This window comes from Noviherbaspirillum sedimenti (assembly GCF_003590835.1).
GTDB lineage: Bacteria > Pseudomonadota > Gammaproteobacteria > Burkholderiales > Burkholderiaceae_D > Paucimonas > Paucimonas sedimenti.
Genome location: NZ_QYUQ01000002.1, coordinates 115079 through 342696 on the forward strand (window position 1 = coordinate 115079; position 227618 = coordinate 342696).

221 protein-coding genes, 4 tRNA genes, 3 rRNA genes, 1 pseudogene and 1 riboswitch (2 of these 230 running past the window's edge) are annotated in these 227618 nt (G+C 58.8%); of the genes and pseudogenes, 131 read left to right on the forward strand and 98 right to left on the reverse strand.

Annotation, left to right across the window (positions count from 1 at the left end):
• On the reverse strand, positions 1-160 hold the 5' portion of the coding sequence (gene feoB, locus D3878_RS00590) for a ferrous iron transporter B (RefSeq protein ID WP_119783708.1). Its footprint begins 1739 nt before the window's first position; only the first 160 of its 1899 coding nucleotides appear in the window; it begins with the start codon at positions 158-160; its stop codon lies beyond the left edge, outside the window.
• Complete coding sequence (locus tag D3878_RS00595) at positions 157-432, reverse strand: FeoA family protein (protein ID WP_119783709.1); 276 nt, start codon at positions 430-432, stop codon at positions 157-159. The genes feoB and D3878_RS00595 overlap by 4 nt, the downstream gene beginning before the upstream one ends.
• Before the next feature lie 320 nt (positions 433-752).
• Between D3878_RS00595 and D3878_RS00600 the strand changes: the two genes are divergently transcribed.
• Positions 753-1079, forward strand: a complete 327-nt coding sequence (locus tag D3878_RS00600; RefSeq protein ID WP_119783710.1) for a hypothetical protein — start codon at positions 753-755, stop codon at positions 1077-1079.
• 50 nt (positions 1080-1129) lie between these two features.
• Here D3878_RS00600 and D3878_RS00605 read toward each other — a convergent pair whose 3' ends face one another.
• The gene (locus D3878_RS00605; protein WP_119783711.1) at positions 1130-1924 is read right to left on the reverse strand and encodes an inositol monophosphatase family protein; all 795 of its coding nucleotides are present in this window, start codon (positions 1922-1924) and stop codon (positions 1130-1132) included.
• 129 nt (positions 1925-2053) lie between these two features.
• Between D3878_RS00605 and D3878_RS00610 the strand changes: the two genes are divergently transcribed.
• On the forward strand, positions 2054-2827 hold the full coding sequence (locus D3878_RS00610) for an RNA methyltransferase (RefSeq protein WP_119783712.1): 774 nt from the start codon (positions 2054-2056) through the stop codon (positions 2825-2827).
• A gap of 177 nt (positions 2828-3004) precedes the next feature.
• Here D3878_RS00610 and lexA read toward each other — a convergent pair whose 3' ends face one another.
• Complete coding sequence (lexA, locus tag D3878_RS00615) at positions 3005-3667, reverse strand: transcriptional repressor LexA (RefSeq protein WP_119783713.1); 663 nt, start codon at positions 3665-3667, stop codon at positions 3005-3007.
• 237 nt (positions 3668-3904) lie between these two features.
• Between lexA and rpsF the strand changes: the two genes are divergently transcribed.
• The 6 genes from rpsF to D3878_RS00645 all read left to right on the forward strand — a co-directional run bounded on the left by rpsF (position 3905) and on the right by D3878_RS00645 (position 7687).
• Positions 3905-4273 (forward strand): 30S ribosomal protein S6, encoded by a 369-nt coding sequence (gene rpsF, locus D3878_RS00620; RefSeq protein ID WP_119783714.1) that lies wholly within the window; start codon positions 3905-3907, stop codon positions 4271-4273.
• Positions 4274-4290: 17 nt separating this feature from the next.
• A complete protein-coding gene (gene priB, locus D3878_RS00625) occupies positions 4291-4590 on the forward strand; it encodes a primosomal replication protein N (protein WP_119783715.1) in 300 nt (99 codons plus the stop codon).
• A gap of 102 nt (positions 4591-4692) precedes the next feature.
• Positions 4693-4977 (forward strand): 30S ribosomal protein S18, encoded by a 285-nt coding sequence (gene rpsR / locus D3878_RS00630; protein ID WP_119783716.1) that lies wholly within the window; start codon positions 4693-4695, stop codon positions 4975-4977.
• Between the two features lie 27 nt (positions 4978-5004).
• Entirely contained in the window at positions 5005-5457 is a 453-nt protein-coding gene (gene rplI / locus D3878_RS00635) for a 50S ribosomal protein L9 (protein ID WP_119783717.1), read from the forward strand.
• Between the two features lie 104 nt (positions 5458-5561).
• A complete protein-coding gene (locus D3878_RS00640) occupies positions 5562-7058 on the forward strand; it encodes a PAS domain-containing sensor histidine kinase (RefSeq protein WP_147383847.1) in 1497 nt (498 codons plus the stop codon).
• Positions 7055-7687: a response regulator gene (locus D3878_RS00645; RefSeq protein ID WP_119783719.1), complete on the forward strand. Its 633-nt coding sequence runs from the start codon at positions 7055-7057 to the stop codon at positions 7685-7687. The genes D3878_RS00640 and D3878_RS00645 overlap by 4 nt, the downstream gene beginning before the upstream one ends.
• Before the next feature lie 38 nt (positions 7688-7725).
• Here the strand turns inward: D3878_RS00645 and D3878_RS00650 are convergent, their stop codons facing one another.
• Positions 7726-7920 carry a hypothetical protein gene (locus D3878_RS00650; protein WP_119783720.1) on the reverse strand — a complete coding sequence of 65 codons (195 nt, stop codon included), beginning with the start codon at positions 7918-7920 and terminating at the stop codon, positions 7726-7728.
• A 292-nt stretch (positions 7921-8212) separates the two neighbouring features.
• Here D3878_RS00650 and D3878_RS00655 point away from each other — a divergent pair, with 292 nt between their 5' ends.
• The 6 genes from D3878_RS00655 to D3878_RS00680 all read left to right on the forward strand — a co-directional run bounded on the left by D3878_RS00655 (position 8213) and on the right by D3878_RS00680 (position 15642).
• A complete protein-coding gene (locus D3878_RS00655) occupies positions 8213-9856 on the forward strand; it encodes an acyl-CoA synthetase (protein ID WP_119783721.1) in 1644 nt (547 codons plus the stop codon).
• 38 nt (positions 9857-9894) lie between these two features.
• Positions 9895-11112, forward strand: coding sequence for an ABC transporter substrate-binding protein (locus D3878_RS00660; protein ID WP_119783722.1), 1218 nt, complete (start codon positions 9895-9897; stop codon positions 11110-11112).
• 50 nt (positions 11113-11162) lie between these two features.
• Complete coding sequence (locus D3878_RS00665; protein ID WP_158592137.1) at positions 11163-12326, forward strand: E22 family MetX-like putative esterase; 1164 nt, start codon at positions 11163-11165, stop codon at positions 12324-12326.
• A 210-nt stretch (positions 12327-12536) separates the two neighbouring features.
• Positions 12537-13925, forward strand: coding sequence for a replicative DNA helicase (locus D3878_RS00670; RefSeq protein ID WP_420799466.1), 1389 nt, complete (start codon positions 12537-12539; stop codon positions 13923-13925).
• Between the two features lie 66 nt (positions 13926-13991).
• Positions 13992-14618 (forward strand): DUF47 domain-containing protein, encoded by a 627-nt coding sequence (locus tag D3878_RS00675; protein ID WP_119783724.1) that lies wholly within the window; start codon positions 13992-13994, stop codon positions 14616-14618.
• 13 nt (positions 14619-14631) lie between these two features.
• The gene (locus tag D3878_RS00680) at positions 14632-15642 is read left to right on the forward strand and encodes an inorganic phosphate transporter (protein ID WP_119783725.1); all 1011 of its coding nucleotides are present in this window, start codon (positions 14632-14634) and stop codon (positions 15640-15642) included.
• 109 nt (positions 15643-15751) lie between these two features.
• On the opposite strand, the gene D3878_RS00685 is transcribed toward D3878_RS00680, so the two are convergent.
• The 3 genes from D3878_RS00685 to D3878_RS00695 form a co-directional block, all read right to left on the reverse strand.
• Entirely contained in the window at positions 15752-17479 is a 1728-nt protein-coding gene (locus D3878_RS00685) for a PhoH family protein (RefSeq protein WP_119783726.1), read from the reverse strand.
• Positions 17480-17670: 191 nt separating this feature from the next.
• Positions 17671-18147, reverse strand: a complete 477-nt coding sequence (locus D3878_RS00690) for a peroxiredoxin (protein ID WP_119783727.1) — start codon at positions 18145-18147, stop codon at positions 17671-17673.
• A gap of 124 nt (positions 18148-18271) precedes the next feature.
• Positions 18272-18667 (reverse strand): Mth938-like domain-containing protein, encoded by a 396-nt coding sequence (locus D3878_RS00695; RefSeq protein WP_119783728.1) that lies wholly within the window; start codon positions 18665-18667, stop codon positions 18272-18274.
• Positions 18668-18867: 200 nt separating this feature from the next.
• On the opposite strand from D3878_RS00695, the gene D3878_RS00700 reads away from it, so the two are divergent.
• The 18 genes from D3878_RS00700 to D3878_RS00780 all read left to right on the forward strand — a co-directional run bounded on the left by D3878_RS00700 (position 18868) and on the right by D3878_RS00780 (position 39793).
• A complete protein-coding gene (locus D3878_RS00700; RefSeq protein WP_119787624.1) occupies positions 18868-20097 on the forward strand; it encodes a pyridoxal phosphate-dependent aminotransferase in 1230 nt (409 codons plus the stop codon).
• Positions 20098-20129: 32 nt separating this feature from the next.
• Positions 20130-21440, forward strand: a complete 1311-nt coding sequence (locus tag D3878_RS00705; protein WP_119783729.1) for a homoserine dehydrogenase — start codon at positions 20130-20132, stop codon at positions 21438-21440.
• A 52-nt stretch (positions 21441-21492) separates the two neighbouring features.
• Positions 21493-22953, forward strand: a complete 1461-nt coding sequence (gene thrC / locus D3878_RS00710) for a threonine synthase (protein WP_119783730.1) — start codon at positions 21493-21495, stop codon at positions 22951-22953.
• A 21-nt stretch (positions 22954-22974) separates the two neighbouring features.
• Positions 22975-24255: a molybdopterin molybdotransferase MoeA gene (locus D3878_RS00715; protein ID WP_233556185.1), complete on the forward strand. Its 1281-nt coding sequence runs from the start codon at positions 22975-22977 to the stop codon at positions 24253-24255.
• A gap of 10 nt (positions 24256-24265) precedes the next feature.
• Positions 24266-24523: a molybdopterin converting factor subunit 1 gene (moaD, locus tag D3878_RS00720; RefSeq protein WP_119783732.1), complete on the forward strand. Its 258-nt coding sequence runs from the start codon at positions 24266-24268 to the stop codon at positions 24521-24523.
• A gap of 2 nt (positions 24524-24525) precedes the next feature.
• Positions 24526-25032: a molybdopterin synthase catalytic subunit MoaE gene (gene moaE / locus D3878_RS00725; protein ID WP_119783733.1), complete on the forward strand. Its 507-nt coding sequence runs from the start codon at positions 24526-24528 to the stop codon at positions 25030-25032.
• A complete protein-coding gene (gene crcB, locus D3878_RS00730) occupies positions 25029-25403 on the forward strand; it encodes a fluoride efflux transporter CrcB (protein WP_119783734.1) in 375 nt (124 codons plus the stop codon). The genes moaE and crcB overlap by 4 nt, the downstream gene beginning before the upstream one ends.
• A gap of 96 nt (positions 25404-25499) precedes the next feature.
• Positions 25500-26045, forward strand: a complete 546-nt coding sequence (locus tag D3878_RS00735) for a Dps family protein (protein ID WP_119783735.1) — start codon at positions 25500-25502, stop codon at positions 26043-26045.
• Positions 26046-26173: 128 nt separating this feature from the next.
• Positions 26174-28768 carry an ATP-dependent chaperone ClpB gene (gene clpB / locus D3878_RS00740; RefSeq protein ID WP_119783736.1) on the forward strand — a complete coding sequence of 865 codons (2595 nt, stop codon included), beginning with the start codon at positions 26174-26176 and terminating at the stop codon, positions 28766-28768.
• A gap of 574 nt (positions 28769-29342) precedes the next feature.
• A complete protein-coding gene (locus D3878_RS00745; RefSeq protein ID WP_119783737.1) occupies positions 29343-30191 on the forward strand; it encodes a tyrosine-type recombinase/integrase in 849 nt (282 codons plus the stop codon).
• A 3-nt stretch (positions 30192-30194) separates the two neighbouring features.
• Positions 30195-31388 carry an IS91 family transposase gene (locus tag D3878_RS00750; protein WP_199688053.1) on the forward strand — a complete coding sequence of 398 codons (1194 nt, stop codon included), beginning with the start codon at positions 30195-30197 and terminating at the stop codon, positions 31386-31388.
• A gap of 19 nt (positions 31389-31407) precedes the next feature.
• Positions 31408-31704: a hypothetical protein gene (locus tag D3878_RS23350; RefSeq protein WP_147383848.1), complete on the forward strand. Its 297-nt coding sequence runs from the start codon at positions 31408-31410 to the stop codon at positions 31702-31704.
• A 447-nt stretch (positions 31705-32151) separates the two neighbouring features.
• A complete protein-coding gene (locus D3878_RS00755) occupies positions 32152-32583 on the forward strand; it encodes a hypothetical protein (protein ID WP_119783738.1) in 432 nt (143 codons plus the stop codon).
• 221 nt (positions 32584-32804) lie between these two features.
• Positions 32805-34133, forward strand: a complete 1329-nt coding sequence (locus tag D3878_RS00760) for an IS1182 family transposase (protein ID WP_119783739.1) — start codon at positions 32805-32807, stop codon at positions 34131-34133.
• A gap of 482 nt (positions 34134-34615) precedes the next feature.
• Positions 34616-35968 (forward strand): group II intron reverse transcriptase/maturase, encoded by a 1353-nt coding sequence (gene ltrA, locus D3878_RS00765; RefSeq protein WP_233556186.1) that lies wholly within the window; start codon positions 34616-34618, stop codon positions 35966-35968.
• 560 nt (positions 35969-36528) lie between these two features.
• Positions 36529-37875, forward strand: a complete 1347-nt coding sequence (gene ltrA / locus D3878_RS00770; protein ID WP_199688054.1) for a group II intron reverse transcriptase/maturase — start codon at positions 36529-36531, stop codon at positions 37873-37875.
• 206 nt (positions 37876-38081) lie between these two features.
• Positions 38082-38504: a hypothetical protein gene (locus D3878_RS00775; RefSeq protein ID WP_147383849.1), complete on the forward strand. Its 423-nt coding sequence runs from the start codon at positions 38082-38084 to the stop codon at positions 38502-38504.
• A gap of 119 nt (positions 38505-38623) precedes the next feature.
• Complete coding sequence (locus D3878_RS00780; protein WP_158592138.1) at positions 38624-39793, forward strand: restriction endonuclease; 1170 nt, start codon at positions 38624-38626, stop codon at positions 39791-39793.
• 276 nt (positions 39794-40069) lie between these two features.
• Here the strand turns inward: D3878_RS00780 and D3878_RS00785 are convergent, their stop codons facing one another.
• From D3878_RS00785 to yefM, 3 genes are all read right to left on the reverse strand, one after another.
• Positions 40070-41155, reverse strand: a complete 1086-nt coding sequence (locus tag D3878_RS00785) for an IS110 family RNA-guided transposase (protein ID WP_119783743.1) — start codon at positions 41153-41155, stop codon at positions 40070-40072.
• Positions 41156-41324: 169 nt separating this feature from the next.
• Positions 41325-41579, reverse strand: a complete 255-nt coding sequence (locus D3878_RS00790; protein WP_119783744.1) for a Txe/YoeB family addiction module toxin — start codon at positions 41577-41579, stop codon at positions 41325-41327.
• Positions 41576-41827: a YoeB-YefM toxin-antitoxin system antitoxin YefM gene (yefM, locus tag D3878_RS00795; RefSeq protein WP_119783745.1), complete on the reverse strand. Its 252-nt coding sequence runs from the start codon at positions 41825-41827 to the stop codon at positions 41576-41578. Before yefM ends, D3878_RS00790 begins: the two co-directional genes overlap by 4 nt.
• A 762-nt stretch (positions 41828-42589) precedes the next feature.
• Here yefM and adh (D3878_RS00800) point away from each other — a divergent pair.
• Both adh (D3878_RS00800) and D3878_RS00805 read left to right on the forward strand, forming a co-directional pair.
• Positions 42590-44110: an aldehyde dehydrogenase gene (adh, locus tag D3878_RS00800; RefSeq protein ID WP_119783746.1), complete on the forward strand. Its 1521-nt coding sequence runs from the start codon at positions 42590-42592 to the stop codon at positions 44108-44110.
• Between the two features lie 342 nt (positions 44111-44452).
• On the forward strand, positions 44453-46210 hold the full coding sequence (locus tag D3878_RS00805; RefSeq protein WP_119783747.1) for a PQQ-dependent methanol/ethanol family dehydrogenase: 1758 nt from the start codon (positions 44453-44455) through the stop codon (positions 46208-46210).
• Between the two features lie 190 nt (positions 46211-46400).
• On the opposite strand, the gene D3878_RS00810 is transcribed toward D3878_RS00805, so the two are convergent.
• The 6 genes from D3878_RS00810 to pqqA all read right to left on the reverse strand — a co-directional run bounded on the left by D3878_RS00810 (position 46401) and on the right by pqqA (position 50815).
• Entirely contained in the window at positions 46401-47363 is a 963-nt protein-coding gene (locus D3878_RS00810; protein ID WP_119783748.1) for a YVTN family beta-propeller repeat protein, read from the reverse strand.
• A gap of 76 nt (positions 47364-47439) precedes the next feature.
• Complete coding sequence (pqqE, locus tag D3878_RS00815) at positions 47440-48663, reverse strand: pyrroloquinoline quinone biosynthesis protein PqqE (RefSeq protein ID WP_119783749.1); 1224 nt, start codon at positions 48661-48663, stop codon at positions 47440-47442.
• Positions 48656-48919 carry a pyrroloquinoline quinone biosynthesis peptide chaperone PqqD gene (gene pqqD / locus D3878_RS00820; RefSeq protein WP_119787626.1) on the reverse strand — a complete coding sequence of 88 codons (264 nt, stop codon included), beginning with the start codon at positions 48917-48919 and terminating at the stop codon, positions 48656-48658. The genes pqqE and pqqD overlap by 8 nt, the downstream gene beginning before the upstream one ends.
• Positions 48920-48969: 50 nt before the next feature.
• Positions 48970-49686 carry a pyrroloquinoline-quinone synthase PqqC gene (pqqC, locus tag D3878_RS00825; RefSeq protein ID WP_119783750.1) on the reverse strand — a complete coding sequence of 239 codons (717 nt, stop codon included), beginning with the start codon at positions 49684-49686 and terminating at the stop codon, positions 48970-48972.
• Positions 49683-50609, reverse strand: a complete 927-nt coding sequence (gene pqqB, locus D3878_RS00830; protein ID WP_119787627.1) for a pyrroloquinoline quinone biosynthesis protein PqqB — start codon at positions 50607-50609, stop codon at positions 49683-49685. Before pqqB ends, pqqC begins: the two co-directional genes overlap by 4 nt.
• A gap of 131 nt (positions 50610-50740) precedes the next feature.
• On the reverse strand, positions 50741-50815 hold the full coding sequence (gene pqqA, locus D3878_RS00835; RefSeq protein WP_119787628.1) for a pyrroloquinoline quinone precursor peptide PqqA: 75 nt from the start codon (positions 50813-50815) through the stop codon (positions 50741-50743).
• A gap of 106 nt (positions 50816-50921) precedes the next feature.
• Here pqqA and D3878_RS00840 point away from each other — a divergent pair, with 106 nt between their 5' ends.
• Complete coding sequence (locus D3878_RS00840; RefSeq protein WP_158592139.1) at positions 50922-51902, forward strand: alpha/beta fold hydrolase; 981 nt, start codon at positions 50922-50924, stop codon at positions 51900-51902.
• Between the two features lie 23 nt (positions 51903-51925).
• Here D3878_RS00840 and D3878_RS00845 read toward each other — a convergent pair whose 3' ends face one another.
• The 3 genes from D3878_RS00845 to D3878_RS23355 all read right to left on the reverse strand — a co-directional run bounded on the left by D3878_RS00845 (position 51926) and on the right by D3878_RS23355 (position 56560).
• The gene (locus tag D3878_RS00845) at positions 51926-54319 is read right to left on the reverse strand and encodes a TonB-dependent receptor (RefSeq protein WP_119783752.1); all 2394 of its coding nucleotides are present in this window, start codon (positions 54317-54319) and stop codon (positions 51926-51928) included.
• Positions 54320-54357: 38 nt separating this feature from the next.
• Complete coding sequence (locus D3878_RS00850; RefSeq protein WP_119783753.1) at positions 54358-56262, reverse strand: sigma-54-dependent Fis family transcriptional regulator; 1905 nt, start codon at positions 56260-56262, stop codon at positions 54358-54360.
• A gap of 112 nt (positions 56263-56374) precedes the next feature.
• Positions 56375-56560, reverse strand: a complete 186-nt coding sequence (locus D3878_RS23355) for a hypothetical protein (protein ID WP_147383850.1) — start codon at positions 56558-56560, stop codon at positions 56375-56377.
• On the opposite strand from D3878_RS23355, the gene pedF reads away from it, so the two are divergent.
• The 9 genes from pedF (at position 56559) to D3878_RS00895 (ending at position 66877) form a co-directional block, all read left to right on the forward strand.
• Positions 56559-57032 carry a cytochrome c-550 PedF gene (pedF, locus tag D3878_RS00855; protein WP_119783754.1) on the forward strand — a complete coding sequence of 158 codons (474 nt, stop codon included), beginning with the start codon at positions 56559-56561 and terminating at the stop codon, positions 57030-57032. The genes D3878_RS23355 and pedF overlap by 2 nt on opposite strands.
• Before the next feature lie 75 nt (positions 57033-57107).
• Entirely contained in the window at positions 57108-57938 is an 831-nt protein-coding gene (locus D3878_RS00860) for a substrate-binding periplasmic protein (protein WP_233556187.1), read from the forward strand.
• A 361-nt stretch (positions 57939-58299) separates the two neighbouring features.
• Positions 58300-59820 (forward strand): aldehyde dehydrogenase, encoded by a 1521-nt coding sequence (gene adh / locus D3878_RS00870; protein ID WP_119783756.1) that lies wholly within the window; start codon positions 58300-58302, stop codon positions 59818-59820.
• Positions 59821-59947: 127 nt separating this feature from the next.
• On the forward strand, positions 59948-60340 hold the full coding sequence (locus tag D3878_RS00875) for a DUF779 domain-containing protein (protein WP_119787630.1): 393 nt from the start codon (positions 59948-59950) through the stop codon (positions 60338-60340).
• Between the two features lie 106 nt (positions 60341-60446).
• Positions 60447-62429 (forward strand): acetate--CoA ligase, encoded by a 1983-nt coding sequence (acs, locus tag D3878_RS00880; RefSeq protein ID WP_119783757.1) that lies wholly within the window; start codon positions 60447-60449, stop codon positions 62427-62429.
• Between the two features lie 174 nt (positions 62430-62603).
• Complete coding sequence (locus D3878_RS23360; RefSeq protein ID WP_147383851.1) at positions 62604-62825, forward strand: hypothetical protein; 222 nt, start codon at positions 62604-62606, stop codon at positions 62823-62825.
• Positions 62826-62854: 29 nt separating this feature from the next.
• Positions 62855-64213: a DUF3422 family protein gene (locus tag D3878_RS00885; protein ID WP_119783758.1), complete on the forward strand. Its 1359-nt coding sequence runs from the start codon at positions 62855-62857 to the stop codon at positions 64211-64213.
• An 18-nt stretch (positions 64214-64231) separates the two neighbouring features.
• A complete protein-coding gene (locus D3878_RS00890) occupies positions 64232-65734 on the forward strand; it encodes a methyl-accepting chemotaxis protein (RefSeq protein ID WP_119783759.1) in 1503 nt (500 codons plus the stop codon).
• A 315-nt stretch (positions 65735-66049) separates the two neighbouring features.
• Positions 66050-66877 (forward strand): EAL domain-containing protein, encoded by an 828-nt coding sequence (locus tag D3878_RS00895; RefSeq protein ID WP_158592140.1) that lies wholly within the window; start codon positions 66050-66052, stop codon positions 66875-66877.
• Here D3878_RS00895 and D3878_RS00900 read toward each other — a convergent pair.
• Together D3878_RS00900 and D3878_RS00905 are read right to left on the reverse strand one after the other, a co-directional pair.
• Positions 66849-68732, reverse strand: a complete 1884-nt coding sequence (locus D3878_RS00900) for a sigma-54-dependent Fis family transcriptional regulator (protein ID WP_233556441.1) — start codon at positions 68730-68732, stop codon at positions 66849-66851. The two genes, D3878_RS00895 and D3878_RS00900, sit on opposite strands and share 29 nt — an antisense overlap.
• A 251-nt stretch (positions 68733-68983) precedes the next feature.
• On the reverse strand, positions 68984-69775 hold the full coding sequence (locus D3878_RS00905; protein ID WP_119783762.1) for an AraC family transcriptional regulator: 792 nt from the start codon (positions 69773-69775) through the stop codon (positions 68984-68986).
• A gap of 103 nt (positions 69776-69878) precedes the next feature.
• Here D3878_RS00905 and D3878_RS00910 point away from each other — a divergent pair, with 103 nt between their 5' ends.
• Both D3878_RS00910 and rraA read left to right on the forward strand, forming a co-directional pair.
• Positions 69879-71120 carry an MFS transporter gene (locus D3878_RS00910; protein WP_119783763.1) on the forward strand — a complete coding sequence of 414 codons (1242 nt, stop codon included), beginning with the start codon at positions 69879-69881 and terminating at the stop codon, positions 71118-71120.
• A gap of 47 nt (positions 71121-71167) precedes the next feature.
• Positions 71168-71662, forward strand: coding sequence for a ribonuclease E activity regulator RraA (gene rraA, locus D3878_RS00915; RefSeq protein ID WP_119783764.1), 495 nt, complete (start codon positions 71168-71170; stop codon positions 71660-71662).
• 25 nt (positions 71663-71687) lie between these two features.
• On the opposite strand, the gene D3878_RS00920 is transcribed toward rraA, so the two are convergent.
• Entirely contained in the window at positions 71688-72404 is a 717-nt protein-coding gene (locus tag D3878_RS00920; RefSeq protein ID WP_119783765.1) for a Crp/Fnr family transcriptional regulator, read from the reverse strand.
• Between the two features lie 388 nt (positions 72405-72792).
• Here D3878_RS00920 and aceA point away from each other — a divergent pair, with 388 nt between their 5' ends.
• The 5 genes from aceA to greB all read left to right on the forward strand — a co-directional run bounded on the left by aceA (position 72793) and on the right by greB (position 77574).
• A complete protein-coding gene (gene aceA, locus D3878_RS00925) occupies positions 72793-74109 on the forward strand; it encodes an isocitrate lyase (protein WP_119783766.1) in 1317 nt (438 codons plus the stop codon).
• A gap of 145 nt (positions 74110-74254) precedes the next feature.
• Positions 74255-74530 (forward strand): hypothetical protein, encoded by a 276-nt coding sequence (locus D3878_RS00930; RefSeq protein ID WP_119783767.1) that lies wholly within the window; start codon positions 74255-74257, stop codon positions 74528-74530.
• Positions 74531-74600: 70 nt separating this feature from the next.
• Entirely contained in the window at positions 74601-75524 is a 924-nt protein-coding gene (locus tag D3878_RS00935) for a 23S rRNA (adenine(2030)-N(6))-methyltransferase RlmJ (RefSeq protein ID WP_119783768.1), read from the forward strand.
• Positions 75525-75701: 177 nt separating this feature from the next.
• The gene (locus D3878_RS00940) at positions 75702-76982 is read left to right on the forward strand and encodes an EAL and HDOD domain-containing protein (protein WP_119783769.1); all 1281 of its coding nucleotides are present in this window, start codon (positions 75702-75704) and stop codon (positions 76980-76982) included.
• A 34-nt stretch (positions 76983-77016) separates the two neighbouring features.
• The gene (greB, locus tag D3878_RS00945; RefSeq protein WP_119787631.1) at positions 77017-77574 is read left to right on the forward strand and encodes a transcription elongation factor GreB; all 558 of its coding nucleotides are present in this window, start codon (positions 77017-77019) and stop codon (positions 77572-77574) included.
• Between the two features lie 12 nt (positions 77575-77586).
• Here the strand turns inward: greB and D3878_RS00950 are convergent, their stop codons facing one another.
• The 4 genes from D3878_RS00950 to D3878_RS00965 are packed head-to-tail and all read right to left on the reverse strand — an operon-like array spanning position 77587 to position 81729.
• Positions 77587-79848 (reverse strand): RelA/SpoT family protein, encoded by a 2262-nt coding sequence (locus D3878_RS00950; protein ID WP_119783770.1) that lies wholly within the window; start codon positions 79846-79848, stop codon positions 77587-77589.
• Positions 79849-79896: 48 nt separating this feature from the next.
• Positions 79897-80100 (reverse strand): DNA-directed RNA polymerase subunit omega, encoded by a 204-nt coding sequence (gene rpoZ / locus D3878_RS00955; RefSeq protein WP_119783771.1) that lies wholly within the window; start codon positions 80098-80100, stop codon positions 79897-79899.
• 18 nt (positions 80101-80118) lie between these two features.
• Positions 80119-80763, reverse strand: a complete 645-nt coding sequence (gmk, locus tag D3878_RS00960) for a guanylate kinase (RefSeq protein ID WP_119783772.1) — start codon at positions 80761-80763, stop codon at positions 80119-80121.
• A 45-nt stretch (positions 80764-80808) separates the two neighbouring features.
• On the reverse strand, positions 80809-81729 hold the full coding sequence (locus D3878_RS00965) for a YicC/YloC family endoribonuclease (RefSeq protein ID WP_233556188.1): 921 nt from the start codon (positions 81727-81729) through the stop codon (positions 80809-80811).
• 176 nt (positions 81730-81905) lie between these two features.
• On the opposite strand from D3878_RS00965, the gene D3878_RS00970 reads away from it, so the two are divergent.
• The 8 genes from D3878_RS00970 to rdgB all read left to right on the forward strand — a co-directional run bounded on the left by D3878_RS00970 (position 81906) and on the right by rdgB (position 89782).
• Positions 81906-82916 (forward strand): serine/threonine protein kinase, encoded by a 1011-nt coding sequence (locus D3878_RS00970; protein WP_119783774.1) that lies wholly within the window; start codon positions 81906-81908, stop codon positions 82914-82916.
• Positions 82917-82919: 3 nt separating this feature from the next.
• Positions 82920-83849 carry a PP2C family protein-serine/threonine phosphatase gene (locus D3878_RS00975; protein ID WP_119783775.1) on the forward strand — a complete coding sequence of 310 codons (930 nt, stop codon included), beginning with the start codon at positions 82920-82922 and terminating at the stop codon, positions 83847-83849.
• 43 nt (positions 83850-83892) lie between these two features.
• Entirely contained in the window at positions 83893-84627 is a 735-nt protein-coding gene (rph, locus tag D3878_RS00980) for a ribonuclease PH (protein WP_119783776.1), read from the forward strand.
• A 71-nt stretch (positions 84628-84698) separates the two neighbouring features.
• Positions 84699-85091, forward strand: coding sequence for a DUF2946 domain-containing protein (locus tag D3878_RS00985; protein WP_119783777.1), 393 nt, complete (start codon positions 84699-84701; stop codon positions 85089-85091).
• Positions 85092-85327: 236 nt separating this feature from the next.
• Complete coding sequence (locus D3878_RS00990) at positions 85328-87409, forward strand: TonB-dependent receptor family protein (protein ID WP_119783778.1); 2082 nt, start codon at positions 85328-85330, stop codon at positions 87407-87409.
• 23 nt (positions 87410-87432) lie between these two features.
• Positions 87433-88674: a sialidase family protein gene (locus D3878_RS00995; RefSeq protein WP_147383852.1), complete on the forward strand. Its 1242-nt coding sequence runs from the start codon at positions 87433-87435 to the stop codon at positions 88672-88674.
• On the forward strand, positions 88671-89156 hold the full coding sequence (locus tag D3878_RS01000) for a thioredoxin domain-containing protein (protein WP_119783780.1): 486 nt from the start codon (positions 88671-88673) through the stop codon (positions 89154-89156). The genes D3878_RS00995 and D3878_RS01000 overlap by 4 nt, the downstream gene beginning before the upstream one ends.
• A 41-nt stretch (positions 89157-89197) precedes the next feature.
• Complete coding sequence (rdgB, locus tag D3878_RS01005) at positions 89198-89782, forward strand: RdgB/HAM1 family non-canonical purine NTP pyrophosphatase (RefSeq protein WP_119783781.1); 585 nt, start codon at positions 89198-89200, stop codon at positions 89780-89782.
• A gap of 13 nt (positions 89783-89795) precedes the next feature.
• On the opposite strand, the gene D3878_RS01010 is transcribed toward rdgB, so the two are convergent.
• On the reverse strand, positions 89796-90848 hold the full coding sequence (locus tag D3878_RS01010) for an RNA-guided endonuclease InsQ/TnpB family protein (RefSeq protein ID WP_119783782.1): 1053 nt from the start codon (positions 90846-90848) through the stop codon (positions 89796-89798).
• Between the two features lie 125 nt (positions 90849-90973).
• On the opposite strand from D3878_RS01010, the gene hemW reads away from it, so the two are divergent.
• From hemW to D3878_RS24190, 4 genes and pseudogenes are all read left to right on the forward strand, one after another.
• Complete coding sequence (gene hemW, locus D3878_RS01015) at positions 90974-92227, forward strand: radical SAM family heme chaperone HemW (protein WP_119783783.1); 1254 nt, start codon at positions 90974-90976, stop codon at positions 92225-92227.
• An 86-nt stretch (positions 92228-92313) separates the two neighbouring features.
• Positions 92314-92403, forward strand: a tRNA-Ser gene (locus tag D3878_RS01020).
• A gap of 169 nt (positions 92404-92572) precedes the next feature.
• Positions 92573-92752, forward strand: a pseudogene (locus D3878_RS24770) (DUF4124 domain-containing protein); the annotation flags it as partial.
• 24 nt (positions 92753-92776) lie between these two features.
• Complete coding sequence (locus D3878_RS24190; protein ID WP_233556189.1) at positions 92777-93076, forward strand: hypothetical protein; 300 nt, start codon at positions 92777-92779, stop codon at positions 93074-93076.
• An 8-nt stretch (positions 93077-93084) separates the two neighbouring features.
• Here the strand turns inward: D3878_RS24190 and D3878_RS01030 are convergent, their stop codons facing one another.
• The 3 genes from D3878_RS01030 to D3878_RS01040 form a co-directional block, all read right to left on the reverse strand.
• Positions 93085-93426: a hypothetical protein gene (locus tag D3878_RS01030; protein ID WP_119783785.1), complete on the reverse strand. Its 342-nt coding sequence runs from the start codon at positions 93424-93426 to the stop codon at positions 93085-93087.
• Between the two features lie 155 nt (positions 93427-93581).
• Complete coding sequence (locus D3878_RS01035; RefSeq protein ID WP_119783786.1) at positions 93582-93812, reverse strand: hypothetical protein; 231 nt, start codon at positions 93810-93812, stop codon at positions 93582-93584.
• Complete coding sequence (locus D3878_RS01040; RefSeq protein ID WP_147383853.1) at positions 93809-96040, reverse strand: hypothetical protein; 2232 nt, start codon at positions 96038-96040, stop codon at positions 93809-93811. The genes D3878_RS01035 and D3878_RS01040 overlap by 4 nt, the downstream gene beginning before the upstream one ends.
• Between D3878_RS01040 and D3878_RS01045 the strand changes: the two genes are divergently transcribed.
• Positions 95981-97060: an IS630 family transposase gene (locus tag D3878_RS01045; RefSeq protein WP_119783788.1), complete on the forward strand. Its 1080-nt coding sequence runs from the start codon at positions 95981-95983 to the stop codon at positions 97058-97060. The two genes, D3878_RS01040 and D3878_RS01045, sit on opposite strands and share 60 nt — an antisense overlap.
• On the opposite strand, the gene D3878_RS01050 is transcribed toward D3878_RS01045, so the two are convergent.
• The 10 genes from D3878_RS01050 to D3878_RS01095 form a co-directional block, all read right to left on the reverse strand.
• Positions 97055-98374 carry a tape measure protein gene (locus tag D3878_RS01050; RefSeq protein ID WP_119783789.1) on the reverse strand — a complete coding sequence of 440 codons (1320 nt, stop codon included), beginning with the start codon at positions 98372-98374 and terminating at the stop codon, positions 97055-97057. The two genes, D3878_RS01045 and D3878_RS01050, sit on opposite strands and share 6 nt — an antisense overlap.
• Positions 98358-98699, reverse strand: a complete 342-nt coding sequence (locus D3878_RS01055) for a hypothetical protein (protein ID WP_119783790.1) — start codon at positions 98697-98699, stop codon at positions 98358-98360. Before D3878_RS01055 ends, D3878_RS01050 begins: the two co-directional genes overlap by 17 nt.
• On the reverse strand, positions 98696-98980 hold the full coding sequence (locus D3878_RS01060) for a hypothetical protein (protein ID WP_119783791.1): 285 nt from the start codon (positions 98978-98980) through the stop codon (positions 98696-98698). The genes D3878_RS01055 and D3878_RS01060 overlap by 4 nt, the downstream gene beginning before the upstream one ends.
• Entirely contained in the window at positions 98977-99468 is a 492-nt protein-coding gene (locus D3878_RS01065; RefSeq protein WP_119783792.1) for a hypothetical protein, read from the reverse strand. The genes D3878_RS01060 and D3878_RS01065 overlap by 4 nt, the downstream gene beginning before the upstream one ends.
• Positions 99465-99848: a hypothetical protein gene (locus D3878_RS01070; RefSeq protein WP_119783793.1), complete on the reverse strand. Its 384-nt coding sequence runs from the start codon at positions 99846-99848 to the stop codon at positions 99465-99467. Before D3878_RS01070 ends, D3878_RS01065 begins: the two co-directional genes overlap by 4 nt.
• Entirely contained in the window at positions 99845-100228 is a 384-nt protein-coding gene (locus tag D3878_RS01075; RefSeq protein ID WP_119783794.1) for a hypothetical protein, read from the reverse strand. The genes D3878_RS01070 and D3878_RS01075 overlap by 4 nt, the downstream gene beginning before the upstream one ends.
• Position 100229: 1 nt before the next feature.
• Entirely contained in the window at positions 100230-101216 is a 987-nt protein-coding gene (locus D3878_RS01080; RefSeq protein ID WP_119783795.1) for a major capsid protein, read from the reverse strand.
• 14 nt (positions 101217-101230) lie between these two features.
• Entirely contained in the window at positions 101231-101542 is a 312-nt protein-coding gene (locus D3878_RS01085) for a hypothetical protein (RefSeq protein ID WP_119783796.1), read from the reverse strand.
• Positions 101543-102396: 854 nt separating this feature from the next.
• Positions 102397-104856, reverse strand: coding sequence for a phage/plasmid primase, P4 family (locus D3878_RS01090; protein ID WP_119783797.1), 2460 nt, complete (start codon positions 104854-104856; stop codon positions 102397-102399).
• Positions 104857-105357: 501 nt separating this feature from the next.
• Entirely contained in the window at positions 105358-106566 is a 1209-nt protein-coding gene (locus tag D3878_RS01095; protein WP_119783798.1) for a tyrosine-type recombinase/integrase, read from the reverse strand.
• Between the two features lie 276 nt (positions 106567-106842).
• Between D3878_RS01095 and D3878_RS01100 the strand changes: the two genes are divergently transcribed.
• The 12 genes from D3878_RS01100 (at position 106843) to D3878_RS01155 (ending at position 118690) form a co-directional block, all read left to right on the forward strand.
• On the forward strand, positions 106843-107208 hold the full coding sequence (locus D3878_RS01100) for a DUF1636 family protein (protein WP_119783799.1): 366 nt from the start codon (positions 106843-106845) through the stop codon (positions 107206-107208).
• Between the two features lie 49 nt (positions 107209-107257).
• A riboswitch (cobalamin riboswitch) is annotated at positions 107258-107498 on the forward strand.
• Between the two features lie 68 nt (positions 107499-107566).
• Positions 107567-109381 (forward strand): TonB-dependent receptor domain-containing protein, encoded by a 1815-nt coding sequence (locus D3878_RS01105; protein WP_119783800.1) that lies wholly within the window; start codon positions 107567-107569, stop codon positions 109379-109381.
• A 16-nt stretch (positions 109382-109397) separates the two neighbouring features.
• Positions 109398-110735: a cobyrinic acid a,c-diamide synthase CobB gene (locus D3878_RS01110; protein ID WP_119783801.1), complete on the forward strand. Its 1338-nt coding sequence runs from the start codon at positions 109398-109400 to the stop codon at positions 110733-110735.
• A complete protein-coding gene (locus D3878_RS01115) occupies positions 110732-111337 on the forward strand; it encodes a bifunctional adenosylcobinamide kinase/adenosylcobinamide-phosphate guanylyltransferase (RefSeq protein WP_119783802.1) in 606 nt (201 codons plus the stop codon). The genes D3878_RS01110 and D3878_RS01115 overlap by 4 nt, the downstream gene beginning before the upstream one ends.
• Positions 111334-112194, forward strand: coding sequence for an ABC transporter substrate-binding protein (locus tag D3878_RS01120; RefSeq protein ID WP_119783803.1), 861 nt, complete (start codon positions 111334-111336; stop codon positions 112192-112194). The genes D3878_RS01115 and D3878_RS01120 overlap by 4 nt, the downstream gene beginning before the upstream one ends.
• The gene (locus tag D3878_RS01125; protein WP_119783804.1) at positions 112191-113219 is read left to right on the forward strand and encodes a FecCD family ABC transporter permease; all 1029 of its coding nucleotides are present in this window, start codon (positions 112191-112193) and stop codon (positions 113217-113219) included. The genes D3878_RS01120 and D3878_RS01125 overlap by 4 nt, the downstream gene beginning before the upstream one ends.
• Positions 113207-113980, forward strand: coding sequence for an ABC transporter ATP-binding protein (locus D3878_RS01130; RefSeq protein ID WP_119783805.1), 774 nt, complete (start codon positions 113207-113209; stop codon positions 113978-113980). The genes D3878_RS01125 and D3878_RS01130 overlap by 13 nt, the downstream gene beginning before the upstream one ends.
• 8 nt (positions 113981-113988) lie before the next feature.
• Complete coding sequence (gene cobO, locus D3878_RS01135) at positions 113989-114558, forward strand: cob(I)yrinic acid a,c-diamide adenosyltransferase (RefSeq protein ID WP_119783806.1); 570 nt, start codon at positions 113989-113991, stop codon at positions 114556-114558.
• A gap of 13 nt (positions 114559-114571) precedes the next feature.
• Positions 114572-115273, forward strand: a complete 702-nt coding sequence (bluB, locus tag D3878_RS01140) for a 5,6-dimethylbenzimidazole synthase (RefSeq protein WP_119787632.1) — start codon at positions 114572-114574, stop codon at positions 115271-115273.
• A complete protein-coding gene (gene cbiB / locus D3878_RS01145) occupies positions 115270-116250 on the forward strand; it encodes an adenosylcobinamide-phosphate synthase CbiB (RefSeq protein WP_119783807.1) in 981 nt (326 codons plus the stop codon). Before bluB ends, cbiB begins: the two co-directional genes overlap by 4 nt.
• Positions 116247-117206, forward strand: coding sequence for an aminotransferase class I/II-fold pyridoxal phosphate-dependent enzyme (locus tag D3878_RS01150; RefSeq protein ID WP_119783808.1), 960 nt, complete (start codon positions 116247-116249; stop codon positions 117204-117206). Before cbiB ends, D3878_RS01150 begins: the two co-directional genes overlap by 4 nt.
• Positions 117207-117241: 35 nt before the next feature.
• Positions 117242-118690 carry a cobyric acid synthase gene (locus D3878_RS01155; RefSeq protein ID WP_119783809.1) on the forward strand — a complete coding sequence of 483 codons (1449 nt, stop codon included), beginning with the start codon at positions 117242-117244 and terminating at the stop codon, positions 118688-118690.
• 245 nt (positions 118691-118935) lie between these two features.
• Here the strand turns inward: D3878_RS01155 and D3878_RS01160 are convergent, their stop codons facing one another.
• The 3 genes from D3878_RS01160 to D3878_RS01170 form a co-directional block, all read right to left on the reverse strand.
• On the reverse strand, positions 118936-119184 hold the full coding sequence (locus tag D3878_RS01160) for a hypothetical protein (protein WP_147383854.1): 249 nt from the start codon (positions 119182-119184) through the stop codon (positions 118936-118938).
• A gap of 368 nt (positions 119185-119552) precedes the next feature.
• Positions 119553-119816 carry a hypothetical protein gene (locus D3878_RS01165; protein WP_119783811.1) on the reverse strand — a complete coding sequence of 88 codons (264 nt, stop codon included), beginning with the start codon at positions 119814-119816 and terminating at the stop codon, positions 119553-119555.
• Positions 119817-120199: 383 nt separating this feature from the next.
• A complete protein-coding gene (locus tag D3878_RS01170; protein ID WP_147383855.1) occupies positions 120200-120547 on the reverse strand; it encodes a hypothetical protein in 348 nt (115 codons plus the stop codon).
• A 197-nt stretch (positions 120548-120744) separates the two neighbouring features.
• Here D3878_RS01170 and D3878_RS01175 point away from each other — a divergent pair, with 197 nt between their 5' ends.
• Entirely contained in the window at positions 120745-121332 is a 588-nt protein-coding gene (locus D3878_RS01175; protein WP_119783813.1) for a hemerythrin domain-containing protein, read from the forward strand.
• 220 nt (positions 121333-121552) lie between these two features.
• Here D3878_RS01175 and D3878_RS01180 read toward each other — a convergent pair whose 3' ends face one another.
• The 5 genes from D3878_RS01180 to D3878_RS01200 form a co-directional block, all read right to left on the reverse strand.
• Complete coding sequence (locus tag D3878_RS01180) at positions 121553-121792, reverse strand: hypothetical protein (protein WP_119783814.1); 240 nt, start codon at positions 121790-121792, stop codon at positions 121553-121555.
• Positions 121789-122046: a hypothetical protein gene (locus D3878_RS23635; RefSeq protein WP_158592141.1), complete on the reverse strand. Its 258-nt coding sequence runs from the start codon at positions 122044-122046 to the stop codon at positions 121789-121791. Before D3878_RS23635 ends, D3878_RS01180 begins: the two co-directional genes overlap by 4 nt.
• Positions 122047-122191: 145 nt before the next feature.
• Positions 122192-123739, reverse strand: a complete 1548-nt coding sequence (locus D3878_RS01190) for a SpoVR family protein (RefSeq protein WP_119787633.1) — start codon at positions 123737-123739, stop codon at positions 122192-122194.
• Positions 123740-123760: 21 nt separating this feature from the next.
• Positions 123761-125029: a YeaH/YhbH family protein gene (locus D3878_RS01195; RefSeq protein WP_119783816.1), complete on the reverse strand. Its 1269-nt coding sequence runs from the start codon at positions 125027-125029 to the stop codon at positions 123761-123763.
• Between the two features lie 52 nt (positions 125030-125081).
• Positions 125082-127004 carry a PrkA family serine protein kinase gene (locus D3878_RS01200; RefSeq protein WP_119783817.1) on the reverse strand — a complete coding sequence of 641 codons (1923 nt, stop codon included), beginning with the start codon at positions 127002-127004 and terminating at the stop codon, positions 125082-125084.
• A 438-nt stretch (positions 127005-127442) separates the two neighbouring features.
• Here D3878_RS01200 and D3878_RS01205 point away from each other — a divergent pair, with 438 nt between their 5' ends.
• The 5 genes from D3878_RS01205 (at position 127443) to D3878_RS01220 (ending at position 131215) form a co-directional block, all read left to right on the forward strand.
• A complete protein-coding gene (locus tag D3878_RS01205; RefSeq protein WP_119783818.1) occupies positions 127443-128531 on the forward strand; it encodes a sigma-54 interaction domain-containing protein in 1089 nt (362 codons plus the stop codon).
• Positions 128528-128653 carry a hypothetical protein gene (locus D3878_RS24540; protein WP_274381890.1) on the forward strand — a complete coding sequence of 42 codons (126 nt, stop codon included), beginning with the start codon at positions 128528-128530 and terminating at the stop codon, positions 128651-128653. Before D3878_RS01205 ends, D3878_RS24540 begins: the two co-directional genes overlap by 4 nt.
• A gap of 124 nt (positions 128654-128777) precedes the next feature.
• Complete coding sequence (locus D3878_RS01210) at positions 128778-129542, forward strand: Crp/Fnr family transcriptional regulator (RefSeq protein WP_233556190.1); 765 nt, start codon at positions 128778-128780, stop codon at positions 129540-129542.
• A 287-nt stretch (positions 129543-129829) separates the two neighbouring features.
• Positions 129830-130021 (forward strand): CsbD family protein, encoded by a 192-nt coding sequence (locus tag D3878_RS01215; protein ID WP_119787635.1) that lies wholly within the window; start codon positions 129830-129832, stop codon positions 130019-130021.
• A gap of 582 nt (positions 130022-130603) precedes the next feature.
• A complete protein-coding gene (locus D3878_RS01220) occupies positions 130604-131215 on the forward strand; it encodes a CHRD domain-containing protein (protein ID WP_119783819.1) in 612 nt (203 codons plus the stop codon).
• 124 nt (positions 131216-131339) lie between these two features.
• Here the strand turns inward: D3878_RS01220 and D3878_RS01225 are convergent, their stop codons facing one another.
• Positions 131340-131762, reverse strand: a complete 423-nt coding sequence (locus D3878_RS01225; protein ID WP_158592142.1) for a thermonuclease family protein — start codon at positions 131760-131762, stop codon at positions 131340-131342.
• Positions 131763-131951: 189 nt separating this feature from the next.
• On the opposite strand from D3878_RS01225, the gene mobA reads away from it, so the two are divergent.
• Together mobA and moeA are read left to right on the forward strand one after the other, a co-directional pair.
• Positions 131952-132545 (forward strand): molybdenum cofactor guanylyltransferase MobA, encoded by a 594-nt coding sequence (gene mobA, locus D3878_RS01230; RefSeq protein WP_119783821.1) that lies wholly within the window; start codon positions 131952-131954, stop codon positions 132543-132545.
• A 52-nt stretch (positions 132546-132597) separates the two neighbouring features.
• A complete protein-coding gene (gene moeA / locus D3878_RS01235; protein WP_119783822.1) occupies positions 132598-133884 on the forward strand; it encodes a molybdopterin molybdotransferase MoeA in 1287 nt (428 codons plus the stop codon).
• A 22-nt stretch (positions 133885-133906) separates the two neighbouring features.
• On the opposite strand, the gene D3878_RS01240 is transcribed toward moeA, so the two are convergent.
• The gene (locus D3878_RS01240; RefSeq protein ID WP_147383857.1) at positions 133907-134305 is read right to left on the reverse strand and encodes a hypothetical protein; all 399 of its coding nucleotides are present in this window, start codon (positions 134303-134305) and stop codon (positions 133907-133909) included.
• 464 nt (positions 134306-134769) lie between these two features.
• Between D3878_RS01240 and infA the strand changes: the two genes are divergently transcribed.
• Complete coding sequence (gene infA / locus D3878_RS01250; protein WP_119783825.1) at positions 134770-135036, forward strand: translation initiation factor IF-1; 267 nt, start codon at positions 134770-134772, stop codon at positions 135034-135036.
• Between the two features lie 159 nt (positions 135037-135195).
• On the forward strand, positions 135196-135606 hold the full coding sequence (locus D3878_RS01255; RefSeq protein WP_274381935.1) for a DUF2721 domain-containing protein: 411 nt from the start codon (positions 135196-135198) through the stop codon (positions 135604-135606).
• Between the two features lie 35 nt (positions 135607-135641).
• On the opposite strand, the gene D3878_RS01260 is transcribed toward D3878_RS01255, so the two are convergent.
• A complete protein-coding gene (locus D3878_RS01260) occupies positions 135642-137210 on the reverse strand; it encodes a DUF7402 domain-containing protein (RefSeq protein ID WP_158592144.1) in 1569 nt (522 codons plus the stop codon).
• A 461-nt stretch (positions 137211-137671) separates the two neighbouring features.
• Between D3878_RS01260 and D3878_RS01265 the strand changes: the two genes are divergently transcribed.
• The gene (locus D3878_RS01265; RefSeq protein WP_119783828.1) at positions 137672-138814 is read left to right on the forward strand and encodes an acyltransferase family protein; all 1143 of its coding nucleotides are present in this window, start codon (positions 137672-137674) and stop codon (positions 138812-138814) included.
• Positions 138815-138818: 4 nt separating this feature from the next.
• Here D3878_RS01265 and D3878_RS01270 read toward each other — a convergent pair whose 3' ends face one another.
• Entirely contained in the window at positions 138819-139349 is a 531-nt protein-coding gene (locus tag D3878_RS01270; RefSeq protein ID WP_119783829.1) for a cation:proton antiporter family protein, read from the reverse strand.
• A gap of 121 nt (positions 139350-139470) precedes the next feature.
• On the opposite strand from D3878_RS01270, the gene D3878_RS01275 reads away from it, so the two are divergent.
• The 4 genes from D3878_RS01275 to D3878_RS01290 all read left to right on the forward strand — a co-directional run bounded on the left by D3878_RS01275 (position 139471) and on the right by D3878_RS01290 (position 145112).
• Positions 139471-140223 carry a peptidylprolyl isomerase gene (locus D3878_RS01275; RefSeq protein WP_119783830.1) on the forward strand — a complete coding sequence of 251 codons (753 nt, stop codon included), beginning with the start codon at positions 139471-139473 and terminating at the stop codon, positions 140221-140223.
• Entirely contained in the window at positions 140178-143297 is a 3120-nt protein-coding gene (locus tag D3878_RS01280; protein ID WP_119783831.1) for a peptidase domain-containing ABC transporter, read from the forward strand. Before D3878_RS01275 ends, D3878_RS01280 begins: the two co-directional genes overlap by 46 nt.
• A gap of 33 nt (positions 143298-143330) precedes the next feature.
• On the forward strand, positions 143331-144641 hold the full coding sequence (locus D3878_RS01285) for a sigma-54 interaction domain-containing protein (RefSeq protein ID WP_119783832.1): 1311 nt from the start codon (positions 143331-143333) through the stop codon (positions 144639-144641).
• A 63-nt stretch (positions 144642-144704) separates the two neighbouring features.
• Entirely contained in the window at positions 144705-145112 is a 408-nt protein-coding gene (locus D3878_RS01290) for a hypothetical protein (protein WP_119783833.1), read from the forward strand.
• A 31-nt stretch (positions 145113-145143) separates the two neighbouring features.
• Here D3878_RS01290 and D3878_RS23640 read toward each other — a convergent pair whose 3' ends face one another.
• Positions 145144-145290, reverse strand: coding sequence for a hypothetical protein (locus D3878_RS23640; protein ID WP_158592145.1), 147 nt, complete (start codon positions 145288-145290; stop codon positions 145144-145146).
• A 99-nt stretch (positions 145291-145389) separates the two neighbouring features.
• Between D3878_RS23640 and D3878_RS01295 the strand changes: the two genes are divergently transcribed.
• From D3878_RS01295 to D3878_RS01315, 5 genes are all read left to right on the forward strand, one after another.
• Positions 145390-146295: a LysR family transcriptional regulator gene (locus tag D3878_RS01295; RefSeq protein WP_119783834.1), complete on the forward strand. Its 906-nt coding sequence runs from the start codon at positions 145390-145392 to the stop codon at positions 146293-146295.
• 294 nt (positions 146296-146589) lie between these two features.
• Entirely contained in the window at positions 146590-147003 is a 414-nt protein-coding gene (locus D3878_RS01300) for an acyl-CoA thioesterase (RefSeq protein ID WP_119783835.1), read from the forward strand.
• Between the two features lie 90 nt (positions 147004-147093).
• Positions 147094-148014 carry a beta-keto acid cleavage family enzyme gene (locus tag D3878_RS01305; protein ID WP_119787636.1) on the forward strand — a complete coding sequence of 307 codons (921 nt, stop codon included), beginning with the start codon at positions 147094-147096 and terminating at the stop codon, positions 148012-148014.
• Positions 148015-148099: 85 nt separating this feature from the next.
• The gene (locus tag D3878_RS01310; RefSeq protein WP_119783836.1) at positions 148100-149314 is read left to right on the forward strand and encodes an ABC transporter substrate-binding protein; all 1215 of its coding nucleotides are present in this window, start codon (positions 148100-148102) and stop codon (positions 149312-149314) included.
• Positions 149315-149345: 31 nt separating this feature from the next.
• Positions 149346-150107, forward strand: a complete 762-nt coding sequence (locus tag D3878_RS01315) for an SDR family oxidoreductase (RefSeq protein WP_119787637.1) — start codon at positions 149346-149348, stop codon at positions 150105-150107.
• A gap of 85 nt (positions 150108-150192) precedes the next feature.
• Here D3878_RS01315 and D3878_RS01320 read toward each other — a convergent pair whose 3' ends face one another.
• The 11 genes from D3878_RS01320 to D3878_RS01370 all read right to left on the reverse strand — a co-directional run bounded on the left by D3878_RS01320 (position 150193) and on the right by D3878_RS01370 (position 160421).
• A complete protein-coding gene (locus tag D3878_RS01320) occupies positions 150193-150810 on the reverse strand; it encodes a V-type ATP synthase subunit D (RefSeq protein WP_119783837.1) in 618 nt (205 codons plus the stop codon).
• Entirely contained in the window at positions 150807-152189 is a 1383-nt protein-coding gene (locus D3878_RS01325; protein ID WP_119783838.1) for a V-type ATP synthase subunit B, read from the reverse strand. The genes D3878_RS01320 and D3878_RS01325 overlap by 4 nt, the downstream gene beginning before the upstream one ends.
• Positions 152167-153939 (reverse strand): V-type ATP synthase subunit A, encoded by a 1773-nt coding sequence (locus D3878_RS01330; protein WP_119783839.1) that lies wholly within the window; start codon positions 153937-153939, stop codon positions 152167-152169. The genes D3878_RS01325 and D3878_RS01330 overlap by 23 nt, the downstream gene beginning before the upstream one ends.
• Positions 153936-154547: a hypothetical protein gene (locus D3878_RS01335; protein WP_119783840.1), complete on the reverse strand. Its 612-nt coding sequence runs from the start codon at positions 154545-154547 to the stop codon at positions 153936-153938. The genes D3878_RS01330 and D3878_RS01335 overlap by 4 nt, the downstream gene beginning before the upstream one ends.
• Positions 154544-154834: a V-type ATP synthase subunit F gene (locus tag D3878_RS01340; RefSeq protein ID WP_119783841.1), complete on the reverse strand. Its 291-nt coding sequence runs from the start codon at positions 154832-154834 to the stop codon at positions 154544-154546. The genes D3878_RS01335 and D3878_RS01340 overlap by 4 nt, the downstream gene beginning before the upstream one ends.
• A gap of 3 nt (positions 154835-154837) precedes the next feature.
• Positions 154838-155176, reverse strand: a complete 339-nt coding sequence (locus D3878_RS01345; RefSeq protein ID WP_119783842.1) for an ATP synthase subunit C — start codon at positions 155174-155176, stop codon at positions 154838-154840.
• Positions 155173-156993 carry a V-type ATP synthase subunit I gene (locus D3878_RS01350; RefSeq protein WP_119783843.1) on the reverse strand — a complete coding sequence of 607 codons (1821 nt, stop codon included), beginning with the start codon at positions 156991-156993 and terminating at the stop codon, positions 155173-155175. Before D3878_RS01350 ends, D3878_RS01345 begins: the two co-directional genes overlap by 4 nt.
• Positions 156990-157760, reverse strand: coding sequence for a hypothetical protein (locus D3878_RS01355; RefSeq protein ID WP_119783844.1), 771 nt, complete (start codon positions 157758-157760; stop codon positions 156990-156992). The genes D3878_RS01350 and D3878_RS01355 overlap by 4 nt, the downstream gene beginning before the upstream one ends.
• Positions 157757-158107 carry a hypothetical protein gene (locus tag D3878_RS01360; protein ID WP_147383858.1) on the reverse strand — a complete coding sequence of 117 codons (351 nt, stop codon included), beginning with the start codon at positions 158105-158107 and terminating at the stop codon, positions 157757-157759. The genes D3878_RS01355 and D3878_RS01360 overlap by 4 nt, the downstream gene beginning before the upstream one ends.
• Before the next feature lie 234 nt (positions 158108-158341).
• Positions 158342-159286, reverse strand: a complete 945-nt coding sequence (locus D3878_RS01365) for a hypothetical protein (protein WP_147383859.1) — start codon at positions 159284-159286, stop codon at positions 158342-158344.
• Between the two features lie 79 nt (positions 159287-159365).
• The gene (locus D3878_RS01370; RefSeq protein ID WP_119783847.1) at positions 159366-160421 is read right to left on the reverse strand and encodes a 3-deoxy-7-phosphoheptulonate synthase; all 1056 of its coding nucleotides are present in this window, start codon (positions 160419-160421) and stop codon (positions 159366-159368) included.
• 242 nt (positions 160422-160663) lie between these two features.
• Here D3878_RS01370 and D3878_RS01375 point away from each other — a divergent pair, with 242 nt between their 5' ends.
• On the forward strand, positions 160664-160873 hold the full coding sequence (locus D3878_RS01375) for a cold-shock protein (RefSeq protein WP_119783848.1): 210 nt from the start codon (positions 160664-160666) through the stop codon (positions 160871-160873).
• A gap of 108 nt (positions 160874-160981) precedes the next feature.
• On the opposite strand, the gene D3878_RS01380 is transcribed toward D3878_RS01375, so the two are convergent.
• Complete coding sequence (locus D3878_RS01380) at positions 160982-161191, reverse strand: hypothetical protein (RefSeq protein WP_119783849.1); 210 nt, start codon at positions 161189-161191, stop codon at positions 160982-160984.
• 59 nt (positions 161192-161250) lie between these two features.
• On the reverse strand, positions 161251-161529 hold the full coding sequence (locus D3878_RS01385; protein ID WP_119783850.1) for a hypothetical protein: 279 nt from the start codon (positions 161527-161529) through the stop codon (positions 161251-161253).
• A gap of 310 nt (positions 161530-161839) precedes the next feature.
• On the opposite strand from D3878_RS01385, the gene D3878_RS01390 reads away from it, so the two are divergent.
• Positions 161840-162709, forward strand: coding sequence for a substrate-binding periplasmic protein (locus tag D3878_RS01390; protein WP_158592146.1), 870 nt, complete (start codon positions 161840-161842; stop codon positions 162707-162709).
• Here D3878_RS01390 and D3878_RS01395 read toward each other — a convergent pair whose 3' ends face one another.
• From D3878_RS01395 to D3878_RS01435, 8 genes are all read right to left on the reverse strand, one after another.
• Complete coding sequence (locus tag D3878_RS01395; protein ID WP_119783852.1) at positions 162710-165646, reverse strand: serine/threonine-protein kinase; 2937 nt, start codon at positions 165644-165646, stop codon at positions 162710-162712.
• Between the two features lie 246 nt (positions 165647-165892).
• Complete coding sequence (locus tag D3878_RS01405; protein ID WP_119783854.1) at positions 165893-166663, reverse strand: PP2C family protein-serine/threonine phosphatase; 771 nt, start codon at positions 166661-166663, stop codon at positions 165893-165895.
• A gap of 17 nt (positions 166664-166680) precedes the next feature.
• A complete protein-coding gene (locus D3878_RS01410; RefSeq protein WP_119783855.1) occupies positions 166681-166962 on the reverse strand; it encodes a hypothetical protein in 282 nt (93 codons plus the stop codon).
• Positions 166963-166990: 28 nt separating this feature from the next.
• Entirely contained in the window at positions 166991-167254 is a 264-nt protein-coding gene (locus D3878_RS01415; protein ID WP_119783856.1) for a hypothetical protein, read from the reverse strand.
• Between the two features lie 67 nt (positions 167255-167321).
• Entirely contained in the window at positions 167322-167597 is a 276-nt protein-coding gene (locus tag D3878_RS01420; RefSeq protein ID WP_119783857.1) for a hypothetical protein, read from the reverse strand.
• Positions 167598-168091: 494 nt separating this feature from the next.
• Positions 168092-168289 carry a hypothetical protein gene (locus tag D3878_RS01425; protein WP_119787638.1) on the reverse strand — a complete coding sequence of 66 codons (198 nt, stop codon included), beginning with the start codon at positions 168287-168289 and terminating at the stop codon, positions 168092-168094.
• A gap of 173 nt (positions 168290-168462) precedes the next feature.
• A complete protein-coding gene (locus tag D3878_RS01430; RefSeq protein ID WP_119783858.1) occupies positions 168463-168726 on the reverse strand; it encodes a hypothetical protein in 264 nt (87 codons plus the stop codon).
• Positions 168727-168753: 27 nt separating this feature from the next.
• A complete protein-coding gene (locus tag D3878_RS01435) occupies positions 168754-169029 on the reverse strand; it encodes a hypothetical protein (RefSeq protein ID WP_119783859.1) in 276 nt (91 codons plus the stop codon).
• Between the two features lie 551 nt (positions 169030-169580).
• On the opposite strand from D3878_RS01435, the gene D3878_RS01440 reads away from it, so the two are divergent.
• A complete protein-coding gene (locus tag D3878_RS01440) occupies positions 169581-171641 on the forward strand; it encodes a serine/threonine protein kinase (protein WP_119783860.1) in 2061 nt (686 codons plus the stop codon).
• Between the two features lie 56 nt (positions 171642-171697).
• On the opposite strand, the gene D3878_RS01445 is transcribed toward D3878_RS01440, so the two are convergent.
• A complete protein-coding gene (locus D3878_RS01445) occupies positions 171698-172846 on the reverse strand; it encodes a formylglycine-generating enzyme family protein (RefSeq protein WP_119783861.1) in 1149 nt (382 codons plus the stop codon).
• 267 nt (positions 172847-173113) lie between these two features.
• Here D3878_RS01445 and D3878_RS01450 point away from each other — a divergent pair, with 267 nt between their 5' ends.
• The 6 genes from D3878_RS01450 to D3878_RS01475 all read left to right on the forward strand — a co-directional run bounded on the left by D3878_RS01450 (position 173114) and on the right by D3878_RS01475 (position 180607).
• Entirely contained in the window at positions 173114-173548 is a 435-nt protein-coding gene (locus D3878_RS01450) for a DUF4399 domain-containing protein (protein ID WP_119783862.1), read from the forward strand.
• A 26-nt stretch (positions 173549-173574) separates the two neighbouring features.
• Entirely contained in the window at positions 173575-174006 is a 432-nt protein-coding gene (locus D3878_RS01455) for a DUF4399 domain-containing protein (RefSeq protein ID WP_119783863.1), read from the forward strand.
• A 145-nt stretch (positions 174007-174151) separates the two neighbouring features.
• On the forward strand, positions 174152-176089 hold the full coding sequence (locus D3878_RS01460) for an HD domain-containing phosphohydrolase (protein WP_119783864.1): 1938 nt from the start codon (positions 174152-174154) through the stop codon (positions 176087-176089).
• Positions 176086-177492, forward strand: coding sequence for an efflux transporter outer membrane subunit (locus tag D3878_RS01465; RefSeq protein WP_233556192.1), 1407 nt, complete (start codon positions 176086-176088; stop codon positions 177490-177492). The genes D3878_RS01460 and D3878_RS01465 overlap by 4 nt, the downstream gene beginning before the upstream one ends.
• 12 nt (positions 177493-177504) lie before the next feature.
• Positions 177505-179268, forward strand: a complete 1764-nt coding sequence (locus D3878_RS01470) for an FHA domain-containing protein (RefSeq protein ID WP_119787639.1) — start codon at positions 177505-177507, stop codon at positions 179266-179268.
• Positions 179231-180607 (forward strand): beta-barrel domain-containing protein, encoded by a 1377-nt coding sequence (locus D3878_RS01475; RefSeq protein ID WP_119783866.1) that lies wholly within the window; start codon positions 179231-179233, stop codon positions 180605-180607. The genes D3878_RS01470 and D3878_RS01475 overlap by 38 nt, the downstream gene beginning before the upstream one ends.
• 37 nt (positions 180608-180644) lie before the next feature.
• Here D3878_RS01475 and gstA read toward each other — a convergent pair whose 3' ends face one another.
• Positions 180645-181253 (reverse strand): glutathione transferase GstA, encoded by a 609-nt coding sequence (gstA, locus tag D3878_RS01480; RefSeq protein WP_119783867.1) that lies wholly within the window; start codon positions 181251-181253, stop codon positions 180645-180647.
• 62 nt (positions 181254-181315) lie between these two features.
• Between gstA and D3878_RS24545 the strand changes: the two genes are divergently transcribed.
• The 3 genes from D3878_RS24545 to D3878_RS01490 all read left to right on the forward strand — a co-directional run bounded on the left by D3878_RS24545 (position 181316) and on the right by D3878_RS01490 (position 182650).
• Entirely contained in the window at positions 181316-181441 is a 126-nt protein-coding gene (locus D3878_RS24545; protein WP_274381891.1) for a hypothetical protein, read from the forward strand.
• 313 nt (positions 181442-181754) lie between these two features.
• On the forward strand, positions 181755-182033 hold the full coding sequence (locus D3878_RS23645) for a hypothetical protein (protein ID WP_158592147.1): 279 nt from the start codon (positions 181755-181757) through the stop codon (positions 182031-182033).
• Between the two features lie 59 nt (positions 182034-182092).
• Complete coding sequence (locus tag D3878_RS01490) at positions 182093-182650, forward strand: ATP-dependent Clp protease proteolytic subunit (protein ID WP_119783868.1); 558 nt, start codon at positions 182093-182095, stop codon at positions 182648-182650.
• 18 nt (positions 182651-182668) lie between these two features.
• On the opposite strand, the gene D3878_RS01495 is transcribed toward D3878_RS01490, so the two are convergent.
• Both D3878_RS01495 and D3878_RS01500 read right to left on the reverse strand, forming a co-directional pair.
• Positions 182669-183205, reverse strand: a complete 537-nt coding sequence (locus tag D3878_RS01495; protein WP_233556193.1) for a hypothetical protein — start codon at positions 183203-183205, stop codon at positions 182669-182671.
• Positions 183206-183249: 44 nt separating this feature from the next.
• Entirely contained in the window at positions 183250-185577 is a 2328-nt protein-coding gene (locus tag D3878_RS01500) for a DEAD/DEAH box helicase (protein ID WP_119783869.1), read from the reverse strand.
• 349 nt (positions 185578-185926) lie between these two features.
• On the opposite strand from D3878_RS01500, the gene D3878_RS01505 reads away from it, so the two are divergent.
• From D3878_RS01505 to D3878_RS23960, 3 genes are all read left to right on the forward strand, one after another.
• Positions 185927-186247, forward strand: a complete 321-nt coding sequence (locus tag D3878_RS01505; protein ID WP_147383860.1) for a hypothetical protein — start codon at positions 185927-185929, stop codon at positions 186245-186247.
• A gap of 62 nt (positions 186248-186309) precedes the next feature.
• A complete protein-coding gene (locus tag D3878_RS23365) occupies positions 186310-186513 on the forward strand; it encodes a hypothetical protein (RefSeq protein WP_147383861.1) in 204 nt (67 codons plus the stop codon).
• Positions 186514-186571: 58 nt separating this feature from the next.
• The gene (locus D3878_RS23960) at positions 186572-186733 is read left to right on the forward strand and encodes a hypothetical protein (RefSeq protein ID WP_199688309.1); all 162 of its coding nucleotides are present in this window, start codon (positions 186572-186574) and stop codon (positions 186731-186733) included.
• Between the two features lie 269 nt (positions 186734-187002).
• Here the strand turns inward: D3878_RS23960 and D3878_RS01515 are convergent, their stop codons facing one another.
• Entirely contained in the window at positions 187003-188661 is a 1659-nt protein-coding gene (locus tag D3878_RS01515; protein ID WP_119783872.1) for a bifunctional diguanylate cyclase/phosphodiesterase, read from the reverse strand.
• Positions 188662-189377: 716 nt separating this feature from the next.
• Between D3878_RS01515 and D3878_RS23650 the strand changes: the two genes are divergently transcribed.
• The 9 genes from D3878_RS23650 (at position 189378) to D3878_RS01555 (ending at position 198248) form a co-directional block, all read left to right on the forward strand.
• A complete protein-coding gene (locus D3878_RS23650; protein WP_158592148.1) occupies positions 189378-189536 on the forward strand; it encodes a hypothetical protein in 159 nt (52 codons plus the stop codon).
• Positions 189537-189702: 166 nt separating this feature from the next.
• Positions 189703-191235, forward strand: a 16S ribosomal RNA gene (locus tag D3878_RS01520).
• Positions 191236-191341: 106 nt separating this feature from the next.
• Positions 191342-191418, forward strand: a tRNA-Ile gene (locus tag D3878_RS01525).
• A gap of 7 nt (positions 191419-191425) precedes the next feature.
• A tRNA-Ala gene (locus D3878_RS01530) sits at positions 191426-191501 on the forward strand.
• A 287-nt stretch (positions 191502-191788) separates the two neighbouring features.
• Positions 191789-194664, forward strand: a 23S ribosomal RNA gene (locus D3878_RS01535).
• A 165-nt stretch (positions 194665-194829) separates the two neighbouring features.
• Positions 194830-194942: ribosomal RNA gene (gene rrf, locus D3878_RS01540) — 5S ribosomal RNA — on the forward strand.
• The 16S, 23S and 5S rRNA genes sit together here with 2 tRNA genes alongside, the layout of an rRNA operon.
• Before the next feature lie 131 nt (positions 194943-195073).
• Complete coding sequence (locus D3878_RS01545) at positions 195074-196297, forward strand: efflux RND transporter periplasmic adaptor subunit (protein WP_119783873.1); 1224 nt, start codon at positions 195074-195076, stop codon at positions 196295-196297.
• Positions 196298-196333: 36 nt separating this feature from the next.
• Entirely contained in the window at positions 196334-197536 is a 1203-nt protein-coding gene (locus D3878_RS01550; RefSeq protein ID WP_119783874.1) for an ABC transporter permease, read from the forward strand.
• Positions 197529-198248 carry an ABC transporter ATP-binding protein gene (locus tag D3878_RS01555; protein ID WP_199688057.1) on the forward strand — a complete coding sequence of 240 codons (720 nt, stop codon included), beginning with the start codon at positions 197529-197531 and terminating at the stop codon, positions 198246-198248. Before D3878_RS01550 ends, D3878_RS01555 begins: the two co-directional genes overlap by 8 nt.
• An 18-nt stretch (positions 198249-198266) precedes the next feature.
• On the opposite strand, the gene D3878_RS01560 is transcribed toward D3878_RS01555, so the two are convergent.
• Together D3878_RS01560 and D3878_RS01565 are read right to left on the reverse strand one after the other, a co-directional pair.
• Positions 198267-200132, reverse strand: a complete 1866-nt coding sequence (locus tag D3878_RS01560) for a DUF4153 domain-containing protein (RefSeq protein ID WP_233556194.1) — start codon at positions 200130-200132, stop codon at positions 198267-198269.
• A 92-nt stretch (positions 200133-200224) separates the two neighbouring features.
• Positions 200225-200968 carry an N-acetylmuramoyl-L-alanine amidase gene (locus tag D3878_RS01565; RefSeq protein ID WP_119783877.1) on the reverse strand — a complete coding sequence of 248 codons (744 nt, stop codon included), beginning with the start codon at positions 200966-200968 and terminating at the stop codon, positions 200225-200227.
• Positions 200969-201294: 326 nt separating this feature from the next.
• Between D3878_RS01565 and D3878_RS01570 the strand changes: the two genes are divergently transcribed.
• From D3878_RS01570 to hfq, 4 genes are all read left to right on the forward strand, one after another.
• Positions 201295-201828: a PEP-CTERM sorting domain-containing protein gene (locus tag D3878_RS01570; protein WP_119783878.1), complete on the forward strand. Its 534-nt coding sequence runs from the start codon at positions 201295-201297 to the stop codon at positions 201826-201828.
• Between the two features lie 194 nt (positions 201829-202022).
• A complete protein-coding gene (locus D3878_RS01575) occupies positions 202023-202673 on the forward strand; it encodes a SagB/ThcOx family dehydrogenase (protein ID WP_119783879.1) in 651 nt (216 codons plus the stop codon).
• Between the two features lie 36 nt (positions 202674-202709).
• Positions 202710-202877, forward strand: coding sequence for a DUF5993 family protein (locus D3878_RS23655; protein WP_158592149.1), 168 nt, complete (start codon positions 202710-202712; stop codon positions 202875-202877).
• A 112-nt stretch (positions 202878-202989) separates the two neighbouring features.
• Positions 202990-203235, forward strand: coding sequence for an RNA chaperone Hfq (gene hfq, locus D3878_RS01580; RefSeq protein ID WP_119783880.1), 246 nt, complete (start codon positions 202990-202992; stop codon positions 203233-203235).
• 116 nt (positions 203236-203351) lie between these two features.
• Here hfq and D3878_RS01585 read toward each other — a convergent pair whose 3' ends face one another.
• Positions 203352-203642: an HU family DNA-binding protein gene (locus D3878_RS01585; protein ID WP_119783881.1), complete on the reverse strand. Its 291-nt coding sequence runs from the start codon at positions 203640-203642 to the stop codon at positions 203352-203354.
• Positions 203643-204009: 367 nt separating this feature from the next.
• Here D3878_RS01585 and D3878_RS01590 point away from each other — a divergent pair, with 367 nt between their 5' ends.
• Positions 204010-205254 (forward strand): hypothetical protein, encoded by a 1245-nt coding sequence (locus D3878_RS01590; protein WP_147383862.1) that lies wholly within the window; start codon positions 204010-204012, stop codon positions 205252-205254.
• A gap of 28 nt (positions 205255-205282) precedes the next feature.
• On the opposite strand, the gene D3878_RS01595 is transcribed toward D3878_RS01590, so the two are convergent.
• Both D3878_RS01595 and D3878_RS01600 read right to left on the reverse strand, forming a co-directional pair.
• Positions 205283-206194, reverse strand: coding sequence for a DMT family transporter (locus D3878_RS01595; protein WP_119783883.1), 912 nt, complete (start codon positions 206192-206194; stop codon positions 205283-205285).
• Positions 206195-206303: 109 nt separating this feature from the next.
• The gene (locus tag D3878_RS01600; protein ID WP_119783884.1) at positions 206304-207686 is read right to left on the reverse strand and encodes an aminotransferase-like domain-containing protein; all 1383 of its coding nucleotides are present in this window, start codon (positions 207684-207686) and stop codon (positions 206304-206306) included.
• 150 nt (positions 207687-207836) lie between these two features.
• Here D3878_RS01600 and D3878_RS01605 point away from each other — a divergent pair, with 150 nt between their 5' ends.
• From D3878_RS01605 to D3878_RS01620, 4 genes are all read left to right on the forward strand, one after another.
• Positions 207837-208583, forward strand: coding sequence for an SDR family NAD(P)-dependent oxidoreductase (locus tag D3878_RS01605; protein WP_119783885.1), 747 nt, complete (start codon positions 207837-207839; stop codon positions 208581-208583).
• 39 nt (positions 208584-208622) lie between these two features.
• A complete protein-coding gene (locus D3878_RS01610; RefSeq protein ID WP_119783886.1) occupies positions 208623-209555 on the forward strand; it encodes an isocitrate lyase/PEP mutase family protein in 933 nt (310 codons plus the stop codon).
• Between the two features lie 123 nt (positions 209556-209678).
• A complete protein-coding gene (locus D3878_RS01615) occupies positions 209679-210842 on the forward strand; it encodes an ABC transporter substrate-binding protein (protein WP_420799571.1) in 1164 nt (387 codons plus the stop codon).
• 76 nt (positions 210843-210918) lie between these two features.
• Positions 210919-211698 (forward strand): SDR family NAD(P)-dependent oxidoreductase, encoded by a 780-nt coding sequence (locus D3878_RS01620; protein WP_158592150.1) that lies wholly within the window; start codon positions 210919-210921, stop codon positions 211696-211698.
• Positions 211699-211919: 221 nt separating this feature from the next.
• Here D3878_RS01620 and D3878_RS01625 read toward each other — a convergent pair.
• The 10 genes from D3878_RS01625 to D3878_RS01670 all read right to left on the reverse strand — a co-directional run bounded on the left by D3878_RS01625 (position 211920) and on the right by D3878_RS01670 (position 220611).
• Positions 211920-211996, reverse strand: a tRNA-Pro gene (locus D3878_RS01625).
• Between the two features lie 93 nt (positions 211997-212089).
• Positions 212090-213502 carry a cytochrome c gene (locus D3878_RS01630; RefSeq protein WP_233556196.1) on the reverse strand — a complete coding sequence of 471 codons (1413 nt, stop codon included), beginning with the start codon at positions 213500-213502 and terminating at the stop codon, positions 212090-212092.
• Positions 213499-215109: a GMC family oxidoreductase gene (locus D3878_RS01635; RefSeq protein ID WP_119783889.1), complete on the reverse strand. Its 1611-nt coding sequence runs from the start codon at positions 215107-215109 to the stop codon at positions 213499-213501. The genes D3878_RS01630 and D3878_RS01635 overlap by 4 nt, the downstream gene beginning before the upstream one ends.
• A 10-nt stretch (positions 215110-215119) precedes the next feature.
• Positions 215120-215629, reverse strand: coding sequence for a sugar dehydrogenase complex small subunit (locus D3878_RS01640; RefSeq protein ID WP_119783890.1), 510 nt, complete (start codon positions 215627-215629; stop codon positions 215120-215122).
• Positions 215630-215645: 16 nt separating this feature from the next.
• Positions 215646-216815 (reverse strand): porin, encoded by a 1170-nt coding sequence (locus D3878_RS01645; protein WP_119783891.1) that lies wholly within the window; start codon positions 216813-216815, stop codon positions 215646-215648.
• Positions 216816-216876: 61 nt separating this feature from the next.
• Complete coding sequence (locus D3878_RS01650; RefSeq protein WP_119783892.1) at positions 216877-217428, reverse strand: NADPH-dependent FMN reductase; 552 nt, start codon at positions 217426-217428, stop codon at positions 216877-216879.
• 85 nt (positions 217429-217513) lie between these two features.
• A complete protein-coding gene (locus D3878_RS01655) occupies positions 217514-218446 on the reverse strand; it encodes a pirin family protein (protein WP_119783893.1) in 933 nt (310 codons plus the stop codon).
• Between the two features lie 2 nt (positions 218447-218448).
• Positions 218449-218832, reverse strand: a complete 384-nt coding sequence (locus D3878_RS01660) for an OsmC family protein (RefSeq protein WP_119783894.1) — start codon at positions 218830-218832, stop codon at positions 218449-218451.
• A 325-nt stretch (positions 218833-219157) separates the two neighbouring features.
• Positions 219158-219805, reverse strand: a complete 648-nt coding sequence (gene ribA / locus D3878_RS01665; protein WP_119783895.1) for a GTP cyclohydrolase II — start codon at positions 219803-219805, stop codon at positions 219158-219160.
• Positions 219806-219909: 104 nt separating this feature from the next.
• Entirely contained in the window at positions 219910-220611 is a 702-nt protein-coding gene (locus D3878_RS01670) for a pirin family protein (protein WP_119783896.1), read from the reverse strand.
• A 181-nt stretch (positions 220612-220792) separates the two neighbouring features.
• On the opposite strand from D3878_RS01670, the gene D3878_RS01675 reads away from it, so the two are divergent.
• Positions 220793-221722 carry a LysR substrate-binding domain-containing protein gene (locus tag D3878_RS01675; RefSeq protein ID WP_119783897.1) on the forward strand — a complete coding sequence of 310 codons (930 nt, stop codon included), beginning with the start codon at positions 220793-220795 and terminating at the stop codon, positions 221720-221722.
• Positions 221723-221734: 12 nt separating this feature from the next.
• On the opposite strand, the gene D3878_RS01680 is transcribed toward D3878_RS01675, so the two are convergent.
• Positions 221735-222283, reverse strand: coding sequence for an RICIN domain-containing protein (locus D3878_RS01680; RefSeq protein WP_199688058.1), 549 nt, complete (start codon positions 222281-222283; stop codon positions 221735-221737).
• Between the two features lie 180 nt (positions 222284-222463).
• Between D3878_RS01680 and D3878_RS01685 the strand changes: the two genes are divergently transcribed.
• Positions 222464-223600, forward strand: coding sequence for a M14 family metallopeptidase (locus D3878_RS01685; RefSeq protein ID WP_119783899.1), 1137 nt, complete (start codon positions 222464-222466; stop codon positions 223598-223600).
• Between the two features lie 12 nt (positions 223601-223612).
• On the opposite strand, the gene D3878_RS01690 is transcribed toward D3878_RS01685, so the two are convergent.
• Together D3878_RS01690 and acnA are read right to left on the reverse strand one after the other, a co-directional pair.
• Positions 223613-224836 (reverse strand): DUF2863 family protein, encoded by a 1224-nt coding sequence (locus D3878_RS01690; RefSeq protein ID WP_119783900.1) that lies wholly within the window; start codon positions 224834-224836, stop codon positions 223613-223615.
• Between the two features lie 184 nt (positions 224837-225020).
• Positions 225021-227618: the 3' portion of an aconitate hydratase AcnA gene (acnA, locus tag D3878_RS01695; RefSeq protein ID WP_119783901.1), read on the reverse strand. It continues 111 nt past the right edge of the window; the window shows 2598 of its 2709 coding nt (coding positions 112-2709); the start codon falls outside the window, past its right edge; its stop codon occupies positions 225021-225023.

Genomic DNA, 227618 nt, shown 5'->3' on the forward strand with positions numbered 1-227618 from the left:
GCCGGCCTTCCTTGCGTTCGACGGTGACGCCGGCATAGTTGGCCACTTTCTGGCGGCTGCCGGTGAGGCGGTTGAAGAGGGCGGTCTTGCCGCAGTTGGGGTTGCCTACCAAAGCCAGCAAGGGGCCGGCCGCATGGAAATGGATGAGCGCCTCTTTCATTGCGGCGTTCCCTGGCTTGCTACCAGTACGCGCACACAGGCCGCTTCGGCCCGGCGCAGTGCAAAAGTGGACGTGCCTACCCGTACCACCAGCGGATCGCTGCCCGGCACGCCGCGCGCCATCAGCATCACTTGTTCACCGGCAATGAAGCCGATTTCCTCCAGCCAGCGCAACCATTCTGGCGCATGGTCCGGTGCCTGCACCGTTTGTACTAGACATGACTGACGCAGCGGCATGTGTTCCAGCGTCAAGATGATATCCGTCTGTTTCATAGTCAATTCTTGCCTGCAATATGCTTCGATATTGCGATCAGCTCAGCTTTAAAAGTTCTATCATAACATCAAAATTAAATGAGACTTATTATCGTTTGTATGGCCATTGAATCGTTTCACGAGAGTGAGCAAATCAAAAAGTCACTTGCAATTCCCGCAGGATCGATGCAAAATCAAATGAGAATCATTCGCATTTGATTTTGCGAAGATGTGAATCCCGGCGGCCGCCTGCACCGGGTTGATCAACACCCTGCCAGCCAGCTATCCGCAATCGGCCTGATTCCGCGAAGCCAGCCAGTGCATTTCCCGAGGAGCATACGATGGCCCTGGTTCAAGAAAACGAAATTCTGCTCGATTCGAATCCATCCCCCTGCCAGCCGGAATTACTGGTGGCGGCCGTGCTGCACCTGATGTCCCACTACACCGCGCAACCGCCTGAAAATGGCGCTTGTCTGAAACTGGCCTCGGTGATTGAAAGGCATTTGCAAGCCCTGGCAAACTTGCCGGAGCTTGCCCCCGTGTTGCGTGCAACCTGCTGTCAGTTATCCGAGCAGTGGAGCGGGGTGGTCGAGCGGGCATTGCCCAAGCCGCAGAAACCGCAGAAACGCGGCATCCTGAATCGCATGATGCCGGCGCGGGCCGCCTGAGCCTGCCGGGTTTTCCGCGATGGCGGCCGGCAGGGGGCGATGAGAGGGGATCAGGCGTAGGGCGAGAGCGATGACACCAGTTGCCCGAAAACCTTGGGCGAGCCGGCCAGCACGTCGCCCTGATAGATGTACTCGGATTCGCCGCTGAAATTGCCGACGATGCCGCCGGCTTCGGTGATCAGCAGCGAACCTGCGGCGATGTCCCAGGGCTGCAAGCCCTTTTCAAAAAAGCCGTCGAGGTAGCCGCAGGCGACATACGCCAGGTCGAGCGCGGCGGCGCCCGGGCGGCGCAGGCCAGCGCATTTCTGCGACATGACGCGGAACATGTTGATGTACTCTTCCAGTCCTTCCATGTTGCCACGATAGGGGAATCCCGTACCGATCAGGGCGTCGGCGATCTTGTCGCGCTTGCCCACGCGGATGCGTTTTTCATTCAGGTAGGCGCCGGCGCCCTTGGTCGCGGTGAACAAGTCGTTGCGGACCGGATCGTACACCACGGCCTGGGTGATCAGGCCGCGATGCTGCAGGGCGATCGAGACGCAATACTGCGGGAAGCCGTGGATGAAGTTGGTGGTGCCGTCCAGTGGATCGATGATCCAGACATTCTCGTTTTCATCGTGCAGGTTGGCCGAGGGGCCGGATTCTTCCGCCAGGATCGCGTGATCCGGATAGGCGGTTTGCAGCACCTCGATGATCGCCTGCTCGGCGGCACGGTCGACTTCGGTAACGAAATCGTTTTGCTGTTTTTCGGTGACTTTGATGCGATCGATGTCGAAAGAGGCGCGGCTGATGACTGCGGCGCCGCGGCGGGCGGCCTTGATCGCCGTATTGAGCATGGGATGCATACAGGTTCCGTTAGAATGGCGGTTCCCTTGCAAACCGCAATGAGGGAACCTTGTAAATTGAAAGAATGAGCGATGCGGCAAATGGACGATGCGTTGTCTGTCCCTTGCCGCGTAATGGCGCTATTTTAAATGAACCTGCCCCAAACCGACACCACCCTCTTCAAACGCCTGCGTTTTATCCTTGTTGAAACTAGTCGAGCTGGCAACATCGGCGCAGCGGCGCGCGCCATGAAAACCATGGGTTTTTCCGAACTGGTGCTGGTCAATCCGCGTTGCCCGGAACCTGCGCGCGACGAGGAAGCAGTGGCGTTCGCCAGCGGCGCCCAGGATGTGCTGGAAGGCGCCCGCATCGTCGGCTCGATCGACGAGGCGCTTTCCGGTTGCAATTTCGCTGCGGCGGTGAGTGCGCGTCTGCGCGAATATTCGCCGCCGGTGGTGACGCCGCGCACGCTTGCCGAGCAACTGGCGGGCGACGCCGGTTTGCAGGCGGCACTCATGTTCGGCAACGAGCGCTTCGGTTTGCCCAATGAGGCGGTAGAAAAATGTAATGTCCTGATCAATATTCCTGCCAATCCGGATTACAGCTCGCTGAACCTGGCGCAGGCGGTGCAGGTGCTGGCCTATGAAGGCCGCATGGCCGCAACCGCGGGCAAGCTGGGTGACAGCGGCATTGGCTTCAAGGGCGAGGCCGCCAGCGTCGAGCAGGTCGAAGGCATGTATGCGCATCTGGAACAGGCACTGGTGGCGATCGATTTCCTCAATCCGGACAGTCCGAAAAAGCTCATGCCGCGCATCAAGCGGCTGTTTTCACGTACCGCGCTGGAGACGGAGGAAGTCAATATTCTGCGTGGCATGGCGCGCCAGATGCTGGCAATGGCAAAATCCGACAGGAAAGAGAAATAACCTGGAATAAAAATATGCCGTTCCGGTTTGGACGCCCGAAGCGCCCGCAAACACCCCGCGTTAAGTGAGAGGGGAAGCGCGAAATGCTTGCATCACCGGAACGGCACTGAAAACGATCCTCGATCAATACACCTTGGACAGTTGAATTTAATCAATAGTTCCTGGCTGGCCGGGATATCAATTCCAGCTGCGCAGCAAGCCGACCGCCAGGCCTTCCAGGGCAAAATCCTCCTGGTCCGGATTGACCCGGATCGGTTTGAAATCCGGGTTTTCCGGCAATAGTTCGATCACGGACCCCGACTTCTGGTAGCGCTTGACCGTCACATCGTCGCCCAGGCGGGCCACGATGATCTGGCCATTGCGGGCAGTATCGGTTTTTTTCACGGCCAGCAGATCACCATCGAGAATGCCGGCATCGCGCATTGACATGCCGCGCACCTTCAGCAGGAAATCCGGCTTGGCGGAAAACAGTGCGGGATCGACGTTATAGGTGCTTTCGATGTGTTCCTGTGCCAGGATCGGCGAGCCCGCTGCCACGCGTCCCACCAGTGGCAGGGCGAGTTGCATCAGCGCCGGGTGCGGCAGCGCCATTTGCGTATTGCGCCCGCGGCCCGGCGCGCCCGTCGTGCTTTCAATCAGGCGAATGCCGCGTGAGGTGCCGGGCGAGAGTTCGATGGCGCCCTTGCGCGCCAGCGCCTGCAGGTGTTCTTCGGCGGCGTTGGCCGAACGAAAACCCAGTTCGGCGGCGATTTCAGCGCGGGTTGGCGGAAAGCCCGTATTTTCAATGGCTTCGCGGATCAGATTGAGGATTTGTTCCTGGCGGGCGGTAAGTTTCAGCATGGGCGATCCGTGAGTAAGAGGCAGCGTTACGCTGTCTGGATAAACAGTCTGTAATTTTATACAGTATTGATGTGATTGCAAGCGCTATTTCCCGAAGATTCTGCCGTGAAATAGCGGTAAGCGTTTGAAAGCCTTGAGTTTTATTGAAATACAAGGCAAAATCTTGGGTTTTCCTCTTCCCACACTCGTCTTGACGCCGGGGTGGGCAATTTCTTAATCTGTCCAAAAGGAGATTACATGCGTCATTATGAAATCGTATTTATCGTGCATCCGGATCAAAGCGAGCAAGTGCCCGCAATGATCGAGCGCTACAAAGCCATCGTCACCACCCGCGGCGGCCAGATCCACCGCGTGGAAGACTGGGGCCGCCGTCAGATGGCTTACCAGATCGACAAACTGGCCAAGGCGCACTACGTCTGCCTGAACATCGAGTGCGACGCCGAGACCCTGGCTGAAATCGAAACCGGCTTCAAATTCAACGATGCTGTGCTGCGTCACCTGACCGTTCGTCTGAAGAAGGCTGAAACCACGCCGTCGCCGATGATGAAGGCTGTGCAGAAGGAAGACGCCGCCAAGAGCCATCGCAGCGAAGCGCCTGCCGCATAATTGACGAAACAAGGGGCGTGAACCGGTTCGAACTGCAGGCCTGCATTGCCGAGCGCGACGTCTTGCGCTACACACCGGCAGGCATCCCGATTGTGAATGGCAGATTGCTGCACACATCGAAGCAGGTGGAAGCAGGAGTGGAAAGGCTGGTCGAATTCGAAATTGCCGCGCTTGCCGCGGGCGAGATTTCGGGGCGATTCAGCCAGGCGGAATTGGGTACAAGTTACCAGTTCAACGGCTTCCTGGCTCGCAAGAACCGCAACAGTAAAAGCCTCGTGTTTCATATTATTGAAATTATTGCGGGAAAGAATCCTTGAGATTGGGGACAGAGTTAAACGAAGTGGTACTCTGTCCTCAACTGATTAAGGTGAAAGCGGTACTCTTTCCCAACATGACAAATACAGATTTAGGAGCCAAAAATGGCATTCGGTAAAAAATTCGACAAGAACAAGCTCAAGGAAAAACGCAAGCAGCAAAACCCGCTGTTCAAGCGCAAGAAATTCTGCCGCTTCACCGCAGCACACGTTGAACAGGTGGATTACAAGGACGTCGACACCCTGAAGGACTTCGTCCAGGAAAACGGCAAGATCATGCCGGCACGCCTGACCGGCACCAAGGCACACTACCAGCGCCAGGTGGATACCGCCATCAAGCGCGCGCGCTACCTCGCCTTGCTGCCGTACACCGATCTGCACAACGCGTAATCGACGACCGAGAACTAGGAGAAAAACATGCAAGTCATTCTGTTGGAAAAAGTCGTCAATCTCGGCAACCTCGGTGAAGTCGTCAAGGTCAAGGATGGTTACGCCCGTAACTTCCTGATCCCGCAACGCAAGGCCCGTCGCGCCACCCAGACCGCGATCGCCGAATTCGAAGCCAAGCGCGCCGAACTGGAAAAAGTCGCCGCCGAAAAACTGGCAGCAGCGCAAGCCCAGGGCGAGAAGCTGAACGGCCAGACCATCCAGGTTTCGCAAAAGTCCGGTGTTGATGGCCGTCTGTTCGGTTCCGTCACCAACCACGACATCGCTGAAGCCCTGACCAAGCAAGGTTTCGCGGTCGAGAAGTCGCAAGTCCGCCTGCCGCAAGGTCCGCTGAAAATCGCTGGCGAGCACGCTGTTGCAGTGGCCCTGCATACCGACGTCGTCGTCGATATCACGGTTGCCGTGATTGGTGAGCACGCCTGATCGCGCAGTTCAGCTGGTCTGAAGCAGGAAGCCGGGTTCGCCCGGCTTTTTTTACGCCCGTACAACGCCGGCATGGACGGCGCGGCGGCTTTTGGTTATCTTGATTGCATCTGCCAATTTCCTTGTTCGCCATGCCGCCGCCGACCAATTCGCCGCCATCCGAAGTGCAAGCCGAACTGCAGCGTCTGCGCGAGGAAAACGATATGCTCAGGTCACTGGTGCGCGATGCGCCGGTGGCCTTCGTCGCCCTCGACCTGCAGCGCCGCGTCCAGCTGTGGAACCATGCCGCCGAGCGCATTTTTGGCTGGCGCGAAGAGGAAGTGATCGGTAAGCCGCTGCCGCACGTGCCGGCGGCAAGCGAACAGAGCAGCCATGAACTGTACCGGCGTGCGGTCGCCGGCGATTCTGTGCGCGACATCGAGCTCGAACGCATGACCAAGGCTGGCCATGAGGTGCGGGTCAGCCTGTCGACTTCGCCGCTGCGCGACATCACCAACAACATCATCGGCATGGTCGGCGTCTATGACGACATTGACGACTGCACGGCGCCGGAAATCCCCTTTCGTGGCCTGGTCGAACAATCCCTGGTTGGCCTGTACATCATCCAGGATGGCATGTTTCAGTACGTAAATCCGCGATGGGCCGCGATGTTCGGCTATACGCAGCAGGAAATGGCGCCGAGGCTGGTGGCCGACTTTATTGCGCCGCAAGACCGCGCTACTGTCGTGGGCAACCTCGACAGGCGCATTTCCGGCGAAATCACCAGCATCTTCTATCCCTTCAAGGGTTTGCACAAGGATGGCCGCCTGGTTGACATCGAGGTGCAGGGCACGCGTTTCCAGTATCGGGGCCGGCCGGCGGTGATCGGCGTGGGGCTCGATGTTACCGAAGCCCGGCTGCGCGAGGAACAAATCGAGCGCTCGCAGGCGCGCCTGCGCGAGCTGTCGCAGCATCTGCTGACGGTGCGGGAAGAGCAGCGCGGCAAGATCGCACGCGAGCTGCATGACGTGCTGGGCGGCACCTTGACAGCGCTGAAGATGGATATCGGCTGGCTGAAGAAGCACACTACCGAGGCCAGGCTGGCCGCGCGCGCCGATACCATGATGGAACTGGTGCGCGACGCCATCGACACGGTGCGCAAGATATCGGCCGAGTTGCGTCCGGGCGTGCTCGACAATCTCGGCTTGCTGGATGCTATCGAATGGGAAACCGGTCGATTCCGCGAGCGCATGGGCATCGACTGCAAGCTCACGCTGCGGGCGGCGCCGGTGGAAATTGAAGAGGCGGCGGCCATTGCCATTTTCCGGATATTCCAGGAAGCACTGACCAATATCGCCCGTCATGCAGAAGCTACCCGGGTCGAGATCGATGCCGGCCAGGTTGATGGCGTGTTGCTGGTAACGGTGCAAGACAATGGCAAGGGCATTGACCTGCAAGCGGTCAGCAACCGCAAGTCGTACGGCTTGACCGGCATGGCAGAACGGGCGCGGCAATTCGGCGCCAATCTGGAGATTTCCGGTGCGCCTGGCGGCGGCACGCGCGTGCTGTTGCGTTATCCGTTGCCGGCAACGGCGGAAAGGCAAAGAGGGGAAGGGCAATGATCAAGGTGCTGATTGCTGACGACCACAAGATTTTCCGCGCCGGGGTCAAGCGGCTGATCGAGGAAAGTCCGGATATCGAGGTCGCCGGCGAGGCTTGCGACGGCTTCGATGCGATGGCCAAGCTGCGCCAGCAGGACTGGGATGTGGTACTGCTGGATATCAACATGCCCAACAAGAGCGGGCTGGATATCGTGCGGCAGATGAAACAGGAAAAGCCTCGGCTGCCGATCCTGATCCTGTCGATGTACCCGGAAGAGCAGTATGCTGTGCGTGCGCTGAAGGCGGGCGCGGCTGGCTATCTCACCAAGGATTGCGAATCGGACGAATTGATCGCGGCGATCCACAAGGTGGTCAAGGGCGGCCGTTATGCGACCCCCTCCCTGCTGGAAAAACTGCTGTTCGAACTCGATGGCGAACGCGATGCGCCGAAACATCACGCCTTGTCCGCCCGCGAGCACCAGATTTTTGAGCAAATCATCCAGGGCAAGTCATTGACGGAGATCGCCGAGGCGATGGCGATTTCCGTCAAGACGGTCAGCACCTACCGCAGCCGTGTGCTGGAGAAAATGCATATGGAGAACAATGCCGAATTGATCCATTATGCAATCCAGCAGGGTTTGAGCGACTGAGAACCGCAGGGCAGGCTTGTGCCCAGTGCGAAGATACTTCAAAGCACCGGAAGCCTGTGGTTTTTTCCTTTGACGAACAGGCCGCCGCGGGTTTTCAGTATCTTGATCTTGCCTTCGCCCTTGACGTCGATGCAGACTTCATCCGCACTGCTCAAGGCACCCGCCAGGCGCAGGTGCCCATACAGTACGCGATAATTACAGTCTTCGCGAACGATGATGATGCCGGAGTCCATTGCTTGCCCAGAATTGAAGTAAATGATGAAGCGTTCACCCGTCAGGATGTAACGTGATCTTTACATGGTAGGTCGAAATTGTTACCTCACCATGAATGTTTTGTGACATCTAGGTGAATTCCGATAGCTTGCCGCCATCGAACGCCTGTTGTGTAGGAAAAATCCTGCAAATCCTGCTGCGGCCTTCCTACAGGATCTTTAGACAGTTCCGATATTTTCCCGAACCGGTCTCCCGTATTCTGCCGTTCATCCGCACCAGTCCAGGTGCCATGACAATACCAAGGAGACCGCCATGCAGCGCGAAGACATCAACCCGTTCGAACTCGGCCTGGAGCGCAATCCAGCCAATCACGTGGCCTTGTCGCCATTGTCCTTCCTGCGCCGCGCCGCGCAGGTCTATCCGGAATATCCGTCCGTCATCGACGGCGCGCGCCGTTTTACCTGGCGCCAGACCTATGCGCGCTGCCGCCGACTGGCTTCGGCGCTGCGGCAGCTCGGCGTTGGCCAGGGCGACACGGTGGCGATCATGGCGCCGAACGTCACGGCGATGATGGAGGCGCATTTCGGCGTGCCGATGACCGGGGCCGTGCTGAATACGCTGAACGTGCGGCTGGATGCCGAGACTCTGGCCTTCATGCTGCGCCATGGCGAAGCCAGGGTGCTGATCACTGACCGCGAATTTTCTCCCGTGATATCCAGGGCGCTGGCGCTGCTGGATCACAAGCCGGTTGTCATCGATATCGACGACCCGGAATGCCAGGGCGGCGAATTGCTGGGACAGATGGATTATGAAGCGCTGCTCGCCACAGGCGATGCGCAATGCGCCTGGGAATTGCCGGCCGACGAATGGCAGGCAATCACCCTGAGCTATACCTCCGGCACCACCGGCAACCCGAAAGGGGTGGTGTACCACCATCGCGGCGCCTACCTGAATGCGCTCGGCAATGTGCTGGCCTGGAACATGGCGGCGCATCCGGTGTATCTGTGGACATTGCCGATGTTTCATTGCAATGGCTGGTGCTTTCCGTGGACGATTGCGGCGGTCGCCGGCACCCATGTCTGCCTGCGCCGGGTCGAGGCGAAGGCGATCTTTGCGGCAATCCGGGACCATGGCGTCAGCCATTTTTCCGGCGCACCGATCGTGTTGAACGCCATGATCAACGCGCCGGACGACATCAAGGTGCAGGTGACCGACCGTATCGTCGAGTGCACCACCGGCGGCGCTGCGCCGCCGCCGACTGTGATCGAGGGGCTGGAGTCGCTGGGGATGAATGTTACCCAGGTGTATGGCCTGACCGAAGTGTACGGCCCGACAGTCAGTTGCGCCTGGAACCGCGAATGGGATGCGCTGCCGGCAGTCGGGCGGGCGCAGATCAAGGCGCAGCAGGGCGTCTGCTATCACATCCAGGAAGACCTGATGGTGGCCAATCCCGATACCCTGACGCCTTGCCCGATGGATGGCCAGACCATCGGCGAAGTGTTCATGCGCGGCAACGCGGTAATGAAGGGCTATCTGAAAAACGCCGAGGCGACCGCCGAAGCGTTCGCCGGCGGCTGGTTCCACACCGGCGACCTGGGCGTGCTGCATCCGAACGGTTACCTGCAGATCAAGGACCGCTCCAAGGATATCGTGATTTCCGGCGGCGAGAATATTTCCACGATCGAAGTCGAGGATGTGCTGTACCGGCACCCGGCGGTGCTGGAAGCGGCAGTGGTGGCGCGCCCCGATGAAAAATGGGGCGAGACGCCGTGCGCCTTCGTGATGCTGCGGGCGGGCACTGACGCCAGCGAGGCGCAGTTGATTGCCTTTTGCCGGCAACACCTCGCGCACTTCAAGGCGCCCAAGGCGGTGGTGTTCGGCGCCTTGCCGAAGACTTCCACCGGCAAGGTGCAGAAATTCCTGCTGCGTGAACGCGCAAAAGACCTGAAGAAATAACAGCACGCACTTCCATTACTTAAACGAGGAGACATGACATGAAAATGAAAACACTGGCATCGGCGCTGTGCGCCGCACTTGGCGCGCTCGCCATGCAAACGGCCGGCGCCGCCGAGGCGATTTCCGACGGCGTCGTCAAGGTCGGCGTGATGACCGACATGTCCGGGCCGTACTCGGCGCTGGCGGGGCAGGGCAGCGTGCTGGCCGCCAGGATGGCGATCGAGGACATCGGCGGCAAACTGCTCGGCAAGCCGGTCGAGCTGATCTACACCGACCATTTGAACAAGCCGGATGTGGCGGCCAGCAAGGCGCGCGAATGGTTCGACAGCGACAAGGTCGACATGATCGCCGACCTGGTCACTTCGTCGGTCGGCCTGGCGGTGCAGCAGGTGGCGAAGGACAAGAACCGCATCACCATGAATTCCGGCGCGGCCAGCGCCGCCCTGACCAACAAGAACTGTTCGCCGACTGGCGTGCACTGGGTGTATGACACGTTCGCACTGGCCAACGGCACCGGCAATGCGATGGTCAAGGAAGGCAACGATACCTGGTACTTCGTCACCGCCGATTATGCCTTCGGTCATGCGCTCGAAGGCGATGTGTCGAGCGTCGTCAAGGCGGGCGGCGGCAAGGTGCTGGGCGCGGTGCGGCATCCGCTGGCGGCGTCCGACTTTTCTTCCTTCCTGATCTCGGCGCAAAGCTCGGGCGCCAAGGCGATCGGCCTGGCCAATGCCGGCACCGACCTGACCAATGCGATCAAGCAGGCGCGCGAATTCGGCATCAACAAGAAGCAGAAACTGGCTTCCCTGCTGATGTTTGTCACCGATGTGCACAGCCTCGGGCTGGATATGGCGCAGGGGCTGTACCTGACCGAAGGGTTCTACTGGGACCTGGATGACGAGACACGGGCGTGGTCCAAGCGCTTCTTCCTGCGCCACAAGAAAATGCCGACCATGGTGCAGGCGGGCGTGTATTCATCGATGATGCATTACTTCAAGGCGATCAAGGCAGCGGGGACCGACGAGGCGCCGGCAGTGATGGCCAAGATGCGCGAACTGCCGGTGAAGGACTTTTTCGCGAAGAACGGCAAGCTGCGCGCCGATGGCCGCATGGTGCATGACATGTACCTGATGCAGGTGAAGGCGCCGGCCGAATCGAAGTATCCCTGGGATTACTACAACGTTCGCCGCGTGATCCCCGCTGATGAGGCCTTCGCGCCGCTGGGCAAGAGCGAATGCCCGCTGCTGAAAAAATAATCAGGCAGGCCGGGCGCAGTACCGGCCGCCATCGTCGACAGGGAGAATGCATGGGCGGAAAAGACAATATCTTCGAAGTTCTGCAGGCGCAGGACGGTGTGGGGCTGGTGGAAAAGCAGGTGTTTACGATGCCGTCCTATACCACCATCGGCGGCAAAACCATCCGGGACGTGCGCATCGGCTATGAAACCTATGGCACGCTGAATGCCCGCGGCGACAACGCCATCCTGATCGCCCACTACTTTTCCGGGACATCCCATGCGGCCGGCCGCTATGCGACCACTGATACGGAGACCGGTTACTGGGATGCGATCATCGGGCCGGGCAAGGCGATCGACACCGACCGCTATTTCGTGGTCAGCGCCGACACGCTGGCCAATGTCAATGCCGGCGACAGGAACGCGGTCACGACCGGGCCCGCCAGCATTGATCCCGACACCGGCAAGCCTTACGGCATGCGCTTTCCGATCGTGACCATTCGCGATTTTGTCAATGTGCAAAAGGCCCTGGTCGATGCGCTCGGGATCCGCAAACTGCATGCAGTGGCCGGCCCTTCGATGGGATCGATGCAGGCAATCGAATGGGCGGTCGCGTTTCCCGACATGGTGGAGCGCGTCGCCGCCGTCATCCCCGCCGGGTTGGAGGCCGATCCCTACCTGGTCGCCACCCTGAATATCTGGATGGCGCCGATCATGCTCGATCCCGACTGGAACCAGGGCGATTATTACGGTGCCCAGGCGCCGGTCAAGGGACTGGCCGCGACCTTGAAGAACATTATGCTGAATGGCCTGCATCCCGGCTGGGCCAATGCCGCCTGCGGCCGCAAGCCGGCGTTGGCAGCCGACGACATGCTGCGGGATTTTGGCGGCCGATTTCTGATCGAGACAACACTCGAGCAGGTTGGGCTGATGCGCGCGGATATGCTGGATGCCAATTCACTGTTGTATACGGCCAAGGCATGCCAGCTGTTTTCGATCGCTCACCAGGGCACGTTGCAGGATGCGGCACGCGGCATCAAGGGCAAGGTCTTGCTGATGCCAGCGGTATCCGATTTGCTGATGTTGCCGGATTATGCAAGGAAGGCGGCAGAACTGCTGCGTGCTTGCGGCAAGCAGGTGGACTACGTCGAATTGCAAGGCGTTGGCGGTCATTTCGATGGCTTGCAGGCGATCGGGCAAGCCGGATCGGCATTGAGGCATTTCATCGACACATGAGCACGTGCCGCAAGGACGTCGTCAGCGGTCGCCAGGGCGGATGGAAAATTATTGCAATCGCAATTGTTTGCGTCGCGACAGGATTCTTGCACGCTTTTGCGGGAACGCCCCTGCCAATAAGTTGTCTTTGAAATAATTCTGTCACATGGGTGTCATTTTTCGTTGGGCCTGCGGATCGTGGCGACAGGCGAGCGCGGTATAATGCGCGCCATGAATAACCGTGCTGATCCGCAATTAGAAGCCCTTCGTGTCCCGCCCCATTCGATCGAGGCGGAGCAATCTGTTTTAGGTGGTTTGCTGCTTGATAACGCAGCCTATGACCGCATCGCCGACCTCGTCAGCGCCGAAGATTTTTACCGCTACGACCACCGCGTCATCTACCAGCATATTATCAAGCTGATCGCCGCCTCCAGGCCTGCCGACGTCATCACTGTCTATGAAGCGCTGAGCGTCACCGGCAAGGCCGAGGAAGTCGGTGGTCTGTCGTACCTGAACGCGCTGGCGCAAAATACGCCTTCGGCGGCGAACATCCGCCGCTATTCCGAGATCGTTCGCGACCGCGGCGTGCTGCGCAAGCTGATTACCGTGTCCGACGAGATCGCCAGCAGTGCTTTCAACCCGCAAGGCAAGGAAGTCAAGCAGATGCTGGACGAGGCCGAGTCCAAGATCTTCGCTATTGCAGAAGATGGCGCGCGCGGTGCCCAGGGCTTTCTGGAAATCCAGCCGCTGCTGACCCAGGTGGTGGAGCGCATTGACGAACTGTACAACCGCGACAATACCAGCGACGTCACCGGCGTGCCGACCGGCCTGATTGATCTCGACAAGATGACTTCCGGCCTGCAGCCGGGCGATCTGATCATCGTCGCCGGCCGTCCGTCGATGGGCAAGACGGCATTTTCGGTGAATATCGGCGAGAACGTCGCCATCGAAAGCGGTTTGCCGGTGGCGATCTTTTCGATGGAAATGGGCGGCGCCCAGCTGGCCATGCGTATGCTTGGGTCGGTCGGCAAGCTGGACCAGCACCGCCTGCGCACCGGCCGCCTGATCGACGAGGACTGGCCGCGCCTGACGCATGCCATCCAGAAGCTGAACGATGCGCAGATCTTCATCGACGAGACCCCGGCCCTGAATCCGATCGAGTTGCGCGCGCGCGCGCGCCGCCTGTCGCGCCAGTGCGGCAAGCTCGGCCTGATCATCATCGACTACATACAGCTGATGTCAGGCAATTCCCAGGGCGAGAACCGCGCCACCGAAATCTCGGAAATCTCGCGCAGCCTGAAAGGCCTGGCCAAGGAGCTGAATTGCCCGGTGATCGCACTGTCGCAGCTGAACCGCTCGCTGGAGCAGCGCCCCAACAAGCGTCCGATCATGTCCGATCTGCGCGAATCGGGCGCCATCGAACAGGATGCCGACGTGATCCTGTTCGTCTATCGCGACAAGGTCTACAACCCGGACACGCCCGACCAGGATGCCGCCGAGATCATCATCGGCAAGCAGCGTAACGGCCCGATCGGCACGGTGCGCCTGACCTTCCTCGGCCAGTACACCAAGTTCGACAATTACGCCGGCGGCGGCTCGGCGTTCATGGACAACGAATAATAAAAAACAAAGAATAATAATTAACCAATAATTTACAAAGCAGTTATTTCGGAAGAGAGAGTAAGCATGTTCGGACGATTGATGCCCACTGAAGGCAAATTCTTTGATTATTTCAACCAGCACGCGGAGCTTTGCGTCAAAGGCGCCGCCGAGATGGTGGCGATGATGACCAATTTCGATGATCTTGAAAACCGCGTGCACGCGATTGAAAGCATCGAAAAGCAGGCTGACAAGGTGACCCATGTCACCATCGAGATGCTGCACAAGACCTTCATCACGCCGCTCGACCGCGATGACATCCATAGCCTGATCGTGCGCATGGACGATATTCTCGATCTGCTGGAAGACGCTGCGCAAACCGTGTCGCTGTATGACATCAAGGACACCACGCCGGAAGCCAAGCGACTGGCCGAGCTGTGCCTGGCCTCGACGGAAAAAGTCAAGCTGGCGGTCGGCATGCTCCACAACATGGAAAATTCGCACAAGATCCTCGAGATCTGCACCGAGATCGATCGCCTCGAGGCCGATGCCGATCATGTCTTCCGCGCGGCCATGTCCAAGCTGTTCCGCGAAGAGCCTGATGTGCGCAACCTGATCAAGTACAAGGCGATCTACGAAATCCTCGAAACGGTCACCGACCGTTGCGAAGACGTCGCCAACATCCTCCAGGCCATCATCGTCGAAAACGCCTGAGGGTTCCGAGTTCATGCAAACCCTCCAAATCAGTATTTATGTACTGGGATTCCTGGTCCTGCTGGCGCTGCTGTTCGATTTCATGAACGGCTTCCACGATGCCGCGAATGCCATCGCCACGGTGGTCTCGACCGGCGTGCTCAAGCCGCAGAACGCCGTCATGATGGCGGCCTTCTTCAACTTCATCGCCATTTTCGTGTTCCATTTGAGTGTGGCGGCGACGGTCGGCAAGGGCACCATCGATCCGTCGGTGGTCGACCACTATGTGATTTTCGGCGCGCTGGTCGGGGCCATCGCCTGGAATGCGCTGACCTGGTACTACGGCATTCCTTCATCATCGTCGCATGCCCTGATCGGCGGCCTGGTGGGTGCCGCCGTGGCCAAGGCGGGCACCGGCTCGCTGGTGTCGGCCGGTCTGATCAAGATCATCGCCTTCATCGTGCTGTCGCCGTTGCTGGGATTCTTGTTCGGCACACTCATGATGGTGCTGGTGTCCTGGCTGTTCGTGCGCAGCACGCCGGGCAAGGTGGACAAATGGTTCCGCCGCCTGCAACTGGTATCGGCCTCGATGTACAGCCTGGGGCATGGCGGCAATGATGCGCAAAAGACCATGGGCATCATCTGGATGCTGCTGATCGCCGCCGGCGTTACTGCCGCCGACGATCCCATGCCGCCGCTATGGGTGATCGTCAGTTGTTACGCAGCCATCGGCCTTGGCACGCTGTTCGGCGGCTGGCGCATTGTCAAGACCATGGGGCAGAAGATCACCAAGCTCAAACCGGTGGGCGGCTTCTGCGCCGAGACCGGCGGCGCCATCACGCTGTTTCTGGCCACTGCGCTGGGCATTCCGGTGTCCACCACCCACACGATCACTGGCGCCATCGTCGGTGTCGGCTCGGCCAAAAAGACGTCGGCGGTGCGCTGGGGCGTCGCCGGCAACATCGTCTGGGCCTGGATTTTCACCATCCCGGCATCGGCCTTCATGGCAGCGATCGCCTGGTGGGTCGGCACCTTGTTCCTGTAACGCCGCGAAGGCTACGCAAGCCAGCCAGCGTCATAAAAAAAGCCTGCTCCACGTTCGCGGAGCAGGCTTTTTTGTGCCCGCTCGGGGCGGGCCTTACATTACCTTACATTTACAGCACGTCGCTGGCGTAATCAGCCAGGCGCGAGCGTTCGCCGCGCGCCAGGGTGATGTGGCCGCCGTGCTGCCAGCCCTTGAAGCGGTCCACCACATAGGTCAGGCCGCTCGACCCCTCGGTCAGGTAGGGCGTGTCGATCTGCGCGATATTGCCCAGGCAAACGATCTTGGTGCCGGGACCGGCCCGCGTGACCAGGGTCTTCATCTGCTTGGGCGTCAGGTTCTGCGCTTCATCGATGATCAGGAACTTGTTGACGAAGGTGCGTCCGCGCATGAAGTTGAGCGACTTGATCTTGATGCGCGAGCGGATCAGGTCTTGCGTGGCCGCGCGCCCCCATTCGCCGGCGTCGGAATCCGACTTGTTGAGCACTTCGAGGTTGTCGTCGAAGGCGCCCATCCATGGCGACATCTTTTCTTCCTCGGTGCCGGGCAGGAAGCCGATGTCTTCGCCCACCGGCACCGTCACGCGGGTGACGATGATCTCGTTGTAGAGCTTGGTTTCCAGTACTTGCGCCAGGCCCGCCGCCAGCGCCAGCAGGGTCTTGCCGGTGCCGGCCTGGCCGAGCAGGGTGACAAAGTCGCACTCCGGGTTCATCAGGATGTTGAGGGCGAAATTCTGCTCGCGGTTGCGCGCGGTGATGCCCCACACATTGTTCTTGGTGTGGCCGTAGTCGCGCAAGGTCTGGATGACCGCGGTCTTGCCATTGATTTGCCGGACCTGGCCGTAGAAGGATGCTTCGCCATTCTTCGGTTCGAGATAGACGAGCTGGTTGACCAGCATGGACGGCACCTGCGGCCCGGTCAGGCGGTAGAACGTGGCGCTGGCGCCCTGCTTGTTTTCCTGCCAGGATTCCATGCCCTTGCCATGCTTGTTCCAGAAGTCGTCCTGCAATTGCATGACGCCGGAATACAGCAGGTCGGTGTCTTCCAGCACATGGTCGTTGAAGTACTCTTCTGCCGGCAAGCCCAATGCGCGCGCCTTGATGCGCATGTTGATGTCTTTCGACACCAGCACGATCGGACGGCCCGGGTATTCAACTTCGAGGGCACGGATCACCGCGAGGATCTGGTTGTCGCCCTTGCCGATTGGTAGGCCTTCCGGCAATTCGCCGCCCTGCAGCTTGGTCTGGAAGAACAGGCAGCCTTTGGCATCCTTGTTGCCCAGCTTGGCGAGCGGAATGCCGTTCTCGATTTCGTGCTCGCTGGTGCCGCTGACCAGGCCATCCAGGTAGCGCGATACCTGGCGCGCATTGCGGGCGACTTCCGACATGCCTTTCTTGTGGTTGTCGAGCTCTTCCAGGGTGACCATCGGCAGGTAGACGTCATGCTCCTCGAAGCGGAACAGCGCGGTCGGGTCGTGCATCAGGACGTTGGTGTCGAGTACGAACAGCTTGGTCACGCCCAGCTTGTCGCCGACGCGGCTGGCAGCCGATTTGATGCGGGTATCGACGGACTTCTGTTGCGTTACGGCGCGAGGCTTTTCTGCCGGCGGCGTTATCTTGCCGCGAGCGCTCGGGCTTACTGCGGGCGGTGTTGCCGGTGCCGGTGCTGGCGCTGCCTGGACCAGCGCAGCTTTTAACGGTGCAGCTTTTGCCTGCGGCGCTTTTGCCTGTGGCACGGCTGCCAGGGTCAGGGGCTTGGCGGGTTTGCCTTTTTCCAGTTTCGGATAGTCTTTCGGGGAGAGCAGGCTTGCGGGTTTGGCCGGCAATTTTGGCAGGGGCATCAAGACCTCACTTTAAACGTTGGAAAATGACCACTTCGGGAATGGCGTGGCGCAAGCCATGCGGAAGAACAGCGGATAGTGCAGAAGATGAAATAAAAAAAGCCGTTTTGGAGGGCATGTGCCAGCTCCAGGAACGGCTTTCTGTAAGTAAGATTTTTTGGTTTCAAAGACTTAGCGAATCAGCATACGGATCAGGCAAGCGTCTTGACATATTCCAGCACTTCGTCAACGTGTCCGGGGACTTTCACTCCACGCCATTCTTTCACCAATTTGCCGGCGCCGTCAATCACAAATGTACTGCGCTCGATGCCGCGGACCTGTTTGCCATACATCATTTTCTGTTTCATGACGTTAAACTGGCCGCAAACCGCTTCATCCGCATCGGAAATCAGGTCGAACGGCATTTCCAGCTTGCCCTTGAAGTTTTCATGGGAGCGCAGGCTGTCGCGGCTGAGGCCGAAAATTTCCGTATTGGCAGCCTGGAATTCCGGGTACAGGTCGCGAAAGCGCATGCTTTCGGTGGTGCAGCCGGGGGTGTTGTCTTTTGGGTAGAAAAACAGCACCAGCGTCTTGCCGCGGTAATCGGCCAGGGTAAATGTCTGTTCGCCGGTCATCGGCGCGGAAAACTCGGGGACGGTCAGATTGAGTGCGGATAGGCTTTCTGCCACGGGGGATCTCCTGATGGTGGTCGTCTGTGGCCCACAAGGGGGTGAGGGCGAGGGAATGCTTTTATCCGTAGAAAAATGGGGTCGGATTTCCGCGTTTCAAGTCTTTCAATTGAAAAATCGGCACTCAAGCCTGGCTGGCATCCGGCGCATCCTCGAAAATCAGGGCCAACGCCACCCGACGGCCTTCCGCCATCAGGATATTGTAGGTACGACATGCCGCCTGGTTATCCATCGATTCCACGCCAACCCGGCGCCCGGTCAGGGCGGCGGTCAAGCGGGGATGGACGAAGCGCTGGCGGCGGCCGGTGCCGAGGATCACGACATCCGGGGCGGCCGCGTTAATTATTTCGAAATGATCGGTGGCGAGCGCCTCGAAAGATGTCACAGGCCAGGCTTGTGGCGTGGTTTCGGGCATCACGACCAGGCTGTGGCGGAAATACGTGGCATTGATTTCCACGCCGCTGTCATCATAGGCGGTGATGGTCTGGTATTGGCGGGTGTCGGTGGAATGGAGTTTCATGCCATTATTTTACCGCGTCTTCGCACGCCGGTATGGCAGCGCTTCCCATGCTGCCTGTTACGCGCTTTTCATTGATAAATACGGGTAATTTCGGCACAATGGATGCTTTTCGCGCCGCAACATGCGCGCCGATGCCAGCCGCGCCAAAAAAAGGACTGCATCGTACTTTCATGCTTCAGAATTCACAAGGAATGGCAGCTGTGCAACCGATTCGGAAATCGAAAAAACTGGATGAAGTCTGTTACGACATCCGCGGCCCGGTGCTGGAAAAAGCCCGGAAAATGGAAGATGAAGGGCAGAGGATCATCAAACTCAACATCGGCAATCTCGCCGCCTTCGGCTTCGATGCGCCCGACGAGATCGTCCAGGACATGATCCGCAACATGGCCAATTCGTCCGGTTATACGGATTCGAAGGGCCTGTTCGCGCCGCGCAAGTCGGTGATGCACTACACCCAGGAAAAGAAGATTGCCGGTGTCTCCATCGATGACATCTACCTGGGCAATGGCGCCTCCGAACTGATCGTCATGGCAGTCAATGCGCTGCTGAACAGCGGCGACCAGGTACTGGTGCCGGCGCCGGATTATCCGTTGTGGACGGCGGCGGTCAGCCTGTCCGGCGGCACCCCGGTGCACTATGTCTGCGACGAGCAGGCTGACTGGACGCCGGATATCGACGACATCAAGAAAAAGATCAACAGCAATACCAAGGCCATTGTCGTCATCAACCCCAACAACCCCACCGGCGCGCTGTATCCGGTCGAGGTGCTGGAACAGATCATCGAAGTGGCGCGCCAGCACCAGCTGATCGTGTTTGCCGACGAAATCTATGACAAGGTGCTATACGACGGCAATACGCATACCTCGCTGGCCTCGCTGGCCGACGATGTGCTGTGCATTACCTTCAATGGCCTGTCGAAGAATTACCGTTCCTGCGGCTTTCGTTCCGGCTGGATGGTGGTCTCGGGCGAGAAGAAGCATGCGCGCGACTATATCGAGGGCCTCAACATGCTGTCGTCGATGCGCCTGTGCGCCAACGTGCCGGGCCAGTATGCCATCCAGACCGCGCTGGGCGGCTACCAGAGCATCGATGACCTGGTGGCGCCGGGCGGACGCCTGGCGCGCCAGCGCGACCTCGCGCACAAGCTGCTGACCGATATCCCCGGCGTTACCTGCGTCAAGCCGAAATCGGCGCTGTATATGTTCCCGAAGCTGGATGCAAAAATGTACCCGATCGCCGACGACCAGCAATTCGCTTATGAGCTGCTGGCCGAGGAGCGGGTGCTGATCGTGCAGGGCACCGGCTTCAATTGCCCGACGCCGGATCACTTTCGCGTGGTGTTCCTGCCCAATATCGACGACCTCGGCGATGCGATGAATCGCATCGGCCGTTTCCTCGACGGCTACCGCCGGCGCCACGGCAAGTCCTGATTTCACCCATTTTCAATATTTGAACCATATCCATGAAACCAATCAAAGTAGGCTTGCTCGGCATCGGTACCGTTGGCTCGGGCACTTTCAACGTCCTCAAACGCAACCAGGAAGAAATCACCCGCCGCGCCGGCCGCGGCATTGAAATCGCCATGGTGGCCGACCTCAATACCGAGCGCGCGCGCGAACTCACCCATGGTGAAGTGGAAGTGGTTAGCGACGCCAACCTGGTGGTGAACAACCCCGAGATCGACATCGTCGTCGAACTGATCGGCGGCTACGGCATCGCCAAGGACCTGGTCTTGAAAGCCATTGCCAACGGCAAGCATGTAGTCACCGCCAACAAGGCGTTGCTGGCCATACACGGCACCGAGATTTTCAAGGCGGCGCAGGAAAAGAACGTGATGGTTGCGTTTGAAGCAGCGGTTGCCGGCGGCATCCCCATCATCAAGGCATTGCGCGAAGGCCTGACCGCCAACCGCATCCAGTGGATTGCCGGCATCATCAACGGCACCACCAACTTCATCCTCTCCGAGATGCGCGACAAGGGCCTGGACTTCGACGTCGCGCTGAAGGAAGCGCAAGCCCTCGGCTACGCCGAAGCCGACCCGACCTTCGACATCGAAGGCATCGACGCCGCCCACAAGGTCACGCTGATGGCTTCGATCGCCTTCGGTATCCCGGTGCAGTTCGACAAGGCGTATGTCGAAGGCATCACCAAGCTGCAGGGCATCGACATCCAGTATGCCGAGCAGCTCGGCTACCGCATCAAGCTGCTGGGCATCGCCCGCCGCACCTCCATGGGCATCGAACTGCGCGTGCACCCGACCCTGATTCCCGCCAAGCGCCTGATCGCCAACGTCGAAGGCGCCATGAATGCGGTGGTCGTGCACGGTGACGCCGTTGGCGCCACGCTGTACTACGGCAAGGGCGCCGGTGCAGAGCCGACCGCCTCGGCCGTGATTGCCGACCTGGTCGACATCACCCGCCTGGCGACGGCCGACCCGGAGCACCGGGTGCCGCACCTGGCCTTCCAGCCGGATGCCATGTCCGACCTGCCGATCCTGCCGATTGCGGAAGTCACCAGCAGCTACTACCTGCGTCTGAACGTGGCCGACCGCCCCGGCGTGCTGGCCGACGTGACGCGCATCCTGGCCGATGCCGGCATTTCCATCGACGCCATGCTGCAAAAGGAACCGGCAGAAGGCGAGACCCGCACCGACATCATCCTGCTGACGCATCAGACCCAGGAAAAGAATATCGATGCAGCGATTGCCCGCATCGAGGGGCTGCAGACGGTGACCGGCGGCATCACCCGAATCCGGCTCGAGGAACTGAACTGAGCTGAGCGCGGCTTTGCTTCACGCCATTCGATAACCAGATTATTCATAGCCCATGCAATACATATCCACCCGCGGCCAGGCCCCGGCACAATCCTTTTCCCACATCCTGCTGGGCGGCCTGGCGCCGGATGGTGGCCTGTACCTGCCGACGGAATACCCGCAAGTGTCGGGCGCCGAGCTCGACGCCTGGCGCAAGCTGTCTTACGCCGACCTGGCCTTCGAGGTCCTGAAGAAGTTCGCCACCGATATACCGGAAGCCGACCTCAAGGCGCTGGTGCACAAGACCTATACGGCCGAGGTGTACCGCAACGCCCGCCCGGGCGACGATGCCGCGCAGATCACGCCGCTGCATGTGCTGGAGCAAAGCGATGGCAATAAGCTGGTACTACAGGCCCTGTCGAACGGCCCGACGCTGGCCTTCAAGGACATGGCCATGCAATTGCTGGGCAACCTGTTCGAATACGCGCTGGACAAGCAACATGCCGAACTGAACATCTTTGGCGCCACTTCCGGTGACACCGGCAGCGCAGCAGAATACGCCATGCGCGGCAAGCGTGGCATCCGCGTTTTCATGCTGTCGCCGCACAAGAAGATGAGCGCGTTCCAGACTGCGCAGATGTTCAGCCTGCAAGACCCGAACATCTTCAATATCGCCGTCGAAGGCGTGTTCGACGATTGCCAGGACATGGTCAAGGCCGTTTCGAATGACCTGGAATTCAAGAATCGCCAGAAGATCGGCACGGTCAACTCGATCAACTGGGCGCGCGTGGTGGCGCAGGTGGTGTATTACTTCCGCGGCTACCTGGCGGCGACCACGAGCAACGAGCAGAAAGTGTCATTTACGGTCCCGTCCGGTAACTTCGGCAATATCTGTGCCGGCCATATCGCCCGCATGATGGGCTTGCCGATCGATAAGCTGGTGGCCGCCACCAATGAAAACGACGTGCTCGACGAATTCTTCCGCACCGGTGTCTACCGTGTGCGCAAGTCGGCCGAGACTTACCACACGTCCAGCCCGAGCATGGATATCAGCAAGGCCTCGAATTTCGAGCGTTTCGTGTTCGATTTGCTCGGCCGCGACAGCGCGCGCCTGGCGGCGCTGTTCAAAAAGGTCGAGACCGATGGCGGCTTCGACCTGTCCGGCAAGCCCGGCAGCGATGGCGACGAGTTCGCCAAGGTCGCGCAGTATGGTTTCCAGTCGGGTAAATCGGTGCATGCGGACCGCGTGGCAACCATTCGCGACGTCCATGAAAAACATGGCATCGCCATCGACACCCATACCGCAGACGGCGTCAAGGTCGCGCGCGAGCACCTGACCCCGGGCGTGACCATGATCGTGCTGGAAACCGCCTTGCCGGCCAAGTTCAATGAAACCATCCGCGAAGCGCTGGGCCGCGATGCCGAGCGTCCGGCCGGTTTCGAGAACATCGAAGCCTTGCCGCAGCGCTTCCACGTGATGAAGGCGGATGTGGCGCAAGTCAAGCAGTACATCGCCGCACACACGGGGCTGTAAGCGATGGCTGCGGCGGCACCGATGAGTGGAAAAGCACCGATGCTGGGCGTGGCGGAAGCGCTCGCGCGCATGCTCGCCGCCGCTCGCCCGCTCGGCGAGAGCGAAATCCTGCCGACCCTGCATGCCAATGGCCGCATTCTGGCTGCTGCACAAACCTCGGGCCTGGATGTGCCGCCGATGGACAATAGCCAGATGGATGGCTACGCGGTGTGCGCGGCCGACTGTGCCGGCGCGGCAGCCGGTGCTGCTGCACGCCTGAAAGTGGCGCAGCGCATTGCGGCAGGTCATGTCGGGCAGCCGCTGGAACCCGGCACGGCGGCGCGCATCTTTACCGGCGCCATGATTCCTGAGGGCGCCGATGCAGTGGTCATGCAGGAAATGTGCGAGACAGAGCAGCAGGGCGACGGCGACTGGGTCACGGTACGCCATGCGCCTGCCGACGGCGAGTGGATCCGCCGGCGCGGCGAGGACATTCAAGCTGGCAGCACCATCCTGGCCGCCGGCACCCGTCTGCGTGCGCAGGACCTGGGGCTGGCGGCCTCGGTCGGCTTGGCGAGTCTGCCGGTAGTGCGCCGCCTGCGGGTGGCGGTCTTTTTCACCGGCGACGAACTGGCAATGCCGGGCGAAGCCCTGAAGCCAGGCGCCATCTACAATTCCAACCGTTTTCTGTTGCGCGGGCTGCTGGAAAACCTCGGCTGCGACATCACCGACTACGGCATCGTGCCGGATTCCCTGCAAGCCACGCGCGATACCTTGCGCGCCGCGGCCGCCGGCCACGACCTGATCATTACCTCCGGCGGCGTCTCGGTTGGCGAGGAAGATCATGTGAAGCCGGCGGTGGAAGCGGAAGGGCGCCTGGACCTGTGGCAGATTGCCATGAAACCCGGCAAGCCGCTGGCCTTCGGTGAAGTCTTCCGCACCGGCTCTGCTGGCGGCAGCGCAGCGGGTGACAATACTGACGCGGCCTTTTTCCTCGGCTTGCCCGGCAACCCGGTATCGAGCTTCGTCACCTTCCTGTTGTTCGTGCGGCCTTTCGTGCTGCGCCTGCAGGGTATCGCCGACGTTGCACCGAAGGCTTGCGCCATGCGCGCCGACTTTGCCTGGAGCAAGGCCGACCGCCGCAACGAATTCCTGCGCGTCAAGCGCAATGCCGCCGGCGGCCTCGATCTTTTCCCCAACCAGGGTTCGGCCGTATTGACGTCGACGGTGTGGGGCGATGGCCTGGTGGACAATCCGCCGGGGCAGACCATTGCGCCGGGCGATACCGTGCGCTTCATTCCCTTTGCCGAATTGCTGTATTAAACTCCTTGCCATGCATATCCAGCTCCGCTTTTTCGCCAGCGTGCGCGAAGCCCTTGGCACTGCCGAGGAAAACCTCGTCCTGCCCGCCCATGTGCGTACCGTCGGCGACGTGCGCGATTTCCTGCGCCAGCGTGGCGGCGTGTGGGCGGAAGCGCTGGCCGAAGGCAGGGCCTTGCGCATGGCCTGCAACCACCAGATGACGGGCGCCGGGACGGCCATCTCCGAAGGTTGCGAAGTCGCCTTCTTCCCGCCTGTGACGGGAGGCTAGCCATGCCCATCCGCATCCAGACCGAAGATTTCGACCTGGGCGCGGAAGTCGCCCGCCTGCGCGCCAGCCAGCCGCAGGTCGGCGCCGTGGTGGTGTTTGTCGGCACCGTGCGCGACATGAACGAGGGCGCCAGCGTCGCCACCATGGAACTGGAACATTACCCCGGCATGACGGAAAAGGCGCTGCAGGCCATCGTCGGCCAGGCGCGCGCGCGCTGGGAACTGGTCGATGCCCTGGTGATCCACCGCGTTGGCCTCTTGCAGCCGCTGGAGCAGATCGTGCTGGTGGCAGTCACCTCGAAGCATCGCGGCGAGGCGTTTGCCGCCTGCGAATTCATCATGGATTACCTCAAGACCCAGGCGCCGTTCTGGAAAAAGGAACAGACCCCGCAAGGCGCACGCTGGGTCGATGCGCGCGTGGCGGATGACGAGGCGCTGGCGAAGTGGGGGCCGTTGGCGGCACTGCCAGGCCCCGCCGCAGCGCCGGCGCCGGGGGAGCCGCAGCCATGAGCTGGCTGGCGGTCGGTATCGGCGCCGCGTTGGGCGCCTGGTTGCGCTGGGGGCTGGCACTGCTGCTGCACGGCTGGCATAACCAATTGCCCTTAGGCACGGTGGCAGCCAATCTTGGCGGCGCCTACGTGATCGGCATTTCCCTGGCGTTTTTCCAGACGCACCCGCTGCTTTCGCCCGAGTGGCGCCTGCTGGTCGTGACCGGTTTCCTGGGCGGCCTGACGACGTTCTCGAGCTTTTCCGCCGAATCCATGATGCTGCTGCAGAATGGCGATTACCTGTGGGCACTGGTGCATACCGCCTTGCACGTCGGCGGGTCGCTGCTCCTTTGCATCGCTGGCTACGCCAGTTACCGGGCACTCCTCGCCTGAGCTGGAATATTGATTCGCGTCACCATAGGCTGATCCGCGAACGCGTCGCCTGCTTGCGCATCCAATCCTCAGTCCCCACAACCGAGGAGCCGTGCCATGAAAAAAAACGATGCCGCAACTGCCGGGGGCGAACGCCGCATGCGCCCCCCGCTTGCCACGCCCACCGACCTGAAGGCGGAGACGACCCGTGATATTGCCGCGGCGATGAACGGCATCCTGGCCGACGTATATGCGCTTTACCTGAAAACCAAGAATTTTCACTGGCACATGAGCGGGCCGCATTTTCGCGATTACCATTTGCTGCTGGACGAACAGGCCGTCGAACTGTTCGCCATGACCGACCCCATCGCCGAGCGCATCCGCAAGCTGGGCCAGGCGACGCTGAAATCGATTGGCCATATCGCCCGCACCCAGCGCGTGCTCGACAATGACGCCGCGTATGTCGAGCCGGGCGACATGCTGGCCGAGCTGGGGGACGACAACCGGCAACTGGTGTCCCGTCTGCGCGAGGCTCATAATGTCTGCGACGAGGGAGGGGATATCGCCAGCGCCAGCCTGATCGAAACCTGGATCGATGAATCCGAGCAGCGTGCCTGGTTCCTGTTCGAGGCTGGCCGCCGCGGCGATTCCACAGGACATTAATGCGGCCATTCCGGTGATGGTTTGCGGGCATGACCGCCAGGCATGACAAACTTTCGGGGCACTTCCTTGCTTGAAAAGTGGTTTTGTACCCCCAATTAACAAGCAACTAATATTCCGGGAGTGTAGCGATGCGCCTAGATAAACTGACAACCAAACTGCAGGAAGCCCTGGCCGATGCCCAAAGCCAGGCGGTGGGCAACGACAACCAGTACATCGAGCCGGTGCACCTGCTGGTGGCCTTGCTGAACCAGGACGACAGCAGCGCGCGTTCGCTTCTGCAGCGTGCCGGCGTCAATGTCGGTGGATTGTCGAATGCCCTGAAGGGCGCCCTGGCGCGTCTGGCGAAAGTTTCCGGCACCGGCGGCGAAGTGCAGGTTGGCCGCGAACTGGCTTCGCTGCTGAACCTGGCCGACAAGGAAGCGCAAAAGCGCGGCGACCAGTTCATCGCCAGCGAAATGATCCTGCTAGGCTTGACCGAAGACAAGTCCGATGCCGGCAAGCTGGCGCGCGAGAACGGCCTGACCCGCAAGGCGCTGGAAGCGGCGATCGACGCCGTGCGCGGCGGCGGCAACGTTAATTCGCAGGAAAGCGAAGGCCAGCGCGAATCGCTGAAGAAATACACCCTCGACCTGACCGAACGCGCCCGCCAGGGCAAGCTCGACCCGGTGATCGGCCGCGACGATGAAATCCGCCGCGCCATCCAGGTTTTGCAGCGCCGCACCAAGAACAATCCGGTGTTGATCGGCGAGCCGGGCGTGGGCAAGACCGCCATCGTCGAGGGCCTGGCGCAGCGCATCGTCAATGGCGAAGTGCCCGACAGCCTGAAATCCAAGCGGGTATTGTCGCTGGACATGGCGGCGCTGCTGGCTGGCGCCAAGTACCGCGGCGAATTCGAGGAACGCTTGAAATCGGTGCTGAAGGAACTCGCTCATGACGAGGGCCAGACCATCGTCTTTATCGACGAACTTCACACCATGGTCGGCGCCGGCAAGGCCGAAGGTGCGATGGACGCCGGCAACATGTTGAAGCCCGCATTGGCGCGCGGCGAGCTGCATTGCGTCGGCGCCACCACCCTGGACGAATACCGCAAATATATCGAGAAGGATGCCGCGCTGGAGCGCCGCTTCCAGAAAATCCTGGTGGACGAGCCGAGCGTGGAAGCAACGATTGCCATCCTGCGCGGCTTGCAGGAAAAATACGAGGTGCACCATGGCGTCGACATCACCGATCCGGCCATCGTTGCCGCCGCGGAGCTGTCGCATCGCTACATCACCGACCGCTTCCTGCCGGACAAGGCGATCGACCTGATCGACGAAGCCGCTTCCAAGATCAAGATCGAGATCGATTCCAAGCCCGAAGTGATGGACAAGCTTGACCGCCGCCTGATCCAGCTGAAGATCGAGCGTGAGGCGGTCAAGAAGGAAAAGGACGAGGCCTCGCAAAAGCGCCTGGCGCTGATCGAGGAAGAGATCGTCAAGCTCGAGCGCGAATACGCCGACCTGGAAGAGATTTGGAAGGCGGAAAAATCGGCGGTGCAGGGCAGTACCCACATCAAGGAAGAAATCGAGAAGGTGCGCCTGCAGATGGAAGAAGCCAAGCGCCGCGGCGACTGGCAAAAGATGTCCGAGCTACAGTACGGCAAGCTGCCTGAACTGGAAGCGCAGTTGAAGCAGGCCGACAGCGGCGAAGTCAAGCCGCAGGCCAACCGGCTCTTGCGCACCCAGGTCGGCGCCGAGGAAATCGCCGAAGTGGTGTCGCGCGCCACCGGCATTCCGGTCGCGAAGATGATGCAGGGCGAGCGCGACAAGCTGGTGCACATGGAAGATGAATTGCACAAGCGCGTGGTCGGCCAGCACGAAGCCATCGTCGTTGTGTCCGATGCCATTCGCCGTTCGCGCGCGGGCCTCGGCGACCCCAACCGTCCCTACGGCTCCTTCATGTTCCTGGGCCCCACCGGCGTGGGCAAGACCGAGTTGTGCAAGGCACTGGCCTCCTTCCTGTTCGACACGGAAGAGTCGCTGATCCGCATCGACATGAGCGAATTCATGGAAAAGCATTCGGTTGCGCGCCTGATCGGCGCGCCGCCCGGCTACGTCGGCTACGAAGAGGGCGGCTATCTGACGGAAGCGGTGCGACGCAAGCCCTACAGCGTGATCCTGCTCGACGAAATCGAGAAGGCGCATCCGGATGTCTTCAATGTGCTGCTGCAGGTGCTTGACGACGGCCGCATGACGGATGGCCAGGGCCGCACGGTGGACTTCAAGAACACGGTGGTGGTGATGACCTCCAACCTCGGTTCGCACAAGATCCAGTCGATGGAAGGCAGCGACCCACAACTCATCAAGCTGGCGGTGCTGGCTGAAGTGAAGGGGCATTTCAGGCCGGAGTTCATCAACCGCATCGACGAGATCGTGGTGTTCCACGCGCTCGACGAGAAGAACATTGGCGCCATCGCCAAGATCCAGCTGGCGATCCTGGAAAAACGCCTGGCGAAGATGGAGATGGGACTGGAGTTGACGGAGGCTGCGCTGCAGAAGATCGCCGAGGCCGGTTTCGATCCGGTGTATGGCGCGCGGCCGCTGAAACGGGCGATCCAGCAGGAGATCGAAAATCCGCTGTCGAAGATGCTCCTGGAAGGGCGCTTCGGGCCGAAGGACGTGATCCACGTCGATGTCAGGAATGGTGCACTGGCGTTCGAGAAGCAGGAGAGCCAGCAAGGCTGATCTTCACTGCAGCGCAGTTCAGCCATGCCGCCCGGTCCGACGACCGGGCTTTTTTTTCGGCTTTTGCTGCACAAACGCCGGAACGCTCCAGACTCCCATATTCATGGGATGGCGACGGGCAGGCAGTCAAGATAGTATCTTGAACATAGACATAAATTGCGATTTGGAACATACTTTGTTGTTGTTTAAAGGTTAATTTTCAGTGGGGTTTTTTACGGTGTAATTGTTTGGCAAGGGTTTTCTCACCAGCGACACTTTTCCGGAAACGCTGATGTTTTTCATCTTTAATTAGTACTGTAAATTTACACAGTGAAGCGTCGAAACACTGGTGGCTACTGCGTTTCCGCGAATCTGTTCTACGGGGTTAGGTGGCGCGCAGCCAGATTAGGCGGACGCCGAGTTTCAACAACAAGTAATGGATGTCAGTTTTTTCTGTTTAATTAGTACTGTATTTTTATGCAGTTGAACTAAACCGCTGCGCGGTGGAAAGAAGCGCGACGAGCAGCAGGTATTGAAGCAATTCGTTTCCTACGCTGTAACGGGGGATTTCCCCGGCACAGAGAAGGAAACGATCATGAGCCCACTGCGCAAACAGATGCAGGCCGACATGGTGCTGCGTGGCCTGGCGGCACGTACCCAGGAAGCCTACATTGCCGCGGTTGCCGGCCTTGCCGGCTATTACAACCGTTCTCCCGAACAACTGTCGCAGGAAGATGTCCAGCAATATCTGCTGCACTTGATCGAGGAGCACAAGCTGAGCTGGTCGACGACCAACCAGGCGGCCTGCGCGCTGCGCTTCCTGTTTCACATCACGCTCAAGCAGCCGGCCGCTGAATTCACGATCCCTAACCGCAAGGCGCCGGCCAGGCTGCCCGAGATCCTCTCGCGCGACGAAGTCCATCGCATCCTGGACGGCTGCAGCAACCTGCGGCATCGGGCCTTGCTGATGACGACCTATGCGGCCGGCTTGCGCGTGACGGAAACCTGCCGGCTGAAGGTTGGCGACATCGACAGCGAGCGCATGATGCTGCGTGTGGCCAACGGCAAGGGCGGCAAGGATCGCTATACGCTGCTGTCGCCCCTGCTACTGGACACCTTGCGGCAGTATTGGCGCACCCGGCCTTCGCAGGACTGGCTGTTCCCCCGCACGGACGGCAGCCAGCCGATTGGCATCTCGCAAGTGCAGAAGATGTACTATGCGGCCAAGCGCCGCGCCGGCGTCACCAAGGCCGGCGGCATCCACGGCCTGCGCCACGCCTTTGCGACGCACTTGCTCGAAGCCGGCGTGGATATCCATACCATCGGCCGGCTGATGGGACACGACAAGATCACCACCACCGCCCGCTACCTGCATCTGCAGGGACAAGTGGCCAGGACCGATTCGCCGCTGGACCTGCTGTCGTCGCTTTTGTCCAAACGTTAGGGCGTGGCCCATCGCGGCCGCATCGCGCTGGCCGACATCTTTCGTCAACACGGCAACGCCTATCTTGCCGCGCTTGCGCCTTCGCAGGCCAAAGCCTGGCGCGCCATCGTGTCGTGCCGCACCGCTGCGCTGGGCGGCCATGTCCTGCAATGTGCCGATTGCGGCGCCACCCGGCATGTGTATCACTCGTGTCGCAACCGTCACTGTCCGACATGCCAGAGCCGGGCCAGGGAGCAATGGATCGCCGCAAGGCAGCGCGAATTGCTGCCGGTGCCGTACACCCACCTGGTTTTTACCCTGCCGCATGCGTTGAATGGCATGGCCGGCAGCCACTTCCGGCTGATCAGCGACATGCTGTTCGAGGCGGCATCCGGCACGCTGGTCGCGTTCGGGGCCAACCCGCGCTGGCTGGGCGGCAGCCTGGCCTTCTCGCAGGTGCTGCATACGTGGTCGCAGAACCTGATGCGGCATTTGCATGTGCATGCGCTGGTGGCCAGCGGCGCGCTGACCAGCGAGGGTCAGTGGATTGCTAGCCGCCGCGGCTTCCTGTTTCCGGTCAAGGCGCTGTCGCAGGTGTTTCGCGAGAAGTTCATCGATGCCCTCAAGGCGGCACGTGGCGACGGGCGACTGCGGGATGCGGAAACGGACAGCGCCCACGGCTGGCGCACGCTGCTGCTGGCCCTGCGCCGGCATGACTGGGTGGTGTACGCGAAACAGCCGCTGGGCGGGCCTGCCCAGGTGCTGGATTACCTGGCGCGCTATACGCACCGGGTGGGCATTTCCAATGACCGGCTGGCCGCCCTGGACGACGGGGAAGTGACATTCCGGGTGCGCGACAATGCCAATCCGGGCAAGAAGCGCACCCTGCGCTTGCCGGCGGAGGCCTTCATTGGCCGCTTCCTGTTGCATGTGCTGCCGTCGGGATTCAAGCGCATCCGGCACTACGGCATCCTGGCCAACCGTCACAAAGAAGCAAAGCTGGCAGCCTGTCGTGCCGCACTGGCTGTGCCGCCGCCGGATGCGCAGGTCATCGAGAGCGTGGATGCCTTCATGCTGCGGGTGGCGCACATCGACATTGGCTGTTGCCGGCATTGTGCGCAAGGGCGACTGCGGGTGATCGAGGTGATTGCGCCGGTGCGCCTGCCATTTCTGCGCTGCCTGGCGACCGGCCCGCCAGGAGCCAGGGGTGCGGCATGAGAGGCGACGCAGTCAAGGCATGGCGAATCCCCTGGCCAGGCCGGCGTTCGCCGCCAGCGGCAAAATTCCCCTTCCGCAAAGGGGCTTCAGGGGGCATGGACGATTGCTGCTGGCGCCGCGCTGTTGCAGAACTGCCGTCAAGATGCAACACCACCGCCACATTCTTGCCAAAACAGCCATTCCCCGGCTTACAATCCCCATAACCACCGCCGGTGTGGCGGTTCAGTCCAACAGCGTTTATCTGCCGTTGCACGGCAGTCGCCCTTGGCTTGCGCTGTGGGAGCGGCAGATAAACTCTATTCGTTATGCCGAATGAGAACCAGTCTACGTTCGTTGGTTCACTGTGCGGTCGTTCGGTTTGAAGTTGGGGTAAGTGTTGGGTTTTGAGCGCGTTGCTGCGGCCCGGTCGGAGTGCGGCGTGCAAGTGGCTTAACGAGCAAGGCCCTGCAGTGGGATTGTCGTCCTGAGGGCTTGACGAGCTCCATCCTGCGGTGGCTTAGCTGACCTGCGGTCTTGGCAGAGAAACGGGGCTATCGGTTTTGGGTCGGTGATCGAGTGTGCGCGTTGCGGCGCTCCTTGGCCAGTGGCAGTGCGACGGGAAAGGGCTTGGCAGGCAGCTTGGCGCGTGGGGCGCTGAATTCCGTCCAAGGCATAACATTCCATTGGAGCCGGACCGGCGACGATTATATTAACGAGGTCAGCGTGAATGCGAACAGAGTCAGTATCGGTATCGCCGTCATCGCCGGCCGCTCAATGAAGCGTTATGGCTAATAGAATTGCATCGCTGATGGGATCAGCCTTAGTTTTCATCACGGCACTCTGGCCGCCTGCTGTCCTTGGACAGCCATCTGAGCCGGAGCTTGGTGAGCGGATTTTCGTGGAAGGAACTAATCGGTTTCGCGCAATCGATGGGCCGAGGGACGCTGCGAAGGGTTTGCAGTTGCTACTTGAGTCTGCCTCTCTCAAGTACCACTTAGCTCCCTTTGGGCTGTGTGTGGCGCTGAGCGCAGAGCCCGAGATTACGAATCTCGTAGAGGCCTACGCATGGTGTCAAGTAGCAGCACGAAAGCCAAACAAATATGCGGCACAAGCAGACTCCCGCGCAAAAGAAGTGTTGGGGAAATTGTTGGTTCATGAAGGCATGGAAGCCGTTTCTGCTGCCAAGCGGAGGGAAAAAGAATATGAAAGCAAGTAAGCTGGTGAGCCATAACTCGTCACTCAACCCAGACACGCAGCAAAGAATTTGCCGCTTCGCGGCATATGCTGCGCGCTGGTTAGTTCGGCGTGTGTGCCAGGCATGGCACGTAACTAGGTCGGTGGAAGTCCGACTGCCAGGTTTTCGTAGAGCCGAAGGCTAGGAGTCTGCGCGGCAGAACGCTGATGTCATCCGAATAGATTCGTAAACGTTGATTCGTGATGACATCGAGCTATCTTCCCTACGATCCGCAGCAGCAAATGCTGCTTCCCCCTGCATTGCAAGAGTGGCTACCAGATGGCCATCTTGCGTACTACATCAGCGATACGATCGATGCGCTTGATCTGAGCACCTTCCATGCGCGATATGCAGGTGGCGGGCCGCGCAATCAGCCCTTTCATCCGGCGATGATGGTCAAAGTGCTGGTTTATGGCTATGCGACCGGGGTGTTCTCGTCGCGCAAGCTGGCAAAGAAGCTGCATGAAGACGTTGCCTTCCGGGTACTTGCTGCTGGCAATTATCCCGCGCACCGCACGATCTGCGACTTCCGTGCTTTCCATCTGAAAGAGTTGTCCGACTTGTTCGTGCAAGTGGTGAAGTTGGCGCGCGAGTGCGGCCTGGTCAAGTTGGGAACCATCGCTGTGGATGGGACCAAGATTAAGGCCAACGCATCGCGCCACAAGGCCATGAGTTATGAGCGCATGAAGAAATCGGAGCTGGAATTGAAGGCGCAGATCGACGCGCTACTGGCCAAGGCCAAGGCAGCCGACCTGGCCGAGAAGAACGAGCCGGCACTGGACATTCCAGCTGAGATAAGCCGACGCGAGGACCGGCTTGCAGCCATTGGCGCGGCGCGCGCACGGCTGGAGGAACGCCAGCGTCAGGCAGATACCGAGCGTGGCCGCAGCGCTGACGACGACAATACGCCGCCAGACGGCGATGGTAAGGCGCTCAAGAAGTCGAAATACAAGTACAAGTTCGGTGAGCCCAAGCCCAAGGCCCAGGACAACTTTACCGACCCGGAAAGCCGGATCATGAAGCGCGCCGGTGGCGGCTTCGATTACAGCTACAACGCGCAAGCCGCAGTCGATGATACGGCGCACATCATCGTCGCTGCCGAACTGACCAATAGCGGCGCCGATAGCCGTCAATTGCCCGCGGTGCTGGCGGCGGTCAAGGCGAATACGGGCGACGATCCGCACCAGGTCGTCGCCGATGCAGGCTATCGATCCGAGGCCGTGTTTGAAACGCTGCGTGATCATCCCGCCGAGATCATCGTTGCCCTTGGGCGCGAAGGTAGACAAGCGCTTGGGATTGATCCGAACAAACGCCCACTCTCGGCGGCCATGGCAGAACGATTCAAATCCACCGCCACCCAAGATGCCTACCGGCGGCGCAAGTGGTTATCCGAACCGCCAAATGGTTGGATCAAGCACGTACTGGGCTTCCGACAATTTAGCATGCGCGGCATCGCCAAGGCCCAGGCAGAGTGGAAACTCGTCTGCGCTGCGCTTAACCTGCGAAGAATGGCAAATATGATGTGTGCGTAGTTTAAAAATGGGGAAAACGCACATTCCGGTGTCGCGCCGCAGCTCAAAAACGCCTATCAGTCAGCAATTTCAGAATTCAATGCCGGGCCAATATCAGCCCGGCTGGCGTTGCGCCCGTTTCGCTCGCTCAAATTCTGTTTGCCGCGCAGACTCCTAGGGAAACGGCAAGGGCGTCGTCGCGAGGCGGGGTCTGAAGGAAGCTGAACCCAAAGCTGCGGGGCGACGAACAGAAACCGGATATGAGGCGTGATGCATCCGGGGCCAGCGGGCACGTGACCGTGAAGCCCTCCATCTACGATTGGGATGCATTTTGTAAATCCGGCGTCTACGCAGCGAAAGATACGTGTCTTACCCTGGGAGATCTCTGCGGTGCTTCAGAAAATCGAAGCTGGGTACCGAGCAATCGGCACTGAATACCGTAGAGAAGTCAGCAAAGGGCATAGTAGGTGCAAGGCCCGCACCGAAGGCCCGAACAATAAACGATGCACAATCCTATGAAGAGCAACGGGATGGCACCTGACCAGCAGCTGAGCCTGTTGCCGGACACTGATCCGGCAGGTGAACCCGTGGCTGGAGAAGAGGATTTGTCCGCATCACCGGAAGAACTTACCCTATTGGCGCAGGTACTCGCCCGCGAGAACCTGAAACGCGCCCTGAAACAGGTTCGCCAGAACAAGGGGGCGCCCGGCATCGACGGCATGACCGTCGATGAACTGCCGGCATACCTCAAGGCGCACTGGCCGGTCATACGCACCCAACTGGAAACGGGGCGATACCGCCCGAGTCCGGTCAAGCGTGTGGAAATCCCCAAGCCCGACGGCAAGATGCGGCCCCTGGGGATACCGACCGTGCTCGACCGGTTCATCCAGCAAGCCATTGCGCAAGTCGTACAAGCGCAATGGGAGCCGGCATTCCACCCCGACAGCTACGGCTTTCGGCCCAACCGGAATGCGCATCAAGCCATCTGGCAGGCGCAAGGCAATGTGAAGGAAGGGTATAACTGGGTCGTCGATATGGACCTGGAAGCCTTCTTCGACCGCGTCCACCATGACCGCCTGATGCAACGGCTCAAGCGCCATGTGCCCGACCAACAGGTACTGCGGCTCATCAACCGCTACCTGAAGGCCGGCGTGCAAATTGGCAAGAACAAACAGGCGACGACCGAGGGCGTGCCGCAAGGCGGCCCGCTGTCGCCGGTGCTGGCCAATGTGGTCCTGGATGAACTGGACTGGGAACTTGAAAGGCGCGGCCACCGCTTTGCCCGCTATGCGGATGACTGCAATATCTTCGTCAAAAGCAAACGGGCAGGATTACGGGTGATGGCAAGCGTAGGGCGCTTCATTCGCAACCGGCTGCGACTCACAGTCAATCAGCAAAAGAGCGCCGTGGACAAGCCCGGAAACCGCAAGTTTCTGGGCTTTACCGTCAGCGGCACCAAGGCCCGCGTGAAGGTGGCGGATCAAGCCATCTTCAAGCTCAAGGTCAAGGTGCGCGAGCTGACCCGCCGAACCAGAGGCCACCGTTTGGCCGACATCATCGCAGAGCTGAGAAAATCCCTGCTTGGCTGGAAAGCGTACTTTGGCATCGCCGAGGTACTGAGTCCTCTGCGGGATCTGGACAAATGGATAAGAAGGCGGTTACGCTGCTATCAATGGAAACAATGGGGGCGCGCGGGCTACCGTGAACTGAGAAAGCGCGGCGTGACTGTGCGTGAAGCATGGAACTGCAGCAAATCGGCGCACGGTCCCTGGCGCATCAGCATGGCACCGGCGCTATTGCTGGCGATGCCGAACCGATTGTTTCGCCAAATGGGGCTGCCGTCACTGGCAGCATGAGATCAACCGTATTTATTGAACCGCCGGATACGTGACCCGTATGTCCGGTGGTGTGGGAGTTGCGCCTTGCAAGCGCATGAAATTCAGCGGCCTGAAATGGCTGCCGCGGCAAAGCCTAGCCAGCAGTCGCGTACCGAGTCTTGCGTGGTGTCCGGTAACGGCCACTGCGAAGCGTAGACAGGGAGGTTGCAGGCCGGAATATCAGTGAACGGAAAGATAGCCCCGAAATCACACTGGTCGAAGTAGCCGACCCTATCTCTCAAAGGGGAAGGCGGAATTCCAGCATGCGCCACGGCGAGTGTGCTGGAGTGCTTCCGGGGTTCGTACCGCCAGCATGTAACCAAAGAATTTCATGTGAACAAGGGAGATCCGTCAGGTTCAAGCGCAGCTTGTAAGGCCAGACGAGCCGAGAAGGCAGAATGGCTTGATGACCTGACGGAAGTCAGACTGGCTGATAGTACTCCGAGATCGGGAGAGCCGATCACATGGGGAAGCGGCCAGCAGCAGTTGAATCGTTCTTGGGCAACATGGACTCCATACAAAGGGAGGCAAGGTCTTTTATGCAAAGAGAAGAATCACCCGCCATGGAAACGGGACTCGAACGAATAGCAGTGAAAGCTCGGTGTGAACCGGCACTCCGGTTTACTTCGCTGGCCCACTACATTACGCAGGATCGGGTGTGGACGAATCTGTGGCAGGTTCCAAGCCGCTCGGCGGCTGGTGTGGATGGCCAGAAGGTGCCAGAGGCGAAGGAGCGCTTTGAAGAATGGATTGGGCCGATGCTTCAATCCGTCCACCGCCGAGGGTATCAAGCGCCAGACATCCGGCGCGTGTATATCCCGAAGCCCGGCAAACAGGAGATGCGCCCGCTGGGCGTACCGACTGTGGCTGATCGGGCCTTGCAGCGCAGTGCCGCCCAAGTTCTATCCGCCATTTACGAACAGGACTTTATGCCATGTTCGTTTGGTGGTAGACCTGAGCGCAATGCCCACCAAGCACTGGCGACACTCAATGAGGTAGTCGCTGGTCGCAAAGTCAGTTGGGTGCTGGAAGCGGACTTGAAGAACTTCTTTGGGAGCCTGAACCACGATTGGCTGCTTCGATTTGTGGAGCACCGGGTAGGAGACCCACGCATGATCAGTTTGATCCGGCGGTGGCTCAAGGCAGGCGTACTGGAAGACGGCAAGGTGCATCAAAGCGAGGAGGGAACGCCGCAAGGCGGTTCGATCAGTGTGCTATTGAGTAACGTGTATTTGCATTACGTGCTGGACCTGTGGTTTGAACGCGTGGTCAAACGGCACCTGCAAGGCAAGGCTTACTTGGTGCGCTACATCGACGACTTTGTGATGTGTTTCCAATACGAGTCAGATGCACGACGGGTTCAGGACGCTCTGCGCAAACGGTTGGAGAAGTTTGGTTTGACCCTTGAACCAAGCAAGACCAAGCTCATTGCATTTGGTCGATTTGCGCAACGGGATGCGGGCAATCATGGGCGGAAGAGACCGGAGACGATCTACTTCCTGGGCTTTACCCTGTATTGCACGCAAAACCTGAAGGGCAGATTTAAGGTAGGGATGCAAACAGAGAAATCGCGATTGCGACGTAGTCTGGCAAACCTGCAAGACTTGATGCGGCAGGTAAGGCACTTGTCGATTCGGGAGCAGGCTGAAAAGCTCAACCGGGTATTGCGCGGCCACTATGCGTACTACGGCATTGCCGGAAATTTCCGGGCACTGCTGCAAGTGCACAGGGGTGTCGAGCGTTACTGGCGCAAAATGCTGAGTAGCCGTAGCCGCTCAGGCGGTGTTACGTGGGAAGCGTTTCATCAAATTACGACGCGGTTTCCGTTGATGCGACCAAAGCTGCATTTGCCCTACCGGGCCTTGCAAGCTATCGCTGTACTGTAAATCAACTGCTGAAGAGCGTAGTGCGGGAAATCCGCACGCTACGTTCTGTGGGAACCGGAGGCGGGTGACTGCCTCCGGTGACCCGGTGGAGGGGCCGCGAGGCTTCTTCCTATCCCGATTAAGGTGCAGCGATGCGGCTCACTGTCCTCGGCTCATACCTCCCTCGGCTCACGCCTGAGCGGCTCGCGTCCTGGGTAACAGAAGACGTGAAAGCGTTCGTTGACGGGATACGTGAGCTGCAGCAACGCGGCCTGGCGAAGTCTTGGTCCGAAGAAGAACTCATGGCGCGCGCGGCGGAACTTCCCGAGGAGCTCCAATCTTCACTGAACTCCGTCGCGCTTTTTGAAGTCTTGGTGCAAGATCATGGTGGCGAGTTCGATCCTTACTCAATCTCGGAGAAAGAGACAACGGCAGTAGCATGGGAGCCGACATATCTATCAGTGGACGGAGAAGAGCACATTGGGGAGGAGAGCATGCCCGCGGCTAGTTCCTTCCGAGTGGCGTTCTATGTTCACGAGTGGCCCGAAGGAGGCACGCTCATCGGGCCCGCCGGCGTCCTTTCCTTGCCAGAGTTCAAACCAGTTCCGGAGCGGCTGTGGAAGCTGGCCCCATATGCGCTATTGGACTAGCATGCACCTTAACTGGTCGCTCGACACGGAAACGCAACTGCAGGAGGCAGCTTCGCCGCAAGTGTTGCGTTCCGGTCAGCTCCAACGTTAGGTTTCAAAATCTGCCAAAAGAGATGCCAATGAATCAGAACAAAGAAATTATTTCGCAGATTGCCGGCATTGAAAATTGGAGCGAATTTGAAGAATTTGTAAAAGATCTCTATGCTCAAAATGACGGCACCATTCACGTTGAGCGCAATTACAAAGCCAAGGGAGCATCCGGAAGAAACAGAGAAGTTGATGTGATAGTGAAGTTTGGATTTAATCCGCACATTATCGCTCTTGGGATTGAATGCAAATATTGGTCGCAAAAGGTAGACGGTGACATCATCGATGTTGCATATGCGAAGAAGGAAGACCTTAAGCTTGACAAGTATGCCGTAATAACAACTGTAGGTTTTGAAGCTGGGGCGGAGCTTTATGCAAAAAGCAAAGGCATTGACCTATTCATCATACGACCATCGGAAGACGATGATTTTGGCTATACAGGTCGAATAATAAAATTCAAAATGTATATGCAGGGATCCAGGCCTATATGCATCAAATTTAACGCCAGCATTATTGCTGAACAAGGGCATGAAGCCGACGCATCAGCGTATGTTCAATCCAAGCTATCAAACATAGTGTTGTCGGAAAAAGACGCGGACTTGGATTCCACAATTAATCTATATCGGTACACCGTTGAGACAACGCCTGATGGCATAACTTCGTACACCAGAGGAAATTACGTCAACAACCTAGCAAAGCTAATTTTAGAAACTTGGCGAACGCAAAATTCTAATTTTTGGAACAAACAGCCATCTAGCTTTGCTCAAAAGATACGATTTGAAAAACCTACCGCAATATTTTTTCCCAATCGCATTGTTGTATCAGTCAATGAAATTGATTTCACGATGCAATACATAAAAAGTGAGAGCGAGTTTGAAATAGACAGGGGCAGGCAGTACCCAATGATTCTAGAAAACGTCATAGAGAATGCCGTCACGCCTTTGAGCGCCTCGCCACCAAGTACACCCGCCAAATTCATGATGTGCGAGTCATCGCCAAAACGAGAGATTAACCTTGCGGACAAACCCGATGACGCCGTTGGTCGTGATGGCGTAACTATACATATCCAATGCAGTGCGCCAATGAGCATATCCGACTCCGACCAAACATCCATATACTATAAATTGGTGAGCAATGAAAATGGTATTGCCTGGGCACCAATTAACGCAACCAACCCGAATAGCGATATAGGAGAAACCTAACTCGTTGTATATGGACTCCTCCCATAAATCAAGAAACTGATCGATAGGTCTGGCATGAGGGATAAGCCTGCAGTCGTATATCCGGCATCTGATGTGGACTCTGCTGTGGTCCGTGCCGACATGGAATCTGCGTCACCATTGCGCCAATCGTTGCAAGCGGCAGGCAAGCTGCCGGAAAAGTTATCGGCGTCAAACGGTGTGGGTGTTTCCCGGTGTGCCATGATGGGCGATCAATCTCTACGCAAAGGCGGGTGGGTCAAGGGTCATGCAATCGGGTCATGCCGGCATCGCATACGCGGTGCGTTCGATTTTCTTGTTCATGCGCGTCACCATGCCGGTATAAGGTTCGCCATCCCTGAGCGCGGCATAGCAAATGCGCGCCAGCTTGTTGGCCAGGGCGCAGGCTGCCTTGTTGTGGTTGGTGCGGCCCTGGACCGTCAACGCCCAGTGCCGCAAGCCGTCGATCTGTCGTCCGGCCGCATGCGCCACACTGGCCGCTCTCAATACCGACCGCGCCCCATGGGTGAGCAGCATGCGCAGGTAACGATCACCGCGCTTGGAAATGCGCCCGAGATGCCGCGTGCTGCCGGACGAGTGTTCCTTGGGCGTGAGGCCAAACCAGCTGGCGAAATGGCGCGCATCCTTGAAGTGGCTGACCTGGCCGCTGGTGGCCGCCACCATGGCGGTCGCGGTGAGCAAGCCGATGCCGGGAATCGACAGGAGCGTGGTGCACGCAGGCGACTGTTTGGCCAGTTCGGTGAGTTCACGTTCGAGCTGGGCAATGCGGACTTCGAGCAGGCGGATTTCCTCCACCAGCAGCGTCATCGTGCCACGGATCAAGCCAGGCACGGCGGAATAGGGATCGGCCAGGACGCGACTGATTTGTTCCAGGCCGTTGCGGCTTCCAGCCGCAACGGAAATGCCGAACTCCCGACAGAAACCGCGCAAGGCATTGATGCGCGCGGTGCAGGTGCCCATCCAGAGCGAACGGGTCCGGTGCAGGCCTTGCAAGGCTTGCTGTTCGATGGATTTGACCTTGACGGGGATGATGTCGGCGCAGCGGGCAGCTTCCAGCAGGGCGCAGGCATCGGCGGCATCGGTCTTGTTGCGCTTGACGTAGGCGCGGATGTAAGCCGCCGGCAGCAGCTTGACTTCGATGCCCAGGCTGTTGAGCCAACGTCCCCAATGATGGGCCGAGCCGCAGGCTTCCATGACGACCAGGGATACCGCGCGGTTGATGAACCATTTTTCGAATTGACTGCGGGTAAGCCGAAGTTGCTCGGTGACACGCCAGTGGGCATCGGCCACGGCAAGTTGAAAGACGGATTTGGCCAGATCAACGGCCACGGTAGTAGCATACATGGTGGACTCCTTTCGTTGACGACTGATCTCCATCCCCACGTCGACCAGTGCGCCTACTATCGCGCAAAAAAGCGGGAGGAGTCCATCCCATCATTCAACCCGGACACGCAACAGAAGGCTTGCCGCTTCGCGACAACTGTTACGTGCCTGTTAGCTTTACGTTATATTTTCAGTAATGGTACCTGCATTGAGCGATTAACAAAGAGTCGTCTTGTACTTTGTAAATGATTCGATGTTCGTCATTGATTCTTCTTGACCAATATCCTGCAAAGCCATGTTTGAGAGGTTCAGGTTTTCCGATTCCTTCAAACGGTGTGCGCATAATCGCCTTAATTAGTTCATTTGTTCGATTGAGCACTTTTTTGTCAGTTTTCTGCCAGTAGACGTAATCTTCCCAGGCGGTTTCGGAAAAGATAAGTTTCAATCGAGCAGCTCCTGCTGAGTTCCTTTGCCGCTTTCGAGTTGTGCTATTGATTCCAACAGGCGGCGTGCGTTCTTGGGACTACGCAAGAGATAGGCTGTCTCTTCAAGGGCTTTGAAGTCCTCAAGTGACATCATGACAACAGATTGTTCGTTGTTTCTGGTAATAATGATAGGCTCGTGATCAAGGCAAACCTTATCCATTGTTTTGGCTAGGTTTTGCCGAGCGGCGGTATATGAAATGGCGTCCATGGGCTCCTCCGTACATGTACGTAATATTGTACATATTTCAGACCTCTCAGTCAAACATGATGGCATGCCAGAAATATAACTCGTTTATAAGGACTTCCCCTAGTTAGCAAGAGCTTTTCAATTTTTTTGCATACGAGTTCTCTCCATCCGCATAGCCGGCACGTTTTTTCGAAACAGAATAAGACTGCACATCTACAAACGGCCTTGTTGGCAGTCATTTTTGCCGGGCCAAGATAAAAGCCGCACACGCCACCCTCATTCGTTCATCGGCCATGATGTGCCAACGAGTTAGCCAGGTTCATGGCGTGTCGGTCTAACCTGTTCCTATCTACGCTTCGGTCTGTCTGCTGCTTTTACTGCTGCTTCACACTACAACTGCTTCACGCTGCTGCTGCATACGCTTCCCAGGCATCCGGGTAGTACTGCTTGCCCTTTGCGAATATCTGCCTCCAATCTCATCAACAGACGCTCGATGAAAATCCGTTGTGCCATCCCTGAACAGCGGGATTGAATTGATTTGATACATCTGTTTATCCGCCTGTTCCAAAAGTGAACAATTCAGTTCGCTGACCTTTTCCCTCCAGTCTCAGTCTCTTCATTAAAAAATGCGTGCAGCACTACAGGCAGCTGCGGCGTAGCCGCAATTTTTTCGATTTTCTTGCGAAGTTCCCAGGCTGGCACGGCATTTGCCATTACCACTACGCGCTCGCCGCACTTAATTTAAAAAAATCAGACGCATCTCATATTTTTTAGGAGACAGAAATGAATTTGGCAGACATCAGCAAACTCGGCATCAAGAGCCCGTTCAAGCAACGCTACGACAATTACATTGGCGGCAAATTCATTGTGCCGGTGAAGGGCGAATACTTCCAGAACATCACCCCGATCACCGGTCAGCCCTTCTGCGAAATCGCCCGTTCCACCGCCGAAGATATCGAACTGGCGCTGGACGCCGCCCACGCCGCCCGCGCTGCATGGGGCAAGACTTCGCTGACCGAGCGCGCCAACATCCTCAACAAGATCGCCGATCGCATGGAAGCGAATCTGGAATTGATCGCCACAGCCGAGACCATCGACAATGGCAAGCCGATCCGCGAAACCATGGCTGCCGATATCCCGCTGGCGATCGATCATTTCCGCTATTTCGCCGGCTGTATCCGCGCCCAGGAAGGCAGCGTCGCGCAAATCGATTCTGAAACCTACGCCTATCACTTCCATGAGCCGCTTGGCGTCGTTGGGCAGATCATCCCGTGGAATTTCCCGATTCTGATGGCTGTCTGGAAGCTGGCGCCTGCGCTTGCCGCCGGCAACTGCGTGGTCCTGAAGCCTGCCGAGCAGACGCCCGCATCGATCATGGTGCTGATCGAACTGATCGGCGACTTGCTGCCGCCGGGCGTGCTCAATATTGTCAACGGCTTTGGCCTGGAAGCCGGCAAGCCGCTGGCCACCAGCAAGCGTATCGCCAAGATTGCCTTTACGGGCGAGACCGGCACCGGCCGACTGATCATGCAATACGCTGCGCAAAACCTCATTCCGGTGACGCTGGAGCTGGGCGGTAAATCGCCCAACATCTTCTTTGCCGACGTCATGGACGCCGATGACGATTACTTCGACAAGTGCCTGGAAGGCTTTGCCATGTTTGCGCTGAACCAGGGGGAAGTCTGCACGTGCCCGTCGCGCGTGCTGGTGCAGGAATCCATCTACGAAAAGTTCATGGAGCGCGCCATTGCGCGCGTGGCCGCCATCAAGCAGGGCAATCCGCTGGACAGCAGCACCATGATCGGTGCCCAGGCTTCCAATGAACAGATGGAAAAAATCCTGTCCTACATGGATATCGGCCGCCAGGAAGGCGCCGAGGTCCTGATCGGCGGCGAACAGCACCGCCTCTCCGGCGATCTGGCCGGTGGCTACTATGTCAAGCCGACTGTTTTTGCCGGCAACAACAAGATGCGCATTTTCCAGGAAGAGATCTTCGGACCGGTGGTGTCGGTGACCACCTTCAAGGATGAAGCCGATGCGCTGGCGATCGCCAATGACACGCTGTACGGACTGGGCGCGGGCTTGTGGACACGCGACGGTTCGCGCGCGTTCCGCGTCGGCCGCGCCATCCAGGCTGGCCGCGTCTGGACCAACTGCTATCACCTGTACCCGGCCCATGCGGCTTTCGGTGGCTACAAGCAGTCGGGCATTGGCCGTGAAACGCACAAGATGATGCTGGAGCACTATCAGCAAACGAAAAATCTGCTGGTCAGCTATAGCCCGAAGGCACTGGGCTTCTTCTAGACACTGAAATGGTGTGAAACGGTAGGGCGCGCCTTGTCACAAGCAGGGTGCGCTGCTACTCCATCACATGGGGCTGTTGTGTTTCGTAACAATTGCTGTTTTTTGACGCAACAGATGTGGTCCGTTTTCAGCCACTTCGGACGTACTTCCAGGCAGTGAAAAAAGCCCCTGGATATGGCTCATGCCCTTGGCAATCCCGCTAAGTAGCAAAGGGATGAAGCGAAGATGGGGGCGGTTCGGGAAAAGGCCGGTGGCATGTCGCTTGCGTATAGCTGTGCAGATGCTTGCATCGATCGAGTCAAATAAAAAAATAACTCATTCATAGTAGTCAAAGGAGAATGTATGCAGAAGCAATTCAAAATTTCCGTGATCGGCGCCGCACTGGCGGTATCGTTCGCGTCAGCCGCAGTACATGCCGCAGGCGTGACCGATGCGATGATTGAAAACGATGCCAAGGCGCCGAACAATGTGCTGTCGTGGGGGATGGGTCAGCAGGGCCAGCGTTATTCTCCGCTCACCCAGATCAATACCAGGACCGTCTCGCAACTGGTGCCGGCATGGTCGTTTTCGTTCGGCGGCGAAAAACAGCGCGGCCAGGAAGCGCAGCCGGTCATCTATAACGGCAAGATGTTCGTCACTGCATCTTACTCGCGCATTTATGCGCTGGATGTAAAGACCGGCGCCAAACTGTGGAAGTACGAGCACCGCCTGCCGGACGGCATCATGCCTTGCTGCGACGTTATCAACCGCGGCGCAGCGCTGTACGACAACCTGGTGATCTTCGCCACGCTCGATGCGCAACTGGTGGCCCTGAACCAGGACACCGGCGAAGTCGTCTGGAAGGAAAAGATCGATGACTACCAGGCTGGCTATTCGGCTTCGGCGGCGCCGCTGATTGCCAAGGGCTTGCTCTTGACCGGCGTCTCCGGCGGTGAATTCGGCGTGATCGGCCGGGTCGAGGCGCGCAATCCGCGCACCGGTGAACTGGTCTGGGTGCGGCCAATGGTCGAAGGCCACATGGGCTACAAGTACGACAAGGATGGCAAAGCAATCGAGAACGGCATTTCCGGCACTACCAATGCCACCTGGCCGGGCGACCTGTGGAAATCCGGCGGTGCCGCCACCTGGCTCGGCGGAACATATGATGCTTCCACCGGCCTGGCCTATTTCGGCACCGGCAATCCGGCGCCATGGAACAGTCATCTGCGTCCCGGCGACAACCTGTATTCGGCCTCGACGGTCGCCATCGATATCGCCACCGGCCAGATCAAGTGGCATTACCAGACCACGCCCAATGACGGCTGGGATTTCGACGGTGTCAATGAATTCGTCACCTTCGACATGAACGGCAAACGCATGGGCGGCAAGGCCGACCGCAACGGTTTTTTCTACGTGATCGATGCCAAGAATGGCAAATTGCAGAACGCCTTCCCGTTCGTCAACAAGATCACCTGGGCTTCCAGCATCGACTTGAAGACCGGCCGGCCGAACTTCACTCCGGAAGGCCGCCCGGGCGACCCGACCAAGGGGCAGGATGGCAAGAAGGGCAAGACCGTGTTTTCCGCACCGTCTTTCCTGGGCGGAAAAAACCAGATGCCGATGGCATACAGCCCGAAGACCAAGCTGTTCTATGTGCCGGCCAACGAGTGGGGCATGGATATCTGGAACGAGCCGGTCGCCTACAAGAAGGGCGCCGCCTATCTGGGCGCAGGCTTCACCATCAAGCCCTTGTATGACGACTATATCGGCGTCATGCGTGCGGTCGATCCGAAGAGCGGCAAGATCGCCTGGGAAGTCAAGAACAATGCGCCGCTGTGGGGTGGTGCGATGGCCACCGCCGGCGACCTGGTGTTCTACGGCACGCCGGAAGGCTTCCTGAAAGCGGTCGACGCCAAGTCCGGCAAGGAAATGTGGAAGTTCCAGACCGGCTCCGGCGTGGTCGCGCCGCCGGTTACCTGGAAAGAAGGCGACACGCAATACGTCGCGGTGGTTTCCGGTTGGGGCGGCGCCGTGCCGCTGTGGGGTGGTGAAGTCGCCAAAAAGGTGAACTTCCTGGAACAGGGCGGCTCGGTCTGGGTGTTCAAGCTGGCCGGCAAGTGATCGCAAGGTCGCAAGAAAAAATTGGAACTTCTTTCCTTGCAAGGAAAGGAGTTCCGGCTAATCCGTAATGAATTCGTCTCCATGTCTCTTTGACAGTTCTCCCTGTCTCTTTAGACAGTTTGGGCCGGTGGTTCTCCTCACCGGCCCTTTTTTTTTGTGTGTCATCACGACGGCCACCGCGCCACGTGATTTACCGGATCGCCACTCCCCAGGGCAATTCGCCGACCATGATCTCGGAGATGACGCGCCCGGTCCTGGTATCGATCACCGACACACTGTTGGAGCGGCCGTTGGCGACATACAGTTTGTTGCCGTCGGGTGTGAGCGCCATGTTCCACGGGCGCTTGCCGACAGCGATGGTGTTGACCACCATGTTGCTGGCGGTATCGATCACCATGACCGTGGCGTCGCGGCCGTTGGAGACATATACCCGTTTGCCGTCGGGGTGGACCACAATGCCGTTGGCGCTCTTGCCGGCGGCAATCGTGGCGACTACCTTGCGGCTGGCGACGTCGATCGCATACACCGTGTCGGCCAGTTCGCAGGCGACATAGGCGCGACTGCCGTCGGGCAGAAAGCCGATGCCGCGCGGGCGCCGGCCGACCGCGATCGACGCCACCTGGCGCTGCTTGGCGACGTCGATGACGTCGATCTGCTCGGCATCTTCGGCGCTGACGTAGAGCTCGCGGCCATCGGGGGAAAATACCGCATGTTCCGGGTTGTGTCCTTCGACCTTGATGTCGGCGATGTGCGCGCCGTTAACTGCATTCCGCAGCGCCACGCTATTGCCTTCCTCGACGGCGGCGGCTACCAGTTTGCGATCTGGCGAGAGACTCACACCTTCGGGCGACGCGCCCAGCGGCGCCTGCCGCAGCACCCGCCGTTCGGCTGTATCGATCACCAGCAGCGTGCGGGCGGTGGCATCGGTGATGAACAGGGCACCCCGGGCAGGGTCGATCGCGATGCCGCGCGGCCGGCTGCCGGCAGCAATCTCGCCGATCACCGAGTCGCTTGCGGTATCGATGATGCTCACCGTGCCGGATTTTTCATTCGGCACGTAGGCGAACGGCGCGGCCAGCGCCGGCGCGCACAACAGCGGCCAGGCCAGTTGCAGGGCGGCGGCCAGGCGCGGCAATGTGGGGGAGGATGTCATGTCTGTCTCCTATGGTTATGGAAATATGACAAATGCAAACGCCGTGCCAGAAGATGCCACGACGGATGCATTGCATTCACCGATGGGCAGGCCCGCGTGAATGCGGCGGAAGCACGGGTGGCGTGGGATTTTGCCGGTCGCCGTGACTGTTTCTCAGGGAGTTTGCATCGCTGCGAAACAGCAGAGGCTGCGGGTTCGCCGTCGCAGTTTTCGACTGCTGCGCCTGCAGGACGATGTTTTTGACCTGATCATGGTAGGGCGATTTGGCGCACACAGGGTCGGCATTGTCGGCGGCACCGGTCAGAGCCAGTGCCTGGCAGCGGCAGCCGCCGAAATCCTTTTCTTTTTCGGGGCAGGTGCGGCACGGTTCCTTCATCCACGAATCGCCGCGGTAGCGGTTGAAGGCGTCGCTGTCGTACCAGATGGCGCGCAAGTCCTGTTGCGTCACGTTCGGAAAATCGAAGCCGGGCAGCGATCTGGCCGCGTGACAGGGCAGCGCCGCGCCATCGGCGGCGATCGCCAGAAACACCGAGCCCCAGCCGTTCATGCATGCCTTTGGGCGTTCTTCGAAATAATCCGGGACCACGAACAGAATGCGCATTTGCTTGCCGATTCTGGCGCGATAGTCGTTGACCACGCTTTCCGCGCGCACCAGCTGTTCGCGCGTAGGCAGCAGCTGCGCGCGGTTGGCCAGCGCCCAGCCGTAGTACTGGGTATTGGCCAGTTCCAGGTATTCGACGCCCATTTCCAGCGCCATGTCGATGATGCGGCCGACATGGTCGAGGTTGTAGCGGTGCAGCACCACGTTCAAGACCATCGGGTAGTCATATTGCTTGATCAATTTCGCCACGCGCGACTTCAAGTCGAAGGTCTTGGTGCTGGTCAGGAAATCGTTCATTTCGCGGGTCGAGTCCTGGAACGACAACTGGATGTGGTCCAGGCCGAGCTCCTTCATGCGCGCAATGCGCGCCTCGGTCAGGCCGATGCCGGACGTGATCAGGTTGGTGTAGTAGCCTAGCCGGCGCCCTTCGGCGATCAATTCTTCCAGGTCGTCGCGCAACAATGGCTCGCCGCCGGAAAAGCCGAGCTGGGCGGCGCCGAGCGCGCGCGCCTGGCGCATGACGTCGATCCACTGCGCGGTGGTCAATTCATTGCGGTTTTCGGCATAGTTCAACGGGTTGTAGCAAAACACGCAATGCAGCGGGCAACGGTAGGTCAGCTCGGCCAGCAGCCACAAGGGCGGCCTGGCGGCTGCGCTCTGTCCGGCGGCGCCGGGTTCGACTGCGCCGGCGCTAGACAAGCCAGCCTCGCTGGTGGGCGGATTGCAGGAAATCGTTGACTTGCCCGGACAAGCCGGTGGTGGAAAACGTCTGTTCCAGGTCGCCGACGATCATTGGGATGTCGCGCGCGCCGTCACAGCGTTTCAGGATTTCGGCGGCGCTCTGGTTCAGTTTGACCATGCCTTCCGGGTACAGCAAGACATAATTGTTTTGCGACGGTTCCCATTGCAGGCGAAACAGCCGGGAGAGCTTTGGCGTGGCGGGCAGGGCATTCATCATTCACCTCTCAGACATGGTCGGTAATGCAGGTAAGCTAGATCTCATTTTCACGGATATGCCAGCGCAATCGCGTCCGAGATCGACCACAGCACGTCGAGCTTGAATTGCAGGATGTCCAGCGCGCGCTCCTGTTGGGTGCGCGTCGTGAAATGATCCAGCGTGACTTGCAAGCCGTGTACCACGTCGCGCTCGGCCAGCGAAATGCGGCTGCGGAAGTATTGCAATCCTGTCGGCTCGATCCACGGGTAATGCTGCGGCCAGGTGGCGAGCCGGTCCTGGTGGATTTTCGGCGCGAACATCTCGGTCAGCGACGAGCACACTGCTTCCTGCCACGGCGCGCTGCGGGCGAAATTGACGTAGGCGTCGACCGCGAATCGCACGCCCGGCGCCACCAGCTTTTGCGACCACAACAAGTCGCGCTTGATGCCGACTGCCTCGCCCAGCCGGGTCCAGGCTTCGATGCCGCCCGGGTTGTCTTCCCAGCCGTCGTGGTCGAGGATGCGCAGCACCCATTTCCTGCGCGTTTCGCGGTCCGGGCAATTGGCGATGATGGCGCCATCCTTTTGCGGGATCTTGACCTGATAGTAAAAGCGGTTGGCAACCCAGCCGCGGATCTGCTCGGTGCTGAGGCGCCCTTCGCGCATGCTGACATTGAAGGGGTGGTGAATGTGATAGGCCTCGCCCCTGGCGCGCAGACGGCGCTCGAATTCGGCGCGGCTCCACGGTTGTTCGGCGCCGGCGTCGTCCTGGATGGCGGTGTTCATAAGGTGATCTCCATGCCGTCGAAGGCGACCTCGATGCCGCGCTGCGCAAGGTGCGCGCGCTCGGCGGAATCCTCGTCGAGGATCGGGTTGGTATTGTTGATATGGATGAGAATCTTGCGCTGCCTGCCGATGGCGTCGAGCAGCTCGATCATGCCGCCGGCACCGGACAGGGGCAGGTGGCCCATGTCAGCCGCCATTTTTTTCGAAAATCCCTGGCGGATCATTTCGTCGGCGGTCCACAAAGTGCCGTCGACCAGCACGCAGTCGGCCTCTTGCATCGCAGCTTGCACATGCGGCTCGATCTGGCCCAGCCCCGGCGCATAGAACAGGCGCTTGCCGGTCGCGGTGTCTTCGATCAAGAGGCCAAGATTGTCACCCGGTAGCGGCTGTTCGCGGTGCGGCGAATACGGCGGCGCCTTGCTCAGCAAAGCCAGCGGGGTAAAGCGGATGCCGTCAAGCGCCGGCACCTGGAAGGCGTCGCCGTCACCGTCACCGCTGGTCGCCGATACCGGATGCCAGTGCACGCCGCAGTAATGCGACAGCACCGGCACCAGCGGCAAACCGTCGGTCAGGTCGTCCCACACCGAAGGCGTGCAGTACAGCGGGATCGGCGCGCCTTCGCGCAGCATCAACAGACCCGTGACATGGTCGATCTGCGCATCCATCAGCAGCACTGCCTTGATGCCGGTGTCGCGCGCGTGGCGCTGCGGCTGTAATGCCGGTGTGGCCCTGATTTGCGTCAGGATGTCGGGTGAGGCATTGATCAAGAGCCAGTCGCTGCCATTGTTCGACACCGCGATAGATGATTGCGTGCGCGCTTGCGCCCGGATGGCGCCGGTGCGCACGCCCGCGCAATTGCGACAATTGCAATTCCACTGCGGGAAGCCACCGCCGGCGGACGATCCCAGTACGATGATTTTCATGATGCGCCAGTCGGGACAGTATTCATTGGACAGCGTCAAGACAGCATCATGGACTTTTTGCTACCCCTAAACAATCCATGATGCTGCCGGCGCGGGCTGGCGGCTGGCCGGCCCGCGCCGCCGCCTGCGGCTTAACGGTTGGCGATGTACATCGTGATTTCAAAGCCGAAGCGCCAGTCGGTGAATTCGGGTTTGGTCCATTGCATGGTGGTCTCCTTTGATTGGTCGGTGTAGGTACATTTCTTGATTGCTTGCGGTTGAATTACTTCATAACCTCAACTGCTTGCAACCATGCCTATCAACGCAATATCCATGCCGGAGCAAACCAGGGTGCCCTTTTGCGAAAGCCATATCACGGTCGGCGGTGGCCATCGCCTGCATTGCGCCCAATATGGCGAACCGTCCGCGCCGGCGGCGGTAGTGCTGCACGGCGGTCCCGGCAGCGGCTGCAAGCCGGCGATGCTGGAATGGTTCGATCTTTCGCGCCAGCGCGTGGTGCTGTTCGATCAGCGCGGCGCCGGCAACAGTGTGCCGCAAGGCGAAACCGCGCACAATCAAACCGCGCATCTGGTCGAGGATATCGAACGCCTGCGCATCCGCTTGCGCATTCCGCGCTGGCTGGTGGTCGGCGGATCGTGGGGCGCGACGCTTGCCCTGTGTTATGCCGGGCGCTATCCGGCGGCTGTGCAAGGCCTGGTGCTGCGCGGTGTATTTCTGGCAAGCGCACGCGAGGTCGACCGTTTTTTTCATTCGCTGCAAGCTGACGTGCCTGATGCCTGGGCTCGCCTCACTGCCGGTTGGTCCGCGGCGCAACAGCGCGATGTGCTCCAATTCCTGACACAGCTGTTACAAAACGGAACACATGAACAGCGCAGCGATGCAACCCGCCGCTGGCACGATTATGAAGAAGCGATCATGCGCCGGATGACTGCTTCGACTGTGCAGCCGGGGCAGCTTGCGATTTCGCGTCCGACTTCTGGTTGCTCAAGGCCGACGTCGCCAGAGAGTGCTTCGGCGCAGCAGGTGGCGAAATATCGCTTGCAGGCGCATTACCTGTCGCAGGCTTGTTTCACCAGCGAACGCGCGCTGTTTCGCTGTGCGCGGCGCGCCGCGCACATTCCGACCATCCTGATCCACGGCACGCACGATCTGGTATGTCCGCCTGAAAATGCGCAACGCTTGAAACGCTTCATGCCGCATGCCGACTTGCGCTGGGTGCAAAACGGCACGCACACGCCTGCCGATCCGACGATCCGGGCGGCGCTGTGTCTGGCGATCAGGGATTTGATGTAAAAGGCAGTTGGTAAGTGCTGTGCCTAAAAACGGTAACGCATCCCGACCGTGAAAGAGCGAGGCGCACCGGGGGCGACGAAGCGGGCATCGCCGGCGTCTTGCGCTGCAACATGAGGCTGCAGAAGTTGACCATTGGGGAACAGGTCTGCGCCGATCGCACCATAGGTTTCATACCTGCGGTTGAACACATTCTGGACGCGGGCAAAGAGTTCAAGTTGCTTGCCGCTGCGGTAACTGCCGCGCAGGTTGAAAACGGCATGTCCACGGATGCGCCAGTCGGCGGTTTGCGGTGTCACGCCTGGTGCCGGGTCGGCGCGCAAGCCATCTTCGTTACCTTGCGTCGTCAAAGACGAAACCGCTACCATTTCGCCGCCCAATAGCCACGCCGGCGCCGGCTTCCAGTCCAGCGCGAGTTTCAGTGTATGGCGCGGCAAGCCGGCGATTGGCATACCGGGCAATACATTGATCGTGCGCTCGCCCGCAAACAGGCGGCCGCTCGCATCGTAGGTGGCGTCGAGCAGGCTGTAATTCATTCGCAGCGCGAGCGTCTTCCACTCTTTGCTCGCCGCAAGATCCAGCCCCTGATGGCGGGTGCGATCGAAGTTGGCAAAGTACCCCAGCTGGCTCGAGCCGGCACGCAGGAACAGGATGTCGTCGCGGTTGATTGCGCGGTATAGCGAGGCCGACAGCGCCGCACCGCCGGCTTGCCAGCGCATGCCAGCCTCGACCGTGCGTGACACCACCTGCTTCAGGTAAGGGTCGGACTGCAAGCCCGTCGGCAGCACGCAGGCTTGCAGCGGGTCGGCGCAGCCGAGTTCGATCACGGTCGGCACCCGGTTGCTTTGCGCCACGCCGCCAAACACCGTCAGGCCGGGCGCCAGCTTGTGGGTCAGGCCGATGGCTGGATTGAGCTTGCTGTAATTGAAAGTTTCCTTCGGCTGCACGCCGTTCTGGCCCGTCAGCGTATTGGACACGCGCGCGTGGTTCCAGCGCGCCGATGCCGTCAGGTGGGTCGCCGTCGCCAGCTTCCAGGTATCGGTGGCGTACAGCCCGAATGCCTGCGAGTTGCCGGTGACCGACGACGACGCCACTTCCGCGGCCAGCACGTCCGGCTGCACGCCGCGCCCGGCGTCGAACCAGGCGTCTTGCCGGGTTTGCGCGAAACTGACGCGACTCTGGTCGAAGCTGGCGCCGACGGCGAATTGATGGTGCTCGGTCTGGCGCGACAGGTTCAGGGCCAGGCCGGCGCTGGTCTGGCGGGTATGGGTGCGGTTCAATACCGCGTTGTGTTGCGCCGCCCCTTGCGCCGCGGTAAAGCCGCAGTCGTCGGGCTCTACCGCGCTGCCGTCGGGATTGAAGCCGTCTTCGCAATCTTCCACATACTCTTCGTAATCGCCGTTGACGTCGCCATTGAGCGTGTCGCGCCGGCTGCGGCGCACATAGGCCAGCGTCGACAGCTCGGTGTCATCATTGATCCAGTGACGCAGATTGAAGGCTGCCTGCTGCAGTCGATTGCTGGTTTGATCCGGGTGGGTGTAGGCCGCGCGCCGGTCGTTTTCGTACAAGCCGTTCGCCAGCGTGCCATCGGCCCAGCGGTAGCTCGGCAAAAGGCCGTTGCCGATCAGCTTGCTGTCGCCATGCAGGGCCGAGACATGCCATTGGGTCTGGCCCGAATCGCGGCCGACCTTGGCAAACAGGTTGCCCATGCGTCCGGCGGAATGCTCGCGCCAGCCATTTTCGTCGAACAGGGTGGTGGCGACGAAGGCGTGCAATCCATTGTCGAAGCGGGCGCCGTAGCCGGCGTCGATGCGCTTTCTGGCATTGCTGCCGTAGGAGATCTCGGCGTCCATGCCGGGATGGCTCCGGCCCGACTTGGTGGTGAATGCCAGCGCGCCGCCCAGCGTATTAAAGCCATACAGCGGGTTCGACCCCGGCACAAGCGTCAGGTCGGCGATCGCCGCCTCCGGCAGCATGTCCCAGTTGACCACGTCGCCGAACGGTTCGTTGACGCGCACGCCGTCGAGATACGCCGACAATCCCTGCGCCGAACCGAGGATCGGCGAAGCGCGAAAGCCGCGGAAGGTGATGTCGTTCTGGAACGGACTGCCCTGGACTTCGTTGACGTTGACGCCAGTCAGGTTGGTCGCCAGGAAGTCGATCAGGTTGCCCGCCTGCGCCTGGCGCAGCGCGTCCGCGGACGCGGTCTGCACCGGATACGGCAGCAGGTCGCGCTCGATCCCGAGTCCCGGCACGGGCGTCTTTGCCACCACTTGAATCGGCGTCAGGGTGGCTTCAGGGCGCGCCGCTAACTCGCCTGCCTGCGCTAGTACAGGAACGCAGAAGGCAGCGGCAAGGAGGGGGGGCGTGCGGGATGCGGCGTGCCGGCGGTGTAATTGCGGCAGGGTAGAGTGGGGCATTAGATGTCTCCGGAAATTATAGGAATTGGTATTGACGTTTATTGCTGCGGGATCTTGCGGTAAATCTTGTTGCGGGAAACACCCAGGGCGCGCGCGGTGGCCGAGATATTGCCGCCATGCGCCGCCAGCGCATTCTGGATTAACGATATTTCGACATCGTCGAGCGTGGCCGATGTCGGCATCGATACCGCCACCTGTGTACTGATCGGGCCGCTTCGCCCGCTCTCGCCTCGCTGCACCGCCTCGATATCGTCTAAAAAATCGTCGGGCAAATGCTCGCGGCGGATTTCGCGGTCGTCGCCGACCATGACGATGGCGGTACGCAGCAAATTGGTCAGCTGCCGGCAGTTGCCGGGCCAGTTGTGCCGCTTGAATAACTCCATCACCGCGGCCGATACGGTGCACTGCGTGCCGTCGGCCTCCGTTGCGATCAACCGTTCGATAACCACTTCCAGGTCGCTACGCTCACGCAAGGGCGGCAGTTTCACTACCAGGCCGTTCAAGCGGTAGTACAAGTCTTCGCGAAACACGCCGGCCGCAATCAGTTCGCGCAGGTTGCGGTGCGTGGCGCAGATCAGCGCCACGTTTACGGGGATCGAGCGACTGCTGCCCAGGGGCGTCACCATGCGCTCCTGCAGCACGCGCAACAGGCGCGCCTGCAGGCTCAGGGGCATGTCGCCGATTTCATCCAGGAACAGCGTGCCGCCATTGGCTTGCAGGATCTTGCCGACGCTGCCTTTCTTGCGGGCGCCGGTGAAGGCACCGTCTTCATAGCCGAACAATTCGGATTCAATCAGGGTTTCGGGAATCGAGGCGCAATTGACGGCAACGAAGGGGCCGTTTGCGCGCGGCGAATCATTGTGGATGGCTTGCGCCAGCAATTCCTTGCCAGTGCCGGTTTCGCCGGTCACCAGGATGGCGATGTCGCGCCCGAGCACCTTGTTCACCTTGTCGATCAGGGCGGCGATCTGGACATCGCCGGTATTCAGGTAATGCAGGCTCGACAAGCGGCGTGTGGCCTGCTGCTCGACTCTTTGCGCAGCTTGCGCTTGCAGCGGCACGCTGCGCTCGGATGCGCCAGGATGTAACTGGTCAGCCTGAAAAAACATGTTTGCCCGGTGCAGTTGCGCGCGCGCATAGACCCGCACTCCGCTGTGCATGCACAGGTTCAAAAAAACCGGCGCGGCGGTGCGGTAATGGTCGAACAGGGCTGACACCGGCAAGCCGAACAGCGAACTGAAGGTATGCATTTTCAGCGCGGTGAGTGGCAAGCCGAGCTGGAACAGGCCACTGCGGTTGGCCGACAGGAAGCGCCCGCCCTGGGTGAAGGCGGCAATGCCTTCCATCAGGGTGCCGATGAATTCCGGCCGGCTGTGGAAATGCAGCGTGATTGCATCCTGATAGGCGGCGGAAAACACCTGGTTTTCGATCATTTGCGCCGACATGCGCACCAGCCCCATGGTGTGCTTGTGAAAACTGTTCTGGTCGCCGGTGACGTCCAGAACGCCGATCACGCTGCCTTCCGAATCGAAGATTGGCGCCGCCGAACAGGTCAGGAAATGATTGGCAATCAGGTAATGTTCATTGGCGTGGACCTGGGCCGGCGCCTGTTCGGCGATGGCGGTGCCGATCGCATTGGTGCCCTTGCTCTGTTCCGACCAGGCCACACCCGGCTGCAGCGCGACCCGGTTGGCTTTTTCCAGGAAGTCGTCGTCGCCCAATGTATGCACGATCAAGCCATGAGCATCGGTCAGGATGACCATGTTATGGGTATTGATGATTTGTTCGTACAGCGTTTCCATCACCGGCAGCGCATGCGTGTGCAAGACCCGATTTTGCTCGATGGCCAGCGTCAGGTCGGTGCGGCTCACCGAGCTGAAGTCGGGAATCGCGCTCTCAGTCAGGCCGTAAGCGACGGAACGTTCGCGGGATTCTTTTATCATGGCGCCTGCCCCTACTACAGTTCATAACATGCACTAATTCGCACAAACCGTGCCAATTGGTAAAAATGCGATGAAACCTCTATCTTGGCGCGATTTTTCGCCCGGCCTCCCTTTATCGCCCTGCGGCGCGGTCGGTGGCGCCGGTGACTGTTTCACTTTTTGCGATTGTTGTGCTCGCAAATGCAACACCTGTTCCAAAACGAATCAATGCATGGGGCGCGAACGTGCCAGAAATGCTTGGCATGGCAATTGCAGATAGCGCTCCACTCATTTCAAAACCAATAGGAGGAGTCATCATGAAATTCGCAAAACGCTTCATCGCCATCAGTTCTGTCTTTGCCGCCCTTTGCGCGGTCACGCTGCCTGCCGCCGCGCATGGCGACGTTACGCCACAGGCGGTCGACACCAAGTCACTACCGAAACTGGGCGACAAGTGGGCCACCGAAAATCCCTACCGGGGCAATGTCGATGCGGTCAAGGTCGGCACCTCGGCGTACACCCAGAACTGCGCGCGTTGCCACGGCCTGGATGCGATTTCCGGCGGTATCGCCCCCGACTTGCGCTTGCTCGACCGCGACTGCATGGGGCAAAAGAACGAGGCCAAAAAGCAGGCTTGCTTTAAGGAAAATGATGGCTATTACGCCACCTCGGTCCGCCAGGGCAAGGTGCGCAATGGCGCCGTGTACATGCCCCCCTTCGAGGGCATGTTGAGTCAGGAAGCGGTGTGGGCGATGAAGGCGTATCTGGAAACCCGTCGCGCAACCAAGTAAGCCGGCAAGACGGGGGGCTTCCCGTCCCCGCAATGTGCCCGCCGCAGACGGGCATTCAACGCATTGGAGACAAGCATGCCCAAGTTTTTTTTTCGCAGCATCGCTGCGTTGATGGTGATTTTTCTGGCATGGTCACTGGCATTGCCGGCGCATGCCGACATGGAAAAAATCCGCCAGTCGGGCGCCTTGAAAGTGGCGGTCTATGACGACCTGGCGCCATTTTCGGCCGGTGGCCGCGGCATCGATATCGAGCTCGCTGAGGCCCTGGCGAAAAAGCTGGGGTTAAAGCTGGCGCTGCTGTCGTTTCCGGCCGGCGAAAATCTCGGTGACGACTTGCGCAACATGGTGTGGAAGGGGCATTACCTCGGCTACGGTCCGGCCGACGTACTGCTGCATGTGCCGGTCGACCGCCACCTGATCGCGAACAACCCGAAGGTGGAAATCTTCGCGCCGTATTACCGCGACGCGGTGCAACTGGTGCGTCGCGTGGCGACGGTGCCCAACTACGACGGCCTGGCGTCACTCGCCGGGAAAAAAATCGGCGTCGAAAAAATTTCGATCGCCGCCGTCGTCCTGCTGGGAGAGGAAGGCGGCAAATATCGCGAGCAAGTCAGGATTTATCCGACCGCCGTCGAGGCGCTGGCGCAGCTCCAGGCTGGCGCCATCGATGCAGTACTGGCCAATCGTTCGGAAATCGAATCGGCTGTCGGCCGCGACCCGAATTATCAAGTTCACGATGTGAGCTTCCCGCGCCTGCCGCGGCAGGGCTGGGTGGTTGGCATGGCGGTGAAAAAAGACCAGATCGAGCTGGCCAGGCTGCTGCAAGCAGCCAGCGATGAACTGACGGCTTCTGGCGAACTGGCGAAGATATTTTCCAGGCACGGCGTGGCCGCGATCAAGCCGTGACATCCCGCTTCTCTTCCGCAAAGGCAGGCACTCTGCGACGTGCGTCGCAGGGTCTTCCAGTTACCTGCATGCAATTGCTGGCGTGGTCGCGGCCTCCCTCGGCCTGAACGTGGCCGAGGTGGTGTGGCTTTGCTACAAATTGGTACACCTGGTCGATCCTGCTGTTCATAAAAAAACAGTACGGCACGATCCGCCGCTGCCGCAATCGATCAGGCAAGGCCTGCATGGCCTTGGAGTGGCGCGGGTTTGCGGGGAATTATCAGGGTTTTGGCAAGCTGGCACGCCGATTGCGAAAGAGGAAGGGTGTTGGCAGTACTTGTTCCAATAAACGTGTGGTTCCAATAAATCTTAGGAGACAGAAATGAATTTGGCAGACATCAGCAAACTCGGTATCAAGAACCCGTTCAAGCAACGCTACGACAACTATATCGGCGGCACCTTCGTGGCGCCGGTGAAGGGCGAGTACTTCCAGAACATCACGCCGATCACCGGCCAGCCGTTTTGCGAAATCGCCCGCTCCACCGCAGAAGATATCGAACTGGCGCTGGATGCCGCCCACGCCGCCCGCGCTGCCTGGGGCAAGACTTCGCTGACCGAGCGCGCCAACATCCTCAACAAGATGGCTGACCGCATGGAAGCGAATCTGGAATTGATCGCCACCGCCGAGACCATCGACAACGGCAAGCCGATCCGCGAAACCATGGCGGCCGATATCCCGCTGGCGATCGACCATTTCCGCTACTTCGCTGGCTGCATCCGCGCCCAGGAAGGCAGCGTTGCGCAAATCGATGCCGAAACCTACGCTTACCACTTTCACGAGCCCCTCGGCGTGGTCGGCCAGATCATCCCCTGGAATTTTCCCATCCTGATGGCGGTCTGGAAGCTGGCGCCCGCGCTTGCCGCAGGCAACTGCGTGGTCCTGAAGCCGGCCGAGCAAACGCCGGCATCGATCCTGGTGCTGATCGAACTGATCGGCGACTTGCTGCCGCCGGGCGTGCTCAACATCGTCAACGGCTTTGGCCTGGAAGCCGGCAAGCCGCTGGCCACCAGCAAGCGCATCGCCAAGATCGCCTTTACGGGCGAGACCGGCACCGGCCGCCTGATCATGCAATACGCTGCGCAAAACATCATCCCGGTGACGCTGGAGCTGGGCGGTAAATCGCCCAACATCTTCTTTGCCGACGTCATGGATGCCGATGACGATTACTTCGACAAGTGCCTGGAAGGTTTTGCGATGTTTGCGCTGAACCAGGGGGAAGTCTGCACCTGCCCGTCGCGCGTGCTGGTGCAGGAATCGATCTACGAGAAGTTCATGGAGCGTGCCATTGCGCGCGTGGCCGCCATCAAGCAGGGCAATCCGCTGGATAGCAGCACCATGATCGGCGCCCAGGCATCCAATGAACAGATGGAAAAAATCCTGTCGTACATGGATATCGGCCGCCAGGAAGGCGCCGAAGTCCTGATCGGCGGCGAACAGAACCGCCTGTCCGGCGATCTGGCCGGCGGCTACTACGTCAAGCCGACGGTTTTTGCCGGCAACAACAAGATGCGCATTTTCCAGGAAGAGATCTTCGGGCCGGTGGTATCGGTGACCACCTTCAAGGATGAAGCCGAGGCGCTGGCGATTGCCAACGATACGCTGTATGGCCTGGGCGCCGGCTTGTGGACCCGCGATGGCTCGCGCGCGTTCCGGGTTGGCCGCGCCATCCAGGCGGGGCGTGTGTGGACCAACTGCTACCACCTGTATCCGGCCCATGCGGCTTTCGGCGGCTACAAGCAGTCGGGCATTGGCCGTGAGACGCACAAGATGATGCTGGAACATTATCAGCAAACGAAAAATCTGCTGGTCAGCTATAGCCCGAAGGCACTGGGCTTCTTCTAGACACTGAAATGGTGTGAAACGGTAGGGTGCGCCTTGTCACAAGCAGGGCGCGCCGCTACTCCCTCGCATGGGGCGCCCGTTGCGGCGCGCCGGGATAGCCTTTTTCATCTATGTTGTTAAAAATATCATGTCAAGCACACACATTCCACGCGTAATTGCAACGCAGGCTGCGCTCGATTTCATTTCCATGCTGCGGCAAATGCACGGGCCCTTGATGTTCTTTCAATCGGGCGGATGTTGCGACGGCAGTGCGCCGCAATGTTATTCGGTTGGCGAATTCAATGTCAGCACGACCGATGTCTATCTCGGGGACCTGGATGGCGCCCGGTTTTACATCGGATCGGACCAGTTCGAATACTGGAAGCACACCCAGCTCATCATTGACGTCGTCGATGGCAATGGCGGCATGTTCGCGCTCGATAACGGCACCGGCAAGCGCTTCCTGACGCGCTCCCGATTGTTTTCCGATGAAGAAAATCGGCTGCTGGCGGAAGCGGCGAAACTAATAATGATCGGATGATTAGCCGAGGAAATTTGATCACCCTGGTTTTCCTGAATGAAAAACGTGGATACAGAAAACGTTTTTATTTTTACATATAACAACATAAGTAGTGCAGGAGATGACGATGGCCGAGACTGAAAACGCCAAGCAAGAGAACCGGGTATTCAACCCGCCCGCCGATCTGGTAAAAGATGCGGCGATTTCCGGAATGGATGCCTACCGGGCGCTCTGCGCCGAGGCGGAGCGCGATTACGCAGGTTTCTGGGCCAGGCTGGCCCGGGAAAACCTCGACTGGCACAAGCCTTTCACGCAAACCCTGGATGAATCGCAGGCGCCGTTCTACAAATGGTTTGGCGATGGCGAACTGAATGTTTCCTGGAATTGCCTCGACCGCAACCTCGCCAATGGCAATGCCGACAAGACCGCCGTGATTTTCGAAGCCGATGGCGGCGAAGTGAGCCAGGTGAGCTACCGCGAATTGCACCGGCGGGTATGCCAGCTGGCCAATGGCCTCAAATCCCTTGGCATCCAGAAGGGCGATCGTGTGGTCATTTACATGCCGATGTCGGTCGAAGGCATCGCCGCCATGCAGGCATGCGCGCGCATCGGCGCCACCCACTCGGTGGTGTTTGGCGGTTTTTCCGCCAAGTCGCTGCAGGAGCGCATCATCGACGCCGGCGCCGTGGCGGTGATCACTGCCGACGAGCAACTGCGCGGCGGCAAGCACCTGCCCCTGAAAGCCATTGTCGATGAAGCGCTGGCGCTGGGCGGTTGCGACACCATCAGGAATGTCGTCATCTATCGCCGCACCGGCGGCAATATCGCTGTCGCCGCAGGCCGTGACCTCTGGCTGCACGAACTGGTGGCCAGCCAGGCCGACACCTGCGAACCGGAATGGGTGAATGCCGAGCATCCACTCTTCATCCTCTACACGTCGGGTTCCACCGGCAAGCCCAAGGGGGTGCAGCATGCTTCCGGCGGCTACCTGCTGTGGGCGGCCCTGTCCATGAAGTGGACCTTCGACATCAAGCCAGCCGATATCTTCTGGTGCACCGCCGACATCGGTTGGGTCACCGGCCACACCTACATTGCCTACGGCCCGCTGGCGGTGGGCGCGACGCAAGTCGTCTTCGAAGGCATCCCGACCTACCCGAACGCCGGGCGTTTCTGGGACATGATTGCCCGCCACAAGGTCAGCATCTTCTATACCGCACCGACGGCGATCCGCTCGCTGATCAAGGCAGCCGATGCCGACGCCAACGTGCATCCATCGAAATACGACCTGTCCAGCCTGCGCATCCTGGGATCGGTGGGTGAACCCATCAATCCGGAAGCCTGGATGTGGTACTACAAGAATATCGGCCACGAGCAATGCCCGATCGTCGATACCTTCTGGCAAACCGAAACCGGCGGCCACATGATTTCGCCGCTGCCGGGGGCCACCCCCATGGTGCCGGGTTCGTGCACACTGCCTTTGCCGGGCATCATGGCCGCCATCGTCGACGAGACCGGCAACGACTTGCCCAACGGACAGGGCGGCATCCTGGTGGTCAAGCGTCCTTGGCCGGCGATGATCCGCACCATCTGGAACGACCCCGAGCGCTTCAAGAAGAGTTACTTCCCGGAAGAATTTGGCGGCAAGCTTTATCTGGCGGGCGATGGCGCCATCCGCAACAAGGAGTCCGGTTACTTCACCATTACCGGGCGCATCGACGATGTGCTGAACGTCTCAGGTCACCGCATGGGGACCATGGAAATCGAGTCGGCGCTGGTGGCCCATCCGCTGGTGGCGGAAGCGGCCGTGGTCGGCAAGCCTGACGAGACGACGGGTGAGGCGATCTGCGCTTTCGTGGTGCTGAAGCGTTCGCGTCCGAGCGGCGAGGAAGCCAGGCAGATCGCCAAGGAATTGCGGGACTGGGTGGCCAAGGAGATCGGTCCGATCGCCAAGCCGAAGGAGCTGCGCTTCGGCGACAACCTGCCCAAGACCCGTTCCGGCAAGATCATGCGGCGGCTGTTGCGCGTCTTGGCCAAGGGCGAAGAAATTACCCAGGATATCTCGACCCTGGAGAACCCCGCGATCCTCGAGCAATTGGCGCAGACCAATTGATCGAGGCGCCCCGAAGGGGCGGCGGGGTTCCGGTGCAGGCTAACTTGCGCCTGGCGCAAGTTAAGCCGCGAAGCGGCGGCCGAAGCCAAAATCCGGCGATCCTGGAACAGTTGAAGTAGTCGCTGTAGGCAATCGTCCTGCGTGTTGTAGTCATCAATCATATTGGAGGCAAGTATGTCTCAGTCCCCAAAAGCGGGTCGTCGGTCAAGCTGTGAAATAGAAAGGCCGACCAAAGAACAGGTAAGAAGCTGGATGGTGGAGCGCTTGGCGCGGCCCTCGCCTCTGCCGTCGCTGGAACAGATCCGGCGCGATCTTGGCTGGAAAATGGCAGAAAAGCTTGGCGCTAAAACGCCGCTGATGCAGCCATGGCGGTTTGCTGAAAATTGTGCAGACTGATAACGAGCCCACATTTTCAGGAACCATTCATGTCGACGGGATATTCAGGCCTCAACCATGCATTGCGTGAACCACTTGCGGCTGAAGCGCATTCACGGCCATCCATGCGTCTGCAGGCGCCGGAAAGCCTGACGCACCTGGCGGTGTATGCCGGCGAAGATGCCGGCACCAGCGGCAGAAACGCTGCTGCTCAGCATGCATTGCTGGTATCGCTATGCGGGCATTTTGGCGTGGCAGGGCCGGCTGCCAATGCCAGGCATTTTTTTCACGACTTCGGTCACTTTCGGCTCAAGTGGGAATGTCATACCGAATTCGCGACTTACACTTTCGCGAAAAAAATTGACCACAGTTTGCCGATGGTCGCGGCATTTCAGCAGATGCCGATAGCTTATGTGCCGAAAAAATGGCTGGCTAGCCTCCAGGGAAAAACCATGGTGGCGGCCCATATGGTGCTGGCTTCAATGGCTTCTTCGCAGAATGTTGCCGTTTTCGAGACGCCGGACGTATTTGAAGGCATGCTGCTGGTCGGTAGCCAAGTCGTGCAAGGCGCCCAGGTCTGGACTGATTTCCTGATTCAGTCAGACGGCTTTTCCCGTTTTGTCGTGCAGGACTTTGGCTTGCGCGAACAGGAGGCAGGGCTGCTGGTGCAGCGTGTGCTGGAAATTGAAACCTACCGCATGATGGCCCTGCTGGGACTGCCCCATGCGCAGCGCGCCATTCCTGCCTTGAACGCGATCGAGGGGGAATTGGCGCAATTGACTGCCGCCATGGTGGACACGGATGCGGCGATTGCTGATGCAATCGCCTGTTCGCTACCCGACAGTGCTGATGTTGAGCAATCCTTGTTGCGCCAAATTACCGGGCTAGCTGCACGCATGGAAAAATTGTCGCTCAATAACAGTTATCGTTTTTCTGCCTCGCAGGCGTATGTGCGACTGGTGCATGCCCGCATCGAGGAAATGCGTGAAGCACGCATCGACGGGGTGCCCACGGTGGCGGAATTCATGGATCGGCGCCTGGCGCCGGCAATGAATACCTGTGCATCGACTGCGCAGCGACAGGAGGCCTTGGCTGCGCGGATCGCTCACACCAATGACTTGTTGCGCACGCGCGTCGGCATCGTCCAGGAGCAGCAGAACCGGAAGATACTGCAATCGCTTAACCGGCGCGCCGAACAGCAATTGCGTCTGCAACAGGCAGTAGAAGGACTGTCAGTGGTGGCAATTACCTACTACCTGGCAGGCTTGTTGAACTACCTTGGCAAGGCAGCCAAGACCGCAGGCTGGCCGATCACCCCCGACCTCGCGACCGGGTTCCTGGTACCGGCAATCGCCGCAGGCGTCTGGCTTGGGCTCTGCCGGATGCGCAGAAAATTGCATGGAACGTGACTTGGGACTTTGAATAGAATGAATTTCGCAAATCCGGGCGTCAGCGCCCGTCTCGTCATCAGTTTTGGCGTCATACTGTCGGGCCTTGCGGGATTATTGATCGTTGCAGTGAAAAACGTCGCCGTCGAATACGGTGACGTGGCCGCCCTATCCATGCTTGGCCTGGGATTTGCGATGTTGTTGGCGGGTGTTGCCACTGCATGGTGGTGTTGCCGCGGCATTGTGCAGCCATTGAGGGACGTTACAGCGCTCGCCAAGCGCATGGCGACCGGCGACTTGAGCTTGCCATTTGTCGCCGGATCCGGCAGTGAGCTGGGAGAGTTGCAAGCTTCCCTGCAAGAGATTAATGAGCGCATGTTCAAGATCACGGCGAGAATTCGCAATGGCACGATTGCCGTTGGCGGCACCTCCAACTTGATCACCAGCGACAATAGCGCCTTGTCGGCACGTTCCGAATTACAGGCGAGTGCGCTGCAGCAGACCGTGTCATCGCTTGAACGGATGACATTGACTGTCAGACAGAATGCCGATAATGCCCTCAAAGCGGACGCTCTGGTGGCAACTGCGGAAGATTCTGCGGGCAGGGGCGAGCAGGTCGTGGGTGACGTGATCCATACCATGGGAGCGATCAGCGAAAGCGCGAAAACAATCGCCACCATTATTGGCGTGATCGACAGCATCGCCTTCCAGACCAATATCCTGGCATTGAATGCGGCAGTGGAAGCGGCCCGTGCCGGCGAACGGGGGCGGGGTTTCGCCGTCGTGGCCAGCGAGGTGCGTTCCCTGGCGCAACGCTCGGCTGCCGCAGCGCGCGAAATTGCATTGCTGATTAGCGATTCGGTCGAAAAGGTCGAATCCGGAGAAAAATTGGTGGAAGAGGCTGGCCGGACCATGCGCGAAATCGCCGCCAGTGTGAATCGGGTCGCAGGCCTGATGAGCGAGATCAGCGCGGCCAGCGCCGAGCAAAGCGCCGGCATTGCCGAACTCAGCCGCGCCGTGGTGCAGATCGGCGGCATGGCCCGGCAAAATGCGGTCCTGGTCGATGTGGCGACACGTACTGCTGCCAGTTTGCATGAGCAGGCAGTGTCGCTGTCGCAGTCGGTATCGATTTATAAGCTGGGGGAGCGCGAATACGCCAACGCCGACGAGGCCAGGGAAATGGTCGAAGCTGGCGTGGATTTCGTACGCACCCATGGCAGTAATGCCTTCGTCGCCGATGTTTGTAAGCAGGAAAAGAGCCAATTCATTGATCGCGATCTGTACTTGAGCGTATACGACCTCAATTACATATTTGTCGCCAATGGCGCCAATCCGCGTCTGGTCGGGGTCGACGGCAAGAACCTCAGGGACAGCGACGGCAAGCTATTTGTCGTCGAGATCGTCAATATGGCCAAGAGCGGCGGCAGCGGCTGGGTAGACTACAAATGGCCGCATCCTTTGACCAAAGAAATCCAGTCCAAATCGGTTTATCTGGAAATTGTGGATGAGCTGGTTATTTCTTGCGGCTTTTATCGTAATTGATAGCCCCCGGGTAAAAGTGTTCCTGCATGTGACAGTCGCTCCAAATTGGAACAGATGCTTTGTGCAATTCTAAAAAAATAATACGGCACCGAAGCTGATGCTGCGAAAAATAAGCGATTCTCATCATATTTTCCCTATACGCGGCACACGCAAACTATTCGACGACTTTATTGGCTGGCATGCCGATTGCGAATAGACAGTTGAGCTCTTGATGGAAGAGCGGATTTGCCGAAACTCCCGCGAGCATGCAAGGTGAAGTACTGCAGTGGTGTCGTGGCATGTCATTACGTAACAAACATTGAGGCGACATTCAGCGTGGAAAATTTTTCAAATTATCAATGGTCAAGGTATGAACTGCTGTCGGCAATTCAAGACAAGCAGTTCGTGCCTTATTTTCAGCCGAAAATCGACCTTGTTTCCGGCCTTCCCGTATGCAGTGAAACATTGGCACGCTGGATACATCCCGATCGGGGTATTCTGCCGCCCAGCCAGTTTATCGAGTTGATGGAGCGGATGGATCTGATCGATCAATTGACTGATAGCTTGCTGCATCAATTGTTGGAGTACGTACAGGACAGCAATGAATGCTGCGCGGAGATTGGATTTGCGATCAATATCTCGCCCCTCACCTTGGGAAAAGCGCATATGGCAAATCATATCTGCTCGCTGGTGAAATCCTATGGTGTTGCTTGTGAGCGCATTACGATTGAAGTGACAGAAACCGCCTGTTCCAAAGACTTTGCCAGCCTGCTTGCCTCACTGGATCGTCTGCGCACGCAAGGCTTTGGCATTTCTGCTGATGATTTTGGCGTTGGCTATTCCTCCTTGCAGGAACTGAATCGCATGCCGTTTACGGAAATCAAGATTGACCGCATGTTTGTGGGCGGCATAAGCAATAATCAAAAATCGCAAGCCATTCTGGAATTTGTTGTGCAACTGGCCGATCGATTGCATATGCGCACCGTGGCAGAGGGCATTGAAACAAGAGGCGAGCTGGAATTTGTTCAGGCATTGGGCTGCAGTCAGGGACAGGGATTTTATCTGGGCAGTCCGATGACGTATCCGGATTTGCAGGATTACCTGAATGCGACTGCATCTCCTGAAATGGCTGGTTTCACTGATCTTCAATATTGCCGAGGGTAGCGCTCCTGCGATAGATGGTGTTGCGCGATACACCCAATGCCCGGGCGGTGGCCGATACATTGCCGCCATGCGTTGCGAGGGTTTTCTGGATTAGCGACAATTCAACATCTTCCAGCTTGACCCCTGCTGCGCCATTCAATGGCGCGGCGGCCTTGTTCTGCGTCTGTGCCATGGCGATATCGTCCAGAAAATCGTCCGGCAAATGCTCGTAGCGGATTTCATGATCATCGTCAGTCATCAGCATTGCCGTGCGCAACAAATTGATTAACTGGCGGAGATTGCCGGGCCACTTGTGCTGCTTGAATAACTGCATGATGGCAGGCGATACCGTATAGCAGACTCCGTCATCCTCATGGGAAAGCAGTTTTTCAATCACTACGCCAAGGTCAGTACGTTCGCGCAGCGGCGGCAGCTTTACCACAAGACCGTTCAGACGATAATACAGATCTTCGCGAAATGCGTTTTTGGCAATCAGGTCGCGCAAATTACGGTGCGTGGCACAGATCAGCGCCACGTTCACCGGGATGGATTTGCTGCTGCCCAGGGGCGTCACCATGCGCTCCTGCAGCACGCGCAACAGGCGCGCCTGCAGGCTCAGGGGCATGTCGCCGATTTCATCCAGGAACAGCGTGCCGCCGTTTGCCTGCAGGATCTTGCCGACGCTGCCTTTCTTGCGGGCGCCGGTGAAGGCACCGTCTTCATAGCCGAACAATTCGGATTCAATCAGGGTTTCGGGAATCGAGGCGCAATTGACGGCAACGAAGGGGCCGTTTGCGCGCGGCGAATCATTGTGGATGGCTTGCGCCAGCAATTCCTTGCCGGTGCCGGTTTCGCCAGTCACCAGTATCGCGATATCGCGTCCAATCACTTTCTGGAGCTTGGCGATCAGCGCCGCAATTTGCGGATCGCCAGTGTTCAGGTCGTCCAGGCCGGCCCGATGCCGGACATTCCGGGCCAATGACTGCACCACGGGCAATTGCTGCGGTGCGCGTTCATTACTGGTAACGTGTTGGAACACCGGGTTCGATACATGCATTTCTGCCTTTGCATACACGCGTACGCCACTGTGCAGGCACAGATTGAGCACGCCAGGTGTGGCGGTGCGGTAATGATCGAACAGGGCTGACACCGGCAAACCAAAAAGCGAGCTGAAGGTATGTGTCTTTAACGCATTCAGTGACAGACCGAGTTGAAACAGACCGCAGCGATTGGCAGCTAAAAAGCGCCCGCCAGGCGTAAAGGAAGCGATGCCTTCCATCAAGGTGCCGATGAATTCCGGCCGGCTGTGAAAATGCAGCGTGATGGCATCCTGATAGGAAGTTGAAAACACCTGATTTTCAATCATTTGCGCTGACATGCGTACCAGCGCCATGGTGTGCTTATGGTAACTATGCTGCTCGCCAGACACGTCCAGTACACCGATGACATTACCGATTGGATCGAAGATTGGTGCTGCGGAGCAAGTAAGAAAATTATGGGCAGACAAGAAATGCTGATTCGCGTGTACCAATACCGCCGCCTGTTCGGCGATGGCGGTGCCGATGGCATTGGTGCCCTTGCTTTCCTCCGACCAGGGGACGCCCTGCTGCAGCGCGACCCGGTTGGCTTTTTCCAGAAAATCGGCGTCGCCCAGCGTGCGCACGATCACCCCATTGGCATCTGTCAGGATAACCATGTTATGGGTATTGATGATTTGCTCGTACAAGGTTTCCATGACGGGCAACGCATGCGTACACAAAACCCGGTTTTTTTCGTTGATTATCGAAAAATCTGCACGACTTACCGGACTAAAGTCGGAATGAATGTTTTCGCTTAATCCAAATCCCGCCGAGCGCTGATGTGAATCTTCGATGATCTTGTCATAGCTGTTTGGTGGAAACAGAACGCTGGAAGAAGCCGTTGCGTGCCCGACAAGCGCATTTGCTACGGTGGATGAAGCGGCGGCTAGTTCGGAGCCGCCTTTGGAAACTTGTCTCATTTTCAGCCTCTCATCATTCCCAGGAGAATGAAGTGTCATTTACAGACAATTTAATAATGTGGCACTGCTTCATAATAGCGCAATGGTGCGCAGTTTCGCACTGTTAACGGGCTGTGAACCAAAGATTTTTAGCGCTGTTTTTTGGCAAAGAATTTTGAAGGTGCATGCCCAAAAGTTTTCTTGAACATCGCCGAAAATGCGGACTGGCTGGCATAGCCGAGTTCGGCTGCCACCCGCGACATCGGCACGCCGCGCGTAATCATCGCGGCGGCATGTGCCAGGCGCATTTGCCGGCGCCATTGCCCGAAACTCATTTTCAATTCCTGCTCGAAAAGCCTGGCCAGGGTCCGCTCGGACGCACCGACCTGGCGCGCCCCTTCTTCCAGCGTGGCAAATGCAGAAGGTGCATCGATCAGCAGGCTGCACAACGCGCGCAATCGCTTGTCGTTCGGCAGCGCTATGCGCATCGGCAATGTCGTGGCATTGCCCAGTTCATCCAGGAGCAACGCCGACAGCAGCGATTCGCGTTGCGAGTCGCCGTCGGCCTGTTCCAGCGCGACGATCAATTCCCGCAACAGTGCCGATACATCGATCACCTGGCATTCATCTTCCGTCAATGGCGCAGCGCCGGCATGCACATAGATGGCGCGCAGCTTTGCCATTTCCAGGGTGACGACTTCATGGATGACGTCAGGCGGAATCCAGATCGCCCGCAAGGGCGGCACGATCCAGCTGCTGTCGGCGACGGTGACCCGGATCACGCCTTCCAGTGCATACGTGACCTGGCCCCAGCCGTGGCGATGTGCGGCCAGCGTTTCCGAGGCCGCCAGGTTGCGTGCGACCATTCTGACCGGACGTCTGGCGGTCGGCGTCATGCCCGGCAGGTGCAGTCGGGTATGGTTGACAGGTTGGATGGGCATTGATGAAGGGGTGTCTTAAAATCGATAAAAAATGTCATGTTATCTTAAAACAGACGCGCAAATTTTGCCTACACTTGCCCCATCTTCACTTCAATACCTGAACATGACAGCCATTGCCGCTCCCTCCCTGCGCCAGGACGCCCAGGTGATTGCCCTGGTGGGCGTCGCCCACGGCGTATCGCATTTCTTCCACTTGATCCTGGCACCGCTGTTTCCATGGCTGAAGCGGGCCTTCAGCCTGTCGTATGCCGAGCTCGGGCTGCTCATGACAGTTTTTTTTGTGGTGTCGGGCATCGGCCAGGCGCTTGCCGGTTTCGTGGTCGACCGGGTGGGTGCCCGCGCCGTCCTGTTTTCCGGCATGGCATTGCTGGGCTTGTCGGCGCTGGCGCTGGCGACCGCACAAAACTACCCGATGCTGCTGGCCGGCTCGATGCTCGCCGGGCTGGGCAACAGCGTGTTCCATCCTGCCGACTTTACGCTGCTGAACAAGCGGGTTTCTGCCGGCCGTCTCGGCCATGCATTCTCGGTGCACGGCATTTCCGGCAATCTGGGGTGGGCGGCTGCGCCGGTTTTCCTGGCTGGTATTGCCGGTATTGCCGGCTGGCGCACCGCCCTGGTGGCTGCTGCCTTGGTACCGTTTGCCTGGCTGGCGGTGCTGTTCGCCTACCGCGGCATTCTCGCAACGGAGCATGGCCTGACCGCGGCTGCCGGCAAGCATGCCGGCGCGCCGCAGCAGGAGGGCGGGGCGCTGGGCTTCATCCGCCTGCCGGCAGTCTGGATGTGCTTTGCCTTTTTCTTCATTACCGCCATGGCGCTGGGCGGCATCCAGAGTTTTTCCGCCGCCGGCCTGCGCGATCTGTACGACATGTCGCTGGCCTCGGCCACTGTCGGCCAGACTGCCTATATGCTGGCGTCCGCCGCCGGCATGGTGTGGGGCGGTTTCCTGGCGTCGAAGGCGGCGCGCCATGACCGTACCATTGCGATTGCCTTTGCCGCGTCGGGGGTGTTTTCGCTGTTGATCGCTGCTGCGCTGGCGCCGGGCTGGATGGCCGTGCTGCTGATGGGGGCGGTAGGTTTTGGCGCTGGCGTCGCCGGCCCCTCGCGCGACTTGCTGATCCGCGCGGCAGCGCCCAAGAATGCCACCGGGCGTGTGTATGGCGTCGTCTATTCCGGCCTGGATATCGGCTTGGCCGCAGGACCTCTGCTGTTCGGCGCGCTGATGGATGCGCACCATCCTGCACTGGTATTCGTGCTGATCGGCGTGTTCCAGATCCTGGCGATCCTGACTGCGGTGAATGTCGGCAGCAATACCGCAAGGCGCGCCGCCGCTGCCCAGGCCGCATGAACTGGCTTACAATTCCCGCATGATCATTTTTTCAACGGGAGAAATCAATGAGTTTTGCCACCTGCGATATTTGCGACGCCAATGAAGACAAGCTGGCCGCCGGCACCCTGGCGGTGCTGCCGCCGGTCTTCAAATCCTTCGGCAAACGGCCGGCCTTTGCCGGCCCGTCAAGGACGCTGAAGGTCTTCGAGGATAACGTGCTGGTGCGCGCCGCCCTGGAAACCCCGGGCGAGGGGCACGTGCTGGTGGTCGATGGCGGCGGCAGCCTGCGCTGCGCCCTGGTGGGCGGCAACCTCGGCATGCTGGCCGAGAAAAACGGCTGGGCCGGCATTCTCGTCAACGGCTGCATCCGCGACTCCGAAGAAATCAATGGCTGCGATATCGGCGTGCGCGCGCTGGCCACGCATCCGCAGCGCAGCATTCGCAAGGGTGTGGGCGAGAAGGACTTGCAGGTATCGATCGCCGGCGTGACTGTCAAACCGGGCGACTGGATCTACGCCGATGCCGACGGCGTGCTGGTATCGGCGGCCAAGCTGGCCTGAACGGCTGGAAGGTTTTTCCTGAAACTCAGACGGCGTCGGACTGGGCTTCGGCTTCCAGCGCCGCAACGTCGATCTGGTAATCGCGGCCATGGGCTTCCAGTCGCCTGATCTTGCCTTCCCTGAGGAAGGCATTGATGATGCGGCTGGCGGTTTCCACCGTCATGCCCAGCATCGAGCCGATATCTTCCAGCGTAAACAAGACTGAATTTTCCGGATTGACGGTGTCGCGCATCTTCAGGAGCAGACGCGCGATGCGCACCCGCGCCGAGCCGTTTGCCAGTTCGGCGAACCAGTGGTCAGCGTCGGATAGCGCTGCATGCCATTGTTCCAGGACGCGGCGGTGCAGAATGGGCGATTCGCGGTCGAGCCTAGCCATCACGTCCAGCGGGATGCGGCAAGCCACCACAGGGGTAATGGCGATGGCGTCGTGCCCGTACTGCGAATGCACCATGGCTTCCAGGCCGACGGTGTTGCCGGGCCGGAGCACGCGCACGATGCGCTGGGTGCCATCGGGATTGATGCGGTTGAGCTTGACCATGCCGCTGCGGATGGAATAGAGGCCATTGACGTCATCCCCCTGTAAAAACAGGGAAGTGCCGGCGGGATAGCGCAGGTCGTCAAACGGCGCGTGAATCCGGTTCAGCTCTGCGGCCGGCAGGTCGCCGAACAGCGCACAATCGCCCCCGCAATTGTTGCAATCGGAGCGGCCACGCCAGATTTTCGGGGGGGATGGGTTTTTCATGGATATTGCCAGGATTTGTCACAGGCTGGCCGGGATATGCCTGCGTCACTCCGTATTGTAATTGCTTGTGGCGGGTCTTGTCCGCAGCGCTATTGCCTGGTGTCTGAATTCCTGATCGGGACGGCAGGGCTATGCAATTCTTAGCACTTTTCACAATCCGAAATCACCTTCCTGTATTGTGAAAAGCAGACCGGTAAAAATTGGTGAGTGGGCGGATATTTTCAAGGATTTTATTCCGCAATCCGAAAAACAATATTTAAGTCTTTGAATTTAAATGATTTAAATTTAGTTATATGTCTTATATAAGACCTTGTTGCCCCGCAAGAAAAGGAATATGATTTTTCTCAGCAGGTTTCACTTTACTCGTAACACCGTTTAACTCAGGAGAATGACAATGGCAACTCGTGAACAGCAAATCGCGGCACTGAAAAAAGACTGGGCAGAAAACCCACGCTGGAAAAGCGTCAAGCGTAACTACACCGCAGAAGACGTCGTCCGTCTGCGCGGCAGCATCCAGCCTGAGTACACGCTGGCCAAGAACGGTGCCGAAAAACTGTGGGCCAAGGTCAACGGCGGTGCGAAGAAAGGCTATGTGAACGCGTTCGGCGCGATCACTGCCGGTCAAGCCATGCAACAAGCCAAGGCTGGCCTGGAAGCCGTGTACCTGTCTGGCTGGCAAGTCGCCGCCGACGGCAATACTTCCGAAACCATGTACCCGGATCAATCACTGTACGCCTACGATTCGGTGCCGACCATGGTTCGCCGCATCAACAATACCTTCAAGCGCGCTGACGAAATCCAGTGGTCGCGCAACATCAACCCGGGCGACGCCAATTACGTCGACTACTTCCTGCCGATCGTCGCTGACGCGGAAGCCGGTTTCGGCGGCGTGCTGAACGCTTTCGAACTGATGAAGAACATGATTGCTTCCGGCGCTGCCGGCGTGCACTTCGAAGATCAGCTGGCTGCCGTGAAGAAGTGCGGCCACATGGGCGGCAAGGTGCTGGTGCCAACCCAGGAAGCCATCGAGAAACTGACCGCTGCGCGTTTCGCCGCCGACGTCATGGGCGTGTCGACCATCGTGCTGGCCCGTACCGATGCTGAAGCGGCCAACCTGATCACTTCCGATCACGATGCCAACGACAAGCCTTTCCTGACCGGCGAGCGCACCCAGGAAGGTTTCTACCGCGTCAAGAACGGTCTGGAACAAGCCATCAGCCGCGGCGTTGCTTACGCGCCGTTCGCTGACCTGGTCTGGTGCGAAACCGGCGTGCCTGACATCGGCTTCGCCCGCGAATTCGCCCAAGCCGTGCACGCTGCTGTGCCAGGCAAGCTGCTGTCGTACAACTGCTCGCCTTCCTTCAACTGGAAGAAGAACCTCAACGACAGCCAGATCGCTTCGTTCCAGGAAGAACTGTCGGCACTCGGCTACAAGTACCAGTTCATCACCCTGGCTGGTATCCACATCAACTGGTTCAACACCTTCCAGTTCGCCCACGCTTACGCCCAGGGCGAAGGCATGAAGCACTACACCAACATGGTGCAGGAGCCGGAATTCGCTGCCCGCGAAAAAGGCTACACCTTCGTGTCGCACCAGCAGGAAGTTGGCGCTGGCTACTTCGACGACGTGACCACCGTGATCCAGGGCGGTACGTCTTCCGTGAAAGCCCTGACCGGATCGACCGAAGAAGAGCAGTTCCACTAATCTGTCCGCGGGCGCCATCAGGCGCCCGGCAGGACGGTGAAAAGGCCGCACGGGATTTCCGTGCGGCCTTTTTGTTTCTGCGCCCCGTATAATGCGGGCAGTATCTGCAAATGCAGCCATTTACCGGACCGTCAGGCGGGGAGCCATGAAAACAACAGTCGGCAGTGACCAGGGAATTCGCGTCCGGCGCCGCGCGGTCCTGCGGCAGCTGGCTGTGGCGCCGCTGGCCGATCCGTCGGCCCGTGAAATCGTCCGTACCCGGCATCACGAGCGGCCCATGCTTATCGGTGACCAGCGGGGGCCGGCCATGATGGCGAAAGCGCCGGTGATCAACCATACCGATGCCGAACTGACCATGCTGGAAAACCTGGTCGGTCGCCGGCCGCCGTTTCAAGGTATATCTTACCCTTACCAGTCCTGATGCCGGGACGGCGCAATACGTCGTCCGGTGTCATACTTTCCCATCCTTTTTTCGTATTGCCTGATTCCCCATGCTGAGTTACCGCCACGCCTTCCATGCTGGTAATCACGCCGATGTGCTCAAACACATGGTGTTGATCCAGTTGCTGAAATACCTGAACCAGAAGGACACGCCCTACATGGTGATCGACACCCACGCCGGCGCCGGCGTGTATGCGCTCGACAGCACGCAGGCTGCAAAGAATGCCGAGTTCGATACCGGCATCGGCCGCCTGTGGGAGCGCACCGATTTGCCGGAAGCGGTGGCCGACTATGTCGGCCTGGTCAAGGCCATGAACCCGAGCGGCAAGATGCGCTATTACCCCGGCTCGCCGTACTGCGCCGAAAAGACCATGCGCGAGCAGGATCGCCTGCGCCTGTTCGAGCTGCATTCGAACGAGGTGAAAATCCTGCACGAGAATTTCCACAAGCTGGAGGCGCACGCGGCGGCCCAGGGGCAGCGGCCAACGGTGCGCGGCAAGCGCGTCATCGTGCAAAAGGCCGATGGCTTCGATGGCCTGAAGGCCCTGTTGCCGCCGCCATCGCGGCGCGGCCTGGTGCTGATTGATCCCCCCTATGAAGTCAAGCAGGATTACCGGCGCGTGGCCGATACCGTGGCTGATGCCCTGACGCGTTTTTCCACGGGCACCTATGCGGTGTGGTATCCGGTACTGCAAAGGCCGGAATCGCGCCAGTTGCCGGAGAAATTGAAACGCCTGCCCGCCAGCGGCTGGCTGGACGTGACCCTGTCGATCGGCGCCCCGGCGCCCGACGGCTTCGGCTTGCGCAGCAGCGGCATGTTCGTACTGAACCCGCCCTGGACCCTGGCGCCCCTGTTGCGGCAATTGATGCCGTGGCTGGTCGAGGCCTTGGGAGAGGACAGCGGCGCCCGCTTCACCCTGGAAACCGGGGATGCGCCGGCAGCGCCCAAAGGCGGTGGCGCTCGGCGCAACTGAGACGTGCCCCTTGCGGGCGCTGCTGTCGTCCCGGGATTTGATACTGGCGGTAACTTCTTTTAAGCAACTGCGGTATATGCCGACTGATTTGGAAGTACAATAAAGAAAATTCTAGATGGAAATGTAATTCCATTCTGAATTGTTTATCTGACACTCTCAAGCAAAGGCAGCCTCCCGATGATCCCGGATGCGTCCAATATGAGCGCGGCGGTGGCACAGCATGCCAGGGAATTCTTTTTGGCACGCCAACCCATTCTGGACCGGAACCAGCATCTGGTGGCTTACGAATTGCTGTTCCGCGCGGCCGCTGTCGGGCCTGCCAATGTCGTCGACCATGTCGCCGCCACGGCGATGGTGATGGCGCACGTCGCCGAGCTGGGCCTGGAAAACGTCGTCGGGGATTCGCTCGGTTTCGTCAACATCGATGCGGATGTATTGATGAGCGATTTCATTGGTTTTTTGCCCGCTGACAAGGTGGTTCTGGAAATTCTCGAAACCGTCCAGGTCACGCCGGCGATCATCGAACGGATCAAGGAACTGGGACAGGCTGGCTACCAGTTTGCGCTGGACGATGTAGTGGTGCAATCTGAGGATGTTCGCCAGTTATTGCCGTTGGTGCAGTTCATCAAAATCGATATCGCCGGCCTGCAGCCCGACACGCTGCGCAGTCTTGCCACTGAGCTCAAGCAGAGTGGTAAAAAGCTGCTGGCGGAAAAAGTCGAGACCCCCGCGGAATTCCAGGTTTGCCTGGATCTTGGCTTCGATTATTTTCAGGGATATTACTTCGCCAGACCGCTGATCCTGAGTGGAAAAAAGCTCTCGCCCTCGCAACTGGCAATTGTCCAATTGATGAGCCAGATTGCTGCGGATGAAGACAGCATGGCGCTGGAACACACCATCAAGCATGATGTCCCGCTTTCGCTGAATTTGCTGCGGCTGGTGAATACTGCAGGCGTTGGTGCTGGCCGGCATATCGAGTCGGTAGGGCAGGCCTTGATGGTGCTTGGTCGCGTGCAATTGCAGCGCTGGCTGCAAATCCTGCTGTATGCCGGGGCCGGACATGGCGAGAGCCTGAAATCGCCCTTGCTGGTGCTGGCCACCACGCGCGGCAGGCTGCTGGAATTAATGACGCAAAAGCGCTTTCCAGGCAAGCGGGCGCTGAGCGAGAAATCTTTTACGGTCGGCATCATCTCACTCATGGATGCCCTGTTCGGCTTGTCCATGGAGCAGGTGCTCGAGCAACTGGCCGTGGCGTCGGAAGTTCGCGAAGCCTTGCTGTACCGGCGCGGGGAATTAGGCGACATGCTCAAGCTGGCCGAATATATCGAGCGCATCGAACAGGCCTGGCCACTGTTGCCCCCGCTCATGCGCAAGCTGGGCTTGTCGCCCCAGGACCTTGCCGAACTGCAGGTGCACGCCTTCCGCTGGGCCAACAGCATTGCCGACGCCAAGCAGTGAGCTGGCGCGGCCCGCGGGCACTATAATGACTGCCATGAACAAGGCATTTGTCAAAGAAACCGATGGCGACGACGACGAACTCGACGCCGCCATGCCGCCGATTCCCGCCGGCGCGAAAAATTACATTACGCCTGCCGGCTACCGCCGCATCAAGGACGAGCTGTTGCAGCTGATCGATGTCGAGCGGCCGGAAGTGGTGCGCATCGTGCACTGGGCGGCTTCCAACGGCGACCGCTCGGAGAATGGTGACTACATCTACGGCAAGCGGCGCCTGCGCGAGATCGACCGCCGCATCCGCTTCCTGACCAAACGCATGGACCTGGCGGAGGTGGTCGATCCTGGCGTCCACCATGGTTCGGACCAAATATTCTTCGGCGCCACCGTCACTTACCAGAACCAGGCCGGCGCCGAACATACCGTGACCATCGTCGGCATTGACGAACTCGATCCCCTGAATGGCAGGATCAGCTGGATCTCCCCGGTGGCGCGCGCCCTGACCAAGGCGCGCGAGGGCGAGCTGGTGACGCTGAAAACCCCGGGCGGGGTGGAAGAACTGGAAATATTGGAAGTCAGCTACCCGGCCAGGAGCTAGTCAGAGCCAGGCTCAACCGCGCTCGCGCATGATGCGGGCGACGTGGGGAATGCGGCGGATATTGCGCAGCAGGCGCGCCAGGTGCACCCGGTCTTCCACCTGGATGGTGAATTTCAGCTGGATCATCAGCTGGTCCTTGTCGCCATCCATGGCAACATAGGTGATGTTGGCATCGGATTCGCCAATTTCGGCGGCAATCCGCGCCAACATGCCGCGTTCGTTCTTGACCAGCACCATGATGCGGCAATCGAAGCGGCGGTTCAGTTCCGGTCCCCAGGCCACATCGATCCAGCGCTCCGGTTCCTTGGCACGGCTGCGTTTGCCCTGGTCGCAATCAAGCGCATGCACGATCAGGCCCTGGTCGCGCCGCAACTGGCCCTGCAGGCCGTCGCCGGGAATCGGCATGCAGCAGGGCGCAAGCTGCACGGAGGCTCCTTCATTGCCGTAGATAACCACGGGGGCTGGCTTGTTCTGGATCGCTTCGCCCTGGGCATTGAGCGCCACCACGGCTGGCGACTCGCTTTCCACCAGCCCGAGGATGTGGCGCGCCACCAGCGCCGCCATGCGCTTGCCCACGCCGATATCGGCGTGCAATTCTTCCATCGACTTGGCGCTGGATTCGTTCAGGATCCGTTCCACCAGCGCAGGCGGCAGCTCGGGGTCGAGCTTCAGGATGATCAGGGCCTGGTTCAGCAGGCGCCGGCCGAGTTCAGTCGATTCGGTCAGGTTGATGGTGCGCAGGTGGTGGCGGATCGCCGAGCGAGCCTTGCCGGTGCGCACGAAGGTCAGCCAGTTCGGGCTCGGGCGCGAAGTCGGCGAGGTGATGATTTCGACAATGTCGCCGTTGTGCAATTCCGAGCGCAGTGGTGCCTGTTCGTGGTTGATCTTGACCGCAATGGCCTGGTCGCCGACGTGGGTGTGGATAGTGTAGGCGAAGTCGAGCGCGGTGGCGCCGCGCGGCAGCGCGATGATCTTCGATTTCGGCGTAAACACATAGACGGAATCCGGGAACAGGTCGACCTTGACGTGTTCCAGGAACTCTGCCGAGTCGCCGGTCTGCTTCTGGATATCCAGCAGAGATTGCAGCCAGGCGTGGGTGCGCTGCTGCAGGTCGGTCAGGCTCTCTTCCTCGCTCTTGTAGAGCCAGTGGGCGGCGACCCCGGATTCGGCCACGCGGTGCATTTCCTGGGTGCGGATCTGGAATTCCACCGGGGTGCCATAGGGGCCGATCAGGGTGGTGTGCAGCGACTGGTAGCCGTTGAGCTTGGGGATTGCGATGTAATCCTTGAACTTGCCGGGCATCGGCTTGTACAGTGCGTGCAGGGTGCCCAGCGCGACGTAGCAGTTGGCAAAGCTGTCGACCACGATGCGAAAGCCATAGACGTCCAGCACCTGCGAAAACGACAGGTGCTTGCTGTGCATCTTGCGATAGATGCCGTACAGGGTTTTTTCGCGGCCGTACACCTGCACCTGCAGGCCGGCCGCGGCCAGCGTGTTCTTCACCGCTTCGAGAATCTTGCCGACCACTTCGCGGCGGTTGCCGCGCGCGGCTTTGACGGCCTTGGACAGGGTGCGGTAGCGCAGCGGATGCAGGTGCGCGAACGCCAGTTCCTGCAGTTCGCGATAGATGTTGTTCAAGCCCAGCCGGTGCGCGATCGGCACGTACACTTCCATGGTCTCGCGGGCGATGCGGCGCTTCTTTTCCGGCGCCATCACGCCCAGCGTGCGCATGTTGTGCAGGCGGTCGGCCAGCTTGACCAGGATCACGCGCACATCGCGCGCCATGGCCAGCAGCATCTTGCGGAAATTTTCGGCCTGGATCTCGACCTGGCTCTGGAATTCGATCTTGTCGAGCTTGGACAGGCCATCGACCAGCGCGGCGACCGGGGCGCCGAAGCGTTCGATCAGTTCTTCCTTCTTGACGTCCTGGTCTTCCATGACGTCGTGCAGGAGTGCGGCCATGATCGCCTGCGCATCCAGTTTCCAGTCGGCGCAGATCTCGGCCACCGCGATCGGGTGCGAAATGTAGGGTTCGCCGGACTTGCGCATCTGCCCCAGGTGCATCTCGTCGGAGAAGCGGTAGGCTTCCTTGACCTTTTTCAGGTCGGACGGGTTCAGGTAGGCGGAGAGCTTGGCGGAAAGTTCAGTGATCGAGGCCACGCCGCTGGCGGCGGGGGCAGGCTCGGCCGCGCCTGCAGGATGCGCGGCCGAGCGTCTGGCTGCTGCGCGCTTGGCAGCAGTTGTCGGCGTTGAATCTGCAGGCGTCAGGTTCATGGCAGGGCGTCAGCCCATGGCAGAAAACAGCATAGGGCTGTCAGTTCCTCAGCTCGGTACCTTTTTCAGCATTTCGATGCCGACCTTGCCGGCGGCGATTTCGCGCAGGGCCACTACGGTCGGCTTGTCCTTGGCGTCGACTTTCGGGGTGTGGCCTTGCAGTAACTGGCGTGCGCGGTAAGTCGCGCACAGGGTCAGCTGAAAACGGTTGGGGATCTGTTTCAGGCAATCTTCGATGGTGATACGGGCCATGTTTACTCCTAAATCGGGTTAGCTCAAAGCGGTATGGATGCCCAGCTGGGTGAACAGGGAAGCGTTGCGTGCTGCCTGTTGCGCGAAGCGGCAACGTGCCGCCTTGATAATTGCGGTCAACTCTGACAAAGCAGTTGCAAAGTCTTGATTAATAATAACATATTCAGACTCGGGGGCGTGAGCGATTTCCCCGCCGGCGGCCAGAATGCGGCGCGTAATCACGTGCGGCTCATCCTGGCCGCGCTTGTGCAGGCGCTCTTCCAGCGCCTGGATCGAGGGTGGCAGGATGAAGATGCCGGTCGCGTTCGGGAACTGCTTTTTCACCTGTTGCGCGCCTTGCCAGTCGATCTCCAGCAGGATATCGGTGCCGGCCTGCATCTGTTCGGCGATCTGGATGCGCGAAGTGCCATAGTAATTGCCATGGACTTCGGCCGATTCCAGGAATTCGCCGGCGTTGCGCTTGACAAGGAAGTCTTCCGCGGAAGTGAAGAAATATTCGCGGCCGTGTTGCTCGCCCGGGCGCGGTTGCCGGGTGGTGTATGAAATCGACAGCTTGATTGCCTTGTCTTGTGCCAGCAGGGCATTGACCAGGCTGGATTTGCCGGCGCCGGAGGGGGCGACGACCATGAACAGGCTGCCGGCGGTTGCGGGGGCGTGGGGCATGAAATTCCTTGAGTAATGTTTTTCCAGAATAATCCCTGGGCGCGATTATTCCAAATTTTGCACTTGTTCGCGCATCTGGTCGATCAGGAGTTTCAATTCCATCGAGGCGTCGGCCAGTTCTTTCAGCGCCGCCTTGGAGCCGAGCGTATTGGCTTCGCGGTTCAATTCCTGCATCATGAAGTCCAGGCGCTTGCCGACCGGGCCGCCTTTTTTCAGGATGTGGCGGGTTTCTTCCAGGTGCGCCGCCAGCCGCGCCAGTTCTTCGGCGACGTCGATGCGGATGCCGTACACGGTGACTTCCTGGCGAATGCGATCGAGCGCCTCCTCGCGAGTGGCGGCGGGGGAGGCAGCCGCGCCGGCTTCGTCCTGCAGCGCGAAACCCAGCGCTTCCTGCATGCGCTCGATGGCCTTCTGCTGGAACTGGGCGATGACCTGGGGCACCAGGGGCGTGATGCGCTGCACGATGTCTTGCGTGGCATCGACGCGGGCCAGGATGACGTTCTGCATGGCGGCGCCTTCGCGCGCGCGCGTTTCGATAAAGGCGTCCAGCGCCGTCGCCAGGGTGGCGAGGATATCGGCTTGCAGGGCTTCCTGGGAAATTTGCGCTTCCTCGATCACGCCCGGCCAGCGCAGCAGTTCATTGACGCTCAGGGGCGCCGCTCCCGGGAATTGCAACAGTACGCTGTCCTGCAATTGCGTCAGCGAGTTCAATAGCGCCTGGTTCAGCGCCTGCACGCCGCCTTCCGCGTGACGGCGGCCGAAACTCAGGCGGCATTCGAGCTTGCCGCGGGCGACCCGGGCCATGATGGCTTCGCGCAGGGCCGGTTCGACCGCGCGCAAGTCGTCGTTGAGCTTGAACTGCAAATCGAGAAAGCGCGAATTGACGCTCTTGAGTTCGACAGTGACGGTGCCGGCGGCGGTTTCGCGGGCGGTGACCGCATAACCGGTCATGCTATGGATAGTCAAAATGGAAACCTCGGTTTATCTTTACAAAGTATTGATTTATCCACACAATCGAAGGGATTGTGTTAAGACCAGGAAATCGGCGGGCATGAGCTTGTCACTGCGTGCAACTGAATGCCATCACATGCCAACATCGGTCTGTTCCTGATCATTTTATCGTTTCACATTGGAGACACTACTTGGCGGCCCAGAATAATGCTCCCTTGCCGGACGGCCTGGAAATTGCCGGATACCGCATTGTAAAGAAGATTGCGTCCGGCGGCTTCAGTATTGTCTATCTTGCATACGATGAAGACGGCAACGCCGTCGCCATCAAGGAGTACCTGCCCAGTTCGCTGGCGCTGCGCGAGCCCGGCGAACTGGTGCCGATCATCGCGCCGGAAAACCTGCCGATCTTCCGCATCGGCCTGAAATGCTTTTTCGAGGAAGGGCGGGCGCTGGCGCGCATCGCCCATCCGAACGTCGTCAGCGTGCTCAATTTCTTCCGCGCCAATGACACCGTCTACATGGTGATGGCGTACGAATCCGGCCGCTCGCTGCAGGAACACATCCTGCGTCGGCGCGACAAGGGCGAGCGCCCGATCGTCTCCGAACGTTTCATCCGCAAGATGTTTTCCCACGTAATGATGGGTTTGCGCGAAGTGCACACCAACAAGCTGCTGCACCTCGACCTGAAGCCGGCCAATATTTACCTGCGCGTCGATGGCACGCCGATCCTGCTGGATTTCGGCGCCGCCCGCCAGACCCTGAGGACCGATCTGCCCAAGCTTTATCCGATGTACACGCCGGGCTTCGCGCCGCCCGAGTTGTATGGCAAGGGCGGCAACCTCGGCCCCTGGACCGATATCTACAGTATTGGCGCCTCGATGTTCGCCTGCATGGTCGGTGCGCCGCCGCAGCCGGCAGACCAGCGCAAGGTATCCGACAAGATGGAAGGCCACTTGCGCAAGCTGGAAGGGATCTATTCGAGCGACTTGCTGGACGTGATTCGCTGGAGTCTCAAGCTGGATCCGCTGGAGCGGCCGCAAAGCGTGTTTGCGCTGCAAAAGGCCTTGCGTGAACCGGTGCCGGAAAAGAAGGGCAATGAAACCCTGCAGATTTTTTCGCGCAAGGTGCGCGGCTTGTTCAGCCGCTTCGGCAGGGACAAGGATGCGCTCAATACCATCCAGGATACTACGCAATACCAATAAACCATGCGATTTTCCGTCTACCAAGAAAGCCATATCGGCGGCCGCAAGGTCAACCAGGACCGGATGGGTTACAGCTTCACCCGCGATGCCTTGCTGCTGCTGCTCGCCGATGGCATGGGTGGGCATATCCAGGGCGACGCGGCGGCGACGATCGCATTGCAAACCATCGCCTCGCTGTTTCAGCGCAATGCCGACCCCTATGTGAAAAAGCCGGAGCGTTTCCTGGAAGAGAGCTTCTTTGCCGCGCATCGCGAAATCCACCGTTACCGTGCCATCAACAACCTGCCGGAAACACCGCGCACCACCATTGTCGCCTGCCTGATCCAGCATAACACCGCGTTCTGGGCGCACTGCGGTGATTCGCGCCTGTACTGGATGCGCAACGGCCAGATCCTGATGCGCACGCGCGACCATTCGCGCATCGAAACCCTGATTGCGCAGGGCAAGGTCGACGCCTCCGAGCGCGATACCCATCCCGAGCGCAACAAGCTGTTCAATTGCCTGGGCGCGCCCAGCATGCCGATCGTCGAGATTTCGCGTAACGCCAGCCTGCAGGCGGGTGACGTCATGCTGCTGTGTTCCGACGGCCTGTGGTCGATCCTGGGCGACCACCAGTTGGCGCATGTCCTGCAAAACAATACGATCGTGCGCGCGGTGCCGCAACTGGTGAACTCCGCCGCCAGCATTGCCGGCAAGACCAGCGACAACGTCACCGCGCTGGCGATGATGTGGGAAGGCGGCGATGGCGTCGACGATCCCAATTCAATCACCACCAATGTGCTGCCGCTCGGCGCTGTGACCACCACCATCGAGGCGCCGCGCCACGCCGACCTCGAAAGCGCCGATCTCTACGACGACAATGACATCGAAAGGGCGATCGAGGAAATCCGCAATGCCATCGAAAAATCCTCGAAGGTCACGGGCAAGGGATAAAATCCTGCGGTGTGTTTAAATTGACTCTGACCCCATTGAAATTATGCCAACAGAAATCCGCCCCAGCGGCCGCGCCGCCGATGTCTTGCGCGACGTGCGCCTGAGCCGTCAATACACCAAGCATGCCGAGGGTTCGGTGCTGGTCGAATTCGGTGACACCAAGGTGATCTGTACCGCCAGCATCGAGGACAAGGTGCCGGGCTTTTTGAAGGGCAAGGGGCAGGGCTGGCTGACCGCCGAATACGGCATGCTGCCGCGCTCGACCCATAGCCGCATGGACCGCGAAGCCGCCAAGGGCAAGCAATCCGGCCGCACGCAGGAAATCCAGCGTCTGATCGGCCGCTCGCTGCGCGCCGCTTTCGACCTGAACGGTTTTGGCGAACGCACCCTGCACCTGGATTGCGACGTCATCCAGGCCGACGGCGGCACCCGCACCGCCTCCATCACCGGCGCCATGGTCGCCGCCTACGACGCCTTCGCGCATCTGCTTGCGCGCCAGGCGATTGCGGCCATCCCGCTGAAGCATTTCGTCGCGGCGATCTCGGTCGGAGTGTATCGCGGCGTGCCGGTGCTGGACCTGGATTACCTCGAAGATTCGGCATGCGACACCGACATGAACGTGGTGATGACCGACGCCGGCCACTTCATCGAAGTGCAGGGCACCGCCGAGGGCGAAGCCTTCGACCGCGCCACCATGACGCGCATGCTGGACCTGGCGCAGGCCGGCATCGTCGAACTGAACCGCCTGCAGAAGCAGGTGCTGGGGCTGGCCGCCTGAGCGGGTAGCGGTGGAGCGGAAAATGCAGCGCCTTCAGGGCTGATGGTCGCGGAGCGTGATAGAATTTCGCCATGATTCATTCTCGGCCAATCAGATACATCACTGCGGCGATTGCCTGCATGGCGATCCTGATGGCCACGCTTGCGCCGTCGATTTCGCATGCGCTATCCGATGCCGGCAAGTCGCGTTCGCTGTGGGCCGAGATCTGTTCTACGGCCGGTCTGAAGCTGGTCAAGCTGGACCTCGGCTCCGAGTTACCTGCGCACAGCGAGCCGGCCAACGCCTTTGAGCATTGCCCGTTCTGCCAGGTCCATGATGGCATGCTGGCCTTGCCGCCATCCGTCTCCTTGACCTTGCCCGCCTACCAGGGCGGCTTGCCTTTCCCCTCGCTGTTTTACCAGGCGACGCGCCCGCTGTTCGTGTGGGCCAGCCCGCAATCGCGCGCACCACCCTTTCATTCCTGATCCTCGCTGAGTACTGTCGGTCCTGCTCCTGAACGGGCGTGGCCGCCGGTACTTGTCCGAACCGGAAGTCTGCCTGTCTCGGGTGCATGGCTGACGACGCATGCCATCGTCGCTGCCGGCCCTGCATGGCGCAGTCCTTCCCGCTTTCAAAAAAATCAAGGTGGCGCTGGCGTCAACCCGCCACTATCTGTGCATGCAGCGGCGTTGCCCTTGTCGTATGCATTTAAAGGAATAACATGAAAATCCGGTTTGAATGGTGTAGCCGAATTCAATTTCGCCAATTTATCAAACTATCCGGCTGGGTCGCGCCGGCGCTCTGGTCGCTTCAACTATCGCAGGCAAACGCGCAGGAGCACACGCTGCCAGCCGTGACGGTGACAGCTCAGCCTGTTGCCAGTCAGACGCTTCCTTCCATCGTGGAAGCCAAGCGGCGCATCGATACAGTTCCAGGAGGCGCCAACATTGTCGATGCGGAGCAATACAAGACAGGCCGCGTATCGACGCTCAACGATGCGCTGCAATTCTCGCCCGGGGTGTTTATCGCATCGCGTTTTGGTGCGGAGGAGGCGCGCCTGTCGATTCGCGGCTCGGGTCTGCAGCGGACATTTCACATGCGTGGCATCCAGTTGCTGCAGGATGGCGTGCCGCTCAACCTGGCCGACGGCAGCGCCGACTTTCAGGCGGTCGAGCCGCTCTCGGCGCGCTATGTCGAAGTCTATCGCGGCGCCAATGCCCTGCAGTTCGGCGCGACGACACTGGGCGGAGCGGTCAATTTCGTCAGTCCTTCCGGCATGAGTGCGCCCGCCGCGGCAGCCCGGGTCGAAGCTGGCAGCTTTGGCTACAAGCGCGCGCAAGTCGCCGCAGCCGGCAAGACCGCCTCGGCAGACTGGTTCATTGCGGGATCGCAGTTTCATCAGAACGGATTCCGTAACCATTCCCGCCAGGATACGCAGCGTATCTCGGGCAACCTCGGACTTGCGCTGACCGATGCGGTGGAAACGCGTTTCTTCATCAACGCCGTCAAAACCGATTCCGAATTGCCGGGCGCCCTGACCAAAGCGGAGATGCATGCCGATTCCAGGAAGGCCGATCCCGCCACCATCAACGGTGATCAGCATCGCGACTTTGATCTGTTGCGCTTGTCGAACAAGACAACATTCCGGATCAGTCCGGAACAGCAGATTGAAGCAGGGGCCTTTTACTCCCATAAATCCCTGTTTCATCCGATATTCCAGGTGCTGAAACAGAATTCCGACGACTACGGTATCAGCGTACGTTACATCAGTGACCAGCAATTGTTCGGGAAGAAAAACCAGCTGATCGTCGGCACCTCATTGGCCGGCGGGAAGTTGCGTGACGACCGCTTCGCCAACGTCGGCGGCCAGGCTGGCGCCCGCACGGCGCAGGCGGAGCAGCGTTCGGCAAACTACACGATCTTTGCCGAGAACCAGCATTACTTCCTGCCCGCGACCGCATTGATTCTCGGCGCCCAGGTGGTCGAGGCGCAACGCCGTCTCGACGACCGGTTCCTGTCCAACGGCGACAATAGCGTCGACAAAACCTACCGGCGCGTGTCTCCCAAAATCGGCATGCGCCATGAACTGGCAGCGGGCATGCAAGTGTATGGCAATATCAGCGGCAGCTACGAACCGCCAAGCTTCGGCGAGCTGGCAGGCGGGCCGAACGTGACGCCTGTCGACGCCCAGCGTGCACGGACACTGGAGCTTGGCACGCGCGGATTATCCAGCCAGCCATGGGGAACGATGCAATGGGATGTTGCGCTCTACCGCGCGCAGGTCAGGAAAGAGTTGCTGGCATTGAATGATCCTGCTGGCAATCCGCTCGGCACGATCAATGCCGACCAGACCGTGCATCAGGGGATCGAAGCCGGCCTGGAAACCAACATCGGGAAAACATGGACCATGCGCGCAAGCTACCTGTTCAACGATTTCCGTTTCGATGGCGACCGAACCTACGGTAACAAGCGGCTGGCCGGCGCGCCACGGCAGCTGGCTACAGCAGAGGTGTTGTATAAAATGGATAATGGTCTTTACATGGGGCCGAATGTTCGCATCGCCTCGGCGACTTATGTCGATCATGCCAATACGCTGCAGGCGGCGGGCTATGGTGCCATCGGATTCAAGCTCGGACAGCGCATGAGCAAGAACGTCTCATGGTTTGTCGATGCCAGGAATTTGACGGACAAGGTCTACGCGGCGACGACCAAAGTCGTCGCCGATGCCAAAGGCCTGGATGGTCGCCAGTTTTATCCAGGGGACGGCAGGTCGCTCTATGCCGGCATCGAACTGAAATATTAATACGATAAGTGAAGGGGCGAAGCTTGAATCGATTCTCATGCACAGAAAATGCACTGCGGGCGGCAGTTTTTTGCCTGTTGACGTTTGTTGCCGGCGTTATGCCGGCGCATGCGCATGGTCCGGGCGGCGGACATGGTGCCCAGGGCGGCCAGGCCGTGCCGGAACTCGGCACTGGCGCCGCGCTGGACCGGGAAGGCCGCTTGTGGGCCGTGACAAAGGACGTGGTCGATGGCAGTCAATTCCTCTTGCTGCAGAATTCCGCAGACAGGGGCAAGACCTGGTCGCCGCCCAGGCGAGTCCGGCAGGAAGCGGAGCCTGTCGCCGCCAGAGGTGAAGAACGTCCGAAAATTGCTTTCGGCCCGAACGGCGAAATCTATATCGCCTATACGATGCCGGTGGCCCGCCCCCATGTCGGCGAGATCCGTTTCATCCGCTCGCTGGACGGCGGCCGGACATTTTCCCGGCCGCTGACCGTGCACGCCAACCGCGATGTGATCACGCATGCCTTTGGCTCGATGATCGTCGACAGGACGGGCAGGATTTATGTCGCCTGGATCGATGGCCGCGATCGTGAAAAGGCCAAGGCCCGACAGCAGGCTTATTCCGGCTCGGCCATCTACTATGCGGTATCGAGCGACGCCGGCGCGACATTCCAGGGCGACTACAAGGTGGCGGACAACACGTGCGAATGTTGCCGGATCAGCTTGTCGCTGACGCCCACAGGCAAGCCGGTCGCCTTCTGGCGCCATATATTCTCACCCAATATACGCGACCATGCCCTGGCAGAGCTGACCCCGGCCGGCAAGACCGGCGCCGTCACCCGTGCGACCTTCGATGATTGGCGTATCGACGCCTGTCCGCACCACGGGCCATCGCTTGCCTACACCGCCGACGGCACGCGCCACCAGGTCTGGTTCAACGGCAAGGAGGGCGACGGTGGCGGCGTCTTGTACACATCCACTACGGCGACGGGTGAGGGCGGCAGGGCAGTTGCACTGGGCTCCGCGCAGGCGTCGAATGCCGATGTCGCCACGCTTGGCAAGCAGGTTGCGCTGGTATGGAAACAGTTCGATGGCCAGTCGACCGCGGTCGTCGGAAAATTTTCCAGGGATGGCGGCAAGTCCTGGGTCGAGAATGAATTCGCCCGCACCGCGGGAGATTCGGATAAGCCTTACCTGGTCGCCGATCGGGCGGGCATCGTGCTGGTGTGGCGCACCCGGAATGAGGGAATTCGCGCCATGCCCATCGGCGCGGAGCAGCCATGAAAAACCGCTTGGCTGCAGGCTTGCTGTTGTTGACTTTGTTGTTCAATGCGATGGGCGTCCAGGCCGAGGAGAAAATTCATGCATTCGCATCGGAGAGCTTCGAAAGGATCCTGGCTGATCATGCCGGCAAGCCGTTCATGATCATGGTATGGTCGCTGGATTGCGTGTATTGCGAGGCCAGTTTCAAGGCCTTGGCGGCGGCCGGTCGCCCGGCGCGGTTCCAGATAGTAACGATCGCCGCTGACCGGGCCGACGATCCCGAGGCGCGCCGCCTGATTCGGGAAAAGCTGAAGCGCGCGGGCCTGAAAGCGGAACTATGGGCGTTCGGCGCAGCGCCTGCCGAACAGCTGCATTATGCGATCGATCCCCAATGGCGTGGCGAAATGCCGCGCAGCTACTGGTTCAATGCACGCGGCGAGCGGGTAGCCTATTCAGGTATCATCACGGCGAACACGATCGCCAGGCTGACAGCCGCCTGGTAAGGCCAGTTCATCCTGTACATTCTTGCAAGCTCGAAAAATTCATGACTCAAACCCTCGTTCTCGCCTCCAACAATGCCGGCAAGCTGAAAGAATTCGCCCAACTGCTGGCACCGCTCGGCTTCGACCTGAAGCCGCAAGGCGAATTCCAGGTGCCGGAAGCCGACGAGCCGCACCAGACCTTCGTCGAAAACGCCCTGGCCAAGGCGCGCCACGCATCGCGCCTGACCGGCTTGCCGGCGCTGGCCGACGATTCCGGCATTTGCGCCATTGCCCTGCAAGGCGCCCCCGGCGTCTGGTCGGCGCGCTTCGCCGGCGAACCGAAATCGGATGCGCGCAACAATGACAAGCTGGTGGCAGATCTTGCCGCGCAAGCCGACAAGCGTGCTTATTATTATTGCGTGCTGGTGCTGGTGCAGCATGCCGACGACCCGCAGCCGCTGATCGCCGAAGGGCGCTGGGGGGGCGAAGTGATTGCCGCGCCGCACGGCGCCGGCGGCTTCGGCTACGATCCGCATTTCTGGTTGCCGGCACTGGGCAAGACTGCAGCGGAACTGTCCGCCGAAGAAAAGAACCGCCTGTCGCACCGCGGCCAGGCGCTGCGCCTGCTGGTGGAAAAACTGCGTTGACGTCCTCCCCGCCCTAAAGGACGGGGATTCCTACAGTTAGCGTCGCACGTCCGCGACGGAGAATATTTAACGCAGCGTTTTTGTCACGATCATGCACACAACCGCAATCACTGCATTTCCATTCTCTTATTCCAAGGTCTGCGATACCTTTCGGCCGCGAATCGGGCAAAGCGCCGCAATTCGAGCAGACTTGGGAGGTAAAACTTTCGTTCACTTCCTCAAACCACGCGCCATGCTTAACAGCCTTGTACGCCAGTTGATGTCGGAAGGACGACCAGCCAGCATCCAGTATGGACTTCGCCATGCTGGTCTTGGCGAGTCCGGCGGCATTAACGTTGCCTACCGCAATGTAATCGAACTCGCAAACGATGCGGTGCGAGAGCTTATGGTGAAAATCATTTCTGCGATTGACGATCTGCGCATGGATCGCCTTCACGCGGCGCTTTTTATGGGCGCGTTGCGCCACGGCCAACGCATACTCGGCATTGCGGTAAATGCGCTGCGTTTCAATCTTTTCGCCTGTGGAAAGCGTGGCGAATTCTTTCAGTCCAAGGTCAATGCCAACGCCGCGCACAGGTTGACGTGCGGCGACGGCATCTACTGCAACGTCGATCACGATGTTCAGGAACCAATTGCCCCGCGAATCTTGGGAAAAGTTGGTGCCATCCTTGATCTTGCCTTCCGGCAGAGCGCGACTATTGAACACGCGGAAGGTGTTGCCGGCGAAGCGAAACGCATCACCTTCGCGCTTCAACTCGCGCCCTTTCAACGGCACCCATCCAAGGTTCTTCTTGCCGCGATAGCGCAAGTACGGGCGCTTCTTTTGCGATCTCGATTTGGCATACTGTTCGCACACCGCGTTGACCGTTCCGGAGTGGAGGCCGAGTTCGCGGCTAGCGCCCTGCGTCAGTTTGTTCAGGTCGAATCCGGTATGCCAGCGACGGCCGAACCGCAACGCATCCTTTTGCCGGTCGTTGCAATAGTTCCAGACGAAATTGACCGCACGGCTTTGCCTGTTCAGCAAGCCGTTCAGCGATTTCACCCGGTAGCGGTAGACGAGGATCATGCCAACAAATGTAGGCGGTTTAGTCCCGCAGCGCCTGCGGTATCTCAACGAAAGGCAACGACTGCTTCGCAGTCGGCTCCTTTCACTCCCCGGCCTGAAGGCCGAGGTTTCTCGGAGCAAATCTGATGATTCCAATCAAACTCGTTGGTGCGCCTGCCGTACCCTCGGCGCCGGCGTCAAGCCCATCGGCCGCAGCGCAAGCCGCCAATGCCTACCTGAAGCCCGGCATTCTCAACCTGACCAGCCTGCCGCCGCTGGCGCTGTACGTGCATTTTCCGTGGTGCGTGCGCAAATGCCCGTATTGCGATTTCAATTCGCATGAAGTGCAGGGCAGCTTTCCCGAGCAGGATTACCTGGATGCCTTGCGCGCCGACCTGGAAGGCGCCTTGCCGCTGATCTGGGGGCGCCGCATCCACACGGTCTTCATCGGCGGCGGCACCCCCAGCCTGCTGTCGGCGGCGGGGATCGACCGCCTGTTGTCGGATATCCGTACCCTGTTGCCGCTCGATGGCCGCGCGGAGATCACCATGGAAGCCAATCCGGGTACTTTCGAGGCAGAGAAGTTCAAGGCGTATCGCGGCAGCGGCATCAACCGCCTGTCGATCGGCATCCAGAGTTTCAATTCGCGGCATCTCGCAGCCCTGGGCCGCATCCATGACGGCGACCAGGCCCGCCGCGCAATCGAGATCGCCCATGCCAGTTTCGATAATTTCAATTTCGACCTGATGTATGCGCTGCCACAACAAACCATGGATGAAGCGCGCGCCGACCTTGCCACTGCGATCGCCAGCGCGGCACCGCATCTTTCCCTGTACCACCTGACGCTGGAACCGAACACCCTGTTCGCCAAATACCCGCCGGCGCTGCCGGACGACGACGCCAGCGCCGAAATGCAGGACATGATCGAGGAAGCCACCGCAGCGGCCGGGTACCGCCATTATGAAGTGTCGGCCTATGCGCAAGCCGGGCGGCAGGCGCGTCACAACCTGAATTACTGGGAGTTTGGCGATTACCTCGGCATCGGCGCCGGCGCCCATTCCAAGTTGTCGTTCCCGCACCGCATCGTGCGCCAGGCGCGCTACAAGCAGCCCAAGGCGTATCTGCAGCATGTCGCCGCCGGCAATCCGGTACAGGAAGAAAGGGAAATCGGTCGCGGCGAACTCGGCTTCGAGTTCATGCTGAACACCCTGCGCCTGCGCGACGGCTTTGCCGTCAACCTGTTTGCCGAGCGCACCGGCCTGACCCTGAATGCCATCGAAGCCGACCTGAATGCGGCCGAGGCCAAAGGCTTGCTGTACCGCGACCATCAGGTGATCAAGCCAACCGCGCTGGGACAGCGCTTCCTGAATGATTTGCAGGAAATGTTCCTGGGTGACTAGAAAAATCTTGTCGCGCCGCGGATGGGCTTCGGTATAATATGTCCCTTGCAAGTTTTGGAGCCATCTCCGCAACTTGCAACGAATCAGGAGGTTTGGGTGAGTGGTTTAAACCAGCAGTCTTGAAAACTGCCGACGGGGTGACCCGTCCGTGAGTTCGAATCTCACAGCCTCCGCCAGAGTGCCAATGAATTAGCGCCTTTCAGGGCGCTTTTTCATTTCTACCCCCCTTTATACCCACCTCCTGATTCCCCCGCACGTCCTAATTTTTCTTATCCTGGAATGTTATTAACTTGTAATTTCAAGTTAATATAAAGAAATAAAATACTAATTTCTGGGCCAGAAAAAATGCAAAAGTGTATTCTTTCCGTAGGGCTTTCGGTCGTGGCGGTCTCGTTTTGTCCCACTTCGCAAGCAATCAATAAATGCGCAACGCCAGACGGTAAAGTGGTCTACACAGATGCGCCGTGCCCCCATGCGACTAAGAAAACAGAGCTTCGCGTAAATGCCGCAACACCCCCGCCGGCCGCTGCGGACAGGATGCCGGCAGATATGGACGTCAAGCTGCTTAAATCTATGCAAACGTCTAGGCGCACGAAAGAAATCACGTATGAGCTTGAGTTACTGGACGGACAAATAGTACGGTTAGGAAATGACCGGGACTTAGATATGCAGCGTCTATATGAAAGACGCTCGCGCGCAAATAACAATCTTGCCGGCGCCACTTTAGAGCAAAGCATAAACACCGAAATGCAAGCCCTGAATGGTGTTCATGATTCAAAAGTAAAAATAATTCAGGATAAGCAGAAAGTTTTACGCGCAGAGTTGGACTCCTTAAAGGCCGGGAAATAGCGCTTTTGTCAGTTTGGCACATGGCGCAAATATTGGGCAGTCTGTCCGGCGCGCGCCAGGCTCGCTAGTGCGCCCGTGACCGCTTCCAGCGGTATGCCTTGCTCATCCGCCCAGGCTCGCACGCAATCCCACTGTAGGCTCACCAGCGCCCCCACGTCGACGCCGCTTTGCGCGCCGTGGTGCTCCAACATGCTGCTGGTAAGCAGTACCAAACCCGCTAGGTGCATGGCGTCGGCGCCGTGCTTCTTTGTGAGCGATGCCGCCATGATGTGGACTTCCGGCACATCGGCCTGTGTGTGTGCGGCGGTTAATGCGGCTTGTTTGGCTGCTTCAATAAATTGCGTTGGCATTGTTTGACCCCCCTTTGTTTTTGATGTTGGTCAAACAATACATGCTGTAAAGAAATATTTCCACTAAGCCCCTATAAACCTTGTGCGAAATAGGCTTGCGCATACGCTTAAGCTATTTTGTAGGCGCGCAATTTTTGCGCAAAGTTGTGCGTTTATTAGGCAGATGATCGTAGCAGCGCCAGCAGGTCACGGCCCCGACGGAATGCATCATCCGGCGCCATGTCTTCGGGGGTCAGCCCCGCGATTAACTGCACTGCGACCACTCGCAACACGGCTTCGAAATTTTGCCGTAAGGGTGTACCGTACGTCGTCTTGAAAAGTAGGGCGGTCACTTCGGCAAGTGGTGCCCTTGCCAGTGCGTCGCCGTCGATTTCGTGGGCGCTCATGATGAGGACCCCGCAGCGGTTTCCAAGCCCCGAAGCACTGACGCCAACGTATCGGAATCCGCTTGCGATGCAACACGGACAGACGCGCGCCGGTTGGGCAGATTGATGTTGACCGTTCGGACGCTCTCGCGCGGCGCTGGCGCTGCACCTGGTTGCGTGGAATTAATCCCGGCGCTGTCTTTGGGGTTGGTCATCGCCTGTACTGTCGCCAGTGCGCGCTGCACCTCGCGCAATAGTGCTTCTGTACTGGTCCGCGCATCGACGGACACGGCACCAGCATTTACACTGCTGGCGTTATCAATCCACTGCTGTGCATTCTTCGCCTGTCTCACGGCGGCCTGTGCTGCGCCAAGGTCAGCGGCGCTTAATTCCCCGTTGCGCAATTTTTCGACAATTGCATATGCCTGATTTACTGGGAGAGTGTTGTTAAATTGCCCTGCCGCTGAACCGTCCGCGTTTGCCTTGAAGCCGTCGGACGTCAAATTTTCCACTGCGGCCGCTTGGCGTTCGATTGCGGCCACTGCGCGAGCGCCGGACCTCTCGGCCGCTGCGCCGGCTTTGTCATAAGCGCCCGCCAGTCGGCCGATTGCCTTTTCGGCTTCCGCTGCAGTTTGGATGACAGCCCGGCCGGTGCCGTCGGTGCTAATGACAAGCCCCCGCATGGCGGCCTCTGTTTGTAGCGTGCTAGATGCAATACCGTTATTTGCCGCGATCGCATCGGCTGCATATCGTTTAAATCCTTCCGCCAATTCCCGCGCGCTGGCGGTGCCGGATTCGCGCAGGGTGCGATATGCTTTTTCCGACTGCGCCGCGGTATTCTTGAATGTTTCGTCACTGGTCACACCGAGCGCGCGCATGGCTTCGCGTACGCCCTGAATCCCGGGCAACACGTTGTCCAGTGAATCCCGCAGCGCGTCGGATTTCTGCTTGGCCTGGTCCAATAAGCCGTCCGCGATCTTGTCGCCAAGTGTGCGCCGTACAGCCTCAATTTTTAGGCGTAGGTCTTCTAGTGCTTGCTCGCTGTCGGCGGTGCTGATTGCCTTGCCGAACTGCAGCGCCAGCACGCGGGCAGTGTCCACGCCCTCGGCTTTCAGCTTGTCCAGGCCGTTTATGATGACGTCAATGTCATTTGCCGCGCTGCGCGATGCTGCGCCCACGCCACCCCGCAATACTTCGAACTCCACGCCGGTTCTTTTGACTGCAGCCCGTAAGCTGGCGTCCATAATTTGCGCCAGGCGTTCGACTTCGCGTGCTGTGCCGGTCAGGGCTGCGCGTGCTTCTACCTCGAAAACTGCCAGGTCTTTGCCGTCTAGTGCTTTTTCCCAGGCGGCGCGGAACTGGTCGGCGGTCAGTTTGCCATCAGATAAGAGTTTGTCGAGTACGGCGGTGGCGTCACGAATGCCCGGCATGGTGGACAAATCAAAGTCTTTCCCGATTTTGCCGACGGCTTCGGCCGCGCTGTCGCCTTTGCCCCGCAGTTCGTCAAAATTGGCGATCAGTCCGCGGGATGCTTTCGATAATTCGAATTGCCGGTCCCGGGCTTCTTGCAATACCTGGTTTTGCCGAACCTGCGCTTCAATCATGCGCTTCGTGGCGTCTTCCTGTGCCCGGATTTTTTCTTCGGAATCCTTCAGCACTTTTTCCCAGCCCATCCACTTGGCGGCAGTTTCTCCAATCGCCACGCCTATACTTTTGATTTCGGGCAGCAGGGTAGCCAGGACAATGCCCCACGGGCCAAAAAGGCCAGTGAAGCCCCGCCAGACAATCCCGGCTTTTGCTACTTGGCCGGCGGTCGCTGCGGTTTGTGCGCCTAGTGCTGCCTGTGCAGCAGCGCCTGCGGTGCCTGCTGTTGTCGCCGTCGCTCGAGCGGCCGCATTGCGCGCAATCGCCGCTGTATTTTCGTTTTGCGCTGCAGTGTTGACCCGCTGCCCGGCCGTGTTCGCTGCGCTCGCTACGGTGTGCGCTTCCGTGGCGACTGTTGCGCGGCCGGTATTCGTTGCCCACGTGAGCAGGTCGCCGGCCAGGCCGGCAATCTTGAAAGCTGCCCAGGCTTTGCCGCCGGCAAACAGCACGGATACAAGCGTATCTAGTGTCCTGAGTTTGAAATTCGTTGAATTATTTTGCCTGTTCGCTGTCCCAGTTTTATTGTTTTCGACAGTGAGGATGATATGGCAGGCAGACCGAAAGCGGCGTTGGTGTTGAGCGCAGAAGAACAAGAACAATTGCATGCTTGGGCACGCCGACGCAAGACGGCGCAAGCATTGGCTCTGCGTTCGCGCATCGTGCTGGAATGTGCCGACGGAGCGGAGAACAAGGCGGTCGCCGCCAAACTTGCAGTGACGGGGCAGACGGTATCGAAATGGCGCGGGCGCTTTGTGCAAATGAGATTGGATGGTTTGCTGGACGCCCCCCGCTCGGGCGCGCCGCGCACGATCGATGATGCGCGCGTCGATGCCGTGATCGCCAAGACGCTGGAAGAGAAACCGTCGAACGCCACGCACTGGAGTACGCGCACCATGGCACGCGAAGCTAAGCTGTCGCAAACGGCGGTCAGCCGTATCTGGCGCGCATTTGGCTTGCAACCGCATCGTCAGGAAACCTTCAAGCTATCCACCGATCCGCTGTTTGTCGAGAAGACCCGCGACATCGTGGGGCTGTACATCGATCCGCCGGTCAAGGCGATGGTGCTGTGCGTCGATGAGAAGAGCCAGATTCAGGCGTTGGATCGGACCCAGCCAATCTTGCCGCTGGCTCCTGGCGTTGCAGAACGGCGCACCCATGACTACCAACGTCATGGCACGACGACCTTGTTTGCCGCGCTCGACATTGCCACGGGCGAAGTCATCGGGCAGTTGCACCGGCGGCATCGCAGCAGTGAATTTCTGAAATTCTTACGCACGATCGAAGCCTCCGTTCCGAGCGATTTGGACATTCATTTGGTGATGGATAACTATGGTACGCACAAGACACCAACCATCCGCAATTGGTTCGCCCGTCATCCGCGCTTCCACGTACATTTCACGCCGACCTCTGCTTCGTGGCTCAACCAGGTCGAGCGCTGGTTCGCCACGCTGACCGAAAAACAAATTCGCCGCGGAACCCATCGTTCGACCCGTCAATTGGAAGACGCCATTCGCGATTACCTCAAACTCAATAACGCCGCCCCCAAGCCGTTTGTCTGGACCAAGTCCGCTGATGACATCATGGCCAGTATTGAACGATTTTGTCTGCGAATTTCAAACTCATGACACTAGGTTGTTGGATAGTGCCTGGATGACCTTTGCCGCATTCTGCGAGCTCACCATGCCGTTATCGCTGGCGCCGACGTACAGCGTCCACTGCGTTTTAAGGTCTTGCAGCGCGCGGCCGATGGTTAGGGGGAGCTTTTCAAATTCAGAATTGACGGTGTCCGCCTGGTTCTGCAGGGCATTAATCACAGTCGCGGTGGTCAATTGGCCTTGTTCGGCCATCTTGCGTAATTCGCCGGTAGTGACGTTCAAGCCCTGCGCCAGCGCTTGCGCCAGGCGTGGGGCTTGTTCCATGACGCTGTTGAATTCTTCGCCCCTGAGCACGCCCGATTGCAGCCCTTGAATCAGTTGCGTAAGGGCAGCGCCGGATGCTTCGGCCGAACTGCCCGACAGCTGCACGGCCTTGTTTATGGTGTCGGTCAATCCAAGCGCTTGCACCTGTGCCACCTGTGCAGAAAGTCCTGCATCGGTGCCGGCTTTCGTCAGACGTGCAAAGAGATTGGCCGTGTCTTCCAGCGTGCTATGCGTGCGCAGCGCGGTATCGGCCACGCCGGTCAGGGCGCGGTCAAATTGCTGCCCCTCGCCGGTCGCCAGTTTAATACGCGCGGAAAGATTTTGGAATTCGTCGGCGGTTTCGCCCAGGTCTTTAATCAGTCCGCCGGCGAAAGTTCCGCCCAGGGCAAGGCCGGCAAGCTGCTGGATGCTCTGCAGTTGCTTGCCAACAGACGCCACGCTGTCGCGCAATTCTTTTTGCTGTGCAATTTGCTGCTGTGTCGCGCTGCCCGATGCTGCGGCCGCTTGCCGGAACGCGGGCGCTTGTGCCAGCACGGCGGCCGCTGCGGCTTTGACTTCCGCGGCCATTTTCTGTTCGGCTGCTGCGGCCACGCGTGCGGCGGTGGCGGCGGCTTCTAATGTGTCTTGTTTCTGGCGCAGTGCGGCGCGTGAATCGAGAATGGCGGTGCGCAGCTGCAGGACGTCCGCTTTGTATTTCTCAGCATTGCCGCCGGCCGTGGCATATTCCAGTCGCAGGCGTGCCAGCGCTTCCCGTTGATCGTCCAGGGTGCGGCGCGCGGTCTTTGCGTCAGTCTGTGCAGATGCTTCCACGGCGCGCTGCTGCTTGGTGGTCGTGGTCAGTTCGGCCAGGGCCGCCTGCATCCGGTCTGCGGCGGCTCCACTCGCGCCAAATGCGCCGGCTGTGGCGTTCCCTTCGCCGGCCAGGGCGTCAAGTTCGCCGGTCAGTTTCCCGATGTCTTCGGTGCCTTCAACGTCTACGCCTAGTCGTAGGCGGACGTCCCGGTTATTGGTCGTTGCCATGGTGTTGCTCTTGTCGGTGAAAATAGCAGTTAGGTCCGGGATTCTTGCGGACTGGCGCGAAGCCTTCCAGCAGGGCGCCAGCAATCGCGGCGCCGTTCGAGATATAGCGGCCGGCGGCTTTCTCGATCATGTGTTTGACTGCGTAGCTGCTACGGTGGGCCAAGATGCGCGAGCACTCAGGGGCGCCGGTTAGCCATTTGCGCGCGGTGGCCACCTGGTCCAGAAAATCAGAGTCCGGGGCGGGGGGCTGCGTGCCGAATCCGAACAGCCCCAGGTCGGGGTGTTGCGTAAAGACGTTTCGTACCTCGTGCGCCGTCGTCATCATGTCAATGTCAGCATTTCGCGTAAATGGGTGATCTCTCGCCGGGTTTTGTTGAGGGTGGCGGTCAGTTCTTTGCGTTCCGCGGTAAGAGACATTAATTTTTCTTCGGTGTCATTTTTCCCCATGCTTTTTCCGAGAAATGCATGGTCTAACGCGTCGCTTGAATTTCCAATTTCTCGCACCAATTCTTTTGAGACATCAACAAGCGCAAAAATACGCTCCTTCGCCTGGTGCTCAATCTCAAGATTGGTGAGAATCTTTTCCTTGATCTCTGCCGCGTTCATTCCGATGGCCTCCAGGTCAGTGTGTAAGCCGGGTCGGCGTCGGGGCGGTAAGGGATAACTTCGCCGGCTGCCTCGGCTTCGCGGATTAAAGTTTCTTCCTCGATTTGCACTTGGTGCAGTTCGTCGGACAGTTCGGCCAGGCGGCGGGTTCGCACCAGCGGTCCGAGACCTTCCGGAACGCTCGGCAAGTGTTTGGTAATGGCCTTTCGGACGGCATCGGCGCCCAGTAGCAGCACGAAAAGCGGCCCCAGGTCTACCGGCATGCCGCGAACGTGTACTGTTAGAAACTCCGACGGATAGCCGGCTGCAGCGCGCGCCATGTTCGTCTTTATGATCGCGTCAGCCTCGGCGGACCAGTGCGCCGCGGCGACGTCAATATGGGCGCCTACTTCCTTGCGGCTTCGTCGCTGCGCTTCGATGTTTTCGCGTTCGGCTTGTATCGCTGCGATACGGTCGCGCAGGGCTGAGATTTTTTCTTGTGTCTTCATAAGTTTCGCGCCTTTGCGAATGCTTCCAGGCGCTCGCTGAATTTTGTGGATCGTGCCACTGTGGATTGCATTGCATCGCGGGCAGCAGTAAGACGGGTAAGTCGGCTTTCGGCGGCCTGAATTTGCTGCACGGTGCGCGGTGATATCTGCAGTTCTGTCAGTTGCTCGACGGTGAATTTCTGCAGTAGGTCACTTGGCTTGCGCAGCACTTCGGCCGCTGTCGGGTGTGTCGCAGCTTCGGCGCGCAGCCGTGCAAGACTTTTAGACGCCTCCTGCACGGCTGCGCTTGCACGCCTGTAATCTTCAAGCATGCCCCGGTGGCGGTCCCGAAGTTCCGCCAGACGTTCCAGGTCGAAGGATTGCGCGGCGGTCGGCTTCATGGCGCCTTGCCCTTGTACGCGTCGATTTCAGCCGCGCGCGCAGCATAGGGGTTTGCAGCGCCACCGGTGCGCTGGGTGGTGTCAATCGCCGTTGCGTCGCTGTGTTCCGCAAGTACGCGCAAGGTGTGGGCGCGGACTGTCTCAAGTGAATGACCATGCGAGACAAAGAATTCTGCAGCCCCTTCGGGGGCAAAGCCGGCGTCGGTCACATCCTTGGCTGCAAATTTTACCAATGCCCGGATTTCGTTTGCTTCGGCCAGCCGGGCGCGAAAGCCCGCCGGCGTGGCGCTTTTCGGATCAATGACAATCCTTTGCAGGGCTTCACCGGACCAGCCGGCGGCCTCTGCTTGATCTCGGCAGGCTTCAATGTAGGGGTGCATGCTATGCCGCCGTCAGTTTGATGACAGATGCCGGGCGCGTGCACACGTCGACGGGGTTGCTTTGCGCCTCCAGGAAGTAGCCCCGATCCATTGGCATGGGCTGTGCCTTAGCGTAAATCGGCAGGCCTGGCGTGTTGACGGTCTCCACCCAATCGGCCGGGGCGAACCTGGTCAAGAACAGGTCCGGCACGCCCAGGGGCATCATGTACGCGGTGCCGGGGGCAATCTGCGGCACGCCGAAAGCTTCGCGGTACTCTTTGAAAAGCGTATTACCCACCAGGATGCCGCTGCGGTAATCGGTGTTCAGGTCGGACGGGCTCGCATGCTGCAAGAACGTCTTGTAATCAGAATGCGCGCGCAGGGCATCCATGAAATCAGGTGCGGCATATGCGAGAAAGCCGGTGGGGTTGGTACCGCCCAGGGCGTCTTCGGCAGCGCGTTCGGCGTCGATAACTTTATTCAGCAACTGAGACCCGACGGTAGCCAGCGCCAGGGATTTCACGGCCTGAGAAATGCCAAACTCCGAATAGAGATCAACAAGCACAGTTACGCCGTCAGCGTCCAGAATTTGACCCTTGATGGCGCCTAGTCGGCGGTATTCGATGGTGGCTTCGATGTTCGCGCGCATGCCGGACAGCTTGCGGGTTTTCAGTTGTTCAGGTGTCTCCAGGCTCACGCCGCCAAAGGCGCGGCGGTCTTGCACTTCATCGGCTAGGACAGAGCCTGTGTGTGGCAGGTGCACAGCCTCCACATGGATGCCGGAACGGCTGCCAGATCGGTACGGCTGACCTACGCCACCACGCGCTGCAGCCGGGATCAGGCTAATCACTTGACCGTCAAAATCGATAAACATTGACGTAGTAGCGATGCCGGCTTCGTTGAATAGCTTGTCAGAGGCGATATGGCCGGGGGTGAACGGCGCTTTTTGAATTGATGCCGTCAGTTCGACTTCGTCGCCGAAAAGGTTTTGCAGGGTATTGTTTGCCATGTTGCGCTCCAGGGTCAGTTAAACAGATCGTCGTCGTATTCGACGGGGTCGAAGTTGTCAGCCACTGCTGCCTCGGCTGCGCGGTCGGCTTCGACTCCTTTGTCGGGTGGTGGCTCTTGACCTTCCAGCCAGGCAAGGACGGGCCGGCTGTACACATAGCGCAAACGGCGGGGCCCTAAGTGCAGGATGCGGACGCCGGGTATGTCGCCATTTTCAATTGCTGAAGCAAGCAGTTTTGCCGAAACGCCGGCGACCTTTGCAGCCGACTCCAACGAGTAGAGCGGGCGCAAGGGTGGAAGATATTCTTTCTGGGTGTCCATGTTCATGGGTGTCCGGTTGATTGAGACTGTCCCGATAATATGGGCAGGGGTACCATTTCCCGCTGCGGTTATATTTCGCCTTTAAGCATCATTCAGTCTTTTAGTGACTTTGCCGCCGGCATAAATAAGCGCCTGATAAGTATTCAAGTTTGGAAGTTTTAGGCTAGGCGTCCACTGCGCTTCTGCGCACCGGTACGTTCCAAGGCGATATGCCAGGGTCCCCGTCCATTTACATAGGTTGGCGCTGGCGCTGGTGCTGGCGGGGGTGCCGCGGTGCCTGGTGTCGGTGCCTCGGTGCCGGTGCTCGTAGTGCCGGCGCCCGCTGCGTCTGCTGTCGCTGCGTAGTCGATCATTGCCCACTGTCGCGCAGCTTTGTCAGGTTTGCCGTGTTGCTCGTGCGTGTGCGCAGCAACTAGCGCCAGGTGCTGGCCCGATACCAGGGGGCTGCATGCCTTGCTCTGCCAATACCAGCGCCAGCAGATAAGAGCGGGATGCGGTGGGCAGTGGGGCAGCGCCCGCAGTGATTTTGTGAATAGCAATTTTTTCGTTCATGTTCATTTATTCCTTTCAATCAAGGCTTGCTGCGCCGGTGGGGGGTGGCGGCGTGGGTAGGCTCTTTGCACTTTCCGGCGTATTCGTGCCTGGTCGGCAGGTGGCAGGGTGTGGAAGCATTCGAATTCGGCCAAGGTATAGCGTACCGCCCATGTGTCGCCGGTGGGGTAGACCTGTGGTGTAGGTATCTGCATTTTCTGCTCCGTAGTATCACAGCGCCATCCGCACAGGACGCACAGGACGGGGTGCTGTTTTAGGGTAACTTTCTCTATAAGACTGCTTATATGAAGATTTACCTAAAAAGGCTGCTAATCCTGTGCGTCCTGTGCGAACGGATTAGAAATTTCGTCTTCAAATCCGTAAGAAACAGCAGATTTCAACCCTCGGTAAGTCCGCCGCCGCCCCCCGGTGGACTCTTGGCCGCACGAAAAGCCGCGTTCAATTAGTGCAGATGTTAGAGACTTCTTCGCCATGGGGCGCAAGCCTTGTTCAACGCACCAAGTGCGATAGTTAAAATATGCGTCCGCTTGCGCGCAGGTTGCTCCCGCTTCACGGATTGCGCGCTCGTCGATCCACTGGCTGACCAAATCAGATTCCGCCCGATAGGCCAACGATGCTGCCTCCACCCGCCGCGCGCGTCGCAATCCGTGCTGTTTGTAAGCGAGATGTCCGCGCACCATCCAGGCGAGAACGCCCGACGCCTCCCGCATGATTTTTTCTTCTAACATGACGTCTTTTTCTTCGGGGCTGAAGTGTCGATCGAATGGGATCAACACAACCCGGCGCCAGATTCCCTCGTCATTGTCGGTAATGATTGGCTTGTGATTCCCTCGGACCCAAAGGGTATGCGTAGGGATAAACGCAAATTGGCGGCCGTACAAATGACGCGCAGATATGGCGTCTGTTGACGTGGCGACTTTTGCCATTTGCGCACTTAGTTGCGCCCCGGCTTCGACTTCGTTTGCCTGCACTATCCGCACTGACTGTAAAGAGGCAAGCGCTGGCGTGGCGCTTTCCCCGTCGCGCTTTGATGTCATTAAAAAATTTGTTGGTGCGACGCTCGCATAGTTGCCAGATACGCGGCGCATGACGTTACAAACAAGGCTTTTTCCATTTGCACCAACCCCGAGAAGGAAAAACATAACTTCTTCATTTACATAGCCGCTGAGTGAGTAACCCACAGCCCGCTGAAAGAAGTCCACCCAGTCCCGGTCTTCATTGCTGATTGAATAAATGGTTTTTTCCCAGATGGGCGCCGCCGCTGCCGGGTCATAAATCACAGGGCATTGCTTGCTCATGAACTGCGCCGGATCGTGGGGGCGTAGTTCCCCCGTCGGTAGGTGCACCACCCCGTTTAGGACATTCAACAAGTCCGGGTCTGTATCAAAGTCAGCCGGCTTGACGGCGATGCGCGGATCAGATTCCGCCAGCTGCAACGCGGCCTTAATGCCGGCGGCACTCATCGCACGCTGCGCCAGTGCCATGGTACGTTTGAATTTTTCAGGGTCTGAGGGGGCGTTTTTTATTATGTCGACGCCTAACCCCTTGGCGGCTTCCATCGCTTCACCAAGTGCGCATATGACATACACGCCGGATTTAAACTGCATCCAGCCTCGGCCGCCATGCTCAAACACAAAGCGTTTTTTGAGTAGTGCAGATGCCAGCAATCTGGCGTTCTTGACGTCTGATTGTGCCGCTGTGTCGTCGTCGGCATCTATTAGCCCTTCGGCCCGGTTGTCGAATCCAATCGCCTGCCAGTATGCGTCCTGGTCGTTGCCGTGTGTGTGCTGGCAGAAGATACGCGGCTCCGGTTCGCCGTTGGTATGCGGCTGGAAATAAACGGTGTCTCCGTCGCCGCCTGGCCGTCCGAAATCGCCGTGCTTTTCTTCAAAAGGGCAGCGTATAGAGTGCGCACCGCCGCTCATGGCGCGTTCGTACAGTCCCGCGCGTTTGATGGCTTGCAAATACGGGTCGTTCTCAGCCTTTTCTTTCAAGCGCGCGCTGGTACTCTTCTTGCCAGTGGTTGATGCACATCGCCGCTCTAATTCTTGACGCGTGGGCGCGTCGAGAGTCGCTGGGGAGTCTTCTCCAAACAGGCAATGCGTATTGTCCACCCTGTTTCCAGTAATGGTGACAAATTGTTTTTGGGCGTATAGCTCCCCATTGGCATTTTTGCGGTTGGTGGCTTCTCCTGTCCAAAACGCCCGGATACCTGTGCCGCTAGGGCTGATTTCGCAATAAGTATTATCCGTAATGAGGCCCACATCATGCGGCATAGCGCCGTCATTTATGCAGCCGTCAACATCAAGCGCAACTAAGCCTAGTTGCGGCAGCATCGCAAGCCCCCATCCAGCAAATGAGGGATCAGCCACCAGTGCCGCGCGCACTTCATCAAACGCCCCTAGATTGGCTAAATCCTTGGGTGATCCCTGCTCGCCCGTGCGGTTTGCTTTCGTGCCGGGGTAGGCTGGAACTTTCGTAAATTTGCCTGTTGATGGATTAATGGCAGTAGCTCTCCATAACACCCAGGCTTTAAATTCTCTGAGTTTCGCCGGGATATTGTCGGCGCCACTTAACGTCAATTCACGTAAGGTGTGGTTGAGTGCAAACAGGTTGTTGTCGGCAATGGCACGCCGAATATCCAGAGTAATGACTTGCAATTTGTCCGAACTTCTGAAAGTATCCGGCTTGTGGCTTTCGTCAAAAGTTGCCGCAAAATTCTCTCCGCCCCCGGCCGCCATCCGGGGGCTTTCTTTTTGGTGGGTCATGCTGCGGCGCCTCCTGCCAGATACTTGCGCACGTCGCCAGCGCGCCAGCGAATAACATTTGCCGATTCACGAATCGGGGAAGGGAACCGTCCGGCGCTGACTCGGCGCCATAGCGTGGTGCGGCTGCAAGCTAAAAGCATGCAGATAGTCTCGGTTTTAACACGGGCGCTATCTGGTAGACGATGGAAGTTTTCCAAAGTCGCGTGTGCCGACCCCGGCGGGGCTTTATGGGTGGGTGTAGACATGAACAATCCTTTTCAATACGCGACGAATTGAGTGCGCTTGAAACAGATTATTAGGGGTAAGAGTACAAAAGCCGCTGCGGTACAATTTCGCCTGATGTGCTGATGCTGCTGGCCCCAGTGTTCGCGGGGCTAGTGCAGGTGGTGCGGGCGCATATGGCGCTCGCCGTGCTGGCACTCGCGGTGTTGGTGCCGGTGGGTCTGTCGCGCGCGGTGCTGATGCCTGCGGTGCGCGCGACCCCTGCGGGACAATTTCGCTTTAGTTGTTCACCAAAAAGGTAGCCCAATCGTTCATTAAAGAACGCCTTTTAACGAACAGGGTAGAACGCTGATAGGCCGCCTCGACCTTGTCCGGCAGCCGGTGGGCTAGGGCATGTTCCGCCACCTCTCGCGGGTGTGTTGTACGCTCTGCCGCCCACTGACGGAAAGTCGACCTGAACCCGTGAACGGTCGCCGGCTCGCCGTTAGCGTCTTTGGTGCCCATTCCCCGCAACAGTTCTAACATCGCCATATTCGACAGCGGCCGTCCTTCACGGCGGCCAGGGAATATAAATGCGGTTCCTTTTGATTCGGTCTCGGCTTGCTTGAGCACTGCAAGGGCGGGGGCGCTGAGTGGGACAGTGTGCGCGATCTTGGCCTTCATGCGTTCGGCCGGTATCGTCCATGTGGCTTTGTCGAAATCGATCTCTGGCCAGGTGGCGCCGATAACTTCATTCGTCCGGCTGGCTGTCAAAATAAGGAAGTCCAGCGCGCGGGCGCTGGTGCCTGGGTGCGCGCGCAAGGTGGCGATAAATGCCGGCATGGCGTCAACATCAAGGGCTGCGTGGTGGTCGCGTTTTCGGATGTTGTCAGGCGCGGCCATTACTGCCTCAAGGTGGCCACGCCATGCCGCCGGATTGTCTCCCGTGCGGTGACCGTGCGCCTTCGCCCAATCAATGATCATTTCGATGCGCTGGCGTACGCGGTTTGCCGTTTCGGTTTTGGTCGTCCAGATTGGGTCCAGGCACTTGCGCACGGCGGCCGTGTCAACGTCAGACACTTGCGTGGTGCCGATGAACGGGTATGCGTAGGTGTTGAGTGTGTTTTCCCACTGCTGCGCATGCTTGGCGTTTTTCCAGCCCGCGCGCTTGCTATCAATTAGCTTTTCGGCACATTCTTTGAAGGTGATGCGGCGTGCATTTGCTGCGCTAATCGCTTCGTGTATTTCTTTGCGCTTCGCGAGCGGGTCCAGCCCTTCGAGGATTTGCAGCCTACACTGCAGCGCTTTTTCTCGGGCCATGGCAAGGGATACTGTGTGCAGTGGTCCTAGCCCCATTTCGTGCTTTTTGCCATTCTTCCCGTAACGGAAAATCCAAGACTTTGCGCCGCTCGTGGTTACCTGGAGAAAAAGGTTTCCCCCGTCGCTATAATAGCCAGGTTCTTTTAATCTGCCGATCGCCAGGGCGCTAAGTTGTTGGGTGGTTCGCATAGTTGTCCGCCTAAGTATATACCCCCCTTTATACCCCCCTTTTTGTTGAAAAGAAAGGGTGGTAAGTGAAACGATAGGAAACAGGAAATTTATTTATAAGCTTATGATTTTAAAGAAAAATAAAATAAATTGGTATTGTTTGAAACGGATTGGGAAAGCCGTTCCGGGCGGACACAGCCTCCGCCAGATGCAAGAACGGCCCCAAGCGGGGCCGTTGTCATTTTTGCCGACGAATATTTCGTCCACACATCAATGCACCTGATCGCTGGAGAAAAAATGACAACAGAAGTACTCGTTTGTGTGACGTGTAGAGCGGCGGAAGCGTCACGAGAGGCCCCCAGGGCAGGTCGTCTTTTATTTGAGGCCATACAAGAAAAAGCCTTTTGTGATGAGCTGCCACTCACCGTACGCCCAATTGAATGCATGAGTGGTTGCTCGCGCTCATGCACTGTTGCCTTTCAAGCACCAGGCAAGCACAGCTATTTGTTCGGCGACCTGGTTGCTGACAAGGACTCCATCAAACAGATACTTGACTGTGCTCAATTGCATGCAACGAGCGGGGATGGTTTGCTGCCGCGTGATAAACGCCCCGAGCGCTTGCAAAATGGCTTGATTGCGCGTTTGCCTGCGCCATTAAGCTAGCTGAATTTTTTGCTGGATTATTTCAACTCTACAACTTTTGGCGACTTCAAGGTACAATTGTAGGGTTGGTGCTCGCAACATGATTCACATGTTGAAGTTCAACGGGAAGCAGGAAAGTCACTGCATTAATGCAAGGCTCAACTTGCGCTGTCCCCGCAACGGTAAAGCGGACGAACGTCTAACGTTCCATCTTTGTCATCCATGCCACTGGTTGCCTTGAATAAGCAATTGGGAAGGCGACAGAGGTAGCCTCCGCCAGCCCGGATACCGGCCAACAAGAGATCCGACTTCAAGGTCGGATCATTTGCTTACATGCTGGCGGGGATGCCGGTGATAGCCTCTTGTTACTTTCCAAATCATGTTTATTTCATCAGACGCTCCGACGTTGGGCTTCGTCGGCCTGCTTGTCGCATTTTCCAGTCCCGCCTTCGCTCAGGTGCCATTGCTCAATGAGGTGGTTGTTACGGCAAACCGTACTGAGCAAGCTATTGGCGATGTTGTTGCCGATCTGACCGTGATCGATCGTGCAGAAATCGAACGAAGCGGTGCAAGCGCGATAGCGGATATTCTTTCTCGATCGCCAGGTATCCAGTTCTACAGAAATGGCGGGCCCGGATCGACGACCACCTTAATGATGCGTGGCGCCGATACGCGCTTTACCGCAGTCTATATCGATGGCGTCAGGGTCGATTCCCAGTCAACCGGGGGCGCCACCTGGGAGGCGATACCCCTGAGTCAAATCGACCGTATTGAAATTCTGCGGGGTCCGGCTGCGGCAATTTATGGTTCAGACGCCATTGCCGGGGTAATACAGGTATTCACGCGGCAAGGCGAGGGTGCATTCGCGCCATACATAGGTGCCGGGCTGGGCACGCATGACACCAAAAAAATTGACGCCGGGTTCTCTGGTTCGGCGGGCGCCTTTGATTACTCGCTCGGCCTGTCAAAAGAGCGAAGCGATGGATTCAATGCCAGGCAACGCGCGAACCCCGATAAAGACGGCTATGCGAGTCACGCGGCCAATGCCCGCCTGGGATTCAAGATCAATTCGGCGCATCGTATTGAAGCGACCATCCTGAATAGTTACATGGATTCGCAATACGACACTTCGCCGAGACTGGATGATCACAGTATTCGCCGTCTGAAAACGCTTGGACTGAGCTGGAACGCAAAATGGAGCGATGTTTTTGGCACGCGTGCGAGCATTTCTGAAGGGAAAGATTATTATGAAACTTACCCTGTCGCTTATGCGACCGAAACGCAAGTTCGGAATTATCTGTGGCAGAACGAGTTGCGACATGGCGTTCATCTGATCACGGCTGCACTGGAACGGCGTGAAGATGAATTGCAAAATTCAACAACAATACCGGCACTGACAAAAAGATTTCAAAATGCCTTGGCATTGGGCTATGTGCTTGGCAACCCGATTCATTCACTCCAATTGAATGCAAGGCATGATCTCGATAGTGAGTTTGGCGGAAAAAGTACGGGGAGCGCGGCTTATGCCTACAGTTTCTTGCCGGGCTGGAGAGCGACTGCTTCCATAGGTACTGCGTTCAGAGTACCGACGCTATTTCAACGATTCAGCGTATTTGGATCATCCTCACTGGTTCCCGAGACCTCAATCAATCGTGAGATCGGTTTGAAGTATGCAAAGCAGGGAAGCACGTTCGGCGTTGTCGCTTACAAGAACAAGGTTGATAATCTTGTCACTTTCATTTCCGGTGCGGGCGCGTGTGCATCCGCCACGGGCTGCTACACCAATACCAAACATGTGCAGTTGGAGGGGGTAACGATCTCCGGGGCGACCACGATCAATGCAATCCGCTTCGGTGCTTCACTGGATTGGTTGAAGCCGGTGGATCTGGATACCGGAAAAGACCTGATACGCCGCGCAAGACGTCATGCCACGTTCACTGCCGAAACCCCGCTGGCTGGCTGGCAGGTGGGCAGCGAACTCCAGCTTTTTAGCCAGCGGTATGACAATGCGGCAAATACGCTCCGGCTAGGCGGCTATAGCCTCGTCAATCTGTATGCCTCGCACAAGCTGGGCAAGGATTATTCAGTCCTTTTCAGGGTTGATAACCTGGCCGATCACACCTATCAACTGGCCAATACCTACAACACTGCGGGGCGCACGGTATTTGTCGGCTTGCGTTGGTCGCCGAAATAAATGCATTGTCCCTATCATGTCCAGTAAGGTCATTTGTCCCGCGATCCTGATATCGGCCCCTGCATCGGGGCAAGGCAAGACAACGATCACGTCAGCGATTGCACGCCTGCATGCACGGCAAGGTCGCCGGGTCAGCGTCTTCAAATGCGGTCCGGATTTTCTGGACCCGCATTGGCACAAGCTGGCAAGTGGCCGGCCTGTGTATCAAATGGATCTGTGGATGACCGGCGAGGACGACATCCGGCGCCGGCTCCATGCGGCAGCAATGCAATCAGACCTCATTCTGATTGAGGGCGTCATGGGGCTGTTCGATGGCGAACCCAGCGCCGCAGACCTGGCCGAGAAATTCAACATCCCTGTCCTGGGCGTGATTGATGCATCCGCCATGGCTGGAACATTTGCGGCGCTTGCATACGGATTGCGGCATTACCGGCCGCAACTTCCGTGGGCTGGCGTATTGGCCAATCGCGTGGCGAGTGCCCGTCACGCACAAATGCTGGAAGCGGGCATTGCTGAACCCGGAAGCTGGCTGGGCGCAGTGATGCGAAATCCAGCGCTAACGCTGCCGGAGCGCCATCTCGGACTGACCGTGGCAAGTGAAATTCCGGATGCACTGCAACGGCTTGACGCGGCAGCCGATGCGCTCGCGGATACGCCGCTGGGGAAAATGACGGGTGAAGACCTGCAAAGATGGGCCGTTGAATTTGAGCCGGCATCACAAGCCATACCTGTTGCCGAGCTATTGGCGGGCAAAACGCTGGCAGTTGCGCGGGATGCAGCATTTTGTTTCATTTACCAGGCCAATCTGGATGTGCTGAAAAGTCTTGGGGCCAGGCTGGAATATTTTTCTCCCATCGCCGATTGTGCACTGCCCGCGTGTGATGCCGTATGGCTGCCTGGCGGCTATCCCGAGCTGCATGCGGAAGCGCTTGGCAGTAATGCGAGTATGCGCGAGAGCATCAAAAAACACTGGCACGCTGACCGGCCCATATGGGCGGAATGTGGCGGCATGATGGCGCTTTTCGAAGAATTGATTTGCAAGAATGGTCAAGGCTATCCGATGTGGGGGCTATTGCCCGGCAAGGTCCGCATGCAGGAGCGGCTCGCCGCACTCGGGCCGCAGCAATTGACGCTTGGAAAAGAGACGCTCAGAGGACATACCTTTCACTATTCAAGCGCTGAAACGCCATTGCAGGCAGTCGCCAGAACCGCGCGGCCTGGAATGTCGCCTTCGCCTGAAGCCGGCGAGGCTTTTTATCAATCGGGTTCGGTCAGGGCGAGTTATTTTCATCCCTGGTTCGCATCGAATCCAGTAGCCGCATCCAGGCTATTCCTGAACGAGGCGCTGACATGAAATCAAGTGACGTGAAATCAAGTGACTTCGCCATTGCCCGTAGCGAATTCATCCTTGGTGGCCAGAAAAGCGGAAAATCGCGCAGGGCAGAGCTGATTGCGCGCGCCTGGCTGGAAAAATCTGCGGACCACAAGGCAGTACTGCTTGCTACCGGCCAGGCTTATGACGAAGAAATGCGCGAGCGCATCGCGCGCCACCGGCACGACCGATCCGTGCGTGTACCAGGCATGCTGACCGTGGAAGAGCCCTTGCACCTGGCTGAGGCCATTTCTCTCCATAGCCAGCCCGATACCTTGCTGGTGGTTGACTGCCTGACCCTGTGGCTGACCAATTGCTTAATGCCAGTCGCGTCATCCCAGGGAAATCACGCCCACGCTGACTTCACCACGCAAACGGCCAGGCTTGCCGTGGCAATCACGACTGCGCCCGGCCCGGTGGTTTTGGTCGGTAACGAAATCGGCTTGGGCGTGATTCCGCTCGGACGTGAGGTGCGCGTCTTTGTCGACACGCTGGGGCGGCTCAATCAGGATGTCGCTGAACTTTGCGTGCGCGTCACGCTGATGGCGGCGGGCCTGCCGCTGACCCTGAAAGGTACCGCATGAATCGCCTCTTCCTTGCGCTGATGCTGCTGATTTTCTGGCTGCCGTCGCATGCCCTGCAGATCATCGATGACCGTGGCGTCAAGGTGACGCTTGCAAAACCGCCACAGCGCATCGTCAGCCTGCTGCCGTCGTTGTCCGAAACTGTCTGTGAACTCAATCATTGTGCGCGTCTGGTTGGCGTCGATCGCTATTCCAACCATCCGGCCTCCCTGCGCGCGCTGCCACAAGTCGGTGGGGGGATGGATCCCAATATCGAGGCCATCGTCGCACTCAAGCCGGACGTCGTGTTGATGTCGATTGCCTCGCGCGCCAGCGAGCGACTCGAAGCCCTGGGTTTGACGGTCGTGGCGCTGGAAACCAAGAGCCATACCGATGTCCGGCGTGTGCTGGACAGGGTAGGGACTTTACTCGGTGTGGACGACGCTCAACGTGTCTGGCGCGTCATCGATGCCGGGGTGTCCGCAGCGGCACAGTCTTTGCCGCCCAAGGCAAAGAACTTGCGTGTCTACTTTGAAGTCAACCGTGCCCCATATGCAGCCGGTGCAAAGTCTTTCATCGGTGAATCATTGCAGCGCCTGGGCGTCCAGAACATCGTGTCTCCCGAACTTGGACCATTCCCCAAGCTTAATCCTGAGTATGTGGTGAAAGCCGACCCGGACCTGATCCTGATCAGCGAGCGCAATTTTGCCGGCATGTTGCAGCGACCGGGCTGGGCTGGCATCCGTGCCGTGCGGGAGAACCGCATCTGTGTTTTTCCAGCCGAATTGGCCGATATCGTGATCCGGCCGGGCCCGCGCATGGCCGAGGGCGCACGCCTCATGGCCCAGTGCATTGCCAGCAAGGGCCTTTCCCAATGAGTGTCACCGTTTTTGAACAACAGCGTCTCGCCAAGCTGTGGATCATGATTTTGATGGCGCTGGCAGCCGCTGGCGTCCTGGTGGGGGCAGGGGTTGGCAGCACAGGTTTCGAGAATGTATTCAATGCCCGGCATGATCCCGTCGCCTGGCAGATCGTCTGGGATATCCGCTTGCCGCGAACGCTGGGCGCCTGGCTTGCTGGCGCTTTGCTTGGCCTATCCGGTGCCCTGGCGCAAGGACTGTTTCGCAATCCGCTTGCCGACCCCTATCTTCTCGGCAGTGCTTCCGGTGCATCGCTGGGCGTGGCGGTGGCGCTGGCCCTGTTCGGCGTTTCTCCGCTGGCGACGCACTGGCTGATCCGGCTGGGGTTGACCGGTGCGGCTTTTATCGGTGCCGCGGGGGCCGTGCTGCTGACCTTGCTGCTGGCGCGCGGCGTCCAGCATACCTTGCGACTGCTGCTGGCCGGTGTGATCGTCGGCGTGGTTCTGGGGGCCCTGAGTTCACTCACGATGTTGCTGGTGCCCGAAGTGCTGCAGGCCATGCAAGCCTTTTTGCTGGGCAGTACCGGCTACGTGGGCTGGAGTGCGACATTCCTGATGGCAGGCATTTGGGCGGTCTGCATGTTGTTGTCATGGAGCCTCAGCCGGGTCCTCGATGGCCTGACGCTTGGCGAGGCGACTGCGGCCAGTCTCGGCCTGAGACTGGCGCCACTGCGGGCGACATTGATTGCCGTGCTCGCCCTGGCGATCGGCACGGCCGTCGCGCAGACCGGGCTCATTGCCTTTGTGGGATTGGCCGCGCCGCATCTGGTGCGGTCACTGGTCAAGACTACGCACAATCGATTGATCTTGCTCTCAAGTCTCATGGGGGCGGTGTTGCTGATGGCGGCAGATTTGCTGGCGCGCTGGCTGATCGCGCCGATGGAACTGCCGGTGGGCGTCCTGACGGCGGTGCTCGGCGGTGGTTATCTGCTGTGGTTGATGCATGCCCAGAACCGGAGTAACAGTACAGTATGGAAACGATAGCGATCAGCGCGCGGGCGATCCGCGCCCGCCTCGGCAATCAGGAGGTCTTGCATGGCATTGACCTGATGCTCCCCGCTGGCCGCTGGACCAGCATCATCGGCCCCAATGGCGCCGGCAAGTCGACCCTGCTCAAGGTACTGGCGGGTCTGATGCCGCATGCAGGGCAGCTTGTGTTGCCCGGCCACCCGCCGGGACAGATGAGCGCGCGTAAAAAAGCCCAGCATCTGTCCTGGCTTGGGCAGAATGAAAGCGGGGCGGATGACCTGACGGCCTACGACGTCACCATGCTGGGCCGCCTGCCACACCAGCCCTGGCTGGCGCCGCCAGGTGAAGCCGACCATGCTGCGGTTATCGAGGCGCTGCGCGCTACCCAGGCCTGGGACTGGCGTGACCGGACGCTGGGCCAGCTTTCAGGCGGCGAGCGTCAACGCGTGCTGCTCGCCCGTGCCCTGGCAGTGCAGGCGGAGGTACTGTTGATGGATGAGCCCTTGGCCAATCTTGACCCGCCTCATCAAGTGGATTGGCTGTTGCTCGTGCGCGATCTGGTCAAGCAGGGCAAGTCCGTGGTCAGTGTGTTGCATGAAATTTCGCTGGCGCTGCATGCCGACGAAATGGTCGTCATGGCAGCTGGGCGGGTCATGCACCATGGTCCATGCAACGATCCCGCCACGCACCAGGCAATCGAGCAAGTTTTTGAAAACCGCATCCATATCCAGCGTGCCGGCGAGCAGTGGATATCGCTTCCCAAAATCCAATACTGAAGACGTCAATGCAGATTGAAACCCCACCCAGCAAAAAGCCTTACGAAAAGCCCGAAGGCGAACGTCGCGGCCTGGTTATCGTCAATACCGGCGATGGCAAAGGCAAGAGCACGGCGGCGTTTGGCCTGGCCTTGCGTGCCCATGGCCGTGGCAAGGCCGTCAAGATCTACCAGTTCATGAAAGTGCCGACGGCACGTTTCGGCGAGCACCGCATGTTCGAGCAACTCGGCCTTCCGATCGAAGGTTTGGGCGACGGCTTCAGCTGGAAGAGCCAGGACCTGGAGCACTCGGCCCAACTCGCGCGGGACGGCTGGGAACGCGCCAAAGCCAGCATTCTGGGGGGCGAATACTTCATGGTGACGCTCGACGAAGTGACCTACCCGCTGATTTACGGCTGGCTGCCGCTTGAGGATGTGTTGCAGACCTTGCGAAATCGCCCCAAAGATACCCATGTGGTATTGACCGGCCGCCGCTGCCCCCCTGAAATCATCGCGCTGGCAGACACGGTGACCGAGATGACCAAGATAAAGCATGCCTTCAATGCTGGTGTGCCAGCGCAGCGTGGCATCGAAGACTGAAGGGCGCGGCTGCATGAATTCGAATGCCAAAGATTTGATAGCGGCCACGCCCTTCTCGGCAGATGAAGCGGCCGCTGTTTACCGCGCCATTTACGAACGTCGTGACATGCGTCATTTTGCCGGCGGCGAAGTCGCGCCCGAGACATTGTGCCGCCTGATCCGGGCTGCGCACCATGCGCCCAGTGTCGGCTTCATGCAGCCCTGGCGTTTCATTCGAATCAGCGATCGCACACTGCGCCAGCAGTTGCACGACGTGGTCGAGTCGGAGCGCGTGCTGACCGCGCATGCGCTGGGGGAGCGCGAGGATGAATTCATGCGCCTGAAGGTCGAGGGGCTGCTCGAGGCGGCGGAACTGTTGGCGGTGGTGCTGGCCGACGGGCGCGACAAGCATGTATTTGGCCGTCGCACCATGCCGCACATGGATCTGGCATCAGCCAGTTGTGCCATTCAAAACCTTTGGCTGGCTGCCCGTGCCGAGGGGCTGGGTATGGGCTGGGTGTCGTTATTCGAGCCCAAGGCGGTAGCCGGCCTGCTGAGATTGCCCGCGGAGGCCGAACCCATTGCCTTGCTCTGTCTTGGCCCGGTAAAAAGCTACTATGCCGAGCCGATGCTGCAACAGATGGGGTGGGCACAGCGTGAAAGATTATCCGAACTGGTTTTCGATAACGGCTGGGGCAATGCCAGTCATCTGTTCACCAAGGATGTGTCGGAATGACGCCGTGGCTGGACCTGTTCTTGCCGCAGGTGTCGATTGCAGGCATTGCAGTATTTCTGGCAATTGTCATCGATGTTTTTTTTGGCGAGCCGCGCGCGCGCTTGCATCCGGTGGTGTGGATGGGACGCTACCTTGACTGGGCTGGCAAGCGCATTGCGCCAGCCGCGAACACGCCGTATACCGAGCGCAGCAAGCAGGTTTTTTGGTGGGGCGCATGGGCCTGGATTGCCGGGGCGCTGGTCGTCATTGCCGCGGCATGTTTTCTGCAATGGACATTGGCGCAATTCCCCTGGTGGATTACCTGCCTGGGATTGGGCATTTTGCTTAAACCCCTGATGGCATGGAACATGTTGCAACGCGAGGTGAGTGCAGTTGAGGATGCATTGGGTGAATCGTTGGCTGCCGGCCGCGAACGGCTTTCATGGCTTTGCAGCCGGGATGTGCGCCAATTAAGCGCCACCGAGGTGCGCGAGTCCGCGATCGAGTCATTGGCGGAAAATCTCAACGATTCGGTGGTGGCGCCGCTGTTCTGGTTCATGCTGCTTGGCCTGCCAGGGGCTGCACTATATCGTTTTGCCAATACGGCAGATGCGATGTGGGGTTATATCGGGCCACGTTCTGGCCGTGACTGGACTTGGGCCGGCAAATGGGCGGCACATGCCGACGACATTTTGTCGTGGATTCCGGCTCGGCTGACGGCATTGCTGTTGGCCGTGACGACGGGTGGCCTGTCGTTTTCAATTTTGCGTGTGGAAGCCTTGCGCACGCCGTCGCCCAACGGCGGCTGGCCGATGGCAGCCATGGCCCTGGCCCTGGATATCCGATTGGGCAAGCCTGGCGTTTATAGCCTGCATCCGCAGGGTCGCAGGCCGCAATCGGAAGATACAAAAAATGCTGTGCTGGTTTCAAGGCGCGTAGTGATTGCCGTGACCGTTCTTGGAATCGTGCTGTCAGGAGTCTGGAGAATCGTTACATGAAACGCGAACATGGCGGTCCCGATGCGCAAGGCGTGCCGGTCTGGGATTTCTCAAGCAATGCCAATGCCTGCGGCCCCTGCCCGCAGGTTCTTGATGCTGTTCAACGGGCTGACGCCCGACACTACCCGGATCCTGCTTATAGCGACTTGCGCAGCGCATTGGCGGAATTCCATTCGGTCGATGTCGATCGCATCGTCCTGGCCAGCAGTGCCAGCGAATTCATTTTTCGCATGACCGCGTGTCTGGCGCGTTCAGGTCTGCAGCGTGTCTGGTACCCAGCCATGTGTTACGGTGAATATCCCCATGCTGCAAAGGTTTGGGGGCTTGAGCGCGTGCTGGAACCGGCTCAAGCGGACTTGCTTTGGTTGTGCGAGCCGAGCAGTCCACTGGGTGCTGCCGATGCCATGGTGGCGGGTGTGCGGCAGCAACAGGGCGTGGTCGTGCTGGATCGGGCTTATGAGCCGCTACGTCTGTCAGGGCAATGCAGCCTGCAGGAGGCCGCACTTGATGATGTCTGGCAGCTTTGGTCGCCGAACAAAGCCTTGGGCTTGACAGGCATTCGGGGGGCATACGCCATTGCCCCCTTAAATGGCCGGCGCCTGGCGCAGTCTTTGGAACAACAAGCTGCATCATGGCCCCTGGGCGCGCATGCGGTGACCATGCTGCGCTGCTGGACGCACAGGGATACCCAGCATTGGCTGGCGCAAAGCCTGGAAACGCTCCGTTTCTGGAAGGCTGCGCAACTGGCCATGTTGCAGCGCTGGACTTGCCTTCCCAGCGATGCGAATTTTTTCTGTGTGAAGGCAGCGTTCAATCCGGTTGCGCTGCGCGCGCAAGGGGTCAAGCTGCGGGACACTGCTTCTTTTGGCTTGCCTGGTCATTGGCGTTTGAGTGTGCAGACGCCCGCAGCACAGGCGGCATTGCAGTCTGCGCTTGAAAGTGAGGGTGCGGTATGACAGGCAGGAAAACAAGCAGGAAAGCGCGTTGCGTCATGGTGCTGGGTACCTCCAGCGGTGCCGGCAAGAGTTGGGTCACGACGGCACTGTGCCGTTTATACGCCCGCCAGGGCTTGAAGGTGGCGCCCTTCAAGGCCCAAAACATGAGCAACAATGCGCGCGTGGTCGCTTCGCACAACGGCATGGGTGAAATTGGCTCTGCCCAGTATTTTCAGGCGCTGGCCGCTTGCGCAGAACCGGATGTGCGCATGAATCCCTTGCTGCTCAAACCCGAGGCCGACACCCACAGCCAAGTGGTGTTGCTGGGTGAGGTTAGTGCAGACTTGACGAATCTGCCCTGGCGTGGCCGCAGCGAAAAAGTGTGGCCGACAATCGCCGCATCGCTGGATGCCTTGCGCGCCGAGAATGACGTGGTGGTCATCGAGGGCGCAGGCTCGCCAGCCGAAATCAATTTGATGGCGAATGACATCGTCAATCTCCGAGTGGCCCGATACTGCGAGGCACGCTGTTTGCTGGTGACAGACATCGACCGCGGTGGCGCATTTGCGCACCTGTACGGCACCTGGGCCTTGCTGGCCAGGGAAGACCAGGCGCTCATTCATGGTTTTGTCCTCAACAAGTTTCGCGGCGACCCGGCGCTGCTGGCGCCCGCACCCGAACAATTGCAAGCGCTGACCGGCATACCGACCGTGGCCACCTTGCCTATGTGGTGGCAACATGGCCTGCCCGAAGAAGATGGCGTGTTTGACGACCGCAGTCGAAGCACAGGTGCGGTTTCGCGCACGATTGCTGTGGTGGCATATCCGCGCATCAGCAACCTGGATGAATTTCAAGCGCTCAAAAACATCCCTGGCGTGCGCTTGCTTTGGGCGCGCAGTTCGGCCGATTTGGCGGGTTTGAATGCCAGCGACTGGATCATCTTGCCCGGCTCCAAACATACCAGCAGCGACTTGGCCTGGCTGCGAACGCAGGGCCTGGACCTTGCCGTGATCCGGCACGCGCGCCTGGGTGGCGCCGTCCTGGGGATTTGTGGCGGCATGCAAATGTTGGGGGATGCCTTGCTCGATCCACACGGTATCGACGGTAACGATGCCGGGCTGGGGCTGCTACCCTTGGAAACGACGTTTGCAGTGGAAAAAACTGTGCGTCGCAGTACCACGCAGTTTGCAGAATTGTCTGGCCCTTGGACATCACTTTCCGGCATCGCCGTGCATGGCTATGAAATTCATCACGGACAAACGCAAGCTGCCCAGCGTAGCTCCGATGCCGCTGACGTCGCGCAGGAAGTCATCAAGGACTTGGCTTGGCAAAGTGCGGATGGACGGGTGCTGGGGCTCTATGTGCACGGCATTTTCGAAGATCCCGGGGTGCTACAGGCCTTGTTTGGCGTGCATGTGCGCACATTGGACACAGTGTTTGAGGGATTGGCGGACCACCTTCAGAAAAACATGGACGCAGAGATATTGAATGCCTTGATTTCCTGACTATCCACGCGAACGTCCCGGAGAACGATTCAATTTCGATACTGCAGGATACTCAGAATTCCTTGCTGACCAAGTGCTTGTAGCACAAGCCAGATAACATAAACCAGGCCACTGGGCGCTCCTGGCCAGTTGGAGGCAAGTTGGCCATGCAATTAGTCCTGTTTGTAGGGGAGCATGGCCTGGCGTATTGCGGGAATCAGGCGAGTTTGGGCAAATCTTGCAGCCGGCAACTCAATGCCGCTCGCTCAACGGCGCCGACGTACCGCAACACCCTGTGCATTCATTTTCTCGTCCAGTCCAGGCAAGGCCATCTGTGCCAGGGCAGCCAGACCGGCCTTGCTGGCAGCAGACCTGGTCTTGGCCACCGGCACCGTTCCCGTCAGTTTCCTGACGTTGGCTTTTATCTCCATCATCTGTTCTGATTTGGCCAACCGTACCAGGGCATGCAAGGTTTGCTCAAAAATGTGTTTTTGGCGCAAATTGGCGTTTTCCATTGAATAGGCATTGACCAGAGATTGGACCATTTCTTGGGTTGTCAGAGTATTCATTGTTTTCTCCCTGTTATTTATTTTCTGTGAGTATTATTCCTCGTTGAATTTTGACAACTTTGAGTTAAATCAATTTTCTAAAAGGAATGTTGAATTGGTGAATCAGCTTCGCGACAAGTGCGGAAAGCCATGAGCGCGTGCGGCTGGATAGTCGCCACAGCGCCAAAAACGCCGGCTTCTTGACGGAGCTTGGTGCGGCAGGGCAAACGGAATGAAGTCAAAGGGGAAAATAAAACGGGAAACTTTGCAATGAAGTTTCCCGTAAGGCAGGACCAGGATCCGTCGGATCCGGTAGTCCAAGGCGAAGCTAACGATTAGTCGCGGCCTGCAAGGTAGCGCAGTTCGGCAGCCTGGTTTGGCATGAAGGCGTCGAATTCACGGGCCAGGCGGCTCAATTCGGCTGCCGTGACTGCCTTGTCTTCCTGGACTGCCTTAACCTTGGCCGGGCTCGCGTTAACCTTGGCCGGATCGATCGCCAATAGGGCGGCAATGAAGCTACGCGCAGCACGTCCCAGATTTTCACCATAGGAACTAATCGGATTGATATACGGGTAGGTTGCAAGGTTGGATCTGAACATGATGTTCTCCTGTGAAATTTGATGGTTTCATTATGGCTGCTCTACGCCATAAATCAAATTTCAATTCTTGATGCTAGGTATTCACAATAAATATAACAAGGGTGGCTTAGTGCAGAAAATGCAATCTGGAAAACAGCAATATTACTCTGGAAAAATAGGATGAAATTGCCTGATCAATGAATAAAAATTATATTAATCAATGACTTGTGAATTTCCTTGGCCGCGTTTTCGATACATATCTGCCTTCCAGCTGGACGAAAGGGCAGGCATGATAAGCCCGTCTTGCCAAGCTATTTTTTGCATCGTAGAAATACCGCTAGGTAGAATGGCAATACGATTCCCCCCGCCTAGTGGCCGGAATGTCGTGTTTTTGCGAAGTGATCCTAACGACCGTGATGTGTCGGGGAGCGGGCCGATTTCTTGGTTCGCCGCATTGTCTTGGGCGGCGGTGCGGATGGCAAGGGTGTCGCCGGATCTGCCGACGGCGCAGCGCCGGACGATAGTCCATCCAGTGCGCCATGCGGGGTATGGCTTTCCTGTTGGTTGATGTATAGCTGTTCCTCGATCACTTGCTGTAACAGAGCCCCGTCCATCGGCCGTGCCTGCTGCCTGGCTTGTTCCTGCTGTTCGCGCAGATGCGCGGTTTTCTCCAGGTCTTCCAGTTCAGCGGGTGTTTTCTCACCGGAGCCAATATCCGCTTCCTCAATAAAATGTCCGAATTTTGGAGCCATCGCATTCTCCCGATTGATCGATCCGACTGGGCCTGGCATGTTGGTTTTCATGCCCACCATCTGTATAAGATACCTGCGCATGGCCTTGGTTCGTCGCTAGCTTGCCCTTTGTTCTAGCGCAAAGGGCAGACGATCCAAGTGAGTAATTTGAATGGTGTCGCATCCATTTGATAAATTCTCGGCCTGAAAGGTGTTGCATGGTCAAACGCCCCCAGCTTGTCTTGCCCACGGTTGTATATCCTGATGTCCTGGGCTTGCTGACGATTGACCATCGCAAGGTGCAAGTCTTGTTTGCCGAATTTCAGGCAAAAAGAGGGCGACTACGCATCCATGAAAAATTCGAACTGGTGCGGAAAGTGTGCGCAGAACTGCTGGTCCATTTCGCTGTCGAAGAAGGCATTTTTTATCCGGCAGTGCGCCAGCAAATCCATGATGGCGCATTGATGGATGAAGCCTGGGATCAACATGATTCGGCCAAGAGCCTGATCATTTTGCTCGGCAAGATCCCGCCGGACGAGCCTATGTTCGATGCCAAGGTGCGCGCACTGGCGGAACAGGTCGAGCACCATATCCAGGATGAGGAAGCGGTCATGTTCCCCAAGGTGCTGGTGTCGGATATCGATCTGGTTGTACTGGGCAGGGAATTGCTGGAAGCTAAAAATGGTATGCGTGCCCGGCTCGGCATGCCCATCGAGGAAATCGCCGATGAACACTTTCCCGGGGAAGATACTTATATGTCTTCATCGCATGCGCGGCATGCTGCTGCACGGATGCGGGAAATATGATTAAATATTTTGTCATGAACCACGACGCACACGGCGGGCGCGCCGGAAAAACCCCTTAGCGGGAAAACCATGGCCTTTGGCCTAGCCTGCATGAAGCGAAATGCCACGTTGCTTTCGCTGAAGAAGAAAGCGCCATGCCTTCCGTCGCGCCCGCCGTGTGCGCCGTGGTTCTTATTTGCAAGGAAGGGAGGGGCTGACGCGCAGGGAATGGCGCGCAGTCTCAAGGCCAGGGCGCTGGATTGACGTCGATGTATTGGGCGCTTTCCTGCGCCGATGGGGCCGCTATCGAAGTTTGTCCTTCCTGCAGCTTGCGTCCCAGGATTACGCTGATTTCGCGCCGTGCTTCGGCGAAGTCCGATTGCATGAGCGGATAATTCTTTTGCGGCCAGCTGGCAATCGCCCAGTGGGTGAATTCCTCGAAGCGGCGCGCCAGTTCGCTGGCATACTCATCCTGTGTCATTGCCGCTGGTCTCCCCGCTGAAAGCGTCTGTCCTGCGCGAGGATGCCTGCCGCCTCGGCGGCGGGGCGGCGGTGTTCCACGGTGGGATCCGGGTGCGGTGGCGGCTCTTCCTCATCCGGGCCGGGTTCTTCGCCTGGCAGGGGTTCCTCTTCCGGGATTGGTGCGCGATGCAGTCGTAGTGCGGCCTCGGGATGCGATGCCCAAGGCGACATGTCAGGTCTGGCCGGCGGATACGGCGTTTCAGTGAACGACATGGCATTACCTCGATTCAATTGACGCGGACGGCGCCCCGCCACAGGCACGGCTGCAATACTCCCGCTTCCCATGTGATTCTATGATCGGGGGCGGGCCGTCAGGTTCCCCTGCCCGGCAGCTGCACGCCTCCTGCTCATTTCTTGCTCATTTCTTGGCGTGGCGCCGCTTTTCTGCCTTGCATTCCATCGTATGCAACACGGTCCCTTCCGAGTTGACCGTTTCCATGTGGACGTCGAAGCTCCACAGGCGTGCGACATGTTTCAGGACCTCTTCGGTATTCTGGTTCAGCGGCCGCCGCTGGAACTGGGTGTGGCGCAGGGTAAGGGTGCGGTCGCCGTGCGTGTTGACCGACCAGACCTGGATATTCGGTTCACGGTTGCCGAGATTGTATTGCGCGGCCAGTTGTTCGCGGACGTGCTGGTAGCCGCTGTCATCGTGGATCGCCGAGACATGCAGGTTGTCGTTGCGGTCGTCATCCAGCACTGAAAAGAAATGGAAGTCGCGGATCAGCTTGGGCGAGAGGAATTGCGCGATGAAGCTTTCATCCTTGAAGTTGCGCATGGCAAAATCCAGCGTCTTGAGCCAGTCGCTGCCGGCGATGTCGGGGAACCAGGCGCGGTCTTCCGCCGTCGGCTCCTCGCAGATGCGGCGGATGTCGCGCATCATGGCAAAGCCCAGCGCATATGGGTTGATGCCATTGTAATAGGGGCTGGTGACGGGCGGCTGGTACACCACATTGGTATGGCTTTGCAGGAATTCCATCATGAAGCCGTTGCCGACGATGCCTTCCTCGTACAGCTGGTTGAGGATGGTGTAATGCCAGAAAGTGGCCCAGCCTTCGTTCATCACCTGGGTCTGGCGCTGCGGATAGAAATACTGGGAAATCTTGCGCACGATGCGCACGATTTCGCGTTGCCAGGGTTCCAGCAGCGGCGCGTATTTCTCGATGAAATACAGCAGGTTTTCCTGGGGCTCTTCCGGAAAACGGTGGCTGGCTTCTTCGTGCGCTTCTTCCTCGCGGCGCGGCAGGGTGCGCCAGAGATCGTTGACTTGCGATTGCAGGTATTGCTCGCGTTCCTTCTGACGCGCGTATTCTTTTTCCAGCGACAGTTTCGCCGGGCGCTTGTAGCGGTCCACGCCATAATGCTGCAGGGCGTGGCAGGAGTCGAGCAGCAATTCGACTTCCTCGATGCCGTAGCGTTGCTCGCATTGGCCGATGTATTTCCTGGCAAAAACCATGTAGTCGACGATCGCTTCGGCGTCGGTCCATGTGCGGAACAGGTAATTTCCCTTGAAGAAGGAATTATGGCCATAGGCGGCATGCGCGATCACCAGCGTCTGCATCATCAGGCTGTTTTCTTCCATCAGATAGGCGATGCAGGGACTGGAATTGATGACGATCTCGTAAGCCAGTCCCATCTGGCCGCGCTTGTAACTCTTCTCGGTCGCCATGAAATGCTTGCCGAAGGACCAGTGGTGGTAAGACACCGGCATGCCGACCGAGGCGTAGGCATCCATCATCTGCTCGGCGCTGATGATTTCCAGCTGGTTCGGGTAGGTATCCAGGCCGAATTTCTGCGCCACCCGGCGCACTTCCTCGTGCGCCTGTTCGATCAGTTCGAAGGTCCATTCCGACTGTTCCGGCAGGCGGTGCGGATTGTCCGGTTCCGGCAAGGCTGGCAAGGTTTTCATGGGCTGGCTCATTTCGGCTGCTTATTTCAGCTGTTTTTTGAACAGTTCGCGGAACACCGGATAAATGTCGGCCGGCGATTCGATTTTTTGCATGGCGAAATTCGGGTGCGCCGCCGGAATTTGCGCATACTCTTCCCACAGGTTCTGCGGCGGGCCATCGGTAATTTCAATGTAGGCGTAATACTGCACCAGCGGCATGATGCTGTTGACCAGCAGGTCATGGCAGGTAGTCGAATCGCTATCCCAGTTGTCGCCGTCGGAGGCTTGCGCGACATAGGCATTCCAGTCGTTACTCGGGTAGCGTTCCTGGATGATTTTCTTCAGGAGGTGTAGCGCCGAGGACACCACGGTGCCGCCCGATTCGCGCGAATGGAAGAAATCCTGTTCATCGACTTCGGTCGCCGAGGTGTGGTGGCGAATGAAGACGACTTCGATTTTTTCATAGGCACGCGTCAGGAACAGGTAGAGCAGGATGAAAAAACGCTTGGCCATGTCTTTGCGGGATTCGTCCATCGATCCCGAGACATCCATGATGCAAAACATCACGGCCTGGCTGGCCGGCTTGGGCACCTTGATGCGGTTGCTGTAGCGCAGGTCGAACGGATCGATAAAGGGAATTGCCAGGATGCGCGCGCGCAGGTGATGAATTTCCAGGCGTAATTCGATGACGCGCGGATCGTCTTCGCCGGTTTCCTGCAGCAATACCAGCAATTCGTCTTCGGCTTCTTTCAGGCGCTTGCGCGGAGTGCCGCCGACGGCGATGCGGCGCCCGAGCGCGCCGCGCAGCGAGCGCAGCACATGGATATTGGATGGCGTGCCGGAGACATTGTAACCGGCACGCTGGTTCTTGAATTCGGGAACGGCGGTGAGCTGGGTCTTGACCAGATTGGGCAATTCGAGGTCATCGAAGAAGACATTCAGGAATTCCTCGCGCGACAATTCGAAAGCGAAATCGTCTTCGCCGGTTTCTTCGCTATTACCTGCCTTGCCTTTGCCGGCGCCGCCACGGCCACCCTGGGGCCGCTCGATCTGGTCGCCTTTGGCGTATTCCTTATTGCCTGGATGGACGTTTTCCCAGATGCCGCCATGGGCATGGCCGAATACCGGTTCGTTGATATCCTTGACCGGTATGGAAATTTTCTCGCCGTTTTCGATATCGGTGATCGAACGGCCCTTGACCGCACGCGCCACAGCTTCCTTGATCTGCCCCTTGTAACGACGCATGAAGCGCTCGCGGTTGATCGCGGACTTGTTCTTGCCTTGCAGACGACGGTCGATGAGGTGAACCAAAACCTTCTCCTGCTTGATGAGCTGCCCTCCCCATGGCGGGGAGGGCAGCAGATTACGACGACTTCCTGACACGCAGATACCATTCGCACAAGAGGCGCACCTGCTTTGCAGTATAGCCTTTGTCCACCATGCGCTTGACGAATTCCTCATGCTTGTGGGCATCGTCGGCGCTGGCCTTGGCATTAAAGGAAATCACCGGCAGCAAGTCTTCGGTATTCGAGAACATTTTCTTCTCGATGACCGTGCGCAGCTTTTCATAACTGGTCCAGAGCGGGTTCTTGCCGGCATTGTGCGCACGGGCGCGCAAGACGAAGTTGACGATTTCGTTGCGGAAATCCTTCGGGTTGGAGATGCCGGCCGGCTTCTCGATCTTTTCCAGTTCATTGTTCAGCGCATTGCGGTCGAAGCTTTCGCCGGTATCGGGATCGCGGAATTCCTGGTCCTGGATCCAGAAATCGGCGAACAGCACGTAGCGGTCGAAGATGTTCTGGCCATACTCGGAATAGCTTTCCAGGTAAGCGGTCTGGATTTCCTTGCCGATGAAATCGACATAGCGCTGCGCCAGGTGCTCCTTGATATAGGTAAGATATTTCTGCTCGGTCTCGGGCGGAAACTGTTCGCGCGCCACCTGCTGCTCCAGTACGTACAGCAGGTGCACCGGGTTGGCCGCCACCTCGGTGGTGTCAAAATTAAACACTTTCGACAGGATCTTGAAGGCGAAGCGGGTGGACAAGCCATCCATGCCTTCATCGACGCCGGCATAGTCGATGTATTCATGGATCGACTTGGCCTTGGGGTCGGTATCCTTGAGGTTTTCGCCATCGTAGACCAGCATCTTGGAATAGATGCTGGAATTTTCCGGCTCCCTCAGGCGCGACAGGACCGCAAACTGCGCCATCATCTTCAGCGTGCCGGGCGCGCAGGGCGCCTGCGACAGCGAGGAATTGCGCAGCAGTTTGTCGTAAATCTTGACTTCTTCAGATACGCGCAGGCAATACGGTACCTTGACGATATAGATGCGGTCAAGGAAGGCTTCATTGTTCTTGTTGTTGCGGAAAGCTTTCCATTCCGATTCGTTGGAGTGGGCCAGTATCACGCCGTCAAACGGTATTGCACCGAAACCTTCGGTCCCCTTGAAGTTACCTTCCTGGGTAGCGGTCAGCAAGGGGTGCAGCACCTTGATCGGCGCCTTGAACATTTCGACGAATTCCATCAAGCCCTGGTTGGCCAGGCACAGGCCGCCGGAATAGCTGTAGGCGTCCGGGTCGTCCTGGGAATATTCCTCGAGCTTGCGGATATCGACCTTGCCGACCAGCGAAGAGATATCCTGGTTGTTTTCATCGCCCGGTTCGGTCTTGGAAATGGCGATCTGCTTGAGGATCGATGGATAGCGCTTGACCACGCGAAACTGGTTGATGTCGCCATTGAATTCGGCCAGGCGCTTGACGGCCCACGGGCTGGGAATGGTGCGCAAGTAGCGCCGCGGGATGCCGAAATCTTCTTCCAGGATCGCGCCATCCTCGGCTTCGCTGAACAGGCCGAGTGGCGATTCATTCACCGGCGAACCCTTGATGGCGTACAAGGGCACACGCTGCATCAGTTCTTTCAGCTTTTCCGCAATGGAAGACTTGCCGCCGCCGACCGGACCCAGCAGATACAGGATCTGCTTGCGTTCTTCCAGGCCCTGCGCGGCATGGCGGAAATAGGCAACGACTTGCTCAATGACTTCCTCGGTGCCGTAGAACTCCCGGAACGCCGGATAGATCTTGACCACTTTGTTGGCGAAGATGCGCGACAGCCGCTGGTCGTGGCGGGTGTCGAGCAGTTCTGGTTCGCCGATCGCATGCAGCATGCGTTCGGCGGCGGAGGCGTAAGCCAGGTGCTCGCGTTTGCAAATCTCCAGGTATTCCTTCAGGGAATATTCTTCTTCTCTGGTACGTTCATAACGCGAAGCATAATTCTCGAAGATTTTCATGGGTGATCCTTTGAGCAGAAAATATCCTTTGCAGCCATGACTAGAGCAGCTGTTGCCAGCATGAGTTTGCAGATGGCAACGATTTAATCATACGCCCATATTCCCCTTGCCGTGTCAATTCTTTCTCTATGTATTCACGTTTTTTGGAGAAATGTCACACCGGATTTTTGCCGGGGTTTACGGGCAACGAACATAGGGGTAAGAATTTTTTTCCAATGTCTGGTTTCCTGTTATCTAAGACATTTGAGACAAATCAATTGTTCATTACGCGCACAAAAAAATCACAGCACAAGTCGGCGCATTCCTACATCAAAATCAGAGGAACACGGATGCGGTAGATTTTCCAGTTATGTAAATATTATTAAGAAAATTATGCAATGGAACAAGGAGCGAGCTGTGCTAAACGATTGCCGGATTGCTGACACAACTCAGGCGGCCATGCGCTATCTAGCCTACGATCCGCCAGTGCCGCCGATTGCCGCGATTCCCGACGAATTCCCCAAGCCGCCGCTGCAGGCGCCGGCCAGGTTCGGCGACCTGGTTGGCACATCGCGGCAGATGCGCCAGTTGTTTCGCTTGATCGCCAGGGTCGCACCGACCCATGCCAATGTCTTGATCGAAGGCGAAAGCGGCACCGGCAAGGAACTGGTCGCCCATACCCTTTACCTGATGAGCGGGCGCGCCGGTCAACCGCTGGTGGCCATCAATTGCGGTGCCATATCACCGCAATTGATGGAGGCTGAATTGTTCGGTCACGAACGCGGCAGCTTCACCGGCGCGGTAAAAAGCCGCGCGGGCTGCTTCGAGCGGGCCAATGGCGGCATTCTGTTCCTCGATGAAGTCACCGAAATGTCGATGGACATGCAGATCAAGTTGCTGCGTATACTGGAAACCGGCCGCTTTTGCCGGGTCGGTGCAGATACCGAGACGCAAGTAAAGGTGCGCGTGATCGCCGCCACCAACCGTTGTCCTCTACAAGCGGTGCGCGATGGCATCCTGCGCAGCGACCTGTATTACCGGCTGTCGGTGTTCCCCCTGCAGGTGCCGCCACTGCGCGAGCGCACCGAGGATGTCGGCTTGATGGCGAATGTCTTTCTCGAGCGCCTGAACCAGGAAGAGCGCACGGCCAAGGTGTTTTCGCAGGCTTCAAGAGAGTTCATGCAGGAATATTCCTGGCCGGGCAATGTACGGGAATTGAAGAATGCCGTGCAGCGCGCCTTCATCCTGGCCGACCACGAACTGGACCTGACCTTTGCCATGACGGCTGTTGCACCGGTGCAGCAGCCGGACGATCGGGGAGAGCATGAAAATTGTGTCACGCTGCAGGTGGGCAGCACCCTGGAAGATGCGCAGCGCCGCCTGATTTGCGCCACGCTCGGGCACTACCACGGTAACAAGACCCTGGCCGCCGCCGTGCTGGGGGTGAGCCTGAAGACCTTGTACAACCGCCTGAAGGAATATGAGTCCCGCCCGGGCGGGGCCAGCCATTCCGGCGTGCCGCCCCCCTCCAGGGTAAATTGCGCATGATGAACATCCTCGTCGTCGATGACCATGCCGTGGTGCGCGCAGGCGTGCACCATATTATCGGAGAAGCACGGATGCAGAAATCAAGCGCATTACGCGATGATGTATGTAAGGCAAGATTTTAGCGATCAGGAGCATCTCATGGGGCAAAATATCAGTACCTGCACGCGGTCTTCGCATATGCGGCCTGTCAATTCGCATTGCATCACTGCGTTTCACAAGTTCGCTTTGCAAAGGCAATCCCAGCATTTGCCTGTCGACAAGCCGGTACGGATTGCCGGACTGTATGGTCACAATCCACAACAAAACCAGATACTGGCGGCGCTGCCCGAAGCAGGATATGAAAGACTCGCGCCACACCTGGAACTGGTTTCCATGTCGTTAGGCATGGTCGTGACAGAAGCGGGGGCAAGCATGCAGCATGTCTATTTCCCCACCAGCAGTATCGTATCGATCCTGCATGACACCCGCGATGGCGCTTCCGCAGAAACCGCCTTGATCGGCAATGAAGGTCTGGTCGGTGTCGCGCAATGGATGGGGGGCGGCGCCATGTCCAGTCGGGCAGTTGTCACCAGTGCCGGCTATGGCTTTCGTCTCGGCGCAGCGCTGCTGCAGGAAGAGTTCGACCGCGGCGATGCATTGCAAAAGCATTTGCTGCGATTTACGCAAGCCTTGCTGACGCAAATGTCCCAAACCGCAGTGTGCAACCGGCATCATAGCGTGGCGCAGCAATTGTGCCATTGGCTGTTGCTGCGGCTGGATCGGCTGCCATCGAATGAACTGAGCATGACGCAGGAATTGATTGCCAATATGCTGGGTGTGCGTCGCGAAAGCGTGGCGGAAGCGGCAGGGCGCTTGCAGGACGAAGCGCTGATCCATTATAGCCGTGGTCACATCATCGTACTTGACCGCAGCGGCCTGGAAAGCCGGGTGTGCGAGTGCTACGCCGACGTCAAGCGAGAATATGCGCGGCTGTTGCCCGGTCGGGGGGCGGGATCGTCAGCCCCGGTGTGATTGCTGCTGCTTGTGAACTGCTGGAGTACGCTCAGGCAGCATACCCGGATATCTCGAGCGCGGCCGTCGCGCCGTCATCGGCTTGCAGGACCTTCGGCAAGCGGATCCTGATGCGGGTGCCGGATCCCGGCGTGCTGTCGATTTCATATAAGTGGAAGAACCAGAACCCGGCATCGCTTTTTCCTGGCGCTATGTGGTAGAGCGCACAGATAGCGGCTGCTTACCACCCTATATTGAAAATGCTTGATGGATGTTTAATTTTTTATTTTCCATGGGTGGTGATGATCATGAACAAGGACCAGATTAAAGGCAGGGCAAAAACCGTGGCGGGGAAAACCCAGCAACAGGCGGGTAAGGAGATGGATGATGAAGTACAGCAAGCAAAAGGCTTGACCAAGCAGGCGGCAGGAAAAATCCAGGAAACCTATGGCAAAGCCAAGGAAGCGGTACGCAAAGCAACCACGAAGGGGCATCACTAAAGCGTATTGATTCCATTCTTGCCACTGTATAAGGACAAACAATAAAAAGAGCGCTTGACGCTCTTTTTATTGTTGAAAAATAGGAATTTAAGCAAAGAAGCCTTACGATCGCAGAGTTTTTTACAATGTCTCGGTATTTCTTACGTTATTCCGGGAATAAAAGTATTAAACGCTGGTATTAACTTATGGATGAGAAATGATGGTTTGCAAAAGAATTCTGCAATTAAAATCCGCCTCATCGAACTGGCAAAATTTTATTTTTTGGAAGTAATTTATTTGCATCTGATGAACAAAAAAATACAAAAAATTTAAAAATTTCAAGTTGCCGATATTTGGATAAGTCGGCATGTCCTATGCATTGTTCATTCGCGAGATGACTCTCGCAATTCGAAACGACATGCATCAGCACGCAGTCACTTCACTTGCAGACAGGACGCATTGACGTTCAAACGGGGGAACTGGAACGAACACCGCTGGTGTGGAAGCCTGCAGTGAAAAACACAAGAATTGCAATGATCGTATGGCGCTTGCCGAAGCGCGCGGGAAATCTCACCTTGCTGACCTTCCTTAGGAGATATTCCCATGAGAAATTTTAGACATTGGCTCGCCGCATGGTGGCTGTCGTGTGTATCTTTGCTTCTGCTTTCCGCATGCGGTGGTGCACTTGACGCAGAAGCAACCAGATTTTCTGCCAGCCTGACAGGCGAACAGGAAGTTCCGCCTTCCGGCAGTCTCGCCACCGGTACCGGGGTTGTAACGGTTAACCCGGAGAACCGTTTATTGACGGCTACAGTGAATACGGCTGGCATTACCGGCACGGTTGCGCATATTCATGAAGGTGCCCGCGGCCAGAACGGGCCGGTGATTTTCCCGTTAACGCAAACTGCCACCGGTAGTGGTGTCTGGGTCGCCGGCGTAACGATCACTGATGCGCAACTCGCAACACTTCGGGCTGGCAATTATTATTTCAATGTGCATTCAGATGCTTTTCCCGGTGGCGAGATCCGCGGCCAGATCGTAGCTGATCAACCGGCTAGCGGCAGTACGACAACCACGACGGCAGGGGGGACGACCACTACCACGGCTGTGGGCGGTACGACCACGACGGCACCTGCGGTAACGTCCACCACAACGGGCGTCACGACCACCACAACGGCGACAACAGGGGAAACAACGACGACCTACGCGGGATAAGTGCGCATCTGTTATTTGGATTGCTGGGCCGCCAATCCAGTCAAGTGATGCGACAGGGATTGCAGACTGCACTCAAGCTGTAATTCCTGCCCGATTTTCTGCTGGGTTGCGATTGTGGAAAATGCTAGCGTGCCCTTCTTTTGTGGAGTTCAAGCGGAATCCCCCAGATGCCCAGTCCGCGCGCCTGGGCAATTTTTTCCATTGCACTATACGAAAATGGCGCATCCGGAAGCGCGACGGCCCAGCCTTTCTGCAGCATCCATTCACTCAAATCGTCATCGCCCGATGTGCAGCTGGCGATCAGGCTGCCGTCAGGGTTGGTGAACCTGGTCTGGCATCTCACGAAGTCGCCGCTGATCTTGAAATCCAGGGCAAGCGCGGCGCGACTACTGCAGCGCACCGGGCGGATGAAGGTATAACAGGTCTGATCGGTCGGCGGAATATAAATGCCGTACAGGTAGACAAGTCGACCGTCGATCTGCAATGCGCCATCCTCGCGAACGAATGCGTAGCTTGAAATATCCGCATCCGCCATTGCGGGTTGCATGATTAGCCCGATGAAAAATGCGGTCAAGTAATACAAACAGGGACTGCGGTTCATCGGGGTTCCATTCATCGCGTTCACCTTCAATCAAGCACCTGGCATAGCCACTTGCCATATTAATTGCCCTGCTATTTACCTATAATCGCGCCCGGGGCTGCATACTGACATTCAATTTATACTGCGCGAATGAAAATGGATACCGCATCGATTACTGGATTGATCCTTGCCGGCGGACGGGGTTCGCGCATGGGCGGCGTGGACAAAGGCTTGCAGATATTAAATGGCAAGCCGATGGTGGCCCATGTGATCGAGCGCCTGGCGCCGCAGGTGCAGGGGATGATGATTGTTGCCAACCAGAACCCGGAGGCCTATCAAAGCTTTGGCTATCCGGTCTGGCCGGATAGCCTGGCTGGATTTGCCGGCCCGCTGGCCGGCTTGCAGGAGGGGCTTTCGCATTGCGCCACGCCCTGGCTGGTTACGGCACCGTGCGATTCGCCTTTTTTGCCGGCCGATCTGGTCGGGCGTCTGGGCGATGCAGTGGTCGCGGCCGCTGCGGATTTGGCAGTCGCCGTCACCGGCAGCGGCGACTGCCGGCAGCCGCATCCAGTATTTTGCCTATTACAGACAGCCCTGTTGCCGCATTTGAACGCCTACCTGCAGGAAGGCGGGCGCAAGTTCGATGCATGGTATCGCTCGCTGCATGTCGTCGAGGTCGAATTTCCGAATGAAATGGCATTTCGCAACATTAATACGCTGGAAGAATTGCAGCGCTATCAGGCACAATAGCGCTTACCGATAACGGCGCCGCCCCAGTCCGAATAACACTTTTCTCCTGAACATGTCTCCTTCCTCCCTTGCCGAAGTTGTCAGCTGCCTGTCCGGCTATGATCCGGAAGCCTTGCCGGTTGAACAGGCACAGCAAATCATCCGGCAGTGCGTCGCCCCGGTCACTGGCATGGAAAGGCTGGCCTTGCGCAGCGCATTGGGCCGGGTGCTGGCCGAGGATATTGTGTCGCCGATTAATGTGCCGGCACACGACAATTCCGCCATGGATGGCTATGCGCTGCGTGGCGCCGATCTGTCCGCTGGACAGCCGGCGCACTTGCGCATCGTCGGCAAGGCGTTTGCTGGCGCCGGATTTGCCGGGCGGGTTGAGGCGGGCGCTTGCGTGCGCATCATGACCGGTGCGCCGATGCCGGATGGTTGCGACACGGTGGTGCCACAGGAATGCGTACAAGCGGCCACCGATGCTGCCGTCACGTTGCCGGCCGGGATCGTCAAGATGGGCGACAATCGTCGCCTGCAGGGCGAAGACTTGCGTGCTGGCAGTCCTGCGTTGTTGGCTGGAAGGACCTTGCGTCCGGCCGACCTGGGTTTGCTGGCATCACTCGGGATGGCCGAAGTGCCAGTGCGGCGGCGGCTGCGGGTGGCATTTTTTTCCGCCGGCGACGAATTGCGCTCGCTCGGCGAACCGCTGGCACCGGGCTGCGTGTATGACAGTAACCGCTATACCTTGTATGGCATGCTCGTGCGCCTGGGATGCGAAATCCTCGACATGGGCGTGGTCCGCGACGATCCGGCCGCACTGGAGGCGGCCTTGCGCTCGGCTTGCGAAAATGCCGATGTCATCATCACCTCCGGCGGCGTCTCGGTCGGCGAAGCCGATTACACCAAAGAAATCATGGCACAACTGGGCGACGTGCAATTCTGGAAGATCGCCATGCGCCCGGGCCGGCCGATGGCATTCGGCAGGATCGCCTCGAACGGCAGAAGCGCCTGGTTGTTCGGTTTGCCGGGCAATCCGGTCGCCGTCATGGTGAGTTTTTATTTTTTTGCGCGCCCGGCTTTGCTGAGCATGATGGGCGCCAGCGATGCGCCGCTGCCGCTGCTGCGGGTAGCAGCGCAATCGCCCATCCGCAAAAAGCCGGACCGCACGGAATACCAGCGCGGCATTCTCTCGCATGACAGCGAGGGCAGGCCACAGGTGCGCATCACCGGCGCGCAAGGATCCGGCATTTTGCGCTCAATGTCGGAAGCCAATTGCATGGTCATCCTGCCGCATGACCATGGCAGCGTACAAGCCGGTGATCCAGTCGATGTGTTGCTGTTTGAGGGCTTGATTTAGTGTTCGCCTGATTCCCCTTTATTCATCTGCCGCGAAAATCGCCGCGGTGCCCGTCGCGCTGGCCATCAGACTGACCATCGCGCTGCCAGTGGCCCCTGCCGCCATCCCGCCCCTGCCATTGCGGACGTCCACCATCGCGCCGCTGCCACTCCTGGCGTGGATGAGAATGATGGTGCGTGCCGGGCCGGACATTCCTGCTGTAGTTGAAGCGGACTGGCGGCGGCACGATCACCGGCGCAGGGGCGACATACACCGGCGGCTGGTAATACGGATAGGGGCGGCTGTAAGGATAGTAATTGCCGCTGGAAATATGGGCGCTCACTGTCGGTGCCGGATAATAGACAGTCTCGGCGTCATAAGGCACCGCCACGCATCCGGCCAGAAAAATGGGTGGGCAAAGGAGGGCGAGAAGACGTTTCATGTTGGCACCAAGAGGATCAATTCCTGCATATTGGATAACGGAATTGGTCGCGGGTTTGGCCTTATTACTTTCCCTTACAAATTGGGGCCTTGCACTGGCAGCTTGTGTGCGGTCCTTATGTCGGTGAGAAAAGCCGCCCAAGGCATGGTGAAAATTGGGGTATAATGGAGTGTTACTTCGGATAAGGACTTGGCTGCTACCCTGGACTTTCTGAAGCCTGAGGTGACGCGCAGATTGAATCAACTGCAGCGCGCCATGCACTTTCATTTTTTGTCGTTCGCACAAGAGCGACAGTTTCATCGTATTTTTCAAAGCGTTTGCATTTTCTCCCTGCAGTCGGGAGTGCGACCAGCGCGCATCGTCGCGAGCTGCTCCAGGACGACACTGATATTGTCGGCCAGACAAATGACTGCGTGTAACGCATGCCGCCAGTCCTGGTTGCTGCAATTTTTATAGGAGCCCGAATGGCTAAAGAAGAACTTCTTGAAATGAATGGCAAGGTTGCCGAAGTACTGCCCGATTCCCGTTATCGTGTTGATCTGGAAAACGGTCATCAATTGATCGCTTATACCTCCGGAAAAATGCGTCAGCATCACATCCGTATTCTGGCTGGTGACCGGGTTACCTTGGAACTGTCACCCTATGACCTGAGCAAGGGCCGTATTACTTTCCGTCATCTCGAGACCCGTGGACCCGGTGGCCCACGTCCGCAGCAGCGTCGCCGTCACTGACGCCTGCATCCCTCCTTCTGCCGGCTTCCGATTTTCAACAGGAGCCGGTATTGCAAACAGGCCAAAATTGCTACACTAGACAGTGTTCAGGCTTGTTCGTTCTTAAAGAAGGAGTTTCCCCTGTTTCCCCTGATTAAAGTCGATGACGTAACTCACGTCATCCAGCTCGCCGTCGCGCCGGTATTCCTGCTGACCGCCGTGGGCACCTTCATCAGCGTGCTGACCAGCCGACTGGCGCGCATCGTCGACCGCATCCGTATCCTCGAAATAAAGCAAGAGGAGCTGGCGCTGGAAGAAGCTGCGTTCAAGGATGTTGAACTGAGCTTGCTCGGCCGTCGCCTGCTACTCATATATATTGCACTCACCTGCAAGGTTTCATGCGGCCTGATTGTCGGCATGATCATCGCCAGCGCATTCATTGATGCCTTCCTGGCGATCAAACTCGCTACCTTTATCGCTGCTCTTTTCGTACTGGCAATGGTCGCTTTCATCGGTGGCCTGGCGGCCATGCTGCGTGAAATTTTCCTGGCAGTGCAAAGTACCCGGGCCAGCATGCGCTTTCGCAGATAGGCCGCAGATAGGCCGCAGCGAGCCGGGGCATGATATTAGAAAACTTCGAACTCCGACAGGCCGATCCAGCCGCTTGCCTGGTCGACACGAAATTTGACCCAGCTGACATTTTTGGCACTGAAATTCACGCTGAGCGGGCTGCCATCGTTGGGCAGGGCGCCGACCTGGATGCTGGAGCCGTCGCTAAATAGCAGGGTGCCGCCGAGGATCTGGTCGTTCAGGTTGGGACGGTCATACAAAATCACTTGCTTGACCGCCGTCGCGACACTCCACTTGAGCTGGATCCAGGCGCCGACATTTTCGCCATTGGTGGTCCATTCGCGGGAATAGTCGCCCGGATAGCCGGTCGCCCAGCCATCGACGGCCTTGATGCCGAGCTGGCCGGTGGCGGGATTCTCACTGGAAACGGTCACGGTCGACGCCCGCGCCTTGTTGGCGAATGGCGTGAATTTCTCCGTGGTGCCAGCGAAATAGGCGCTGCATTTCAGGTCGAGCATGCCATAGCTGGCAACTGTAAGGTAGCGGCCGCTGCTGCTCTTGTAGGAGACCTTGCCAGACGCGAGGGTCTCGGTGAAGGTTTCAAAAGTCGAGATTGTCCTGGCAGTGGCACCGACAGTGCTGCCGCCACCGTTGGCGCAGCTCAGGTAATTGCCGTTTTCCGCCTGCAGGGCGACTTTGCCGTTGGCCAAAGGAATGCGGGTGAGGCCTGTGCAGGCCGCGATCGTCGCGGTATCCGCCTTCAGGCTGGCGCCGCCGCAGGCACCATTGGTCGGGTCCTGGTCAAGATACTTGCCAGTCGAATTCGTCATGTGTTGCTTGCTGCCGGTGGCGGGATTGCCGCCTTCCATCACGTAATCGGCGCCGCTGGGAATGATCGCGGCATTCCTGCAATAGGCAGCCTCGGCATACTGCATGGTCGGCTTTTCGCCAAGGATGGCGCCGCCATCGCCTTTCGGGCGTGTCCACTGGGCCTTGATGTAAGGAAAATCGGCGCAATTGGCCGGTGTCAGGGCGTAATATTCGGCCCACTGGACGCTGTGGCGACCAAGTGCGACCGCGCCATCCGGTGCCTGGATCTGGCCGATATACGTGACGGTAGGCGTGACGGTGCTCATGTCGATCACGTAGCCGCTGTAGGCGGTGCCGCGCTCGTTGACCACGCGCAGACGGTAGGTCTTGCCAACCACCCAGGGGTAGGCCTTGAAACATTGCATCCCGACACCTTCGTCGCCGAAAGGCTGGCAGCTTGCACCCGGCGCAGCCGTGGCGGCGGTGGCGTTCCAGATCGAGAACATGACGCCTTTATTGTTCAGGGTGAGGGTATTGGTTTGCAGGCCGATGTAGCCACCGCTCTTGTAGCCACCGTTGGCGTCTTCCAGCCCGAACTGGTGCGACAGGAACCAGCCGGTGGTTGAGCCTGGATCGGCGAGGAATTTCAGGTCGGTTTCCAGTGTTGTGGGAGCGCCCGGATAACTCCATCCCAGATAGGGTAAGGAGAGATTATGGGATTTTGGGGTGCTTTGGGCAGCAGCGGTGCCACTATGGAGGCAAAGGCTGGTGCCCAGCAATAGCCCCAGCAACTTGAATGCACGTGATAATTTCATTGCCATACTCCCTGGAAATTGGAATTTTTATTGCACTGCAATTTGTCCATGATTATCTTGCGTTGCATTAATTGCAATGCAAATATAGCCTTTTAGGCAACTTTGGTATGCTTTCATGGTGATATCAGATATGCAAATGTTGCATAACTAACATGATTTTCAGGGGCAAAAAAAGGGCTGCCCGCAGCGAAAACACGAGGGGAGGGGAATGTTCAGGAGGACCAGTCGGTTGGTAGTGATTCCTTCAATTTCTTGGGCGAACTGGCGTATGGCGTCTTTTTGAGGTCAAAAAAACAACATTCATGGATTATCGAAGGCGCTGCAATTTGCATTGATTGACGCTTGGAGCGGGTCTCTTGTATGCTGCGCGAACTTCACCGCGGCAAGATTTTTGTCGCTGCATCTATGCGCCTGGGTACTGCGGCATTCACTTTTCAACAGGGCGCGAGCGCGCCGTCATCATGACGCAAGTAAATAATGTAAATGTCGTCGTCGAAACACCTGCGGCGCAGGATCGACTGTTTTTTCTGGATGGATTGCGTGGATGGGCGGCACTGATGGTGGTGTTAAGTCACTTGCTGGTGTTTTTCGTGTCGCACACCTCATTGACTTACCAGGGCTGGTACTGGGCTTTTCCCACCGATGGCAACCTGGCGGTGTTCATCTTTTTCGTTCTTTCCGGTTTTGCCCTGTCGATAGGTTATATCCAGACCAGTCGCATGAGCCTCCTCACCGCACTGTGCGCGCGGCGCTACCTGCGGCTGGCCATTCCCATCCTGTGCGCGTCGCTGTTTGCCTACCTGTTGCTCGCGGCCAGGCTGTTTTACAACATCGATGCCGGCAAAGCGATCGGCAACAACTGGTTGACCAATTTTTACGGTTTTGCGCCGGATTTGTATGAAAGCCTCAAGTTCGGCTTGTATGACGTGTTCATGTCGGGTGATGCGGCGCGCTCGTACAACCCGATTCTGTGGACCATGCCCATCGAACTGTTTGGCTCATTCATCGTGTTTGCGATTTGCGCGCTCTTCCTGTATTTGAAAAAGCGCCTGTTTTTCATTGCGGCAATTCTGCTCTATTTTGTCCTGAGCAAAAATAACTATTACCTTTCGTTTGTCGCCGGCATGTGCATCGCGCTGTGTTACCACCATCGCGAAAAAGCGGTATTCAGGAAAATCCATTTTGCCTTGCCGCTGCTGCTGATCGGGGCGGTGTATTACTCGAGCATCAGCCTGCGCGGGCGCGGACTGGCGGTGCCGCAAATAGTGCGCGCCGATTTCCTCTCGATCCTTGCCGCCAGCGCCATGGTATTCGCCGCAGCATTTTATCGGCCCTTCCGCCGTTTTCTTGAAAACCCGGTGTCGCGCTACCTCGGCAGCATTTCATTCCCGATCTATCTCACGCACTTCATCGTGATTTGCACTTTTTCCAGTGGTTTTCTCTTGTATCTGAGAGGCACGGCGCAAGGCTATACGGAAACCAATGTGCAGATGAACGTGGCGGCGAGCCTGCTGGTCTGTTTTGTCATCGCGCATCTTTTTCGCCACGTCGAAACGCTCGCCATCTTTGTCGCCAGACGATTTTCCGAATACATGCAAAAGTAGCGGATCAGCGGTAGCGCGATTCGACCAGGTCGATTTCGCGTACCAGCTTGCGTGAGGTGGCGTCGGAAATGCGCGATTGCCGCGCCAGGTTGAAAATTTCTTCGCGTTCGGCGCCCAGACCGGCCAGGCGGAGGGCGCGTTCGGCCTGGTCGGCCTTGTGCAATTGTGCGGCCTCGCGCTCGCCGCCGCTACCGGCCACCCGGCGCTGATACAGGCCGATCACGCGGGCTGCGGCCTGGGTGTGGATGTCGGCGCTGGCGGCATCGTGCGGCAATCGCTGCTGCGCCCGCTCAATGGCAGCAATGGCCGCGCTGGCAGCATGCCGGCGCGCCAGATCCTCTTCCTGCAGTTCGGCGGTTTCTTCCGGCAGTTCCAGCCCCCGCAGCAAGCGGCGCAGAGCGATACTGGCCGTAACCATCGTCACCAGAATCACTGCTGTGGCCAGGAAGATCGCCAGGTCGCGCGAGGGAAAGGGCGCGCGCTGTTGCGGATTCTCCAATTTCCTTGCGGCGGCCTGAACCGGGGGCGTCGCCATGCCGTCTAAACCTCGTTGCGGAAATTCAAAATATTGCATCACGCAAGCCTGATTTTCGTTCAGGAAAAATACGGGAGTGTCCCGTTCGCGAGACAGGCATTCAGGGCAAGGAGCACAGGACATGACGGCGATAGTGCGGATCGACGATGAAGTCGTGGGCGTCGAGGATTTCATCAAGATATTGAAACTGACCAACCAGTTCCAGGGCCTGATCGAGCAACTGGTGCGCGACAAGCTGACCGTACGCGCGGCGAAAAGGCAGGGCATCAGCGTTTCGGCCGAGGAGATCCAGGAGCGCGCCGACCAGTTCCGTCGCATCCAGGGCTTGCACCGCGCCGCCGAGACCAACCATTATTTCGACGCGCTGGGCATCAGCCTGGATGATTTCGAGGCATTCATCACCGACAGCCTGTACCAGGAAAAGATGATGGAGCAAGTCTGCAGCGAACGCGCAGTGGAAGGGTACTTCAAGCTGCACTCGCCGAAGTTCGACAGCATCGAGGTCAGCCACATCGTCCTGGATACCGAAGGCAAGGCGAAGGAAATGATCTCTTTCCTGCGGGAAGATCCGGACAGTTTCGCCGAGATGGCGCGCGAGCATTCGATCGCCGACACGCGCGAGCATGGCGGTCTGATCGGCAAGGTCTTGCGCGGTTCGCTCAAGACCGATGTCGAGGCCAAGGTGTTCAATGCAGCGGTGGGCGACCTGCTCGGTCCGTTTCCTTCGCCCGACGGCGAATTTCATGAAATCTTCGCGGTGAATGCCAAATACCCGGCCACGCTGGACGAGGATACCTCGACAGAGGTGCGCCGCCTGCTGCGCGAGGAATGGCTGCAGGCGCGCGCGCAGGAGCACATCATCGAGACGCATTGATAGTGGACGCTTCGCCACCCCCGCCCGCCGGCGCGCAAAGCCTGGCCGATTTCCTCGGTACGGTCGAGCTGCTGGCACCTTTTTCGCGCACTGCGCTGGAACGCCTGGCCGCGCAGGCGCAGTCGCGTCTGTTTGCCTTCGGCGACAGCGTCTGCAATGCCGGCGACCCGGCCGATGGCTTGTATGTGGTCAAGGCGGGCTCGGTGCGGGTGTTTACCGAAGAGCGCGGCAAGGAAACCAGCCTGGGCGTGCGCAAGGCGGGCGAGGTGTTCGCCGAGCTGGCGATGTTGCGCGAGCACCGGCATGAATATTCGGTGCGCGCCTCCGGCAAGACCGAGCTGCTGTTGATCCCGCGCGACGCTATCGCGCCGCTGCTGGCGCAAAATCCGCCGGCGCTGGATTTCATCGCCAGTTATGTGGCGATCAGTTCGGCCGGCGGCGTGGTGGCGCGCCTGTTCGACCTCAAGGGCAAGGTCAGCAAGGGCGAGCTGGAGGAGTTCGTGCGCAGTGTCGGCGTCAAGCGGGTCACCGCCGGCAAGGACATTCTCAAACAGGATGCACGCGAGGACCGCCGCCTGTACGTGGTGCGCCACGGCCAGGTAAAGATCGTGCGCAGCGAGGGCGGCGACGATTATCTGCTGGCGAACCTGGGACCGGGCGATATCTTTGGCGAAAAGGCTTGCCTGATGCGGCAGGAGCAGATGGCTACCGTCAGCGCCGTCAGCGATGCCACGCTACTGGTGATCCCGGAAAAGACCGTGCACCTGATCCTCGAGCGCAATCCCAAGCTGCGCGAGGTGCTGGAAGAGCGCATGCGCCACATCGAGCGCGAGCTGGAGCGGCAAAAGAAGCTGGCCGAACGGCGCAAGCGCCCGGTGGTGCTCGACCTCCAATCGAAACCCGAATTCGGCGAACGCTTGATCCGCCGTTTCGCCTGGGTCGAGCAGGCCGAGGAAATGGATTGCGGTGCCGCCTGCCTGGCGATGGTCTGCCGCCATTACGGCATCCCCATGACCCTGGGCAAGCTGCGCGAGCTGGCCAATGTCACCACGGCTGGCGCTACCCTGGACAGCCTGGCGCGTGCCGCTGAATCGCTTGGTTTCACCGCCCGCGGCGTGCAGTGCACGTTCGAGGCATTGCATGGCTTCGAGCTGCCTTTCATTGTGCATTGGGAGGGCTACCACTACGTGGTGGTGTACGGCGTTTCCAAAGACCAGGTGTGGCTGGCCGACCCGGCGCTGGGCTTTCGCAAGCTGAACGTGGCCGATTTCGAAAAAGGCTGGAGCGGCACCTGCCTGCTGTTTACCCCGGGCCAGGACATGGCGCAACTGGCGGCGGCGCGCTCGCCCTGGGTGCGCTTCGTCGCCTACCTGCAGCCTTACCGCAAGATCCTCGGGCACCTGTTCCTGGCGACCTTCGTGATCCAGGTGCTCGGCCTGGTGCCGCCGGTGATCATCCAGAACATCCTGGACGGCGTGATCGTGCACCAGAACGTCAGCCTCTTGCACCTGCTGATCCTGGGCCTGGTGATCTCCAATCTGTTTACCCTGCTGATGTCGACGGTCCGCGCCTTCCTCGCCAATTTCATGGTGCGCAACATGGATTTCGCCATGATGTCGCACTTCTTCAAGCATGCGATGTCCCTGCCGTTTTCTTTCTTCGCCAAGCGCAAGACCGGCGACATCTTCGCCCGCTTCCAGGAAAACCAGACCATCCGCGCCTTCCTTACCGAATCGACGGTGACCACGGTGCTGAACCTGTTGATGGTGTTCATCTATTTCACCATCATGTTTTTCTACAATGTGAGGATGACGCTGTTGCTGATCGCTTTCGTCGTGCCGATCATCGCGCTGACCGTGCTCGCCACGCCCAGGCTGAAGAATTACGCCCGTGAAGTGTTCAACGTCTCCACCGATGCCAAGTCGTTTTTGATGGAGGCGCTGGGCGGCGTCGAAACCATCAAGGGCATGGGCATCGAGCGCCCGGTGCGGCTGAAGTGGGAACGCAAGTATGCCAAGGCGCTCGACGTGCAGTACCGCGCGCAAACCTTCCATATCCTGATCTCGCTGGCCGGCCAGTTGCTCAACTCCGCCACTACCATCGCCATCCTGTGGATGGGCGCCAGCCTGGTGCTGGCGCGCGAGCTGACCATCGGCCAGTTGATCGCCTTCAATGCCTTGATGGGCAGCGTGCTGGCGCCGTTGATGGGACTGGTCGGCTTGTGGAGTCAGTTGAACGATGCCGGCGTGGCCATGGAGCGGCTGGGCGACGTGCTCGACATGGAACCCGAGCAAAGGCCGGAAGACTTGCCCTCGCGCGTGCTGCTGCCCGACCTGCAGGGCGATATCCGGCTGGAAGGGATTTATTTTCGCTACGGCGGCGACGAGACTGCCTACGTCCTGGAAAACATCAACCTGGATATCAAGCCGGGTGAACTGGTGGCGATTGTCGGGCGCAGCGGTTCCGGCAAGACGACCCTGGCCAAGCTGCTGGTGGGCTTTTACCCGCCTACCGAAGGCAAGATGATGGTGGATGGTTATGAAATGAGCCTGATCGACAAGGGCTATTATCGCGCCCAGGTCGGCTATGTCATGCAGAGCAACCTGCTGTTTTCCGGCACGGTCGCCGAAAACATCGCCAGCGGCGAAGACAGTCCGGACCGCCGGCGCATCGAGGAAGTTGCCAAGATGGCCGATGCGCATGCCTTCATCAGCAAGCTGCCATTGCGCTACGAACAGGTGGTGGGCGAGCGTGGAGTCGGCTTGTCGGGCGGGCAGATCCAGCGCCTGTGCATCGCCCGCGCGCTCTACCACGATCCGAAGCTGCTGATCTTTGATGAAGCGACCTCGGCGCTGGACACTCAGTCCGAAAGTAATATCATCGGCAACATGAGTGAAATCCTCAAGGGACGCACCGCCGTCATCATTGCGCACCGCCTCTCTACCATCATGCGCGCCGACAAGATCGTCGTCCTGTATGAAGGCGCCATCGTCGAGCAGGGACGGCACGAAGAACTGGTGGAAAGGAAGGGCATGTATTACCAGTTGGTGCAGAAACAATTGAGCACCGGTTAATCAGGCTCGGGGTAATCAAGCTGAGGATTAGCGATGAAAATACTCGATCAGGACGTGCAGGGCGGATCGGCCCTGTCCTATGCCGGCTTGCTGGAAAAGATCGAGATCCTGCGCTCGCGCCTGCGCTGGGCCTCGCGCCTGGAGCGGCCGGAAATCGAAAAGCTGCTGCGGCAGGCCAATGCCCTGCGCGACGAAGTCATGCAACTGTCGCACAAGGAGCGCTTCGTGCAGGCGGCCAGCGGCGAGGGCGTGCGCGTGGTGCAGTCGCCGGGCGAGCGCCGGCGCGCGCTGCTGGCGCGCAGCTTCGTCTTCGAGGGCACCTTTGGCGACAACCCGCGCTTGCTGGATGCGCTGGAAGTGGCGGAAAAGGCCGCGCCCACCGATTTGCCGGTGTTGATCGATGGTGAGAGCGGCACCGGCAAGGAGTTGATGGCGAAGGTCATCCACGCCAATGGCTCGCGCGCCGACAAGCCCTACATCTCGGTCAACTGCGGCGCGATTCCGGAAAACCTGCTGGAGTCGGAACTGTTCGGCCACAGGAAAGGCGCCTTTACCGGCGCCGTCAACGACCGCAAGGGCAAGTTCGAAAGCGCCCACCGCGGCACCATCTTCCTCGACGAAATCGGCGAATTGCCCTTGGCCGGGCAGGTGAAGCTGTTGCGCGTGCTGCAGTCGCATGAAATCCAGCGCGTCGGCGCCGACGAGGCAATCTCGGTGGATACCCGCATCGTCGCCGCCACCAACCGGAACCTGCGCAAGCAGTGCGAAGAGGGCAGTTTTCGGGAAGACCTGTTTTACCGCCTGAGCGTGATCCACGTCAGCCTGCCGCCGCTGCGCGAGCGCAAGGATGAAATTCCCTTATTGTTCGCCTATTTCTGCGACGAGGCGGCCGAGGCCCTGAAGCGGCGCCCGGTGAAGATGACGCCGCGCCTGCGCGATTTTCTGGTGAATTACCCGTATCCAGGCAATATCCGCGAATTGCGCAATCTGATTTACCGGATTTCCTGCCTGGGCGGGGATACTGCCGGTGTCGAGCACTTGCCGGTGGATATACGTCCGCAGCAGCAATCAGCGACCGATGCGCTTGCCGCCGGCACAGCGGCCAGCAGCCTCGCCGGCAGTGGTGCGGCGTCGCTCAGCGATGCCAAGCGCGCCGCCAGCGACGAGGCTGAGCGCGCTTTCCTTGAGCGCGGCTTGCGCGAAGTCGGCGGCACCGTAACCGAGCTGGCGCGGCGCTGCGACATGAACCGTTCGCATTTGCAGATGCTGCTGAAGAAGCACGGCATCCATTCCAAGGATTTCCGTCATCACGAAGTGCCGCCGCAGGAGGAGAAAAGAGTCTGAGAGACCATCTCGTTCCACAATTTCATGTCACCCCGTAAATTCAAACTGAATACAGGATCAATCATGGCAACCAGCACCCTGGACCTGGACAACACCCCGGAACCGGACAATCAGCTCGGCAAGGGGCACGGCAACAAGTCGCTCGGCCCGAGCGGCAGTTCCGACAGCGGCAGCGATATACAAGCCGGGTTGTGGCCAATTGATGAACCGGAACTAGGACTTGGTCTCGACCGCGGCACTTCGGAAGATTCAGATACGCACAGCATTGAGGCCAGCGATGGCAACGAAGATTCCACCGGTACCGGTGAAGCGTCTACCGCTGGCCGCGAAGCCGATGTCGAGTTGAATGCCGATATCGACTTCGACCGCATCGACCAGATCAATCCCGAGGAAGAGGACAACCTGGATGCGTCGGCAGAGGAGTTGCCGCGACCACGACGGCCGGAGTCGAAGCAGCGACCACAGCGTTGAGCTTAGTGCGGCCGACCAGCAGCGGCCCGCGTCAGGTTACGGTAAAACCGATCTTCGACCGTCCTGCCGTGGCCAGGTACAGGCGCATCGCGATTTTGGCCATGCTACCGTAGCCATAGGCATAGCCCAAATGCACGAAGGCAGGACGCTGGCAGCGTGACCGTTTTGTGTTCAGCACGGCTATGGCCGCCGAGGCTTAGCGTTGCCCGCACCGCTCGCATCGTGCTGTCATCGCGCTCAAATGCTGCGCCGACCGCCGCCGCGTTACAATACATAGATGCAAGAAATCGATATTAAAATGATGCAGGTTTTTGTGGAGATCTACAAATTTCGTAGCGTCTCCCAGGCGGCGGTAAGCCTTGGCCTATCGCAGCCTACCATTTCTTTTGGTCTGGCGAAGCTGCGCGAGCACTATCAGGACCCCTTGTTCGTCCGCACTTCGGTCGGCATGGGGCCAACCGCTTTTTCCACCCAACTGTACGAAAGCGCGGTCGACCTGCTTGCATCTTTCGAAGCGGTCTCGAAACAGCGCAATTCCTTCGACCCCGCGTTGACGAAACAGGCTTTTCAGATCGCCATGACCGATCTCAGCCAGATTGTGCTGCTTCCCGATTTGTTGAACAGGCTGCGCAGCGCCGCACCCGGAGTCACGATTCGTATCGTCCCCATTGATGAACATACTGCTGCTCAGCTGGAGACCGGCGATACGGATCTGGCGGTCGGCTTCATGCCTCAGCTTGATGCCGGGTTTTATCAGCAAAAGTTGATTACCCAACATTACGTGGGGCTTGCCGCGCTCGATCATCCGCGCTTGCCCGTGCAGCCCTCTGTTGAAGATTACCTGGCTGAAGGCCACGTGCTCGTGACGACCTTGGGCACCGGCCACGGATTGGTCGAACGAATGTTGCGCTCTCATGGAGAGCGACGCATCGTACTTGAGGTGCCCAGCTATCTTGGCCTTACCAGCATTATCCGACGCACGGATCTGCTGGCGACCGTGCCCCAGCGTCTCGCCGAGCTGATCGTCGCCGATGCCTCGATTCGCCAGTTCCCGCTTCCTTTCGATGTCTCCTTTTACCAGATCAAGCAGCACTGGCACGAACGCAGTCATCGTGATGCCGCCCACCGCTGGCTGCGTTCTCTGCTGACTGAACTTTTCCTCGAGCATTCAGGCAGCGAATAACCCGCATCGCCTTCCTTCTGTTTCCCGCTGTGCTTCCTTGAGGTTGTCAAATTGGCATTTCCCCGGGCGCCTCATGCCGAGCGCCCCATAGAAGATTCCGATAAGGCGTATTGATTGCGCTTTATGGACGCGGCTTGCCTGAGTCCCTAGACTAAATCAATTAAATTTTTCCGATGCGGCATTTGGTTTCTGGGCGAGCACGTTCTTCATCCATCATCTTTTTCTGGAAGCTCCCGGCAATCTGATGTTGAGCGATCACCTTATTTTTTCGCATCCCAACTTTTGAGGCATGTCATGTTCAACAAAGAAAAGCTGGTTCGTTTTCAGCACTGTGATCCCGCCGGCATCGTGTTTTATCCGCAGTACATCATCCTCTTTCATGAACTGATGGAAGACTGGTTCAATGAAGGTCTGGGCGTGAATTATGCCGAGTCCATCATGCAACGCCGGATGGGGCTGCCCATTGTCAAGCTGGAATGTGAATTCCTTGCGCCCGGCTTCATGGGTAATGTTCTCGCAATGCAGCTCGAAGTCAAACATCTCGGCACGAGCTCGGTGACCCTTGGGGTGAGGGCGAGCATAGCCGGGCGAGAATGTGTCCGGGCGACGTTAAAGCTTGTGCATACCTCGCTGGCGGAATTGAAGGCCGTGCCTATTCCGGCGGCGTTGCGTGAATTAATGCTTCAGTTCCATTCGCCGACAGCGTGATGCAACAAGCATAGATCAACCTGCGCACGATCCACATAAGCTGCAAAGGCAGCCTTCGTTTCAACCACCTCACTTAATATGGATACTTTCATGGCCAAGAGAAAAGTCATCATCACCGTCGCCCCTACCGGCGGCATGGCAAATAAAAGCCAGAATCCACATCTTCCGACGCAACCGGACGAGATTATTGCCGATGTCGTGCGTTGCTATAACGCTGGTGCCAGCGTGGTGGCAGTTCATGCGCGTCGCCCGGACGATGGCGCAACCTGTGATGCGGCGATCTATCGCAGGATAAATGAAGGAATCCGTGCGCAGTGCGACATCATCATTAACAATTCGACCGGTGGCGGCGTCAACGGCGACATGATCAAGCCGATTGATGATGGATTTTGGGAAATCGCCTTCGAGGAACGCCTGAAAGGACTGGAGGCGGGCGCCGAAATGTGCACGCTCGATTCGCATACGATCATTGCCAGTTTCGCCGGCAGGGAACACTTGTTGAATACGGCGCCTTCACGCTGCCTCGAACTTGCCCGACTGATGAAGGAAAAGGGGATCAAGCCGGAATGGGAGGTATTCAATCCCGCACACATCCTGCAGGACATGGCGACCCTGATCGCCGCCGGATACGACCAGGCGCCGTACTATTGCAATATCGTGATCGGCGCGGAGAAGGGCTTCCAGGGTGGCTTGCCCTACACACCGCAAATTCTGCAGATGATGGTGGATTTGCTGCCCAAGGATTCCCTGTTCTGTGTCAGCGCGATCGGCGCAAAGCAGTTGCCTGCAACGGTCCATGCATTGTTGCTGGGAGGGCATGTCCGCGTAGGACTGGAAGATAATCTCTATTATCGGCATGGCGAACTTTCCACCAATGTCGCGCAGGTCGAACGCATCGTCCGCATCATCCGCGAGATGGACATGGAGCCGGCCACCCCGGCGGAGGCGCGCGAAATGATGGGGTTGCCACGGAATGACGTGAGTGTCCGACCGCAGTTCGCAATCGCTTGAGTCCCAATCGACTTGAGCCACAACACACACTTCATCCATTCGTTTTAATGATTTACTAACACAGTAAACATACGAGGAGACAAAAATGCATTCGAAATTAAAAAATCTGTCTGTTGCGGCTACTGCAACGGCTTTTCTGGCATTCAGTCAGTTCGCCCATGCGGAAATTTCCGGTGACGTTGTCAGGATCGGATTCATTACCGATATGTCTGGCGGCTTTGCCGATCCCGACGGGCCGGGCGGGGCGCACGCCATCAGAATGGCAATTGCCGACTTCGGTGGCACGATGAATGGCAAGAGCATCGAATTGCTCACTTTCGATCACCAGAACAAGGCCGACAATGCGGCTTCCAAATCCCGTGAATGGTTTGATCAGCAAGGAATTGATGTACTGATCGGCGGGACCAATTCCGCCGCAAGCCTGGCGATGGCAAAAATTGCGGCGGAAAAGAAAAAGCCCTTCATTGCCATCGGGTCGGGCTCGGCGCGACTTACCAATGAAGAATGCTCGCCCTATACCGTGCACTATGCGTATGATACTGTCGCCCTGGCCCGGGGCACCGGTTCTGCCTTGTTCAAACAGGGTGGGAAAAGCTGGTACTTCCTGACCGCCGACTATGCATTCGGCAAGTCCCTGGAAAGCGAAGCCGCCAAAATCGTCAAGGAAACCGGCGGGACGATTACTGGCACCATCAAGCACCCGATCGCGACATCCGATTTTTCCTCATTCCTGTTACAGGCACAGAATTCCAAGGCGCAGGTTCTGGGATTGGCCAACGCCGGGGATGATACCGTCAATGCCGTCAAGTCCGCTTACGAATTCGGCATTAACAAGTCGATGAAGCTCGCTGCGCTCATATTCACCATCAATGACATCCACGCACTGACGCTGCCAATTGCCAAGGATATGTACTTAACCGATCACTGGTATTGGGATATGAACCCGGAGACGCGTAAATGGGCGCAGCGTTATTTCGGCAAAATGAAGAAAATGCCTTCCAGCTTTCAAGCGGCAGATTATTCTGCGGTGACGCAATATCTTGTAGCGGTAAAGGCGACGGCTACGGACAACCCGGACAAGGTTCTTGCCTACTTGAAAAGCGCCAAGCTCAATGATCTTTATGTAAAGAATGGCTATATACGCGCTGATGGCCGCATGATGAATAATTTGTATCTCATGCAAGTCAAGGCGCCTGCCGAATCAAAGTATCCGTGGGATTATTACAAAATCGTGGAAACCATCCCGAGCGAGAAGGTGTATACGACCAAAGCCGAATCCAAATGCGCTCTTTGGAAATGATTTTGTCCAAAGAATTTATGGAGGAATGATCATGACACAACGGGCATTGATAACGGCCGGCGCAAGCGGCATTGGCCTGGCGATCGCCAAGGTATTGGCGGACGATGGTGCACGCGTTCACATTGCGGATATCAATGCCCAGGCTGTCAAGGAAGTCACCGAGGCTGACACCCGGATTACCGGATCGGTAACGGATATCAGCGATCACGATGCGGTGCGGCGTCTCTTCGAAGATGTGATGCGGGAACTCGGCGGCTTGGATACCCTTGTCAACAATGCGGGCCTCGCCGGACCCACCGCGCCAGTCTCGGAATATGATGCCGCCGCATGGCACGCAGTGATCAACGTGAATCTGAATGGCACTTTCTATGTAACCCAGCAGGCGATTCCTCTTTTAAAGCAATCCAGCCAGGCTTCGATCATCATCATGTCCTCGCTGGCCGGCCGCTTCGGGTATCCCAATCGGGCCGCATACTCTACAAGCAAATGGGGCCTGGTGGGTTTAGCCAAGACGCTTTCTCTGGAACTCGGACCCTGCGGCATCACATGCAATACGATTCATCCGGGCGCCGTCGACGGTCCACGCCTGGGCAGTGTGTTCGAAGGACGTGCCAAAGCTTCCGGCCGTACTGTGCAAGAAGAAGCTGATCTTGCCTTGAATAACCAGTCCATTAAAAAATTTGTTGATCCCGCCGATATCGCGGAATTAGTGAGGTTTCTTTCGGGTAAACATGCTCGCACCATCTCCGGCCAGGCTTTCCCTATTGATGGCGATTCGAAATCTGCGCAATGAGGGATCTTTCCTCGATGAAATCGGCGAATTGCCCTTCCCGGATTTGAGCAGGCAGTTGAGCGGGCAGACGTCGCCTCGATAGCGCTTACCGGATGCCCGCGGAGGCGGTTTTCAAGCGCATCGCTATGGCGTCTTCCCGTTCCAGGTCTTCCAGTCCGGCTTCCAGCGCATACACTGTCCGATCGAGCTCGGGAAGCAAAACATCCTGCAGCGCGCGCGCGCGCCGCAACGCGCGGCGATACGCCAGGTACAAGCGTTCGAGATTGCCGCTGACCGCGGCCAGGGGCGCTGCCATTTCAATGACGTCGGCAAAGGCTGCACGGCAGTCCCTGGCCTCCGGTGACGCATTCACCGCTTGCTGCGGCTGTGCGGGTTGCGTGAGATGCAGATGCGCCTCCAGCAAGCGGACTCCCACCAGAGATCGCGGGATGATTTCCGCCGAGGCGGGCTCCCGCTCCGGAACCGGATAGACCAGCAGCTCTTCCAGGCCGTGACGTCCGGTTGCGGCAACCAGCGCGGCAGTGGCCCGCTTGCAGGCGGGTAAAAAATCCGCCTCCAGCGCCGCGCTGCGGCGCAACTCGGCAACAATCTCGCCAGCCAGAAGCAGGCACATTTCATCCAGAAAAACGTGGCCTTCATACAGCGCATGGCGCTCTTCCTTGCACTCGATCAGGGCACTTCGGGTAGGTATGACGTCGCTCATGCCAGCCCCGCAAGATGCGCGCTGATCTGGGCATTGGAAAGCCGCGTCAGCTCCAGGCGGGGCAAGGCGGCAAGCAGACGCCAGCCGATCTCCATGCTTTCCTCGAGCGTTCGCGCGCGCAACTGGCCGATTGCCTGCTCTTCAAAGGCTGTGCCAAAGGCCAGATACTGCCTGTCAGTCGGTGCCAGATCTTCTTCCCCGACCACGCTGGCCAGCAGTCGTGCCTGTATCGCTCTGGCATAGGCGGCATAAAGCTGGCTGGCCAGTGCCGGGTGGTCGGGATGGGTAAATCCAGCGCCGATGCCGTCTTTCATCAAGCGCGAAAGGCTGGGAAGCACGTTGACCGGCGGGTAAATGCCGCGCCGATCCAGGTCGCGTGAAAGCACGATCTGACCCTCGGTGATGTATCCGGTCAGATCGGGAATCGGATGCGTGATATCGTCGGAGGGCATGGTCAGGATCGACAGTTGGGTCAGGGTCCCCTGCGCACCCTGCAGACAACCGGCACGCTCGAACAACGTTGCAAGATCCGAATACATATAGCCGGGAAAACCTTTGCGGCTGGGAATTTCACCCTTGCTGCTGGAGACTTCGCGCAGTGCCTCGCAGTAATTTGTCATGTCGGTCAGGATGACCACGACATGCTTGCCCTCGACGAAAGCGAGATACTCTGCAGCGCTCAGCGCAAAGCGCGGTGTCAGCAGGCGCTGGGTGCTGGAATCGCTGGCCAGGTTCAGGAACAACGCGGTTCGCTCCAGCGCCCCGCTCTGTTCCAGGCTGCGCCGAAAGAACTCCGCGCTGTCGTAGGGGACGCCAATACCCGCAAACACGATGGCGAAGTCGCTCGCGCCGCCTTGCCTGAGGCGCGCATTGCTGGCGATCTCGACCGCGATGCGCTCATGCGGCAGCCCGCCGCCGGAGAAAATCGGCAGCTTCTGGCCGCGCACCAGGCTGTTCAACAGGTCCACGGTCGTGAAGCCGGTCTCGATGAAATCACGTGGCGGACGCCGCCAGACCGGGTTGAGCGGAAGGCCATCGATCGCATATTTCCCGCGGACGGCGATCGGCGGTCCGCCGTCGATGACCTGGCCGACGCCATTCAGGACCCGCCCGAGAATGCCGGGGCCCAGGCCGAAGGAAAGCGGTTCGCCCAGGAAGCGCACCACGCTGTCCGCCAGTCCGAGCCCGCTGGTGGATTCCAGCACCTCGATCGTCAACAGATCCTGGTCGATGGCTGCCACGCGGCCGATCCGGGGGCGGCCATCGCGTCCCGTCACTTCAACCGCATCGTGGAGGCCGACATCGAGGGTACGCTTCAGAAACAGCAATGGCCCTTCGATGCGCGTTGCGGCGCCTTCAACCAGGATTCGAGGAAACATGGTCCGCCTCCTTTTTCCTGATGATCGTGGCAAACTCCCGTTCCACGCGCGCTTCAAGTTCGACGAAGCGCTGCAATTCGTCATTGCCGATATCTTCGGCCATCCTCTGCAGCGCCCGCATGCAGTCGAGCCGGACGATCTGATCCGGGCTCGCGCCGGCTGCCACGGCCTGTTCGGCCAGGTCGATGAAGCGGCCGATCAGCCGCATCATTGCGCTTTGGCGGGCCGGCGTTGCGACCCGGTCCACCTCGGAGAATGCCGATTGGCGCAAAAACGCCTCGTTGACCAGCTCGGCGCAGATCAGTGTCAGCTGCTGGCGTATTGGCAGCGCATCCTTGCCGATAATCCGCGCCATCCGCTCCAGTTTCGACTGTTCTTCCAGCAGCGTGAGGAATTGACGTCGCAGCGAAAGCCACTGCGCGTTTCCCTGCTGCTGCCACCAGGGTTCGAACTGCCGCGCATCCTCGGCGTAGGATTGCAAGGGATTGATGGCCGGATAGAAGCGCGCATGTGCCCGCTTGGCGTCGAGCGCCCAGAAGCTTCTGACATAGCGTTTCGTGTGGCTGGTGACCGGCTCGGAAAAATCGCCGGAGGGTGGGCTGATGGCGCCCATGACGGTCACCGAGCCGGTGGCGCCGTTGAGCGTCTCCACCAGGGCGGCGCGTTCATAGAATTCGGCGAGCCGGCTCGACAGGTAGGCCGGGTAACCGCCTTCCCCCGGCAACTCGCCGAACCGGCCCGATACCTCGCGCAGGGCCTCGGCCCAGCGGCTGGTGGAGTCGGCCATCAGCGCGACATGCAGCCCCTGATCGCGGAAGTACTCGGCCACCGTGATGGCGCTGTAGATGCTGGCTTCGCGGGCCGCGACCGGCATGTTCGAGGTGTTGGCGATGATGACCGTGCGCTCCATCAGCGGGCGCCCGCTGCGCGGCTGCGTCAGCCTGGGAAATTCATCGAGCACACCGGCCATCTCATTGCCGCGCTCGCCGCAGCCCAGGTAGACGATGACATCGGCATTGCAGCCTTTGGCCAGCGCTTCGAGCAACACCGTCTTGCCGGTGCCGAAGCCGCCGGGAATCGCCCCCTTGCCGCCCTGAGCGATCGGGAAAAGTGCATCCAGGATGCGCTGGCCGGTCACCAGCGGCGCCAGCGCCGGCAGCCGCCGCCTGATCGGCCGTGGCACGCGCACCGGCCAGGAATGGCGCATCGACAGTTCTTGCGCCGCGCCGTGAGCGGACTGCACAAGACAAACGCAATCGGTCTCGCTGTAGCTGCCTTGCGGCCATGCCTTGATGACTTCGCCCCGCGTTTCTGGCGGCACCAGGCAGCGCTGCATCTGCCCGTTTGCAGCGCGCACCTCGCCCAACACTTCGCCTCCCTGGATTTGCATGCCCGGCACCAGTTGCGGGGCAAAGTCCAGGCGCACCGCTGCGGCACCCTGGAAGCCCGGCCTGACAAAGGCAGTGTCTTGTCCCGAAAGCGGCCGCAGCAGGCCATCGAAGATGTTGCCCAGCAGTCCAGGACCAAGCGGGATTGACAGCGGCAGCCCGTCGCCCTGTATCTCGCTGCCGGGCCGCAGTCCGGTCGTATCTTCGTATACCTGCACCATGATTTCGTCGTGGTCGAGGCTGACCACTTCGCCCAGCAAGCCTTGTGGTCCCACCCGCACCGCCTCGCGCAATGTGAACGGGCCAGCCACCGTGGCGCGCAGCACCGGTCCGCTGATCCTGCGCAGCGTGGCGCGGCTCATGGCTGTCGCTCCAGATAATCCAGCAGGCGCGCTTCGATCGCGGCGCGGTCGGCCAGCAGACCGCCGAGTGTCGCGTCAAGCCGGTTGCCGCCGGCAATGATCAAGAGTCCGGCCTGCAGCTCCGCAAGCTCGCTGCAGGCCGGCATGGTGCCCAGGCAGCGGGCTACGGACTGCAGCGCCTGGTCGCGCTCTTCTGCCGGCCATCCCGGCGCAACCTGCAGGGTCCACATTTCGTGGGGCAGCAGCCGCTGCGCGCTATCGATCGCCTGCGCCATCCATGTCTTGCGCCGGCCCGGATCCTGCCATCGTTCCAGCAGCGCTTCGGGCAGCATTTGCCAGGCGAGCTGCAATAATTGCGCGAGGCGCTGCTGCTCGCTGAGCCTGCGCTCGGTCTGCAGGCGCGCTGCTGCTGCCTTGATCTGCTCGTCCAGGCGCTGCCGTTCCGCGGCGAAGGCAGCCCGCATGCGCGCCCGCGCGTCGCGCTGCGCTTGCCGGACCACACGCCTTGCGCGCGCCTGTGCGTCGGCGATCAAGGCGTCGCATTGGCGCCTGCGGTCTTCCTCAAGCAGCGTGAGCATGGCTTGCATCTGGCGTTCGACATTACTCATTCCATCCCCATCTGGCGTCGCAAGCGTTGTGCCCGGTCCGGCAAAGGCTGACGTCCGAGCAGATCCGGCACGACCAGCGTGAGCGGCGCCAGCGCTGCCAGCGCCGCGCCCAGGAGTTCGCGCGGAATCCGCGCGGCAACGTCCGCGGAAACCAGGACCAGTTGTCCGTCCCCTCGTGCCTGGGCCAGGCTGGCAGCTTCTTCTCCGGCTGCCGGCAGCAGAATCTGCGCACCCGCAAGGCGAAAGCCCGCCGCCGTCAGTTCGTCGCCAATGTAGATCACGACCATGGTCTAGAGGCGGTTCAGGATCAGGATGGAAACGATCAGGCCATAAATCGCAATCCCCTCGGCCAAACCGACGAAAATGAGCAGACGGCCGAAAAGCTCGGGCTTCTCTGCCAGCGCCGCAATGGCCGCCGTGCCGACTTTGGCGACGGCGAACCCGGCGCTCAGAGAAGACACGGCCGTCGCGAGCGCGGCCGCGACCAGACCCCAAGTGTTGATCAAGCCTTCTGCCAACGGCGGCTGCGCGGCGGCGGCAGAACCGGGGGAAAGGATCAGCAACAAGCTTGCTGCGCCGGCGGCCGCGATGGCCAGCCACAGCGCAAGACCGAAACGCCGCATGTTCATATTTTCACCTGGGAAAGGAGGGGAGGCGCCGGCAGTGGGCGAAAAGCGCGGCCTTCGCCTGTAAAGAATCGCGTAAAGAATTCGAACAATACCAACCGCGTGGTCTGGATCGACACCACCATCACCTCCAGTGTCAGCACCAACGCATTGCCCAATACCAGCAGTAGCGCCTTCAGTGCGGGGTTGGGTGCTGCATCAACCAGGGAAACGATTGCTGACGACAGCCCCGCATGGGCCAGCGCGAAAGCACCGACCCGCGCAAAGGAGAGCGTGTTGATCAGCAACTGCAGCACGCGTTCAATCAGGCGCCCCGCTGCAGGGAGAATGGCAGCTGCGCTGCGCGTCTGAATTGCCGGGCCGGCCAGGCAGGCAGCAATGCCTGCCGCTGCGATCCAGATCGCGGCGGGCGATGCGAGCGCGCCGAGCAGGCCGAAATACACCGGCAGGATGCCGGAATCGTGCGCCAGCCAGCGGATCGATTCGCCACGCCAGTAGGCTGCCACCGCATTCATTGCGAGCCCCAGCGTGAGGAAGGCCGCCCCCCCGGCGATCGGCACCCAAAGTATCGTGATCGGATCATCAAGGGGAGCAAGCCAGAGCGGCTTGATGAAGCCGTGCATGCTGAAGATGGAGCCGAACATCCAGCCGAATCCAGTGGCTGCGATGCCGCAGCTCAACAGCAGGCGAGCAACAGCGTAGCGGCGGCGCAAGAACCAGGCGATGGTCGCGATGATCAGCCCCTGACCGATGTCGCCAAACATGTATCCGAACATCAGCGGCACAACGACGGCCAATACTTGCGTGGGGTCCGTTTCACTTGCGGCCGGCATTCCCAGGGCGCGTGTGAACAATTCGAACGGTCTGGACCAGGCCGGGTTCATGAACAAAAGCGGTGCCTGCGCATTGTCCGGCGCGGCCGGAAAATACAGCAGCGCCCTGGCGCCGCAATGATCGATGGCCGCTGCCAGCGCCGTTCCCGCGAAGTCGCTGGTCCATCCGGTCACCCGGACAAAATGCTCGCCGCCATCGAGCGCGTGCACATTGTCAATCATCCATTCGAGTCGTTTTGCATCCCCGAAAAGAATGCGCAAGCCATGCGTGTGGTGCGATTCCTCGATCCGGCTGGCGGCTGCCTTTGCTTCGCGCTCGATTTCATCCATGCGCGCCTGGATATAAGTCTGGTTCTGTCCGGGGTCATCCTTCAACCATGGCGCAATCGAATGCACCCTCCCTTTGAGTGCGGTGACTTGCGCCGAGATCGCTTCGAGATCGGCAGCGCTGGCGACGATAATGAAGAACACCGACTGCGCCTGTTCGACCCGCAGCATCAGCGCCGATGGCAGGAAATGCGGTTCCGCGTCCTTTGGCAATTCCAGCACGGCGGTTCCCAGCAGCGGGCCCGCCGCTGCAAGCCGGGAAAATCCGAGCGTCGTGCCGGCGATGGCGTCCAGAAGCGTGCGCCATAGCGCAAGTTCCGCGCGCTCGGCTTCAAGCAGCTGCAGCCTTTGAATGGTGGGCTCGGCCTCGCTTGCCCAAGCCCGCAGGCGTTCGAGCACGTCAGCCAATATCTTTCCCGGAGCGTCATGGACGGCCGACGGCCGCAGGCCCGATGTGGGCCAATAGTGGCGGTAACGCCGCGCAAAATCGGAGAATTGCTGCAGCAGCGGGCGCACTTCCTCGAAATACGGTGGCAAGGCAGCAACCGAGTGCGTTTCAAGTTCGATCGATCCGGTTGCCGCCAGCGCCTCGAGCAGCATCGCGCAGTCTGCACGTGCCACCAGCGCCTCGAACCAGCGTGCCGGGCGCGGCCGCATCATGGCGCCAGGCTCCGCGACGGAAATGCGATGCGCGTGGCGATTTCGCCCCGCAAACGCTCAAGATCGAGCCATTGCAGCGCAAGGAACGCGAATGCCGCCGGCGGTTCCAGCGTGAAGCGCCGAAACAAGGCAGCAAGCTTCTCTTCCAGCAGGTGCCGATGGCGCCAGCCTTCGTCGCCTGCTGCCTTGGCGAAGGCGGCAAGATGGGACTCGATGGCGCGCACCAAAACCATGAAATGCGCAGCTTCCTCTTCTGACAGGCGCGGCATGCGGCTTCGCCATTCCCGGCACCAGCCGCTTGCGACCGCGTCCGGGTCAACCCAAGGTTCATGCAGCCCGGCAAAGAGTCCTGCCATCTCCTTCATGGCGGGGAGGCGCTTGCCCGGCGATGCGCCCGGATTCGCGAATGCCATGTCGCACTGCATCCATCGATAGGGCATGCCGCCGTTTGCGAGATATTGAATAAACGGCAGGTCAACGATCAGTGCGCACCAGCGCAGCGCCGCTTGCCAATCGACCGGCATCCAGCCGGCCACCTCATCGACCCGCTCACGCCAGTGATTCCGCGTCGCGCAATCAAGTTCATGCAATCCTGGCGGCATCGGCAACTGAGCGACAACACGATCAAATCCTGCAGCGCGTGCGATCTCGAGCAACGCCGACAATTCACGCGCGTGCTCCATTTCGCGCCAGGCCGCGGCATTGGCCCGGGCAGCGTAGCGCGACTGGATACGCACTTGTGCATATTCGATGCTTCCAGGGATCATTGGGTATCCCCGATACACTCTCCCGCCAGTGTTGCGACCGCGTGACGCAAACGGGCCAACTCCTCTATCGTAGGGACATAGGACTTCTTGAACTGGTTGGATTCCTTCTGAAATGCGGAAAGCCTTTCTGCAAGCACCTGTGCATGGCCCTGCCGAATCGCCTGCATTCTTCGCTCGCAGCGCTCGCTGATTAAACGTGCCTCCCGGCGGGCGATTTCGAGACGCTCTTCAGCTTGCCGGCGACAGGCGATGACAGACTCGCGCGCCTCACCCTCCGCCGCAAGCACCTTCGAGATCGCGGCTTCGACCGCCTCGCCGCAGGGTAAAGGCTCACGGGGCATTGGCAATTGCGCGTCCTCGGTTGCTGTCCCTCTAACAAAGCAATCAGGCGTTCAAGGAGCGATATGTTGGGCCCTTGTCGAGCCACCAAAAAACCGGAAACGCGCCAGTTGCGCCTGCCTTTTATTGGGTTCATGTTCGGCCATTCATTGCGGCCGGCCTTGACAGAAATCAAATACGGATTGAATTCGCCGGCGGTGCGGGACGGATCACCAGATTCCCGGTCTGCCAGTCCGGCTGCCTCATTGATGGCCAGCGGCGGCCCGGGCCAGGTCTGCCTGCTTCTCCTGGAGATACTCGTCGAGATCAAGTTCATGCAGTTGCGCCGGATAGCGCTCGGTGAGGGCAAACCACTTGCGCATGCGCTTCTCCATTTTTTCCTGGGGCGATCCCGTATTGACACTGCTGTAGGCGAGCAGCGCCAGGTAGTAGCGCATGACATTGCGCTCCAGCGAGCCGCGCTCGCCGCCGACATACAGGGGGCGTCCGTCGGGACTCTGGCCTGTCACGGTAAAGCCGATCTTCGAACGTCCTGCCGTGGCCAGGTACATGCGCATCGCGATTTTTGCCATGGTGCCGTAGCCATAGGCATAGCTAAAATGCACGAAGGAACGGCTGCCGCCGATTGGCATCGCTTCGAAGACGATGCGGTAATCCCGTGTCGACAGCGGCCCCTGCGCCGCACTCAGCGTCGCCCGGAAGTATGCCGCGTCGGCGGCCTCGACGCGCAGCGCATAGGTGATGTGGTAAATCTTGCCCGCCGCCAGCGCACGCTTGGGGCCGACCGATAGCGTCAGCGCCGCATTGTCGCTGGTGCCCGCAGGCTGGCATCCGCGCACATTCAGATGCAGGAACAGCAGCTCGCAAACCCTGTTTGCAGACCTGAACGTCGCCGTTATCTCGGCGACCGGATGTGTCACTTCTGCATAGACATCGCCCTCGAGCCGGTTGCTGCCCTCGCGCGAGCTCAGGTACAGGGATTCTCCGAAGGTATTGGTGCGCAGCTGCGCTTGCAACTCGATGTGTCTGGCTTGCAGCGCAGCGGCGGCGCTTGCCGGGGGCTCCAGCGCGCACGCGGACATGCATAACCAGGGCAGGGCCAAGGCAACTGCCAGGAAGGTCTTGATGGGGCAGAGGTATCGGGTGCCGCACCGATGCCGCCATGCGTGCCCTATGTTCGGGTTCATAGAGCAAACATGGTAGTCGTCTCAACGGCTGGAGGCGTTGAGACGCATCAGTGGTCAACCGCCTGCTGCTGCCCCGGGGCTAGTGCTGCGCAGTCTCGCGCAGCGCTGCTGCCGCCTCGCGAATGGCGCTCAGGGTGTCGTCCCAGCCGATGCAGGCGTCCGTCACGGATTGACCGTACACCAGCGCCGACAGGTCCGCCTGGATTTTCTGCGCACCCTCGACGATGTTGGACTCGATCATCATGCCGACCAGGCTCTGGTTTCCTGCGCGGATTTGCCGCACGACGTCCTGCAGCACGCCCACCTGGCGCTTGTGATCCTTGTTGGAGTTGCCGTGGCTGCAATCGACCACGATGGAGGCGGGCAGGCCGGCTTTGTCCAGCAGGGCTTCGGCTTGCGCCACGGCGTCGGCGCCATAGTTGGGCGCCTGGCCGCCGCGCAGGATCAGGTGGCCGTGCGGATTGCCGGCGGTACGGATGACCGAGGTCAGCCCATCTGCATCCATGCCCAGGAAGGCATGCGGCGTGCGGGCCGACTGCATGGCATTGATCGCCACTGCGAGGCCGCCATCGGTGCCGTTTTTCAGGCCGACCGGGGTTGACAGGCCGCTCGCCATTTCGCGGTGGGTCTGGGATTCCGTGGTGCGCGCGCCGATGGCGTTCCAGCTGATGAGGTCGCCCAGGTATTGCGGCATCAACGGGTCCAGCGCTTCGGTGCCGATGGCCAGGCCCATTTCGCTGATGTCGCGCAGCAGCGTACGGGCGATCCGGATGCCCTTGGTCATGTTGAACGAATCATCCCGGTCCGGATCGTTGATGAGGCCTTTCCAGCCGACCGTGGTGCGCGGCTTTTCAAAATAGACGCGCATCACCAGCACCAGCACGTCGGCGACTTCATCGGCCAGCGGCTTGAGCCGGCGCGCGTAATCGAGCGCCGCGGCGGGATCATGGATGGAGCAGGGGCCGACTACGACGAAGCGCCGCTGGTCTTTCCTGTCCAGGATGTCTTCCAGCGTTGCGCGGCCATTCAGCACGGTCGCGAGGGACTTCTTCGTGTGCGGGATTTCCGTCTGGATGGCGGAGGGCGGCGGCAGGTTTTCCTGGGCCAGGATGCGGGCATTGATCAGTTGGGTCATGAAGGCGTTTTCAAAAAGTGGCGGCGGCGCCTATTCTAGCTGTTTGTACAAGCAAAAATAAAGCTAGGTGATTGCGGGGGCATGCTGTATATTGACCTCTGCACGTACATCAAGCCGTTTTATTGTTGGTCTCATTTCTGTCTTGCTCTTCCGAAGAGCCATGTCTGTTTGAATCCCTCGGTTATATTTCTTGGTCTCCCGTGTGTCCCGGGCTTGTCCCTATTTTGTTTAAAGGAAATAACATGAGTACTCAAACTGGTATTGTCAAATGGTTCAACGATTCCAAGGGCTTCGGCTTCATCACGCCTGATGGCGGTGGCGCTGACCTGTTCGCCCACTTTCAGGACATTCAGTCGACCGGCTTCAAGAGCCTGGCTGAAAACCAGCGCGTGTCGTTCGACCGCGGCACTGGTCCTAAAGGCGAAAAAGCGACGAACATTCGCCCGCTGTAAGTTTTTGCCTGAATGAAGCATCGGTGATTTGTCGCCGATGACGAATGAAAGCCCGCTTCGGCGGGCTTTTTGCGTTTTTACTTCGCCCAATCCGCATGGGCGTGCGGGTCAGCGTGGCGCATATCCCGTGCTGACCGAATTGACCAGCACGCCATCGACATACACCGCTACCGGATCGCCTTGCGGCGAAGTCAGCAGGCTGTCGGCGGTCGCGCGCTGGAAGGGCAGCTTCATCCTGCCGCCATGCACCGCCGCCATTGCCTCCTGCGCCAGGTCTTCGCTAAACGAAGACAAGTCCTTGATGATCAGGATTTTCATTGCAATTCTCCTTCATTGGCATGGCGGCAGGGAAACCCCCACCGCCACGTCCGCGTCGATCAACCGAAGTTGATGGTGTTGTCGGCGGTCTGTTTCGGCTTCACGGTGGCAGTGATGCCGGAGGCGAAGGCGACATTGTTGCCGTTGTTGACCAGGGTATTCTGTTCCTGGTCGATGCTTTGCTCGGCATCGAACGAGAAGCTGTGCTTGGATGCATCGATTGCTGTGTACGAGTAGGCTGGCATCCAGCCTTTGTACATGCCGCCGGAGACGCCGGCCATGGCTTGGCGGTCGAGTTCGGTGGTGCGGGACAGGTCTTTGATGGTCAGGGTTTTCATGGTAAATCTCCTAAGGTGTCATTGAGTTGGATTTTGCTGCTTGAGGCAATCTGTTGCGCTCACAGGGGATAGTGCAGGGAGCGTGCCAGGTCAGGCTGGTGGTGCTGGAATTTATTTCAAGTCATTGAAAAATAAGGGGAATTTAATTATTTTGACGGGCGGGCAGGGGTGCGCAACGCAAGGTCTGCCGCCGGCGTGATGGGTGGAACCCAACACTTTTTCGCATGCTGTACGGCGGTTTGCAACAGATCCCGATGAACCGGTCTTCTTGGTTTGCTCCATGGGTATAATCAGTCGATCCGAATCTGCCATGATCAGAATGACTTTTCTCCTGCGCATCTTTGTCAGCCTGCTGGTATTTGTTGCTTTGCCCACCCTGGCGTCCAAGCCCTTGTCGGTGATTCATCCGGATCGGCCTTCTGCAATCGATGCGCGCTATGACTACCAGATCAAGCTGTTGAAACTGGCGCTGGAAAAATCGGGCATTGCATATCAAATGCGGCCGAGCAAGATCAAAATGGAGCAGGGGCGCACCTTGTTGCAGCTGGAAAGGGGCCAGGACATCGATGTGGTCTGGTCGATGACTTCGCGCGAACGAGAGCAGCGATTGCGGCCGATACGCATTCCGATCGACAAGGGCTTGATCGGTTATCGCGTGTTTTTGGTCAAGCACGAACATCTGAAGAAATTTGCGCAAGTCCATACGCTCGACCATTTGCGCCGCTTCGAGGCCGGTCAGGGTAGCCACTGGCCGGATACCAGGATCCTGCAGGCGAATGGCTTGAATGTGTATGGCGCCACCGTGTATGAAAACCTGTTCAACATGCTGGAGGCGGAGCGCTTCGATTATTTTCCGCGCTCGATTACGGAAGTCTGGGATGAAATCCAGGCCCATCCCGGCCGCGGTTTCACTATCGAGCCGACCATCCTCCTGTCTTATCCCGCGGCGGCCTACTACTTCGTGAACAAAGAGAACCGGGAGTTGGCGCAAGCGATCGAAGCAGGACTGCGCCAGGCCATCCGCGATGGCAGCTTCGATCAATTATTCAATGAATACTATGGTGAATGCGTGCGCAAGGCGGATCTTCGGCAGCGGAAAGTCATTCGATTGAGAAACCCTCTGCTACCGGATGAAACGCCGCTGCTGCAACAGCAACTCTGGTTTCGGCCGCTTGATTGATCATCGTGCTTCCGCTTTCCTGCCGGCGTCGGTAGTCGCGGCACTCGCGGCACCCGGATTGGCGTATTCACCCGGTGGCGTGCTGGCCGCAGGGGCGGCGCCTTTATTCGGGAAATACATCTTGCCGTTCTCCGTCTTTTTATCGTCCCTGAATTCGCCTTCCCAATAACTGCCATCGGTCCAGATATAGCGCCCACGCCCATGGCTCTTGCCGCGAACCCAATCGCCGGTATACACGATGCCACTCTTGAAGCGGGTGCTGCCGTAGCCATGCGGCATGCCCTCCCTGACTTCGCCATCATAACGGCTGCCATCGGAAAAGATGAAAGTGCCTTTGCCGTTGGGCATGTCGTTTGCCCAATCGCCGGTGTAACGCTGGCCACTGCTCCAGACGAACTTGCCCTTGCCTTCCTTGCTTCCTTGCACCAAAGTGCCATCGAACTGGTTGCCATTACTCCAGGTAATTTTCACTTTTCCGGAAACCAGCCCGGATTTTTTATCGACTGAAAAATCGCCGGTCATGGTCTGGTCATCAAACTTGACGGCATTGCGGCCAGGACGGCCAGCGGATTCCGCTGGCGCTGCGTCTGTGGCATCTTCCGGTTTGAGCGCCGCTTGCGGCGGCATGGGCGTTGCGGCAACGGGGGCGGGCGAGGCCGCTGCCGTGGTGCTTGCCGCAGCAGACGGGACTGGGACCGTGGGCGTCGATGTCGGTGGTGACGCTGGCGCCGGCACCATGCCAGCGGTGGACGCCGATGTTACAGGCGCGGGTGTGGACTGCGCCTGTTCCTTGGCCATCATCGTTGGTGCGCTCGCCGGTGCGGCTGGTTTCAGGCTGGCCAGCCGGTCCCTGGCAAGCGCGGCATAGCCGCCTTTGGGATACTTGCGCAGGTAATCCTGGTAGGCAGCGACGTCGTTGCTTGCGCTGGCCTTGCTCCAGGCGGCTTCTTCGGGTTTGGTGCCGGCTGGCGCTACCTTTGCTTCCGGCTTGCCTGCAGCGCTTGCGCCCGGCGGGGATGCCGGTGCAGGGACAGGAACCGGGGATGCCGTGGCCGCATGCGGCGCTTCCTGGCGGGGGAGTTCGGCCGCGGCCGTTGCAGCTTGCAGGCGTTCCAGCCGCAGCCTGGCGATGGCGGCGTAGCGGCCTTGCGGGTATTGCCGCAGATAGCTTTCATAGGCACTGGCCTGGTTGCGCTTGCTGGCTATTTGCCACATGTCGATTTCCGAGCCCGGGCGGTCCGCCGACGGTGATTGCGGCGGCATCGCTGCGGTGCCTGCCGCGCCGCCGGCCTCTGACGGTTCTGAGGCGCCCGAGGAAGCCGAGGAGGCCGACGCGGCTGCCGAAGGGGGCAGGGCGCCGGCTGGCTGCGGGGGGCTGCCAGCCACTGGTTCCGCAACGCCGGAATCGGCAACGAGCGCCTGCTCGCTCAAGCCATCCCAGCTATGGTTTGCTCCCAGGTAGATGCCCGAACCGATGCCGGCGGCAAACAGCAGCGCAAACACCAGCCAACCCTGCCTGTCCCGCCGCGGCGACACAATGGCATCCTGCTCGAAGCGGTGTGGCGGCGTGGGGGGAGTGTGCCAGTCGCCGGCCATTTGCGTCACCGACAAAAGTTCCGGCTCGGACGATGCGCGCGGCTCTGGCGGGGGCGCGAACGGGGCGGCGGCCTTCCCGCCGCCCTTATCGTCGACATTGTCGGCCGGGCGGGCGTATTGCTTACCGTATTGCGTACCGTCATGCCCGCCATGTAGCGGCTTGTCTGCTGGCGCAGGCCTGGATGCGATATCAGGTGCGGGCGGGACGTTCGCCGTGACATCTTTCGGCGGTCGGACAGGCGATCCGACATGCCGGGTGATGTCGGGATCGGCGGCCGTCGGGACGTCTGGCTGGCTGCCATCGACTTGTGCCACAGGAATCGTGCGCGCCACCGTGGTCGACCAGTCGCTGCCCGGGCGCGGCACGGTGCGAGGCTCTGGCTCACTGATGCCGAGTGCGCGGCGCAGTTCGTCGATCGAGTGGAAGCGCTGTTCCGGCTTGACCGCCAGCGCCTTGTCTATGCTTGAAAGGAAGGCTTCGCTGTAGCGGCCCTTGCCAGCTTCGCGCGCGGGAACCAGTTCATCATGCACCATGCGCGCCACCGCGGGCGGCGGCGCCTTGCCGGTGATCAGGTAATACACGACGGCCGCCAGCGCGTAAACATCGGTCCAGGCGCCCTGGCGCAGGCCGGCGATGTCGGCATATTGTTCGATCGGCGCGAAGCCGGGTTTGAGTATGGCGGTGAAGCATTGCGTCAGGTCGCCGATGACACGCCGCGCGGCGCCAAAATCGAGCAGGAGCGGCCGGCCATCCTTGAGCAGCAGGATATTGTCGGGGGCGATGTCGCGGTGCAGGCAATGCGCGCGGTGCAGGATCTCGATGGCGTCAAACAGGTCGGCCAGCAGCATGCGCAGCCAGGCTTCGGTGGGTTTGATTTTGTGCGTCTGCAGGGCTTGCTTGAGCGTCATTCCTTCGTAGTAGGGCATCACCATGTAGGCGGTGCCATTGCCTTCCCAGAAGCTGTGCACCTTGACCAGCGCCGGTGAATCGAACTGCGCCAGCATTTTCGCTTCGTTGATGAAGCTTTTCAGGCCGGCGGTGAAGGTGTCGAGTTTTTTTTGCGAGCGCACGCTCACCGCCATCCTGGTCGTGCGCGTGGCCAGGCCGGATGGCATGTATTCCTTCAGCGCGACCTGCCGCTCCAGTGAGTGGTCATAAGCCAGGTAGACAATCCCGAAGCCGCCTTCGCCAATCAGGTCGAGTATTTCGAATTCGCCCAGATGCGTCCCCACTGGCAAGACATTCGCGCCATAGTCCGCATCGCCCTGCGGCGTTGGCTTGAACATCAATCTGCGGGTGCGCATTGCCGTCTGTGCGCTATCGTGTTTGAGATTCATCATGAAGCCTGTTCATCCTGTCTGTTTCGGCGCTGAAAATGCAACCGGCGCTGCCGCGGGCGCGGCGAGTCAATCCAAAGCATCTTCGATGCCAGAACCGGCCCGCGTTCGTACCTAAACGCGCCCAAGCTTGGTTTCATCATCGTCGCGCCACGCGCAAGGGGATTGATTTGCATCGCAATTTCCGGGATTTTTCGTGCTTGTCGGTATGAATACAACAAGCCTTCGCGCGAGTGCGGCGCCATGCTGTCACAGCGCCGGATTGAGGATGGTTTTTTCCGGGCTATACAAGTCCTCGGCACGCACCACCACCGCCGAAATGTTGTCGCGCCCGCCCCCATGCAGCGCCAGGGCGATCAGGGCTTCCGTGGCTTGCCGGCAGTTGCCGCAGACGAGGGCATTGCACATTTCCTGCTCGCTGACTTCGTTGCTGACGCCGTCGCTGCACAGGAGGAACATGTCGCCATCCATGGCTTCGATCATGCCTTCATCCAGCTCCAGGTTGTCGGCGGCGCCGACCGCGCGCGTGATCAGGTTGCGCGCCGGATGGTGCAGCGCTTCCTCCGCACTGAGTTGGCCGCTGGAGCGGAGTTCCTCGACCTGGCTATGGTCGCGGCTCAGCTGGCGCAGCATGCCGTTGCGGTACAGGTAAATGCGGCTGTCGCCGGCCCAAAGAAAACTGCAATGCTGGCCACAGGCGAGCAAGACCACCACGGTGCTGCCGATGATTTGCCCATCCCGCATGGCCGCCTCGGCGCGCAAGTGGCTATTCACCGCCTGCAGCTGACCGCGGGCGTCGATGGTAAAGCCGGCCAGGCTATCGGCGGCGGAAATCTTGTCCAGGGCGTCGACCACCATGCGGCTGGCAACATCGCCGCGCGCATGTCCGCCCATGCCATCGGCGATCGCCCACAAGCCGCGTTCCGTCTGCTCCAGGCAAGCGTCTTCATTCACCTGGCGCACCAGACCGACATGCGAGAGCGCGGACGAAGTCCAGCGGAACCGGGTTTCACAGATCATGCCAGGCTCTGCGCGGTCTATTGCTGCTTGAGGTTGCCGCCACTCTGGTCAAGGCCGACGTTGATGTTGCTGTTGGCTCCGGTGTTATTGATTTCGACCGTCTGGAACTGGTTGACCATCTGTTCGGCATAGTTGTTCACCTGGAAGAAGTTGATGACGGTGCCGAAGCTGCCGGAGCTGGTAGTGTGCGGCCGGATCCAGCCATAGACCCATGGCGCCCCGGCGCCCCGGACACAAGACATCGCTTTGCGATCCAGTTCGCGACTGGTGCGCAAATCCTTGATCGTGATGGCAGCCATGATGTATCTCCAAAAATATGTGCTTGCTTCAGACCGCTGCCTTGGCGCTGGCGAATTGCGCGGGATTGACTTCAAAACTGAGCGGCCCGAAGCCGGCGCCGATCACACCGACGTTGTTCAAGGCATTGACTTCGACATTCTGGAACTGGGTAATGTTCTGGTTAATGCCGATATTGACATTTGCGACGGGCCCCAGCCCGCGCAGCCAGGAATTGCCGCCACGTACGACGAGCAGGGCCTGGCGGTCGAGTTCGCGGTTTTGTGGCAGGTTGTGGATCATGATGGTGGACATGTTGTTCTCCGGATGATGGTGGATCAGCGGTGGCGGCGGGCGCCGCCACCTTCTTGCCAAGCCCCGATCAACCGAAGTTGATGGTGTTGTCGGCAGTCTGTTTCGGATTCACGGTGGCAGTGATGCCGGACACAAAGGCAGCATTGTTGCCATTATTGACCAAGGTGTTCTGTTCCTGGTCGATGCTTTGCTTGGCATCGAACGAGAAGCTGTGCTTGGAAGCATCGAGGGCGAACACCGAGTACGGTGCGAAGCCTTTGTACATGCCGCCGGAAACGCCAGCCATGGCTTGGCGATCGAGTTCAGCGGTGCGGGACAGGTCTTTGATGGTCAGGGTTTTCATGGTCAATCTCCTAAAGTTTCATGATGAGTGGATTTTGCTGCTTGAGGCAATCTGTTGCGCTCACAGGGGATATTGCAGGGAGCGTGCCAGCATTGGGTGGTGTTCCTGGATTCTCTTGTAAGTCATTGAAATTTATGGATAATTATTTTATGTAAGACGTGTTTCATGTGCTGATCAGGCGCCATGCTGCAGACGAATGACGGGCTTTGGCCAACAGCTGCGCACCTTACTGTCGGGGCCGCGCCGACACCATTGCTGGCCAGACGGCAATCCCCGATGTCCCGCCTCAAGCCGGCGCGGCATCGTGATGGAATCGGCGTGGCGCAATGCGCGCGGCGCATCGATCAGGATGCGCCGCGTCCCGGTGGCAGGTAAGGTGGAAGTGCCAGCGGTGCCGGCATTGCGATGTGTAGTGGTGTCGCGGCTGGACTGGCGCTGTTTGAACGCCAGTATTGCGTGCAGGCTGCGGGTGTGGGGCGTATTAGTGGGGCGTATTACTTCTGCGGCCGCGTCATGGCCAGGTGGGTGCGGCCGAAGCCGGCCGGATAATCGACCAGCCGGGTGCTGTGCAGCGCACGCGTTTCGAGCGGACTCAGGTAGCCGCTGCGGCGCGCGCCGCCGACGATCGCCAGCATGGCCTTGCGATCGAGGTCGATGCTTTCGGTGAGATCCTTGATGGTGATGGTGGACATGGCTAGTTCCCCTGTTTCGATGGCAATCCGCGCAGCTTGCGCATTTTGCAATTGAATTTAGAGGGAGCAAACTGCGTCAAGTTCGCGATTTGACGTACGAATGCGGCAAGGATTGCGTATCCTTGCCGCATTCGATTCATGCACAGGCGTTGCTGCCTGTGCGTTGGTTCTTGCTATACCACCGCGATGGCGCTGGCGAACTGGCTGGGGCTGACATCCAGCTTGAGCGGGCCGAAACCGGCGCCGATCACACCGACATTGTTCAGGGCATTGACCTCGACATTCTGGAACTGGGCAATGTTCTGATTGATGCCGATATTTACGTTGGCGACGGGCCCGAGGCTTTTCAGCAAGGAATTACCACCGCTTACCGCTGCCATGGATTTCCGGTCAAGGTCCCGGCTCTGCGCCAGATCGTGTACGTTGATGATGGACATGCTGATTCTCCTCGTCTCGCCCGTCAATCAACCGAAGTTGATGGTGTTGTCGGCGGTCTGTTTCGGCTTCACGGTGGCAGTGATGCCATGGGCGAAGGCGACATTGTTGCCGTTGTTGACCAGGGTGTTCTGTTCCTGGTCGATGCTTTGCTTGGCGTCGAACGAGAAGCTGTCCGAGGATTTGTCGATCGAGGTCACTGAGAAGGGCATCCAGCCTTTGTACATGCCGCCGGAAACGCCAGCCATGGCTTGGCGATCGAGTTCAGCGGTGCGGGACAGGTCTTTGATGGTCAGGGTTTTCATGGTCAATCTCCTAAAGTTTCAATGAGTGGATTTTGCTGCTTGAGGCAATCTGTTGCGCTCACAGGGGATATTGCAGGGAGCGTGCCAGGTCAGGCTGGTGGTGTTAAAAAATGATGCAAGTGATTGAAAAATAAGCGTAAATTTTAAATTCTGACGGGCGTGGCGGCGTTTGCGAGCGAGGCTTGGCAAGGACAGATGTCGGCGCGTATCCAACATTAAAAAGCCTTTGTTCGGCAAAGGCTGACACCATTCTGCTTCAGGACGGAAGGCAAGAAAGTGTGTAACAGCGCAGTCGGCACAAGGACTGAATTTAGCTTTGTGAATTCTGTCTGAATCAGGAAATTTTGCAGGTACGAAGGCACGCCAAGGCGCATCCAATTGAGGGGGAAGTTAAGGCGGGCGACGGGAATGCGTACCGGCAATTGGACCGGCAGGCTTTTCAAGTTAGCTCAATGAGGGGATGCAAGTACATGGGTATGATGGCCTGTGCCCACTTCTCCCGATCCGGAGGCATGCCAGGTGCGGGCCGCGGGCGATGACACGGAAAACCAATGGCTAATCTTGCGGACGCGATTCGTAGCTACTATGGCAGCGGCCAGTCGCAGCAGGATTTTTTCGTCCAGGTGGAGCGTGCATTGGCCACGGAGCCAGCCAGCGCGGCGCGCCTGCTGGACATTCTGGGCGAGGAAAACGCCAGGGTGCCATTGCCGCCCGATATTTATGCCGAATTGCAGCGCCGCATTGAGCGCAAGGTGGAAGCCGGGCGCGCCATCGGCGCCGAGGAAACCCGCGTTCAAACCCGCCCCGGCGAGCAGCGCTGGACGCCGCAATCAAGCCTGCCCCCGGCGAGCGACGACATCGGCAGCGATCCCGGCCTGGAACGCATGAAAGGTGTCGGCGATACCCTGAACGGCCGCTTCGTGCTGGAGGAATGCATCGGCTTTGGCGGCATGGGCACCGTGTACAAGGCGCTCGACTTGCGCAAGCTGGAAGCCTCCGACCGCAAGCCCTACATCGCCATCAAGGTTCTGAACGTACAGTTTCGCGGTCATCCCAAGTCGCTCATCGCCCTGCAGCGCGAGGCGCGCAAGGCGCAGATGCTGGCGCATCCGAATATCGTGACCGTATACGACTTTGACCGCGATGGTTCGATGGTCTACCTGACCATGGAATATCTGTCGGGCAAACCGCTCAGCCAGGTCCTGCGTGCGCCGGGATTCACCGGCCTGCCCTATGCCGAAGTCCTGCGCATCGTCACCGGCATTTCCAGGGCGCTGGCGTACGCCCATGAACGCGGTTTCGTCCATTGCGACCTCAAGCCTGGCAATGTGTTCTTGCTGGACAAGGGCGAGGTCAAGGTGATCGATTTCGGCATTGCCCGCGTCTTCCACAAAACCGAGGAAGATTCCGAAGCCACCGTGTTCGACGCCGGCACCCTGGGCGGCCTCACGCCAGCCTATGCCAGCCCGGAAATGATCGAACACCTCGATCCCGATCCGCGCGACGATATCTACGGGCTTGCCTGCATCACTTATGAACTCCTGACCGGCAAGCACCCGTTTGACCGCACGGCCGCGACCCTCGCGCGCAACGCCGGCATGCGTCCGCAGCGCCCGCAAAATCTGGGCAGCAGGCAATGGCGCGCGCTCAAGGCGGCACTCTCCTTCGAACGCGCCAGCCGCACGCCGACCGTGATGGAATTCCTGCGCGAGATGAGCGGCGAATCCCGCAAGGCGGTGTACGTGGCGCTGGCGGCATCCGGCCTGACCGTGGGGGTATTACTGGTGGCGGGCCTCAGCTATTACCTGGCCTCGCGCCCCGACACTGGCCCGGGCGAAACAGCGCCAACGACGGCCGGCGTGCCGCCACAAGAAGAAGCCATGGCGACCCAGGCGCCGACAACGCAAGCGCCGCCACCCCAAGCGCCGGCGCCGGTCCTGAGCCTCGCCGCCGTAACGCCGGTGCTGGCGCAAGTGCCATGTTCGGCGCTGGCGGCGACACTGCGCGATGGCACACTGCAGGTCCAGGGGTTCCTGGCGCAGCGGGTGGGCATGCCGCGCCTGAAGGAAATGCTGGGCGCCATCCCGGGCGCCAAGGCCATCGAGCTCAATACGCGCCAGGTGGGCGATGACGATTGTGCCGTCATCGAAACCTTCGCGCCGTACTGGCAGCGCAACCGCCAAGCCGGCGGCGGCGCCGTTATCCAGGCCCGTGCGCGCAACGGCGAACTGGCGGAAGGGGAGTCCTTGATCGTCGACATCAAGACACCCGCTTATGAAACGTATGTCTATGTCGATTACTTCGTGCTCGATGGTAACGTCGCGCACCTGGTGCCCAATCCACGCATGCGCGCGCACCAGGCGCCGGCCCATTATGAAGCCGCCATCGGCAGCCTGGGAAACTGGGTGATTTCACCACCTTTCGGTAACGAACTGATCGTCCTTCTATTGACGCCGACGCCGCTATTCGACAAGGTGCGCCCGGAAATTGAATCGCGCGCGGAATACCTCAAGGTGACCGAGAGACAATTGGCGCAACTGACCGCAAAGTATGGCGCCGATCGCATCGTCGCCGACTTTGTCCAGATCACCACCAAACCGCGCAAGCCCTGAAAATTCCAAGGGCGTATAGATGGTATAGATGAAATATTGCGGCGTTTTCCCTCTTGCTATTTTAGGTCGCGGGCGACCCGAAAGCCGTTCTGGTTCTGACGTACGCTGGCATCATATTTGAAACGGGTGGTCGACATCATGTAAGCCTCGCCATCGCGCCAGGAGCCGCCGCGTATGACGCGCACCCGGCACAGCGGATCGTCCCAGGCGCGGCCGTCGGATGGCGCACCCTTGTAGGAATTGTGCCAGCAATCGGCCACCCATTCCCAGACGCTGCCATTCATGTCGTGCAGCCGGTAGGGATTGGCGGCGAAGGAGCCGGCTTTCGCTGGCCCATCCAGGCTCCAGGGCGGGCCGCAATCCTTGCAGTTGGCATTGCCGGCACGCATTTGCTGACCCCACCAGTAACGCGTGGCCGTGCCGCCGCGGGCCGCGTATTCCCATTCGGCCTCGGTCGGCAGGCGGTAGGGCTTGCCGCTGATCTTGGCCAGCCATTTTACGTACTGCTGGGCATCGTCCCAGCTGACGTCCCGCATTGGCGCATTGGCGGCACTGCCGTTGGTGGCGATGCGGGCACAGGCGCCGGCCGCGACGCAGGTATTCCACTGTTCCACCGTCACTTCCATTTTGCCGATCGCAAACGGCTTGCCGATCGTCACCTGGTGCGCGGGCCGTTCGGAAATGTCGTCGGTGTTGCTGCCCATGATGAAAGCGCCGGCCGGCAGGGCGAGTAGGCTCGGACATTCCTTGCAATCCTTGACCTCGCTCAGACCGGCAACTGGTGCCGGTGGCTTTTCAGCGGGCGCGGGCTGTGGCGGGACAGCAGCTTGCGGTCTGGCAGGGGAAGCGGGGCGTGCCGGTGCAATTGGCGCAGCAACGGGAGGCTTCACCGCTGGTGCCGGCCGGGCTGCCGGCGTCTCGAGCTTGGGCTTCGTTGCCCGCAAGCGGGCGATGCGGGCGCGCGCCAGTGCGGCAAAGCGGCCTTTCGGATAGGCTTGCAGGTAGGCTTCGTAATCGCTGGCATCGCTGCTGTCCTTGATCGATTCCCAGAACGTCAGCTCGTATTGCTCGGCGCTATCCTTGGGAAGCACTCCCGCCAGCTGGATCGAGGGCGTGCTGCGCAAGGCGTGTCCGTCCTCGCCAGCGACCGCGTCTTGTGCGCACAGGCTGACGACAAGACAGACCACCATGAATGTTTGCCTCATGTTCCAGCCTTTGACAGAAGAAATATCCGTCTGCCAATTTATCGTTGAACTATCACGTTCAACTCTGTTTATATCAAAGTGTCAGCGTGTTGATTTGATAAATTCAGTCTAGCGCATGGGACGTCGGCCGCAATGCCTGTCGTTGCCGGGGGTGTCTATGGCGCCTATGTTTTTTTTGCGAGAGCCTGCTGGCGGGCGATTTTCCCCATGATCCCTGCCCATGATGCGGGCGCATTTTTTTGCACTCATTTTCGGAAGAGGCGCGGTATGACGGGACTGTTGAAAACCCTCGTGTCTTTGGCCTTGTCGATGGCGATGCTGGCGCCCCAGTTCGCGACCGCCGCCGGCACAGCGTCGCCGCAGAACGCGCAAGTGTATTTCATCTGGCCTGGCGATGGCACGGTCATTCAAGGCGGAAAATTCTGGTTGCGCATGGGCTTGCGCAACATGGGGGTGGCCCCCAAAGGCGTCGATTTTCCTAATGTCGGCCATCACCATTTGATCATTGATGCCGAATTGCCAGCCATGGATCAGCCCATCCCGTCGGACCGCAACCACCTGCATTTCGGCGCCGGCGAAACCGAGGCGCGCATTGAACTACCGCCAGGAAAGCATACCCTGCAACTCTTGCTGGGCGACCGCGACCACAGGCCGCATGACCCTCCCGTGGTTTCGAAAAAAATCACGATTACCGTACGCTGAACCGCAAGACCGAGCGGGAGCCAATCATGTCATCCATTTCCAGATTTTTCCTTGCGGCCGCACTTGCGGCCGTGCTGAGCCCAACCGCTTTCGCCGGCGATACACCGGCGCCCGCCAATGTCTGGTTGTATATCGGCTGGCCCAATAATGGCGAAGTGCTTGCCGCGGGTAAACCGTTTCGTGTCTGGTTCGGCTTACGCAACATGGGCGTCGCGCCGAAAGGCGTGGAATTTCCCAATACCGGACACCACCATCTTCTGATCGACACCGAATTGCCGGCGCTCGGCCAGCCCATTCCCTCGGACCGCAATCACCTGCATTTTGGCGCCGGTGAAACCGAGACGATGGTGGAACTGCCACCGGGAAAACATACCTTGCAATTGCTCATGGGCGACGACAAGCATATTCCGCACAATCCCCCGGTCTATTCCAAAAAAATTACGATTACCGTCAAATAGGACATGGCATTTTACGGATACAGGCTCGTTGCATTGTCTTGTGGCAGGCCCGCGCTGGAACTGGCGTTTTGGCTCAAGGTCGAATCCTCGACAGTCTCGTCGAACAAGCCGTCCTGGCGTGACGGGGACAGTAAAGGGTGCGCAGATGGATACCACCACACGGATACGGGAGCCGCAGGGCGCGGTCATGGCTTACCTGGAAGTCATCGGATCCGGCGCTGTTAAATCCTCGGTATTTCCCCTGCATGATGAAGTCGTGATTGGCCGCGATCCCCAGGATTCCCTGGCCCTGGACCATTTTCTCTGCATTCCGGAACACACCGTCAGCCGGCGCCATGCGCGTATCATGCGGCGCGGCGACACCTATTTTGTCGAAGACCTGCATTCCTTTAATGGCACCTATGTCCTGGGTAACCGCCTGGCGCCGGGCGCCTGGCAGCCGCTGCATGAAGGCGACGAGCTCTCCGTGCCGTCGGCGCGCATGGTGTTCCACTCCCTGATCGTGCCGGCGCAGGACAGTATGCCAAGCGTCATCACCAAAGTGGTCGATGCCACGCAATATGCGCAAACCATGCAGCCCAGCCAGAACACCAGCCAAGCCGACATGCAGCGGCTGGTGCACAAGCTGCATGCGATGGCGCAAGTGGGAATCGCGCTGGGGGCCGTGACCGACCGCGCCACCCTGACTGAAAAGATCATGATCTTCATCTTCGATCTTTTTCCGCTGGCTGAACGCGCGTTCATCCTCCTGAAAAAAAACGAGGGCGAGGCGCTGCTGCCGGTGGCGGCGCGCCGCCGTGATGGCACCGTGGAAGACCCGGAGCGAGTACGCATTTCGCACACCATCGTCAATGAAGTGGTCAACAAGAAGCAAGCCATCCTGTCGGTGGATACCTTGTCCGATCGCTACTTCGGTTCGCAGGAATCGATCATCGCCCAGGCTATCCGCAGCGTCATGTGCGTGCCGCTGCTGCTGGAAGGCGAATGTCTCGGCCTGATCCAGGTCGACACCTCGTCCGACCCGTACGCCTTCAAGGAGCAGGACCTGGAAATGCTGACAGGGGTCTGCGCCGAGGCGGCGGTCGCCCTGAAGAATTTCCAGCTGTATTCCGATATCGAGCGCCTGCTCGACGGCTTCGTTCGCGCCTCGGTGCAGGCGATCGAGGAACGCGACCCGGTCACTGCCGGCCATTCTTTCCGGGTGTCCGCCTACGCCGAGCATTTCGCGATGGCGGTGGACCGCGCCGACAGCCCCGAGCTGCGCCAGCTGGTGTTTTCCAAGGACCAGCTGCGCGAGATCCGTTACGCCGCGCTGCTGCACGACTTCGGCAAGGTCGGCGTGCGCGAGCATGTATTGCGCAAGGAAAAGAAGCTGCACCATGCCGACATGCGCATGCTGGAGCACCGCTTCCGGCATGCGCGCGCCTGCCTGGAGCGCAAGGCCTGGCGCCAGCTGGCCGACCTGCACCTGGAGCGCGGCCTCAGCATGGCGGCCTTCCGCGCCGAGAAGGAACGTGTCGAGCAGGAATTGTTGCAGGAATCTGCACGCCTGGACGGCTTCCTGGCCGCAATACGGCGTGCCAATGAACCGGCCATTTCCGTCACCGAGGCTGCAGGTGAACTGCGCGAAGTGCTGGGCTACGCCTATCCGGAGGAAGCGGGCGTTGCCGCCCCCCTGCTGGGCGAGGATGAATTCCTCGCGCTCAGCATCACCAAGGGCTGCCTGACCGCCGACGAGCGCAAGCAGATCGAAGAGCATGTGGTCGATTCCTATTCCTTCCTGATCCTGATCCCCTGGACCCGCGACCTGGCCGGGGTGCCGTCGATCGCCCACGGCCACCATGAAAAACTGGATGGCTCCGGCTACCCGATGGGCTTGAAGGGCGACCAGATCTGCGTGCAGACGCGCATGCTGACCATCTGCGACATCTACGATGCGCTCACCGCCCCCGACCGCCCATACAAGAAATCGGTGCCGGTGGAGCAGGCGCTGGATCTGATGTGGCTTGAATGCAAGGCGGGACATCTCGATTCCCGTCTGTTCAATGTATTTGTCGAATCCAGGGCATGGGCGGCCGCATGAAAACTTTCCTTTCCGCGGGGTTGTGCGCAGCGCTCCTGAGCGCCTGCGCCGATGTCAGCATGCCGGCCTACCGGCAACCCGAAACCCCGACCAAGGCCGGCTGGTCGCAGTCGCAGCAGGCCGGCGCCACCGTCACTGCGCCAGCCGCCATCTCGCCGGACTGGTGGCGCGAATTCCACGACCCCACTCTGGACGATCTGGTGGCCAAGGCGATATCCGGCAACTTCGACATCAAGGTGCTGGCCGCGCGCATCAATGTCGCCAGCGCGCAGATCGGCGAAGCCCGCGCCGGCGCGCTACCGACCCTGGATGCTGGCGCCGGCGCCAGCTTCGAAAAAAGCACCGGACAAAAATTCACCAAGCAATTCAACCTCGCCACCCAGGTCAACTGGGACATCGACATCTGGGGCAAGGTGGCCAAGGGCGTGCAGGCCCAGACCGCCGAGTTCCGCGCCACCGAAGCCGACTGGCGCGCCGGTTACCTGACGCTGGTGTCGGATGTGTCGACGACCTATTTCCAGATCCTGCAGTTCGACGAACAGATCGACCAGCAGCGCAAAACCCTGGAAAAAAACCGCCAGATTCTCGCCACCTTCGAAGCCATGCTGCAAAACGGCCTGGTGCCGCAAACACGGGTGCTGCAGCAACGCGCCGAGATCAATCGCCTGAGCAACGATCAGCTGGAACTGGACCGTTTGCGCAAGCTGGCCGGCAATGCGCTGTCGACCCTGGTGGGCGTGCCGGCCGGCGACTTCATCCTGCCTACCGGCCAGCTGCAGAAAACGGTGCAGCTGCCGCCGGTGCCGGCAGGCCTGCCGTCCGAGCTTCTGAAGCGTCGCCCTGATATTGTCGCCGCCGAGTATCGGGTGTTGTCGGCCTACGATCTGGTGGGGCAGGCCAAGCTGGCGCAACTGCCTTCGATCAGCCTGACCGGGCGTGGCGGCAGCGCCAGCTTTGCGCTGGGAAGCCTGCTCAAGTCCTTCACCCTCGGCTTTCTGCCCAGTATAAATTTCCCCATCTTCGACCCTAGCGTGAAAGCCCGCATCAAGACCAGCGAAGCGCAGACCCAGGTGTTTGAACAGGAATACCGGCGCACCGTGATGGCCGCCTTCGAGGAAGTCGAGAACGCGCTGGTGAACCTCGATTCCCACAAAAAGCAGCGGGTCGAGCTGCAGCAGGCAGTGGATAACCTGAACATCGTGGCGGCGCAAGTCCAGGCCCAATTGAAGGAAGGCCTGGTGTCTCAGCTGGAACTGTTCGAGACGGAGCGTTCACTACTGGGTGCGCAACTGGCCCTGTTGGCCAACCACCAGCAACTGCTGTCGGATACGGTGACCTTGTACAAGGCCATGGGTGGCGGCTGGCCGACCGTCGACGTCGCCAGTTCCGTCAAGGACCAGTAAGCGGACGCATGCATGGCACAGCCGACCATTGTCCCCGACAGCGCGCCGCGCACCGGCATGCCGCCATTGCCAGCCTGTGCCATCCTGCTGCAGCCGGTCTCGCACCCGGAACTGGGCGAGATCCGCATCGACGACAGCCTGTTTGCCATCGGCCGCACCGAAGCGCCATTCGTCGCCTACCCGCCCGAAATCGTCGCCGACCTGTCGCGTCGCCACGCCAGAATTTTTGCCGAATCCGGCACGGTGTACCTGGCCGACCTCGACAGCAAGAATGGCACCACGGTCAACGGCGTCAGCGCGCAGCAGAAAATCACCCGCCTGGCGAACGGCGACGAGATCTGCTTTGCCGGCCGGCTATCCTACCGGGTAAGCTTGCGCCAGGCGAACGCGGCGCCAGCGCACGGCGCGAAACTGGCCAGCCTGAGCCTGATCCCGGAACGCAACGACCTCGGCCTGCAGCCGATCGTCATCTCCCGCTTCCCATTTTTAATCAGCAAGAGCGACGATAGCTTTGCCCGCTACAGGCAGGATCATCCGCACCAGGTGAATTACCTGTCGCGCCGCCATGCCCATATCTTCGTCAAAGGCGGCGATCCCTTTATTGAAGATCTCGGCAGCACCAATGGCACTTTCGTCAACGGCAAGCGCCTGGACGAACATGCCGTGCCCTTGCACGAGGGGGATGTGCTGGCCATCGGCGGCCATCACTTCGTCTACACGCTCAGCCTGCAGCAGGAGGCGACGACGCTGGAGCCAACCGTAACCCGGCTGGATGCAGCGGCGCGCGCCAGTGCCACCGGTGTAGCTGCCAGTGTGCCGCTTGCCGGCGCCGCCGCAATGGCGCCGGCAAGCACAGCCGGTAGCGCAGGCGGGGCAGGCACGGCAGCGGCCGGCAGCGCGGCGGACAGTGACAAGACGACCTTCGTGGCGGCAGCCGGATCGTTCCTGGATATTTTTTGCGTGGATCACGGCAGGCCGCAGGAGGATGAAGTCAACCGTGACGCGCAGCAGGCAGGCGGCACGGCCGGGCAAGGCGCCGAGCGCTTGCCCGGGCAGCAGGGCGGGGCGCGCGGCAAGCTCGCCGTGTTCGCCGCCGAACTGGCGCAGGCCTTCGGCGGCGGCGAACGCCGCCTCGGTCTGGGCGAAAAATGGTGGCGCCTGCCGGCCCTGGCCGGTGCGCTGCTGACCGCTGCCGTGCTGGCCTATCTTGCCAACGATCCCGAGCGTGAATTGCGCGGCATGCTGGACGATGGCGAATATGCGCGCGCCGCCACGGCGGCGGCCGGGTACCTCGCACAAGCACCTGAGCAGGCGCAGTTGAGAGCGCTCGGCACGGAAGCCTTGCTCAAGGCTAAGGTGCCGCAATGGCAGGCGCTATTGCGGGCGCGCCAGTTTCAGCGCGCCGATGCGGCGCTGGCCGAGATGAAGCAACTGGCGCGCAACAATGCCGACGTCCAGCCGCTGCTGGCCGAACTGGAATGGGTCGGCCGGCTGGAGCAATTCGTGGTGGCGCGCGGCGGCGCTGAACAGCCGGTGCTGGATGGTGGCGTGGGCGCCGATAGCGCCGGCATCCAGCGCCTGCTGCGACAATGGGACGACGACACGCTTGGCCATCAGCAGGCTTTTGCCATTATTTCATCGTATGTCCCGGAATTCCGCGACCAGTATGCGCAGGCGCTCAGCCATGTGCGCAAGCTGGCGCTGTTAAGCGGCCAGCAAACGAAAGGAGGGCAGGACAATGGCGACCAGCGTCAGCCGCCTGAAGTCGCTCACTGAGGCGCTCGAGGACCACAGCGCCGAAGGCATCGCGATCCTTTCCGCCGAACCCTCGCGCTACATCCATGCCGCTGTGGTGGCCACCGCGGCGCTGGTGCTGGTGGCGCTGCTCTGGTCCTTTTTCGGCCACGCCGACGTCATCGTTACTGCCCCGGGCACGCTCTGGCCGAAATCGGAAGTGCGGCGATTCTATGCGCCGATCGACGGCGAACTGGCCAATATCTACATTGCCGAAGGCCAGCCCGTGCTCAAGGGCGACGTCATGGCCCGCCTCAATGCCCGTGGCGCCATCGAAGCGGCCACCAATGCGCTTGACGCCCAGCTGAAAATGGAATCTGCCGAGCGCGAATGGCGCGAATTTCCCGAAAAAAAGGCGCTGTTGCAGCGCCGTGCCGACGCCCTGAAGGACGCGGTCGCAGTCGAAGAGCGCCAGCACCAGCAGCGGCTGGCAGAGGGCACCAGCAGCCTGGCCCAGGGCCAGCAGGCACAGCTGCAGGAGGCCCGCACCAATGTCGATGAAGCGCGCCGCGCACGCGATGCCGCAAAACTGGAAGCGGAAAAATTCCAGCGCCTGTTCGCCATGCCGGGCGGCGGCGGCGTTTCGCAATTGCAGGTCGAAGGCAAGAAGAATGCCCTGCTGGCGGCGGAAAACGCCTTGCGCGTGGCGCAGTCGCGGGTCAGCGAGCTGGGGGCGCGCCAGAGCCTGGAATCCACCCAGGCCCGCTCGCAGCTGGAAACCAGCGGCCAGCAGTTGACCAGCCTGCGCCTGCAGCAGGAAGCTGCCGAGAAGGAAGTGGCCAACGTCGAGGAAAAGCTGCGCCTGCAGGTCCAGACCGCGCGCCTGGTGGCTGACGCTGCCGCCCGCATTCGCTTCGAGAACATCGACAAGGATAATTTTCTGCTGATTATCGCCCCGGTGGACGGCGTCATCACCGATGTCACGTCTACCCAGCCCGGCGACAAGATCCAGGCCAACACCCCGCTGGGCGGCATTGCCCCCAAGGATGCCAAGCCCATCGTGAAAGTCGAGATTGCCGAACACGACCGCGCGTTCCTGAAGGAGGGCTTGCCGGTCCAGCTGAAATTCAACGCCTTTCCCTACCAGCGTTATGGCTTGATCAAGGGGACGCTCGAATACATCTCGCCGGCCACCAAGCCCTCACCGGAAACCAAGCTGCCGGTCTACGAGGGACGCATCACCCTGGCGCGCGACCATTACCTGGTCGGCGACAAGAAATATCCGCTACGCTATGGCATGACGGCGGCGGCCGAGGTCGTCGTGCGCGAGCGGCGCCTGATCGACCTCGCGCTGGACCCGTTCAGGGATATCGGCGGCTGATGGCGGGCCGGGCGCAACGCCGCTTAAATGCCGCCGCTTACTTGAGCAGACCTTCGGTCTTCATCGCTGCGCGTACGCCAGAGCGATCGGCGACGCGGGCCATGAACGCCGGAATATTGACCCATTTACTCAGGTCAAGCTTGACGAGGCCAGCCCAGCTCAGGGCCGTGAATAGATAGGCATCGGCGACCGTATAACGCTCGCCCGCGACGTATGGCTGCTTTTCCAGCGAGGCTTCCAGCGCCTTCAGACGCCGTTCGATCGTGGCGGTCTGGACGACTTTCATTTCGGCCGTCATCTGCGGATTGAACAGGGCGCCGATCTGCTTGTGGACTTCGGTCGCCACAAAGTTCAGCGCCGACATTTGCTGGTAGCGCTCGGTGGTCCCGGCTTTCGCCACCAGGCCGGATTCCGGTTTGAGGTCGGCGAGGTATTGGCAGATTACGCCGACTTCGGTAATGACCTGGCCATCGTCCAGCTCCATTGCAGGGACATAGCCTTTCGGATTGATTTTCCAGTAATCGTCGCCGGCCGCAGTTTTTTTGGTGGGGATATCGACCCGTACCAGTTCCAGTGGTATGCCGACTTCGCAGGCGACGATATGCGGGGCGAGGGAGCAGGCGCCGGGAGAGTAATACAGCTTCATCAAGGTTTCCTTTTATTTAGAGTGTGTATTGTTGACGGAATTGGGTGGGAATGCGATTTCTAATGGGAAACTTTATCACACAAGAATTAATTTTTTTGGAAGGCAGGAATGTCGAAAATATTGGAAAAGCCGGGATCACTCCGGCAGCAGCATCACCAGCTTCAAATTGGGCAGGCAGTGCCGAGTAATGTGAACCGCAACGGCTTCGGAGGCGTCATGGCGTTGGGCTGAACTTTGCTCGCAAGGCGGCATTGGAAAGATGCATGGCCCGTGTAAGGCTTACGATGCCAGAGTAGGATTTACATTAGCCCTCGTTGCATTTCACGCAATGCACGCCGTCCTTCTGCCAGGTCCTGCCAGGAAATGCAGGATTTGGAGGAAAAAAAACAAATAATTGCCTACTTGGCCGCAACATCTGGCTTGCGGCTGCTGCTGGCATGACTAATGCGTTTATTACCTTTCCCGGTGCTTACCGGATTTATCCTATACAGGAGATTAATCATGGCCAACCAGGACCAGCAAAATCCCAAGCAGCAGAACCCAAAACAGCAGAATCCAAAACAGCAGAATCAGAACATCAACCCATCAACTTCACCGGACAAGAAGCAACAGAACCAGAATCTGGGGCAACAGAATCTAGGGCAGCAAAACCCGAAGCAGCAAAACCAGAATCTGAACCAGCAAAATCCGAATCAACAAAATCCGAAACAGCAGAACCTGAATCAGTCAAATCAGAGCCAGCAGGATAAGAGCAAGAGCAAGCAGGACAAGAACCGTTAATCCACCTGGAACATTTCCCCGGCTTCCGAAGGAGGTCGGGTGTAATTCATGGATCGGAAATGGACGACAATGCCGGGGAAGTGACTGAAATCTATGCGACGTTGGCTGGCAGAGTCGATGACGATATGGTGCAGCGATTCTTCAAGCAACTGGCAAATGCCGTTTCCAACGGTGTGCAAAGTCTGCACCTGATGGTCCAGTCAACGGGCGGCATTATCAGTGAGGGCATTGCCCTCTATAATTATTTAAGGTGCCTGCCCATCGAACTTACGACTTACAACACCGGCACAGTACAGTCCATCGCCGTCATTGTATTTTTGGCGGGAAGCAAAAGAAAAGCCTCCAGAACGGCAACTTTCATGCTGCACAAGGCGACATTCTATGCAGGTTCGCCCACCACTTCTTTCCAGCTCAGTGCGGCAACGCAGTCCTTGATGGTGGATGATGGCAGGATCGAAAGCATCCTCAAGCAATACATTGCGATGCCAGAAGAAAAATGGGACGTCCATCGGTTTGTCGATCTGTTCATCACGGCAGACGAGGCGCTGAAATTTGGCCTGATTGACGAGATTGCCGATTTTGCACCGCCGCCCGGAGCGATGCTGATCAATATCTGAAACAGACGTCCCCTGCCTTCAAAAATGGCGCTTCACAATTTCGCTGAAGGCCTCTTCCGCTGACATTCCCTTCTTCATCAGTTCAGTGATTTCGTCGGAATGGGCTTCAATCCCGCGCGGCAGCATTTGCCGGTTATTCTTGAAGTAAGCGTATTTTTCAGTATCCACCAAATCCTTGGCCTTGACTGCCGCCGCACTGCTTCGACTGCTGCCACTGCCGACACCACCCACGCGTGTCGTACCGCTTGCTTTACCGCCACCCGCCAGTGCTGTTTTGACCTGATCCAGCGTAATGACGCCGGTGGCGTTGCTCCCGGTAAATTCATTGTCTTGCGGGTGCAGCAAATGATGATTGTTGTCAAACGCCATTTTTTTGCCGGCGCTGTTAATGACTTGATAATTCGGGCCCTGTGCACTTCCGCCCAGCGTGAACTGGACCCGGTCGCCATAGGTTTCCATCTGGCGTATCACGTCCTTCAGGTAATCCCCCTTGAGGGTTTCAATCTTGCCATTCCAGCGTTTGTTTTTAGTCGTCGTCAAAATACGTTGTTCCAAAAAAGATAAGTAAATGCCTGTCCCAACAAATGCCTGTTCCAGGCTTACACTGGCTTCGGACCTTTACGATGCGGTGGTTTGGACTTTTGTTTGGCCGCCTCAGTAGTGCGACTCCCAGGGCCGCCATGGGGCTTGAAGGATGTCTTGTCGCCGAATGCCTTTTCGCTCACCCTGCGGTCGCCGCCTTTTTTCGGGGTGGATAACATGATTTTCTTGCCGGCTGCTTTGCCCGGGCCCGGCATCGGCGCCCGTCCGCCCGTCGGGCTGATGCCCAGCGCTTTTCCAGCCACCGTGACTGTTTTCAGATGTTCAAGGATTTCCTTGGGCATGCCTTCCGGTAAATCCAGCACGCTATAGTCATCGAATATTTCAATGCGGCCGATATATTTCGCATCCAGGCCGGCCTCATTGGCAACCGCGCCGACAATATTGGCAGGCTTGACGTTGTGTGCATGGCCGACTTCAATCCGGTAAGTCACCATGCCGACATCAGTCTTGCGCTCAATGCGTTCTTTCTTCGTCGGGGCCGGGTGTTCCGTTACTTCAGCTGAAACTGCAGCTGAAACTGCAGCTGAAACGGCAGCTGGTGCCGGTCGCTCCTTGCGTGCCGGTTTTTCTGCCGGCTTGCCAGCAGCGCCTCCCGCCTGCGCGCCATCGCGGCTGATGTGTAGTTGTTGGCCAGCCACCCAGACCGTCTTGAGGTGATTGAGCATGTCTGGCGGGAGATCGTCAGGCATATCCAGCGTGCTGTAGTCGTCATAGATTTCGATGCGGCCGATATATTTGGCATCCAGTGACGCCTCGTTGGCAATCGCGCCGACGATATTGCCGGGCTTGACGCCATGCGCATGTCCCACCTCGATGCGATAAGTCTGCATGCCGGCATCGGGCGCGCGCACTACCCGTTCCTTCTTCGGGAAGGCCGGGCGCTCGGCCTGATCCCGGCGCTCATGGCGTTCCATCCGCTCCGGTCGATCGCCCCGCTCAAACCTGCCCATCTGGGCCGGCCGCTCATCCGCCCAGGAACGTTCTCCCTGCGGCTCACGCTTGTTCTTGTCGAGCAATAGCGGCACATCGCCGCGCGCCAGTTTTGCCAGTGCAGCAGCTATTTCAGACGCTGGCACATTGTTTTCGCGCTCGAAATCCTCAATCAGCGACTGGAAGGTCTCCAGTCCGCCGGCAGCCAGCGTTTCGCTGATCTGATCCTTGAACTTGGCGATCCGCACATCGTTGACTGCCTGAATGCTCGGCAATTCCAGTGCCGATACCGGCTGCCGGGTTGCGCGTTCGATGGCCTTGAGCAAATTCCTCTCACGTGGCGTGATGAACAGGATTGCCTCGCCACTGCGTCCGGCGCGGCCGGTGCGGCCGATGCGGTGGGTATAGCTTTCCGGATCGTGCGGCACATCGTAATTGATGACGTGGCTGATGCGCTCGACATCCAGTCCGCGCGCGGCCACATCCGTGGCGACCAGGATATCGATCTTGCCATCCTTGAGTTGCTGGATGGTGCGCTCGCGTTGTTGCTGCTGGATGTCGCCGTTGATCGCCGCCGCAGAAAAGCCGCGCGCCTGCAATTTGCCGGCCAGTTCCTCGGTGCCCAGCTTGGTGCGCGCGAAGATAATCATGCCATCGAAGGTCTCGGCCTCGAGGATGCGCGTCAGCGCGTCGAGCTTGTGCATGCCGCTGACCAGCCAGTAGCGCTGGCGAATATTGTCAGCTGTCCCGGTCTTGGCGGCAATCGTGACTTCCGCCGGATTGCGCAGGTAGGTTTGCGCAATGCGCTTGATCGCGGACGGCATGGTCGCGGAAAACAGGGTGGTCTGGCGAGTTTGGGGCGTCTTTTGCAGGATCGTTTCGACATCATCGATGAACCCCATGCGCAGCATTTCATCGGCTTCATCGAGCACCAGGGTTTTCAGTTGCGACAGGTCCAGCGAATTCTTTTCCAGGTGATCGATCACCCGCCCAGGCGTACCGACCACCACATGGACGCCCCGGCGCAAGGCGCTCAACTGCGGGCCGTAGCTCTGGCCGCCATAAATCGGCAGCACATGAAATCCGGGGATATGGGTCGCATAACGCTGAAAGGCTTCGGCCACCTGGATCGCCAGTTCGCGCGTTGGCGCCAGCACCAGCGCCTGCGGCGTGGTTTGCCGCAGATCGATGCGGGACAGGATCGGCAATGCAAAGGCGGCCGTCTTGCCCGTACCCGTTTGCGCCTGACCAAGCACGTCGCGATTGTCCAGCAGGATGGGAATCGTCGCCGCCTGGATCGGCGATGGCGTTTCGTAGCCCAACTCCTTCAATACCCGAACCAGGGGTTCGCTCAGGTTCAGGTCGGAAAATAAGGGGATGGGGGTATCAGACATGGTGGCACTCACGGAGTTGTTCAATTCAAGGTAGGCGAAACAATAGGGTGGTTAGTTTACTCTGTTGTTGCGTCGCGCAGCACCTCAAGCGTGAAAACGAATTACCCAAGCCATGCATTTATAGCGCATACTGAAATAGTAATAGTGTTTTCGGACTACCCATTTCATCAATGCGTTTCACCGCAAAATCCTGCTCGGGCATCAAAGTTTTACCGGGCATTGACTTTCTCGCAGTCGATCTGCCGGGCCTCATGCTTGGCAACAGGCTAACAGTTGCGGGCTGGATAGAAGCGTAATGTGCGCGTTTTGTCCTGTTCCGCACAATACCAATACTTGACGAGAAGAGGGTATGAACATGGCGAAAATGGATATCGGAAATGCAGTCGACGCGGTTTCCAGCCTGCGGGCCTTGCGTGTGGTCTTGACCGACGATCTCGACGATATTGAGAACTCGATCTATGATCTGGGGCAATCCGGCAGGGCTGACTCCAACGGCGGCATGGATGAGTTGAAGGTCTATTGCGTTGCACGCGCCGCCTTGTACAGCGGCCTGGCCAGCATTAATGAAGTGCTTGGATGGGTGCACCTGATGGCAGAAAAAGATCCCGAAGGCAATGCGGCCGACCTTCTGCAGTCGCTGCCAACCGTAACGGTGCCATCAATTAATTAAAGGCTCAGGGACAGACGACTGTCCTTGCCGATGCCGGGGATGGCCGGCATGGGGGAGTGCATATGGTGGATAAAGAAAAGCCGTATTTTTCCGAAAATGGCGAATGGTCGCCTCAGGAGCGTGATTTCGCCAACCGTGCGGTGAATGAAATTGGTCTTGCTGCATGGCATGATTTGCTTCGGGTGCAAAAAAGCCAAGGCAATGACGCATTTGTACGAGCCGTCGCGCGACTTTGGCCCGATGGATTGCCGCCTAAGCTCAATTAACACGTACGACAGGTTTCCTGGTACTGCACCTGGCATCCTCAATAAAGGAGAACGTCAAATGGCAAAACCGAATTATGCATTTGAAAAGCGTCAGAAAGAGCTTGCAAAGAAACAAAAGCAGCAAGAAAAGCAGCAAAAAAAGCTTGCAACACAAAACGAACCGAGCCGTGATGATGTCACATCGCAGGCCCCACGCGGGATAGCCGGCCGCGATGTCTGAAGTCAATTGGCCAAGGATGCCGCAGGCACTGATCCTTATTCAGCAATCCAGACAATTCATCAAGGAGTTATGCCATGGGTAAAAATCAGGATGCCAAAAAGGCAGTCAAGAAAGAACCTGCCAAGACCATGAAAGAAAAGAAAGCCGACAAAAAAGTAAAAAAAGAAGAAAAAAAACGGCAGTAGGCAGTAGTGCAGGGCGGCTGACAAATTGGCAGGCATTGCCTGCGCCATATCCGCTATAGCTGTACCAGCCTGCGGTTGTAGCCGTCAACCGACGTGCTGTTCGGCGTCGATGGCGCTGATCGTGTCCATAAAGAAAAAGTTTCCCTTGCCTTTGCGCTTGACTTGATACATGGCAATGTCGGCTTGTGCGATCAGATACGACGCTGCCACCGCAGGCCCCGCGTGCACCGCAATACCGATCGACACGCCGAGCGTGATCGATTTTCCCTCGATCTCGAACGGTTCGCGCAGCGCTGCCAGGCATTGCTGGGCGACGCTATTCGCACCGCCGCGTGCATCGTCGAGCGCGGTGAGCAGGATGACGAATTCGTCGCCGCCCAAACGTGCCACCGTATCTATCCGGCGGCGTCCATCAGTCAGTCGCCTGGCGACCTGACGCAGCACCGCATCGCCTGTATCGTGGCCATACTGGTCGTTAACCGGCTTGAATCCATCCAGGTCGCAAAACAGTAAAGCGATTTGGGTGCCGTCGCGCTCCGTTCGCGTCATCGCGTGCGCCAGCCGCTCTTCCAGCATTGCGCGATTGTACAGCCCTGTCAATGAGTCATGATGCGCCAAGTACTTCAGCCGCGTTTCGCTCGCTTCGCGCGCGGCCTCTTCCTGGCTTAGTCTGTCCACAAGATAATTAAAACCGCTCACCAGCTTGCCGACTTCGTCATCGCGGACAATCGGCAGGGGTGCCAGTTTGCTTTTTCCTTCGGCCATGTCAAGGATCGCTCGGGCAGTATCGGTGAGTGGGCGCAGGATGCGCGGCAATGCAATCAGCAATATCGTGATTATCAGGACCATCAAGACTGTCGTTGCAGTGGCAACGAAGCCACGCAGTGCTGTTACCGGACGGAAAGCTTCCTCGGTTGGCATGCGCGCCACCACGAACCAGCCGGTGCTGGGTACCGTCACCATCGCCGAAAGTTCCTCTACGCCGTTGGCATTGATGGTGACGCCGGTACCACGGTAACCGGACATGGCGCGATCGTGCAGCAAATCCATGCCGGTTCGCGGGGTCGGCTTGAGAATCATGTCTGGATTGCTTGATGCGACAAATAGTTGATCCGCCGGCGAGATCAGCAGAAAGCCGCCGGTCACACCTAATGGCGTTTCCTGCAGACGATCGAGAAAGCCCGGTGCATCGAGTTGCGCCACGCCGGCCAGCACGGTGACGATGCTGCCGGCGGAATCGCGTACCGGTGCCGCGAAAATGATGATGGGATCGCCATTCGCCCGTCCTCGAAAAGGCTTGCCGATGACCGCTTTGCTGCCGCGCAAAGCACCAAGAAACCAGTCCGATGCCGCGTAGCCGAGCTGGCTGCGACCGGTGACGGTCGGATATTCCGCAAGCAGGCCGTTTCCATCCGGCCTAACCGCCATCAAACCGCTGTTGAACATTGGATTGATGCGCTGCCGGTCTTTGACCCAAGCCTGCAATTTTTCAGGTTGCTTCGCCAACTCCGGCGGCAGATCAGCGGCAAACCGCTCAATCAAGTCGCGCCGTGTCGCAATGCTATAGTCGACATCGCGGGCGACATAAGTCGCCATGGACAATTGTTGGGTTGCGGCCAATTCGCGTACATGCTCTTGAACCAGGGGGAGGGCAATGAACTGGCGCACCAGGATCCCGATCGTGATCACCACCACGCCGAGCGCCACGATCTGAAATTTCAGGCTTTGGAAATTCAACATCATATAATCATATCTATTATTCCCTGGAAATAGTAACAAGATGCCAAAAAAGTAACTGGATTGGCAATATTATGTTTTGAAGGGAATTGATAATTACTGCCTTATTTGCCAGGCACTGTCCTGTGAGTGAGGCCAGTCTGACTGCTCATTCAAATATGAGTAAGTAGCGGGCAAGGCATGTGGCCCGCGACAACGACAAAAAACAGGCAGACAGGACGACAGGCAAGTTTTGCAGCGGGACTAATTCTGCGGGCCAGCTGACTTCACGTCGCCGACTTGCTTGCGGCGGCATGCGGCGTCTGCATCGAGGAAATTTGCTTGTCCAGCATTTACAGTTGAAATTGCTGCGTTTGATACGGAAAGGCAATTTAGTAGGGTAAACAGGGACATGTGGTGGGGCCAGCAGGAACAAGTGACGGCTGGGTGGCTGTTGAAACGGCGAAGTCGCCGAAAGAAGTGGACGGTTTCCGTTGCAAGCCCCATAATCCTGCTTCTTCATTGCCACCGACGACTCGCAAGAGAGTTGAAGCGGCGAAGGAAGAGAAGTTTGATTGCGGAAGTTGGTCAAGGCAGTACGTCCTCCCTGGCAGCAAATCCCCTTGGTTGCATTGATCCGGCGCTTTGGCCCGGTTCCTTGTTTTTCAGGCCTGCGTGTCTGTGCCGGTGGATAGTCTGGTGTTCCGTCCGGCAAGTCCGGGTGGGGTGAAGGAGAGGCGGCGTTGCAGGGAGTTGAAAAATTCTTCAAAAACGCGGTTGACGAAAACTTTGAAACGCATCATAATCTTGCCTCTCTGCTGCTGACGAACACAACGCTTCGCAGCCTGCCGGTCACCTGGCAAAGCAGAAAAGAAAGTTCTTTAAAAATTAACAGCCGATAAGTGTGGGTGCTTGATGGAGTGCAGCGCTGGGTAACCAGCGTCAAGCTTAAAATATCAAGTGCTCGCACAGAAGAAAATAGGTCAGTCCGCAAGGATTGATCCTGTCAGTATTTTGAGTGAGCGACGGTTCTTCGGAACCTGTCCGCAAGGACACAAAACAGAGATTAAACTGAAGAGTTTGATCCTGGCTCAGATTGAACGCTGGCGGCATGCCTTACACATGCAAGTCGAACGGCAGCGCGGACTTCGGTCTGGCGGCGAGTGGCGAACGGGTGAGTAATATATCGGAACGTGCCCTGGAGTGGGGGATAACGCAGCGAAAGTTGCGCTAATACCGCATACGATCTACGGATGAAAGTGGGGGATTCGCAAGAACCTCATGCTCCTGGAGCGGCCGATATCTGATTAGCTAGTTGGTAGGGTAAAAGCCTACCAAGGCATCGATCAGTAGCTGGTCTGAGAGGACGACCAGCCACACTGGGACTGAGACACGGCCCAGACTCCTACGGGAGGCAGCAGTGGGGAATTTTGGACAATGGGGGCAACCCTGATCCAGCAATGCCGCGTGAGTGAAGAAGGCCTTCGGGTTGTAAAGCTCTTTTGTCAGGGAAGAAACGGTTCTGGATAATACCCGGGACTAATGACGGTACCTGAAGAATAAGCACCGGCTAACTACGTGCCAGCAGCCGCGGTAATACGTAGGGTGCAAGCGTTAATCGGAATTACTGGGCGTAAAGCGTGCGCAGGCGGTTGTGTAAGTCTGTCGTGAAATCCCCGGGCTCAACCTGGGAATTGCGATGGAGACTGCACGGCTAGAGTGTGTCAGAGGGGGGTAGAATTCCACGTGTAGCAGTGAAATGCGTAGATATGTGGAGGAACACCGATGGCGAAGGCAGCCCCCTGGGATAACACTGACGCTCATGCACGAAAGCGTGGGGAGCAAACAGGATTAGATACCCTGGTAGTCCACGCCCTAAACGATGTCAACTAGTTGTCGGGTCTTAATTGACTTGGTAACGCAGCTAACGCGTGAAGTTGACCGCCTGGGGAGTACGGTCGCAAGATTAAAACTCAAAGGAATTGACGGGGACCCGCACAAGCGGTGGATGATGTGGATTAATTCGATGCAACGCGAAAAACCTTACCTACCCTTGACATGTACGGAACCCTGCTGAGAGGCGGGGGTGCTCGAAAGAGAGCCGTAACACAGGTGCTGCATGGCTGTCGTCAGCTCGTGTCGTGAGATGTTGGGTTAAGTCCCGCAACGAGCGCAACCCTTGTCATTAGTTGCTACGAAAGGGCACTCTAATGAGACTGCCGGTGACAAACCGGAGGAAGGTGGGGATGACGTCAAGTCCTCATGGCCCTTATGGGTAGGGCTTCACACGTCATACAATGGTACATACAGAGGGCCGCCAACCCGCGAGGGGGAGCTAATCCCAGAAAGTGTATCGTAGTCCGGATTGGAGTCTGCAACTCGACTCCATGAAGTTGGAATCGCTAGTAATCGCGGATCAGCATGTCGCGGTGAATACGTTCCCGGGTCTTGTACACACCGCCCGTCACACCATGGGAGCGGGTTTTACCAGAAGTAGGTAGCTTAACCGCAAGGAGGGCGCTTACCACGGTAGGATTCGTGACTGGGGTGAAGTCGTAACAAGGTAGCCGTATCGGAAGGTGCGGCTGGATCACCTCCTTTCTAGAGTATGCATGCAAGTTGAGCGCTCACACTTATCGGTCTGTTAGTTGAAGAGAACAGAAAACAGTGCCCGCAGCACCACGGGGCAATTGAGGTCTGATCAAGCGGGTCTGTAGCTCAGCTGGTTAGAGCACCGTGTTGATAACGCGGGGGTCGTTGGTTCGAGCCCAACCAGACCCACCAGGAATACGGGGGTTTAGCTCAGCTGGGAGAGCACCTGCTTTGCAAGCAGGGGGTCGTCGGTTCGATCCCGTCAACCTCCACCAGTTTCACAAAGGTCAAACCACAGTCAGTCAGTATGACGAGACTCTGGTTTGGTTTTTAGAAGACCATTGGCTGTTTTGTTCTTTAACAATCTGGAAGAAGTAATAGTAAAGAAATTTATCAGTTGGCCTGATGCAGGAATGCATTGGAAAGACTGGTGGGTTGTGATTGTATCAATCATCGAAGTATGAAAGCGTTCCCGCGCAAGCGAGAATGGCTGGATTACGGCAAACGCAACAAACTCAGAATAACTCTATGACGTCTCTCGGAAGAGAGATCAACGTTATAGGGACAAGTGACTAAGTGCACATGGTGGATGCCTTGGCGATTACAGGCGATGAAGGACGTAGTAGCTTGCGATAAGCTGCGGGGAGCTAGCAAACGAGCTTTGATCCGCAGATTTCCGAATGGGGAAACCCACCCTTTTAGGGTATCACTCACTGAATACATAGGTGTGTGAGGCGAACGTGGCGAACTGAAACATCTAAGTAGCTACAGGAAAAGAAATCAACCGAGATTCCCAAAGTAGTGGCGAGCGAAATGGGAAGAGCCTGCAAGATTTAGCATTGTTGATAGTGGAATGCTCTGGAAAGTGCAGCCATAGAGGGTGATAGCCCCTTACACGAAATCAGCGTTGTGGAACTAAGTTTGCGACAAGTAGGGCGGGACACGTGAAATCCTGTCTGAACATGGGGGGACCATCCTCCAAGGCTAAATACTCGTAATCGACCGATAGTGAACCAGTACCGTGAGGGAAAGGCGAAAAGAACCCCGGAAGGGGAGTGAAATAGATCCTGAAACCGTGTGCATACAAACAGTAGGAGCCTCGCAAGGGGTGACTGCGTACCTTTTGTATAATGGGTCAGCGACTTACATTCAGTGGCGAGCTTAACCGAATAGGGGAGGCGCAGAGAAATCGAGTCCGAACAGGGCGACAGTCGCTGGGTGTAGACCCGAAACCAAGTGATCTACTCATGGCCAGGATGAAGGTGCCGTAACAGGTACTGGAGGTCCGAACCCACTAATGTTGAAAAATTAGGGGATGAGCTGTGGGTAGGGGTGAAAGGCTAAACAAACTTGGAAATAGCTGGTTCTCTCCGAAAACTATTTAGGTAGTGCCTCTTGTATCACCATCGGGGGTAGAGCACTGTTATGGCTAGGGGGTCATCGCGACTTACCAAACCATTGCAAACTCCGAATACCGATGAGTGCGAGCAAGGGAGACAGACGTCGGGTGCTAACGTCCGGCGTCAAGAGGGAAACAACCCAGACCGCCAGCTAAGGTCCCAAAGATTGGCTAAGTGGAAAACGAAGTGGGAAGGCTAAAACAGTCAGGAGGTTGGCTTAGAAGCAGCCACCCTTTAAAGAAAGCGTAATAGCTCACTGATCGAGTCGTCCTGCGCGGAAGATGTAACGGGGCTAAGCCAGTCACCGAAGCTGCGGATATGTCTTAGGACATATGGTAGGAGAGCGTTCTGTAAGCCTGCGAAGGTGTCTTGTAAAGGATGCTGGAGGTATCAGAAGTGCGAATGCTGACATGAGTAGCGATAATGGGAGTGAAAAGCTCCCACGCCGTAAGCCCAAGGTTTCCTGTTCAACGTTCATCGGAGCAGGGTGAGTCGGCCCCTAAGGCGAGGCAGAGATGCGTAGCTGATGGGAAGCAGGTTAATATTCCTGCACCGTCGTGTGATGCGATGGGGGGACGGATCGCGGAAGGTTGTCCGACTGTTGGAATAGTCGGTTTGTGCATCAGAGAAGGCCCTTAGGCAAATCCGGGGGCGTAATTCAAGGGTGTGCGACGAGTGGCCTTGTGCCGCGAAGCAATCGGAAGTGGTTCCAAGAAAAGCCTCTAAGCTTCAGTCACATGATGACCGTACCGCAAACCGACACAGGTGGGCGAGATGAGTATTCTAAGGCGCTTGAGAGAACTCGGGAGAAGGAACTCGGCAAATTGGTACCGTAACTTCGGGATAAGGTACGCCCTAGTAGCTTGACTGGCCTGCGCCAGGAGGGTGAAAGGGTTGCAATAAAATGGTGGCTGCGACTGTTTAATAAAAACACAGCACTCTGCAAACACGAAAGTGGACGTATAGGGTGTGACGCCTGCCCGGTGCTGGAAGATTAAATGATGGGGTGCAAGCTCTTGATTGAAGTCCCAGTAAACGGCGGCCGTAACTATAACGGTCCTAAGGTAGCGAAATTCCTTGTCGGGTAAGTTCCGACCTGCACGAATGGCGTAACGATGGCCACACTGTCTCCTCCCGAGACTCAGCGAAGTTGAAATGTTTGTGATGATGCAATCTACCCGCGGCTAGACGGAAAGACCCCATGAACCTTTACTGTAGCTTTGCATTGGACTTTGAACCAATCTGTGTAGGATAGGTGGGAGGCTTTGAAGCGGGGACGCCAGTTCTCGTGGAGCCAACCTTGAAATACCACCCTGGTTTGTTTGAGGTTCTAACCTTGGCCCGTTATCCGGGTCGGGGACAGTGCATGGTAGGCAGTTTGACTGGGGCGGTCTCCTCCCAAAGTGTAACGGAGGAGTTCGAAGGTACGCTAGGTACGGTCGGACATCGTGCTAATAGTGCAATGGCATAAGCGTGCTTAACTGCGAGACTGACAAGTCGAGCAGGTACGAAAGTAGGACATAGTGATCCGGTGGTTCTGTATGGAAGGGCCATCGCTCAACGGATAAAAGGTACTCTGGGGATAACAGGCTGATTCCTCCCAAGAGTTCATATCGACGGGGGAGTTTGGCACCTCGATGTCGGCTCATCACATCCTGGGGCTGTAGCCGGTCCCAAGGGTATGGCTGTTCGCCATTTAAAGTGGTACGTGAGCTGGGTTTAAAACGTCGTGAGACAGTTTGGTCCCTATCTGCCGTGGGCGTTGGAAGTTTGAGGGGGGCTGCTCCTAGTACGAGAGGACCGGAGTGGACGAACCTCTGGTGTACCGGTTGTCACGCCAGTGGCATTGCCGGGTAGCTAAGTTCGGAAGAGATAACCGCTGAAAGCATCTAAGCGGGAAACTTGCCTCAAGATGAGACTTCCCGGGAACTTGATTCCCCTAAAGGGTCGTTCGAGACCAGGACGTTGATAGGCTGGGTGTGGAAGTGCAGTAATGCATTAAGCTAACCAGTACTAATTGCCCGTGCGGCTTGTCCCTATAACCTTGATGTTATAGATGATGAGTAAGCTGTGTATGCCATGATCGATTCTGGCAATCACAACCGCCAATATTAAGTAGTACCCTGAACTATTGCTTCTTCCCGGATTGCGTTGTTTGCGATGCCCAGGTCAACGGGCACCACAAGCGACACTACAAGTTATGCCTGATGACCATAGCAAGTTGGTACCACCCCTTCCCATCCCGAACAGGACCGTGAAACGACTTCGCGCCGATGATAGTGCTGCAACCAGTGTGAAAGTAGGTCATCGTCAGGCTATTTACCCCAGAAACGCCCCGACTTCGAAAGAAGCCGGGGCGTTTCGCTTTGGACGACGCATTCTCCTTTCTTGCTTTCTCCTTATAATGCATCTCAGGAAGCTGCCTCATGGGGCATTGGAAAGCGGATATGTCGACTCGGCGGTTAAAGCCCTGGATGCTGGTGATTGCCGCATTGTTGATGCTGGCGATCGCCTTCATGCTCTACCGGCAGTGGCAAGGTCCGTTGCTGCCCGGTTATCGGGTGTCGGCAACTACCCTGGTGCAGAACGTGGTGGCGACCGGCCGGGTGTTTTCGATTTCACGTGCCCAGGTGGGCAGCGAGATTACCGGGGTAGTGACCGAACGCCTGGTACAGGAAGGCGACAAGGTAGTGCCCGGTGATGTGCTGCTGATCCTGCGCGCCGATGACCTCCTCGCCCGCGCGCGCGAGGCGCGTGCGTCGTTGGCGCAATTGCGGCAATCCCGCAGCCCGCAGGCGCAAGCCAGGCTACGCCAGGCTGAAGCCCAGCTCGCGCAGGCGCGCCGCGAAGCAGCGCGCAGCCAGGCACTCCTGAAAATCGATGCCATTTCACGCGAAGAAAAAGAGCAAGCCGACCAGGCTTTGGTCAGCGCTTTGGCGGCGGCCGAGCAGGCACGACTGGATGCCGCGGCGCTGGCTGCCGGTCAATCCGAAGAAAGCATCCTGCAGGAACGCCTGGCAGCGGCGGAAGCGGCCCTTTCAAAAACCCGCGTGCGCGCGCAATTCGCCGGAACCGTCTTGACCCGGAATGTGGAAACGGGCGACCTGGTGCAGCCGGGCCGCATCTTGCTTGAAATCGCACGCGCCGACAGTACCGAAATCCTGGTGTCAGTGGACGAGCGCAATCTCGGCGTGCTTGCCTTGGGCCAGACGGCGGTGTGCGTGCCGGAAGCCTATCCCGAGCGGCAATTCAAGGCCGTGCTCAGCTTTATCGCCCCGGCCATTGACCGCCAGCGCGGTACCGTCGATATTCGCTTGCGGGTGGATCCTGCACCAGCATATCTGCGCGACGACCTGACCGTCACCGCGAATATCGAAACCGGCCGCAGCGCAAGGGCGCTCGCTGTGCCTAACGACGCCTTGTTTGATATCCGCGGCCGGCAGGCCAGCGCCTTCGTGGTACGACAAGGCAAGGCGCGACGCACGACGCTTGCCCTGGGCTTGCGCGGGCTGGCGATGACCGAAGTCAGCAAAGGCCTCGAGGCCGGCGACTGGGTATTGGCCGAACCAAACGTACGGGACGGGCAGCGGGTGCGCGTCGCCGAACAGGTCGCGCCGCTTTCCGACGCCAGGCGGGAAACCAGCAAGGAAACGCCCTTGAAATTCAACTGATCTTAATGGACCTCGATTGAGCGATAAACAGCTTGTATGTGGATAGAATCGACCATCGCGCTGAAGTTTTTGCGGCAAGGCCTGATCCAGACAGCGCTGATCCTGGTCGGTATTGCCGGCGGCGTCGCTGTCATCGTTTTTATCACGACCCTGATTACCGGCTTGCAGAGCAATATCATCGATCGCACGCTGGGCACGCAGTCACATATACGGGTCGAGCCGCCCGACGAAATCAACCGCCTGGCGGCCGCGCCTGCGGGGACGCTGGCACTGCGCCTGGAAGACAAGCGCGCCCAGCGCCTGCGCTCCATCAATAACTGGATCCAGGTGCGCGACACGCTCGATACCCTGGCGGAAATCACGGCTGTATCACCGGTCACGGCCGGGCCGGCATTTGCGCGCCGGGGCGACGTCCGTAAGGCCATCTCGCTGGTGGGCATCGATCCGCCGCGCTACGAAAAAATCATCCATGTCAGCAAAGACATCATTGCCGGCCAATTCCGCGTCGGGGCGGGTGATGCGGTCATTGGCAAACTTCTGGCCACTGAACTGGGTATGCAGGTGGGTAGCAAGCTGCGCCTGGAGTCCGGCGACGGCAGCACGGCCATCGTCACCATCGCCGGCATTTTCGAATTGGGCGTGCGCGACCTGGACTTGCGTTATGTGTATGTCGACCTGAAGCAGGCGCAATCGCTGCTGAATCTTGCCGGTGGCGTAACGCTGATCGACGTCACCGTCCGGGATTTGTTCGCCGCCGATGTCGCCGCCAACAGGATCACCCGCCTGACCGGCCTGAAGGCGGAAAGCTGGATGCAGACCAATGCGCAATTGATGAACGCGCTCAGGTCGCAAACCATCTCGACCACCATGATCAGATTTTTTGTGGCGCTGTCGGTGGCATTCGGGATTGCCAGTGTGCTAGCCATCAGCGTGACCCAGCGCACTCGCGAAATCGGCATCCTGCGCGCCATGGGTATCCGGCGCCGGCAAATGCTGCAGGTATTCCTGGTGCAGGGCGCGCTGCTGGGACTGGTGGGCTCGACCGCCGGCGCCCTGGCCGGTTATGCGCTGGTGTGGGTATTCAATACCTTCGGGCCGGGATTGTTTTACATCCCGCTGCCGCTGGGCCTGATTCCGGTCACCATGGCCGCCGCCACCATCACTGGCGTGCTGGCTGCGATGGTGCCGGCATGGCGGGCGTCGCGGCTGAATCCGGTCGAGGCGATCCGTTATGTCTGACGCTATGGCTGCTCGTGCCGAACCGAACGTACTGCGCCTGGAACAGCTGCGCAAGTCGTACAACGTCGGCAAGCCGACCGAGACTGAAGTCTTGCATGGCATTGACCTGTCGATCGGGCGCAGCGATTTTGCCGCGCTGGTCGGTCCCTCGGGCTCGGGCAAAAGCACCTTGCTGAACCTGCTTGGCTTGCTCGACCAGCCGACTTCAGGCGAACTGTATTTTCTGGACCAGCCGACGCGCGCCATGGATGACGCCGCCCGCACCGCACTGCGCGGCAGCAGTATCGGCTTCGTCTTCCAGTTTCACCACCTGATCCAGGCATTCAGCGCCATCGATAATGTCATGATGCCGCTGATGCTGGCCCACGGCAAACCCGATGCCGACACACGGGAGCGGGCGCGCAGCCTGCTGGCCGAGGTGGGACTGGAGCAGTTCGCCGACAAGAAGCCCGGCGACCTGTCGGGCGGCCAGCAGCAGCGCGTCGCCATCGCCCGCGCACTGATTACGCGCCCGGCCTTGCTGCTGGCTGACGAGCCCACTGGCAACCTGGATACGAAAACCGCTGCCAGCGTGTTTGAACTATTCCGTCAATTCAATCGCCAGTATGGCTGCGCCGTGCTGGTGGTGACCCACGATCCACGCCTGTCGGCCACGTGCGATCGGACGATTACGCTGGTGGATGGACGGATCGTCGACAACCAGTCTTTCTGACGCCAGCGCCGTTGCAGGTCACTTGCGCTCGCGCTCGCGCTTGTGTCCGGCGCAACTGACGCTGTTCGATGTCATGCCATTGTTTATCTCGATGCGCTGGCCGGCGATGTCCAGATCCGGGATGCGTGGCGCAAGCAATTGAAAGCTGCCCGCCTGCAGTTTTTGGCGCAAGGGTTCGCACCCGGCGAAATCGTTGGGTAAAACGCCGGCAATCGCCCAATGGCCATCCTTGTCTTCCATCAGCAGAACGGCACCGCCATGTGCCTGCGTACCGACGGCAAGAAGTTCCGGCTTGCCGTCGCCACTGAAATCGATCAGGTAGGCATCGCATGTCTGGTTTTCATGCTTCAGACATTTCGGCAATTGCCAGTTGAATTTGTTGCTTTTCCAGTCTTCCTGCAGGAAGGACGGCGGCAGTTGCGCCGCCTTGGGCCAGACGGCGAGATTGGCGACGAGATCAGCACGCGGCAAGGGCGGTTCTTCCTGCTGCCAGCGGCTCTTCTTTTTCAGGGACAGTTCGGCTTTTTGGCGGATCAGGGCGGCATCGCTCCCCTGCGCGCGCGTCTTGAGCTGTTCGAGCGCCGCCATGCCGTAGCGGGCGCCTTCAAACCGCAGGTAGTCGAAGTCGAACTTGTCGACGCTGATCTTGCCTGCCGCAAGGCGCGCGATCTGGTTGTTGACCGACAGGCGCGCCGGGTCGGCGATCGGCGAGAACATCGCCAGCAGCACGGCGAGTATCACGAACGCATTCGCCACGTTCACCTGCGCCACCGGCCCGAGCCATGGCGAAGATCGCGCCGCAGCCCAGGCGTATCCCGTGGCATAAACGCTGGCAATCAGCAGGCAGGCTGCGGCAATGATGCGGTCGGTGGTCCAGCCGTATTCGGCAACGCGCAAACCAAGCGAATAGATCGCAATGGCTGCAAGCGGCAGCAGTGCCAGCGCAGCGACGCGCGCGCAGACGCGCACGATCCGGGCAACGCCGGAAGCCACTTCGCCATTCTGGAATGCGGCATTGACCAATACCACCAGCACGGCGGCGGCGCCGAGCAGCACGCCTGTGGCATGCCGTGTTGCCCACAGCGGCGCCAGTCCTGTCCAGGGCAGGCTCAGCAGGAAACCGACGACCAGCAAGGTCGTGATCGGCAGTATCCAGGACAGCAGCACCAGCAAAAGCGCGCGGATGCCGCGCACAATCGCCGGGCGCACGTCAGTGATGTGCATGGCGCAGGAAAAGGCAAAAGCGGTGACTGGAATGACGAACCAGGATTGCCGCAGCAACTCCCGAAGGAAGTTCAGTTTGACGAGCATGAACAGCGCCGCACCCAGCCACAACACCAGCCAGAGCGCGCCGACGAAGAGTGCCGAAAACTTGATCTGGATGAGCAGCTTCCACGCCGCCTCGAAATAGGTCGGGTAGCCGGCGATGCGCCGGCGGTCGGCGACGCCGGCCAGGACCAGCGCATGGGCGATATACAGGCCGGCAATCGAAAAGACGATCAGTCGTGCGGAAGGGTAGTGCGGATGCGTGCCGTTGCCGCGACGGCCCCAGACCCAGCCCTGGCTGGCGCCTCCGCGCCACACATCATGCAACGCCAGTAAGCCGATGACGACGACGACCGCGCCAAGCCAGATCGCAGCTTGTTTCCTGTCCAGATGCCCGAGGCTGGAAATCAGGATCACCGGCGCCAGCAGGCTCACCATCAGCAGCGGGGAAAAGAGCAGGTCCGCGCTTGCCGGCCAGGCATTGGTTTTTGCCGCGTGATACAGGAAATACAGCACCATCCCCTGCAGCAGGCCGACGGCCATGCGGACGCGGGCCACGCCCGATGTGACGAGTGATTCAGGCATGAAGCCGTCGTTACGCATTGCAGTTTGCTGCATGGATTGCTCCCTGGAGTGGCGGACGATAAATGTATTTTTAATTGCCGCTGCTGCAGTGTAGCTGATGAAATGCCTGGCGAGGTCCTGTGGAATTACTGACTTGGCAATGCTTTTGCCTGCAACAGGCAATGCGCCAGGGCCTTCTCTTCATCCTCCGACGGCGCCAGGTCGCTGCGGATGAAGTGCAGGCGGAAGGCATGCCGTGCCGCCTCCGGCGCGGCAGGGTCATAGCCGATTGCCGTGAGGGCGCGCGGCAGGTCAAAGCCGGGCGGGGCTGGGGGCAGGGGAGCATTGCACCACAAGCCGAAACCTTGCCGGGCCAGCATTTGCCAGGGAAACAGGGCGCTCGGATCAGCCTTGCGTGTTGGCGCAACGTCCGCGTGGCCGATGAAATTTGCGGCGGGGATATTGTAGCGTTGCCGGATATCGGCCAGCAGCGCCAGTAGCGCCGCGATCTGCGCGTCGGCAAAAGGCTCGCTGCCATTGTTGTCGAGCTCGATGCCGAGCGACGCCGAATTGAGATCGGTCTGGCCACCCCACCAGGATTTTCCGGCATGCCAGGCGCGGGCGCTTTCTTCGACCAGCTGGAAGATCTTGCCGTCGCGGCCGATCAGGTAATGCGCGCTGACCTTGCGCGCAGGGGAGGTGAGCGCATCCAGCGCCCGCTCCAGGGTGTCGCTGCTGGTGTGGTGAATGATCACCAGATTCGGCCGGCGCTGGTCGAAATTGGGCGAGGCCACCAGCGTCACCGGCAGCGTCGTATGCGGCCGGAGGGGCGCGCAGGCGACGAGCGTTAATGCAATGGCGGCAAGGAGAGCGAGGCGCGGCAGGTTCATTGAATTTGGCAGAAACAGGATTCCTATTCTGGCATTTTAAGATGCGGCCGGGTAACTTGTTTGTCACCAAACGACTTCGTTGTCAGATGTTTTGCGCGAGAGGGGGACGCGCAAGAAGGCATGTCAGATCAGAGAAACTATGCGCCCGCCATCAAGCTGGAAGTTGTCGAGAAATCTTACAGTGGCTGTGGTGTAGCTCAGATAATTTCTCGCAAGTCATTGTTTTTAATGATATTTAATGTTTTGGCGTGAAAATTGCTTATTGCAAATATTGGTTGAACAATATAAATACTTTGGCATTTTTACCTGGATCAATAGGAGTTCTCATGAAAACTATCAAATCGTTGCTTCTTGCCCTGCCACTCGCCTTGTTGCTGGCGGCACCGGCAATGGCTTCTCCGCTGCTCTGGACTCTTGTTGGCGTAACGTTCGATGATGGCGGCTCCGCTAGCGGAACGTTTTCAACAGACTCGACGACAGGTTCGCTTTTGTCCTACGATATCGTCACGACTTCGGGATCTGCCGCACCTGGATTTCATTTCGACGGGGTGGGTGACTCTAAATACGCCGACAATTATTTCGGCCCAAACAGTTTTGTTATCGTGAACGACACCCCGTTCGCGTTCCCCATACTTGCATTCGCGTTCAGTGATGCTCTTACGTCTGGTGGCGTCAATGCACTTCTGGTCGGCTCTTTTCCGTATGGTAGTTTTCAGTCGAACAACGATTCATCGGAAAAGCGTTTGATCGTGAGTGGTAATGCCACGACCGAAACGACCGTCCCTGAGCCAGCGCCCCTCGCGCTGCTCGCCATCAGTCTCGTCGGTCTGGCTTTCTCCCGCCGCAAGCAGTCAATCTGATCGCTGTTTTCGCGCCAGCCATTGCCCCGCTCCGGCGGGGCTTGTCGTAAATGGCAGCAAGCGGCTTGGCAGCGTCCAGGCAGCTGAAGTCGATTCACGCAGCGCTCCTTGCCAGGTGTTGATCGCGATCAAAGCGCCCGAGACACGCTGGGATAGTTTCAAGCGTATGGCTCTGAAGCGTAGGAGGGACTGCGATGAATACCTTGACCAGAGTGGCACTCGGCATGATGGGCAAGCTGCGGTCCGGGCCCATCCTCGGGCATTCGGAGACCTCGATCGCTTTGCCGGCGCCCGAGAAACAGGGCGGCCTGCCATTGATGGATGCCTTGGCCAGACGCCATTCGTCACGCGAATTTTCCCCGGAGCTCCTGGATTTGCCTTTGCTTTCCGGCTTGCTCTGGGCGGCTTACGGGGTCAATCGGGACGATGGCGGCCGTACTGCACCCAGCGCGTTGAATGCCCAGGAGATTGGCGTATACGTGGCCTTGCCCACCGGAGCCTACCGCTACGATGCTTTGGCCAATGAATTGCAGCTGGTGGCGAACACTGACTTGCGTCGTGTGGCGGGCTACCAGGACTTTGTCGATGAGGCGCCGATGGACCTGGTCTATGTGGCCGACCATACGCGCCTGGGCCAGGTGCCGGTAGCGCAGCGGGAATCCTTCGCTTATGTTGCAGCTGGCGCCATTGCCCAGAACGTCTATCTTTTCGCGTCCAGCAATAATCTGTCGACGGTGATCCGGGCATGGATCGACCGTGCTGCGATTGCCGATGCGCTCGGGTTGACGCACGATCAACAGGTGTTGCTGTCACAGACAGTCGGGTATCGCATGGTGATGCAGTAAGATCCTGTACGGTGAAGGCCATTTGCAATCTGAAATATGACGGCCACCTTCGAACTGGATGTCCTCCTTGTCTTCATCGGCTTGTTCCTTCTGACCATCGGCTTCATCAACCGCGACAAAAAAGCGAGTCCGTTTATTCTCTGGATCGGGATCATGTGCATGATGGCGGTGCTTGTGTACCACATAGTCGATAAGCTCGGGTAGCCTGTCATTAGTCAAACTTTGGTAAATCCGTGCGCTTCCTCCCGAGGCGATGGCATATCTGGCATTCCCAATTGCTGTACACTGATGACTTCCACCATTTTTGAGAATCGCCGTGACTACCACAAGGCAAAATTTACAAGACCTTCTATTAAACACCTTGCGCAAGGAACACGTCCCTGTGTCGATGTTTTTGGTCAATGGCATCAAGCTGATTGGTCAAATCGATTCATTTGACCAGTATGTCGTCATGTTGCGTAGCAGTACCAGTACCCAACTGGTCTACAAACATGCGATTTCAACGGTTGTTCCTTCCCGCGACATCAAGTTGGCGGATCTGGAAGATACAAGCACTGATTAAGCCGCAGATCGAAGTACAAAACTTCGAATTGTTTCTTTGTAATTTTTCGCTTGAATAGAAAATGGCCGGGAATCAGTTCAGATTCCCGGCCATTTTCTATCGTCTCGTCGACGCGCTTACTTCGGTGCCTTGAACTTCTGAACAACTTCCTTCAGTGCGGTCGATTGCTTGAAGCGAACCGATTTCGAAGCCTTGATTTTCAGGGCTTCGCCAGTGGCCGGGTTGCGGCCGGTGCGCGCGGCGCGCTGGGACACGTTGAAGGTGCCGAAACCGGCGACGGATGCACGGCCGGTCTTTTTCAGTTCAGCGGTCAGGCCGTCAAAAATGCCTTCGTAGATTTCCTGGGCTTTTTTCTTTGGGATATCGTGTTGTTCCGCAATTGCGGCGATGGTTTCAGCTTTGCTCAATTCTCACTCCTAAAAAATAATTAACATGTCGCCACCTTGGGTGGACGCTCGTATTGTATTGAATCGGCGTAATAAATAGCCAATGCAGGCGCATTAGTTTCCCGTTTTTTAGCTATTTTTGCGACACTTTTTTGAAATAAGCTAATAAGCACGGGGTTTTTTCTCTGGTTGAGAAGATTGTCCCTTGGGTTTTGCCATCCGGCGGCAATTGCGTGTCTTGAGATCGCGGCGCGATTCATTCCCAAAAAATGCGTGGGAATGTGTCAAATTGCGGAATGCTTGTTCTGTCACAATCGAATAACGACAGGGATCCTTTACGGTCATAGACAGTTGAATGTTTTCATCAAACTATTTATGGCGGTGACCCATGCATCCACGCACCTTGATACTTCCCATGACAATGGCGTTCACATTTGCCAGCTGTGGCGGCGGCGCGGAAGGCGGCAGTCACGCACCCACAAGCAATTCAAGTCAAACGAATGCCACTGCATCTGCGCCGCAAGAAATGCTCGCTAGTGCAAGCGCTGCTCCCCAAATGAACGCAGCTGATGCTGATGCAACGTCAATCCCGACGGCACGGGCATCGTCCACATCCGCAACGCCGCTCACTTGGTCTGTGACGAATTTGGGGGCGTTTAATGACGAAGAGAACAGCGTCGCAACAGGGATAAACAACGCCGGAAAAATTGTCGGCTTTGCGATCAAGGTCGGTGCGTATTATCACCGGCCATTTATTTATGCGAACGGCATCATGGCGCCGATGCTGTCACCTGTGCAGGATTACTCGATTCAACCTGCGCTCATCAACGACGGCGACATGGTGGTTGGCTATACCTACGAACCTCGCGCCCAAGATGGTGGTGGGCCGTTTATTTATTCGCAGGGAACATATGCGCGACTGGGCGGTGGCAAAGAGCCCTCCGGCCTGAATGATGCAGGGAAGGCTGTCGGCAACCTGGTGAGCCGCACCTTAAATCCAGCAGCACCAGCCGGTACGAATCCTTTCATCACACGGTTTAACGCCTATTTATACTTTAATGGCGCGATGACCGATCTCACTGCCGCGATTGGCGCTTTGTCAGCGTACGATATCAATAATCAAGGTGATATCGTTGGAAAAATGCCAGATAAAAAGGGCTATTTTTACCGCAATGGTCAGGTCCAGGGATTAGGGGCCTTGCCCGGGGATCAATATAGCCTGGCAATTTCAATCAATGACAAGGCTGAGATTGTCGGGGTCAGCGCCAATGACGAATCGATCGAATTTTCCAGGCGTTCGGATATCAATCCAACGTCCGGATGGCGGGCATTTTTATATCAAAATGGTGCCATGACTGACTTGAACGAAGCAGGCGGCTTTGCCAAGAGTTACGCTTTTATGGTGAATAACCGCGGGCACGTCTTGGGCGAGGCATGGAAGGAGGGGCATCGTTTCCACTATGTGTATCGGGATGGGGAATTTATTAACTTGAGCGACCTCCCTGCGCTGAAGACTGCCGGATGGACGGCGGTGAAGTTCTACGACATGAATGACGCCGGAAAAATCGTGGGTGAAGGTGTGATAGGCGGCAAAGTGCGCGCCTTGTTACTGACACCAAAAGAGGGGGGCTAATCGATCGTATCAGGGATTCGGCAACTGACTATCCTTTCGGCTGCCGCACCACCAAAAGCACCCCCAGGCCGCAAATTGCCATGCCGATCAGCGCCCATCCAGTCATTGATTCGCCGAATATCAGCCAGGCCATGACCGCCGTAGCGGGCGGCACCATGTAAAACAATGAAGTGACGCGGGTCGCTGCGCCGCGGCGGATCAGCATATACAGCAGCATGATCGAAGCAATCGACAAGACGATCACCAGCCATGACAGTGCAAAGATGAATTGCCCGGTCCACTGGACCTGCATGGTTTCCAGGTTTGGCGCCAGCAGCAGATACAGCAAGGCACATGCGGCAAATTGAATCGCCGTGCCACTCAGGAGATTCAGGTTGGGACAAAAACGCTTTTGGTACAGCGTGCCAAAGGTAATGGAAAGCAGCGCCAGGAGCGCCAGCGCATAGGAAGCGATATCAGCATTCCCCAGGCTGCTCTTGCCGGACACGACCAGGGCCACTCCGATGAAGCCAAGCGTAAGCCCGATCCATTGAATGCGGGTCACCTTATCCTTGAACCAGACGGCAGCGAGAATTGCGGTCAGCACTGGTTGCAAGCCGACGATCAGGGAGACTACGCCAGCCGACATGCCATGGTGGATCGCGCTGAAAACGCCGCCAAGATATCCCGCATGCAGCAACAAGCCTGCGACCGCCGTATGGGCATAGTCCACCCTGCGGGCCGGCCACGGCGCCTTCATGAAGTAGGCAATGGGTACCAGGATAAGTAATACGGCGATAAATCGTATCAAGAGGAAGGTGAGCGGCTCTGCATAGGGCAAGCCCAGCTTCCCGCCAATAAAACCGGTCGCCCATAAACCGACAAAGGTCGCCGGCGCAAACTTGATCCATGATGAAGACTCGGGTGAGACCCCCTTGGGCGTTTCTAATGTATGCGTCATGATGAGAGTTTAACTTGATATCAGATTGCGGGTCATGCCGGCGTATGAGTAAGATGCCAAACTCGGCAACTTACCAACTATGCTGACACCGGGGGTGTGCTCCCTACTATTACGTGGCGCACTTTGACAGATAGTCGCTGAGCCAACTGATAAATTGAGGGTTATGTCCATGCGCGACATTGACTCGCATTGCTGCCATGTCAGATGGTTGAGTGACAAACGCCATTGACGGCGCGATTAGAATACCTCTCGCCGCAGCGTGCGCTACTGCACGGGCATCAACCAATTTTTCCGGTGTAGAGACCCATAGATAGAATCCGCCTCCAAAAGGTCGGCATCCATCCAAGCCTACAGACTTCAAAGCATTGATTGACTGTTGAGTGGCTTCAGTCACTCTGGCGCGCAGCACCCGGAGATGTCGAAGGTAATGCCCTTGGTCGATCAAGGCGAAAATTAGACGCTCATTATAGGATGACGTTGACACGATTGTTGCTACAAGCAACCTGCAAAGCTCGCTTGTAACCGACTTTGAAGCAGCAACATAACCGACACGAAAACTTCCTGCAAGGGTCTTGGAAAAAGAACCGATGTAAATGACGCGCTCCAATTGATCAAGCGAGGCGAGTCTGGGAAGAGAGAATGGCAGGATGTCCGCAAAAGGATCATCTTCCACAATCATGAGGTTGTTCGCCTCTGCAATTCGCAAAACGCCGTAGGCTTTGCCTAATGTTATCGAGCCGCCCGTCGGATTGTGGGCGAGCGACTGCGTGAAAAAAATCCGCGCACCACTTGATCGCGCCTTTTCGCTAAGGTCATCCAGGCACGGCCCGTCCTGATCGCGCTTGACGCCCACGATACGCGCGCGCGCCAGCTTTAGCTTGGAAAACAATGGGTAGTAGCCTGGCTCGTCGACAAGTACTGCGTCACCTGGGTTCACATAACCGCGGATCACCAGATCCATTGCGTGGTTGGCACCCTGAGTCATCAGCAATCGATCGGGCGAAGCTGAAATCCCACGCTCTGCCAATGCCCCGCACAGGCGTTCCCGTAACGGAAGGTATCCCCACGCGCTGTTGTAGTTATAGGCCTCCGAAGACAATAGTCGAATAGAAGATAGATGATTCTTTAGCTTTGATTCTTCCAACCAATCGGGCGGCAACCTGCCATCGCCAGGCCTGACAGTCAAGCGCCGCTCAAGTTGCTCGGTGAGCAATGCTTCGCCATCGGTAATGCCTTCAAACGGCAATATCGCACTTGGCCGTGATCGCGGCACGGCGCGTGCAACGTAGTAGCCCGAGCCGTGCTTGGATTGTAAGACTCCTTGCGCAACTAACCGCAAATAGGCTTCCACCACAGTGTTCTTGGCAACACCATTGGCAATGGCTTCGTCATTGAGAGAACGCAGTTTATGTCCAGGTAGCAATTCACCCGACTCGATACGGGCTAAGACGCTCTGAACTACGCGATCGACCTTGGAGATGGATGGAGGCATGTCGAAAGTGTACCACTAAGTTTATTGGTACGGTATGGGCAAAAAACTTCCAAACTGTACCAAAAAAGTTCGGTATTTGAGCCTAGACTTAAAACACTTCAAGCACTCGCGCAGCCAGCGCCTGCATACATAAATAAGGAATCTTGAACCATGAAGCTCATTGGGAAAGTCGCAGTGATTACAGGCGCGTCGCGCGGCATTGGACGCGGGATCGCTGAAACCTATGCGCGGGAAGGCGCAAGCGTTGTCTTGGCAGACATTAATGAGAGTGCCGCACAGGATGCGGCCGGCGCCATTGCGGCAGCATATGGCAATCCCACCCTGGCGTTGAAAGCCGATGTGGCGTCGGTAGCGGATAACCAAACCTTGATTGAGCAAGCGATCCAGCGTTTCGGCCACGTCGACCTGCTGGTTTGCAATGCAGGGATCGTGCGGCCGGCCCGTCCGATTGAAGACATCTCACCAGAACAATGGCGCGAAGTCATCGATATAAACCTTATGGGGTGTATTTACGCCACACAGTTTTTTGTGCCGGCTGCCAAGGCACGACAACAAGGCCGCATCATTTATATGGCATCGGTTGCAGGTGAGGTAGGCGGCGTTAGCTCTGAAATCAGTTATTCGGTCAGCAAGGCCGCAGTGCTGTGTCTGACCAAGGCGGTTGCCAAGCAGCTTGGCCCGTATGGCATTACGGTCAATGCAATTGCACCGGGTGCCATTCAAACTGCGATGACCGATATTTTGCAATATCCCCCCGGGCTCAAGCAAAGCATCCCTCTCCAGCGCTACGGCGATGTCGACGATATCGCCGCCGCCGCACTCTATCTGGCAAGCGACGATGCCAAATACGTCACCGGAACGACGATGGATGTTAACGGCGGCATGTTCATGAAATAGCGATGACGATTGATTGAGACACCATTGAGGAAACCAAAAATGAATATGTATGAAAAGCGGCTCAAGTTGCGCGAGCTGCTAATGAAAAAAGAGTGCACGCCTTTGATGGGGGCATACGATGTGCTGAGCGCAAAAATTATCGAACAGACCGGCTTCCCCGTTGTATACACCGGCAGCTTTGTCACTGGCGCAAGTAGAGGAGCATTGCCGGATGTTGGGCTGGTTCAGATGCATGATCTCCTTGAGCTGGCACGTGAAATTGCCAAGGAAACCAATATTCCCATCGTCTGTGATGCGGATACGGGGTGGTATCACGCCGCTAATATCTGGCGTACCGTGCACGAGTTCGAATCAGCTGGCGCCTCAGCTATCCATATTGAAGATACCGTGTTTGGCAAGCACACAGCGCACAAAGCGGTACTACTGGACCATGAGGTAATGGTTGAGCGGATTCGTGCTTGCTGCGATGCCAGGGTCGACAAGAACTTCATGATTATTGCCAGGACCGATGCCCTGTACTTAAACGATGATGAGGAAGACGCGGTCAGGCGCATCAATGCCTATCTGGAAGCAGGCGCAGACGCGGGCTTCATTGTCTTCAAGGGATCAATCAAATCACTCAAAAAATTTCGAGCCAAGATCAATGGGCCTCTCATCACAACCAGCGTGGATTTTCAGGATTCATTGGCGGAAGAGACCGACGCCGGTTCAAACATGTCCGTGTATTGGCCGTTAACTATTTTCGCCGCGTTCAAAGCTGTCAAGCATGTATGCGAAGCGTTTTACAAAGACCGCGATGCGACCAAGCTCAAGGAATATTGCTTTGATGAAGGCGAGCTGAACTGCTTGATGCCATATCAGCGCTTTAACGACAATGTTGTGAAATACAAGGTACTCAAACAGTTTTCAGGGGATAACGGCGGCCAAAGTAAGTTGCTGGTTGCAGATAAGCATTTAAGCAAAGAAAAATAAATGTCCATTAATGGCGCTATGAGCATGGACAATTCACGGGTATCGATACCCAGAAATTTAATTGGTCTAAAAAGGAAAATGATCATGAACAAGCAGTTTCTTTCCGGGATAGCAGTCCTAACCATGAGCTTGCACTCAGTTTACGCTTACGCTCAGTCCACGGAACCCCTTCGCATTGGCTTTATCACCGATATGTCGGGCGCGTATCAAGATACCGACGGCGCCGGCGGCGCGGAAGCAATCAAGATGGCAGTTGAAGATTTTGGAGGCTCCGTGCTGGGCCGAAAGATTGAAGTGCTCACTGCTGACCACCTTAACAAGGCGGATAACGCGGCATCGAAGGCACGTGAGTGGATCGATCAAAAAGACGTCAAGATGCTGATCGGCGGCGCCAATTCAGGCGCAGGTCTGGCAATAAATAAAGTCATTGCTGAGAAAAAACGCGTGTATTTCAGCGTGGCTGCCGGTTCGGCGAAACTGACCAATGAAGAGTGCACCCCTTATACCATCCATTATGAGTACGACACTGTCGCATTGGCAAGGGTGACCGGGTCCGCAGTGGTTGCCCAAGGAGGGAAAGACTGGTTCATGCTTGTGTCCGACTATTCGTTCGGTCACTCATTGGCCAATGAAGCCTCCGCAGTCATCAAAGCGAAGGGAGGCTCTGTGGTCGGTTCGGTCAAGCATCCTCTTCTCTCCAACGATATGTCTTCCTACATTCTGCAAGCGCAGGCATCGAAAGCACAGATATTGGGCCTAGCCAATGCCGGTGAGGACACGATCAATTCGATCAAAGCTGCGCATGACTTTGGCTTGACCAAGAAGATGAAGGTTGCCGGCTTGCTGATGGTGATCAACGACATCCATGCACTCGGTCTCTCAGTTGCACAAAACTTGCTGATGGCCGATAGCTGGTATTGGGACAAGGACGAAGCGTCGCGGAAATTCGCCAATCGGTTCTTTGTAAAAATGAAGAGGATGCCGAGCTCGCATCAAGCCGCAGACTATTCGGTCACCGCCACCTACCTGAAGGCCGTGAAGGCTGCCGGCACCGATGACGCCGACAAGGTCATGGCTGAATTAAAGAAGATGAAGCTCGACGATTTCTATAGCAAAGGCTATATCCGCGGCGACGGGCGCTACATTCATGACATGTACCTGATGCAGGTAAAGACACCGGCCGAGTCGAAAAAACCTTGGGATTACTTGAAAATTGTTGCAACCGTCCCGGGTGAAGAAGCTTTTACCAAAGTCTCTGAATCCAAATGCGCTCTCCTGAAAAAATAAATGGACAAGTGCGGGCCGAACGCGCTTGCCATGTTTTTCGAAAATGTATTACAACTGCTTAACCGCAGAGGCATCAATGAACAATGTCAAGCAACGAATCGCGCTAGTAACCGGGGGCGCTAACGGCATCGGAGACGCCATCGTATCGGCACTGGCGGAAAATGGGGTCAAAGTGTTTTCCCTAGACCGCGCAGCACCGAAGCAGCCCCGCGACGGTGTCATTTATCTCGATGCGGATGTATCTCAACCAGACCAGGTGGCCGGTGTGTTCAGCAAGATCGACGCAGTAGGGCAGGGCCTCGACATAGTCGTGCATAGCGCCGGAATTCAGCGCTCCGGTCTAATCGGACAAATGTCGTTCGACAACTGGTCCGCAGTGATCGGAACGCATCTCACAGGCTTGTTTCTATGTGCGTCAGAAGCCATGCCGAGAATGATTAAGCAGGCGCGCGGTGGTGCAATCATCAGTATTGCATCAACCGCGGCATTTGTCGGCTTACCCGGCCGGGGGCCCTATACGGCAGCGAAAGCCGGCATTGTCGGGTTGACCCGATCATTAGCGGTCGAAGCCGCGCCATATAGAATACGTGTGAATGCAGTGGCACCCGGATTTACGCGCACAGCCATCATTGACGATGCAATTGCGAACGGTTCGTTGCAGGAGGACTGGATGCTGGAGCGTGTCCCGCTGCGTCGATTGGCAGAGCCTGCGGAAATCGCGAGCGTCGTAAAATTTCTTTCCAGTGAAGATGCTGCCTATATAACTGGACAAACCATTGTGGCCGACGGCGGTTGGACTATTCAAGGAATTAATGAATCCCCTGACTGGTTGCAGCCAGATGGGGCGCCTCGATGACGTAAGTCACTCTTGTTTCATGAGCAATTCGGCAGCGAAGTCTGCGCGAGATATTGCTGGAACTGGTTTATGTCGGTTTTGTTAAGAAACGGGCAGGTGGTTCGGCCGGGCGAAAATGATTCCGCTATTTGCGAATTGATGCAGGAAATTAAACTGTGGAGGTATATTCTCAGAAAAACAAAAAGGCCAATCCGAAGATTGGCCTAAGTGTTTGATTCGATTGGTCGGGGCGAGAGGATTCGAACCTCCGACCCCTTGCACCCCATGCAAGTACGCTACCAGGCTGCGCTACGCCCCGACGAACTGAAGATTATAGCAGAGGTCAGGATGATGTTGCCACGCAATGCTTGCCAGGTTGGTAAAAAGCTTGCCCTGATAAGCATAAGCGCGATCACCTTTTTCGGCGCCGCACTAACATCGCGAACAAACCGATGAGCATAACGACGCCGACGGCGATGCCCACGCGCGCAAGCAGCAGCAAATGCGAGGGCGCACCGCCGCCGCGCAGGTTTTTGACCTGTTCTGCACTGACTTGCGCTTTCGGGTTGCCATAACGCTGTGTGAGATACGAAGCCAGCGTGGCAATCTGCTGGTCCGACAGCGTGTTTTTAAAGCCGGGCATCAGGATTTCTGTGCTGGCGCCATGCCGCTGTATGCCCTCGAGCATGACCATCACCAGGTTGTTGCTGTTGCTCCTGCCCAGCGCCGTGTTGTGGAACAGCGGCGGCAGGCCGCCGTCGAAACTTCCCTGGCCGCGGGCCTGGTGGCAGGTGGCGCAGTGCGCGTCGTAGAGCTGCGCTCCGGTCAACCGGTTCGGATCTTTCGGCCAGGCCGTGCCGCGGATGCTGTTCAGGTCATCGGCCGCCGCGCCCCAGGCATGGGCCGGGCGGGTATCGCCAGGGTCGCGCAGCGCCGGCACGCCCTTCAGATACACGGCCATGGCGCGCAAATCCTCCAGCGTCAAATGCTGCAGGCTGTGATCGATCGCTTCGGCCATCGGGCCGGATGCCTGGCCCTTGCCGGCGATGCGGCCGAGGCGCATGTAGTCCATCAATTCCTGCTCGCTCCAGCCGCCGATGCCGCTGTTGACGTCCGCGGTGATGTTGGGCGCGTGCCAAGGACCGATATCGCCGCCGCCGAGCTCGCGCGACAGGTCTTCGGCCATGAACATGTTGCGCGGCGTGTGGCAGGTGCCGCAATGCGCCAGCCCGCGCGCAAGATAGGCGCCGCGGTTCCATTCCTCGCTCTTGCCCGGATCGGCGAGGAAGGGTTTGCTGTCGAGGAACAACAGGTTCCACATCGCCATCGATTGCCGGATATTGAAAGGGAAGGGCAGTTCGGTTTTGCGGGCCGGGGCTGCATCGACCGGCGTCACGCCCTGCATGAAGTAGGCATACAGCGCCTGCGCGTCTTCGTCGGTGACGATCGCATAGGCCGTGTAGGGCATCGCCGGATAGAAATGGCGGCCGTCCGGCCCTATGCCCTTGCGCACGGCGTTGGTGAATTGTTCCAGCGTATAGTTGCCGATGCCATGGGTTTTCGACGGCGTGATATTGGTCGAGATGATGTCGCCGATCGGCGTCGGCAATGGCAGGCCGCCGGCCATGGGTTTGCCGCCCGGTACAGTGTGGCAGGCCACGCAATCGCCGGCGCGGGCCAGGTATTCGCCGCGCTTGATCAGCCCGGCATCGGCGTTTTCCATCGCGGTGGCGGCGCTGGCATCGGGCGCGGCGAGTGTTGCGAGCACGGCGAGCGCCGGCAGCAGCGCGCCGGCCAGGAGGCGCAGGCAGGTCAGCGTTTTCAAGTGGACCTCCTGGCTTGCTGCGCAAGGATGTGATCGGCCGTGCGCAGCGCCAGCGCCAGGCCGTTTTCGGTCGAATTGCAGGTGCTGGAGGTGGGCATCACGCCGGTGCTGGCAAAAAACAGGTTGTCGTGGTCGTGGGCGCGCCCCCATTTGTCGCATGCTGAAGTTTTCGGGTCGTTGCCCATGCTGAGCGTGCCGCAGATATGCTGATTGTTGGCGAAATCGCCTTCCTTGCTGTAGCGCAGGTTGGTGCCGCCCATGAGCTCGGCAATGCGCGCGAAATCCTGCTTTGAACGTTCATGCCCCTTGCGCGTGTAGTCGTCGATGGAATAGTGAGCGCGCGGTTTGGGGATGCCCATCGCATCTTTTTCCGCGCCGAGCATGATGCGACGTTCCGGGTCCGGCAGGACTTCGAGCACATTCTTGACGCTGAGCTCGCGCGCGGCGCTGTGGCGCAGCCGTTTTTCCAGCTCGACGCCATAGACGCCCTGGCTGATCAGCGACCGGGTGGCGCCATCGACCCGGGAAATGTTGGTGAAGTCGAGGCGATAGGGCGAATGCTCGGAGCGGAAGGCGCCATCGCGCATGACATTGATCGAACTGGGGCTTTGCGGCCCGCGTCCAAGCCAGAGGTCTTCGTCGGCATCGAAGCTCAGCGAGGTGCTGGGATGGTCCATCAGGTTGCGGCCGACCATGTCGGAACTGTTGGCCAGGCCCTTGGGAAACTTGTCGCTGGCCGACAGCAGCAAAAGCCGCGGGCTTTCGATGCCGTTGGCGGCAACGATGAAGTTTTTTCCGGTGACGCGGTGGGACTTCTTGTCGGGGTCGAAGTACAGCGCAGCCGTAATCCGGCCCTGCGCATCGTGCTCCAGCTTGTAGACGTTGGCATTTGGCAGCAGCCTGGCGCCGGCCGCTTCGGCGGCGTCGGCCGACAGGCCGCCATGGTATTGCGCATCGATCGGGCAGATCGGCTGGCAACTGTTGTTGCCGCAGCAGGGCGGCCGGCCATCGTAAGTGCGGCTGTTGCGCGCGGTGGTATTGCCCACCACTTCGTAGACCGGCGCCAGCCGCTCGCGCAGGCGGCGCATCGCATACGGTTCGGCCACCGGTTCCATCGGAAACGGCTTGCTGCGCGGCGAGCCGGTATTGTCGGCGCCCGATACTCCCATGAGCTCTTCGGCTTCCTGGTAGAAGGGTTCGAGTTCTTCGTAGGTGAGCGGCCAGTCGACGCCGACGCCGTACAGGCTCTTGATCTTGAAATCATTCGGCACGTTGCGCCAGGCGTGCGCCGCCCAGTGCCAGGAAGTGCCGCCGACCTGGCGGATGTACTCGGCCAGATAGGGATAGGGGCCGGCCTGTTCCAGGTAACCGTTATCGGCCGGCAGGTAGATCGGGTGCGGCGCCCACGGCACGGATGGATAGGGCGACATCCAGTCGCTGCGGCGCGGAGAGTTGCGGAAGCGCGCGACCAGTTCGTCGCGTGTCACGCGTGGCCCGGCTTCCAGGATGATGACCGAGGCGCCCGCCAGCGCCAGCTTGCGCGCGGCGAGCGAGCCGATGATGCCGGAGCCGATGACGATGAAATCGGCGGTTAGCTGGTCTGCCATGCTGTGCTCCTCAACCTGGTTTTTTTGTCCAGCTGCCATACACGCCATAGCAGTAGGTGGGCGGTTTCAGGATATCCCCGACGACCTGCGCGTTGAGCGCATTCTCGAACGCCAGCACGCGCGCCTTCTCGCCGCTGCCGACAATGCCCAGGTACCAGGCGGTGACGATCTTGCGCGGCAGCGGCGCCAGCGGCGACTTTTCATCGTCCAGTACCTGCTGCAGTTGCAGCGGATCGATCTTGCGCTCGTTGATCAGTGCTAATAACGAGCGTGTCGACGCCGGAAAAGCGGCGTCGTCGGCGGTGAGGGCGTCGTACAGGCGCTTTGCCTGCTCAGCATCAAGCGACTGGCGACCGGCGAGGATGGCGGAGACCGCCAGGAATGCGCCGCGGTCGGCATCGACTACCGGCTGCGCCAGAGCCCAGGGAATCAGAGAGGCGGTATAGGCGCTCAACAATCCCGCCAGCAATACCCGGCGCGTCGGATCGGCGGGGGAGAGTCCTGTATCGTCGCGTTGCATGCTCAAGTTCAGCTCCCTAAAAATTGTGGCGCAGGCCCATCATCAAGACTGTCTGGCTGCGGCCGGAAGACGGCGTGCCGTTTTGCGAATCGCCGACCACTGCCACGGCATTGACGGGATTGCCGCTTCCCGCCTTGGCCAGGGTCTGACCATCGGCCCGCTGGTAAGCTTCCAGCAGGTAAAAGGCAGTGCGCTTGGAAAACGAATATGTTTGTTCCAATGAGAGTTGATGGTATTTCGCCGGATCGGAGATGCCGTTGGCGGCCCGTTCGCGCGTGTGGCTGTAGCCGGCGCTGACAAACCAGGGCGCAGAAAGCTGGTAGCTTGCGATTACCCCTGCGGTATTGAAGGTCGCCTTGTCCGTGAACAGGGAGCCGCCGCCTGGCCGATAGGCGACATTGGTCGCATTCGCGCCGAGCATCAGTTTGCCGATCGAATAGCGGGCCGCCGCGCCCAGATAGCGGATGGAATCGGCAGAAACATAACCGTTGTTGATCGCTGACATGCCGAAGGTGGCCGAGGCGGTCGGATCCCAGACGCCGGGAGCATTGCCGTTTTTGAGCTGCAAGTAGCCCAGCGCGAAATTCCAGTCGCGATAGTCGTATTTGAAGGCCGCGCTCACCGAGCTGCCACTGGCGTTGCTGCCGGGTTGTTCGCCAAAACCAGCCAGTACGCTGACCTGGGCGCCCGACCATAGCGGTGACGCATAGCTGATGGAATTGCTGATGCGGATCAGGGTGTCGAGTCCGTCGATGTCGCCCGGATGGGCGCCGGTGGCCCCGGTGAGAATGGAGGTGGGGCCGAGCGGGCCGACAAACAGGTAATACGGCGAATATTGGCGGCCGACGTTCAGCGTGCCATAGTGTTTATTGGTCAGTCCTAGGGTCGTCTGACGACTGAAAATGCCGGTGGAATTGAATTCGACCGCATCGAATCCGCTTTCCAGCACGAAGATTGCCTGTGTGTCGCTTCCCAGGTCTTCGCTGCCCTTCAAGCCGAACTTGCTGGCGGCAAGATTCCCGCTGCGCAATTTCGTTTTTGAAGAGCCATTTTGATTGCTGACATACATCAGGGCCACATCGACGGTGCCGTAGAGCGTCACATTGGTTTGCGCCCCGGCATCGGCACAGATACCGGCAGCTATTGCTATCGTCCCCGCAAGCAATACATGACTTTTGAGCGTCATCGCTGCCTCCGTTCAGATCGGCACTATTCAAACAAGGGGTACAGGCTTGGTACAGGCTTCGCTACGATCTCACCGATTCCACAAAACCAGACAGGAACTGCTGCAGTTGCGCCTTGATTTTTTCGTCGGCCATTTCGCCGCTCTCGTTGAACACGTTGCCGGCACGTGACACCATCAGTCGCCCGCCGAACCAGGGCTGCATGCCGAGGGTGCGCAGCACCGGCAGCCAGGCATTTTGTGCCAGGATGGTGCCGAAGCCTCCGGGCGAGGCGCCGATGACGGCCACCGGGCGCTGGCGGAATATGCGTGCAATGTCGGCCGGTGGTCGCGTCAGCCAGTCGATTGCGTTTTTCAATACGCCAGGTATCGAATTGTTGTACTCGGGCGTTATCAGCAGCAAGCCGTCGGCAGCGGCAATCTGGTTTTTCAATTGCTCGACCAGCGGCGGAATGCCGTCTTTCTCTTCGATATCACCATCGTATAGCGGAATGCCGCGAATGGACGCAATCTCCAGCGTGGAGCCGGGTGGCATCAGCGTAGCGGCAGTACGCAACAGGGCCGCGTTATACGAGCCGACGCGCAGGCTGCCGGCTATACCGATTATTCTTGTCATGAGGTTTCCCTGATTGATTGCGGGAATCTTCCTGTTGCCTCAAAGGTCTTGCGCTTGCTTCTCCTTTAGCGATGAAGCGCTATCGTCAAGGATAGCGCACCGGCTTGCCTGGCAGGTCGGGCAAGGGGATGAATTCGGTCTCGCCCGGTACTGCCGGAAAACGCTGCTCACGCCATTCCTGCTTGGCCTGTTCGATGCGTTCTGCCGAACTGGAAACAAAATTCCAGGTTAGATAGCGCGGCCCATCCATTGGTTCACCGCCCAGCAGCATCACGCGGGCACCTGCATGGCCGGCAGCGGCGAGCACGACGCGCTTGCCTGGTTTGAATACCAGCAATTGACCGGCATCGAATACGCCATCACGGCCCAGATCGAGGCGGCCCGCCACCACGTAGGCCGCCTGTTCCGCATAATCGGCGGGAACCTCGATGCGGGCGCCGGGTTGCAATTGCAGGTCGACATAAAACAGGTCGGAAAGCGTCGGCACCGGCGAACGCCGGCCGAAAAAGCTGCCGGCGATGATGCGCGCCGACACGCCTTCGGCTGCTTCCACCGGCAGCTCGGCGACGCCGGTGTGTTGAAAGTCGGGTGCGCATTCTTCCTGCGCGCGCGGCAGCGCGACCCAGCACTGCAGGCCGGATAGCGACGATTCATGCTGCCGCACGGCGGGGGCGGTGCGTTCGGAATGAACGATGCCGCTGCCGGCCGTCATCCAGTTGACGTCGCCGGGGCTGATTGCCTGCACGCTGCCCAGGCTGTCGCGGTGCAGGATTTCGCCGGAAAAAAGATACGTGACGGTCGCCAGCCCGATGTGCGGGTGCGGACGCACATCCAGTCCGTGGCCCGGAGAGAAAATGTGCGGGCCCATCTGGTCGAGAAAGACGAAGGGGCCGACCATGCGCTTCTGTCGCGATGGCAGTGCGCGCCGCACTTCGAAGTGGTCGCCCAGATCGTGGGTGCGCGGTACCACCACGACTTCCAGTGCACTGTCCGGCGGCAAATCAGACTCGACCGACATGGTTATTCCTCTTGCGTGAAAATCCGGATTTCACCCGACAGCACTTTGTGGATCGGGCACTTGTTGGCGATTTCGGTCAGCCGTGCGCACTGTTCGGCATCGAGTGCGCCGACGTAGTGGATATGCCGCTTCAATACAAAGGCGTCGCCCTCGTGCGCATGTTCGACGCGCACCTGCACGTCTTCCAGCGGCCACGCCTTGCGGCGCGCATACAGGGTCAGTGTCAGCGCGGTGCAGGCGCCCAAGGATGCGGCGAGGAGCTCGTGCGGCGAGGGGCCGGTGTCTTCGCCGCCGACCTGCGGCGACTCATCGGTCAACAGCCGGTGCGGCCCGATGTCGATGAAGTGCTGCAGCTTGCCCTGGCCTTTGTGTACTTTTACGTCCATCGTTCCCCCTGTCGGCTTTATATGCGGACGCTGGCAGCGGCACGCACGCTTCCTTTCAAGAATCCATTCTACGGCGACAAGTGTCAAATACAAAGATCAAAATATTGAATGTTTCTGTCGATATATTTCATGGATCTTCAGGGACGTTCGGCACGGATGCAAGCAATACTGGCGCAGCAGGACGGCCGCATTCCCGGCGCCGTGACCGTGGCCGATCATGAAATCGAGACATTCGTGCGCGATGCGCCCGCCGAGGGGGAAGTGATTGTGCCCAGGCTGGCGGTATCGAGGCCTGGCGCGAGGCTGGCTATGCTATCGAAAAGGCTTAGCCGACGCTGTCCGCGGCCGCCAGCAGGTGGCCCAGTTTTTCGGCCTTGGTATCGAGGTAGCGGGTATTGAAGCGGTTGCGGTTGACGATCAGCGGTATGCGCGATTCGACTGGCACGCCATCCTTGCCCAGCGCTGCCACCTTGCGCGGATTGTTGGTCATCAGGCGCAGGCTGGCAATGCCCATATGTTGCAGCATCGGCTTGCACAGGGTGTAGTCGCGCAGGTCGTCGCCAAAGCCCAGCTGATGGTTGGCCTCGACCGTGTCGGCACCCTGTTCCTGCAGCCGGTAGGCGCGGATTTTGTTGAGCAGGCCGATGCCGCGGCCTTCCTGGCGCAGATACAGCAGCACGCCGCGTCCTTCTTCGGCGATCTTTTGCAAGGCCGTTTCCAGCTGGGCGCCGCAATCGCAGCGCTGGCTGAACAGGGCGTCACCGGTCAGGCATTCGGAGTGCACGCGCGCCAGTACCGGCGCGCCGTCGTCAAAGGTGCCAAGGCTCAGCGCCAGATGCTCCTTGCCTGTGTCATGTTCGATGAAGCCATGCAGGGTAAACGTGGCCCAGGGGGTGGGCAGCTCGCAGGACGCCACAAACTCGATTCCGGCATCGATGGAAGCATCGGAGGGGGACTCTGGTTTTGATGACATGGCAAATTTCCTGCAATCGGTTATAAAAATGAATAAGGCGCGCCCCTTGCGGGAACGCGCCATTTTATCGCTTTATCGCGAAACAGGTTCAGGCGGAGCGATGGTCAATTGGGCAAATCAAACAGCAGGATTTCAGCATCTTCTGCCTGGGCAAGCGTGACCGTGCTTTCATCGCTCAGCTTCAGCGCATCACCCGTCGAAAGCGCTGTGCCGTTGACAGTAACTTGTCCGCGCACGACATGGACATACGCGATGCGTCCTGCCGCCAGTGCATGGTTGAGCTGGTCGGCGCTGCGCATGATCGATGCATAGATCGACGCATTCTGATGAATCAGCACCGAGCCGTCGCGGCCATCGGGCGAGGCGATCAGGCGCAGGCGGCCCTGCTTCGAAGCGGCATCAACGTGCTTTTCCTCATGGCTGGGGGCAATGCCTGTGACATTCGGCTCGATCCAGATCTGCAGGAAATGCACCGGCTCGGTGCTTGAGTGGTTGTACTCGCTGTGCGCCACGCCGGTGCCGGCGCTCATGCGCTGCACGTCGCCATAGCGCAGCACCGAGCCATTGCCCATGCTGTCCTTGTGTTCCAGGGCGCCGTCGAGCACGTACGAAATGATTTCCATGTCGCGGTGGCTATGGGTGCCAAAACCGCGCCCGGCATGCACCTGGTCTTCATTGATCACGCGTAGCGGACCAAAGCCCATATGCTCGAGATCGAAGTAGTCGGCGAAGGAAAATGAGTGTTGCGACCTGAGCCAGCCATGATCGGCCCTGCCGCGTGCGTTGCTCTTGCGAATCTGTAGCATGGTGTGCTCCATCGAAGGTGGTTGGTCGGGTTTATGTGCAATAATTTCGATTGATGAAATTATCTTTTCTTCCTCTTTCCTGTACTTGAATTTCTGTGTAATCAAGCGATGTAAAGAGTATGCTCTGGCAAACTCAAAAAGAAAAACGGAAAATTTACCAATCTATCATCGAAAAAATCGAATGTTAAGAATCAGCCTGGATGCCCTGCAAATCATCGATACGATCGACCGCCGCGGTTCGTTTTCCGCCGCCGGAAAAGAACTGTTTCGTGTGCCGTCGACGATTTCCTATACGGTTTCCAAGCTCGAGGATGAGCTGGGCGTGCAGTTGTTCGAGCGCATGGGGCCGAAGGTCAGCCTGACACCGGCCGGGCAGGAATTGCTCAAGGAAGGACGTTATCTGCTCAAGGCCGCGAGCGACCTCGAGTCACGCGTGCGGCGGGTCGCTTCGGGCTGGGAAACCGAACTGGCGATCGGCATGGATGCGATGTTTTCGGCGGCCGCGCTGCAGGATGATATCGCCGCTTTTTGCCAGGTCGCGGATCAGACGCGCCTGCGTCTCGCGCAGGAAGTGTTGTCTGGTTCCTGGGAAGCCTTGCTGGACCGGCGCGTCGATCTGCTGGTCGGCGCCGCCGGTGCAGGCCCGTCGGGCGGCGGCTACACAGCCGAGGCGATCGGCAGGCTGCCGTTCGTATTCGTGGTGGCGCCATCCCACCCGCTGGCCGGAATTTCTCGCCGGCTCGCCAAGGCCGATCTGCACGAGCACCGGGCGATTGCCGTTGCCGATTCGGCGCGCCACATGGCGGTGCGCACGGTCGGCCTGCTGTTCGGGCAGGATACGCTGACCGTGGGCGATATGCGCACCAAGTACCAATTCCATGTCGCCGGCCTCGGTTTCGGCTTTTTGCCCGCGCCCTACGCGCGGGCGGCGATTGCTGACGGATTGCTGGTGGAAAAGAATGTCGAAGAGCCGAAGCCCGATGAAACGTTTTACATGGCCTGGCGCACTGGCGAGGAAGGCGCCGCGCTCAAGTGGTGGATCGAGCGCATGCGCACCGCGGCGCCATTCGAACGGCTGGTGCACTGGATGGCGGCAATGCCGAAGGGCTGAATCGGCGCCGGCTTATTGCCTTGGCACGACGAAGCGCCAGCGCGAACGGGCCGGATCAGTCTTTTCGCAGCGTTCCACATACAGCGGCCGCCAGCGATGCGTCTTGTCGAAGGTTGAGTCGGACTCGGGGCCTGCCGTCAAACAGAGATTGGCGCCGGCAAGTTCCACTCGGCCATCCTTGTGGAAAGTGAAGCGCTGCAGCTTGTCCGCTTCCATGAAAGGTGAACGCTCGCCACATTCGCGTGGCATCACCGCTGCGCCGGGCAAGGCCCGCGAATTCAACCCCGCCACCGTGGCGCAGGCGCCGTATGCCGGAAACTTGATGTACGGGCCATCGATTACCACGGCTTCGTCCTGATACAGGCCGGGCTTGCAATTGTGCGCCGTCATCGGCAGGTCAAAGCGGATGTGATTCCCTGAGCCCATGATGTCCAGGCAGTAGCCATCCTGTGGCCGGTCCAGGTCATTGATGAGACGCAGATGCCCGGGCGTGGCGGCTGCCAGCGTCGCGGCATGCACCGGCAGGCTTGACGCCGTGATGCCCAGGCAGAGTAACGCCACAAGTCGGCAGGCAAAGTGCGGGGCTTTTATAATCTTCATTTTCGAAACGGCCAGTGAATACGTTGGATGAAGCGATTATCAGGCAAATTCCGATGTCTCGCAGAAGCCGGACAATCCACTGACACGCAAGACCGTGCCTGGGCCTGGCGGGTCCGGCATCATTTAGACAGGGAGTGACATATGCCCATCAAGATCAGCCAGCAATTCGACGCCGGCGCCATTGAGATCGTCAGCGCGGCGCGCGCCGACGCCATCGAACTGAATCTGCGCAAGGACAGTCATGCCGATTTCATGCAATGGTTTTACTTTCGCCTGCAAGGCGGGGCAGGGCAGGATTGCATCCTGCGCATCATGAACGCCGGCCAGGCCACTTATCCGCAGGGTTGGGAAGGCTACCAGGCAGTGGCCAGCTACGACCGCGAGCACTGGTTCCGCGTGCCGACTGCCTACGATGGCCAGGTGCTCACCATTTGTCATGTCCCCGAGCGCGACAGCGTGTATTACGCCTATTTCGAGCCGTATTCGTGGGAGCGCCACTTGCGCCTGCTGGGCCGCATCGATGCCGCGCCGCTGGCGCGGGTGGAAGACCTTGGCAGCACGCTCGACGGCCGCGACCTGAACCTGGCGGTGATCGGCGATCCTGCCGCGACCAAAAAAGTCTGGATCATCGCCCGTCAGCATCCGGGCGAGTCGATGGCACAATGGCTGGTCGAAGGCCTGGCCGAGGCGCTGCTCGATGCTGCCAATCCGCTGGCGCGCCGCCTGCTGCAGCAGGCCGTGTTCTACATCGTGCCGAACATGAACCCGGACGGTTCGGTGCGCGGCAACCTGCGCACCAACGCCGCCGGCGCCAACCTCAACCGCGAATGGATGGCGCCGTCGATGGAAAGCAGCCCGGAAGTCTTCCTGGTGAAGCACAGGATGTACGCAAGCGGCTGCGATCTCTTCCTCGACATTCACGGCGACGAAGCCCTGCCTTACGTGTTTGTCGCCGGCTGTGAAATGCTGGAAGACTTCAGTGCGCGCCAGGCGGCAGAGCAGCAAGCTTTCATCGAGGCATTCAGGCGCGCCAGTCCGGATTTCCAGACCAGGGTAGGGTATGAGCCCGGCAAGTACCAGGCCGACATGCTGAAGCTGGCCTCCAAGTACATCGGCCACGCCTTCAAGTGCGTCTCGCTAACGCTGGAAATGCCATTCAAGGACAATGCCGACTTGCCGGATGCTGCAGTCGGCTGGAATGGCGCGCGCAGCGCACGTCTGGGGCAGGCGATGTTGCAGCCGATTTTGCGGCATGTGGAGGGGAATGGCGGAACTTGATCCGCCGCCATCTCAGTGCAGATGCGAAGGTGTCTGCGCCGCTTCTTCCGGCATCTCGGCGTGCACCAGTTCGCTTTCCAGGTCGCAATACAGCGGTGCGCCGCAATCGTCGCAGAATTCCATCGGGAAGATTTCCTCATGGTGCTTGATATGCACCACGCCGGACTCGCGCAGCAGCGCGGTGATTTCCTGGGCCGGCGTCTGCGGTGCATCGGGATCGGCCACGCCGGGTATCTCTTCCAGCGCTTCTTCTTCGCCGTACAGCGGCCACACCAGGCCGTACACGACTTCCATGCCCGGGCGCAGCACATAGCTGACACGGTATTCGTCGATGCGACCGTCGCCGGCCGGGTCGGCAAAGCCGCCGATCACCGCGCTCAAGTCTTCCGGTCCAATATTCAGGGTATGGGTCAGGTAATGCACCGCGGCCTTCACCGAGGCCGGGCGGATCGCCTTGTCGGCGGTACGGCAGGCCATGAAATAGGCGTCCGGCAACAGTAGCTCGATGCCGCAGCCCGGCAGCAGCCGTTCCACGCTTGGCTGGCCCTGGGCCTGCCATTGCGCCAACGCGGTGGCACGTTCGGCCGGATTGACCGCTTCCTGCCAGCGGAACAGCGGCGCACCGAGCGGCGCCACCACGGTGGCCAGCAGATAGCGGGTATCGGCCAGGAAAGGCACGGTTTCCGGCACGCTGGCCGGGGTGCGCAGCGGCGTCCTGGTGAGCGCGGCCTGCGCCATGCGCTGGATCAGGGCGTAGGTGTCGGCGTGGTTCTTGGGCAGCTGGTCAATCGAATACAGCATCGGCGCCATCGCCAGCTGCGTGTCTGCGGCCAGCACGTGGGCCTGCAGTTGTGCCGACAGGGTCAGCAGCAAATCCTGGGCAAATGGCCCGGAGGCGATCGAGAAACGGGTCCAGGCGAGGATGGGCGCGGCGATCAGCAGCGCCTGGTATTGCTTGCCTTCGTGCTCGACGATGCAGGATTCGCTGCCGGCTTCGACACCGTCCATCAATACTTCATAAGCTTCCGAGCGGGTCTTGAACAATTGTTCGAGCGCGGCATCGATATCGGCCTGGTGACCCAGGCGCAGTGCCTTGTGCAGCAGCGCATCCAGGTCGCGCTCCCAGGCGCGCTCCTCGACCCGGCTGGACGCCTGGATCAGCGCCTTGCACAGCCCGATCAGGCGTTGGCTATCGGCGGAGAGGCGGGCGGAAGGTCCCTTTAACGAGCGGCGCATGGTGGAATCTTTTTATGGAGAAATAACGGTGAATCGAGGGCGTTGCCTTGCAGCGCCAATGTTGGCCTAATTGTAGCGATTTTCGCTGGCAGATGTGGCGCAATGTCAAAAGAAAACGGGGTCGGCAAGGCCGACCCCGTTTTGATGCGCCGGCATCGATGATGCCGGCGCGGTACTGGCTTGCTTAGGCAGCCAGCAGCTGACGCAGAACGAACGGAAGAATGCCGCCGTGCTTGTAGTAGTCCACTTCGATCGGCGTGTCGATGCGCAGCAGGACCTTGACGTCCTGCTTCTTGCCATCGGCACGGTTGATCACCAGCGTGACTTGCTGCTGCGGCTTGATGTCGGACTCGATGCCTTTCAGGTCGAAAGTCTCATTGCCGGTGATGCCCAGCGATTGCACGCTGTCGTCGCCGAGGAATTGCAGCGGCAACACGCCCATGCCAACCAGGTTGGAACGGTGGATACGCTCGAACGAACGGGCGATCACGGCTTTCACGCCCAGCAACTGGGTGCCCTTGGCAGCCCAGTCGCGCGAGGAACCGGTGCCGTACTCTTCGCCACCGAAGACCATGGTCGGTACGCCGTCGTTGACATATTCCATGGCGGCGTCGTAGATCGACATTTCGCGGCCAGTTGGCTGGTGAATCGTGATGCCGCCTTCGACGCGCGAACCGTCGGCCTTGGCCGGGATCATCAGGTTCTTGATCCGGACGTTGGCGAAAGTGCCGCGCATCATGACTTCATGGTTACCCCGGCGCGAGCCGTAGGAATTGAAGTCGGCCTTCAGCACGCCATTGGCCAGCAGCCATTTGCCTGCCGGGCTGGTGTCCTTGATCGAGCCGGCCGGGGAGATATGGTCGGTGGTGATCGAGTCGCCGAACACGCCCAGTGCGCGCGCGCCCTGGATACCGGTGGCGGCGGCTTTCGGTTCCATCGTGAAGTCGTCGAAGAACGGCGGCTCGGCGATGTAGGTCGAAGTCGGCCAGTTGTAGACTTCGCCCTTGGCGACGCCCTTGATGCCTTCCCACAGCTTGCCCGGCTTGGTCTTGACCTGGGCGTAGTTTTCCTTGAAGGTCTTGGCATTCATCGCGTGCTTCATCAGCTTGGCGATTTCATGCGAAGTCGGCCAGATGTCGCCCAGGAAGATGTCCTTGCCCTTGACGCGGCCAACCGGTTCGGTCATCAGATCGCGGGTCATGTTGCCGGCGATTGCATAGGCAACCACCAGCGGTGGCGAAGCCAGGAAGTTGGAGCGGATGTTCGGATGGATCCGCGCTTCAAAGTTACGGTTGCCCGACAAAACGGCGGAAGCCACGATGTCGTTCTTGACGATCGCTTCGTTCATTTCCGCAGTCAGGTCGCCGGCGTTGCCGATACAGGTGGTGCAGCCATAGGCAGTGACGCCGAAGCCCAGTTTTTCCAGGTACGGCAACAGGCCTGCGGCGGCCAGATATTCCGTCACCACGCGCGAGCCAGGGGCCAGCGAAGTCTTGATGTGCGGCGAAACCTTCAAGCCTGCTTCGACCGCTTTCTTGGCCAGCAGGCCCGCTGCCAGCAGCACGCTCGGGTTGGAGGTGTTGGTGCAGGAAGTGATGGCGGCGATCAGCACATCGCCATTCTTGACCTTGACGCCGTTGGATGTCTCGTACTGCGCATCGAGATCTTCTGCCTTCTTGTTGAAACCGTTTTCCGAAGTCGGCTTGGCGAACAGGTCGGCAAAGGTCGATTTGACGTTGCCGATTTCGATACGGTCTTGCGGACGCTTCGGACCGGCCAGCGAAGGGGCAACCGAACCCAGGTCGAGCGCGACCACGTGGGTGTAATCGATTTCGCCGGATTTCGGAATGCCGAACAGCTTTTGTGCCTTGAAGTAGGCTTCGAAAGCGTCGATTTCAGCCTTGCTGCGGCCGGTGCCCTTGAAGTAGTCGATGGTCGCTTCGTCAACCGGGAAGAAGCCCATGGTGGCGCCGTATTCCGGCGCCATGTTGGCGATGGTGGCGCGGTCGGTCAGCGACAGCGTTTCGGTGCCTTCGCCGAAGAATTCGACGAACTTGCCGACGACTTTCTCTTTACGCAGCATTTCGGTAATGGTCAGCACCAGATCGGTAGCGGTGACGCCTTCACGCAGGATGCCGGTCAGGTTCACGCCGACCACGTCCGGGGTCAGGAAGTACACCGGCTGGCCCAGCATGCCGGCTTCGGCTTCGATGCCGCCCACGCCCCAGCCGACCACGCCGATACCGTTGATCATGGTGGTGTGGGAGTCGGTACCGACCAGGGTGTCAGGGTAGTAGACTTTTTCTTTCTTGTGCACGCCGCGTGCCAGGTATTCCAGGTTGACCTGGTGGACGATGCCGAAGCCCGGGGGCACGACGCCGAAGGTGTCGAATGCCTGCATGCCCCACTTCATGAACTGGTAGCGCTCGTTGTTGCGCGAGAATTCCAGTTTCATGTTCAGGTCGAGGGCTTTCTTTTCGCGGAAGTGGTCGATCTGCACGGAGTGGTCAACCACCAGGTCCACCGGCACCAGCGGCTCGATGTTCTTCGGATTCTTGCCATTCTTGGAGGCGACGCCACGCATGGCGGCCAGATCGGCCAGCAGCGGCACGCCGGTGAAATCCTGCAGTACTACGCGGGAAACCACGAACGGGATTTCATCGGTGCGCTCGGCGGTCGGGGCCCAGCCTGCGAGCTGCCGAACATGCTCTTCGGTCACTTTTTTGCCGTCGCAGTTGCGCAGCACCGATTCCAGCACGATACGGATCGATACCGGCAGACG

Bases quoted from the DNA above. Each gene is read 5' to 3' on its own strand.
- D3878_RS00595 (WP_119783709.1), bottom strand. From the start codon at position 432: ATGAAACAGACGGATATCATCTTGACGCTGGAACACATGCCGCTGCGT.
- D3878_RS00600 (WP_119783710.1), top strand. From the start codon at position 753: ATGGCCCTGGTTCAAGAAAACGAAATTCTGCTCGATTCGAATCCATCC.
- D3878_RS00605 (WP_119783711.1), bottom strand. From the start codon at position 1,924: ATGCATCCCATGCTCAATACGGCGATCAAGGCCGCCCGCCGCGGCGCC.
- D3878_RS00610 (WP_119783712.1), top strand. From the start codon at position 2,054: ATGAACCTGCCCCAAACCGACACCACCCTCTTCAAACGCCTGCGTTTT.
- lexA (WP_119783713.1), bottom strand. From the start codon at position 3,667: ATGCTGAAACTTACCGCCCGCCAGGAACAAATCCTCAATCTGATCCGC.
- rpsF (WP_119783714.1), top strand. From the start codon at position 3,905: ATGCGTCATTATGAAATCGTATTTATCGTGCATCCGGATCAAAGCGAG.
- rpsR (WP_119783716.1), top strand. From the start codon at position 4,693: ATGGCATTCGGTAAAAAATTCGACAAGAACAAGCTCAAGGAAAAACGC.
- rplI (WP_119783717.1), top strand. From the start codon at position 5,005: ATGCAAGTCATTCTGTTGGAAAAAGTCGTCAATCTCGGCAACCTCGGT.
- D3878_RS00645 (WP_119783719.1), top strand. From the start codon at position 7,055: ATGATCAAGGTGCTGATTGCTGACGACCACAAGATTTTCCGCGCCGGG.
- D3878_RS00650 (WP_119783720.1), bottom strand. From the start codon at position 7,920: ATGGACTCCGGCATCATCATCGTTCGCGAAGACTGTAATTATCGCGTA.
- D3878_RS00655 (WP_119783721.1), top strand. From the start codon at position 8,213: ATGCAGCGCGAAGACATCAACCCGTTCGAACTCGGCCTGGAGCGCAAT.
- D3878_RS00660 (WP_119783722.1), top strand. From the start codon at position 9,895: ATGAAAATGAAAACACTGGCATCGGCGCTGTGCGCCGCACTTGGCGCG.
- D3878_RS00665 (WP_158592137.1), top strand. From the start codon at position 11,163: ATGGGCGGAAAAGACAATATCTTCGAAGTTCTGCAGGCGCAGGACGGT.
- D3878_RS00670 (WP_420799466.1), top strand. From the start codon at position 12,537: ATGAATAACCGTGCTGATCCGCAATTAGAAGCCCTTCGTGTCCCGCCC.
- D3878_RS00675 (WP_119783724.1), top strand. From the start codon at position 13,992: ATGTTCGGACGATTGATGCCCACTGAAGGCAAATTCTTTGATTATTTC.
- D3878_RS00680 (WP_119783725.1), top strand. From the start codon at position 14,632: ATGCAAACCCTCCAAATCAGTATTTATGTACTGGGATTCCTGGTCCTG.
- D3878_RS00685 (WP_119783726.1), bottom strand. From the start codon at position 17,479: ATGCCCCTGCCAAAATTGCCGGCCAAACCCGCAAGCCTGCTCTCCCCG.
- D3878_RS00695 (WP_119783728.1), bottom strand. From the start codon at position 18,667: ATGAAACTCCATTCCACCGACACCCGCCAATACCAGACCATCACCGCC.
- D3878_RS00705 (WP_119783729.1), top strand. From the start codon at position 20,130: ATGAAACCAATCAAAGTAGGCTTGCTCGGCATCGGTACCGTTGGCTCG.
- thrC (WP_119783730.1), top strand. From the start codon at position 21,493: ATGCAATACATATCCACCCGCGGCCAGGCCCCGGCACAATCCTTTTCC.
- D3878_RS00715 (WP_233556185.1), top strand. From the start codon at position 22,975: ATGAGTGGAAAAGCACCGATGCTGGGCGTGGCGGAAGCGCTCGCGCGC.
- moaD (WP_119783732.1), top strand. From the start codon at position 24,266: ATGCATATCCAGCTCCGCTTTTTCGCCAGCGTGCGCGAAGCCCTTGGC.
- moaE (WP_119783733.1), top strand. From the start codon at position 24,526: ATGCCCATCCGCATCCAGACCGAAGATTTCGACCTGGGCGCGGAAGTC.
- crcB (WP_119783734.1), top strand. From the start codon at position 25,029: ATGAGCTGGCTGGCGGTCGGTATCGGCGCCGCGTTGGGCGCCTGGTTG.
- D3878_RS00735 (WP_119783735.1), top strand. From the start codon at position 25,500: ATGAAAAAAAACGATGCCGCAACTGCCGGGGGCGAACGCCGCATGCGC.
- clpB (WP_119783736.1), top strand. From the start codon at position 26,174: ATGCGCCTAGATAAACTGACAACCAAACTGCAGGAAGCCCTGGCCGAT.
- D3878_RS00745 (WP_119783737.1), top strand. From the start codon at position 29,343: ATGAGCCCACTGCGCAAACAGATGCAGGCCGACATGGTGCTGCGTGGC.
- D3878_RS23350 (WP_147383848.1), top strand. From the start codon at position 31,408: ATGGCGAATCCCCTGGCCAGGCCGGCGTTCGCCGCCAGCGGCAAAATT.
- D3878_RS00755 (WP_119783738.1), top strand. From the start codon at position 32,152: ATGGCTAATAGAATTGCATCGCTGATGGGATCAGCCTTAGTTTTCATC.
- D3878_RS00760 (WP_119783739.1), top strand. From the start codon at position 32,805: ATGACATCGAGCTATCTTCCCTACGATCCGCAGCAGCAAATGCTGCTT.
- ltrA (WP_233556186.1), top strand. From the start codon at position 34,616: ATGCACAATCCTATGAAGAGCAACGGGATGGCACCTGACCAGCAGCTG.
- ltrA (WP_199688054.1), top strand. From the start codon at position 36,529: ATGCAAAGAGAAGAATCACCCGCCATGGAAACGGGACTCGAACGAATA.
- D3878_RS00780 (WP_158592138.1), top strand. From the start codon at position 38,624: ATGAATCAGAACAAAGAAATTATTTCGCAGATTGCCGGCATTGAAAAT.
- D3878_RS00785 (WP_119783743.1), bottom strand. From the start codon at position 41,155: ATGTATGCTACTACCGTGGCCGTTGATCTGGCCAAATCCGTCTTTCAA.
- yefM (WP_119783745.1), bottom strand. From the start codon at position 41,827: ATGGACGCCATTTCATATACCGCCGCTCGGCAAAACCTAGCCAAAACA.
- adh (WP_119783746.1), top strand. From the start codon at position 42,590: ATGAATTTGGCAGACATCAGCAAACTCGGCATCAAGAGCCCGTTCAAG.
- D3878_RS00805 (WP_119783747.1), top strand. From the start codon at position 44,453: ATGCAGAAGCAATTCAAAATTTCCGTGATCGGCGCCGCACTGGCGGTA.
- D3878_RS00810 (WP_119783748.1), bottom strand. From the start codon at position 47,363: ATGACATCCTCCCCCACATTGCCGCGCCTGGCCGCCGCCCTGCAACTG.
- pqqD (WP_119787626.1), bottom strand. From the start codon at position 48,919: ATGAATGCCCTGCCCGCCACGCCAAAGCTCTCCCGGCTGTTTCGCCTG.
- pqqC (WP_119783750.1), bottom strand. From the start codon at position 49,686: ATGAACACCGCCATCCAGGACGACGCCGGCGCCGAACAACCGTGGAGC.
- pqqB (WP_119787627.1), bottom strand. From the start codon at position 50,609: ATGAAAATCATCGTACTGGGATCGTCCGCCGGCGGTGGCTTCCCGCAG.
- D3878_RS00840 (WP_158592139.1), top strand. From the start codon at position 50,922: ATGCCGGAGCAAACCAGGGTGCCCTTTTGCGAAAGCCATATCACGGTC.
- D3878_RS00845 (WP_119783752.1), bottom strand. From the start codon at position 54,319: ATGCCCCACTCTACCCTGCCGCAATTACACCGCCGGCACGCCGCATCC.
- D3878_RS00850 (WP_119783753.1), bottom strand. From the start codon at position 56,262: ATGATAAAAGAATCCCGCGAACGTTCCGTCGCTTACGGCCTGACTGAG.
- pedF (WP_119783754.1), top strand. From the start codon at position 56,559: ATGAAATTCGCAAAACGCTTCATCGCCATCAGTTCTGTCTTTGCCGCC.
- D3878_RS23355 (WP_147383850.1), bottom strand. From the start codon at position 56,560: ATGATGACTCCTCCTATTGGTTTTGAAATGAGTGGAGCGCTATCTGCA.
- D3878_RS00860 (WP_233556187.1), top strand. From the start codon at position 57,108: ATGCCCAAGTTTTTTTTTCGCAGCATCGCTGCGTTGATGGTGATTTTT.
- adh (WP_119783756.1), top strand. From the start codon at position 58,300: ATGAATTTGGCAGACATCAGCAAACTCGGTATCAAGAACCCGTTCAAG.
- D3878_RS00875 (WP_119787630.1), top strand. From the start codon at position 59,948: ATGTCAAGCACACACATTCCACGCGTAATTGCAACGCAGGCTGCGCTC.
- acs (WP_119783757.1), top strand. From the start codon at position 60,447: ATGGCCGAGACTGAAAACGCCAAGCAAGAGAACCGGGTATTCAACCCG.
- D3878_RS23360 (WP_147383851.1), top strand. From the start codon at position 62,604: ATGTCTCAGTCCCCAAAAGCGGGTCGTCGGTCAAGCTGTGAAATAGAA.
- D3878_RS00885 (WP_119783758.1), top strand. From the start codon at position 62,855: ATGTCGACGGGATATTCAGGCCTCAACCATGCATTGCGTGAACCACTT.
- D3878_RS00890 (WP_119783759.1), top strand. From the start codon at position 64,232: ATGAATTTCGCAAATCCGGGCGTCAGCGCCCGTCTCGTCATCAGTTTT.
- D3878_RS00905 (WP_119783762.1), bottom strand. From the start codon at position 69,775: ATGCCCATCCAACCTGTCAACCATACCCGACTGCACCTGCCGGGCATG.
- D3878_RS00910 (WP_119783763.1), top strand. From the start codon at position 69,879: ATGACAGCCATTGCCGCTCCCTCCCTGCGCCAGGACGCCCAGGTGATT.
- rraA (WP_119783764.1), top strand. From the start codon at position 71,168: ATGAGTTTTGCCACCTGCGATATTTGCGACGCCAATGAAGACAAGCTG.
- D3878_RS00920 (WP_119783765.1), bottom strand. From the start codon at position 72,404: ATGAAAAACCCATCCCCCCCGAAAATCTGGCGTGGCCGCTCCGATTGC.
- aceA (WP_119783766.1), top strand. From the start codon at position 72,793: ATGACAATGGCAACTCGTGAACAGCAAATCGCGGCACTGAAAAAAGAC.
- D3878_RS00930 (WP_119783767.1), top strand. From the start codon at position 74,255: ATGAAAACAACAGTCGGCAGTGACCAGGGAATTCGCGTCCGGCGCCGC.
- D3878_RS00935 (WP_119783768.1), top strand. From the start codon at position 74,601: ATGCTGAGTTACCGCCACGCCTTCCATGCTGGTAATCACGCCGATGTG.
- D3878_RS00940 (WP_119783769.1), top strand. From the start codon at position 75,702: ATGATCCCGGATGCGTCCAATATGAGCGCGGCGGTGGCACAGCATGCC.
- greB (WP_119787631.1), top strand. From the start codon at position 77,017: ATGAACAAGGCATTTGTCAAAGAAACCGATGGCGACGACGACGAACTC.
- D3878_RS00950 (WP_119783770.1), bottom strand. From the start codon at position 79,848: ATGAACCTGACGCCTGCAGATTCAACGCCGACAACTGCTGCCAAGCGC.
- rpoZ (WP_119783771.1), bottom strand. From the start codon at position 80,100: ATGGCCCGTATCACCATCGAAGATTGCCTGAAACAGATCCCCAACCGT.
- gmk (WP_119783772.1), bottom strand. From the start codon at position 80,763: ATGCCCCACGCCCCCGCAACCGCCGGCAGCCTGTTCATGGTCGTCGCC.
- D3878_RS00975 (WP_119783775.1), top strand. From the start codon at position 82,920: ATGCGATTTTCCGTCTACCAAGAAAGCCATATCGGCGGCCGCAAGGTC.
- rph (WP_119783776.1), top strand. From the start codon at position 83,893: ATGCCAACAGAAATCCGCCCCAGCGGCCGCGCCGCCGATGTCTTGCGC.
- D3878_RS00985 (WP_119783777.1), top strand. From the start codon at position 84,699: ATGATTCATTCTCGGCCAATCAGATACATCACTGCGGCGATTGCCTGC.
- D3878_RS00990 (WP_119783778.1), top strand. From the start codon at position 85,328: ATGAAAATCCGGTTTGAATGGTGTAGCCGAATTCAATTTCGCCAATTT.
- D3878_RS01000 (WP_119783780.1), top strand. From the start codon at position 88,671: ATGAAAAACCGCTTGGCTGCAGGCTTGCTGTTGTTGACTTTGTTGTTC.
- rdgB (WP_119783781.1), top strand. From the start codon at position 89,198: ATGACTCAAACCCTCGTTCTCGCCTCCAACAATGCCGGCAAGCTGAAA.
- D3878_RS01010 (WP_119783782.1), bottom strand. From the start codon at position 90,848: ATGATCCTCGTCTACCGCTACCGGGTGAAATCGCTGAACGGCTTGCTG.
- hemW (WP_119783783.1), top strand. From the start codon at position 90,974: ATGATTCCAATCAAACTCGTTGGTGCGCCTGCCGTACCCTCGGCGCCG.
- D3878_RS24190 (WP_233556189.1), top strand. From the start codon at position 92,777: ATGGACGTCAAGCTGCTTAAATCTATGCAAACGTCTAGGCGCACGAAA.
- D3878_RS01030 (WP_119783785.1), bottom strand. From the start codon at position 93,426: ATGCCAACGCAATTTATTGAAGCAGCCAAACAAGCCGCATTAACCGCC.
- D3878_RS01035 (WP_119783786.1), bottom strand. From the start codon at position 93,812: ATGAGCGCCCACGAAATCGACGGCGACGCACTGGCAAGGGCACCACTT.
- D3878_RS01045 (WP_119783788.1), top strand. From the start codon at position 95,981: ATGGCAGGCAGACCGAAAGCGGCGTTGGTGTTGAGCGCAGAAGAACAA.
- D3878_RS01040 (WP_147383853.1), bottom strand. From the start codon at position 96,040: ATGCAATTGTTCTTGTTCTTCTGCGCTCAACACCAACGCCGCTTTCGG.
- D3878_RS01050 (WP_119783789.1), bottom strand. From the start codon at position 98,374: ATGGCAACGACCAATAACCGGGACGTCCGCCTACGACTAGGCGTAGAC.
- D3878_RS01055 (WP_119783790.1), bottom strand. From the start codon at position 98,699: ATGATGACGACGGCGCACGAGGTACGAAACGTCTTTACGCAACACCCC.
- D3878_RS01060 (WP_119783791.1), bottom strand. From the start codon at position 98,980: ATGAACGCGGCAGAGATCAAGGAAAAGATTCTCACCAATCTTGAGATT.
- D3878_RS01065 (WP_119783792.1), bottom strand. From the start codon at position 99,468: ATGAAGACACAAGAAAAAATCTCAGCCCTGCGCGACCGTATCGCAGCG.
- D3878_RS01070 (WP_119783793.1), bottom strand. From the start codon at position 99,848: ATGAAGCCGACCGCCGCGCAATCCTTCGACCTGGAACGTCTGGCGGAA.
- D3878_RS01075 (WP_119783794.1), bottom strand. From the start codon at position 100,228: ATGCACCCCTACATTGAAGCCTGCCGAGATCAAGCAGAGGCCGCCGGC.
- D3878_RS01080 (WP_119783795.1), bottom strand. From the start codon at position 101,216: ATGGCAAACAATACCCTGCAAAACCTTTTCGGCGACGAAGTCGAACTG.
- D3878_RS01085 (WP_119783796.1), bottom strand. From the start codon at position 101,542: ATGAACATGGACACCCAGAAAGAATATCTTCCACCCTTGCGCCCGCTC.
- D3878_RS01090 (WP_119783797.1), bottom strand. From the start codon at position 104,856: ATGACCCACCAAAAAGAAAGCCCCCGGATGGCGGCCGGGGGCGGAGAG.
- D3878_RS01095 (WP_119783798.1), bottom strand. From the start codon at position 106,566: ATGCGAACCACCCAACAACTTAGCGCCCTGGCGATCGGCAGATTAAAA.
- D3878_RS01100 (WP_119783799.1), top strand. From the start codon at position 106,843: ATGACAACAGAAGTACTCGTTTGTGTGACGTGTAGAGCGGCGGAAGCG.
- D3878_RS01105 (WP_119783800.1), top strand. From the start codon at position 107,567: ATGTTTATTTCATCAGACGCTCCGACGTTGGGCTTCGTCGGCCTGCTT.
- D3878_RS01110 (WP_119783801.1), top strand. From the start codon at position 109,398: ATGTCCAGTAAGGTCATTTGTCCCGCGATCCTGATATCGGCCCCTGCA.
- D3878_RS01115 (WP_119783802.1), top strand. From the start codon at position 110,732: ATGAAATCAAGTGACGTGAAATCAAGTGACTTCGCCATTGCCCGTAGC.
- D3878_RS01120 (WP_119783803.1), top strand. From the start codon at position 111,334: ATGAATCGCCTCTTCCTTGCGCTGATGCTGCTGATTTTCTGGCTGCCG.
- D3878_RS01125 (WP_119783804.1), top strand. From the start codon at position 112,191: ATGAGTGTCACCGTTTTTGAACAACAGCGTCTCGCCAAGCTGTGGATC.
- D3878_RS01130 (WP_119783805.1), top strand. From the start codon at position 113,207: ATGGAAACGATAGCGATCAGCGCGCGGGCGATCCGCGCCCGCCTCGGC.
- cobO (WP_119783806.1), top strand. From the start codon at position 113,989: ATGCAGATTGAAACCCCACCCAGCAAAAAGCCTTACGAAAAGCCCGAA.
- bluB (WP_119787632.1), top strand. From the start codon at position 114,572: ATGAATTCGAATGCCAAAGATTTGATAGCGGCCACGCCCTTCTCGGCA.
- cbiB (WP_119783807.1), top strand. From the start codon at position 115,270: ATGACGCCGTGGCTGGACCTGTTCTTGCCGCAGGTGTCGATTGCAGGC.
- D3878_RS01150 (WP_119783808.1), top strand. From the start codon at position 116,247: ATGAAACGCGAACATGGCGGTCCCGATGCGCAAGGCGTGCCGGTCTGG.
- D3878_RS01155 (WP_119783809.1), top strand. From the start codon at position 117,242: ATGGTGCTGGGTACCTCCAGCGGTGCCGGCAAGAGTTGGGTCACGACG.
- D3878_RS01160 (WP_147383854.1), bottom strand. From the start codon at position 119,184: ATGGAAAACGCCAATTTGCGCCAAAAACACATTTTTGAGCAAACCTTG.
- D3878_RS01165 (WP_119783811.1), bottom strand. From the start codon at position 119,816: ATGTTCAGATCCAACCTTGCAACCTACCCGTATATCAATCCGATTAGT.
- D3878_RS01170 (WP_147383855.1), bottom strand. From the start codon at position 120,547: ATGGCTCCAAAATTCGGACATTTTATTGAGGAAGCGGATATTGGCTCC.
- D3878_RS01175 (WP_119783813.1), top strand. From the start codon at position 120,745: ATGGTCAAACGCCCCCAGCTTGTCTTGCCCACGGTTGTATATCCTGAT.
- D3878_RS01180 (WP_119783814.1), bottom strand. From the start codon at position 121,792: ATGACACAGGATGAGTATGCCAGCGAACTGGCGCGCCGCTTCGAGGAA.
- D3878_RS23635 (WP_158592141.1), bottom strand. From the start codon at position 122,046: ATGTCGTTCACTGAAACGCCGTATCCGCCGGCCAGACCTGACATGTCG.
- D3878_RS01190 (WP_119787633.1), bottom strand. From the start codon at position 123,739: ATGAAAACCTTGCCAGCCTTGCCGGAACCGGACAATCCGCACCGCCTG.
- D3878_RS01200 (WP_119783817.1), bottom strand. From the start codon at position 127,004: ATGAAAATCTTCGAGAATTATGCTTCGCGTTATGAACGTACCAGAGAA.
- D3878_RS01205 (WP_119783818.1), top strand. From the start codon at position 127,443: ATGCGCTATCTAGCCTACGATCCGCCAGTGCCGCCGATTGCCGCGATT.
- D3878_RS24540 (WP_274381890.1), top strand. From the start codon at position 128,528: ATGATGAACATCCTCGTCGTCGATGACCATGCCGTGGTGCGCGCAGGC.
- D3878_RS01215 (WP_119787635.1), top strand. From the start codon at position 129,830: ATGAACAAGGACCAGATTAAAGGCAGGGCAAAAACCGTGGCGGGGAAA.
- D3878_RS01220 (WP_119783819.1), top strand. From the start codon at position 130,604: ATGAGAAATTTTAGACATTGGCTCGCCGCATGGTGGCTGTCGTGTGTA.
- D3878_RS01225 (WP_158592142.1), bottom strand. From the start codon at position 131,762: ATGCAACCCGCAATGGCGGATGCGGATATTTCAAGCTACGCATTCGTT.
- mobA (WP_119783821.1), top strand. From the start codon at position 131,952: ATGGATACCGCATCGATTACTGGATTGATCCTTGCCGGCGGACGGGGT.
- moeA (WP_119783822.1), top strand. From the start codon at position 132,598: ATGTCTCCTTCCTCCCTTGCCGAAGTTGTCAGCTGCCTGTCCGGCTAT.
- D3878_RS01240 (WP_147383857.1), bottom strand. From the start codon at position 134,305: ATGAAACGTCTTCTCGCCCTCCTTTGCCCACCCATTTTTCTGGCCGGA.
- infA (WP_119783825.1), top strand. From the start codon at position 134,770: ATGGCTAAAGAAGAACTTCTTGAAATGAATGGCAAGGTTGCCGAAGTA.
- D3878_RS01260 (WP_158592144.1), bottom strand. From the start codon at position 137,210: ATGAAATTATCACGTGCATTCAAGTTGCTGGGGCTATTGCTGGGCACC.
- D3878_RS01265 (WP_119783828.1), top strand. From the start codon at position 137,672: ATGACGCAAGTAAATAATGTAAATGTCGTCGTCGAAACACCTGCGGCG.
- D3878_RS01270 (WP_119783829.1), bottom strand. From the start codon at position 139,349: ATGGCGACGCCCCCGGTTCAGGCCGCCGCAAGGAAATTGGAGAATCCG.
- D3878_RS01275 (WP_119783830.1), top strand. From the start codon at position 139,471: ATGACGGCGATAGTGCGGATCGACGATGAAGTCGTGGGCGTCGAGGAT.
- D3878_RS01280 (WP_119783831.1), top strand. From the start codon at position 140,178: ATGGCTGCAGGCGCGCGCGCAGGAGCACATCATCGAGACGCATTGATA.
- D3878_RS01285 (WP_119783832.1), top strand. From the start codon at position 143,331: ATGAAAATACTCGATCAGGACGTGCAGGGCGGATCGGCCCTGTCCTAT.
- D3878_RS01290 (WP_119783833.1), top strand. From the start codon at position 144,705: ATGGCAACCAGCACCCTGGACCTGGACAACACCCCGGAACCGGACAAT.
- D3878_RS01295 (WP_119783834.1), top strand. From the start codon at position 145,390: ATGCAAGAAATCGATATTAAAATGATGCAGGTTTTTGTGGAGATCTAC.
- D3878_RS01300 (WP_119783835.1), top strand. From the start codon at position 146,590: ATGTTCAACAAAGAAAAGCTGGTTCGTTTTCAGCACTGTGATCCCGCC.
- D3878_RS01305 (WP_119787636.1), top strand. From the start codon at position 147,094: ATGGCCAAGAGAAAAGTCATCATCACCGTCGCCCCTACCGGCGGCATG.
- D3878_RS01310 (WP_119783836.1), top strand. From the start codon at position 148,100: ATGCATTCGAAATTAAAAAATCTGTCTGTTGCGGCTACTGCAACGGCT.
- D3878_RS01315 (WP_119787637.1), top strand. From the start codon at position 149,346: ATGACACAACGGGCATTGATAACGGCCGGCGCAAGCGGCATTGGCCTG.
- D3878_RS01320 (WP_119783837.1), bottom strand. From the start codon at position 150,810: ATGAGCGACGTCATACCTACCCGAAGTGCCCTGATCGAGTGCAAGGAA.
- D3878_RS01325 (WP_119783838.1), bottom strand. From the start codon at position 152,189: ATGTTTCCTCGAATCCTGGTTGAAGGCGCCGCAACGCGCATCGAAGGG.
- D3878_RS01330 (WP_119783839.1), bottom strand. From the start codon at position 153,939: ATGAGCCGCGCCACGCTGCGCAGGATCAGCGGACCGGTGCTGCGCGCC.
- D3878_RS01335 (WP_119783840.1), bottom strand. From the start codon at position 154,547: ATGAGTAATGTCGAACGCCAGATGCAAGCCATGCTCACGCTGCTTGAG.
- D3878_RS01340 (WP_119783841.1), bottom strand. From the start codon at position 154,834: ATGGTCGTGATCTACATTGGCGACGAACTGACGGCGGCGGGCTTTCGC.
- D3878_RS01345 (WP_119783842.1), bottom strand. From the start codon at position 155,176: ATGAACATGCGGCGTTTCGGTCTTGCGCTGTGGCTGGCCATCGCGGCC.
- D3878_RS01350 (WP_119783843.1), bottom strand. From the start codon at position 156,993: ATGATGCGGCCGCGCCCGGCACGCTGGTTCGAGGCGCTGGTGGCACGT.
- D3878_RS01355 (WP_119783844.1), bottom strand. From the start codon at position 157,760: ATGATCCCTGGAAGCATCGAATATGCACAAGTGCGTATCCAGTCGCGC.
- D3878_RS01365 (WP_147383859.1), bottom strand. From the start codon at position 159,286: ATGAACCCGAACATAGGGCACGCATGGCGGCATCGGTGCGGCACCCGA.
- D3878_RS01370 (WP_119783847.1), bottom strand. From the start codon at position 160,421: ATGACCCAACTGATCAATGCCCGCATCCTGGCCCAGGAAAACCTGCCG.
- D3878_RS01375 (WP_119783848.1), top strand. From the start codon at position 160,664: ATGAGTACTCAAACTGGTATTGTCAAATGGTTCAACGATTCCAAGGGC.
- D3878_RS01380 (WP_119783849.1), bottom strand. From the start codon at position 161,191: ATGAAAATCCTGATCATCAAGGACTTGTCTTCGTTTAGCGAAGACCTG.
- D3878_RS01385 (WP_119783850.1), bottom strand. From the start codon at position 161,529: ATGAAAACCCTGACCATCAAAGACCTGTCCCGCACCACCGAACTCGAC.
- D3878_RS01390 (WP_158592146.1), top strand. From the start codon at position 161,840: ATGATCAGAATGACTTTTCTCCTGCGCATCTTTGTCAGCCTGCTGGTA.
- D3878_RS01395 (WP_119783852.1), bottom strand. From the start codon at position 165,646: ATGATGAATCTCAAACACGATAGCGCACAGACGGCAATGCGCACCCGC.
- D3878_RS01405 (WP_119783854.1), bottom strand. From the start codon at position 166,663: ATGATCTGTGAAACCCGGTTCCGCTGGACTTCGTCCGCGCTCTCGCAT.
- D3878_RS01410 (WP_119783855.1), bottom strand. From the start codon at position 166,962: ATGGCTGCCATCACGATCAAGGATTTGCGCACCAGTCGCGAACTGGAT.
- D3878_RS01415 (WP_119783856.1), bottom strand. From the start codon at position 167,254: ATGTCCACCATCATGATCCACAACCTGCCACAAAACCGCGAACTCGAC.
- D3878_RS01420 (WP_119783857.1), bottom strand. From the start codon at position 167,597: ATGAAAACCCTGACCATCAAAGACCTGTCCCGCACCGCTGAACTCGAT.
- D3878_RS01425 (WP_119787638.1), bottom strand. From the start codon at position 168,289: ATGTCCACCATCACCATCAAGGATCTCACCGAAAGCATCGACCTCGAT.
- D3878_RS01430 (WP_119783858.1), bottom strand. From the start codon at position 168,726: ATGTCCATCATCAACGTACACGATCTGGCGCAGAGCCGGGACCTTGAC.
- D3878_RS01435 (WP_119783859.1), bottom strand. From the start codon at position 169,029: ATGAAAACCCTGACCATCAAAGACCTGTCCCGCACCGCTGAACTCGAT.
- D3878_RS01440 (WP_119783860.1), top strand. From the start codon at position 169,581: ATGGCTAATCTTGCGGACGCGATTCGTAGCTACTATGGCAGCGGCCAG.
- D3878_RS01445 (WP_119783861.1), bottom strand. From the start codon at position 172,846: ATGAGGCAAACATTCATGGTGGTCTGTCTTGTCGTCAGCCTGTGCGCA.
- D3878_RS01450 (WP_119783862.1), top strand. From the start codon at position 173,114: ATGACGGGACTGTTGAAAACCCTCGTGTCTTTGGCCTTGTCGATGGCG.
- D3878_RS01455 (WP_119783863.1), top strand. From the start codon at position 173,575: ATGTCATCCATTTCCAGATTTTTCCTTGCGGCCGCACTTGCGGCCGTG.
- D3878_RS01460 (WP_119783864.1), top strand. From the start codon at position 174,152: ATGGATACCACCACACGGATACGGGAGCCGCAGGGCGCGGTCATGGCT.
- D3878_RS01465 (WP_233556192.1), top strand. From the start codon at position 176,086: ATGAAAACTTTCCTTTCCGCGGGGTTGTGCGCAGCGCTCCTGAGCGCC.
- D3878_RS01470 (WP_119787639.1), top strand. From the start codon at position 177,505: ATGGCACAGCCGACCATTGTCCCCGACAGCGCGCCGCGCACCGGCATG.
- D3878_RS01475 (WP_119783866.1), top strand. From the start codon at position 179,231: ATGGCGACCAGCGTCAGCCGCCTGAAGTCGCTCACTGAGGCGCTCGAG.
- gstA (WP_119783867.1), bottom strand. From the start codon at position 181,253: ATGAAGCTGTATTACTCTCCCGGCGCCTGCTCCCTCGCCCCGCATATC.
- D3878_RS24545 (WP_274381891.1), top strand. From the start codon at position 181,316: ATGGGAAACTTTATCACACAAGAATTAATTTTTTTGGAAGGCAGGAAT.
- D3878_RS23645 (WP_158592147.1), top strand. From the start codon at position 181,755: ATGGCCAACCAGGACCAGCAAAATCCCAAGCAGCAGAACCCAAAACAG.
- D3878_RS01490 (WP_119783868.1), top strand. From the start codon at position 182,093: ATGGACGACAATGCCGGGGAAGTGACTGAAATCTATGCGACGTTGGCT.
- D3878_RS01500 (WP_119783869.1), bottom strand. From the start codon at position 185,577: ATGTCTGATACCCCCATCCCCTTATTTTCCGACCTGAACCTGAGCGAA.
- D3878_RS01505 (WP_147383860.1), top strand. From the start codon at position 185,927: ATGAACATGGCGAAAATGGATATCGGAAATGCAGTCGACGCGGTTTCC.
- D3878_RS23365 (WP_147383861.1), top strand. From the start codon at position 186,310: ATGGTGGATAAAGAAAAGCCGTATTTTTCCGAAAATGGCGAATGGTCG.
- D3878_RS23960 (WP_199688309.1), top strand. From the start codon at position 186,572: ATGGCAAAACCGAATTATGCATTTGAAAAGCGTCAGAAAGAGCTTGCA.
- D3878_RS01515 (WP_119783872.1), bottom strand. From the start codon at position 188,661: ATGATGTTGAATTTCCAAAGCCTGAAATTTCAGATCGTGGCGCTCGGC.
- D3878_RS01545 (WP_119783873.1), top strand. From the start codon at position 195,074: ATGTCGACTCGGCGGTTAAAGCCCTGGATGCTGGTGATTGCCGCATTG.
- D3878_RS01550 (WP_119783874.1), top strand. From the start codon at position 196,334: ATGTGGATAGAATCGACCATCGCGCTGAAGTTTTTGCGGCAAGGCCTG.
- D3878_RS01555 (WP_199688057.1), top strand. From the start codon at position 197,529: ATGTCTGACGCTATGGCTGCTCGTGCCGAACCGAACGTACTGCGCCTG.
- D3878_RS01560 (WP_233556194.1), bottom strand. From the start codon at position 200,132: ATGCAGCAAACTGCAATGCGTAACGACGGCTTCATGCCTGAATCACTC.
- D3878_RS01565 (WP_119783877.1), bottom strand. From the start codon at position 200,968: ATGAACCTGCCGCGCCTCGCTCTCCTTGCCGCCATTGCATTAACGCTC.
- D3878_RS01570 (WP_119783878.1), top strand. From the start codon at position 201,295: ATGAAAACTATCAAATCGTTGCTTCTTGCCCTGCCACTCGCCTTGTTG.
- D3878_RS01575 (WP_119783879.1), top strand. From the start codon at position 202,023: ATGAATACCTTGACCAGAGTGGCACTCGGCATGATGGGCAAGCTGCGG.
- D3878_RS23655 (WP_158592149.1), top strand. From the start codon at position 202,710: ATGACGGCCACCTTCGAACTGGATGTCCTCCTTGTCTTCATCGGCTTG.
- D3878_RS01590 (WP_147383862.1), top strand. From the start codon at position 204,010: ATGCATCCACGCACCTTGATACTTCCCATGACAATGGCGTTCACATTT.
- D3878_RS01595 (WP_119783883.1), bottom strand. From the start codon at position 206,194: ATGACGCATACATTAGAAACGCCCAAGGGGGTCTCACCCGAGTCTTCA.
- D3878_RS01600 (WP_119783884.1), bottom strand. From the start codon at position 207,686: ATGCCTCCATCCATCTCCAAGGTCGATCGCGTAGTTCAGAGCGTCTTA.
- D3878_RS01605 (WP_119783885.1), top strand. From the start codon at position 207,837: ATGAAGCTCATTGGGAAAGTCGCAGTGATTACAGGCGCGTCGCGCGGC.
- D3878_RS01610 (WP_119783886.1), top strand. From the start codon at position 208,623: ATGAATATGTATGAAAAGCGGCTCAAGTTGCGCGAGCTGCTAATGAAA.
- D3878_RS01615 (WP_420799571.1), top strand. From the start codon at position 209,679: ATGAGCTTGCACTCAGTTTACGCTTACGCTCAGTCCACGGAACCCCTT.
- D3878_RS01620 (WP_158592150.1), top strand. From the start codon at position 210,919: ATGAACAATGTCAAGCAACGAATCGCGCTAGTAACCGGGGGCGCTAAC.
- D3878_RS01635 (WP_119783889.1), bottom strand. From the start codon at position 215,109: ATGGCAGACCAGCTAACCGCCGATTTCATCGTCATCGGCTCCGGCATC.
- D3878_RS01640 (WP_119783890.1), bottom strand. From the start codon at position 215,629: ATGCAACGCGACGATACAGGACTCTCCCCCGCCGATCCGACGCGCCGG.
- D3878_RS01645 (WP_119783891.1), bottom strand. From the start codon at position 216,815: ATGACGCTCAAAAGTCATGTATTGCTTGCGGGGACGATAGCAATAGCT.
- D3878_RS01650 (WP_119783892.1), bottom strand. From the start codon at position 217,428: ATGACAAGAATAATCGGTATAGCCGGCAGCCTGCGCGTCGGCTCGTAT.
- D3878_RS01655 (WP_119783893.1), bottom strand. From the start codon at position 218,446: ATGTCGGTCGAGTCTGATTTGCCGCCGGACAGTGCACTGGAAGTCGTG.
- D3878_RS01660 (WP_119783894.1), bottom strand. From the start codon at position 218,832: ATGGACGTAAAAGTACACAAAGGCCAGGGCAAGCTGCAGCACTTCATC.
- ribA (WP_119783895.1), bottom strand. From the start codon at position 219,805: ATGTCATCAAAACCAGAGTCCCCCTCCGATGCTTCCATCGATGCCGGA.
- D3878_RS01670 (WP_119783896.1), bottom strand. From the start codon at position 220,611: ATGCTACAGATTCGCAAGAGCAACGCACGCGGCAGGGCCGATCATGGC.
- D3878_RS01675 (WP_119783897.1), top strand. From the start codon at position 220,793: ATGTTAAGAATCAGCCTGGATGCCCTGCAAATCATCGATACGATCGAC.
- D3878_RS01685 (WP_119783899.1), top strand. From the start codon at position 222,464: ATGCCCATCAAGATCAGCCAGCAATTCGACGCCGGCGCCATTGAGATC.
- D3878_RS01690 (WP_119783900.1), bottom strand. From the start codon at position 224,836: ATGCGCCGCTCGTTAAAGGGACCTTCCGCCCGCCTCTCCGCCGATAGC.